The sequence below is a fragment of the Bradyrhizobium sp. 613_E4_N2_2 genome (genome assembly GCF_052075995.1).
Classification (GTDB): Bacteria; Pseudomonadota; Alphaproteobacteria; order Rhizobiales; family Xanthobacteraceae; genus Bradyrhizobium; species Bradyrhizobium barranii.
In genome coordinates this window covers 2,494,650-2,720,679 of the sequence record NZ_CP197234.1, presented here as the reverse complement: position 1 = coordinate 2,720,679, position 226,030 = coordinate 2,494,650, and the positions used below count along the sequence as shown (strand labels likewise).

Below are 226,030 nucleotides of genomic sequence, written 5' to 3'. Positions count from 1 at the left end.
CAGGCCTTCCTCGATGCGCAGGGCTTCCAATGCGGCTTCTGCACCGCCGGCATGATCCTGACCTGCGCCTCGCTGAACCAGGCGCAGCGCACTGATCTCGGATCGGCACTGAAGGGCAATATCTGCCGCTGCACCGGCTATCGCTCGATCGAGGACGCGCTGCTCTGCAAGACCAATGTCGAGGAGAGCGTCGAGCCCGGCGCCGCCTTCGGCCGCAGCCTGCCGGCGCCTGCGGGCCCCGACGTCGTGCGCGGCAAGGCGCGCTACACCTTCGACACCCAGATCGACGGCCTGCTGCACATCAAGCTGCTGCGCTCGCCGCACGCCCACGCGAAAATCGTCGCGATCGACAAGTCGGACGCGCTACGCGTGCCCGGCGTGCACGCGGTCCTGACGCATGAGGATGCACCTTCGGTCCTGATCTCGACCGCGCGGCATGAGAAGGACTGGATGGATCCGGAGGATACCCGCATCCTCGATGACGTCGTCCGCTTCATCGGCCAGAAGGTCGCCGCCGTCGTCGCCGAGAGCGAGGCCGCCGCCGAGGAGGCGTGCCGGCGGCTGAAGGTCGATTACGAAATCCTGCCTGCGCTGATCGACCCGGAGCAGGCGATGGTAACGGGTGCACCTGTCATTCATCCTGACCGCACCACCGCGAATCGTATCGCCGATCCCCAGCGTAACCTCGCGGCGGAGACCCATGGCGAATACGGCGACGCGGCGGCGGCACTCGCCACGTCTGCCGTCACCTATGAGGCGACCTTCCACAGCCACCGCGTGCAGCACGCGGCGCTGGAGACCCATGGCGGCCTCGCCTGGCTCGATGCTTCCGGCGTGCTCAATGTCCGCACCTCCACGCAGGTGCCGTTCCTGACCCGCCGCGCGCTGTCGGACATCTTTGGGCTTCCCTTGGACAAAGTCCGCGTGTTCTGCGAACGCGTCGGCGGCGGCTTTGGCGGCAAGCAGGAGATGTTCGTCGAGGACATTCTGGCGCTCGCGACGCTCAAGACCGGACGACCGGTCAAGCTGGAGCTGACCCGCGAGGAGCAGTTCATCGCGACCTCGACGCGGCATCCGATGCGGGTCCACATCAAGGCCGGCGCCGATGCCGACGGCCGGCTCACCGCGCTCCAGCTCGAGGTGCTCTCCAACACCGGCGCCTACGGCAATCATGCCGGCCCCGTGATGTTCCACTCGCTGTCCGAGTCCATCGCGGTCTACAACTGTCCGAACAAGAAGGTCGATGGCTTCGCCGTCTACACCAACACGGTGCCATCGGGCGCGTTTCGTGGCTACGGCCTGCCCCAAACGCAGATCGCGATCGAAGCCGCGATCGACGAATTGGCACGGCAGCTCGGCATCAGCCCCTACGACATGCGCCGGCGCAACGTCGTCAAACCAGGCGATCCCATGCTGTCGCCGCCGCCGTCCGAATTTCACGACGTGCTCTATGGCTCCTACGGGCTCGACCAGTGCCTCGACCTAGTCGAACGCGCCATGCAGGCCGACGGACTGCAGCCGGACCTGACGCCGGAGTGGCTGATCGGCGACGGCGTCGCGCTGACCATGATCGACACGGTGCCGCCGGCCGGCCATCTCGCTGATGCGATGATCGCGCTCAACGACGACGGCGGCTTCGACCTCACCGTCGGCACCGCCGAGTTCGGTAACGGCACCAGCACCGTGCACCGGCAGATCGCGGCGACGACGCTCGCAACCACCGTCGACCGCATCCGCCTGCGCCAGTCCGACACCGCCCATGGCGGCCACGACACCGGCGCCTATGGCAGTGCGGGCACCTTCGTTGCGGGCAAGGCAACGCATGCGGCCGCGATGCAGCTTGCGACCGAACTGATGGCAGTGGCCGCCGGAGCTTGGCTGTGCGACGCCGCGAGCTGCACGCTCGACGACGAAGCCGTCGTCAGCGGCGTCCGGCGCATGTCCTTTGCAGAACTCGCGAAGCTTGCGCGCGAACGCGGGCAGCCGTTCGCAGGCACCGGCAATTCCGAGGGGACGCCGCGCTCGGTCGGCTTCAACGTCCAGGGCTTTCGAATCGCCGTGAACAAGGGCACCGGCGAGATCAAGATTCTCAGGAGCGTGCAGGCGGCGGACGCCGGCGTCGTCGCCAATCCCATGCAGTGCCGCGGCCAGGTCGAGGGCGGCGTCGCGCAGGCGATCGGGGCGGCGCTCTACGAGGAGATGGTGATCGACGCGACCGGCCGCGTCACCAACCCGAAATTCCGCGACTACCACCTGCCCTCCTTCGCAGACGTTCCGCGCACGGAGGTCTTCTTTGCCGAGACGTCCGACACGATCGGGCCGCTGGGCGCCAAATCGATGAGCGAGAGCCCGTACAATCCGGTCACCGCCGCGCTCGGCAATGCGATCGCGGATGCCACCGGCATCCGCTTCACCGCGCCGCCGTTCAAGCCGGACCGGCTGTTTCCGGCGCTGCACGAGAAGTTTGGGAATTAACTGCCGCGATAGGTTGAGTAGCTCCACGGCGTGACCAGCAGTGGCACGTGGTAGTGGCTTTCCGGCTCGCTGATGGCAAAGCGCAGCGGGATCTCGTCGAGGAACGGCGGGTCTGACAGCGGCACGTTGCGCTCGGCGTAATATTTGGCAACGCTGAATTTGAGCTCGTAGCGGCCGATCGGCAGCGGACGGCCGCCGATCAGCGGCTGGTCGGTGCGGCCATCGGCATTGGTCACGGCGCGCGCGATGACGCGGCTCTCACCGAGGCTCGCGAGCTCGACGAGCTCCACCGGGATGCCGGCTGCAGGCTTTCCGGCGTGATTGTCCAGCACATGAGTTGAGAGCCGGCCATGCACTTTCAGCTTGTCGTCGGCGACGACGAGCTGATCGAGCCGCAGCGCGGAGATACGACCGATCTCCTCGATCGCGCGCCGCGTCTCGGTCTTGGCGATATTGCGCAACCGCGTCTCGAAGTCGCGCAGCACGGAATCCCTGGTGTGACGGCGCACGCAGACGATATAGGGGAAGCCGAACTTGTCGCGATAGGCGTTGTTGACGCGCTCGAACGCGGCGTATTCTGCATCTGAGAGACGGTCGAGGCCGGCGCTGTTCTGCTCGTCTGTCGATTCTGCAGTGAGCCCCGCTGCACGCTGGGTCTTGTTGGCGAGATCGGGATGCGCCCGGATCAGCGCGAGCTGCACGTCGGGCTCGGCGCTCTGGATCGCTGCCATCAGCGCTGAGTGCAACTGGTTGATACCGGCGAACGGCCGCTGCCCGGCAAGTTTCTCCGCAATCCAGGGCGAATATTCGACGACGTTGGCAAGGACCGCGACAAAGCCGGCCTTATCAGCAGCATTGAGATCGGCGAGCGAGATTTGCGCCATCGTCCTCACCCGATCTCGAATGCGTCGGCGGCAAGATGCGCATGCTTGTCGTGCCAGTGCTGCGCGATCTGGAGCCGCGTCGGCACCCAGACGCGATCGTGCTTGCCGATATAGTCGAGGAAGCGGATCAGTCCCGCGGCGCGGCCGGGCCGGCCGGCAAGACGGCAATGTAGCCCCACCGACATCATCTTCGGCGCGGTCTCGCCCTCGGCATAGAGCACGTCGAAGGCGTCCCTCAGATAGGTGAAGAACTGCTCGCCTTCGGCAAACCCCTGCGGGTTGATGAAGCGCATGTCGTTGGCGTCAAGCGTATAGGGAATGATGAGCTGCTTGCCGTTCGCGCCCTTGACCCAGTAGGGCAGATCGTCGGCATAGGAGTCGCAGAGATAGAGGAAGCCGCCCTCCTCCATCAGGAGGCGGTTGGTGTTGATCGAGGAGCGCCCGGTGTACCAGCCGAGCGGCCGCGAGCCCGTCGCCTCGGTGTGGACGCGAATGGACTCGGCGATCTCGGCGCGCTCCTGCGCCTCGGTCATGTCCTTGTGCTCGATCCATTTCAGGCTGTGGCTTGCGATGTCCCAGCCTGACTCCTTCATCGCCGCGACAATCTCCGGATTCCGCTTCAGCGCGGTGGCAACGCCGAACACGGTGGTCGGCCACTTCCGCTCGTTGAACATCCGCCACAGCCGCCAGAAGCCGGCGCGCGAACCATACTCGAACATCGACTCGATATTGGCGTGACGCTGGCCCGGCCAGGGCTGCGCACCGAGGACGTCGGACAGAAACGCTTCGGAGGCGCGATCGCCGTGCAAGATGTTGTTCTCGCCGCCTTCCTCGAAGTTGACGACGAACTGCACCGCGACCCGCGCGTTGTCAGGCCATTGCGGACGCGGCGGGTTGCGGCCGTAACCGTGGAGATCGCGCGGGTAGCGAGTATCCGTCACTCAGACTTCCTCGAAGCGGATCGGCAGGGCGCCCTTCCACAGCACGCTCTTGCCGAGGGTCGCGAGATTCTCCAGGCCCGAGGTCAGCGTGATGAAATGGTTGCCGGCGAGCTGGCCCATTTTGCTGGCGAAGTGCACGCCGCCATAGGCGAGCAGGATCTCGGTTTCGCTGATGCCGCCGGGATAGAGGATGATCTGACCCGGCGCGGGATAGCTGGTGTGGTTCTCGTAGCCGACGCCGAAATCGAGATCGCCGAGCGGCATCCAGACGCCCTCGCCGCTCCAGCGCACATGGATGATGTGGCTTTCGAACGGCAGCGCCTTGCGGAACGCAGCGACGGTCTTGGGCGCCAGTTGCTCCTCGAAGCGGGCATCGAAGGTGAAGTCGCCGGCGCGGATAACGAGTTTGCTCATCTCATCTCTCTGGATCGGGGGCCAAAGGCCCACGGGGAATTTTCAAGCAAAGAGCATTCCATCGGGCTTCGCGCAAGTGGCGCGGCCCGTCATCTGCGGTCGTAGGACCAGCCGAAAATACCGCTCCGACGCACCTCTGGCTCGGGCTCGGCGGCGGGCGCGGCCGAAGGGGGCGCCTCCTTCAGTTCCGCCTGTGGCGGAGGTGGAGGCGGCGCCGGCAGATTCTCGCATTTCATGGAGTAGACCAGCTTGCCGTCCGCGGTCCGCCCGATCGGGGCGCAGGGGTCTGGATGCGCTGCCGAGGTCTTTGGCGTGAGCTTAACCTGCGCGGCCGCCGGCGACGCGATCAGGAGAAGGACCAGGAGATATTTCGACATCGTTGTCGCCTGAGAACTCAATTCGCCTCATTGAACCGGATTGCCAGGGGCAAGTCCACCGGAGCTGCGGGCACGATTGCCGAATATTTAGCCGGGGCTAGAAAATTTGCTCGCCCCAACGTTGATGGCCGCGCTTCGGATCGTGAAACCGGCCCGGCTGATATCCGGCAGGACACATCGCCATGTCAGCCACGACCGCGAACACAGGCAACATTTTTCTCACAGCCTGAATCGCCGCCACCGGAGAAACAACGATGCGAAAGACCTTTGCCATTCTCGGCGTCACCCTGATCGCCGCCGCCACCATCCAGACCGCCGCCGCGAGCGACCGCCACCACAGAAGCAAGGCACACCCCGCCCCGATCACCCAGTCGGTCCGCGACTCCAACGCGTTCTGGCCGTCGCAGCCGACCACACCCGACTGGCAGCGCTACGCCAACGGCGCGCCGTCGGCACCGGCGGGGCGGTGATGCGGGCGTAGAACGCGGTTGCTGCGACGTCTCTCGTGTCCCGGACGCGCTGCAACGCGCAAGCGTTGCTGCGCAGAGCCGGGACCCAGAAAGCGACACGGTACAATGCGGAGAGTAGAACGCGGAGACATGGGCCCCGGCTCTGCAGCCGCACCGCAAGAGCGCTGCGCTCGCAATGACGGAAGTGAGGCATCGGCGTCGTCCGCCAATTGTCACTGTCATTCCCCGCGAAAGCGGGGAATCCAGTACGCCGCGGCCTCTCGGCTCAATCACAGCCGTCTCTGGAATGCTAGATCGCCCGGTCAAGCCGGGCGATGACAGCGAGTGCTGCAGACGCACCAATGGCCGACGCGCTGACAGTCGCAGAACCTTTGGCGATGGGCGGGCCGTCGCTCTCGGTCATCGTGTTCATTCCTGTTGCGTCGCGACAGGATAACTCGCTTCCGCTTTTTTGGCGGCGTAGCGAACCTTGCCCGGACTTGCCGGTAGGTCAACCGAATGACCCCAACCGGACTTTGGCTGCGGGCCTCACGCATGCGCTACGCGGTTCGGGATGAACCCTGCATGACACGCTTGACCACCATGGCCGCGATCCCCGCGAGCACGGCCTTTGCCTGCGGGGACGCAAGTATGTCGATGATCGGGTTCGACGATTGGGCTTGCTCGTGAGGCTGGGCATCGCCACTGGCGAGGATATCCCGGAGCTGACCGGGCCTCCCATGCAGATCGGTGAGCACCTCGCCCAGTTCCTTCGGTTCGGGGGCCACTTGTCCCGGTAGCGCCACGCCGCGCGCGGCGGCTCGCTCCTGCAGCATCTTCACGAACGCCGCCCGTTCTTCCGGCGAAAGCTTGCCCAACGCTTCTATCGCTGCCTGCGCGTACTGGTCAGACGGCACGGCGTGTGACACATCACCATACCGTTTGAGAACCTCTTGATCGGAATAACCCTCCGACGGATTTCCTTGTTCGTATCGATCAACGAAATCCCGATACTCTTTCTGGCGTTGCCCACCGCCCAGTAACTCGTCAAGGATACCCATGTACAGCTCCTCCTTGCGTGATTAGCTCAGGCTGCTTGCCACAGACAACCACACGTTTCCCTTGCGCGACATACGAGCGATATCGGCGTTACGCAGAAGATACAGGCGAAGAGTGCGGTCGCTCCGATAGTTGCTACTTCCAAGGTAAACCCACGTTGAGAGTATTGACCTAGGTCAAAGGGTCATGGCGGCCGTGCAAACTGAAAGTTTTGCTTGTGAGGCGTGAGTGGACATTCCACGCGCGTGTCGCAATGATCGCTATTGTCCCTGCTGAAGCTTTTGGGTCCGGCCCTGTGCGGTTTGCGCCAAAACGGGCTGCACTTACAGTCCTCGGATTACGGCATTCGCCACATCGCGCCCGCCGTTTGTCTACCGGTTCGTATTAAATAAAATCGGGAATGCGCGATGGCAAATATTCGCAAGGGTCACCGTCGCGCGGTCCCCGCCCATCCTTTTGCTCTCCACAAGACCCGGTGACCGATGCGGATGGTCGCTCTGCGACGCCCGGCAATCCAGAGGAGCAAAAGATTCGTTTTTACGCCGGAGCAGCTGCCTTCGCCTGATCCGACGCATCAGGTTGCGCGGAGGTCACGTGAACGACTGCTTCCAAGGCTGCACCGAACGACCCGCTTGCTACCAACGCGTTGGAAGCGTTTCCCACCGTTTCTGCGGCTCCCGTTCCCAGCAAAGCGAACAGGATACGGGTTGCGCCAATCCTTTTACTGAGCCCTCGAACGACGTGCTGAATCTTGGCGGTGGACGGCTGACTCAGATAGCAGACACATACAAGCGCGGTGTTGGCCAATTCGAGCGAAAGCAATTTCGACATTGAGGAAGCATCAGCCTTTTCCGCAATTGCCTGAATCCCGCGGTACCGCAGAAGCTGCGCCAGCACAAGCGCCGTCGCCTCATCGAGTCGCCCGGCACCAGGGATGCAAACGACCGAAATAGACGAGGTCGACGGCTCCGGAATCAAAGCGTGCTCGGAGCCTGCTCGCTCGAATGTAATGGCAGCTCCGGGGCTTGAGCTTAGATCCGGGGAACTGGGTCCTGTTGCTTCCACGTCATGGTGTGCCCCCAGCTCAGCGACCAATTCTTCCACCGTTGAGACTACCCGATTTAATCGGTCCTGATCGAGGTGACCCAATTGACGGTCGGCCTCCGCGAGTCTCAGGCCTTTCAAGAGGATGTCGTCATAATAATTCTCAAGCGACGAGTCATTCAGGTATTCATGTGCCTGTTCCACCGCTTCAATGGGATCTCCCGCCAGCATTCGTTGATAAGCCAGTTGCGGCGGCGTCAGCGGTGGTCGGTCGCCAAGCATAACGTCAAGAAATTTGAGGCGATCGACATGCCGCCCAAGGACGACGAGACAAATTGTTAAGGGCGTGGCCAACACCAGTCCGACCGGCCCCCAAAGCCACGTCCAGAATGACGCTGACAGGATAATTGCAATCGGGGAAAGACCCGAGCTATGCCCAAAAATCAAGGGTTCGAGGACCTGTCCTGCGAGCAACTCAAGCACGACGAACAATGCCGCCGTAAGTATCAGCATCTGCCAGCCCGTGCCCACCGCCGCCGCGAGAATGAGAGGGAATACCGCAGATATCAATGCACCGATATACGGTACAAATCGCATAATCATCGCGATCAGACCCCATAGCGGAGCCGAGGGGACACCGATGAATTCAAGACCTAAGCCTATTGCAAGACCGAACACGCCATTGAACGCGATCTGGGTCAGAAAGAGCTTGCTCAGACGCTTACCGGCGTCGTCCAGGGCCGCAGTCGTGCGTTGAATATCCGCGGATCCGGCCAGTCGGACAAGCCGATTCCTCAGATCTTCCCGTTGCAGCAGGACAAAGACAACAAAGATCACGACGATCCCTGTCGTCGTTAAAGGTGAAATCAGTGGCTGGATGATTGCGCCAAACGTCGACAGAGCACCAGGATCGGGTTGCCTTACCTCAACGGGTATGGGTATCGGCTTGTCTGAGGGCTGTCTGGTGAGTTCGCCGTCAGTAGGTCGACCGGCCCCATCTCGATTCTGCAACTCTGTCTTCAATTCTTTCAGAACTGTCGACGCCTGCTCCAATGTTCCAGAGCCGCCGCCCATTAAGCCGCGCAGGCTTTCGATCTTGTCACTCAATGTTTGTTGATAGCCTGGCAGCTTGGTGGCGAGCCGGGTCGCCTGCGAAACCATAAGGCCGCCCAGACTAAATATGATCGAGAATCCGATGAAGACGACCACCAGCACAGAAATCGTGCGCGGAATTCGCCAGGAACGTAAGCGCATCACGAAGGGCGCCATAACGAAACTCAGGAGAACTGCTAACGCGAAGGGAACAAAAATTTCACGACCGAAATAGAGCGCAGCAATTATCAACGCTGCGACGGCCATATTCGTCAGCACAGTCCCCCGCGGCTGTGCCAATCTCATTTGAGGAGATTTCTCTTCCATGGCGCGTCTTCCATGGCGCGGCTCATTCATCCCATACGTGGGTGAATTCTCCTTCGCGACACCATCCTACACCGAACTAACTTGTTCCGACAGCCCGAGCATGCCGTTCAATATCGCTAGCTCGTCTCATAGCGCGCGGGTTGACAGCCCGCCGGGTGTTTTGCCCGTCGGGCAACACAGAGACGCGTAGCCCGGACGGAGCCAACGGGTCGGCGCGAAGCCGCCGCACGATGACACGCTCCGTGCAATCCGGGCTACGGCGAGAACAGGCGCCTAATAAGGCTGATAGTAGCCACGCGGACCGTAATAGGGACCGCCGCCATAATATCCCTGACCGCCATAGTAAGGACCCGGGCCGTCATAATAGCGATTCTCGTAGTACTCTTGGCGTCGGCTCTCTGCGATCGCGCCTCCGATCAGACCTGCCGCCACGCCCATGAAGGCAAGCCCTGCCGCATTTGGACCGCGGCGATAGTAGCGGTGGCGGCGGGCGGCGCTGAAATCGGTCGCTGCTGATCTGCCCGATGTCGCAGAGTCCGCGCTGACGGACGGCGAACCGGCCGGCGCCGCAGACGAGGGCGAGACGGAAGCTGTCGCCAGAGCCAGACTCGCAAACGCAGCCAGCGCGGTGTTGCAGCCAAACCTGGAATTTACGGGCCTATCGCTCATCTCACCGTCCTTTGCTCTCGCTCAAAGTCAAAATATGAAACGATCCACAACGTGCAAACCATTGAAAAGTTTCGTGATCGCGGCAATCTGCCACGCTTCGAACGATTGTAAACCGAACGACCAGATCCAGCTTGAACCACTCAACCTGAGCGGATAATGAACAGCCGCGCCGTTTTTCGGTCGCCGTAAGCGTTTCACGTGAACCAACGCATCAACCGACGCCGTCGGGATCGATGCATTTTCGCAGGTTCAACGTGACTGACGCGTCCTTTTCCTCAAGAGAAATCAGATGATTGCGGTTCGCAAACTGCCGGCGCGCTATGCGCCGATCGTGATGCCATTTGTGCTGTCCATCCTCATGACGGCCGTGGTGTCGGTCATTTCGACGCTCCGGAGCCTCGGCGCGACGCCGGCGTTCCTCGCGACCTGGCCGGGCGCCTGGGCGCTGTCATGGCTCGTCGCCTTTCCCACGCTGCTGATGGTGCTGCCACTGGTCCGACGGATCGTGGCGTGCGTCGTCGCTTCCCCATCTCAACCAGGCCGATAGCCGGCGCGGACGGCGGCACACGAAGCACGCCGTCCCGCTTCCATGATTGCGCCTGCGGGAGTGATCCTACGACAGCGCCCCGAGCACGCCGCGCGTTGCCTTGTCGATCTCCTCGACATAGCGGCGGCGGGCAAACGTCTCGGTGAGGAAGCCGACCACCTTGCGGCTGTCGGTGGAATCGACCACCGCCAGCATCTCGGCTTCCGCCTCGTCGAACACGGCCATCGCCGACTTCACGTTCATTTCCGGGATCAGCACGATCTCGGTCAGGCGGGCGAGCTCGATCACCTGGATGTCGTCGGCGATGCTGTCGAGATCGCTGGAGAACAGGTCGGGCAGCAGGACGAGGCCGACATATTCGTCGGCATTGTTGACGATGACGATGCCGGGCCGCGAGCCCAGCGCGAATTCACCGCGCACGGCGGCGATCGTCGTGGTCGATGGCACCTTGCCGACGTCGGAGCGCATCAGCCGCTCGACCGTGAGGTTGCGCAGCCAGCCGACGTCGTTGGCGCTGCGGATGGTCTCGCCGCGCAGATGCAGGCGCCAGGTCGAGAAGGAATGGCCGAACATGAAGCGGACGCAGATCGAGGTGACGATGCAGCCGGCCAGCACCACGGCGGTGACGTCGACATTGCGAGTCATTTCCAGCACGAGGAACGACATGGTCAAGGGGCCGCCAACGATGGCGACGCCGAGCGTCGCCATACCCGTCAGCATCGCGACCAGCGGGTCGATCACGAATTCCGGGCTGATGAGCAAAAGAACCGCAGCGAAGAACTTTCCGATCAGGCTGCCGACGAACAACGAGGCAAAGAACAGACCGCCGCGGAAACCCGAGGCGAGCGAGATCAGGCAGGCCGTCACCTTCAAGGCGATGATGATCGCGATCAGGCCGATCGTCATGTCGTGAAACAGATCCAGCACCATGGCGCCGTGGCCGGCCGCGAGCACCTGCGGCGTGACGATGGCAAAGCTGCCGACGATAAGGCCGCCGATCACCGGGCGCAGCCAGACCGGCAGCCAGACAAACAGGCGCTCGAACATCGAAGACGACCGCATCACGGCGATGCCGACGCCGCTGGTAATGAGCGCAAGCCCGATCAATGCCAGATATTGCTCGACGCCGACCGCGCTGACCTTCGGTATCTCGATAGAGTACGGCGCGCCGCCGAGCCATTGCGCGGTCAGCGCGCCAGCAAGCGAGGCCGCCAGGATCGGCGCGGCGCTGCCGACCGAATAGACGCCGACGATCAGCTCGCAGGCATAGAACGCGCCGGTGATCGGCGCGCCAAACGCCGCTGCGATCGCAGCGGCGGCGCCGCAACCGACGATCAGGCGCAAATCGTTGCGGCGCAGATTGAAGAACTTGCCGAGCAGTGAAGCGATCCCCGAGCCGATCTGGGTGTAGCCGGCCTCGAGGCCGACCGAGGCGCCGCAGCCGTTCGAGATCAGCGTCTGGCTCGACACCACCATGCTGTCGCGCATCGACAGATTGCCGCCGCGCAGCGCGTTCGCCTCGATCGGGTCGACCGCGTTGGAGATCTTCAGCCGCCGCCGCCACCACTCCATGATACCGAGCGCCAGTCCGCCGAGCGCGGGCGCGATCAGGGCCGCCCAGGGGCTGACCCGGGCGTGGGCGGATAGGCGAACATCGACGGGAATGCCGTAGATCACCATATGGGCAATCTGCGCTATCTCGGCCATCAGCGTCACGATGGCACCGGTAAGCGTGCCGATCACGAGCGCCAGCGGGATCAGGTAGAACTCGTTGCTGCGCAAGAGCGCGCGCAGGCGAACCATGACGCGGTTCGATCCCTTGCGATCGGCGATGTGTCTGATCCGCGCGAACACCTTTTTGCCCGCCCTAACCTTCCGACATGCCGTAGCCGGCCATGCGCTGGCTGACACGTTCGATCTCGGCACTCGACAGCAGTGGCGGTTTTCCGATCTGGAGGCAGCCGTGATACTGCCGCGCCAGCGTCTCGACCTCGACGGCGAGCCACATCGCCTTGTCCAGCGTCTTGCCGACCGTGATCATGCCGTGATGGTCGAGCAGACAGGCGAGCCGGCTCTCCAGCGCCCGCAGCGCATGCTCGGACAGCTCCGCCGTTCCGAAGGTGGCATAGGGTGCGCAACGGATACTGTCACCGCCGGCGGCCGCGATCATGTAGTGCACGGGCGGAATCTCCATGCCCATGATCGCCAGGATGGTGCAATAGGTGGGATGAGCGTGGACGACGGCGTTGACGTCGGGCCGCGATTTCAGGATGTCGCGGTGGAAGCGCCACTCACTGGAGGGCTTCTGACCGGGGGCATGCGAACCGTCCATCGCCATGAACACGATCTGGTCGGGCGTCATGGCGTCATAGGGCACGCTGGTCGGCGTGACCAGAAGCCCGTCCACATGCCGGACGCTGATATTGCCCGAGGTGCCCTGGTTGATGCCGAGCGCGTTCATGCGGCGGCACGCGTCGATTATGGCCTGTCGCTTTGCGAGTTCGTCCGCTGTCATCGACATCCCGATTTCATCTCGACTTTTTGGCGATGGGCGTTTGTTAGACCGGGAGTACGTCAAAGCAATGTGGCAGCGCAAGAGAAAGCGGCCGGGATTGGCCGCTGCCTTGCCGGCTGTACCGTTACATCAAGAAACCAGTTGTAAAATCAGTATATTAGCAGATTGTCGCAGGTTTACGAAAAGCTCGCCCGGACGGCCGCAATTCCGTTGATCACGAACTGCACCGAATAGGCCGCGAGCAGCATGCCAAGCACGCGTGAGAGCACGGCATTTCCGGTGCGCCCGAGGGTGCGCGCGATCAGGCTCGCGGAGACGAAGCACAGCATGCAGAGCAGGCAGACGGAGACGACGACCGCGATGATGATCGCGAGCTTGGCCCCATAGCCGGCATTGCCCGTCAGCAGCAGCGTGGTCGCGATCGCGCCGGGACCGGCCATCATCGGGATGGCCAGCGGAAACACCGCGACGTCGGAGGCATGCTCCGAGGTCGCCTTGTCGGCCTCGCGCGCCTCGCGATGCGGACGGTCGCCGAAGATCATCTGGTAGGAGACACCGAACAGCAGCAGTCCGCCGGCGATCTGGAAGGCGGGGATGCCGATCCCGAGTTGGCGCAGCAGCCAGTTTCCGGCCAGCGAGATCACCACCAGGATCGAGGCCGCGATCAGCGGCGCGCGCAGCGCGATCGTGCGCTTGACCTTGTCGGGCATGCCTCCGGTCGCGGCCAGGAAGGCCGGTGCAAGGCCGACGGGATCGACCACCAGCAGCAGCGTCACGAAGGCGGACAGGGCGAAGTCGAGCATGCGGGTGGGTCTCACGCGAGGTGCAGCCGCAATCCATAACCGCTGGAGGAGGCCTTCGCGAGGAACATTTGCCCTCGCAGAGTCTTGGTCGCGCGAGGATTGAGGAGGGCATCGCCCTTCCCGTGTCGCCTCAAGAGGAGGATTTATGGCTAAACGAGCAAAGAAACGGGCGAACGCGAAAAAGACCGCGGCGCGCCGTCCGCGTCAGGCACCGAAGATGTTGAGCGACCTGTTCCTGGAGACGCTGAAGGACATCTATTTCGCCGAGAACAAGATCATCAAGACGCTACCCAAGATGGCCAAGGCGGCGCATTCCAAGGACCTTGCCGCCGCCTTCAACAAGCATCTGCGCGAGACACAGGGCCAGGTCAAACGGCTCGATCAGATCTTCAAGATGCTGGGCAAGCCGGCCCGCGGCAAGCCCTGCGAAGCGATCAATGGCATCACCGACGAGGGCGCCGAGATCATGAAGGATTTCAAGAACGCCCCTGCCCTCGACGCCGGCCTGCTCGCAGCCGCTCAGGCCGTCGAGCACTACGAGATCTCCCGCTACGGCACGCTGCGCACCTGGGCCGAGGAGCTCGGCATGCCGGACGCGGCAAGGCTGCTCCAGGAGACGCTGGACGAGGAAGAGGCGACCGATCACACGCTGACCGAGCTCGCGACCTCGGTCATCAACCTCGAAGCGGAAGAGGAGTACCGCGCCGCGGCCTGATCGGCGCGACGCGCCCAACGGTTGCCTTCGATGCCGCGGAATATCCCCGCGGCGTCGAAGCGTGCGACTGCAAGGGCCTCTTCCGGTTGGAGAGGCCAGGCATGCTCCAAACGCGCAATGCTGGAATTTTGGGGAACCGTCCCCATATGCTCGTTTTCCAACCGCAGCGCCTTCCCCGAGTTTTGCCATGCAACCCAAAAATCCCCTCGACTGGATGCTGTCCGAAGCCCTGGACTCGCTGACCCGCGCCGAACGGCTGCGGCAGCAGTTCGGCCGCCAGGAAGCCTGCTGGGAGCCGCCGATCGACGTGCTCGAAACCGAGCATGAGCTTTTGATCCTGGTCGCGCTTCCCGGCGTCAATCCCGATAATGTCGAGACGGTGATCCTCGACGGCGTGCTCGTCATCTCCGGCCAGCGCACGCTGCCGCCGGAGCTTCGCAACGCCCGCATCCACCGGCTCGAGCTGCCGCAGGGCCGCTTCGAGCGGCGCATCGCGCTTCCCGTTGGCCGCTACGCCATCAGCCGCTTCGTGATGGACGGCTGCGTCGCGCTGCGCCTCGCCAAATCCTGAGGTCGATCATGGCCACCGAACAGATGAATACCGCACAAACCAATTCCCAAAATAATCCCGACGTGAAAATCCCCGAAGACGCGCTGATCGTCATCCCGGTGCGCGAGATGGTGCTGTTTCCCGGCGCCATCGCGCCGATCGCGATCGGCCGGGCGAAGTCCATTGCCGCCGCGCAGCAGGCGCTGCGCGAGCAGCGGCCGGTCGGCATCGTCCTGCAGCGCAGCCCCGAGATCGAGGAGCCCGGGCCTGATGATCTCTACCGGGTCGCGACCATTGCCAACATCGTGCGCTACATCACCGCGCCCGACGGCACGCATCACATCGTCTGCCAGGGCGTGCAGCGCGCCCGCATCCTCGACTTCCTGCCGGGAACACCGTTCCTGGCCGCGCGTTTCCAGCAGATCCCCGAGCCGACCACGAGCTCGCCCGAGATCGAGGCGCGCGCGCTGAACCTGCAGCGCCAGGCCATCGAGGCGGTCGAGCTGCTGCCGCAGGCGCCGCCCGAGCTGGTCGCGATGTTCCAGAGCACCACCGCGCCCGGCGCGCTGGCCGATCTGGCGACCTCGTTCATGGACATCAAGCCGCAGGACAAGCAGGAGGTGCTGGAGACCATCGACCTCGCCTTGCGCGTCGAGAAGGTGTCGAAGCACCTGGCCGAGCGGCTGGAGGTGCTGCGCATCTCCAACGAGATCGGCCAGAAGACCAAGGCCTCCTTCGACGAGCGGCAGCGCGAGGCGATCCTGCGCGAGCAGATGGCGACCATCCAGCGCCAGCTCGGCGAAGGCGACGGCAAGGCGGCCGAGGTCGCCGAGCTGACGGCTGCCATCGCCAAGGCCAACATGCCGCCGGAAGCGGAAGCGCACGCCAAGAAGGAGCTGCGCCGCTACGAGCGCATGCCCGAGGCTGCCGGTGAGTCCGGCATGGTCCGCACCTATCTGGACTGGCTGATCGAGCTGCCCTGGGCGCTGCCCGCGGAGAAGCCGATCGACATCACGGAAGCGCGTCGCATCCTGGATGCCGATCATTTCGGCCTGGAGAAGATCAAGGGCCGGATCATCGAATATCTGGCGGTGCGCAAGCTCGCTCCGCATGGCAAGGCGCCGATCCTGTGCTTCGTCGGCCCGCCCGGCGTCGGCAAGACCTCGCTCGGCCAGTCCATCGCACGCGCGATGGATCGCCCGTTCGTGCGCGTCAGCCTCGGCGGCGTGCATGACGAGGCCGAGATCCGCGGCCACCGGCGCACCTATATCGGCGCGCTGCCCGGCAACATCATCCAGGGCATCAAGAAGGCTGGCACGCGGAACTGCGTCATGATGCTGGACGAGATCGACAAGATGGGCCGTGGCGTGCAGGGCGATCCCTCCGCCGCCATGCTGGAGGTGCTCGACCCCGAGCAGAACGGGACGTTCCGGGACAACTATCTGGCCGTGCCGTTCGACCTGTCGCGCGTGGTGTTCATCGCGACCGCCAACATGCTGGACCAGATTCCGGGTCCGCTGCTGGATCGTATGGAGCTGATCAGCCTCGCCGGCTACACCGAGGAGGAGAAGCTGGAGATCGCGCGCCGCTACCTGGTGCGGCGTCAGCTCGAGGCCAACGGTCTGACGGCCGAGCAGGCCGAGATCGAGCCGGAGGCGCTGAAGCTGGTCGTCAAGGGCTACACCCGCGAAGCCGGCGTGCGCAACCTCGAGCGCGAGATCGGCAAGGTGTTCCGCCATGCCGCGGTGCAAATCGCCGAGGGCACGGCTGCCAAGGTCGTGGTGAGCCCGAAGGACATCGCCACCGTGCTCGGCCAGCCGCGCTTCGAGGGCGAGATCGCGCAGCGCACCAGCATTCCGGGCGTCGCCACCGGGCTTGCCTGGACGCCGGTCGGCGGTGACATCCTGTTCATCGAGGCCTCGCGCGTGCCCGGCCGGGGCGGCATGATCCTGACCGGCCAGCTCGGCGACGTCATGCGCGAGAGCGTGCAGGCTGCGATGACGCTGGTGAAGAGCAAGGCCTCGCAGCTCGGCATCGATCCGTCGGTGTTCGAGAAGAGCGACATCCACGTTCACGTGCCGGCGGGCGCAACCCCGAAGGACGGACCGAGCGCGGGCGTTGCGATGTTTACGGCGTTGACGTCGCTGCTCACCAATCGCACGGTGCGCAGCGACACCGCGATGACCGGCGAGATCTCGCTGCGCGGTCTGGTGCTGCCGGTCGGCGGCATCAAGGAGAAGGTGGTGGCTGCGGCCGCCGCCGGATTGAAGCGGGTGATGCTGCCGGCGCGCAACAAGCGGGACTACGACGACATCCCGAAGAGCGCGCGGGACAACCTCGAATTCATCTGGCTGGAGCGCGTCGACGAGGCCATCGCCGCAGCGCTCGAGCCGGCTGATGCCAAGGTCGAAGCGGCGGAGTGAAGACGATGAAGAAACTGCTGGAAAAAGCGAGGCAATCGCGGAGGACGCAGCGGCTGCGTCAGCTGCTCGATCGTGCGATCGACCGGGTTCGCGATGCGCTGGCGGCACCCGGGCCGCGGCTTCAGCCCGTTCCGGTCCGGGTGAAGCGCCGCAAGGGTTGAGCCCTCCGTCTCAAGCCCTCGCGGCAGCCCCAAACAAAAGGCCCCCTCCTAGCCGAGGGGGCCTTTGCGTTGTTAGCCCACCGCGTCCTTGGCGGCCTTGACCGGGCGGGCGCGGACGATCTTCCGGGCCGGCTTGGCCTTGAACATCATCTCTTCACCCGTGAACGGGTTGGTACCCTTGCGCGCCTTGGTCGCGGGCTTCTTGATGACCACGAACTTGGCGAAGCCCGGCACCAGGAACAGGCCGTTCTTCTTGAGCTCCTTGTGACCGACGTCGGTCAGCGTCTCCATGACGCTCTTGACGTCGCGCTTGGAAAGCTCGGTGGCGGTCGCAATCTTTTCGATCAGCTGCGATTTGGACATTTGGGTTGGCATCGTGTCTCCTCTGATTCGTTGCCGGTTGCATATTAGACCAACCGTTGAAGGCCCAGAGCCTTCTGCACAGTTTTGTCGCGATTTTACGGGCTTTTTTGGCCCTCTGAGGCAAAAAACCCTGCTTTTCAGCGGCTTCCAGAGCGGAAGGAGCCTCCGGCAGCGGTTTTTGCCTTGTTTCAAAGGCCCGCACGCCGCCTTGCTAAAGCTGATTCGCTGCTTTCGACAAGCGACGACCGGCCTCTTTGTGAAAGGCCGGTCGCGATTCACCCTGAAAAATAAGGCTAGACGCGCTCGATGATGACCGCAGGAGCCATGCCGCCGGCGGCGCACATGGTGACGAGACCGCGCTTCAGGTCGCGCCGTTCGAGCTCGTCGAGCACGGTGCCGATCAGGATCGAGCCGGTGGCGCCGATGGGATGGCCGAGTGCGATCGAGCCGCCATTGACGTTGACCTTGGCGCGGTCGAGCTTGAGGTCACGGATGTACTTTTCCGCCACCACCGCAAAGGCCTCGTTGATCTCGAACAGGTCGATGTCGTCGATGGAGAGCCCCGCCTTCGCCAGCACCTTGCGCGTGGCCGGCACCGGCGCGTTCAGCATCAGGGTCGGCGAGTCCCCCATGTTGGCCATCGCGACGACGCGAGCGCGCGGCTTCAGGCCGTGCGCGCTGGCATAAGCGGGCGATGCGAGCAGGATCGCGGCGGCACCGTCGACGACGCCGGACGAATTGCCGGCGTGATGCATGAAGTCGATGTTCAGGTCCGGATATTTCTGCAGGATCAGGCCGCGATAGGTCGTGCCCTTGTCGTCGAGTGCATAGTCGGCGATCGCGGGGAATGCGGGCTTCAATGCGCTCAGCCCTTCCATCGTGGTCTGCGGCCGCGGATACTCTTCATGGTCGAGCGCGAGGCTGCCGTCCTCGCGATGAACGGGCACGAGGCTCTTCTTGAAGTGACCGCCGGCAATCGCCTGCGCTGCGCGCTTCTGGCTTTCGAGACCGAGCGCGTCGACGTCGCTTCGCGTGATGCCTTCCAGCGTCGCGATCGCGTCGGCGCAAACGCCCTGATGCGACTGCGGATGCCGCGCACGCAGGCGCAGATTGCCGGAGTCCATCATCATCGGACCGCCGCCGCGGCGTCCTTCCATCGACATCATCTCGCAGCCGCCGGCGATGACGAGGTCTTCGGTGCCCGACATGATCGAGGCCGCCGCCATGGCGGCGCTGGTAATGCCGCTTCCGCAGAAGCGGTCGAGCGTCACCGCGCTGGCGCGCACGTCGTAGCCGGCATCGAGCGCCGACATGCGGCCGAGGTCGCCACTCTGGGTCGCGACCTGCGCGCTACAGCCCCATACGATGTCGTCGACATCGGCGGTGTCGATGCCGGTGCGATCGGCGAGCGCGCGCAGCACGGTCGCGCCGAGTTGCTGCGGATGAATGCCCGAGAGTGCTCCCTTGCCGGCCTTGCCGACGCCCCGCGGGGTCCGGCAGGCATCGATGATCAGCGCGTCAGCCATTGGCGTTGTCCTATTGTTTATGGGTGTTGATGTCGTTTCTGAATAAGGGGAAGAGTGGAGTCAACGTGCGGTGCCGCGCGGCCTCCTTGCAAAAAAACTGAAAAACAACCCCATGCACAGTAGAAGCGCGGGTTCCGCATGGGGCGCGGTGATACCGGTGAAGCGATTGGCCTGTCAGGCTAAACGGCCGTGGCCGCGCGATCTTGCGTCACCTCGCCCCGCCTGCGGGAAGAGGTCGGATTTTACGCGCGGCGGAAAATCCGGGAGAGCGAGAGAAAGCTACGCCCCCGCCGCGTTCTTCGCGATCACGTTGCGGTAGAAGGTCGCGCTGAGCTTTGGCGTGCGCACCTGCGTGTCGAAATTGACGTGATAGAGCCCGAAACGCTTGTTGAGCCCGAACACCCATTCAAAATTGTCCAGCAGGCTCCAGAGGAAGTAGCCGCGCACCGGCACGCCCTCGGCGGTCGCGCGCTGGAGCTGGGCGAGATAGTTGCGCAGGTACATGATGCGGTCGGTGTCGTAGATCTTGCCGTCGGGCGTCACCACGTCGTCGCCGGAGGTGCCGTTCTCGCTGATGTAGATCGCATCCGTCTTCCAGATCTTTGCGGCCAGCTTCGGCACCCAGTAGATCGTCTCCGGCGCGACGCGGAGCCAGTTCGAGTTCATGTGCGGGAACGATTTCGGGATCGGCAGCGGCATGAAGCCCGCGCCCTGGTCGGAGGGCACCACGTAGTTCTGCGGCGCGTAGATGTTGAGACCGAGGAAGTCGACCGGCGAGGAGATGATCTTCAGCTCGGCGTCGGTGTATTTCGGCGCATCGGCGCCGGCGTATTTCAGGAAGGCGTCGGTATACCGGCCCGTCATGATGACGTTGAGATAGCCGGCATTCATCTCGCGTAGCGCGATCTCGGCTGCACGGACATGCTCGGGCGTATCGATTGCGGGAACGCAGACGTCGATATTCTCGGCCGGCCCGACCCTGGTTCCGCGGCGGCCGTGCGCCCGCACCGCCTGCACCGCGAGCCCATGCGCGAGCGCGCTGTTATGCCTGACCTGGTTGACCTCCGCTTGCGGCAGCGTCACGCCGGGCGCGTCGATGCCGAGGCCATAGCCAAACTGGACGAAACGTCCGCTCTCGTTCAGCGTGAACACGTTCTTGACGCGATCGGTCAGGCGCTCGGCGACATAGCCCGCATAGTCGCCAAAGATCTTGCAGGTCTCGGTCGAGCGCCAGCCGCCGAAGCGATCCTGGAGCGATTGCGGCAGGTCCCAGTGATAAAGCGTCAGCCACGGCTCGATGCCGTTCCTGAGGAGCTCGTCGACGAGACGATTGTAGAAGTCGAGCCCCTTCGGATTCGGCTTGCCGTCGCCGTCCGGAAACACCCGCGGCCATGCCACCGAGAAGCGGTAGGCCTTGCAGCCGAGCTCCTTGATGAGCGCGATGTCTTCCTTGTAGCGGCGATAATGCTCAACGGCGCGATCGCCGGTGGTGCCGTCCTCGATCTTGCCGGGGATGCGCACGAACTTGTCCCAGATCGAAGCCCCCCGCCCGTCGACGTCGACCGCCCCCTCGACCTGATAGGACGAGGTCGCCGCGCCCCAGACAAAACCCGCGGGAAAGCCGTCCACGCCCCGCGGCGCCGGTGCCGGCTTGGTCTCGGCGGCCTCCAGCGGATTTGCGATTCCGGCTGCGGACAATCCCGCCAGCTTGGTAAACTGGCGACGCGAGACCTTGTCCGACATTGATACTGCCCCTTGAGACGATTGTTGCGGCCGCACAATGGCGTGTCGGAAGCTGCTTGAGAAGCGGGAGTTCCGGGACTTGCTGATGCAAAAATGCAGAAGAACGCCCCGGATTTACCCCCTGCCCTTCTTTTTACCTTTCAGGCCCTGAGCCGCATCGAAGCACGCCAGCAGCGAATTGATCACAGCTCGCGAGCCCAGACCATCCACCACGAAGTCGCGGTCCTTGCCGTTGGGCGGTATGATCTTCAGCTTCGCGCTGCGAATGCAGGAGCGATCGTCCGAAACCATCGATAGAACGATCCGGCGCGCCACCATCGATGGCAAGGACGCATAAATCCGTTCACAAACGCGGTCCCGAGTGATTGCGAGTCCGGCTGCGGACATCCCGCCAGCCTGGCAAGCAGGCGACGCGAAGTCTTGTCCGACATGATGCTGCATTGAACCGGGCACGCCGAGCGACCCGGCTCGCTCGATCAGCGCGAGCGCTTGGGCAATTTCGGAAGCTTGTCGGGATTGAACGCGGCTACCTGCTCGGTTCGCTCACGCGCGGGCGGCTGCTGTTCCGTGAGAATGAGCGTACCCTGGAGGATCATTCCCGGCATCTGCGCTGCCTTCGCCGTGTAAGTCGCGACCTTGCCGGGGCAGTTTCCCTCGATGTCCAGCGTGAGCTCGTCGTCGATGCCGAAGACCGTTGCACGTCCGTCGGTATGACGCTTCGTCGACACGGTGGCGGTGAAGCGATCTCCATCGACCTTGCAGGAGCCGTGATAGGTCATCAGGCTGTCGCAGCCCCAGATTTGTCCGTCTGCGACATGGACGATCCCGGTACCCTGGTCGAGTGGCGTCTTGTACCACGCCGCGTAGGTGCCGTCCTTCAGCATGGGAGCAGTCTCCCTTGACATTCCCTCGCGAATAATCCGCATGATTAGCGCTAAGAAACGGTTAATCGCGCGGCCCGTGCGAATCCGGTCTGTCCCTTCGCAACTCGGCTTCCAGTTCCTCGATGATGCTGTGAAGCAGGCACGCGGCAAGCGGATCGGTGACTTCGCGCTCCAGAAGCCTGTAACGCGCGATCTGGAATTCCCGCTCTCGCAACTGGTGCTCTGTCATCGGACGGGCCCTCCATCAAACCTACCCGGAAACAGCCAAGTCGTTTCGTTACAATTTTCAGATCATTTGCTATGGTTTCTGATCGGTAAAGGAACGCGGCGCCGAGCAAGTCGCAGGGTTTGCAATGTCGATCGTTCAAAGCTATCGCGCCTTCGCCTACAATAATGCCTGGGCGAACCACCGGTTGCTCCGCGCGTGCGCCGAGCTGAGCCAAGGCGAATTTGAGGTCGAGCGGACGGGCTTCTTCCCGAGCCTACAGCGGACGTTGAACCATATTTATGTCGTTGACCTCTTTTACGTCGATGCACTCGAGGGCGGATGGCTTGGGCCGAAGGCCTGGGAGGATCCCATCCCATTTCCAGCTCTTGCAGGGCTCTCGGAAGCTCAAGCATCGATGGACCGGCGCTTCATCGGCGTCTGCGATGCCCTGACACCCGCCTCGTTGAACGAAGACGTTCGGATCAATCGAGATCCTGGTGTCCAGATAGAGCGACGCGACCGGCTGCTGATGCATCTCATTCAGCATCAAATTCACCACCGTGGGCAGGCGCATGCAATGTTGTCGGGAACGCGCATCAAGCCGCCGCAGCTCGACGAGTTCTTTTCAGCTGCCGAAGCGCCGTTGAGGGCATCCGAGTTTGCCGATCTGGGCTGGACGGAGGAAACGGTTTGGGGGCCGCCCAACTGAGCGAGCCCACGCTACCGATTGCGGTTCCGACCTGCTCCGACCGAGGCGAAGACAACTTCCATCAGCCATGCAACACCGGCGTCCTTCATCGCAGCCTTGGTCGCGATGGCGCAGATCGTATCCGGTTTACGGGCGAAAGGCAGCTCGACGAACATCAATCCGAAATGCCCGCCGTGCTGCTGCACCAGACGCCGCGGCAATGCAGCGATCAGTTCGGACCCCGCAAGCTGGACCAGCGCCATCATAAAGTTCGGGACAGTCAAGGCAATGCGGCGCTTGAGACCGCGCTTTGCCAACATCTCATCGACGAAGCCGCGCGGCTCACCGCTGAGAGACACCAGCAGATGCTGCGATTGCGAGAAAGCCGCGGGTGTCGGAGCTCTGGCGAAGGCGTGTCCCTTGCGCATGGCCAGCACGAATTCCTCGTCGTAGAGCCTGCGCGCCTCGAAACGCGGCGATACCGCCGGCAGCGGCAGCATCGCGATGTCCAGCTCTCGTCTTTCGAGCATCTCGAGGCACTCGTGCCAGGGTTCGCCGATCGCGCCGCCGCGGGGCGCGGGCATCACATGGATCAATCCGATGTCGATGTGGGGCGCCCTTCTCGCGATCGAACCGAGTAGCTGCCCCGTTGTCGAGGCGAGAACAGCATCGGGTGCGCCGATCGTAAACCGGCGATGGCTTTTTGCAGGGTCGAATGGTCTAGCAGAGCCAACCAGTTGTTCGACGCGCGCGATGATTTCGGCGATCGGGTGGTCAAGCTCCAGGGCCCGCTCCGTTGGAACGACGCCCTTCGGCGTTCGCAGGAACAGCGGGTCGTTCAAAACAAGGCGCAGCCGGCCAAGCGCGTGGCTGACAGCGGACGGCGTCAGGTTCAGTCGCGCGGCCGCGCGCGCGACATGGCGTTCTTCCAGGACCACGCGGAAGAGCACAAGGAGATTCAGTTCGACCCTGGATAGATCAATTTGGTTCAGCATGTTGCTGAAATCATATCGCTGGATTCATCGAGATCAAGGCCTCATGGAATGCGCAGATGGTGCAATCAGGAGCTTCGAAATGATCAGAAGGTCGAAAGGGGTGAGCAAGGGCCATGGCTCGCCGGACAACCGGGACTCGCCGCACAGGATGTCGAGGCGCTCGATGATGATGGCGGCGGCGGCAATTCCTGCTTCCGGTCAGCTTCCAGCCAATGCAGCCGCCGGGGACGACGCGCTAGCCGGTCTCATCAAGCTCGCCGGCGAGAAGAATGCCGCTTTCATGCGTGGCGACATGGGCCGCTGGTCGCAGCTGGTCCGGATTGCCCCGGATTTCACGCTGATGCAGCCCTTCGGTGGCCCTGCCAGCTTCGGATTCGACAGCAGCCCAAAACGGCTGGCTGACCTGGCGCAATATTTCAGGAACGGGGAAACCGGACTGGAGGTCTTGCAGACCTATGCCTCGAACGGGCTCGTTGCGCTCGTCATGATCGAACGCCAGCGCGCGGAGGTCGGCGGCCTGCATGCCCAGGACTGGTCGCTGCGCGTCACGGAGATCTATCGCAAGGACAGCACGGACTGGCAGCTGGTACACCGCCATGCAGATCCGCTGGTCCGGCGCATTTCCTTGCAGCAAGCGGCGATCCTCGCCCGAGGCTGGGCGGAGTAAAGGCGATGTCTTTCGCCCTCCAGAGGCGGCCGGGCTTGCGTGTCGAACTCAGAACGTCATCCGCATGCCCGCATAGAACGCACGGGGCCTTGCCGGGCTCAGCGATCGCGGGTCGTTAAATTCCGCACCGCCATTGGTGAAGTTGGGCAAGGCTTCCCTATCGAAGAAGGTGCCAAGGGTCGAGTAGCGGTTGTCGAAGATGTTGGCGACGCGACCGTAAATCTGCAGGTTCTTGGTGATCTGGTAAGAGGTGTGGAGATTGAACACGGCGTAGGACGGCAGCTTCGGAAACTGGTTGGACTCATCGCCGACGAAATACTGGCTCGAGACAAAGAGCGCGTCACCTCCGACCTTCCAGACATCGGTAACCGCATATTCGATGCTTGCCTTAATAAGGTGGCTAGGGAGGCGCGGAATGTGATTGCCCGGCAAGACCTGGATGTTGCCGGCGTCGGCGAACGGGCTCTCTGATCCAAGCGTCAGCGCGTCGAGGAAGCGCGCGTCCAGGAACGCATAGCTCGCCTGGAACTGAAGCACATTCGACTTCAGGCTCACCTCGGCTTCGATACCCTGCCTGCGCGTCCGGCCGACGTTCTGGAAAAAGCCGAAGCCAGTCAGGCCGGGAATTGGGGTCGCGAGGATGTCGTCGTAGTTGGTGGCACGGTAGGCACCGATTTTCCAGCCGAGCGAGCCGATGTTCAATTCCTTGGTGCCGCGGAAGCCCGCTTCGAAGGTCTTGGAGACGACTTGCTGCAGTGAGGGGTCAGCGATCAGGAACTGCCCGATGATGCATGGCCTCGCCGGATCGGCGCAGCCGAGCTCGAGTGGCGTGGGCACCCGGTTGGCTTCGGAATAGCCCGCATAGGCGGTCACTTCAGAGGTGATCTTGTAGGTGCCGCCGATGATCGGATTGAACCGATCATAGGTATGATCGCCATTGAGTGCGGTGCCGAGCTGGTCCATCAGCGTGACACGGGCCGCATTGAATCGCCCGCCTGCCGTCACCGCAAAGCGATCGTCCACGTTGAACGTGTCGAGCGCATAGAGCCCGTGATATTGGTTGACGGTACGAAGCGACACGGGGCCAACCGAAGTCGGGGCACCGGAGGGACCCAGGAATATGCCGCTGCCCGTGACGACATAGTTCGTGCCTATCGTTCCCAATTCGGCGCTACCGGTGAAGCGCGTGCTGCTGACATCATAGCTCGCGCCAACTACGAAGCGGTTCTCATGACCGAACAGCTGGTCGGTGTTGGTTGCCTGACCGGATACGCCAAATGTGGTCGATTTCGTGCTGGTGCGATCGATCTCGCTGAGGATGGCGTCTGGCGCAAAGGTATTGGCGAGCTGAACGCCATTCAGGCCAAAAGCCGGGACCGTATCATTGCCAAAGCACAGGAGCGTTGGATCGGCACATGCCTGGGCGTCGGTCGGGTTTCCGTCCACGGTGCTCTGTTTGAAGCTGCGCAGATGCGCCGTGCCCTCAAAGGTCCAGGTCGGCGTCGCCTCCACCTTGCCGGTCAGGTTGAGATAGCCGACCTTGTTGGAAATGGTTTGTGGCGTTGTATAGGTCGCGCCCCAATATTGTTGGAGCAGTTCGGCCGGAACAGTGCTGGGTCCTGCCAGGGAATTGTTGGCGACGCCGCCATTGAGGTGGAACTCGTTGCCTTCGAAGCGATACCCGACATCGCCATAGAAGCGCCGAACATCCGATTGCGAGAAATTGCGGAAACCATTGTCGTGAATGCCTTCGAGCGCTCCGTAGACTGCCCAGTTATTGTCGACCTTCTTGCCCCATTGTGCAGAGCCCTGGATGCGGCCGAATGAGCCGCCCATGATATCGATCTCGGCCCCTTGATAGTTGAAGCCGTTCTTCATCTGCAGATCGATGGCGCCGCCGAGCGCGTTAAGGCCGTATGCCGGATTGTTAGTTACGACCACTGCCGATCGGATCGCAGCCGTCGGGATCAGATCCCAATTGACAGTGTCGGAAAACGCCTCGTTGATGCGTACGCCGTTCTGGTAGACGGCGAGGCCCTGCGGCGTGCCGGCCAGAGGTGAAGCGACGAAGCCGCGAAACTGCACATCGGGCTGGAATGGATTGCCGGTCACTTCATTGATGCTGAGACCAGGCACGTACTGCTGCAGGGCAACGGCGATATCTGGCGAGGCGGTACGCCTGATCTGGCTGGCATCGACCGCATTGATCGCGGACGGCACCTTGTCGACATCGAGACCTCGGCCGGTGCCCGGTGAGGTCGGGTAGACGTAAAGGCGTGTCTTCGGAGCGGCGGACGCCGGCGCCCCTACCCGTGCGACCGGCCGCGTTGGCGCACTGCGCCTCACGGCCGACGGCGGTGGTGCGGTGATCTCGACGGCCGGCAGATTCTGGACGTTGGTTTCCTCATCCTGCGCGGCTGCGGCGGGGCCTGCAAGGACCAAGCCCGACACCAGCCCCGTCGACACCGAGGCTATCAACAAACGACGCTTGAACCAAAGAGGCTTGCCCATCCCTGCCTTCCCATCCGTGACCACCGGCTGTTTTGATTTTCGCCGTTTGGTTGAGATGAGTGTATTCGGCGGCAGTGAGTCCGCCAGCCACAAAAGGTCTGGCACTATCCGCACCCGTTTTCCCGACCAAATCGGGAATTTTTCCCGATGCAATCAGGACGCCGCCGTCGGAACCAGCGCCTCCACGGTCAAGCCGCCGTCGCCGGAGACGACGTTGAGCGTGCCGCCCAGCGCCAGAATGCGCTCGCGCATGCCGACGAGGCCGAAGCCGAGCTTCTGGCCCGGCTCCATGCCGCGGCCGTTGTCGCTGACCCGCACGCGCGCATAGCCGCGGCCGCCGGCCTGCTCGACGGGCTCGATCACGACATTGACCGACGTCGCGCCGGCGTGGCGGAACACGTTGGTGAGCGCCTCCTGCACGATGCGGTAGATGGTGAGGTCGGCCGTCTCGCCGGTGACCCCGAGCGTGGCGGAGATCACGGTTTCGATCGCGACGTCGGGATGCGACTCCCGCCACAGCCGCGAGAGCGATTCCAGCGCCTGGCGCAGGCCGAGCTCGGCAAGGCCGACGGGCCGGAGCCGCTCCAGCACCCGGCGGGTGAACTGCTGGAGCTGGTTGATCTGTTCCAGCAAGGCGCTGCCGTGCTTCCGGACCGAGTCGGCATTCGGCACGCGCCCGTCCGCGAGCTTCGCCAGCGCGCTCGCATGCGCGCGCAGCGAGAACAGATACGGCCCGAATTCGTCATGCAGCTCGCGCGCGATCTCCTTGCGCTCGACGTCCTGGAGCGACACCGCGCGCTCGGCCAAAAGCCGCTTTTCCTCCACCGCCTCGCCGAGCGCCGCCGCGAGATGATTGAGCTTGCCGCAGATCGCGGCCAGCTCGGGCGCACCGCCCGGCGTGGCGCGCGCGTCATAATGCCCGCCCTCGATCGCGGTCATCGTCTGCGCCAGCGACTGCAGCGGCGCGAGCGCGCGGCCGACCACCGTCATCATCACCAGGAACAGCGCGAGCGCGATCACCGAGCCGACCTCGAGCTGGGTCACGATGGCGTCCCAGATCTCGGCGATCTCGTCGTCGGGATGCGCGGTGATCACCAGCGAGCCCGGCTTGCCATGGACCGAGACCGGCACGCTCACCGTGGTCTGCTCGGGATGAACCAGGCTGACGAACCAGGCCGGCGGTCCGCGCGCGTCGTCGTCGGCAGGCCGGGGCGGCGTCAGCGGGTTACCGCCGGCGTCCTGAAGCGCGATGCTGACATGGCGCAGGCGGCTCAGATCGCGCGCGATCTGGTTCAGCCTGGCATCCGGATCGGGCGCCTCGTTCAGATCCGCAACGATCATTTCGATGAATTCACGCGCAAGCCGGATCACGCTCTGGTCCTCGGCCTGCACGCGCGGCCCGGCTTCCGCGACCTGGCGGCCGATATTGACGGCGAGCCCCAGCGCCAGCAGCAGCGCCAGCAGAAGGTTGATGCGCGCGCGCAACGATAGATTTTGCCACATTGGTGCTGCCCGTGCCTCGCGAAGGTTGGCCCGCGCCTGTCCGATGACGTTGACAGAGGCGAAGCGCCCGGTATCTAATCGAAAGCGTACAGCAATCCCGGCCGGGTTGCATGAGGCGACATGAGACGCGCGCAGCGTTCTTGTTCGGATCATGCGGCGGAAAAGCAGGCCGAGGCTGTCACGGGGAACGCCTATGCGCATTCTGATCGTCGACGATCATCCCATTGTCGCCTCCGGCTGCCGTGCCGTGCTGGCCGACGAGGGCGAGATCGAGATTTTGGAGGCCGCCGACGCCGAGGACGGCGAATGCGTCTTCATTGTCGAGCGCCCCGACCTGTGCATCATCGACATCAACCTGCCGACCGTCTCCGGCTTCGAGCTCGCGCGCCGCATCCTCGAACGTGCGCCCGAGGCCCGCATCATCATGTTCAGCATGAACGACGACCCTGCGTTCGCCGCGCGCGCGATCGAGTGCGGGGCCAAGGGCTACGTCTCCAAGACCGGCGACCCCGACGACCTCGTCGAGGCGATCCGCGCCGTCGGGGGCGGCGGCACCTATCTGCCGACCGCGATCGCGCGCAGCATCGCGTTTGCAGGACCGACGCTGGCGCAAAGCCCGCTGTCGAAGCTGAACGCGCGCGAGATGGAAATCCTGCGGCTCCTCAGCGCCGGAAAGAGCCTGTCCGAGATCGCCTGGCTGGTGCAGTCGTCCTACAAGACTGTCGCCAACACCTCCTCGATCATGCGACAGAAGCTCGGCGTGAAGACCTCGGTCGAGCTGGTGCGGCTGGCGATCGACAGCGGCGTCGCCTGACGCATACACCGCCACGAATTCGGTCACACAAGCGTTGCAATCTTGATGTGGTTAGATGCCACGGAGCATTACGGCATGACGATCCAGACTGTCTCGACCAACACTTCCTATGGCGGCGTGCAGCGCGTGTACCGCCATGCCAGCCAGGCGACCGGAACCGACATGGTGTTCTCGGTCTATGTTCCCCCGCATGCGGCCGGCGCAAAGCTGCCCGTGGTCTGGTATCTCTCCGGCCTCACCTGCACCCATGCCAACGTCACCGAGAAGGGTGAATTCCGCAAAGCCTGCGCCGAGCTCGGCCTGATCTTCGTCGCGCCGGACACCAGTCCGCGCGGGCCCGACGTGCCGGGCGATGCCAACAATGCCTATGATTTCGGCCTCGGCGCCGGCTTCTATGTCGACGCGACGCAACAGCCGTTTGCGCGCAACTATCGCATGTGGAGCTATGTCACCGACGAGCTGCCCAAGCTCGTGGCGGAGAATTTTCCGGTCGACGCCAAGCGGCAATCGGTGATGGGACATTCGATGGGCGGCCACGGCGCGCTGACGGTCGCGCTGCGCAATCCGCACCGCTATCGCGCCGCCAGCGCATTCGCGCCGATCGTGGCGCCTTCGCTCGTGCCCTGGGGCATCAAGGCGCTAACCGGCTATCTCGGACCGAACAAGGAGACCTGGCGCAACCACGACACCGTGGCGCTGATCGAGGACGGCGCGAAATATTCCGGCTTCCTCGTCGACGTCGGCGAGGCCGACAATTTCCTGAAAGAACAGCTCCGGCCCGAGCTGCTCGAGGCCGCCTGCACCAAGGCGGGCATCCCGCTGACGCTGCGGCGGCAGGCGGGATATGACCACAGCTATTATTTCATCTCGACCTTCATGGGCGATCATCTGCACTGGCATGCGGAAAGATTGAAGGGGTGATTTCTTCCTTCTCCCCTTGCGGGAGAAGGTGGCGCGAAGCGCCGGATGAGGGGTATCTCACCGCGCGTTCAAATAAGAGTTGGACTCGCGGAGAGATACCCCTCACCCGTCTCGCCGCTACGCGGCGAGCCACCCTCTCCCGCAAGGGGAGAGGGTGCAGCGGCGCTCGCGGAGAGAAAATCTACTCCGGTTTCCCGTAATTCGGCGCCAGCAATCGATTGCGGATCAGATAGCTCATCGTGCGCGACCACGATTCGTCCGTGTTGCCGCGCATGTCGGCGCTGGCGACGGTGATCATGTTGCCGGTCTTCACGTCGCGCAGATAGATGTTGAGATTGATGATCAGGTTCGAGACCTTCTGCACCATGCCGGTGATCTCGAGGTCGGCGCCGAGCTGCCCGGCAAGCTTGAGGTCGCAGCCGCCGCAGGCCTGCAGATTGGCGTGACGGGCGGCATCCCTGACCGGCGCGATGTCGAGCAGCTGGAACCTTCCTGACAGCGCCAGTTCCTTGCGCAGCTGCTCGCTGATGCGCTCGAGCCGCGCCGCCTCCGGCTTGGAGCCGTAGAACTCGCCGGGAAGGCTGGTGTCGATCAGCTCGAAATCGAACACCGCGAGCCTTGGCGGATCGGCCAACGCGACCGACCCCGTCAACAGCAAAGCTGCGAAACAGATCAGCGCTCGCATGATCGTGAACCCGGGCCTCGCGCGAGCGGGGACGAAATGCGGGGTTGCAAGCCGGGTCAAATCGGTCATGCTTTAGCAGAGACAATTCTCCACCGGCGGTCAAGCCAGGGAGAACATCTGGAGGAAACATGATCCGATGGTTGGTCGGCCTGATCGGCCTGGGTCTTGCCGCGACGAGCGCGCTCGCGGCCGACCCGGTGCAGATCGGCGTCGGCTATCTCGGCGTCGCCGGCACCAGATCGACGCTGTCGCTGGTCGAGCAGCCCGCGGAGAATGACGGCGTCGCCGGCGCGCGCCTCGCCATCGAGGACAACAACACCACGGGAAAATTCCTCAACCAGCGTTTCACGCTGGAGGAGCGCCGCATCAGGGAAGGCGAAGATCCGGTCCAGGCTGCGGCTGCGCTTGCCGAGAAAAACGGCTTCATCATCGCCGACCTGCCGGCCGACGCGCTGTTGAAGGTCTCGGATGCCCTGCGTGAGCGCGGCACGCTGCTGTTCAACGCCGGCGCGATCGACGAGCGCCTGCGCGAGGCCGATTGCCGCGCCAACGTCATCCACACCGCACCGACGCGCGCGATGCTGGCCGATGCGCTCGGCCAATATCTGGTGTGGAAGCAGTGGAAGCGCTGGGTGCTCGTGGTCGGCTCGCATGACGAGGACAAGCTGTTTGCAGACGCGCTCCGGCGTACCGCCACACGCTTCGGCGCCAAGATCGTGCAAGAGAAGACCTTCGAGGACAAGGGCGGCGCGCGCCGCACCGATAGCGGTGTCACGCTGATCCAGCGCCAGATGCCGGTGTTCACGCAACAGTTGCCGGCCTATGACGTGCTGGTCGCCGCCGACGAGAGCGAAGTGTTCGGCGCCTATCTGCCCTATCGCACCTGGGACCCCCGCCCCGTCGCAGGCTCGGCGGGCCTCGTGCCGCGCAGCTGGGACGCATCGCAGGACCAGTGGGGCGCGATCCAGATGCAGAACCGCTTCATCAAGCTGAACTCGCGGCGCATGACCCCGCTCGACATGCAGGCCTGGACGGCGGTACGCATGATCGGCGAGGCCACCTCGCGCACCAATTCCGGCGACGTCAAGAAAGTCACCGACTTCATCAAGGGGCCGGATTTTTCGGTCGCTGCCTTCAAGGGCACAAGACTGACCCTGCGCGACTGGAACCTGCAGCTGCGCCAGCCGATCCTGCTGGTCGACGGCCGCATGGTGGTGTCGGTGTCGCCGCAGGAGGGATTTCTGCACCAGGTCTCCGAGCTCGACACGCTCGGCTACGACCGCCCGGAGAGCAAATGCAAGCTGAAATGAGGACGCGAATGTTGCGCATGTGGCGTGTGGGGTTGCTGTCCGGACTGGCGCTTGCGGCCGCGCCCGCGCATGCGTTCATCGCCTATGTCTCGAACGAGAAGAGCAACACGGTCTCGGTGATCGACACCGACAGCTGGACCGTGACCAAGACCATCAAGGTCGGCCAGCGCCCGCGCGGCATCGATTTCACGCGCGACGGCAAGTTCGTGATGGTCGCGGTCGGCGACGACGACACCATCCAGGTGATCGATGCGAAGACGCAAGCGATCGTGGACAGCCTGCCCTCCGGGCCCGACCCGGAATTGTTCGCGCAGGATGCCGCCGGAAAAATCCTCTATGTCGCCAACGAGAACGACAACACGGTGACCGTGATCGATCTGGAGAAGCGCGCGCGGCTCGGCGACATCCAGGTCGGCGTCGAGCCCGAAGGCATGACCATCAGCCCCGATGGCAAGACACTGATCAACACGTCCGAAACGACCAACATGGCGCATTTCATCGACACCTCGTCGCGCCAGATCGTCGCCAACGTGCTGGTCGACGCGCGGCCGCGCTTTGCCGAATTCAAGCACGACGCGTCCGAAGTCTGGGTGTCCTCGGAGATCGGCGGCACGGTCTCGATCATCGATCCCAAAAAGCACGAGGTGACCGGCAAGGTCACGTTCGAGATTCCGGGATTGCGGAAAGAGGCGATCCAGCCGGTCGGCATCGGCATGACCAAAGACGACAAGACCGCCTTCGTCGCGCTCGGCCCGGCCAACCGCGTCGCCGTGGTCGACGTCGCCTCGCGCAAGGTGACGAAATACCTGCTGGTGGGACAGCGTGTCTGGCACATGGCGTTCACGCCGGACGAGAAATATCTGCTCACCACCAACGGCGTGTCGAACGACGTCTCGGTCATCGACGTCGCCGCGCAAAAGGTGATCAAGACCATTCAGGTGGGCGAACTGCCCTGGGGCATTACGATCTCGCCATGACCAGCCCTGCTCCCATCGCCGAACCGCAGGAGATGCCGAGGCTGCAAGCGGCCGCGGTGCCGGCGCTGTCGATCGACGGCGTCAGCCATTCCTACGGGCCGCGCCGGGCACTGATGGACGTGTCCTTTAATGTGCAGCCGGCGAGCTTCACTGCGCTGCTCGGGCTCAACGGCGCGGGCAAGAGCACACTGTTCTCGCTGATCACGCGCCTGTTCGGCATCCAGTCCGGGCGTGTCGGCATCTTCGGCCACGACATCAGCAAGAGCCCCGGCGAGGCGCTGCGGCTGCTCGGCGTCGTATTCCAGCCGCGCACGCTCGATCTCGACCTGTCGCTGACGCAGAACCTGCTCTATCACGCCGCACTCCACGGCATCAGCCGGCGCGAGGCCGCCGTGCGCAGCGGCGAGCTGCTCGGCCGCATCGGGCTCGAAGAGCGTGCCGGCAGCAAGGTGCGCGATCTCTCGGGCGGCCAGATGCGGCGGCTGGAGATCGCACGCGCCCTGCTGCACCGGCCGCGGCTGCTGTTGCTGGACGAGCCGACCGTCGGCCTCGATGTCAAGGCGCGCGCCGACATCATCAGCCATGTCCGCCAGCTCGTCACCGAGCAAGGCATCGGCGTGCTCTGGGCCACGCATCTGTTCGACGAGATCGTGGCCGGTGACGACCTCGTGGTGCTGCACCAGGGCAAGGTGCTGGCGCAGGGGCCGATGAGCCGCGTCATCACCGATGCCGGCGCGCAGGACGTCAACACCGCCTTCATGCGCCTGACCGGTGCGCAGACGATGCCGGGAGGCGGCGCATGAGCAGCATCACGACGCGGGATACACCGCGCGGTTTCTCGGCCGCGGAATACATGACCTGCCTCACCGGCATCGTCTGGCGCGAGGGCCTGCGCTTCCTGCATCAGCGCGAGCGCTTCGTCTCGGCGCTGGTGCGGCCGCTGGTATGGCTGTTCATCTTCGCCGCCGGCTTCCGCCAGGTGCTCGGCATCTCCATCATCCCGCCCTACGAGACCTACATCCTCTACGAGGTCTATATCGCGCCCGGGCTGATGGCGATGATCCAGCTCTTCAACGGCATGCAGTCCTCGCTCTCGATGGTCTATGACCGCGAGATGGGCAATATGCGGACGCTGCTGGTGAGCCCGCTGCCGCGCGGGTTCCTCTTGTTCTGCAAGCTGCTGGCGGGCACTGCGGTGTCGCTGCTCCAGGTCTATGCGTTCCTGCTGATCGCCTGGTTCTGGGACATCACCCCGCCGCCGTCGGGCTATCTCACCGTGCTGCCGGCGCTGATCCTGTCGGGGCTGATGCTGGGCTCGCTCGGCATGCTGATCTCCTCGGGCATCAAGCAACTCGAGAGTTTTGCCGGCGTAATGAACTTCGTGATCTTTCCGATGTTCTTCGCCTCCTCCGCGCTCTACCCGCTCTGGCGGGTGCAGGAGGGCAGCCCCTATCTCTACTATCTCTGCCAGGCCAACCCGTTCACCCATGCGGTCGAGCTGATACGTTTTGCATTCTACGGGCAAATCAACTGGATCTCGCTGGCGGTAGTGGCGGCCTGCACAATCGTCTTCATGATCGGCGCGATTCTGGCCTATGATCCCTCGCGCGGGCTGGCGCGACGGGGCCCTGCGGGAGGCGAAGGATGAAGGTTCTGGCCATGGCCGCTTTTGCGCTCGCCGTTGCGAGCACGGCTGCGTGCGCCGCCGATCCACGCTATCCCAACTGGCCTTGCACGCAGGCCAAGGTGCCGGACATCTCGCTCGCCGCCGTCTGGGCCGGTCCCGCACTCGACGACGCCGAGACCAAATGGAAGGACGACGCAAAGGTCACCGCGCTGGTCTCAAAACTGTCGGCGCGGAAGACGCCGATGGACGAGGCCGAGAAGTCGGTGAAGGAGTTTTTGGCCGGCTCCGCCGCTGACAAGACGGCGAACGCCAAGCTGTTGTTCGCCGGCTTGTTCGACACGCTCAACGCCCAGCGCTCGCAGGTCATGAACGGGCTCGAACGCGTCAGCCGCAAACAGCGCGAGGCGGCCGACAAGATCCGCGAGGAGTCGATCCAGCTCCAGGCGCTCCAGAGCGCGACACCACGCGACGACGCAAAGGTCGATGCGCTCAGCAACCAGTTGATCTGGGAAACCCGCATTTTCGAAGATCGCCATAAGGTGGTGCGGTTCGTCTGCGAGGTTCCGACCGCGATTGACCAGCGCCTGTTCGCTCTCGGACGCGTGATCCAGCAGGAAATGGAATAGCGTCAGCCTCGCTGACGACGACTTTCGGAAGGTTCCCGCGATATCAGCGCCATCGTTACCCTTTGCCGCGCTATCAGCCGGAACCAAATCGCTCTAGGATGGCTTGTCGACGTGAACTCCAAGACGTCGGGAGGCCTCGATGGGAACAACAAAATTCATCTTCGCATGCGCTGCAGCCATCAGCACGCTTGCGTCCCCCGCTTTTGCTGACGACATGACCGGGATGGTCACCAGAATCGACCGGCTCAACAGCACGATCTCGATCCAGCAGACACAGAAGGGCACGGTCGGCGGCAGCGCAGGCGGCGCCGGCACGCTTCAGGAGTACAAGGCCAAGGACGCCGCGATGCTGGATGCCGTCCATGCCGGCGACAGGGTGACGTACTCGGCGACCGACAATAACGGTACGGGCACGCTGACGAAGCTGCAGAAGCAGTAACCCTGCATCTTCACCTGTCCCCGCGCGCGGCACGGCGTCATGGCCGGGCTTGTCCCGGCGATCCACGCCCAACCACGCGGATTAAGAACGTGGATGCCCGGGACAAGCCCGGGCATGACGACCTGTACCTACTGCTCCGGCCGCGGCTGCGGCGGCGTCTCCTCGGTCGGGAGGTTTGCGCGCTCCCAGCCGTCGGTGCCGTCGGGGTACCAGGCGACGTTGGCATAACCGTAAGCCAAGGCGCGCTTGGCGGCGTTCCAGGACATCCAGCAGTCGGCCAGGCAATAGATTACCAGCAGCGCAGCCTTGTCGCCGCGCGCGGCGTGGGCGAGGCCGCGCTGGAAATAATCGTCCATGGCGGGCGGCAGCACGCCGTAGCCGGTGTCCGGCAGCCAGGTGCTGCCCGGTATGTTTTTTCGCGGCATATCGCGCCAGACGGTGCCTTCGGGAAGGTTCTTCGGCTTCGGCGCGCGCGGCAGCACGTCGATGAAGGCGCCGCTCTTCGCACGCCAGATCGCTTCGGCCTCAGCAGTCGTCAGCACGCGCGCGCCAGTGAGCGTCGCCGGCACCGGCGCGCGGTAATTGTCGGAGCGATACCCCTCGGGCTCGAACGGCTCCTGCTGCTGCGCCAACGCCGGCGCCACCAGAATGGCGGCAACCAGCGCAGCGGCAACGCGCCGCCTCACGGCGTCTTCTTGGCCGTCTCCGCGCCGAGCGGCTTGTCGCTCTCGTCGAGCAGCGGTACGCCGAAGTCGAGCAGGATCTTGTTGATCTCGCCCTGGTTCTCCTGGATCAGCTTGTTGAGCTGCCGCTTCCAGTTCTGGTCGGCGGGGCGCACGCCCATGCCGATGCGATAGATCAGCTTTGGCCCCGAGGTTTCCTTCACCAGCGACGTGACATGAAGCGAGCCGGCCTTCTTCGCATAATACCCGGCCATCGGACCCCACAGCACGCCGGCGTCGATCTTGCCGGCGACGAGGTCGTCGACCATCGCCTGCGCGGAGTTGTCGAAGCGCGTGTCGATCATCAGCGGATAGGGTTTTGCATCGCCCATCAGGCCGGCGATCGCCATGTTGGTCGCCGGCGGCGTGCCGGCGACGATGCCGACATGCTTGCCCTTCAGGCGCGCGTCTTCGAGCGTATCGACGTCCTCGAGCCCGCTGCCGGTCTTGGCGACCAGCGCATAGGTCGTGCGGTAATAGGGATTGGTGCCCTGCACGAGGTCATCGCCTTGCGGAAATCCCATGATGACGTCGCAGCGATGCGCACCCAGCGTCATGCGCACGAAGCCGGTGGCCTGCGGGAAGAAGACGTAGTCGAGCTTCTTCTGGAGCTTGTCCGCGAGCAACTCGGCGAGCTTGTTCTCGAACCCCTCGCCCTTCTCGTTCGAGAACGGCAGATTGCGCGGGTCGGCACAGACGCGCAGCACTTTTGGATCGACCAGCTCGAACGAGAGGTCGCCGGTCTCGCTGGTCTGCGCAATGGCGACGTCGCCGAATGCGCAGGATGCCACCAGGACCCACAGTGAAAACAACCAGCGACGATGTCGCCCGGCCTCCGTCATCGCGCTTCCTCCTCGGTTTGTTTGAATGCTAGCCATGCAACGCATGACGCGCCATGCTTTGCCAAACTTTGTGTTGGCTTTGGTTTGTTGCAGTGCAGTGCGGCAAGCCATCTGAACTGAGGCGGAAAAGTGTCTCGCATCGCTTCCTTGATCGCAGCCCTGTCCCTGCTGGGGACAGCAACGCTAGCACGCGCCGGGGCAGCCGAATTGCCTGTGAGCGAAGTCGCACCGGGAATCTTCGTGCACTCCGGGACCACCGCCCTCATGACCCGCGAGAACGAAGGCGACATCGCCAATGTCGGCTTTATCGTCGGCGAGGATGCGGTGGCCGTGATCGACACCGGCGGCAGCCTCCGTGAGGGCGAGGCGCTGCTGGCGGCGGTGCGGGCTCGCACATCCAAGCCGATCCGCTACGTCATCAACACCCACGGCCATCCCGACCATGTCTTCGGCAATGCGGCCTTTGCCGCAGAGGGAACCAGCTTCGTCGGCCACAGCAAGCTGCCGCAGGCGCTGGCGACGCGCGGGCCGTATTATCTCGACAATTTTAGACGCATCATGGGTAGCGAATTGATCGATCCCGTGAAGATTGTGCCGCCCACCCTGCTCGTCGTTGATACCCTGAAGCTCGATCTCGGGTCGCGCCGCCTCACCTTGCGGGCCTGGTCGGCCGGGCACAGCGACAACGATCTGACCGTGTTCGACGAGACCAGCAAGACGCTGTTCGCGGGCGATCTCGTCTTCCTCCGCCATATTCCGGTGATGGACGGCAGCATCCGCGGCTGGCTCGGCACGCTCGGGGAACTCGATAAAATTCCGGCGCAGCGCGTCGTGCCGGGTCACGGGCCCGTGAGCGACTGGCCTGCCGCGCTCGGCGACGAGCGGCGTTATCTCACGACCCTGCTGGCGGACGTCCGGGCGTCGAACAAGAAGGGCGAGCCGATCCGGACTGCCGCCGACAAGGCGGCCGCATCGGAACGGCCGCATTGGCAATTGTTCAACGACTACAATGCTCGCAACGCAACCGCAGCATTTTCGGAAATTGAATGGGAGTAGTGGACGCGCTACGCTGGACGGGGGATCGGCTGCGCCGCCCCAGAGAAAACTGCTTCGTCCGCACGGAACCACGACCATGACGGGATGCACACGCCGCCTGCCCCTGATCGCCGCATTGCTTGGCATCGCCTTCGCTGTGCCGGCGAGCGCCGAGGAGGCTTACGATCCCTGGCCGGGCCTGGTGCAGGACATCTTCAGCAACCGTCCGATCAACGACGGCAACGACGTCATCGGCATCGAGATGCCCTATCGCGCCGAGGACGCGGCGATCGTGCCGGTGACCCTGCGCAGCAAACTGTCGCCCGGGGATAGCCGCCGCATCCGTTCGATCACGCTGGTGATCGACCGCAACCCCGCGCCGATGGCAGCGAAGTTCGAGCTCGGCGCAGATGCCAACGTCACCGAGATCTCCACGCGCGTGCGCGTCAACAACTATACCGACGTCCACGCGGTTGCCGAGCTCAGCGACGGCCAGCTTTACGTCGCCAAGACCTATGTGAAGGCCTCAGGCGGCTGCTCGGCGCCGGCAGGAAAGAACATCGAGGAAGCCAGGAACCGGCTCGGCCAGATGCGCTACCGGCAATTCGCGCGCGAGGAGGCACCGGCCAGCCGCGTCCGCGAGGCGCAGATCATGATCGGCCATCCCAACAATTCCGGGCTGCAAATGGATCAGGTCACGCAGCTCTACATCCCCGCCTTCTTCGTCAACCAGCTGAAGCTGACGCAGGACGACAGCCCCGTGCTGTCGATGGAGGGCGGCATCTCGATCTCGGAAGATCCCAATCTGCGCTTCACGTATGTGTCAAATGGCGCCAAGCGATTCCGTGCGGAGGCGAAGGACACGGACGGGCACGTGTTCCGCAATGAATGGGATGTGGAGAAGCCGGGGACGTGAGGCTCTGCCTTCCCCTCTCCCCTCGTGGGAGAGGGTGGCTCGCCGCAACGCGGCGAGACGGGTGAGGGGTATGTCTCCGCGAGCGGCACTCTTAGTCGTCTGAACGTGGGGAGAGATACCCCTCATCCGGCGCTTCGCGCCACCTTCTCCCGCAAGGGGAGAAGGGATCGCACCGTCTATGCGACAGCTAGAAACACCTCACCTCGGCTTCCGCCTGCGCGCGCCTGAGATCGTTCACCGCCGAATTTGCCTGCTCGGATGTACGAAACTGGACGCCGAGATTGCCGCGCACCTGGGACATGCTCAGCGCCGTCTCGGCGGTGACGTAACGGTCATAGGACACGATCGAGGCCACCACGTCGATCGAGCAGGAGCATTGCTCGATCGACTGCCGGCTCTCGCCATTGGCCTTCATGCAGCCATAGACGTATTCGGCACGCGCCGAGGTCGGATAATCGTTGGCCTCCTCGGCACGTGCGGCGTAGACGGTCGCAGCCCACACCGCCAATGCGGCGACAATCGGTCGTAGCTGTCCCGCCAGATTCATGAGCGTCCTCCCGCTGGTTGCGACGAAAGCTATGCTATGCGTATTGTCATGAAAAGCACTCCCTTCGAGGAAACGGCTCACAAGGTGATGAGAGCACTTGGTTTGAGAGCGCCTGGACGAACATTGGCGCTCGCGATGACGCTGGCGCTGTCGCTGGCCGCACCCGGCCGCGCCGCGGATACGATCCGCCTTGCAGTGCAGAAGACGGGAACATTCTCCTGGGAGCTGGCGGCGATCCGCGCCGGCGGGCTCGACAAGGAAGCCGATCTGTCGCTCGACGTCGCCGAGCTCGCGAGCCCCGAGGCCGGCAAGATCGCGCTGCGCGCCGGGAGTGCCGACATCATCCTGTCGGACTGGCTGTGGGTGTCGCGCGAGCGCGTGCTCGGCGCCAAGCTCACCTTCTATCCCTATTCCAGCGCGCTCGGCGCGGTGATGGTGCCGGCCTCGTCGCCGCTCAAGACGCTCGCCGACCTCAAGGGCCGCAAGCTCGGCGTCGGCGGCGGCGCGATCGACAAGAGCTGGCTGCTGCTGCAGGCGCGGATGAAGCAGGACGGCATCGATCTGAAGTCCGATGCGAGCATCGTCTATGGCGCGCCGCCTTTGATCGCCGCCAAAGCGCTCGACGGCGAGATGGATGCGAGCCTCAACTTCTGGAATTTCTGTGCGCAGCTCGAGGCCAAGGGCTTTCGCCGCCTCGCCGGCATCGAGGACATTTTGCCGAAGCTGGGGGCCAAAGGCGCGGTATCCGCGGTCGGTTATGTCTTCGACGAGAGCTGGGCCGCAAGCCACCGCGATGCGGTGGCGCGTTTCATTGCGATGACCCGCAAGGCCAAGCAGCTGCTGATCACCTCGGACGCCGCCTGGGACAAGATCGCGCCGCTCACCGGCGCGAGCGATCCGGCCATCCTCAAGACCTACCGCGACCGCTATCGCGACGGCATTCCGCGCCGGAGCATCGTGGACGAGGAGGCGGATGCGCGCGTGCTCTATCGCGTGCTCGCCGAGATCGGCGGACGTGACCTGGTCGGGCCGGCGGCCGAGCTCGATCCCGGCACCTTCTATCACGCAGTCCCCGGAGACTGAGGTGCTGCGTCTTCTCTCGTTTTCCCTGTTCCTCGCGACCTGGTGGATTGCGGCGCTGTTCGTCGGCGGCGCAAAGCTGCCCTCCCCGCCGGCCGTGCTCAACGTCATCATCGCGGAAGCATCGAGCGGCGCTCTGTTCCTGCATCTCGGCGCCACGCTGGCGCGCGTCGCGCTCGCCTTCGTGCTGGCGATGTCGCTCGGCAGCGCCATCGGCTATTTGATGGGACGGGTGAAGCTCGCCGACCGGCTCGGCGATCCCTGGCTGATCCTGCTGCTGAACCTTCCGGCGCTGGTCGTGATCGTGCTCGCCTACATCTGGGCCGGCCTCACCGAAGCGGCCGCGATCGCGGCGATCGCCATCAACAAGCTGCCGACCGCCATCGTGACCTTGCGCGAGGGCACGCGCGCGCTCGACCGTTCGCTCGACGAGATGGCCACCGTGTTCGCGATGCCGCGCTGGCGCGCGTTCCGCCATGTCGTGCTGCCGCAGCTTGCGCCCTATATCGCAGCCTCGGCCCGGTCCGGATTGTCGCTGGTATGGAAGATCGTGCTGGTGGCCGAACTGCTGGGACGGCCGAACGGTGTCGGCTTCGAGATCGGCATCGCCTTCCAGCTGTTCGACACGCCGCGACTGCTGGCCTATTCGCTCACCTTCGCGGCCGTCGTGCTCGTCATCGAAACCTTGCTGGTGCAGCCGTTCGAAGCCCGCGCAACACGGTGGCGGCCCCGTGCGGCTTGAAGTCGATATCTCCGGAAAGACATTCAGGAGTGCCGCGGGCGAAACGCACGAGGTGCTGGCCCCGGTCAGCTTCGCGCTTCAATCCGGTGAGGTCGGCGTTTTGATCGGCCCATCCGGCTGCGGCAAGAGCACGATGCTGCGCATCATCCTCGGGCTCGACCGCGATTTCCACGGGACCATCGCGCGTCCACCAGAAGCGCGGATCGGGATGGTGTTCCAGGAGCCGCGGCTGTTGCCGTGGCGCTCGGTCGAGCAGAATGTGCGGCTTGCAGCTCCTGGCATCTCCGAGGCGAAGCTGTCGGAGCTGTTCAGGATCCTGGAGCTGGAGGCGCATCGCAGCCACTTTCCCGGCGAATTGTCGCTGGGTCTTGCCCGGCGCGTCGCGCTGGCCCGCGCCTTCGCGGTCGAGCCCGATCTGCTCGTGCTCGACGAGCCCCTCGCCTCGCTCGACGACGCGCTCGCCGGCCGCCTGCGCGACGAGATCGCGACGCTGGTCGCAAGCCGCCCCATGATGACCCTGCTCGTCACCCACAGCCTCGACGATGCGGTCCGCCTCGGCGACCGCTTGTTCTTCCTGTCGCCGCAGCCGGCGCGAATTCTGGCAGAAGTGCCCATCAGCATCCCGCGTGGCGCACGCGGCGACGCAGAGATCGCCGCGATCAGGGCGGACCTCGTGGCGAGAATCCAAGGCGAACATGGCGGCGAACACGCCGGGCGTGATGCCTCATAGGCAGCCACGCAAAGCGCGTGCTAAACAGGGCCCGTAGCGGAGCCCGATGATGAAGCGAATGGTCGCCCTCATGACGCTTGGCCTCGCTCTCGTCGCGACCATGGCGAGCGCGCAGGACATGATGCGTGACGTCGACCTCACGTCACCCGCGATGGTCTCCGCGGAAATGAGCCGGCAGGAGGTCGAGGCCATCCTGGCCAAAGCCAGCGCCGGGGCGCCGGCCGATTTCACCGGCAAGCGGTTGTCGGGGCTTGATCTCTCGGGTCTCGACCTTTCCACGGCGATTCTCCGTGCGGCACGACTCAACAAGACGAAACTCGCCGGTGCCCGTCTTGATCAGGCGATCCTCGATCAGGCGTGGCTGCTGGACGCTGATCTCGCGGGCGCGAGCCTGAAGGGCGCCAATCTGTTCGCCTCGCAGATGGCGCGCGCGCGTCTGGACGGCGCGGACCTGACCGGTGCTCGCATCGCGGCCGACCTCACCGGCGCAAGCCTGATCGGCGCCTCGATTGCGAACGCGCATCTTGGCGCCGATATGCGCAACCAGTCGATGGGGCTGATGCGCGCCGTGCTGCGATCCGCCAATCTGGAAGGATTGAACGCGCGCAATGCCGACCTGTCGCGCGTCGATCTCGAATTTGCCTCCCTCAAGGGAGCCGACCTGACCGGCGCATCGCTCAAAAATGCTCAGCTCGGCGGCGCCGACCTGACCGGAGCCACCGTCACTGACGCCGATTTCGAGGGCGCTGATCTTGCCTCGGCGAAGCTGATCGCGCCGATCGGCCTTGACCGCGCCAGGAATTTCGACAAGGCAAAGAACCGCGAGCGCCTGATCAGGGAATAACAGGGCGCCTTTGGGAGGATCGGCTGATGCGTTGGTTTCTGGCTTTGATCGCGTTGTTGACGTTGGCCGGCGAAGCCGCCGCCCAAAGCAAGGGCAAGGGCATCCGGCTCTGGAATTTGACGACGGAGACGATCTCCGGCCTCCAGCTCTCGCCCGCCGGCAAGACCGAGTGGGGGCCGAACCAGTGCCTGAACGACAAGGACAAGGAGGTCGACCACGACGAGCGGCTGCGCATCACCGGCGTCGAACCCGGCCGCTACGACGCCAGGGTCAGCTATCCCAATGCGCGGCAGTGCATCGTCCGCGACATCGAGATCAAGGCGGACGCGGTGTTCTCGATCGCCGACAAGGATCTGAAGGACTGCACGAAATAGCGAAGGCGGCTTACGCCTTGTCGTTCGGGTGCGGATATTCGCAGCGCCACCGCACCGCCTGCCACTTCGGATGGTCGCCGACCCATTGGGCGATATAGGGCGGCGCAGCCATCACGCATTGCCTCGGCGACCCCGCAAAGTTGAACACCAGATGCTGCTCCTCGCAGGTCGCAGGCGAGAGCACCGCACACACAGTCACCACCAGGTCAATCGGGTTCATGCCGGGATCCTGTCGCAAGGGGACAATGGAGATTAGCACGAAAGATTACGTTCCGAGGAGCAGGAAGTTTCAGACGGACGGGATGTTCCCTCTCCCCGCGCGCGGGAAGAGGCGGAACAAACACCCTAGAAGTTTACCCCGAACACCAATCGCGCCTGATGACGCTCGAAATTGACGAGGTCGAGATTGCCGCCCGATCCGGCGGGGCGGCCCCAGGCCTGCATGCTCCAGCTCAGGGTGAGCCGCGACTTCTCCGATAGCTGGAAATAGGCGGTCGGACCGACAAACAGCGCCTGCCCCGAGAACTCACCGAGGCCGATGCCCTCATACTGGCGGAAGTAGCGCATCTCCCCACCGAGCAGAAAATTGGGGCGCACGCGCACCAAGCCGCCAAACGCCGCCCCGATCGTCGAACTCTTCTCGGACAGACCTGCCACCTCGAAGCGCGCCCATTCCGGCTGATAGATCAGGTTGAGCGCGCCGATGACGAAGTTCGGGACCAGCTCGCGGTCGAAAGCGAGCGTGAATTCGGAGCCGTACATCCGTCCCTTCGCGCCGCTGGTCTCGTCGATGCGATCGCCATGGAGTTCGGCGGCGACAGTCAATCCGAATGGCGCGCGCCCGCGGTCGAGCAGGCGGTAACGCAGGTCGAGCGAGGCGCCCTGGAAATTGAACTGACGGCGGTCGTCGATGTCGGGAACGCCGGTGATGTCATGCAGCGTGGCGGTGCCGCCGACCTCGATACGGAAGTTCGGCAGCGGCACGACTTCGATCTCGACCTCCTGCTGGAGGGCGCGATAGGTGCCGCCCTTGCCGAAGCGTCCCGTGGTCTGAGTCTGGAATTCGCGCTCGCCGGGATTGCCGACATCGGTGCCGATCATGAAGCCGAAGATGTGCTCGGTATCAAAGCTCTCTTCGGCACTGACACACGCCGGTGCAAGCGCAACACCGAACGCAATTGCCGTCCAGATCGTGTGGGCTCCAATGGGCATTGCGAACACTACCACGGCTTCGACGGCGTTCGCCATCGAAGCCGCGGCAGGTCGTCAGTCTTACTTGCGCGCAGCGCAGGCGTACATGTTGATTTCCATGCCGACCGGCACTTCCACGATCTTCGGAGCTTTCCAAGCCATTCGGGTCTCCCAAGGGTATTGAGCGCGACATCGCGCGGGGCAAAACCTAGGGCTGCGTCAGGTGCAGCGCAAGCCTGGAATCGAAGCGCAAACACGGCGAACTGTCGCGTTATGCTCGCGAATTTCCCTCTCGGGCAAATCGCCTTCGCTCCCAGTCAAGCGCCGCGTCTCTCACCGCAACAAGCGCAGCAGCGCGCGGCCGGCGCGCGAGTTCAGCTCCTTCGCATCCAGCGTTCCGTCCTTGTCGGGATTCGCTGCGTTGAAGCGCTGCTCTACCACCGCGAGATATTCGTCGAGTGTGAGAGTCCCGTCGTGATCGGGATCGGCGGCGGCGAGTTCTTTCGCCGTTAACCGTCCGCGCAATTCGCGCGCGTCCAGCGTGCCGTCGTGATCGGGATCGAGCTTTGCGAACAGCGCGGCGGCCGCCTTCTTTACCTCGGCGAGATCGAGCGTGCCGTCATTGTCGGTGTCGAACATCTTTACGGCGTTGCCGGAAGCAGCCCAAGCTGGACCGGACAGCACTGCAATCGTGAGCGCAAGCGCAACTGAGCGACGTGAAATCATCAAACCCTCCTGGCCAGCCCCCCGATTCGCAGGGGATCGAAACGACATAAGGCTACAAGCGAGCCCCGGTTCAAGTCCGGAATTGCAACCTGCGCACTGCACAACTCGCGGAACCCGATGGCTCGAGCAGAGCGGCCGAAGCCGGCACCGCTTCATGCCACGGAATTTTTTCAGCGTCTGCGCACAAGTGAAAGTCGGTTGTCAGGTTTCTGTCAGGTGACCGGCATCTGGCATCCAACATATCGGCGACGCACTTACGACTTTCGTATTGACGTGTTTTGCGTTCGGGCGGAGTGTTGGTGCCGCAGCGTCAAAAGGCGCGCATATTGGGAGGAACGGATGAAACGCTTTGCGATGGCCGCGAGCCTCGTCATGCTTGCATCGACTTGTGCGAGCGCACAGACCACCGAGCAACTGGTCAAGGGCGCGACCGATACATCGAACGTTCTCAATTACGGGATGGGCTACAATCTGCAGCGCTTCTCGACGCTGAACCAGGTCAACAAGGACACCGTCAAGAATCTCGTCCCGGTCTGGAACTACAGTTTCAACGACGATCGCAGCGAGGAATCGCAGCCGCTGGTGTACCAGGGCGTGATCTACGTGACCTCGCACAACGCCACCATGGCGGTCGACGCCAAGACCGGCAAGCAGATCTGGAAATCCAAGGTCGAGTATCCCGCCGAGACGCCGCGCATCGTCTGCTGCGGCATCATCAATCGCGGCGCCGCGCTCTATGACGGCAAGGTCTTCCGCACCACGCTCGACGCCAACGTGATCGCGCTCGATGCCAAGGACGGCAAGGAGCTGTGGCGGCAGAAGGCCGCCGACATCAAGGAAGGCTATTCGATGACGGTGGCGCCGCTGGTCGCCGACGGTGTCGTCATCACCGGCATCTCCGGCGCCGAGTTCGGCACCCGCGGCTTCATCGACGGCTGGGACCCGGCGACGGGCAAGCATCTCTGGCGTACCCATTCGATCCCCTCGCCCGACGAGCCCGGTGGCGACACCTGGAAGGGCGACACCTGGAAGCTCGGCGGCGGCTCGACCTGGATCACCGGCTCCTACGATCCCGAGCTCAACACGGTCTATTGGGGCATCGGCAATCCCGGACCGTTCAACTCGGCGGTGCGTCCCGGCGACAACCTCTACACCTGCTCCGTGCTGGCGATGGATCCCAAGACCGGCAAGATCAAGTGGCACTACCAGTTCTCGCCGAACAATCCGTTCGACTATGACTCGGTGGCCGAGATGGTCCTCGCCGACATGAATATCGAGGGCAAGCCGACCAAGGTGCTGATGGACGCCAACCGCAACGGCTTCTTCTATGTGCTCGACCGCACCAACGGAAAGCTGCTCGCGGCCAATCCTTACGTGAAGGTGAACTGGGCAACCGGCATCGACATGAAGACCGGCAAGCCGATCGAGACCGACGTCTCGAAGGACGCGCGCGACGGTAAGAAGGTCACCGTCTATCCGTCGATCCTCGGCGGCAAGAACTGGGAGCCGATGTCGTTCAATCCGCAGACCGGATTGGCCTATGCCAACACGCTCGCCTTCGGCGGCAGGTACAAGACCGAGCCCGTCACCTTCAAGCAGGGCGAATGGTATCTCGGCATGGACCTCACCGACCTCTGGGAGTGGGGTGACGGCCCGCGCGGTCATCTGAAGGCGATCGATCCCATGACCGGCAAGGCCAAGTGGGAAGCGCCAAGCGACATCCCGCGCTTCTCGGGCGTGCTGTCGACCGCAGGCGGCGTCGTGTTCTCGGGCGCACTGACAGGCGAGTTCGAGGCCTTCGATGCCGACACCGGCAAGAAGCTCTGGCAGTTCCAGACCGGCTCCGGCATCGAGGGGCAACCGGTGACCTGGCAGCAGGATGGCGTGCAGTACGTTGCCGTCACCTCCGGCTATGGCGGCGTCTACTCGCTGTTCTCCGGCGACGAGCGGCTTGCCAAGGTGCCGCCCGGCGGCTCGCTGTGGGTTTTTGCGGTCAAGCAATAACCACGGCCCGATGCTGAAGGACATCTCTCACAAGACGGTGGCGACGGTCGCCACCGTCGCGGTGCTGACGGTCGCGCTTGCGGCGACCGTTCGTGCCGCGGACGATGCAACCGGCAATCCCGTGCAGGCACAGATCGACTATGGCAAGTCGACCTATACTTCGAAATGCTCGCACTGCCACGGCCCCAACATGATGAATTCCGGCACCATCACGCCGGACCTGCGCGCCTTTCCCGACGACAAGACGCGCTTCGTCACCACGGTGAAGAACGGCAAGAACAACAAGATGCCGCCCTGGGCCGACATTTTGAGCGACGACGAGATCGGCAATCTCTGGGCCTTCGTCTCGAGCAGGAGAAAGCCATGAGACCCTGGCTCGCCGCATGGAGCGTTGCCGCGATCCTCGCGGCGGCGACCACCGCCGCGCGTGCGGCCGACGAGCCGCTGAAGGTTTGCCTCGATGAGGACCGGCCTCCGCTCTCGGTGCATCACAAGGGCAAACCGGATTCAGGCTTCGACGTACTGCTGGCGCAGGCGATCGCGGACCGGATCGGCCGGCCGCTGACAATCCAGTGGTTCGAGAGCAAGCTGGACGAGGATTCGAGCCCGCAGCTCGAGGCCAACGCCTTGCTCTCCGACGGGCGCTGCTCGCTGGTCGGCGGCTATGCGCTGACGACGGATTCCCTCGTCAAGCCCGGCATGAAGACGGCACGCTTGCCGGACTTCGCCGGGGCCACGCGCGACGACCGGCGCCGCCGCGTCGCGCTCGGCGTGCTTGTGCCCAGCCAGCCTTACGTCTATTCGCCGATGACGGTGGTACTCGGGCCGAAAGCGCAGGGCCGCAAGATCGGCGACATCGGCGATCTCGGCGGCCTTCGCCTTGCGATCGAGAGCGGCTCGCTGGGCGATGCCATTCTGATGACCTTCGACAAGGGCCGCCTGATCGACAGCATCACCCATCTCGTCCCCGGCCGCGACGATCTCCTCGGCGCGCTCCAGCGCGGCGACTATGACGCGACGCTGATCGACCTCGGCCGCTTCGATGCCCACCGCGCCGCGCATCCCGACACGACGATCACCGCGTCGGGCTATTATTATCCGATCGGCGCCAATCGCGGCTATGTCGGGCTGGCCAGCGACGGCGCACTGATCGACGCGGTCAACAAGGCGCTGACCAGCCTTGCTGCCGAAGGCAAGATCGCCGAATTCGGCAAGCAGGCCGGCCTCACCTATCTGCCGCCGCGCGAGCCTGCGGTGCTCGGCGATGTCTGGGCGAAGATCATTCAAAGGTGAGGTGGCCTCACGTGCCACCACATCACCGGTGTCATGCCCCGCGACCCGGCTACGCCAAGGCTTCGCCGGGGCTGAGGTCTAGGGGCGCCGAAGCTTTAGCGTAGGCGGCAGGCGGGGCATCCAGTACGCTGCGGCCTCTCGATTCAATCGCAAGCGCCTCTGGAATACTGGATCGCCCGGTCAAGCCGGGCGATGACAGCGAGGGTGTGGCGCGACCGTCGCTCCACACGCCAAAGTGCCGACCACATTTCCGTGGTATGCATAGTGTTTCGTTCGCCCCTTTGGTGCCCCGTGAATCCCCCCACGACACCCTCCGCCACCAACCTGCGCGATCTCCTCTCCCGCGAAGTCAAGACCGGCGAGCTCCTGCGCGCGCTGATCGTCGTCGGCCCGATGGTCGCCGCCTATTTCATCTCGCGCGAGACGGCGCTGCTGAACCTGGGGCTCGTCGCGGTCTCGCTACTCATTCCGGCGCTCAGGCAGCACTTTCCGCCAAAAGTCGTCGCGTGGCACTATCTCGCCATTCTCGTCACCTTTGCCGCGCTTTTCCTTGCAGCTCCGGTCAAGCCGCTATTCGTGGTGCTGACGGCGCTCGCCGGCTTCCTTGCGGTGGCGGGGACGCGCTACGGCGAACATTTCCGTACGCTCGGCAATTGGGTGTTCATCCCCGCCGTCTATCTCGCCTGCGAGGTGCGGGAGGGCGTGAGCGCCTCGGAAGCGATACGTCATGCCGGCGTGATCATCGCCTCCTCTCCGATCGCGCTGGCGCTCGTCTGCGCTATCCAGGTTTACGACCAGCGGCAGCGTGGCAATGCCGCGACCTCGTTCGGACCGCCCGCGACCGACTGGTTTCTGCCCGCAGCGGCAACCGCCATGGCGGTCTTTGCCGCAGCCGCCCTGGTCGAGATCTTCAACCTCGCGCAGGGGCAATGGGTGATGTGGTCGGCCGCAAGCGTCGTGGTCGGCGACCTCACAGCGTCCACCGGCAAGCGGAAGCAGCGGGCGATCGGCGCCTTCGTCGGCGTGCCGCTCGGCTTTCTCCCGGGCCTTGCCCTGTCGCAAAGCCGCGTCGGCTACGCCATCGCGATTCTGGCGGCCACCCTCACCCTGATCTCGTTCTCCCGCTACGTCGTCGGCTTCGGCCTGCGCTGCTTCTTCATTGCGCTCGCCGCATCCTTTGCCGGCGGCGCCAGCGGCATCGCCGAGGAGCGCATCGTCAACGTGCTGATCGGCGGCACGTTCGGCCTGATTGCGGTGGCCCTGACCGAGATCGTCTGGCTGCGGGTGATGCGGAAGACCCGATCGCCCGGATGACGCGCAAATGGGCACCGCGCGGCCTTGTCGAATGCGCCAATCTGTCTCGCCTGCCACCCCAGCCTGATGCAGTAGGGTCGGCAAAAATCAGGAGGGAATCATGCCCGCAAAATTCGATCGCCGCCACTTCATCACCGCCGGTACCAGCGCACTCGCGATGCCCTTCATCGCGCGCGGCGCCTCGGCGCAAGGCGCATCGCAAGGCAGTTGGCCCTCGCGGCAGATCCGCATGATTTGCAGCTATCCCGCCGGCGGACAGACCGATTTGCTCGCGCGCGCCTATGGCGAATTCATCTCCAAGCAGGTCGGTAAGACCGTCGTGGTCGAGAACAAGCCCGGCGCCTCCGGCGCGATCGGCACCGCAGAGGTCGCCCGCGCCGAGCCCGACGGCCACACCATCCTGTGCTCGATCTCGACCACCTACATCATGAACCGGGTCGTGATGAAGAATCCCGGCTACGACATGGACAAGGATCTGACGCTGGTCAGCGTCATTCCGGGCGCCGGCCTGTTGCTGGTCGCAAACCCCAAGACCGGGGTCAAGACGCTGGAGGATTTCGTCGCCTTCGCGCGCAAGAGCGGCAAGGTCAACTTCGGCACCTATAGCGCGGGCTCGGCCCCGCACATGACGATCAACGAGCTCAACAAGCAGTACGGTCTTTCCATCGAGCCGGTTCACTACCGCGGCGAAGCGCCGATGTGGACGGGGATGCTGGAAGGCACGCTCGATGCCGCAATGGGCAGCTACACGGCGGCGCAGTCCGTCCTGCAAAGCGACCGTGGCACCGTGTTCGCCGTGCATTCGAAGAAGGTCGACGCGATCCCAGCCATCAAGACCCTCCCGGAGCAGGGCGCAACGTCGAAATTCTTCACCGTGAGCGGCTTCTCCGGCTGGGCCGTGCCGAAGGCGACGCCGCAGCCGGTGGTCGACCGCCTAGCGGCGCTCTGCGTCGCCGCCAACAGCGATCCGAAGGTGAAGGAGGTTCTCGCGACCTTCGTGCTCGAGCCGGCCATCGGCTTCAAGGAGACCAATGCCCTGTATCAGCACGAGTTGCCGATCTGGATCGAGAGCGCGCGGTCGCTCGGCCTCGAGCCGGCCTGAACCTTCCGCGGCGCACGGGGCTGTCCCATCGGAGCCCGGCATCCGACCAAAGCCTAGTGTCGGAAGCGCATTTTCCCGCTATGATTGTGCGCCGGTGCCGGCCCCCTCACCGGCGGACAAGAAAGGCCGATCGCATGACACCGGATGGCGTCGCCGTTGCCGTCATGATCACTCTGCTCTTTCCGATGGGCTACTTCACGCTGGCCTCGCCCGCCTTCCTGCTGGTGAAGCTCGATATCCAGCCCGTCGCCCAGCTATTGCGTGGGATGTTCAACGCCCATTTTCTGGTGATGCGCGTCGCCGGCGTGATCGGGGCGCTGGCTTTCCTGCTCGACGGTCGCCTGGTCGCCGCGATGGGCGTCGGCCTGCTCGCGGCCCTGGCGATCTGGGGACGCCGCTGGTTCATGCAACGGATCGACGACCAGCTCCGCGCGAGGGACGCAGGTGATGCTGAGGCCCCGCACCGGCTGCGCCGGCTGCATTGGAGCGGCATGCTGGGCAACGCGGTGCTGCTGGTCGCTCTCGTGACCAGCATTCCCTACGTCGCCATATCGGCCTGAGAGATATCGCCGCGCGGCCTGCGTCGGCTGCGGCGCTCGCCTAATGCTCGCCCGAGGCCGCGGCGCCCTGCTGGGCCTTGTGGATCGAGGACGGCACCACGCCAAAATATTTCCGGAACACGCGGCTGAAATGCGATGAGCTGGAGAAGCCCCAGGAGAAGGCGACATCGGTGATGGTCTTGCCGCCGTGCGCCTCGAGCTCCTGGCGACAATTCTGCAAGCGCGCCTGCCAGATGTAGTCGCTCACCGTGGTGCCGCGCTCGGAGAACAGCATGTGCAGATAGCGCTTGGAGCAGCCGAGCTCGGCGGAGATCTGGTCGATGCACAGATCCGGATCGCGCAGGTGCTCGCGGATGAAGAATTGTGCGCGCACGTACATTGCCTCGGGCCCGACGCGATCGAACATCGTGTCCGCTTCGCGCAACGGCAACAGCAAGAGGTCGATCAGCGAATCGGCGACACCGACCGCGCTGTTCGCCGACAGCTTGGCCGCCTCGTCGAAGGTGGCATGGACGAAATCATGGGCGATCCTCCCCGTCCCGGTCTTCGCCGACAATTTGCAGGCCGGCATCCGCTGCGACGGGAATCCACGGTCGCGCAGCAAGGCCTTCGGCACGATCACCACGTCGTGGCGGGTGAAGGCGGGGCTGATGATGGAATGCGGACACGAGACGTCATAGGCGATGATGTCGCCCGGGTTCAGCTCGATGTGGCGGCCTTCCTGCTCGAAATAGGACACGCCGTAGGTCTGGAAGTGGATCTTGATGTACGGGTGTTCGTTGGCCTTGGCGCGCGCCAGCGTGTGCGCGATGCGATGCTGGCTGACCTCGATCTGGCAGAGCTTCAGGCGCGAGACGCTCGTGTAGTCGATGCGGCCCTCGAGCGAGGACGCCTCGAGCGGATCGACGTCGAAATGCCCACACAGGCTTGTCAGCCCGTCGATCCAGCTCTGGATCTGCCGCTTCGGCGTCAGGCCGGTCGTCGAGAGCGTGTGAATGGTGTCGGACATCAATCCAGCCGCTGGTTTCATCTGCAGATTCGACGCGAATCGCAACCAGCGCTGCTGGAGCCCTCAGCCATGATTGCGTGACGTTTACCTCGAATTTGAGCGGTCTCTTGCAACGAGCGCGATCGTTCCATTGCCACCCTTGACGGTTAATCCTCCGCCTTAGTTGCAGCGCCGTCAAGGGGAACCTGAGCGCCGAAGGCGCCGCGAAGGCGCGCGGAAGCCGCTGAATTCGCTACTGCAAAATCAAAAACTTTGCGTCCGTGCGCTGTCAAGCAAACCGGCTTCCCTCTTGGGCAAGTTTCCCGATGACGAAGTCGTTAGGGATTGCGGCAGGAACAACAAAAACGGGCCTCTCCTGCACGTGGACCCGTAGCTCTCATCCGGAGGAGGAAACAGCACAGCATCGTTTCTGGTCCCAAACGTGACCGCCCTGCACGAGCAGACGCCGGACGAGAAGCCCGGTGATTAAGCAATGCTTCGGAAACAATAAACGAGACCAACGGAGGAATGACTATGCGCAAGGTGCTAATGGCGACCTATCTTGGCTCCGCGGCGATGCTCGCCGTCGGCAGCGCGTCAGCCAATGACGAGCTGATCAAGATGTCGCAGAATCCCAAAGACTGGGTCATGCCGGCGGGCGACTACGCCAATACCCGCTATTCCAAGCTGAACCAGATCAACGCACAAAACGTAGGCAAGCTCCAGGTCGCCTGGACCTTCTCCACCGGCGTGCTGCGCGGCCACGAAGGCGGCCCGCTGATCATCGGCAACGTGATGTACGTCCATACACCGTTCCCGAACAAGGTCTATGCTCTTGACCTTTCCAACGAGAACAAGATCATCTGGAAGTACGAGCCGAAGCAGGATCCGAACGTCATCCCGGTGATGTGCTGCGACACGGTCAACCGCGGCCTGTCTTACGGCGACGGCAAGATCATCCTGCATCAGGCTGACACCACACTGGTTGCGCTCGACGCCAAGACCGGCCAGGTCGCCTGGTCTGTGAAGAACGGCGATCCCACTAAGGGCGAGACCGGAACCTCTGCGGCGCTCGTCGTCAAGGACAAGGTCCTGGTTGGCATTTCCGGTGGCGAGTTTGGCGTCCAGGCTCACATGACGGCTTACGATCTCAAAACGGGCAAGTTGGCTTGGCGCGGTTACTCGGGAGGGCCTGATGATCAAATCCTGGTCGATGCCGAGAAGACCACCGCTCTCGGCAAGCCGGTCGGCAAGGACTCCAGCCTCAAGACCTGGCAGGGCGATCAGTGGAAGATTGGCGGCGGCGCCACCTGGGGCTGGATCTCCTTTGATCCTGAGCTGAACCTGATCTATTACGGATCAGGCAATCCCTCGACCTGGAACCCGAAGCAACGTCCAGGCGACAACAAATGGTCGATGACGATCTGGGCCCGCAATGCCGACACCGGCGTGGCCAAGTGGGTCTACCAGATGACGCCGCACGATGAGTGGGATTATGACGGCGTCAACGAAATGATCCTCTCGGATCAGTCGATCAACGGCCAACCGCGCAAGCTGCTGACCCATTTCGACCGCAACGGCCTCGCCTACACGATGGATCGTGTCACCGGCGAACTGCTGGTCGCCGAGAAATACGACCCGAAGGTGAACTGGACCTCCGGCGTCGACATGGACAAGAACTCACCGACCTATGGCCGCCCGAAGGTTCTCGACGCGGCCTCGACTGAAAAGGGCGGCGAGGATCACAACACCAAGGGCATCTGCCCGGCCGCGCTCGGTACCAAGGACGAGCAGCCGGCAGCCTACTCGCCGGACACGCAGCTGTTCTACGTTCCGACCAACCACGTCTGCATGGACTACGAGCCGTTCAAGGTGAGCTACACCGCGGGCCAGCCCTATGTGGGTGCGACGCTCTCGATGTATCCGCCGCAGGGTGAAACCCATATGGGTAATTTCATCGCCTGGGACGGCAAGACCGGCAAGATCGTCTGGTCGAACAAGGAGCAGTTCTCGGTCTGGTCGGGTGCGCTCGCAACCGCCGGCGGCGTGGTGTTCTACGGCACGCTCGAAGGCTACCTGAAGGCGGTCGACGCCAAGACCGGTAAGGAGCTCTACAAGTTCAAGACTCCCTCCGGCATCATCGGCAACGTCACCACCTATGAAAACGGCGGCAAGCAGTATGTCGCAGTGCTCTCCGGCGTGGGCGGCTGGGCCGGCATCGGTCTGGCAGCTGGTCTGACCGATCCGACCGCCGGTCTCGGCGCAGTCGGTGGCTACGCGGCTCTCAGCAACTACACGGCACTCGGCGGTACGCTGACCGTGTTCTCGCTGCCAGCGGCGAACTAGCCTCACCTTCGTGTCGCTCCGGCGCGTGGATCAACTCCACGCGCCGGCTCGTCTCCACCGAACGCCTTCGAGGATCATCTCTTGCGTAAAATCTGCTTTGTCATCGCTGCGACCATCTTCGTGACCTCGGGGGGAATTGCCGTTGCGGACGGTCCGGGCGACCCGACTGCCGTCAAGAAGGAAGACGACGGAAAGTGGCTCGATAAGGAAGGAAACCCGACCTACAAGATTTCGGCCGACGGCACCGTGGACTGGTTCACCTATTCCGGATATCGCCGCTATCACTCCGACTGCCACGTCTGCCATGGCCCCGACGGCATGGGATCCACCTACGCACCGGCGTTGAAGGATTCGGTCAAGACCATGAGCTACGGCGACTTCCTCGGCGTCGTCGCCTCCGGTCGCAAGAACATCTCGACCGCGCAGGAGAACGTCATGCCTGCCTTCGGCGACAACCCGAACGTCGCCTGCTACATGGACGATCTCTACGTCTATCTGCGCGCCCGCTCCGACGAGGCGTGGGGCCGTCAACGTCCCTCCAAGAAGGATGAGAAGAACGAGACCTACACCAAGGCGGAAGACGCCTGCATGGGCAAGAAATGAAGGTTACCAGGACCGATACCACCTCGTGGCGTCCTGCGAGAATTTGAGGAGTTTACGATGAAGACACGTGCCGCCGTTGCTTTCGAAGCCAAGAAACCACTCGAGATCGTCGAAGTCGATCTGGAAGGACCGAAGGCCGGCGAAGTCCTGGTCGAGATCAAGGCGACGGGCATCTGCCATACCGACGCCTACACGCTCGACGGCTTCGACAGCGAAGGAATCTTCCCGTCGATCCTGGGTCATGAGGGCGCCGGTATCATCCGCGAGATCGGACCGGGCGTGACCTCGGTGAAACCGGGCGACCACGTCATCCCGCTCTACACGCCGGAGTGCCGGCAGTGCAAAAGCTGCCTGAGCCAGAAGACCAATCTCTGCACCGCGATTCGCGCGACGCAGGGCAAGGGCGTGATGCCTGATGGCACCAGCCGCTTCTCCTACAAGGGCAAGCCGGTCTACCACTACATGGGCTGCTCGACCTTCTCGAACTTCACGGTGCTGCCGGAGATCGCGGTCGCGAAAATCCGCGAGGACGCGCCGTTCGACAAGAGCTGCTACATCGGCTGCGGCGTCACCACCGGCGTCGGCGCCGTCGTCAACACCGCGAAGGTCACGCCGGGCTCCAACGTGGTCGTGTTCGGCCTCGGCGGCATCGGCCTCAACGTGATCCAGGGCGCCAAGATGGCCGGCGCCGACAAGATCATCGGCGTCGACATCAACGACTCCAAGGAGGATTGGGGCCGCCGGTTCGGCATGACCGAGTTCGTCAACCCCAAGAAGATCACTGGCGACATCGTCGCGCATCTGGTCAACCTGACCGACGGTGGTGCCGACTACACCTTCGATTGCACCGGCAACACCACCGTGATGCGCCAGGCGCTGGAAGCCTGCCATCGCGGCTGGGGCACCTCGATCATCATCGGCGTTGCCGAATCCGGCAAGGAGATCGCCACCCGCCCGTTCCAGCTCGTCACCGGGCGCAACTGGCGCGGCACGGCCTTCGGCGGCGCGCGCGGCCGCACCGACGTGCCCAAGATCGTCGACTGGTACATGAACGGAAAGATCCAGATCGATCCGATGATCACCCACGTGCTCAAGCTCGAGGAGATCAACAAGGGTTTTGACCTCATGCATGAGGGCAAATCCATCCGTTCAGTCGTCGTGTTCTAGCTCGAAAGCGTCACACCCAAGGAGGATCGACCCATGACTGTTGCACTCCATCCCTCGATCGATAACGGCGTCAAACAGGGCAGCGGCAGCTTTGCCGGCGGCACACTGGTCTGCAAATGCACGGACCACCCGGTCAAGGTCGCCGTGAAGGGCGACGTCGCCCATAACCACGCCTGCGGCTGCACCAAGTGCTGGAAGCCGCAAGGCGCGAACTTCTCGGTGGTCGCCGTGGTGCCGCGCCAGAACGTCAGCGTGACCGAGAACGGCGACAAGCTCCAGATCGTCGATCCCTCGGCGGTGATCCAGCGGCACGCCTGCAAGGCTTGCGGCACGCACATGTACGGCCGCATCGAGAACAAGGGCCACCCGTTCTACGGCCTCGACTTCATCCATCCCGAGCTGTTCCAGGAGCAGGGCTCGCAGGCGCCGCAATTCGCCGCCTTCGTCTCCTCCGTGATCGAATCCGGCGTGAAGCCGGAACAGATGGCAGGCATCCGCTCGCGGCTGAAGGAAATCGGGCTCGAGCCCTATGACTGCCTGTCGCCGGCGCTGATGGACGCGATCGCGACCCACGTGGCGAAAGCCAAGGCCGCCTAAACAAGGCTGCCTGACAAGGCCGCCTGAACAAGGCCGTCAGACCTTCGCCGTGCCCGTCCGCTCGCTGGCCCAGACCATCGCCAGCGAGCCGGACGGTCCGGCCCTCGACCAAATCGCTGCGATGCCGCCGCATCGCACGAGGCAGACGCGAGCGCCATGAGCTCCTCAGATGAGCTCCTCAGTCCTGGTCTCTGAATGACTGCGCAGTGCCGCCCACTTCCCCCTCGAAGTCCGCGCCGCTGCGTTCTCCCTCCCTCGACTGAGGCATCCTGCTTCGTCCGCGCAGTCTCTGCCGGACGAAGCTTTTTTCGTCGTGCACATTTCGCAGGCGCAGGGGCGTGATGCCGCGCCCTGCTTTTGACAAACCTTCGTTGCAACTTTTCCCTTCAACAACACCCGGCTGTGAACGCCGGGCCGGCGCGGTCTCTGCTACGATCGCGTCGTCACGATGCCGCGCGAATTCAATCAATCAAGAATAAGACGGGAGGTATCGAGCACATCCGGACATCACGATTCGCATTCCTGCTTGCTGCCGGGATCTGCCCGCGCAGGAGAACAGGCCGGGATGCGACGACACGACGAAACGGGCAGTGCGCCGACCTGTGTCGGCAATGTTCAATCGACAAGCTTATGAAGAGCGAGGGACCATCATGATCAAGGTGAAGATCAACGGCCAGGAACAGAGCTGGGACGGCGACCCGGATCTCCCGCTACTCTGGTTCTTGCGTGACGAGGCCGGCCTGACCGGCACCAAGTTCGGCTGCGGCCAGGCCCTGTGCGGCGCCTGCACCGTCATCGTCGACAAGGAGGCCGTGCGTTCCTGCATCACGTCGATCAACGACGTCGCCGGGCGCGAGGTGACCACCATCGAAGGGCTGCATCCGAACGGCGACCACCCCGTCCAGAAGGCCTGGCGCCAGGTCAACGTGCCCCAATGCGGCTTCTGCCAGGCTGGCCAGATCATGCAGGCCGCCGCGCTGTTGATGGAGAATCCCAAGCCGTCACACGACCAGATCCGCGAAGCGATGGCCGGCAACATCTGCCGTTGCGGCTGCTACCAGCGCATCGAGAACGCAGTCCATCTCGCATCGACGGGAGTGTGACATGAATTTCATCGATAAACCCGGGAAGCTTCGTGGCTTCGAGAAGAACATTCGGGTCGAGAAGGTCTCGCGCCGCAGCATCCTGAAGGGGCTCGGCATCACCGGCGGCTTCGTGCTCGCCGCCCCCGTGATGTCTCGCCAGGCGTTTGCCTACGAGACCGGCGCCGGCAAGATGCCGCACGGCGTCGTGGTCGATCCCCGCGTCTTCGTCGCGGTTGCGCCCGACGGCACCGTCACCATCCTCGCCCATCGTGCCGAAATGGGCACCGGCGTGCGCACCAGCCTTCCGCTGATCGTCGCCGAGGAGATGGAGGCTGACTGGTCCAGGGTCAAAGTGCAGCAGGCCCATGGCGACGAGGTCAAGTTCGGCAACCAGGACACCGATGGCTCCCGCAGCACGCGGCATTATCTGATCCCGATGCGCCAGATCGGTGCCTCCGCCCGCACCATGCTGGAGCAGGCCGCGGCCAAGCGCTGGGGCGTGCCGGCGACCGAGGTCAAGGCCGTCAACCACGAGGTCGTCCACAGCGCCAGCGGCCGCAAGCTCGGCTTCGGCGAACTCGCCGCGGACGCAGCCAAAGAATCGGTGCCGAGCATCGAAGGCCTCAAGCTGAAGGACCCCAAGGACTTCCGTTATCTCGGCAAGGGCCAGATCAGCATCGTCGATCTCCACGACATCACCACCGGCAAGGCGCGCTACGGCGCCGACGTACGCCTGCCAGGCATGAAATATGCGGTCATCGCACGCCCGCCGGTGACCGGCGGCAAGCTGGTCTCGTTCGATCCGGACGCGGCGCTGAAGGTCCCCGGCGTCGAGAAGGTGATGCAGGTGCGCGGCTGGCCGTGGCCGTCGAAATTCCAGCCGCTCGGCGGCGTCGCGGTGATCGCGCGCAACACCGGCGCGGCGATCAAGGGCCGTGACGCGCTGAAGCTGACCTGGGACGACGGCGCCAACGGCAAATACGACTCGGTCGCCTATCGCAAGGAGCTCGAGGAAGCCTCGCGCAAACCGGGCCTCGTCGTACGCCAGGAGGGTGACGCAGACGCTGCGCTGAAGAGCGCCGACAAGGTCGTCGTCGGCGAATACTATCTGCCGCACCTCGCCCATGTCAGCATGGAGCCGCCGGTGGCGGTCGCCGACGTCAAGGGTGACAAAGCGGAGATCTGGGCGCCGGTGCAGAGTCCCGGCGGCACCCGCGAGGACGTCGCCAAGACGCTCGGCATTCCCGAGGACAACGTCACGGTGAATGTCACGCTGCTCGGCGGCGGTTTCGGCCGCAAGTCGAAATGCGACTTCGCGCTCGAGGCCGCGCTGCTGTCGAAGGAGCTCGGCGCGCCGGTGAAGGTGCAATGGACGCGCGAGGACGACGTCCGTCACGACTTCCTGCACACCGTCTCGGTCGAGCGGATCGAGGCAGGGCTCGACAAGAACGGCAAGGTGATCGCCTGGCGCCACCGCAGCGTGGCCCCGAGCATCGCCTCGACCTTCGCCGCGGGTGCAAACCACCAGGCACCCTTCGAGCTCGGCATGGGCCTCGTCGACATGCCGTTCGAGATCGCCAACATCTCCTGCGAGAACCCGGAAGCCGCGGCGTTCACCCGCATCGGCTGGTTCCGTTCGGTCTCGAACATCCCGCGGGCCTTTGCGGTGCAGTCGATGGTCGGCGAGATCGCGCAGGCGACCGGGCGCGACCAGAAGGAGACGTTGCTCGCGCTGATCGGCAGTCCCCGCATCGTCAAGCCGGCGGTGAAGGACATGTGGAACTACGGCGAGCCCTATGACAGCTACCCGATCGACACCGCGCGTCTCCGCAAGGTGGTCGAGCTGGTCGCCGAGAAGGGCGAATGGGGCCGTCAGGTACCGAAAGGCCATGGCCTCGGCATTGCCGTGCACCGCAGCTTCGTCAGCTACATCGCGACCATCGTCGAGGTGGCCGTCGACGAGAAGGGCAAGCTGACGGTGCCGCGGGTCGACACCGCGATCGACTGCGGCACTTATGTCAATCCCGAGCGCATCGCCTCGCAGATGGAGGGCGCGGCGATCATGGGGCTGAGCGTCGCCAAATACGGCGCGATCACCTTCAAGGACGGCAAGGTGGAGCAGAAGAACTTCGACGACTTCCAGGTCCTCAGGATGGATGAATCTCCTCTTGTAACCAACGTCTACATCGTCCCGCCCGGACCCGACACGCCGCCGAGCGGCGTCGGCGAGCCCGGTGTTCCGCCGTTCGCACCCGCGCTGACGAACGCGATCTTCGCCGCGACCGGAAAGCGTATCCGCAGCCTTCCGCTCGGTAAGCAATTGGAGGCTTAAGGCGGAACATTGAGCGGCCTCGCGCCGTTTCCATCGATCTGACAGGAGCAGATCGATGACCAACATCTCAAAGGCGCTCGCAGTCTCGTTGCTGTCGGGCGCCTTTTTCATGACGACCACGGCTGCGTTCGCTCAAAGCAACACCACCCCGCCGACCACCGCCACGCGCCCCACCGCGCCGGAGCAGAACTCGCTTCCCAACGCCGGAGCCCCGCCGCCTTCGACCACACAGACCACCGGGCAGACCAGCTCCGATCCGAAGGTTCAGGAGATGAACCAGAAGGAAAAGGACAAGGTTGATCGGCAGGGGAAGTAGCGGTCCAGCGCCTGCGCCCACAAACCGCCGCTCGCCGTCATGGCCGGGCTTGTCCCGGCCATCCACGACCTCTGCCGCGGCACGAAGAACGTGGATGCCCGGGACAAGCCCGGGCATGACGGGTTCGTGGCGCGAGCACCGCACACGCAAAATGCGGCGGACGTTGCCGTCCGCCGCATTTGCCCCCTGACGCTCCGCTTCCTTCGATTCGCCCGCGGAGCTTATTTCTTCAGCGCGAACACCCAGATCACGCCGCCCTGCGGCACATTGGATTCGATGCCGATATTGTTGGTCGCGAGCGCATCCTGGATGCGTTGCGCGTCCACGCCCCACCCCGACTGGATCGAGATGTATTGCGTGCCGTCGATCTCATAGGACACCGGCATGCCCATGATGCCGGAGTTGGTCTTCTGCTCCCACAAGAGTTCGCCGGTCTTGGCGTGGAAGGCGCGGAAGTTGCGGTCGTTGGTGCCGCCGACGAAGACGAGATCGCCTGCCGTCGCCGTTACCGAACCGAACAACTGCGATTTCGGGAAATTGTGCTGCCACACCTTCTTGCCGGTGGCGGGATCCCAAGCCTGGAGTTCGCCGAAATGATCGGCGCCGGGCTTCGTCGTTAGGCCGATGTCCTCCGGCTTGGTGCCGAGCCAGAGTTCGCCCGCCTTGAGCGGAACCTTCTCTCCGGTGAAGCCGCCGCAGAAATTCTCGTTGGCGGGCACGTAGACGAGGCCGGTCCTCTGGCTGTAGGCCGCCGACGGCCAGTCCTTGCCACCCCACAGCGACGGACAGAACTCGACCCGCTTGCCGATGACCGGCTTGTGCGCAGGATCGACGATCGGCTTGCCGCTCTCGGCGTCGATGCCCTTCCAGACATCGGTCGCGACGAAGGGCCAGCCTGCGACGTGGTTGATCTTGGTCGGGGTGCGCTCGAGCACCCAGAAGATCGCGTCGCGGCCCGGATGGATCAGGCTCTTGATGGTGCGACCGTCGCGTTGCAGGTCGACCAGGATCGGTGCTTCGACCTCGTCCCAGTCCCAGGAATCGTTCTGGTGGTACTGGTGGTAGGTCTTGATCTTCCCATTGCTGGGATCGAGCGCGAGCACCGAGGAGGTGTAGAGATTGTCGCCGGGATGCGTCTCGCCAGGCCATGGCGCGGCGTTACCGACGCCCCAATAGATCGTCTTGGTGTCCTTGTCGTAATTGCCGGTCATCCAGGCGGAGCCACCGCCGGTCTTCCAGTCGTCGCCCTGCCAGGTATCGTGACCGGGCTCGCCCTCGCCGGGGATGGTGAAGGTGCGCCACAACTCCTTGCCGTCCTTGGCATCGTATGCGGCGACGTAACCGCGCACGCCGAGTTCACCGCCGGAGCCTCCGACGATGACCTTGCCCTCGACGACAAGCGGCATCAGGGTCATGTACTGGCCCTTCTTGTAGTCCTGCACCTTGGTGTCCCACACCACCTTGCCGGTCTTGGCGTCGAGCGCGACGACATGGTCGTCGGTGGTGGCGAGATAAAGCTTGTCCTCCCAGAGACCGACGCCGCGGTTGGTCGGATGCAGCTGAAAGAGGTCGTCGGGAAGCTGCCGCTTGTAGCGCCAATATTCGTCGCCGGTCTTCGCGTTCAGCGCGATCACCTGCCCCATCGGGGTCGTTACGAACATCACGCCATTGTTGACGATCGGCGGCGCCTCGTGGCCTTCGACCACGCCGGTGGCAAAGGTCCAGACCGGTGTGAGATTCTTGACGTTCGAGGTGTTGATCTGGTCGAGCGGGCTGTAGCCCTGTCCGTCATAGGTGCGCCGATAGAGCATCCAGTTGCCGGGTTCCGGATTTTCCAGCCGCTGCTGGGTGACCGGCGCGTAGTTCTCGATCGGGCCGGCGACGGCGACGGTCGAGACAAGGCACGTGAAGGCGACGAAGCCGGACAGTAACCATTGCTTCCTGGTCATGAACGTTCCCCTTTTTCATCCGTTTGAATTCTTGTTTTGAATTCTTGTCGTTCGTCCCGTCGTCCGCCCATCGGCGGATGCGGCCTCTCGTGACGCGGGCACAACCCGCACCGTCCGTCATCCTGGCTGCACGCCACCTACCTTTCCGATGAAGTTGCCGGCGACGCTGAGCGAACCGTCAGCGAGCGCGAGCGGCAGCGCGGCAAGCCGCCGCGGCGCCGGTCCGAACACGACCTGCGCGCCCTCGCGGGGATCGTATTCGGAGTTGTGACACATGCACTTGAACACGTCCTTGTCGCCGACATCGCTCTTGACCCAGGCAGTGACGGGACAGCCTGCATGCGAGCAGATCGCCGAATAGGCCAGGATGCCATCGACGGCCCGCGCGCGGGTCTTCTCGTCGAGCTCGGCGGGATCGAGCCGGATGATCAGGATTTCGTTGAGGCGCGATGCGCTGCGCACCACCGATGTGTTGGGATCCTTCGGCCACGCATGGACCGGCGGTCCACCGGCCGGGAGATCGGCCGCAGTGATGAGCTTTCCCTCCTGGTCGCCTTCGGAGAAGACGAGCAGATCACCCTTCTGCGGACGTTCATCGGAGCCTGGCGGATCCTCGCCCGCGCGCGTCTGCGTGGAACAACCAAGGCAGGCGGTCGTGGCGAGCGCGCCAAGCAGCAGCGTTCGCCGCGTCTGTTCTGTACCCGCGTCGACTTCAGACTCCGCGGTGCTCTCGGACGATGAGGGAGTGGTGTTGAATGATGCGCGCGACATGCACGTTAGCAGGCGCTGGAACTCTGCCGAAAAAAAGGCGGAGAGTTGGCGCCGCAGCGCATCAATATGTCTTTGCTCGCTTTGGTTGAACGCAAATGAATGCGTTCCAGCGCATATTTGCAATTGCAACGTCGCGTCGCGCGATCGGCATGATGATTTTGCAGATCAGACCGATGATGCGGGAATTGGTGCAACGCGTTATTAGCCGCGCAGCGCAACCTCAGAGCGACACAACTGCACGTTTTACAGGCAGATTTGCTGTCGTCAGGACCGGAGCACGTGACGCGGCGCAGCGATACGGCCGGCGATGGTCGCCGACGCCATCTCAAAACTGTCGGCGATGCGTCGCGCCTTGTCGATGAAGAGCGCGGCCGCCGGCGGCGGACAGACCTCGCGCGCGGTCTGCTCGAACAGATCGAGCCAGCGGTCGAAATGATCGCCGACCAGGCTGAGCGGCACATGCGCCCGCATCGGCGAACCATGGTAGCGGCCGCTCATCAGCACGACCGACGACCAGAAATCCTTGAGTTTGGCGAGATGCTCGTCCCAATTCTGCACGATCGCAAAGACCGGCCCCAGCAGCGCATCCTCGCGCACGCGTCCGTAGAAGCGGGTGACGAGCTCCCCGATCATCTCCTCGGTGATCCCGGTGCGCTCGATCGCATCCTGGGTCAGCAGGTTCCGCCGCGCGGCCGCCGCCTCGCGCTCGGCCTTCAGTCGATCCGACATGTCCTTCGTTATCCGTTCATTTGTTCCCGCGGGCCGCCCGTTCGACATTGTCGGGCCAATTGCGCGCGGCGTCTTTGTCGCAGCGCAAATTGCGGGGATCGGGCGGCGGATGCTGGGCACCCGCCGCCGGCGCCATCAGGCACCGTAAGTGTAGAAGCCCTGGCCGGTCTTGCGGCCGAGATGGCCGGCATCGACCATTTCCTTGAGCAAGGGGGCCGGACGATATTTGGGGTCATTGAAGCCCTTATAGAAGACCTCCATCACCGAGAGCATGGTGTCGAGCCCGACGAGATCGGCGAGCGCCAGCGGCCCGATCGGATGGTTGCAGCCGAGCTTCATGCCGGCATCGATCTCCTCGGCGGTCGCGATCCCTTCCTGGAGCGCAAAGATCGCCTCGTTGATCATCGGGCACAGGATGCGATTGACGGCGAAGCCGGGGCTGTTCTTGGCCGTGATCGCCACCTTGCCGACCCGCTTGGCGAAATCCAGCGCCTTGGCGTGGGTGTCGTCGGAGGTCTGCAGGCCGCGGATGAGTTCCAGCAGCGCCATCACCGGCACCGGGTTGAAGAAGTGCATGCCGATGAAGCGATCGGGACGATCGGTTGCGGCGGCAAGCTTCGTGATCGAGATCGAGGAGGTGTTGGTCGCGAGCAGCGTGCGCGGCGACAGCGTGGCGCAGAGGTCCTTCAGGATCTTGACCTTGAGCTCCTCGTTCTCGGTCGCGGCCTCGATAACGAGGTCGCAATCGGCGAGCTTCGCGCGATCGGTGGTGCCGGTGATGCGCTTGAGAGCCGCCTCGCGATCGGCAGCCGACATCTTCTCCTTCTTGACCAGGCGCTCGAGGCTACCGCCGACGGTCGACAGCCCGCGGTTCACCGCCGCATCGGAGATGTCGACCATCACGACCGAGAGCCCGGCCGCGGCACAAATCTGCGCGATGCCGTTCCCCATGGTCCCTGCCCCGATGATGCCAACCGTGTTGATCATTGCCTCGTATCCTTCATCCTTGCGGGCGTGCCAGACGGCCCGGCCCCATTGTTCCTGCATCAGGGTCTAGCACCGCCACCGGGCGGGTGCGACCTGATCCTGCCTCTCCTTAAAGCATCCCGGGCGGGAATAAAGCCGCTCTTCCGCCGCGGAGAGGTGCGATTTGATGCCCCGGCGAGCTGATTTGTTCGCATTTTGCCCGGCCGCTGCAGGGGGCGAGGGGCGCGCCAGCGAGCAGCTGGCCAAGACGTCTTTGTGACACAGGCCACATCTGCCTCGCGCCCGGCCTGCTAGGCTCGGCCCTATGATGAAGCACCTAACTCTCCCCGTACTCTTCACCGCTCTGCTCGTCGCCACGCAAAGCCTGGCGGCCGAGACCAAGGGAGCCGGCTCAACCTTCGTTTCGCCCGTGATGGCGAAATGGATCGACGCATACAAGACGAAGACCGGCAACACCGTCAGCTATCAGGCGGTCGGCTCGAGCATCGGCGTCGGCCTGATCAAGAAAGAGGCCGTCGACTTCGGCGCAAGCGACATGCCGTTTGATCCCAAGGAACTGGAGAGGCTCGGCATGATGCAATTCCCGATCGTGATCGGGGGCGTCGTACCGGTCGTCAATATCGATGGAGTCAAACCCGGCCAGATCCGCTTCACCGGCCAGATGCTCGCCGACATCTATCTCGGCAAGCTGAAATCATGGAACGATCCGGCCATTCGCGCGATCAACCCCGACATCAGGCTGCCGAACACTGCGATCACGGTGGTTCATCGCATCGACGGATCCGGCACGACGTTCAACTGGTCGAACTACCTCTCGAAGGTCAGCACGCAGTGGAAGACGAGCGTGGGCGAAGGCACCTCGGTCGAGTGGCCACTTGGTCTCGGCGGCAAGGGCAATGACGGCGTCGCCTCGCTCGTCAGCCTCGTGCCCGGTTCGATCGGCTATCTCGAATACACTTACGCGCTGCAACGGCTAGATAGAATCTCATTTGGCGTCGTGCAGAACAGCGCCGGAAATTTCGTCGTCCCCGACGCCGCATCGTTCCAGGCAGCGGCCTCGAGTGCGGACTGGAAGGCGGAGAAGGATTTCCACCTCGTGCTCACCAACGCGCCCGGCGAAGACGCCTACCCGATCACGGCCACGACGTTCGTACTGATGCCGAAGGCGCCGAAATCCGAGGAACGATCGGCAGCGGCCATCGACTTCATCCGCTGGTCGTTGGAGAACGGAAAGGCCCAGGCCGAGACGCTCAATTACGTGCCGCTTCCGCCTGCCCTGGTCAACCAGATCGAACGCTATTGGCAGCAGAGCATCGAGACAAACCCCACGGTCTCGGCCTCGGCTAACGTCAAGCGCTGAAGCTTGGAAACGAGCGGCCGTCATGCCCGGGCCTGTCCCGGGCATCCACGTTCCCAGTGCCAGCCACGCGACCGCGATCCTTCTGGAAATCTCGCCGTGAATCGTGATTTAGTCCCGCGGAAGGCCTGTTGCCGGCTCGCAGCGGCGAGAACGCGCGAAGGTCCAGGCCCGGGGGCTTTCGAATGGACGTGATCATCTACCACAATCCCGATTGCGGCACGTCGCGCAGCGCGCTTGCCACAATCAGGAGTGCCGGCATCGAGCCGCACGCGGTCGAATATTTGAAGACGCCACCTTCGCGTACCTTGTTGCAGCAGCTCGCGCGCATGGGGATTTCGGTGCGCGAGGCGGTCCGCGAAAAGGCGGCGCCCGATACGGAGCTCGGGCTCGACAACCCGGCACTGGCGGATGACCAGCGGCTCGAAGCGATGATGGTACATCCGATCCTGATCAACAGGCCGATCGTGGTGACCCCGAACGGCGTCAGGCTTTGCCGCCCTTCGGATCTGGTGCTTGATCTCCTGCCGGCGCAACAGCGTCCGGCCGGATGAACGATTTCGCGCGATCCATCGGCGCCGCGCTCACGCTGATCGGCGAGGCCGACGCCGAGCTGCTCGGCATCGTCGCGCTGTCGGTTCGTGTCAGCCTCACCGCCGGCATCGTCGCGCTGCTGATCGGCGCGCCCTTCGGGGCCCTGCTCGCGATCACCCGATTCCGCGGGCGACAGGTCGTCATCGTATTGACCAATGCGTTGCTCGGCCTTCCGCCGGTCGTGGTCGGGCTTGCGCTCTATCTTCTGCTGTCGCGGTCCGGCCCGCTCGGAGCAGCCGGACTGTTGTTCACGCCGACCGCCATGGTGATCGCGCAGACCCTGCTCGCGACCCCGATCGTGGTCGCGCTGGTGCACCGGCCGGCAAGCCTGCTCTGGGCCGAGTATGGCGACCTCGCGCGGATCGACGGACTATCGATACTGCGCAGCATCGGCTTGCTGTTCGCGCTCGGCCGAACGTCGCTGCTGACGGCCTTTCTCGCGGCTTTCGGACGCGCGATCGCCGAGGTCGGCGCCATCATCATCGTCGGTGGCAACATCCGCGGCTTCACGCGCACGATGACGACGGCGATCGCACTGGAGACCAGCAAGGGCGACCTGCCGCTGGCACTCGGGCTCGGGCTGATCCTGCTCGCGCTCAGCGTGGCGGTGTCGACCGTCGCCTTCCTGCTAGTGGGACGCGTTGGGGAAAAATAGCTGCTCGCCGCCGACCTTGTAGCCGGCGATCGCATCCTGCCCCTTCGGCGAGACCAGCCAGTCGATGAAGGCCTGTCCGTCCTTCGCCTTCACGTTCGCATGCGTCGCCGGATTCACCAGCATGACGCCATACTGGTTGAACAGCCGCTTGTCGCCCTCGGTCAGGACGGCAAGCTCGCCCCGGTTCTTGAACGACAGCCAGGTGCCACGGTCCGACAGGAGATAGGCGTTCGACGACGAGGCCATGTTCAGCGCCGGACCCATGCCCTGGCCGATCTCGCGATACCAGCTGTCCTTGCCGCCGCCGATATCGACGCCCGCCTCCTTCCACAATCTCAGCTCGGCCGCATGCGTGCCGGACTTGTCGCCGCGCGAAATGAAGGTTGCCTTTGCCGCCGCGATCTTGCGCAGCGCATCCGTGACGTCCTTGCCGCCGGCGATCTTTGCGGGATCGCTCTTCGGACCAACGATGATGAAGTCATTGTACATGACATCGAAGCGCTTCACGCCCTGCCCCTCGGACATGAACTTGTCCTCGGCCGGCCTGTCATGCACGAACACCACGTCGGCGTCGCCGCGCCGCCCGATATCGAGCGCCTGGCCGGTGCCGACGGCAACGACCTTCACCTCGATGCCCTCCGCCTTCGAGAACAACGGCAGCAGGTAACCAAACAGGCCCGACTGTTCCGTCGACGTCGTCGAGGCCACGGTGATGGTGCGATCCTGCGCGAATGCGCATGTCGACCAGAACAGAACCGCTGCGATGGCGGCAAGCTTTCTCATTGCGTTGTCCTCACTCCCCAGACGTTTGAACTTAGGCGGGAAGGATGACGCAGGGAAGTCCGACGTTCGGTGCAGGATCAGCGGCCGGGTATGTCTTGCGGATCACGCCTTTTCTCCTTCGCTGCCGAAGGAAGCGTTTCGGGGATCGGCGCGGCAACTCTGTGGGCGCGGTCACATTGGCCGCCTGCCGCGCCCGAGCTTCAGGACGGCCGCAGCTTTTCGATGATGGCCGTCACCTCGTTCAGCTGGGCCTTGGCCGTGGCCAGCAGATCGAGCAGATCGCGCGCCGACTGGGCTGATCCGCCAGCGGCGGCCTGATCGATCACGCTCAAGCCGTCGGTGAGACGCGAGATGATTTGCACGAGTTCATCGCGGCGCGCCTCGAGGTCCGCAAGCGTTGCGTCAAAGCGCTCGTCGAGCCGGGCGCCTTGCAACGAGCGGATCGGAACGATCCTGTCGTCGGGAGGATCGGACATGCGCGTGCTTTGCGTTGCTGTCCCGCCCATCCTAGGCGCGACCGCCCGCAACCCGGCGGTGGTGCATTGTCGCATCCGACACGGCAGTCGCGTTGCCCTTTCCCGCGCGTTGGACGCACGGATGTTCTGCAATTGGTCCCACCTACATTGACATCGATGTGACGGCCGGGGCACTTTTTTGCATTGCTGGCGAATCAGCGATTGCTTCACGCCGAGTACCTCTTGGACAACTCCCTGTGCTTTCGAGACTGATATCGTTGCTGCGCCGCATTCCCGCGGTGAAATGGGCGTTCACCCGGCTTAGGCCCTTGCCTCACGGCGGCAGCGTCGATGTCGCGCCGATCGCGGCAAGCGATTCGCCCGCAACCGTTGCCGACATCGCAGAAGCTGTTGCGGCTCCCGACAGCATCAGCACCAACCCGCTGCCCAGTGACACCGAGATCGCCGTTGCGGCTCCGGTCGCCGAAGATGGCGCCGCTATCTCTGTCATCCCGGAGAGCTCGTCCGCGGCGCCAACTGATGTCAGCGTCGCCGATGATTCATCCTTGGAAGCGCCGACAGAGGTCGAGGCGGTCGTCGTCGAAGAGGTTTCGGTCTCATCAGTCGAGGTGGAGAGCGAGGCCGTTGAGCTCGTCAGCAGCGATCCACCCGCGGAGCTTGAGACCAGCGTCGCACCCGTTGTCGTAGAAGAGACACCGGTCCCGGTTGTCGAGATCGAGAGTGAGCCGGTCGGTGCACCCGAGCTCGTCATCAGCGACCCACCTGTGGAACTTCCGGAGATCGTTGAACCCGTCATCGTTGAAGAGGCGCGGCTGTCGCCTGTCGAGGCCGAGAACCAGCAAGCCAACGTTTCCGAGCCCGTCATCGGCAGCGATCCATCTCCCGACCTCTCGGCCGAGGTGGAGCTCGTCGTCGCAGAGGAGGCGCTGGTCTCGTCTATCGACATCGAGATCGCTCCGGTTGATGCCCCCGTTCTCGCCGTCAACGACGATACCTCCTCTGACGTCGCTGATGTGGAGCCGACTGTCGTAGAGGACACGTGCGTCGCGCTTGCGGACAGCGACGTCTCGGCGGGAGAGGTCTCCGGGAACAGCATCGACAGCGTTGCCATCTCTGTCGTCGCAATGGAGATCGAGCCGGTCCCGGCCAACGATCCCGCCCCGATCGCAACGGAGGGTCCCTCCGCCGACACAGCGAGCGCCGTCACGCATGTCGCGCCGGAGCCGGTCCTCGAGTCTCCCGCTCCGGTGATCCCCAGCGCTCCGAAGACGCGCGCAAAGGTCGTGGAACCCGTCGACCGCGCCACGTTGATCCGGCAGCGCTGGACGGAGACCGGGATCAGGATGTGGAATCCGCGGCTTCACGGCGCCGGCGACGCCACGCTGAACATCCAGGGCCGCGTCGAGCTGCTGCCGCCCGCGCCCGGCGAGACCATGCCACGCTACGACAAGCTCGAATTCAGGATGCTGGACGGGCAGATCGTCTGCGAGGGCGTCGTCGTCGAGGCGCCCGCGTCGGCGGGTCAGCGCAGCTTTACCCGGCTCGCCGAGCCGCGTAACCCCGACCGGCCCCGCGAACCGGTACGGGAGCGCCGGGCCGCTCTCGCCTGACCCTTGTCCTCTGCGACCATGCCCGCCATATGCTAGGCTGACGGCTTGGACATGGGAGGCCGCATGCCCGCAAGATCATTGCGCCTGGTCGTAATCGCCGCCCTCTGCATCTCGCAAGGGGCCTTTGCGGCGTCCGGCAAACGCCCGCACCATGCGCCCGCCACCGATCGGGCCGCGCCCTACAAGGCCGACCGGCTCTCGACCTCGCGCGGCGATACGATCCTCAACACGCCCGGCCAGACCACCGTGCTGACACGTCAGATCCTTGACGACATGAACGCGACGACCCTCCGGGACGCCATGCGCTCGACCGCCGGCGTGACGATAGGGATTGGCCGCTAGATTTCGCGCGACTTCGCGTTCAGGGGATCGGATAGCCCTTCCAGACCCACTCCAGCGCCGACGGCAGCGTTTGCGCAATCGTCGGCCGGTCGACGTGCTTGGCGTTGCGCACGAACAGGAACTGGTAGTGGTAGCCCTTCTCCGCCAGCACCTTCGCCATCAGCGCGTTCGACAGGGTCCAGTCGTGCATACCATCGGGAATGGTGGGGTTCGGATAGAACAGGTCCTGGTCGCCGCCGAAGAACCAGAAGCGGATCGGCTTCGCCGGCGCGGCGACGATCAGCGGCACGCCGGGCGGCTCGGCCGGCGTGAGCACGCCGGCCTTCGATATGAGGTTGGGACCGGCCGGCCCCGTCCATACGCTGTGATATTCCCAGGCGCCGCCACGCAGCGACGGATCGTGAGGCCATTGCTGGTTGACCATCGTCGGCGAGAAGGCCAGCACGCGGTGATAGAGATCGGGATAGAACCACGCCATGGTGAAGGCCGCCACACCGCTCGAGCTCAGGCCCATGGTCGCGCGCCCGTCGGGGTTTTTGGTCAACTTGACGTCGGCGTTCTTCTCGACCAGCGGCAGCACCTCGCGCTCGACGAACTGCGCATAGTCGCCTGACACCGCATCGTATTCGCGGCCGCGCTGGCTGCCCTGCGCGTCCTGCCCGCCATTGCCGATCTGGATCGCGATCATCGGTGGCACGCGGCGCTGCGCGATCAGATTATCGAGCGTCGTGGCGAGGTCCTTGTAGGCGTTGGAGCCGCCGTCGCCGACCACGATGAACGGCGCCTCGGTGCCGCGTACATATTGCGCCGGCACGTAGACGTCGATCGTGCGCGACCAGATTCCAGGATGGCTGGTGGTGACGATCATGTGCGACTTGTCATCCGGCGCAGTGACGGTCGTCATGATCGACGAATTGGTGCAGCCGGCGACGTCGTCGCGGATCAGGCCGGGATTATAGATCGTGCTCTCTTTCGACGTCAGCGTGAAGGATTTTGTCGTGCCGCGTGGTACGCCTTCCTTCGCAATCGTCTCCGGCGCTGGATTGTGGGTGGGCCCGATGATGAAATTGCCCTCGGCGCCGGGCGGCGGCAGCGTTCCGTCGGGCAGCTCGGTCGCGCGCGGATAGTTGGGGTTCGAGGGATCGCGCGTCGGCGGCGCCGTCTTGAAATCCAGGCCCGCCGTGTCAATGAAGAACGGTGCCGCCTTGTCGGTGGTGTTGGCCCCGGGCGGCACAGCCATGTTCTGGATGACGCAGGCCGGCTGCGACAATGCAATTGAAGTGAAGGAGACGAGGGAAATCAACGTCCCCGCAAGGACGGACAAAGAATTGGTCATTTCAGCTCCCGGTGCCGACAAGTCTTTCTGGCTCGCCTTGACGCAAAGTATGGCGGGCCGCCTGCGCGCGGTCAAACAGCAAGCGGCCGCATTCCAGCGATAGCCGCCATGCTCAAACCGAACGGCGACCGCTATTCCGCGCATGCCCATGAATATTTCCGGATACGAGGCCGTTGCTGCCGCAGCTCGCGCGACGTAGCTTGGGCACCGCGCCGTGCCAAGCAAAAGGCGCGCACGGTCAAAATGAACAAGAACACTTCGGGAGGCAACCTATGAAGAAGCTCGCGGCCACGCTATGTGCGCTGGCGTTCCTCGCAACCGGCGCACAGGCGCAGACCATCAAGGATTTCCTGACAGCGGTCATGCAGAAATGGACGGCGCCATTCGATCCGTTCCAGCTGATCGGCAACATCTATTATGTCGGAACCGACGGCATTGCCGTTTATGTCATCAAGACATCGCAGGGCCTGATCCTGATGGACACGGCGATGCCCCAGTCGACCGGCATGATCGAGGAGCACATCGCGAAGCTCGGCCTCAAGGTCGCGGACATCAAGATCATCCTCAACACGCATGCGCATCTCGACCACACCGGCGGCTTCGCCGAGATCAAGAAGGAGACCGGCGCGCAGCTCGTTGCCGGTGAGCGCGACAAACCGCTGCTCGAAGGCGGCTACTATCCAGGCGACGAGAAGAACCAGGACCTCGCCTTTCCGGCGGTGAAGGTCGACCGCGCGGTGAAGGAAGGCGACAAGGTCACGCTCGGCGACACCACGCTGACGGCGCATGCAACGCCCGGCCACTCGCCGGGCTGTACGAGCTGGGAGATGACCGTCAAGGACGGTGGCCAGGACCGCGAGGTGCTGTTCTTCTGCAGCGGCACGGTGGCGCTGAACCGGCTGGTCGGCCAGCCGACCTATGCCGGCATCGTTGATGATTACCGCGCGACCTTCGCCAAGGCCAAGGCGATGAAGATCGACGTGCTGCTCGGACCGCATCCGGAAGTCTATGGCATGCAGGCCAAGCGTGCGGAGATGAAGGACGGCGCACCGAACCCGTTCGTCAAGCCAGACGAGCTCGCAACCTACGCAACCAGCCTGTCGGAGGATTTCGACAAGCAACTCGCCAAGCAGACGGCGGCGTTGGAGAAGAAATAACGGCCATTTGTCCTCTCTTCACCTCTCCTTCCGCGGGGAGAGGTGAAGCGCGCGCGTCGGCTGACCGCGCGGCCATGCGCCGTCGCCGACGTGAAAAGCCAAGACTCGCAATGGTTAGCGGATCGTAGCTGCGGGTGGCTGCGGGCAAGGTGTGCCTGAGACACGCGCCTCGGCCGCCGGATATCCTTAACACGGTCTCACCAATACACGCGGCTGGAAAATCCCGTGGCCGCGCGCAACCTGCGCTGGCTTTTCGTGCAGCCCCACCTAACGCGACCTTTACCCCCGTCGTGCAAGATCGCCGCCGTTTTGAAGGGATCCGGGGCGCGTATTGCAATGCCTGTCGCCAATTTGAAGTCTCAGCTCGCCGCCGCGATGCGGCTGTTTCGCGTGCCGGCCGATAACCCGGACCTGACGCGCGCGCAGTTCGATGCCTTCTCCAAGCAGATCCCGCTGCTCTATTTCATCCTGATGAGCAACACGATCGCGGTCGCCTACACCTATGTCAATGTGGCGCCGGACTGGCTGACGTTGATCGTGCCAAGCGTGCTCACCGTGCTCGCCGCGCTTCGCACCTTCTGGTGGCTGCGCCAGCGGCACCTCGTGCGGAGCGATGCCGATATCCTGCGCAATCTGCGCGCCACCAACTGGATGACATTGCCGATCGGCGCCGGCTTCACCGCATGGTCCTTCGCGCTGTACCCTTACGGCGATGCCTTCGCCAAGAGCCAGGTCGCCTTCTACATGGCGGTGACCGTGATCGGCTGCATTTTTTCGCTGATGCATCTGCGTTCCGCAGCGTTGATCGTGACGCTCGTCGTCGACGTGCCCTATGTGCTGTTCTTCTGGGCCACCGGCGAACCGACGCTGAAGGCGATCGCGGTCAACAACCTTCTCGTCTCGGGCGCGATGGTGACGGTGCTGTTCATCTACTACCGCGACTTCGCCGATCTCGTCTCGAGCCGCAAATCGCTGCTGGCGCAGCAGGCGGCGACGCAAGCGCTCTCGGACGAGAATTTCCGCCTCGCCAATCTCGATTCCCTCACCGAGCTGCCGAACCGCCGCCGCTTCTTCGCCGAGCTGTCGAGCGCCTTCAGCGACGCCGAGCGCAGGCGCGTTCGCGTCGCGGTCGGGATCATCGACCTCGACGGCTTCAAGCCGATCAACGACAATTACGGCCACTCGGTCGGCGATCGCGTCCTGATCGAAGCCGGGCGCCGCATCCGCGAAGTTTGCGAGGGCTTCGGCCCGCAGCGGGTGGAATTTGCCCGGCTCGGCGGCGACGAGTTCGGCCTCGTAGTGTGCGGCGATCCCGAAGATGACGATTTGATGCGGCTCGGCCAGCGCATCGGCGAACAGGTCAAGTTGCCCTACCAGCTCGACACCGCCCATACCGGGCTGTCCTGCTCGATCGGCTTCGCGCTGTTCCCAAGCTCGGCGACCAGCGCCGAGGCGCTCTATGAATGCGCCGACTACTCGCTCTATCACGCCAAGCGCCATCTGCGCGGCCGCACCGTGATCTTCTCGAGCGAGCTCGAGGCCGAGATCCGCAGCCGCGGCGTCATCGAGAACTTGCTTCGCACCGCCGATTTCAGCACCGAGATGGACCTGGTGTTCCAGCCGATCGTGGACGCCATGAGCGAGCACACCGCCGGCTTCGAAGTCCTGGCGCGCTGGCACAGCTCCCGCCTCGGCCTGGTCTCACCGGCCGACTTCATTCCGGCCGCAGAGCGCATCGGCCTGATCCGGCCGCTGACGCAGGCGCTGCTGGTCCGCGCGCTTGCGACGGCAAGGACCTGGCCCGACCACATCCGTCTGTCGTTCAACCTGTCCGCTCACGATGTCTGCGCAGCCGAGGGCATTTTGCCGCTGATCTCGATCATCGAGAAGAGCGGGTTGCCGCCGAACCGGATCGACTTCGAGATCACCGAGACCGCCGTCACCTTCGACTTCGTGCGCGCGCAGCAATCGATCGCGACGCTGAAGGCCATGGGCTGCGGCATTTCACTGGACGATTTCGGCACCGGCTATTCCTCGCTGAGCCACGTGCATCGGCTGCCGCTCGACAAGATCAAGATCGACCGCAGCTTCGTCGCCGACATCAACGAAAATCCGGTAAGTCACAAGATCATCAAGTCTCTCGCCGGCCTGTGCGACGACATGGAGATCGCTTGCGTCGCCGAGGGCGTCGAAACCCGCGCCCAGCTCGACAGTCTGCGCCGCCTGGGATGCGACTTCATCCAGGGCTACTACTTCGCAAAGCCGATGTCGGGCGATGCGATCGGCGACTATCTCGCAAAGGAACGCCAGCGTCTCGGCGCCGGCGCCAAGGTCGTGGCCTGAGAGGCCAGATCTCAATCCGCACGCGCAGCGCTGATAAATTAAATTGCTGCCTGTCAATCGTCCGCTTCACATGCGTCGAAACGCCCCCGACATGCCGGGATGCTGTGTCGGTGCTTGTCAGCGACGTCAAAACGCGCGATACTCAATTTCAAGGGGAAAGATATTAAATATACAACTTTTTGATCTTGGTGGCCTTCAACTGGGCGCGGCGGCAAACACGGTTGTGAGTTGGCAATCGGGAGGCAGGCATGTCGTCCAATGCGTCATTTTCGGCAGGGCGCCACGCCCCGCCGCATTCCCACCTCACCGCTTCGCATGCATCACCGCCGCCCGCCGAGCTGGACGCCGGCAGCCTCATACCCATCAGCCTCTTCATCCTCAGCGACGTGCGCCTGCTCTGCGAAGGCCTCAGTTCCTGCCTGGCCCGGCAGGAATGCTTACGCATCGCCGGACACGGTGATCTTGCGACCCCGCCTGAGCAAGTCGTCGACAGCGGCGCGCAGGTGCTGCTGGTCGACATAGCGACGCCGCAAGGCTTGCAGCAATCGGCAGCCTGCCGCGCCCTGGCGCCGGCGTTGAAGGTCGTCGCCATCGCGGTCGCCGAGGCCGAGCAGGATATCCTGGCTTGCGCGGAGGCCGGTGTGTCCGGCTTCGTGCTGCGCGAGGGTTCGATCAGCGACGTCGTCGCCGCCGTCCATAACGCGATGCGCGACGAGCTCGTGTGCTCGCCCAAGGTCGCCGCCGCCCTGTTCGGCCGCCTCGCGCTACTCTCTGCGCGGACCGTCACGCGAGAGGCGGCCGCCGGCGTCGACACGCTGACACCTCGCGAGCACGAGATCATTCGCTTCGTCGGCGAAGGGCTGTCAAACAAAGAGATCGCACGAGCCTTGCGGATCCGCAATTCGACCGTGAAGAACCACATGCATAACGTGCTCAGCAAATTGCAGATTCGCCGGCGCGGCGAGATCAGCAAGCATCTGCACGCGAACGGCGCGCTCGCGTCTGCATCGTCGCGGATCCAGACCCGCTAGACCTTTCGGACTAGATCCTCCGAGCCGTTACGGGCCGGCATCGCGCGCGAAGCCGCCATGTCGCGGTGCATCGCGCGCCCGTTTCCGTCATCGGGGTCTCACCGCCGCGGGCATGGTCCGGACCATCAACTCCATCCTCGCTAGACCTTTTGGCTCAGTCGCGCCGTCGCGCCTTGTGCAAGGCTCACCGCAAAGGTGGCCATTGCGACAGAGACGCATCCTCATTGCGGGATTTCCGAGGCTGATGACCGATCTTCTCGAGCATGTCGTCGCGAAAGATCCGGCGTTGTCCGTAGTCGGGACGAGTGACGACGCCAATCTGGCAACGGAAGCACGCCGCACCCGGGCCGACGTTCTCGTGGTGGCACAGAAGGCACCGGACGAGCGCGACAGCCTCGCAAGCCTTCTGCACAGTCGGCCGCGGATGAAGGTCGTCACCATCGTCGCAAGCGGCGAAAGCGGCGCGCTCTACGAGCTGCGGCCGCACCGCACGGCCATCACCGAGATCACGACGCAATCCCTGTCGGAAGCCATTCGGGATCCGCCCGGCCCGAGGCGCAGGCCGCGCCAGCGGCGCGCGCGCCGGCTGGGCAAGACCATCGCCGCGGTCTGACCAAGGAAGACGGACCGCCAAATCACAGGAGCCGACATGCCCTCAGCCCTTCTGCAACCCGGCGTCTATATCGAGGAAATCTCCAGCGGCGTGCGCTCGATCTCGGGCGTGGCGACGTCGATCGCGCTGTTCATCGGCTGGGCGCCGCGCGGCCCCGTTGACCGTGCCGTGCGCATCTCGAGCTTTGCCGACTATGAGCGCGCCTATGGCGGGCTCGACCGCCGCGCCAATCTCGGCTACGCCGTGCGCCAATTCTTCGACAACGGCGGCAGCGACGCCTACGTCGTGCGGATCGCGCTGTTCAATTCGGGAACGCCCGCCAACGACGCGAAGACCGCGACCTGCGCGATCAACGATCTCGGTATCGAGGCGAGTTCGCCGGGTCTGTGGGCCAACTCCTACAGCGTCCGACTGACGCTACGCGCGGACGACAGCACCCGCTTCCGGCTCGACGTCATCGGCCCGTCGCCGAGCACTGACATCGTGGAGACGTTCCAGGACCTGTCGATGAACAAGGCGGATCCGCGCTACGCGCCGAGCGTCGTCAACGGCCGCTCCGCCTTCATGGACAAGCTGACCACGGCGTCAACGACGGTCCCGACCCCGGCCACGAAACCACTTGCGGGCGGAGCCGATGGCACGGTCCTCTCCGCCAATGACGGTCCGTTCGTCAGCGCGATCGATCCGCTGTTCGCGACCGGCGGGATCGTCGATCGTATCGACATCTTCAACCTGGTCTGCGTGCCCGGCCTCACCAACGTCAATTCAACAACCCAGGGCGCACTCGCCAAGCTACAGCAACGCTGCCACGTCCGCCGTGCGTTCCTGATCATCGACAGCCTCCAGAACGAGACCGTCGCCAACATGAGCGGCGCCAACGGCGAGGCCGGCCTGACCGGCTCGGACGGCAATTTCTCCGCGCTGTACTACCCGTGGGTGATGCAGGCCGATCCACTGCAATCCGGCGTCGTGCGCGACTTTCCACCTTGCGGCTTCGTCGCCGGCGTCTACGCCCGGACAGACGCCACGCGCGGGGTCTGGAAGGCGCCGGCCGGCACCGATGCCAGCGTCAACGGCGGCGTCGGCTTCGCGTTGAGCTTGAGCGACGCCGAGAACGGCCAGCTCAATCCGATCGGCGTCAATTGCCTGCGCACACTGCCGGTCTACGGCAACGTGGTCTGGGGCGCGCGCACGCTGCACGGCCAGAACGACCGCGGCTCGGAATGGAAATACGTTCCGGTACGGCGCATGGCGCTGTTCCTGGAGGAGAGCCTCTACCGCGGCACGCAATGGGTGGTGTTCGAGCCCAATGACGAACCGCTCTGGGCACAGATCAGGCTCAACATCGGCGCCTTCCTGCAGGGCCTGTTCCGGCAGGGCGCGTTCCAGGGCCGTTCGCCGCGCGAGGCCTATTTCGTCAAATGCGACCGCGAGAGCACGACGCAGGCCGACATCAATCTCGGCATCGTCAACATCATCGTCGGCTTCGCGCCGCTGAAGCCCGCCGAGTTCGTCGTCATCAAGATCCAGCAGATCGCCGGCGACATTCCAACCTGAGGCAAAGACACCTGAGGCAAGCAAATGGCACAGTTCTCGGTCAATCCGCAGCGCTTCGATCCCTACAAGAACTTCAAGTTCCGCGTGAAATGGGACGGCCGCTACGTCGCCGGCATCAACAAGGTGTCGGCGCTGAAACGCACCACCGAGGTGGTCGAGCACCGCGAGGGCGGCGATCCCTCGACGGGACGCAAGTCGCCCGGCCGCAGCAAGTTCGAGGCGATCACGCTCGATCGCGGTGTCACCCACGACACCGAGTTCGAGAAATGGGCCAACAAGGTCTGGCATTTCGGCGCAGGACTTGGCGCCGAGGTCTCGCTGAAGGATTTCCGCAAGGACATCATCCTCGAGGTCTATAACGAAGCCGGGCAGCTCGCGCTCGCCTACAAGATCTACCGCTGCTGGGTCTCCGAATACCAGTCGCTACCCGATCTCGACGCCAACGCCAATGCGGTGGCGATCCAGCACATCAAGCTGGAGAACGAGGGATGGGAGCGCGATCAAGCCGTCGCCGAGCCGTCCGAGCCCACTTTCACCGATCCAGCCTGAGACCGCTCATGCTCTCCGCCACCGCTCAACGCGAGCAGGACATCCTGGCGCTGTGGGACCGGGCCGCCGGCCGCGCGCAGCGCCAGCGCGACGATGCCCTGTTCGCGGCGGCCGGCGCAGCGCCGACGGACTCGATCGGCACAGGCAATGCCGCGCTGCTGGCCTTGCGCACGCGATTGTTCGGCGCGCCGTGGCGGCTGCGCGCCGCCTGCCCCATTTGCCGCACCGACTGCGAGTTCACGGCGGACAGCGCAGTGCTCGCGGACGGACTTGCACCACCGGCTGACGCCGTGCCGCCGCGTATCACGAACGGGGGCAGCGAGCTGGCGCTGCGGCTGCCGACGCTGTCCGATCTTGCAAGCCTCGCCGCGACCTGCGATTCCGCCGCCGCGGCAAACCTGTTGCTCGCACGCTGCCTCGGTGAGGCGCCGCCGGCTGCGAAGGACATCCTGCACAGGGTCGAGGCCGAGCTCGAACGTTGCGATCCCGGCGCGGTGCTCAGTTTCGCGCTCGACTGCCCCGATTGCGGCCACGCCTGGCAGGCCGTGATCGACATCGCGCCGGCGCTCTGGACCGAGGTGCAGGCAGCGGCCGAGCGTACCCTGCTCGAAGTCGACGCGCTCGCGCGCGAATATGGCTGGAGCGAAGCCGAGGTGCTGGCATTGCCGCACACCCGCCGCGCCGCCTACCTGCAACTTGCGGGCGCGTCATGACGGGCCTCCTGCAAAATCTCGCGCGCATCGGCCGCGGCGAACCGATTCCCGGCGCAGCACGCGTTGCCCTGCCGCCGCGTTTTGCCGCCCCGCCCCGGAACGACGATGCTCCGGTGCACGAGACGACACAGGATGAAAGGCAGACACCGGCATCCTCGCCGGCGGCATTGCCGAACATGACCGGCGCAGACGATCCTGCCACTGGCGTGCAGGCGCCGCAGCGCAGACAAAGGGAGCCGGACAACGAAGGCGCACCGTTGCGTCTCGAGGCCAAGGTCGCTGCTGCCGCACAGCCGCTTCAATCGACCGACGCGCTGTTAAGATCGCCTGTCGATGCCCCTCTGCCTGCCGCCCCGCGCGATCCGCTACGCGGCAGACAGCCGCGTGACACGGTTTTGCGCGAAACGCCCCGCCCCCGAAACGAGGCTGTAACACCGCCGGCGCTTCCGCTCGGCCAGACCGTGCTCGCCGGCCAGGCGCAGCGCCGACGCGAGACACCGCCGGTGATCAAGGTGACGATCGACCGCATCGACATCCGCTCGCCGGAGCCCCCACGCGCGGCACGCGCCGTCAAGCCCGCACCAAAGCCGTCGGTGTCGCTGTCCGACTATCTGCGCCGCCCTGGACCTGGAGGCCGCGCATGAGCTCGCCGCTCGCAATCGGCGCGGTCAGCGCAGTCCTGCGCAACCTGCTCGACAACGGGCTGATCGAGGCCGGGCCCGCGGTCGGTGGGACGGTGAACGTCAGTGCTGTTGCGCCCGACACGATCGACCTCAGCAGCGCAGAAGAGCAGCCGCGGCTCAATCTGTTCCTGCATCAGGTGACGCCGAACCCGGGCTGGCGCAACCATTCCCTGCCGTCGCGGTCCTCGACCAGCGGCGAGCGACTGACCAACGCGCCGCTCGCGCTCGACCTGCACTATCTGCTGACGGCCTACGCGCGGGTCGACTGCCAGGCCGAGATCCTGCTCGGCTATGGCATGCATCTGTTGCACGAGCGCCCGGTGCTTGATCGCGCCGCCGTGCAGCGCGCGCTCAATCCCAATCCGCTCGACGTCGCGATGCTGCCGCCGGCGTTCCAGGCGCTCGCTGCCGCCGACCTCGCCGATCAGGCCGAGTTGATCAAGATCACGCCGGCTGTGATGGGGCCGGAGGAGATGTCACGACTATGGGCGGCCATCCAGTCGCATTACCGGCCGACGGCCGCCTATGTGGTGTCGGTGGTGCTGATCGAAGCCACGAAGCCCGCAGTCTCGCCGCTGCCGGTGCTGTCGCGCGGGATCATCGATCCCGCCACCAAGCGCGACCGCGGCGTCGTCGTCAATCCCGACACATTGCCTCCGTTGCCGACGCTGTTTGCGGCGACGCCGCAGAAGAAGCAGGCCGGCGCGCGGCTCGGCGAGCCCGTGGCGCTCTCCGGCATTCGCCTCAGCGGCAGCAATTTTCATGTGCGGCTGGCGCACCCGCTATTTCCAGCTCCTTTTGAACTGGTGCCGGGCGCCCCCAACGACGACGGCACCGAGCTCACCGTGATGCTGCCGAACGATGCCGCCGCGCAGGCAGCGCTCGCGCCGGGGCAATGGAGCCTCACGCTGCGCCTGCTGCCGGCCGGCGAAGCCAATGAGCGCGAGACCAACGCGGTGGCCCTGGTCATCGCCCCAGCACTGGTCATTGCAGCCGATGCCGGACTTTCGCTGCCTGCGGCGACCGTGCTGCGCAAGACTGCGCCGCTGCGCGTCACGGCCACCCTGTTCTCGCGGCCGCAGGTGCAGCCGCGGCAGCGCGCGAGCCTCGTCCTCGGCACGGCGGAAGCCACCGCCAAGCCGCGCAGCGCGGCCACCGATCCGCTGGTGTTCGACTTCCCCGCGACGCTTGCCGCTGGGGCCTATCCGGCGCGGTTGCGCATCGACGGCGTCGACAGTCTCCTGCTCGATCTCAGCGGCGATGCGCCCGCTTTCGATGCCTCGCAAACCCTGAGCGTGCCGCCATGAACATGCACGACAGACCGCAAGCGCAGCCGGGGCTCGATTGGGCCAGCCGCAACCAGCAATGGCTGGCGGCGCAGTTCGCTGCGCTGCGCCTGCGCCTCGCACGGCAGTTGCGCGATACATCGGCCAACGCCGAGCCGCCTCCGCCGGAATGCGGCGATGATTTCGAGCCCGCGCTCGACGCGCTGACAAAGCTGTTCGGCCTGTCGGCGTTCGAGCGCGACGTCGTGCTGCTCGCGGCCGGCGTCGAGCTCGACAGCGCACTGCGTCGCCTCGTCGGCGTGGCGATGGCGCAAGCGCCCGAAGCCATCGCGAGCACGCAGCCGACGTTCAATTTCGCCATGCAGATGCTGACTGAGCCACATTGGGATGCGCTCTCGCCGCTCCGGCCGTTGCGGCGCTGGCACCTGATCGCATGCGAGGGCCGCGAGGCGCCGCCGCGCCGTCCGATCCAGATCGACGAGCGCGTGCTGCACTACCTGACCGGCGTCGCCGCGATGGATGCCCGCCTGATCGGGCTCGTTCGCTGCGAGCCGGTCGGATCCATCGAGCCCGATGCACCACAGGCGAACACGATCGCGCACGCGCTCGGCACGGGCGCGGCCGCCCTGGCCACCCTGGGTCACGCTCGCGGCGAGATCGAGCCGCAGCGCGACCTCGCGCGCGCCGCGCTCGCCTGCCTCGGTGCGAACGGCCTGTGGTTGCACGCCCGCGACCTGCCGCACGATCCGCGCGAGCTCGCCGAGATCGCCCGTCTGCTCGACCGCGAGGCCGCCCTCTCGGATGCCATCATCGCGCTCGAGCTCGACCGTCCGATCGAGGCGGCGGATGGCGAGGCGCATGCGATGACGCTGATCGCCCATCTGATGGGACCCGCGATCGTGCTCAACGCGCCGGAACCGGCCCGCTTGTCGCGATTGCGGCAGCGCCGCATGCTGCGGCTCCAGGTCGCCGATGCCCCGGCCGCCGCGCGGCAGGTCGCGGCCTTGCGCGGGCTTACGCGCGAGCAGGCAGCCGCGCTGCGCCCGGCGCTGCGGCAGTTCGACGTCCCCGCCGCCGACCTGCGCCTCGTGGTCACCGAAGCCCTCGCCGAGACACAGGGCGATCCCGCTCGGCTCGGGCCGGCGGTATGGCGGCTCTGCCGCGCCGCGGTGCACGGCGGGCTTGACGCGTTGGCGCAGCGGATCGACAGCCGCGTTGGCTTCGACGACCTGGTCGCGCCACCGGTGGTGACCGCGCAGCTCCGCGTCATCGCGAATGAATTGCAGCACCGGCCGCGCGTCCATGGCGACTGGGGCTTTGCCGCGCATAACGGCCGCGGGCTCGGAACCGCCGCGCTGTTCGCCGGCGAATCCGGCACCGGCAAGACCTACGCGGCCGAAGCGATCGCAAGCGCGGCCGGGCTTGATCTCTACCGCATCGATCTTGCCAGCGTGGTCAGCAAATATATCGGCGAGACCGAGAAGAATCTGAGCCGGCTGTTCGAGGCCGCGGAGACCAGTGGCGCCATCCTGCTGTTCGACGAGGCCGATGCGCTGTTCGGCAAGCGCAGCGAGGTGCGCGACAGCCATGACCGCTTCGCTAATATCGAGATCGCCTACCTCTTGCAGCGGATCGAGACCTATCGCGGGCTCGTGATCCTCACCACCAACATGAAGAGCGCGCTCGACCGCGCCTTCCTGCGCCGCATCCGCTACGTGGTCCAGTTCCCCTACCCTGACGCCGCCGCGCGCGAAACACTGTGGCGCATGCAGTTCCCCGCCGATGCACCGCTCGGCGAGGTGGATTTCGCAGGCCTCGCCAGACTGCAACTGACCGGCGGCAACATCCGCGCCATCGCGCTCAACGCCGCCTTCCTGGCCGCCGCCGGCGGCGGCGAACGGATCGAGCAGGACGCGATCAACGCCGCGGTGCGTGCGGAGTTCGCCAAGCTCGAGCGGCCTTGGCCGGGAGTCGGGCCATGAAACATGCCGGCATCGATATCCGGATTGGACGTCTCGTCGTCGATGCGTCGCGACATTCCGAAGCTGCGGGACTTGCCGACGCAATCGGACAGGCCTTGCAACAGCGGCTCACGGGGTCCGCCAACGAGGCGAGCGCCGCCCATGCCGAGGCGCCGCGCGCGGTCGCCGATCGGATCGCGGCACGATTGACCACGACATCCGGCGCCGACGCTCCGCGAGGCAAGCCATGACCGTGCATGCCGCACCAAAGGCAGTGCCGAAGCAATCCTCGCCTGCCCATGCGCCTTCGCTCGAGCTTCGTCCGGCCCGCGACCGTTTCGAAAGCGAAGCCGAGCACGCGGCCGAGAACGCCCTGCGGCCATCGCAGCCGGCTGGTCCGGCCCCGGTGCTGTCGCCGCTTCCACGCTCTGCTGGCACGACGGGACAGGCCGCGCCGGCCGCGGTATCCGAGGTGGTCGGATCGGCCGGCTCGCCACTCGGCGCTCCGACGCGCGAGACGATGGAACGTCAATTCCGCTCCGACTTCAGCCATGTGCGGATCCACACCGACCCGCAGGCCGCAGCCTCAGCCCGTGCGATCCGCGCAACCGCCTATACCGCGGGCGCCCACATCGTGTTCGATGACGGCGCATACAATCCGCAAAGCCCACATGGCCGGCACATTCTGGCGCACGAGCTCGCCCATGTCGTGCAGCAGCGCGGCGCGACCGTGCCGCCGGCGGCGGTGCAGCGGCTCGCCTGGTACGAATCGATCGCCGTGTTTTTCGGCGCCGAGGGCAATTTCGGCGACAAGGAGCTGCTCGCCTATCTCGACAAGATCACCAAGTCCGCAGCGATCGAAGGCAGCTTCGACAGCGACAACAAGGCGCGGGCGATCGTCCGTCGGTGGAAGGCAAGCCAGGCCGAGTTCAAGCTCGATCCACTGCAAAAGGCGCTGTTGATCCTGGAGATGCAGGACGGCCCCACACTCGATGACGACGAGAACGCCATCCTCGACCTGCTCGAGCTGAGCGATATCGCCGCACTGAGGATCATGTTCGGTTCAGGCAAACTCAGCGTCACCGAGCTCGAATCCGACATCGACGGCGCCGAGTACAAGAGGTTGAAGCGCTTCTTCGCAGCCCGCTTTCGCGGCGGCCGCGACGCGCTCGCCAAGGGCGACGTCGAACCGCAGGGCGAACCGGGCAAGGGCGCGCCGACCTTCGCCTACGATACCATGGCCATCAAGATCCGGATTGCGACGGCGACAAATGACGAGGAGATCGCCGCCGTCGCGGCCGAGGTGTTCGCTCTCGATCCGCCCGTGCGAGAGAAGGCGGCACAGGAGCTCGGCCGGGAGCGCAGCGATCTGGCCCGTCGGCTCGACGACATCGGCGAGCAGGCCGAAGCCGAAAGCGACCCGGCGAAGAAGGACGCACTGAAGAAGAAGGCCGGAGCCACGAAGAGGATCCTCAAGAATTACGACGTCTTCCTTCAACGTGTTTTCCGCGACGTGACGCTCATCACCGGCGCCGGCGACTTGTCAAAGACGGCCGCTCCGGGTGCCGCGCAGAAAGCCGATATTCCAAAGGCGTTGAAGCCCGACGTCAAGGTGGACTCCGGCGGCGTCGCGCTGCCGTTCGACAACTCCCCCGCAGGAAAGACGGCATATGACAACGCCATCCGCGCCATGATGCCAGATCTGATCCAGCGCTATTGGGACGAGATGGTCAAGGACAAGGGTACCACCGAGCACGGCGACCCGACGAAGGTGCATGCGCTCGCTGAATTCGAACGGATCGGCAAGGCGAGCAAGGACGAAACCGACAAGGTCTTCGGCGCCTACTACGATAAATCGAAACATCCGGAACTGAAGGCCGATACAGCCTTCACACGCGGCAGCATCCATGATCTGTTCGCCGACACCGAAGCTGATCTCGCTGGCATGGACAGCATCGAAAAGAGGAAGATGGCGAAGGCCCTCGTACTCTACTTCTTCCAGTCGGACCGCGACATACGTGCGGCCAACCGGAAATTGAACGCTTCGCCGCAGTTCGATTCCAGCAATAATCCGGTAGGCGATGAGGCGATTATCCTCGACAAGATTGCTGACGACTTCACGAGCACCGACGCGCAGGTCGACAAGCTGAACGAGATAGACCGTGGCTGGGACGCGTCCGCCAGCTTCGGCAACATCAACATCCAGATCTTCAAGAAGGATGATCTTGTCGATGACCGGGACTTCCTGTGGGACATGTTCCAGACATTGATCCACGAATACATTCACACGCTGCGGACCACGGAATACGACACGTTCGCCAGCACTTTCGGGGATGGTTCCAACGAGAACAACACGCTGATCGAAGGCGTCGATTCGCTGTTCGACGAGATCGTCTGGGAAAATGTCGCGCCGAGGGTCAACGACTCCAGGCTGCGCGAGGCGGTCGAGGGCCCCGCCTATGCAAAGCTGAAGCCAATTACGGTGAAACCAGCCTCGCGCCGACGCTACGCCTCGTATGCCGAGGCCGTGAAGCTCGTCAACATCGTCGGTATCCGCAATCTTTACGCCGCCTATTTCCAGGGCGACGTCGCGAAGATCGGAGCTTGAGCCATGCAGGCCACCCCCACCACGGTACCCGCCCTGTCAGCGCTACAGTCCTTCGCCCGCCGTGATCTGCGCGCTTTCGCAGGCCTCGTCGAGCAGACCTCCCTCAACGACGTCGCCGCCGTGTTCGATGTCGATCGATCCTCGCACGGCCAAGGTCTTCTTGGCAGCGCCAGGCACCAGACCAATTGGTTCAGTGCCGCGGCCGGAGGCTTTGCACGCGGCATGCGGGTATGGGCGGAAGGCGACGTCGTCATCTTGATCGACGCGACCAATGTCGATCTCCTCGAGCCGCTGTCATCGCTGCTTGGCTGGCTCGGCGAGCCGGAGACGAAGCTTAACTCGTTCCAGGGAACGTTCGAAGTCGAGAGCAACGAGTATGTCTATGTAAAGCGGGGTCTTACGCTCTACGTCGACCGCGCCATCGAAACGCCGCTTCGGATCGCGGCATTCACGCCATGTGGCCTGGAGCGCTATCAGCGCGACCTTCGGCTCGATCTTCGACAGAAGCGGCTGCCGCCATCGCGTGGTCCGTCGCAGGACGATTCGCCATGACCGGCCTCACCTCGTCCCCAAAACTGATCAAGGGCGGCCTCGTGGTGCTGGCGCCGGGCGGCGGCACGGTGCGACGGCAGATCGCGCTCCAGTACAATCCGGACACGCTGAGCCGCAGCTACCAGGTGCAGGGCACCGGCGGCGACGGTTCGGCCGGCGGGCGGGCGCAACCGTTCCGGCTGAAAGGGCCCGCAATCGAGACCATCAAGCTCGACGCCGAGATCGACGCCACCGACCAGCTCGCCGATCCTGACGCGCATGCCAACGCTGTCGCCTTCGGCATCGCGCCGCAGCTCGCGGTGCTCGAGGCTCTGGTCAACCCGAGCGTCGAGGATCTGCTCGGCATCGCAAGCCAGGCCGATGGCGGCACGCTCGAGATCCTGCCGCCGGAGGCGCCGCTCACCTTGTTCGTCTGGAGCAAGAACCGGGTCGCGCCGGTGCGCGTCGCCGAGTTCTCCATCGTCGAGGAAGCGTTCGATCCTGCACTCAACCCGATCCGCGCAAAAGTCTCGCTCGGCCTGCATGTGATGAGCACGGACGATCTCGGCTTCTCGCACCGCGGCGGCACCATCTTCCTCAATTACCTGCGCAACCGCGAGACGCTTGCCAGCCTGACCGGCGGCGCCTCGCTGGCCTCGCTTGGTCTTTCCAGTCTGCCCTGACGGAGCACATGATGTCCTCGGATCCCGTCCAGATGCTGATCGATGCCGGTGCGTTTCCGGACAACAGTTTTCCGCCGAACAGCCGCTATCATGGCACCGCGATCGGGCGGCTCAAGCGCAGCGCCGACGATCCCGGTGTCGCCTATGTGCTGCGCCGCTTCATCCCCCAGGCGCGCGATATCGGCATCGCCGGCGAACACATCGTCAATGCCGGCGAACGGCCCGACACGCTCGCCTCCGCAACGCTTGGCGACCCCGAACTGTATTGGCGGATCGCCGACGCCAATGTCGTGACCGATCCGCTCGAACTCACCGACACGCCCGGTGAGCGCGTGCAGATCCCGCGCCCGAACGGGCTTTAGGGAGACGATTTCCGATGATGCAAGGCGGCGTCCAGCTATCTCTCCAGATCGGTCCGGCGCCGGTGCCGGCGCCGCGCGAGGTGCTGGAGACGCTGACCCATGCCAAGATCGAGATCGGATCGGGCGATGCACAGAGCGGATTCGAGCTCACTTTCGACCTGCCGGTCCGCTCGCCGCTGCGCACTATCTTTCTGCTTGCCGGCGGCGGCGCGCTGCCGCCGTTGCTGCGCGTGGTGCTGATCGTCACCATCAACGGCACGGCCGAATCCATCATCGACGGCATGGTCACCAATGTCGAGACCCAGCCGGGCAGCGGCGGTGTCGGCAAGCTGGTGATCAAGGGCAAGGACATGTCGGCGCTGATGGACATCATCGAGCTGCCCGGCCTGCCCTTCCCGGCGATGCCGCCGTCGGTGCGGGTGCTCGCGATCCTCGCCAAATACGCAGCCCTCGGCGTGATCCCGATGGTGATCCCGAGCGTGCTCGACATCCCGCCGATCCCGGTTCAGCAAATCCCGCAACAGAAGGGCAGCGACTACGCCTACGTTAAGAAGCTCGCGGGCGAAGCCGGCTACGTCTTCTATCTGGAGGCCGGTCCCGCGCCCGGCGCCTCGAAGGCCTATTGGGGACCGGAAATCCGCTTCGGCGCGCCGCAGCCGGCACTCACCACCAACATGGATGCGCTCACCAATGTCGAGGAGATCTCGTTCAACTTCGACAAGGAACGCAAGGTGATGCCGATCGTGTTCTTCCAGGAGGCCAACAGCAAGGCACCGATCCCGGTGCCGATCCCTGACATCACCCCGATGAGCCCGCCGCTCGGCGCGGTGCCGCCGCTGCCGCCGAAGATCGAGAAGCTGAGCAATACCGCGCACCTGTCCGCGCCGCAGGCGCTGATGGCGGGGCTCGCCTATGCCAGCCAGCACAGCGACAGCGTGTTCGGCAGCGGCAAGCTCGACGTCGCCAGATATGGCCGCGTTCTGAAGTCGCGGCAACTGGTTGGCGTGCGCGGCGCAGGCCTCCCGTTCGACGGGCTCTATTACGTCAAGAACGTCACCCACGAGATCGAGCGCGGCTCCTACAAGCAATCGTTCTCGCTCGCACGCAACGCGCTGATCTCGACCGTCCCGCAGGTGCCGACATGAGCGATGCGCCACTTTTCGGAAAGTATCGCGCGGTGGTGATCAACAATATCGATCCGCTGCAGATCGGCCGGATCCAGGTGATGGTGCCCGACGTCGGCGCCGTGATACCGACGAGCTGGGCGATGCCTTGCCTGCCGACCGCAGGCATCAATGCCGGCTTCTTCACGGTGCCGATCATCGGCGCCGGGGTCTGGGTCGAGTTCGAGCGCGGCGACCCCGACTATCCGATCTGGGTCGGCTGCTACTGGGGCAGTGCCGCGGAGGTGCCGGTACTGGCGCACGCAGTGCCACCCGGCGTCCCCGGCATCACCCTGCAAACCCCCTTGAAGAACGGTCTCACCATCAGCGACGTGCCGGGCCCGACCGGCGGCATCCTGATGCAGACCACGACGGGCGCGATGATCTCGGTCAGCGACGTCGGTATCACCATTTCCAACGGCAAAGGCGCGGTCATCACCATGACCGGACCGACCGTCGATGTGAATCTCGGCGCGCTCACCGTGATCTAGGAGACGCACATGCCCGCTCCCGTCTTGCATCTCGGCGCCACCGTGTTGTGCAGCCACGCGGGACAGGCGACGCCGGTCGCGCCGTTCCCGCGTGTAATGCTGTCGGGCCAGCCCGCGGTCAATCTCACCAGCCCCTACGCGATCGCGGCCTGCTCGCTCACCGGCTCGGCGCCGCCTTGCGTCACGGCGCAGATGGTGGTGGGCGCGGCGCGGGTGATGATCGGCGGCGCACCAGCCGCGACCATGATGGGGCAATCCGTCTGCACGCCGACGGGCACGCCGATGCTGCCCGTCGTGGCGCAGACGCGCGTGCTGGCAACCTGAGGGGGAACGGCGTGAGCGAATTCGACTTCCCCTATCATTTCGACGACCAGGGCCGCACGGCGACGACCGGGCGCCCCGATCACATCCGCGACCTGATCGAGCAGGTGCTGTTCACGATGCAGGGCGAGCGGGTGATGCGGCCGGATTTCGGCGCGGGGCTGCTGGCGCTGGTGTTCGAGCCCAACTCGGTGACGCTCGCCGCGACCACGCAGATGCTGGCCCAGGCCGCGCTGCATCAACACCTCGCACACCTGATCGCCGTGACCTCGGTCGAGGTGATCAACGACGATGCGGTGCTGCGGGTCGAGATCCGCTACGTGGTGCTGGCCGACCGCACCAGCCACGTCGCGAGCTTTGCGGTTCCGGGAGGCGCGGCATGAAGCAACATTGCTGCGATCCGCGCCGGCTCGAGGTGCTCGAGGCCAAGGGCAGCGCCAACGCCATCGCATTCATCGAGGTGCTCGACCTCGCTTCTCCGCCTGGCGCGCCGCGGCAACAGACCCTGCTGGTGCGGCTGCTGCATTCCGGCTTCACGCTCTCGCCGGACAATCTGCGCATCACCGGCGGCGAGCGGATCGCGACCGTTGGCGTGGTCTGGTGTGCGCCGGCCGACGCGCTGCCGGCCGAGGCCGAGCCGGGCCTGGTCGACACCGTCGACGATCTCGCCCGCACGCTGGTCGTCCGGACCGACAGCAGCGGAGATTATTCGATCTACAATTTCGGCATCTTCGCCAATTCCGGCTCGGCCCTGCCGCCGGCCGGGTTCGATCCGAAGCTGTCGGCGATCGACTTCACCTTCAAGGTCGAATGCCCCTCGGACTATGACTGCGCGGACACCGCGCCGTGCCCGCCCGCGCCGCGCTTGAGGCCGGAGATCGACTATCTCGCGCGCGACTATCAGGGTTTTCGCCGGCTGATGCTAGACAGGCTGAGCCTGCTGGTGCCCGGCTGGCAGGAGCGTTCGGCGGCGGATCTCGGCGTGACCCTGGTCGAGCTGCTCGCTTATGCCGCCGACAACCTCGCCTATCGCCAGGATGCGGTCGCCAACGAAGCCTATCTCGCCACCGCGCGGCAGCGCATCTCGGTGCGGCGCCATGCGAGGCTGGTCGACTATCATTTGCACGAGGGCTGCAACGCCCGCGCCTTCGTGCATTTCGACGTGAATGGGCAGAAAATCGCGCTGCCGAAGGGCATGCAGCTGCTAACCCGTGTGCCGGGCCTCGGCGCGGCGCTGACGCCGGGCTCGCGCGAATTGAACGACGCGATCGACGGTGGCGCCGAGGTGTTCGAAACGGTCGCGCCAGCCGAGTTGGACCAGCAACAGAACAGTCTCACGTTCTATGCCTGGGGCAACAACGGATGCTGCCTGCCCCGCGGCACCACGCGTGCGACGTTGCGCGGCCACATTGATACGCTCGCTATCGGCGATATCCTGATCTTCGAGGAGGTGATCAGCCCAACGACGTTGTCTGCCGCCGATGCCGATCCCGGCCATCGCTGGGCGGTGCGGCTGACCGAGAGGACCCTTAGGAGCGATCCGTCGGGCGGGCTGTTCGACGAGCCTCCGGTCGACGGCCCGGTCGACGTCACCGAGATCGCCTGGAGCGAGGCCGACGCGCTGCCCTTCCCGCTTTGCCTGACGGTGGAGAGCCGCCCCGAGCTCGCGATCAGTGTTGCGCGCGGCAATATCGTGCTCGTCGATCACGGCCGCTCGCTGCCGCCCGAACAGCTCGGCGTGATGCCGCGCGCTAGCCTGAAGCAGGCATCGCGCGCGCCGGGCAATTGCTGCACCTCGTCCCCGGACGTCATGCTGCCGCCGCGCTTCCGCCCGGTGCTGGCAAACAGCCCGTTGACGCAATCCTTCGATCTCGGCGCGCTGCTCGCCGTTCCCGTCAGCAACGACAAGCCGTGGTGGGCGGCCAGCACATTTTCGCTCTTGTCGCCGCGCGACGCCACGCCTGCCATCGTCGATCTCACGGGACAAGTCGCCGGCATCACCGAGCACTGGCTGCCGCGACGCGACCTCATCGACAGCGCCGGCAACGCGCCGCATGTCGTGGTCGAGATCGACAACCACGGCGAGGCCTTGCTGCGGTTCGGTGACGGCCTGCTCGGCAAGCGCCCGGCCGAAGACACCGCATTCACGGCGACCTACCGGATCGGCAACGGCACATCCGGAAATGTCGGCGCCGAAGCCATCGCCCACATCGTCAGCACCACGGACGGCGTGTTCGCGACCGTACGCAATCCGCTTCCCGCATCCGGCGGCGTCGAGCCCGAGGACATCGAAGCCGCGCGCCGCGATGCCCCACAGGCGTTCCGTACCCAGGAGCGCGCGGTGACGGCGGCCGACTACGCCGCCGCCAGTGAGCGACGCGCCGACGTGCAGCGCGCGGCCGCAACGTTCCGCTGGACCGGAAGCTGGCACACCGTGTTCGTGACGCCCGACCGCTTCGGCGGCGGCGTAGTCGACGCGCCCTTCGCTACGCAACTGCGCAACCATCTCGAGCGGTTCAGGATGGCCGGCTACGACCTCGACGTACGGCCGCCACGCTATGTCCCGCTCGATGTCACACTGCATGTCTGCGTCAAGCCAGACTATTTCCGCGCCGATGTCGCGCAGGCCGTGCGGACGGTGCTGTCGAGCGCGGTGCTGCCCGATGGCACGCTCGGCCTGTTCCATCCCGACAATTTCACCTTCGGCGATCCCGTCTATCTCAGCCGCATCATCGCGGCCGCACAAGCGGTCGAGGGTGTCGAGGCGGTGCAGGCGGAAAAATTCCAGCGGCTGATCTCGCCGCTCGCGACCTCGCTGGATGACGAGGTGATCCCGATCGGAAGCCTCGAGATCGCGCAGCTCGCCAATAATCCGAGTTTCCGCGAGCGCGGCCGGCTCATCATCGAGGCGGGAGGCGGCAAATGACGCTACCGGTCCCAACCATCAAGCCTCATGCCCTGCCTGCCGGCAGCGAGAGCTGCGGCTGCTGCGCCGGTGTCGAAGCAGAGACGCCGCAAGGCATCTCGAACCGCTACGGCCTCTCCGCCATCGCCTACCGCGTCGGCGACTACGCCCAGTTCCGCGACAGCTTGCACGCCGCGCTGTCCTCGGCGGCGTTCGCACCGCTCGGCAAGCTGCAAAGCCGCGCCGATGACGATTTCACCATCGGCCTGATCGATGCGTTCGCCTGCGCTGCCGACGTGCTCACCTTCTACCAGGAGCGCATCGCCAACGAATCCTATCTCCGCACTGCGCTGGAGCGCGTCTCGCTCCAGGAGATGGGCCGGCTGATCGGCTACCGCCTGCGGCCCGGCGTCGCCGCCGAGACATGGCTCGCCTTCACGCTGGAAACGCCGCCCGCGCCGCCACCAAAACTGTCGCCCGAGCCGGGCAGCTTCGTCACCGGCGTGCCCGCGCAAGTGTCGATCGAGATCGGCACGAAGGTGCAGAGCGTGCCGGGACCGGACGAGAAGCCGCAGACCTTCGAAACGGTCGAGCGACTGGACGCCGCACGGCCGGCCTGGAATGCGATCCGGCCGTGGCTGGCGGAGACACGCCGGCCGGACAAAGGCGACACGGTCATGTACCTTGCCGGCCAGCGCAACAATCTGAAGCCGGGTGATGCGTTGTTGATCGTCGGTGACGCCTTCAATCCCGGTACGGATGACAGCAACTGCGATTTCCGCTTCATCGACAGTGTCGAGCTGCAATCGGATTTCGATCGTACCAAGATCACCTGGCAAGCCGGTCTTTCCGGGGTCACGGCCGCCCAGAACTCGAAGGTCTATGCGCTGCGCAAGCGGGCAGCACCCTTCGGCCACAACGCGCCGATGTGGAAGTCGATGTCGACGGACTTTCGCAACAACTATCCGAGCGGGAGTGACGCGCCGGAGTGGCCCGACTACACGATCTCGCCGATGGGCTCGGCCCAGGGCGGCGGTTTCATTGATCTCGATACGGTCTATTCCGAGGTCCGCGCCGGCGGTTACGTCGTGCTTTCGATGGCAGCCAGGGGCTCCATCCAGGTCATCATCAAGGCCTTCGGCAAGTCGGATGTCATCCTCGATCTCGGCCCGCATCTCGACGTCTACCAGATAGCCGATGCGGACGAGACGTCGCGCGCGGAGTTCGCGCTGGCCGGCAAGGTCACCCGGCTGCAATTGCGCGGCTCCCATTACGACCGCTATCAGGACCAAGTTCGTCGCATCACAGCCTTCGTGCAGTCCGAGCAGCTCGCCCTCGCGCCCTACGCCGTCGATGATGCCGCGACCGGCAACAGCATCCCGGCGGCCGTCAGTGCCGATGGCCTCATTGCAGGGCGACGGCTGATCGTGCGAGGCAATCGCGTCTCCGACGGCCAGGCCGTTGTCGTGCAGGCCAACCTCGTATCCGCCCAGGCTGTCGATGCCGGCCGCTGCATGCTTCAGATCGACCCGCCGCTCGCCGGCAGCCTCGACCGCGGCAGCATCGTGGTTCATGGCAATGTAGTGCCGGCTTCGCATGGCGAGACGGTGACCCAGATCCTCGGCTCGGGCGATGCGGCCCAGCCGTTCCAGCAATTCGAGCTGAAGCAGGTTCCGCTGACCTATCGCGCCGCCGCCAATGAGAGTGGTGCCGCGAGCGAATTGACGCTGCGGGTCGGCGAGATCGCATGGCACGAGCGCGCGACGCTGTTCGGCACAGCCGCGACCGATCGCGTCTTTGCGCTCGATATTGACGAGCAAGGGCGCAATCTCGTGAAATTCGGCGACGGCGCCAGCGGTGCGCGGCTGCCGAGCGGGCTCAACAACGTCCGCGCCACCTACCGCAAGGGCATCGGGGTCGCCGGCAATGTCCGCGCCGAGACGCTGAGCCAACTGCTGTCGCGCCCGCTCGGCCTCAAGGGCGTGAGCAACCCGTTCGCGGCCGAAGGCGGCAACGATCCGGAGCCGGCGGATGCGGCGCGACGCAGCATGCCGCTCGGCGCACGCACGCTCGGCCGCGTCGTGTCCGTCCTTGACTATGAGGATTTTGCCCGCGCCTTCACCGGCATTGCCAAGGCGCAGGCGCAGGTGTTGCAACTGCCGCGCGGAAAGACCATCGCCATCACGATCGCGGGGCCGCTCGGCGCTCCCGTCAATTCGACAAGCCCGGTGTGGACCAATTTGCTCGCTGCGCTGAAGGCCGGCGGCGATCCGCATGTCGCCGTCGTGCTGCTGCCCTACCAGCCCAGTACCTTCCGGATCGGATTGAAGGTCAAGCGCGATCCCGATTTCGACGCCAAGGCCGTGCTCACCGCGGTCGAGGCGGCGCTGCGTGCGCACTTCGCCTTCGACGCGCGTGAGCTCGGCCAGCCAGTGCAGCAATCCGACGTGATCGCGGCGGCACAGTCGGTGCCCGGCGTCGTCGCTGTCGACCTCGTCCAGCTCTATGGCGGCACGGCGCCCTTCGCGCAGACCATTCCCTCGCGCCAGGTCCGGCTGCTCGCCTCGCGGATGCATGTCGACCAGGGCGCGGCGAAGCCGAGCGAGCTGCTGACGCTGAACCCGGCGCCGTTCGACCTCCTGGAGAAGATGGCATGAACAGCCTCACCCCCGAACGGCTCTACAGCCTGCTGCCGACGCTGCACCGGTTGCGCGACGCCGCGCTTGCGGGCGATCCGGCAAAGGCCGGTCCGCTCCAGGCTCTGTTGGCGGCAATTGCGCGCGAGTTCGCCACGCTGGAAGAGTCAATCGACCAGCTCTACGACGACCAGTTCATCGAAACCTGCGCCGAGTGGGTGACGCCTTATATCGGCGATCTCATCGGCTACCGGCCGCTGCGCGGGCTCGGCACCGAGCTGACCTCGCCGCGTGCCGAAGTCGCCGACACCATCGCCTTCCGCCGCCGCAAGGGCACCGCGCTGATGCTGGAAGAGCTCGCGCAGGACGTCACCGGCTGGCCGGCACATGCGGTCGAATTTTTCGAACAGCTCGCCACCACGCAATACATGAAGCACATCCGCCTGCATCCGCCCGCGACCTGCAATCTGCGCGACACTGCGGCGCTGTTCCGGCGCGACGGCGCCTTCAACAGCATCGCGCACACCGCCGAGATGCGGCGGCCGGAAACGGGCGCCGGCCGCTACAACATTCCCAACATCGGCATCTTCCTGTGGCGGCTGTTGTCGCTGTCGCTCACGGCGGTGCCGCTGACGCCTGACGCCAGCGACGCGACCGGCCGGAAATTCCGTCTCAACCCGCTCGGCGCGGACATGCGGCTGTTTCGATTCGCGCAGGCCGAGTCCGACATCTCCCATCTCGCCGAGCCGATCAATGCGCCGGAGCCGCTGTCGGTGCGGCTGATGGCAATGGCGGTGCGCGCCGCACAGGCAACCGCACAGCCGGACGCACAGCGCGAGGACGATTATGGCGACGGCGAGAGCATGGTGTTCTTCACGCCGGGCACTCCGCCCATCCCTGTGCCGACGGCCAAGGTGCGGGTCTGCGATCTCCGCGACATTCTCGATGGCGGCGGCAATGTCATCGGCTGGGCCCATGAGGCGCAGGTGACGGCGGGCACGATCGGCTTCGATCCCGAACGCGGTCGCGTGCTGCTCGGCGATCCCGCCGACGGACCGCTGCTTGCGACATTCCACTACGGCGCTGCGCGGCAGATCGGCGGCGGCGAATATCCGCGCGTGCCCGCCGCGGGCGATATCGGCAACGAGCAGGCAGTCGATGCCGGAGGCGCGTGGCAGGCCAAGCTCAATCTGATCAGGACCGGTGGCCGCCTCATCATCGGCGACAGCCTGACCTACAGGGAGACGCCGACCTTTGTCGTCGACGATGTGACCGGAGATGCCACGCCGCACCATGTCGTGGTCGCCGCGCATGACCAGACCCGCCCCCTGCTGGCGGCGGGCGGCGAGATCACGCTCGACATCGGCGCGCGCGGTCGCCTCACGCTCGACGGGCTCGTGATATCGGGCGGCGCGTTGCGGCTGGCGGCCTTTGCCGATGTCGAGCCGCGGGAGCTGCTGCTGCGCGATTGCACGCTGGTGCCTGGGCTTACCCTGAATGGGGACGGCCGTCCGACCTCGCCGGGCGAGCCGAGCCTGATCATCGAGCATCCCTTCGCCAAAGTGACATTGGAGCGCTGCATCGTCGGCCCGATCCGCGCCGTCACTGATGCCGAGGTAACGCTGACCGACTGCATCATCGATGCCGGCGCGCCGGCGAACGTCGCCTTTGCCGCCGATGCCGCGGGCAGCCCCGGCGCCGAATTGACCGTCGCCCAATGCACCGTCATCGGCAAGGTTCACACGAAACTGTTGAAACTCGCCTCCAACACCATCTTCTTCGCAGAGCTTGGTCCAAAGCCCGCGGAAAAGTGGATCGCGCCGCTCTTGGTCCAGCGTCGCCAGGAAGGTTGCGTCCGCTTCTGCTACGTGCCCGCGGGTTCGATCACGCCGCGGCGCTTCCATTGCGTGCCGAATGACACGGCGCCCACGGCGCTGCCGCTGTTCACCTCGCTGCGCTATGGCGATCCCGGTTACGGGCAGCTGCGCCGCGCCACCAGTCCTGCGATCCGCGCCGGCGGCGACAATGACAGCGAGATCGGCGTTCTCAACGCATTATTCCAGCCGCAGCGCGAGGCCAATCTCAGGCTGCGGCTCGATGAATATCTACGGTTCGGGCTGCACGCGGGCCTGTTCTTCGCGAGTTGACCGAGTGCATCGGAGGCTATCATGGGTGCCGACTTCTCACGCGTTCGTCTCGACCCGCTGCTCGACTTCGCCGGCGTGGAGCTGAAACAGGGCGCGGTGCTGCTGGACGGCGACGCCAACGAGCTGATGGCGATCCTCGATCGCAGGCTGCGTGCACTCGCCAGCGACATTCTCGACCACGATACGGTGTCCTCGACGACCCCGGATGCATTCAAGCTCGGCGTTGCCGGCAATACGCTCGAGATTGGCAAGGGGCGGCTCTATGTCGACGGTCTGCTCGCGGAGAACCACGGCCTTGCCGATCCCGGCAAGCGCCTGTTCGACGATCTCATGGCCGAGACAGTCTTCACCGACAAGTTGACCTATGAGACCCAGCCCTATCTGCCGGCCAAGGTGCGGCCGCCACTGCCGACCGCCGGCCGTCATCTCGTCTATCTCGACGTCTGGAATCGCGAGCTGACCTGGCTCGAGCGGCCGGAACTGGTCGAGATCGCCGTCGGCGTCGAGACCAGCTCGCGGCTCCAGACGGTGTGGCAGGTGCGCGTGCTCGACACTGATGCCGGCGCCAACACCAGCTGCGCGACACCCGACGAGGACATGCCGGGTTGGACCACAGTGATCGCGCCATCGACCGGCGTGCTCACGACAGGCACGTTCGACGCAGCTCCGGTGACCGACCCCTGCGAGCTGCCGCCGACCGGCGGCTTCCGCGGCCTCGAGAACCAGCTCTACCGGATCGAGATCCACGACCCCGGCCAGCCCGGCGGCACTGCGACCTTCAAATGGTCGCGCGAAAATGCCAGCGTCGGCTCGCGCGTCGCCAGCATGATCTCGGCCACCGAACTCGAGCTCGACAGTCTCGGGCGCGACGACGTGCTGCGTTTCAACACCGGCGACTGGGTCGAGATCATCGACGACCCCAGAGAGTTCTCGCAGAAGGCCGGCGAGATGCGCCGCATCACCGTCACCGAAGCGACCCGCCGCATCAGCTTCACACCGGCACTGCCGGGCCTGATGCTGCCGTCGGGATTCCCCAACAGCGATTGGCCGAAGCAGACCAATTTGCGGGTGCGCCGCTGGGATCAGAAAGGGAAGGTGTTCCGGACCGACGCCAGCGGCACGCCGGTGCAGATCGGCGACCTCGATGCCGCCGGATCGACCGGCGTGATCAAGGTGCCGGCCGCGGGCACGACCGTCCTGCTCGAGGACGGCGTCACCGTGAGCTTCGATTCGAGCGGGGCTGCGGGCTGTCGTGCCGGCGACTGGTGGGCCTTCGCCGCGCGCACAGCGGATGCCAGCGTCGAGTTGCTCGACCGCGCTCCGCCGCGCGGCATCCATCACCATTATGCACGGCTCGGCATCTGGGATGTCGGCGCCAAGAGTGTCACCGACTGCCGCCACCCGTGGCCGCCGAAAGGCGAAGGCCACGACTGTGCCTGCACGGCCTGTGTCACGGTCGAGCAGCACGAGAGCGGCAGCTTCACCATCCAGGACGCCGTCAACAAGGTGCGCGAGACCGGCGGCACCATCTGCCTCGGCCCAGGCCGCTACGTGCTCAAAGAGGCCGTGGCGATCAACCAGGCGAAATCGGTCCGCATCGCCGGCAAGGGCCCGGCGACCTTGCTGGTGGCGCCGACCGGCGCCTTCGCCATCCAGGACTCTTTTGCGATCGCAATCGAGGACCTCGCGATCCTTTCGCTCGCGCGCGATCCCACCATCGACGTCTCGACCTGCATCGGCCTCGGCCTGACCCGTCTCGCCATCGCGGCACTCGGCACCGAGAATGCACAGCTCCCGGCGGTGGTGCTGCGCGGTGTGGTTGGTGGTGCGAAGCTCGCCGAGAACGCGATCTTCGCGCCGGTTGCGATTGCGGGCGGCGCGCTCAAGGGCGTGGAGAACGGTGCCGGCTTCCTGCTGACGGCCGCGGTGACGATCGAGGAGAACGTCCTGCTGTGCCAGCGCGGCGCGATCGCCTTCGCCGACGAGGTGCTGCATCTGCTCGCCACGCGGATCGCGCACAACGAGATCATCGGCTGCACCGACACCGCCATCGCCGCGCAGGGCCTTGCGCTTCCCGGCGCCTCGCTGGCGATCGACGGCAACAGTTGCAACCTCACGGCCAACGGCATCGCCTGCGCCGCTGCGGGGCTGTGGATCGAGCGCAACCAGCTGCGCAACTGGTCGCCCGGCGACCACGTCGGCATCGGGCTGATCCCCGGCCTCGACCGCCGCAGCACCGCCACCGCGCATATCCTCGCCAACCAGATCCACGGCTTCGGCACGGCCGGAATCAAGGTGATTGCCGGGGCACAGGACCTGATCATCAAGCTCAACGCGATCGACGCCTGCGGTGCCGGGATCATGCTCGGCGGCGCGACCGACGCCGCAGCCGTCTCGATCGAGAACAACCATATCCACACCATCGAACCGGTCACCGAGAGCGAGAACGGCACCGTGGTCGGCATCGAGGTGATTCGTGCCGACAGCGCGACGATTGCGGGCAATCTGGTTCGCGCGATCGGCCTGACGGCGGTCAAGTCCGCACTGCGCGCCGGCGTCGTCACCTTCGGCGTCAACCGGCCGCGCGTGAGCGGCAACGAGATCGTCGAGGTCGCGCCCGCCAAGGGGTTTGTCGGTACCAGCGCCGGCATCATGCTGCGCGCGCCGCAGACCCAGATCGAGGTCAATCACAACAGCGTGCAGCGCGACCTCACGCCGGGCGTGGACAATTCGGACGGCAACTGGTTTGCGCTCACCACGGCGGAGGTCAATCCGAAACTGCCGTTCGGACAGGCCGGCGACAAGGTCGCGATCCGGCTCGGCGACGGGCGGATCCTCGCGCTTGGCGCCGACTATGCGTTCGTCAGGGCAAGCCTTGCCGCCAACGACACCGAGGGCGCGCGCGCCGGCATCATCGGCAACATGCTGTCCGCGCGCGGGCCCGCCCCCGCCGTTCTGGTCGTGGCCGGCCAGGAATGCCTGTTCAACGACAACCGGGTGGAATCCGGCAGCAAAAGCGTCGCCGTTTCGCTGGAGAGCGCGGTCGCTATCATCAGCACGAACCGCGTGCGTGGCGGCGAAAGCTCGATCCGCCTCACCGGCGCGCGGGCAGTGACCGTGATCGGCAACATCACCACCAGCAACATCATCATCCCCGGCGGCATTGCCAACACGCCGTGGGCGCCACTCAACGTGATCGGCTAATCCACGGAGATTTCGATGCGCACCTTCATCGTTGGAGACGAGACGAAACTCAAGGCTGTCAGCGAGAAGCTGCTGCACGCCAATCTGAGCCAGGTTCGCAGCGAGGCTGCGCTGAAAGCCTTGCAGGAGGCCAATCCGCATGCCGATCTGAACAGGCTCGCGCGCGGCACCGTGCTGTTCGTGCCGGATACGCCGGGCTTCAAGGTCAGCACCACAAGCTCCGCCACCGAGGGTCCGCTCGCAGCCTTGCACGAACTCCTGGGTGAGGCGCTCGGCCTCGCGCTCGAGGAGACAGCAGCCGGCAGCAACGCGCGGCTCGCCGATCAGGAGCAGACCGTCAAGGCCTTCGACGACGGTGCGGTGAAGAAAGCGATCGGCGACCCCAATGTGGGCGGCCAGATCCGCGAAAGCGTCAATGCCGTCAGGAAAGGCTTCGAGGCCGATCGCGAGCTTGCCGCGCGCGCGGAAAAGAACCTCACCGAGGTCGGCAAGGCCGCGATCGCAAAGCTCAACGAGCTCGGCAAGCTGCTTGGATGACCTGCTCGCGTGCGGCTCTCGGAGCCGTCACACCGCGCAATAGCGCTCCTGGATGTCCTTGTCCGCCAGCAGTGCCGCGGCGCTGCTTTGATGCACGACCTCGCCCTGGTCAATGATCACCGCCCGGTCGGCCAGCCGCAGGGCCCATTCGACATTCTGCTCGACCAGCAGCAGTGTCTTGCCCTCGTCGCGCAAGCGGCGGAACAGCACGCCCATCTCCTCGACCAGGACGGGCATGATGCCTTCCGAGGGCTCGTCGAGCAGGATCATCTTGGGTTTTGCGATGAGCGCGCGGGCGATCGCGAGCATTTGTTGCTCGCCGCCCGACAGCGTGACGCCCTCCTGATCGAGGCGTTCCTTCAGGCGCGGAAAGGTTTCGGCGATCTCGTCGATCGCGGCGCGCTCCTCGATCTCGCTTCCGGCCGCGACCAGGCCGAGCCGCAAGTTCTCGCGCACAGAGAGCCCGGGAACGATGCGGCGCTCCTCCGGCACATAGGCCAAACCGAGATGGAAGCGCTGATGAGCGCGGAGCGGCAGCAGCTCTCTGCCCGCAAAGCGCACGCGGCCGGTCGCCTTCGGCATCAGACCCATCATCGCCCGCAGCGTCGTGGTCTTGCCGGCGCCGTTGCGGCCGACGAGAGCAACCACCTCGCCCTCCTTCACGTGCAGGGAAATGCCGTGCAGGATATGGCTTGCGCCATACCAGGCGTGGAGATCATCGATTTCGAGCAGCGCGGTCTCAGCCATAGCCTTCACTCTGTCCGAGGTAAACCCGCCGGACTTCCGGGTTGCTCCTGATCTCGTCGGGCGCGCCGTCCGCCAGCAGACGGCCGTGATGCAGCACCACGACACGCTTGGACAGGCCGAGCACCATCTTCATCTTGTGCTCGACCAGCAGCACCGTGCGCTTCTCCGCGAGCCGTTCGAGCAGCGCGACCATGTCCTTGGTCTCTTCCGGCCCCATGCCGGCGGTGGGCTCGTCGAGCAGGAGCAGCTCGGGCTCGGAGACCAGCGCGATCGCGATCTCCAGCGCGCGCTGCTGGCCGTGCGAGAGGAATTTTGCTAAGTCGGCGCGCTTGCCGAGCAGTCCGACCGCCTCAAGCGCCGCATCGGCGCGCGCGTTCAGCTCCGTCAGCCGGGCGCGGTTGCGCCAGATGTCGTAGCTCACGGTCAGCGCCTGGGCTGCCACGCGCACATTCTCGTGCACGGACAAGTCCGGAAAGATGTTCGTGATCTGGTAGGAGCGCGAGATGCCCTGATGCACGAAGCGGTGCTGCGGCAGGCCGTTCAGTTCGCGTCCCCTGAAGTGCAGCGTGCCCGACGTCGGGGCCAGCGCGCCGGAGAGGATGTTGAAGAAGGTGCTCTTGCCAGCGCCGTTCGGCCCGATGATCGAGGTGAGCTGTCCCGCCGCAAAGGACACGGTAATGTCTTCGAGCGCGACGAAGCCGCCAAAACGCTTGCCGACCCCCTCGACGCGAAGCAGTTCGCCGCTCATGGCCGCGCCTTTCCGATGCCGAGCGTGTCGAGCAGCGTTCCCCAGATCCCCTTGGGCAGGAACAGCACGAACAGCGCGAAGATCGCGCCGACAAAAATCTGCCAATGCGGCGTCCAAAGCGAGATGACATCCTCCAGGATCAGGAAGCTCGCAGCCCCGACGAAGGGCCCGAAGAAGCTGCGCGCGCCGCCGAGCAGCACCATCATCACGATCATGCCCGATGTCTGGTAGTGCAAAAGGTCGAGCGGTACGATCGACAGGTGCAGCGCCAGCATGCAGCCGCCAAGCGAGGAGATCGCACCCGACAGCATGAACACGATCAGCTTGCTCCGCTCGACGTCATAGCCGCACGCCCGCGCCCGCTGCTCGTTTTCGCGGATGGCCTCGATGACGGCGCCGAACGGTGAGTTCAGGATCCGCGACTGGAACCACATCGCGAGCGCCGCGAAGGCCATCAGCACGTAATATTTGTTGACGGGGTCGAGGAAATTGACGGGGAAGCCGAACAGGCTGATGCGGTCGACGGTGAAGCCGCGCAGGCCGTTCTCGCCGCCCGTGAAGGACGAGGCCTGCAGCGCGACGTAGTAGACGAGCTGGGCCAGCGCCAGCGTCACCATGGAAAAATAGATGCCGCGGGTGCGCGTCGAGACGATGCCGATTGCGGCGGCAAGGCCGGTGCTCAGGAGGACGGCGATCGGCACCGCGGCGAACCAGGGCACGCCGTAGCGGCCGATCGCAATACCGGTGAAGTAGGCGCCCGCGCCGAAGAACGCCGCCTGCCCGAACGACAGCAGCCCGGTGTAGCCGAACAGCAGATTGTAGCCCATCACCACGACTCCGTAGATCAGGACGTTGACGGCCAGCGCCTGGGACGGCAGCAGCCATGGCAGCACGGCCAGCACCGCGATGGAGAGCAGCACGCGCTGCTCGAGAAGCCAACTAAGCCCGCTGGACGAGGGCTTGGCGACCGCTTCGCCGTTCGATGGTGACGTCACGCGGTCCTCCCTCTCACGCCGAACAGGCCTTGCGGGCGGATCAGCAGCACAATCGCCATCAGCGCGAACATGACGATGGTCGCCATTTCAGGCGCGAACAGCGCCACCAGGCTGATGGAGATGCCAACCATGAGGCCGGCGACGACCGCGCCGACGATCGAGCCGAGCCCGCCGATCACGGTCACGACGAAGGCCTCCGCCAGTACCAGCGAGCCCATCTCCGGATTGACGCTGCGCATGGGACCCGCGAGCACACCACCGAGCGCGGCAAGTCCGACGCCAAGGCCAAAAATCGCGAGCCAGACCCGGCCGATATCGACGCCGAGCACCTGCATGATGGTGGGATCGCGGGCGCCCGCGCGCACAATGAGGCCGATGCGGGTCTTCTCCAGCGTCAGCCAGAGCACCAGCAGCACCACCGCCACCAGCGCGATGACGAACAGGCGATAGCGCGGGAAGAAGCCGATGCCGAGATCGAGCACGCCGACGAGCTGCGGCGGGGTCGGAAACGGAATGCCGTCGCTGCCGAACACGATCCGCACGCCCTCGACCAGGATGTAGCTGAGGCCGAAAGTGAGCAGCAGTGGATCGTCGATCGAGCGTCCATAAAGTCTTCGGATCAGGACGAACTCGATCAGCATGCCGAACGCGCCGATCAGGATGGGAGCGAGCAGCAATCCCCACCAGAAACTGCCGGTGAGCGACGCCAGATACAGCCCCGCATAGGCTCCGATCATAAACAGCGCGCCATGGGCGAAATTGACCACCCCGAGCATGCCGAACACGATGGTCAGTCCAAGCGCAGTGATCACCAGGACCGCCCCAAGGGCGATCCCGGAAAGAAGCTGCATGATGATCAGCGACAGGTCCATCGGTTGAGGCTTCAGGTCGCGTGGCCGAGCTCGCTGCAGCTGCGCAGCATATCATCGGAGCCGGTGTCGTTGGCGAGAATCGCAAACAGGTCGTTGTCGTTCGCCATCGCGGACTTCTTCTTGGACTCCAGCACCAGCACCGACTGCACCGACTGGTGGTCGCATTTGCGGTAATGCTGCGGGCCCTTGGTCAAGTCATATTGCAGCTTCTCGAGGGCATCGACGACCTTGTCGGTGTCGGTGCCGCCGGCGGCCTGCATGGCTGCCAGCAGCGATCCGACGCCGGAATAGCCGTAGGCGCCGTAATCGGTCGGGATCGCACCGCCATTGGCGGCCTTGAACGCCGCGTTGAAAGCGGCCGCCGATTTGCTCTGCGGCTCCAGGCCCCAATAGTAATTGGCACCGCCGACCACGCCCTCGAACACGTCAGGGCCGACCGCGAGCCGCTGGTTGTGCAGGATGACGGGCACGACGATCTTCATCTGCTGCTTGACGCCGAAATCCACCGCCTGCTTGATCGCGTTAGCCTGGTCGCGGCCGAAATTGGAAATGCAGAGCACGTCCGGCCGCATCGACATCAGGCGCGGCATGAAGGTGGAATAGTCGGCCGCGCCGAACGGATGAAGAATTTCGCCGACGGTATCGGCGCCGATCGCCGTCTGCGCGCGCTTGAAGCCACGCAGCATCTCGTGACCATAGGCGTAGTCCGCAACGAGATGGGCGACCTTCATGCCCTTCTTCAGCGTCTGCCGCGCCACCGCAGCGGTCGTCATGTGCGGGTTCAGCGCCTCGTGGAACGTATACTTACTGAAATCCTTGGCCTCGTTGATGGTGTCGGACTGGCTGATCGACACGTAGATCACGCCGCGGGCACGGGTGACTTCATTGACGGCGAGCTGCACCGCGCTGGAAAGCGCGCCCACCACGGCGTGGACCTTGTCCTTCTCGATCAGCTCCAGCGTCCGGGTCGCGGCCTCGCCGGCATTGAGCTTGTCGTCACGCACCAAGAGCTCGACCTTGCGGCCGCCGATGCCGCCCTTGTCGTTGACGAGCTTGACGGCGAGCTCGGCGCATTTGACCTGATCGCGCGCCTCAGCGGCGAACGGTCCGGTCAGCGGCGTCGGGAAGCCAATGCGAATCGTCTCGTCCGCGGCGCGGCCGAGCCGCGGCATGGCGAGCAGGGCGGCGCCGGCGGAGAGGCCGGCGAGCGCAGTGCGGCGGGATATTGTCGAGGTCGAACCGGATTTGGGCATGATTTCCTCCAACTGACTTTTTTTAGAAGCGTTTCAGGGCTTTCAGGACTTTTATGGGCGTGATCGGGATCGAATTGATCGTCGCGCCGAACGGCGTGAGCGCGTCGTTGACGGCGTTGAGAACGCAGGCGGATGCCGCCGCCGTGCCGGCCTCGCCAACCCCCTTGGCGCCGAGTTCGGTGTCGGCGGTCGGCGTCTCGACATGGCCGATGACGATGTCGGGCATTTCCATCGGCATCGGAACGAGGTAGTCGGCGAGCGAGCCGTTCATGAGCTGACCTGTCTCGCTGTAGCGGCATTCCTCAAACAGCGCCGCGCCGAGCCCCTGCACGATGCCGCCGCGAAGCTGCTCGTCCACCAGCATCGGATTGATGACGCGGCCGCAATCCTCGACGATGAAGTGCTTCAGCACCTTGATGAAGCCGGTCTCGACATCGACCTCCAGCGAACAGCCCTGGATGCCGTTGGTGAAGGCGAAGGGATAGCCCTGCGGAGCGAAATGATGACTGACGGTGAGCTGCGCCTGTGTGCCGGGCGGCAAGGTGTCGGAGCGGAAATAGGCGATCCGCGCGATCTCGGAGATCGGCAACCGCTGGTTCCGGGTCACGGCGTCGACGACCTCGCCATCGATGATGTCGAGTGCCGACGGCTGCTCCTGAAGAATGAGCGCGGCAATCTCCAGAATATTGCGCTTGAGCACGCGCGTGGCCTGCAGCGCGGTCTCACCGCCGATGCCGGCGCCACGGCAGGCCCAGGTCGCGCCGCCATGCGGCGTCACCTCGGTATCTCCCGTGATGACCTTGACGTGTTCCTGCGCAAGGCCGAGCTGATCGGCCACGATCTGGCTGATGATCGCCTCGGTACCCTGCCCCTGCTCGGTGACCGAGATCAGGCAGCGGACCTCGCCCGACGGCGTCAGGCTGAGGATCGCGCCGTCCTGCGACGAGATGCGCGCGCCGCCGACGCCGTAGAAGGCCGGGCTGGGATTGGTGATCTCGACGAAGGCCGCAATGCCGATGCCGCGATAGATGCCGCGCTTGCGCAAATCGGCCTGCTCGGCGCGCAACGCCTCATAACCCATCATCTCGTGCAGGCGCTTCAGGCAGGCCTGATGCGACAGCGCCTCGAAGCGATAGCCGGTCGGCGAGGTCTGCGGATAGGCATCGTCAGCGATAACGTTCTGCGCGCGGATGACGAAGGGATCGAGGCCGACCTTGGCCGCCGCCATGTCCACCAGCCGCTCGGTGACGGCGCAGGCGATGGGATGGCCGACGGCGCGGTACTGGCTGGTCTGCACCTTGTTCTGGAAGATCACCTCCAGTGTGGCGCGATAGTTCTTGAAACGATAGGGCGCGCCGATCAGGCGGATCACCTGGTTGCCCTCGACCACGCTGGTGCGCGGATAGGTCGAGAACGCCCCGATCGCGGTCAGGTCCAGCACGTCCATCGCCAGAATCTCGCCCTTGGCATCGAGCGCCATGCGGGCGCGGACGCGATGGTCGCGGGCGTGGATGTCGGAGACGAAGGACTCGATGCGGTCGGCGACGTATTTGACGGGACGGCCGAGCAGGATCGACAGGCCGACCACCGCCATGTCCTCGTGATAGACATGCAGCTTCATCCCGAAGGAGCCGCCGATGTCGGTCGCGATCACGCGAACGCGGGCCTCGGGGATACCGTAGTGGCGCGAATAGAGATCCTGGAACTGGTAGGGCGTTTGCGTCGCGTGATGCACGGTCAGCGCACCGGCGGCGGGATCGTAGTCGGCGACGATGGCGCGAGGCTCCAGCGTCACCGCAGTGTGGCGGCCGAAGGAGAACTCCTCTTCCACCACATGCGCGGCCTGCGCAAACGCGTCGTCAACGGCGCCATTGTCGAGCTGGGCCCGGAAACAGGTGTTATTGACACTGCCCGGATTGATCAGCGGGCCACCAACCTCTCGTGCACTGTCGATATCGACCACGACAGGGAGGTCCTCATAGTCGATCTCGATCAGCTCCAGCGCATCTTCCGCAAGCGCCCGGCTCTCGGCCACGACGGCCACCACAGCCTGCCCGGCCCAGACCACGCGGTCGAGCGGCAATGGCAATTGCGGAGCCGACGTCATGCCCTTGAAGTGGTCGAGCGTGCCGGTCCAGGGCGTGCAGATCTTTGCGAGGTCCTCGCCGGTGGCAATGAGATGCACGCCTTCGAGTGCGCGCGCTTGCTCGGTATTGATGGCGACGATCTTCGCGTGCGCATGCGGACTGCGCAGGAAGGCGGCATGGAGCATACGCGGCAAGCGAAGGTCGCTGACATAGCGTCCGCGGCCGGCGAGCAGCCGCTTGGCGTTCGGGCGCGGCACGGAACGGCCGATATAGGAATTAGGGCGGTCGAGCGAGGTCAGTGGCGCGCTCATGTCGCGCCTCCATTTTCATTGCGCGCTTTGGCCACCGCGTCGATGGCGTCGACGATCGCCTCATAGCCGGTGCAGCGGCAATAATTGCCCGACAGCGCGTCGCGGATCTCGTCGCGGCTGGGCAGAGCGATCTGCGAGAGCAACTCGTGCGCATTGACCAGCATGCCCGGCGTGCAGAAGCCACATTGCAGCGCGTTGCGGCGATGGAATTCGGCCTGGAGATCGGCGATCACGCCGCTCTCGGTAAGACCTTCGATGGTATTGATCTTGGCGCCATCGGCCTGCACTGCAAAGATCAGGCAGGAGTGCACAGCGCGGCCGTCGAGCTGCACCAGGCAGGCGCCGCAGGCCCCCATCTCGCAGCCCGCATGCGTGCCGGTCAGTTCGAGCGCGTTGCGCAGGCAATCGACCAGCGTCTCGCGCGGCGCCACCTCGCAGGCGACCTTGCGGCCATTGACGACGAAGCGGACCCGCACGGTCTCGTCGGGGTCGTCCAAAAGGGTTTCGTCAAAACCGCTCATGCGCCCTCACCCAGACGTCCGAGCAGGCGGCCGAGCAGCACGCGGGCAAGATGCAGCCGCATCGCCGGCGGCACCTCGTCGCTGTCCGGCGGGGCGAGATCGCCTTCGAGCGCAGCTTGTGCGGCGGCGATACGCTCAGGATCCAGGTTCGAGCCGATCAGGGTTGCCTCAGCGCCCTTCACCCGCGTCGGTGTATTGCCGACCGAGAAGAAGGAAATGCGGATGTCGTCGATGCGTTCGGCTGTGAAAGTCGCAAGCATGCCGCACCCGACCAGAGCATAGTCCCCGCGCCGGCGCGCCAGCTCGTCGAACGCAAAACGCTGATCGGCTTTGAACAGCGGAACATAGATCGCGGTGATCAGCTCACCGGGCTGCAATGCGGTCTCGAACAGCTCGACGAAGAAGTCGTCGGCTTTCACACGCCGGCTGCCGGAAGGGCCGGCGATTTCGATCTCGGCATCGAGCGCCAGGGTCATCGCCGGGAATTCGGAGGCAGGATCGGCGAGCGCGACGCTGCCGCCAATGGTGCCGCGGTTGCGGATCGCGGGATGGGCTACAAAAGGCGCAGCAGCATGCAGCAGCGGCGCGAATTCGGCGATTAGCGGCTCGCTCAGCATCTCGCAGTGCCGCGTCAGCGCGCCGATACGCAAGTAACCGCCTTCACGCCCGACGCCGCGCAGCTCGTCAATATGGGTGATGTCGATCAGCAAGCGCGGTGCTTGCAGCCGCAGCGACAGTGCCGGTACGAGGCTCTGCCCCCCGGCGATGAAGCGCGCGTCATCGCCAGCGCGGGCATGAGCATCCAGCGCCTGGTCGATCGTCGCAGCACGAAAATAGCTGAAAGCCCTCGCCTTCACCGCCGTTTCCTCAGAGATCCGTCGGCTCATCAGCCGGGATGCCAGATTTGTAACCATCTGGTCTCAAAATCCTGACACGCCGCCGGGAGGCGGTCAACAGGAAATGACCATTTGGTCACAAATGCACCTTTAGGCTAAGAAGGCAGCCGGAGATTGCTAAACAGCGTCGAAATGGCCCGAAAAGCGCAGAAACTAGCGAAGCGACCGGTCCGGAAGCGGACGGACACAGGCAGCAAGTCCGCGCCAAAGCGCCGCAACATGCGCGCGGCCGACCGCGAGCGCGCGATCGTGGACGAGGCGATCCGCTTCTTCGCCGAGCATGGCTTCGAGGGCCAGACCCGCGAACTGGCAAAACGCATGGGCATCACGCATTCGGCGATCTATCGCCACTTCCCGAGCAAGGAGGCGCTGATCGAGCGGGTCTACCAGGAGGTCTATCTCAGCCGCTGGTCGCCCGACTGGGGGCCGATGATCCGCGACCGAACCTTACCGCTCGAGGCGCGGCTGACGCGCTTCTATCTCGACTATGTCGAACGCGTGTTCGAGTACAATTGGGTGCGGATCTTCGTCTTCTCCGGCATGAAGTCGTTCGGTATCACCGGCCGTTATCTCGACATTGTCCGCCGCGAGATCATCGAGCCCGCGGCGGCCGAGCTGCGCCACGATCTGAAGCTGCCCGACGCGAAATCCCATCCGCTTAGCGAACGCGAGACCGAGCTGTTCTGGGGCCTACACGGCCGCATCTTCTATCTCGCCATCCGCAAGTTCATCTACGAGACGCCGATCCCGCCCGATCTCGACGCGATCGTCCGCGACGCCGTCCAGACCTTCATGGACGGCGCGAAGATGACGATGCCGAAGCTTTTGGCGCGCGACTGAAGCGTAGCTACTTCGCCAGGCTCGGTAGATCGAGCCCCTTGCCGCGGGCGCAATCAATCGCGGTCTCATAGCCCGCGTCTGCGTGGCGCATGACGCCGCTGGCGGGATCATTCCACAGCACGCGCTCAATGCGCTTCGCGGCTTCCGGCGTGCCGTCGGCGACGATCACCATGCCGGCATGCTGCGAGTAGCCGATGCCGACGCCGCCGCCATGGTGCAGCGAAACCCAGGTCGCGCCGCTGGCGCAATTGAGCAGTGCGTTGAGCAGCGGCCAGTCGGACACAGCGTCCGACCCGTCCTTCATCGCCTCGGTCTCGCGGTTGGGACTCGCCACCGAGCCGCTGTCGAGATGATCGCGGCCGATCACGATCGGCGCCTTCAGTTCGCCACGTGCCACCATCTCGTTGAAGGCAAGGCCCAGGCGATCTCGGTCGCCGAGGCCGACCCAGCAGATCCGCGCCGGCAGGCCCTGGAACTTGATCCGCTCCCTGGCCATATCGAGCCAGTTGTGCAGATGCTTGTCGTCAGGCATCAGCTCCTTGACCTTGGCGTCGGTCTTGAAGATGTCCTCGGGATCGCCCGACAGCGCAGCCCAGCGGAACGGCCCGACGCCTCGGCAGAACAAGGGACGGATATAGGCGGGAACGAAGCCCGGAAAATCGAAGGCGTTCTTCAGGCCCATGTCCTGCGCCATCTGGCGGATGTTGTTGCCGTAGTCGAGCGTCGGAATGCCCTGCGCATGGAAATCCAGCATGGCCTGGACGTGCTCGACCATCGACGTCTTCGACGCACGCTCCACCGCCTTCGGATCGGCGGCGCGCTTGGTTTCCCAATCGGCGAGCGTCCAGCCCTTCGGCAAGTAGCCGTTGATCGGATCATGCGCGCTGGTCTGGTCGGTGACGATGTCGGGTTTGACGCCGCGGCGCACCAGCTCAGGGAAAATCTCCGCGGCATTGCCGAGCAAACCGACCGATATTGCCTTCTTGGTCCTCGCCGCCTCTTCCATGATCGCCAGCGCCTCGTCGAGCGTCGCGGCCTGCCGATCGAGATAGCCGGTGCGCAATCGCATCTCGATGCGGCTCGGCTGGCATTCGACCGCGAGCATCGAGGCGCCCGCCATGGTCGCGGCCAGCGGCTGCGCGCCGCCCATTCCGCCGAGACCGGCGGTGAGAATCCATCTTCCCGCGAGGCTGCCGCTATAGTGGCGCCGGCCGACCTCGACGAAGGTCTCGTAGGTACCCTGCACGATGCCCTGGCTGCCGATATAGATCCAGGAGCCCGCCGTCATCTGGCCGTACATCATCAGGCCCTTGCGATCGAGCTCGTTGAAATGGTCGAGCGTCGCCCAATGCGGCACAATGTTGGAGTTCGCGATCAGGACGCGCGGGGCATCGGCATGGGTGCGGAAGACACCGACCGGCTTGCCGGACTGAACCAGCAGCGTCTCGTCATTCTCGAGCTTGCGCAAGGCCGCCGTGATGCGGTCAAAGCTCTCCCAGTCGCGCGCGGCGCGGCCAATGCCGCCATAGACGACGAGCTCGCTCGGACGCTCCGCGACATCAGGATCGAGATTGTTCATCAGCATGCGCAGGGGCGCTTCCGTCAGCCAGCTCTTGGCGCTGATGTCGCTGCCGCGGGGGGCGCGGATGGTGCGGTCATTGTCCAGTCGGCGGTTCATGCGGAGCACCTCTTTGGTCAAGTCTCGGGAACGGATCGGTTGGAAGCGCCGCGATCGCCACGGCCGGTAGCGCATCGGCTTCGATCAACGCAGCCGCCCTGGCGAGATCGCCGGCCATGTATCGGTCGGCGGCGAGTGCGGGCACATGCTCGCGAAGCGCAGCGATGACGGCTGCGAGTGGAGCACTGGTCGCATGCGGCGCGCGCAGCGTGATGCCTTGTGCGGCGACCAGCAGCTCGATGCCGAGGATGGCGGCGAGATTATCGGCCATATCCGAGAGGCGACGCGCGGCGTGCGCGGCCATCGAGACATGGTCTTCCTGGTTGGCGCTGGTCGGTGTCGAGTCGATCGAGCAGGCAGCCGCACGCTGCTTGTTCTCGGCGTACAGTGCGGCAGCCGTGACCTCGGCGATCATGAAGCCGGAATTGATGCCGGGGTCGGGCGTCAGAAACGGCGGCAGACCGAAATTGAGCGCGGGATCGACCAGCGTCGCGATCCGCCGCTCGCTGATCGCACCGATTTCCGACAGCGCCAGCGCGATCGTATCGGCGGCAAAGGCGACCGGCTCGGCGTGGAAATTGCCGCCGGAGACGATCTCGCCGGTCTCGACCAGGACGAGCGGATTGTCGGTGACGGCGTTTGCTTCGACGATCAGCGTGCGCGCGGCCTGCGTGATCAGGTCGAGCGCAGCGCCCGCGACCTGCGGCTGGCACCGCAGGCAATAGGGATCCTGCACGCGCTCGTCACCTTCGAGATGCGACAACCTGATATCGCTGCCGTCGAGCAACGCTGTCAACGTCGCGGCGGCAGCGACCTGTCCTGCGTGACCGCGCAACGCCTGAATTTCCGGGCGGAACGGCGCCGTCGAGGCCATTGCCGCATCGACCGACAGCGCGCCGGTGACGAGCGCGGCGCGAGCCAGGCGAAACGCGCGCAGGACGCCGGAGATAGCGTAGGCGGTCGAGAACTGCGTGCCGTTGATCAGGGCGAGCCCCTCCTTGGGGCCCAGCGTCAGCGGCGCAAGTCCGGCGACGGCGAGTGCCTCACGGCCGGAGACAGTCTTGCCATCGACAATCGCCTGCCCCTCGCCGATCATCACCGCCGTCATATGCGCGAGCGGCGCAAGATCGCCGGAGGCGCCGACCGAGCCTTGCTGCGGCACCAGCGGATAGACGTCCTGCGCCAGCATGGCCCGCAACTGCTCGATCACCTCGCGACGCACGCCGGAGGCGCCGCGGCCGAGCGAGACGATCTTCAGCGCCATCATCAACCGGACGATCGGCTCCGGCGTGGCCGGGCCGACGCCGCAGCAATGCGAGACGATGAGATTGCGCTGGAGCATCGCGGTCTGGTCGGGCGGAATGCGCTTCGAGGCCAGTTTTCCAAAACCGGTATTGATGCCGTAGACCGGCGCGGCGCCATGTGCTGCCTTTGCGACGATCTCCGCCGCCGCTTCGACGCGCGGCCAGAATGACGGATCGAGTACAACAGGAGCGCCAGCGAGCACGCGCGCGAGATCGTCGAGGCTGACCGTTCCTGGATTGACGACGATCGCCGCGCCCTGTTCCGTCACTGTCCCCTCCACACCCGGCGATGCAGCGGATTGAAGCCGATGCGGTAGACGAGCTCGGCGGGCCGCTCGATGTCCCAGATCGCGAGATCGCACCACTTCCCTGCTTCCAGCGTGCCGGTCTCATTGAGCACGCCGAGCGCACGCGCGCCTTCACGGGTGACACCAGCGAGGCATTCGGCCACCGTCATCCGGAACAGCGTCGCGCCCATGTTCATCGTGAGCAGCAGCGATGTCAGCGGCGAGCTGCCGGGATTGCAGTCGGTCGCGAGCGCCATGTGGACGCCGTGCCTGCGGAACGCTTCGATCGGCGGTTTCTGCGTCTCGCGGATGAAATAGAAGGCGCCGGGCAGCAGCACGGCGACAGTTCCGGCCTTCGCCATTGCGGCGGCGCCGGCCTCGTCGGTGTGCTCGAGATGATCGACGGAGAGCGCCGAGAATTCTGCGGCCAGCGCAGCGCCGCCGAGGTTCGACAGCTGGTCGGCATGGAGCTTGACCGGCAGCCCAAGCCCCCTCGCCGTCTCGAACACCCGCGCGGTCTGCTCGGCCGAGAACGCGATACCTTCCATGAAGGCATCGACGGCATCGGCAAGACCGGCCTTTGCGACGGCCGGCAGCATCTCATGACACACGAGATCGATGTAGCGATCCTTGTCACCGCCGGCCTCCACAGGCAGCGCATGCGCCCCGAGAAAGGAGGTGCGGATCGCAACCGGCCGCTGACGGCCGAGGATGCGCGCCGCTGAGAGCTGCCGCATCTCGGTCTCGGTATCGAGGCCGTAACCGGACTTGATCTCGATGGTGGTGACGCCCTCGCCGATCAGCGCATCGAGCCGCGGCAGCGCGCTTGCAACGAGCTCGGCCTCGCTCGCCTTGCGCGTCGCGGCGACTGTCGAGACAATGCCGCCGCCGGCGCGCGCGATTTCCTCGTAGCTTGCGCCCTTCAGGCGCAGCTCGAATTCGTGCGCGCGATTGCCGCCATAGACGAGATGGGTATGGCAATCGACGAGGCCGGGCGTGATCCAACGCCCCTCGCAATCGATCCGCTTGATCGCGTCCGCATCACCAGGAAAATCCGCCGCCGCGCCCGCATAGACGATATGGCCGCCGCGCGTGGCGATCACGCCATGCTCGATCTCGCCGAGATCGGAACGGTCGGCCCGCATCGTGGCGAGCCGGGCGTTGTGCCAGATCCGGTCGAAGCGCTCTGCCATGCAATGGTCCCTTCGTGGGATGCTTGACTTATATGTCTAGACATATAATCGTGGGGCGGTTCTGTCCAGCCGGCGTGTAATCATGACCCGACTGCATTTCGCCTCCGCGCTCCTGCCTTCGGGCTGGGCCAATGACGTGCAGATGGTGATCACCGCCGGCGCGATCGCCGAGGTGACGCCGGGCGTGGCGCCGGCCGCCGGCGACGAGCGTCATGGAATTGCGCTTCCGGGGTTGGCGAGCCTGCACAGCCACGCATTCCAGCGCGGCATGGCGGGGCTGGCCGAACTGCGCGGCGATAGCACCGATACGTTCTGGACCTGGCGCGACACGATGTATCGCTTCGCGCTGACGATGACGCCGGACGATGTCGCCGCCGTTGCGACGCTGTTGTATGTCGAGATGCTCGAACAGGGCTTTACCCGCGTCGGCGAATTCCACTACCTCCACCACGATCGCGACGGCTCCCCTTATGCCGACCTCGCGGAAATGGCTGCGCGCATTGCACAGGCTGCCGAAGCTTCCGGCATTGCCCTGACGCTGCTGCCGAGTTTTTATGCGCATGGCTCCTTTGGCGGCGCAGCACCGCATGCCGGACAACGCCGCTTCATCTGCTCGGTCGATCAGTTCGCCGCGCTGATGGCTGCGTCGCGCAAGTCGATCAGCAGATTGCCGGGCGCCAATATCGGCATCGCGCCGCACAGCCTGCGAGCGGTGACGCCGGATGAGCTCGCGGCGATCATTCCGCTCGCGGATGGCGGGCCGGTGCACATCCATGCCGCCGAGCAGGTGAAGGAAGTCGAGGATTGCCTGGCCTGGTCGGGACGACGGCCGGTGCAATGGCTGCTGGAGCACGCGCCGCTCGATCAACGCTGGTGCCTCATCCACGCGACCCATACGACTGATGCGGAAGTCACCGCGTTCGCGAAGACCGGTGCTGTGGCGGGTCTCTGCCCCATCACCGAGGCCAGTCTCGGCGACGGCATCTTTCCGGCGCGCGAATTCGTCGACGCTGGGGGCGCGTTCGGTGTGGGCACCGACTCCAACGTGCTGGTCGGCGCCGCCGACGAGCTGCGTCAGCTCGAATATGGCCAGCGTCTCAAGCATCGTGAGCGCAACGTGCTCTCCGGCGGCGCAGGTCGCTCGACGGGACGTACGCTGTTCGATCACACGCTCGCCGGCGGTGCGCGCGCGCTGGCACAGGCGACGGTTGGCCTCGGGCCCGGCGCACGCGCCGACATCGTCACGCTCGACACCGCGCATCCGTCGCTCGCGGGACGTTTGCGCGACGCCGCCATCGACGGTTGGATTTTTGCCGGAGGGACCGGCGCGATCGATTGCGTCTGGGCCGGCGGCCACAAGGTCGTCGAAGGCGGACGACACAGACTGCGACAGACCGCGCGCGAGCGCTTCAACGCAGCGGTGCGGAGGCTCGTCGCATGAGCCTGGCCACCGATGCCGCCGACCAGCCGACGCTCTACAAGCGCATCCGCGCCGACATCGAGAGGCGCATCCTGACCGGCGAATGGCCGCCCGGGCATCGCATCCCGTTCGAGCACGAACTGGTCGCACGTTACGGCTGCTCGCGCATGACGGTGAACAAGGCGCTGTCGGAGCTCGCGCAGGCAGACCTGATCGAACGGCGGCGGCGCGCCGGCTCCTTCGTACGCCGGCCGCAGCATCTGTCCGCGGTGCTGAAGATCGCAGACATTCGCGCCGAGATCACCGCGCTTGGCCGCGGGTACGGCTACGAGCTGATCGGGCGCAAGCTGCGCGCGGCGACCGCCGCCGACCGCGAGCGTCTTGGCGTCAAGAAGGCCGGAAAGGTGGTTGCGATCACCTGCCGGCACAGCGCCGACAAGGTGCCGTTTGCCGTCGAGGACCGACTGATCGATCTGTCGTCCGTGCCGGATGCAGCGACGGCGGATTTCTCGCGCGAACCGCCCGGCTCGTGGCTGCTTCATCATGTCCCATGGACGGAAGCCGAGCATACGATCAGCGCCATCGTTGCGGACGATCGCACGGCGGAGGCGCTCGACATCGCCGTCGGCGCGCCTTGCCTCGTGATCGACCGCTATACTTGGCGCAGCGCGCGCACCATCACCGCGGTGCGCCTGCTCTATCCCGGTGACTCTCACCGCCTTGTCGCCCGATTCAAGGGAGGCTGAGAGAACGATGTCGGCACAAATCGTGCAACGCTTCGGGCAACGGTCTATCAGGACCGAATGATCAACAGGGACGTCAATCCATCGATCGGCAAGAGGACGACAATCATGCGTAGTTCGACAATTTTTGCGACAATCATTGCCCTCGCGGCCTCCACTCCCGTGCTCGCCGACGACGTCAAGGTCGGCGTGGGCATCTCCGGATGGACCGGCTTCGCGCCGCTCACGCTGGCGAAGGAGGCCGGCATCTTCAAGAAGAACGGTCTTGACGTGACGATCAAGAAGATCCCGCAGAAGGACCGCCACCTCGCGATCGCCTCCGGCGACGTCCAGTGCGCGGCCACGACCGTCGAGACCTGGATCTCGTGGAACGCCAATGGCGTTGCGACCAAGCAGATCTTCCAGCTCGACAAGAGCTACGGCGCCGACGGCATGGCCGTGCGCAACGATCTCGCATCGATCAAGGACCTCAAGGGCAAGACCGTCGCGGCTTCCGCGCCCGGCACCTCGCCCTATTTCGCGCTGGCCTGGATGCTCAAGAAGAACGGGCTCTCGGTGAAGGACGTCACCGTCGTGAACCTCGAGCCCGCGGCGGCCGCGCAGGCCTTCGTCTCCGGCCAGAACGATGCCGCGATGACCTACGAGCCGTATCTGTCGACGGTTCGCGCCGCGCCCGACAAGGGCAAGATCATCGCGACCACGCTCGACTATCCGATGGTCATGGACACCTTTGGCTGCACGCCGAAGTTCCTCACCGAGAACCCGAAGGCCGCCAAGGCGCTCGCCGACAGCTATTTCGAGGCGCTCGACATGATCGCCAAGGATCAGGCCAAGGCCTATGAGATCATGGGTGCCGATGTGAAGCAGACCGGCGACGCGTTCGGCAACTCGGCAAAATATCTGCGCTGGCAGGACAAGGCCGCGAACCAGAAGTTCTTTGCCGGCGATTTCCTGACCTTCAACAAGGAGGCCGCCGACCTCCTGCTCGAGATCGGCATCATCAAGGCCGCGCCGAAGGTCGAGGACCTCTTCGACGCGAGCTACATCAAGTAAACCGTTCAGGAGCTGCCGGCCCCGTCTCGCGGCGGGGCCGGAAAACTCGTTCACCGCCCGGATAGATCGTTGATGCGTCCCCTGGATCCCGTGACATCGAAGCAGCGCGTGGCTTACGGCCTCGCGTTCTTCGTGCTGTTCGTTGCCCTCTGGTCGTGGGCGACGCTCGGCGGCCATGTGTCGAAGACCTTTCTCGCCAACCCGCTGACCATGATGCAGGAAGGCTATGACCTGCTCGCCAAGCAGGGCTTCCTGTTCGACATCGGCATGACGATCTGGCGCGTCGTCGGCGGCTTCGCGCTCGCGGCGATCATCGCGGTTCCGCTCGGCGTGCTGATGGGCGCCTACAAGCCGGTTGAAGCGTTCCTCGAACCGTTCGTCTCCTTTGCTCGCTATTTGCCTGCCTCGGCCTTTATCCCGCTGCTGATCCTGTGGGCCGGCATCGGCGAATTGCAGAAGCTGCTCGTCATCTTCATCGGCGCGGTGTTCCAGATCATCCTGATGATCGCCGTAACCGTGGGCACCACGCGGCGCGATCTGGTCGAGGCGGCCTATACGCTCGGGGCCAGCGACCGCGGCATCATCCGCCGGGTGCTGCTGCCCTCCTCCGCACCCGAGATCGCGGAGATTCTGCGGCTGGTGCTGGGCTGGGCCTGGACCTATGTCATCGTCGCCGAGCTGATTGGCTCGTCATCGGGCATCGGCCACATGATCACCGACAGCCAGGCGCTGCTCAACACCGGCCAGATCATCTTCGGCATCATCGTGATCGGACTGATCGGTCTCCTCTCGGACTTCATGTTCAAGGCGTTCAACGCCTGGCTGTTTCCGTGGAGGCTCGCATGACCACGCTGAAGATCGAACAGGTCTCGCGAACCTTCCCCGCGCGCCACGGCAACGCACCGACCAGGGCGCTGGAGCCGACCGACCTCACCATCGGCAACAACGATTTCGTCACCATCCTCGGCCCCTCCGGCTGCGGCAAGTCCACGCTGCTTCGCATCGTCGCCGGTCTCGACCGGCCGACCAGCGGGCGCGTCACGCTCGACGGGCGCGAGGTGACCGGCCCGGGCGCCGATCGCGGCATGGTGTTCCAGTCCTACACGCTGTTTCCCTGGCTGAGCGTGCGCGAGAACATCGCCTTCGGCCTGCGCGAGCGCGGCGTGCCCGAGGCGGAGCGCAACAAGATCGCCGATGCCTTTATCCGCCAGGTCGGGCTGTCCGGCTTCGAGAACCACTGGCCGAAGCAGCTCTCCGGCGGCATGCAGCAGCGCACCGCGATCGCCCGCGCGCTCGCCAACGATCCAAAGATCCTGCTGCTCGACGAGCCCTTCGGCGCGCTCGACAACCAGACCCGCGCCCTGATGCAGGAGATGCTGCTGGGCATCTGGGAGCGCGACCAGAAGACCGTGCTGTTCGTCACCCACGACATCGAGGAAGCCATCTTCCTCGGCAGCCGCGTCATCGTGATGAGCGCGCGCCCCGGCCGTATCAAGGCAGAGATCAATGTGGACCTGCCGCATCCGCGCTCCTACAAGATCAAGACCACGCCCGAATTCGTCCAGTTGAAGGAACGGCTTGTCGAGGAGATCCGCACCGAGGCGCTGAAGGTTGCCGAACATGCCTGACACCAAGCCGCGTGCCGATGGGCAACGCGTTCTCGCCGATCTCAATGCGCTCCGTGCCATCGGCGCCTACAAGACCGGCGTGCACAAGCCGACCTTCTCCGAGCCGCACAAACTGTCGCTCGACTGGCTGGTGCAGAAGCTGCCCGACGCCGGCCTCACCGCCGCGATCGACGGCATCGGCAATGTGTTCGGCAGCAGCGCGAAGCCGGGGCCGAAGCTGCTGGCGGGCTCGCACCTGGAGAGCCAGAACTACGCCGGTTGGCTCGATGGCCCGCTCGGCGTCGTCTATGCGCTCGAAGCGGCCCGCGTGCTCAATGCCGATCCGTCCGTGAGGGGCGCGGTCGAAATCGCCGCCTGGTGCGACGAGGAAGGACATTTTGGGCACTTCCTCGGCTCGCGCTCCTATGTCGGACAGGTGACCGAGGCCGACATCGATGCCGCCCGCGACCGCACCAGCGGCCGCACCATGCGCGGCGCGCTCGCCGACATGGGGCTCTCGGGCCGCGCGCGCGTCGCGGCCGAGCCGGGACGGCACGTCGGATATCTGGAGGCGCATATCGAGCAGGGCGACACGCTCGAAAGCGGCAAGCTGGCGATCGGCGTGGTGACCTCCATCGTCGGCATCTGGCAATACCAGATCAATTTCGTCGGCGAGCAGAACCATGCCGGCACCACCCGCATGGCGGCGCGAAAAGATGCCGGCCTCGCGCTGGCCAAGTTCTGCGTCGCGATCGACGAGCGGTTCCCAGGCGCCTGTGGCCCGCGCACGGTCTGGACCACCGGCCGCATCACGCTCGATCCCGGCGCGCCGAGCATCATTCCGGGCAAGGCCGAATTGCTGTTCCAGATCCGCGACGACGATCCGGCTGTGATCTCGCGGCTGGAGCAATTGCTGCGGACCATGTCGGAAGAGGCCAACGCGAAGGGCCCTTGCACCGTCACCGTGGAGAAGATTCGCACCGGCGCGCCCGCGATGATGAACGCCGGCTTCCAGGACGCCATCGAAGCCGCGAGCAAGGCCCTTGCCAGCGGACGATCCATTCGCATGCCCAGCGGCGCCGGCCACGACGCGCAGCTGCTCGCGACCGTCATGCCCGCGGGCATGCTGTTCGTGCCGTCGATCGGCGGCATCAGCCACCACTGGACCGAGAACACCGCCGACGCCGACATCGTCACGGGCGCGCAGGTCTTCGTCGACGCCTGCCGGCGGCTCCTCGGTGGTTAGAACGACGTGCCGCCGCATCTGAACTCCTGGACGATGTCGTACTTGCCCTTCGTGATCGGCACGGCATAGCCGAAGCGCAGCGTTCAACCACACCCGCCTCTGGAATGCTGGGTCGCCCGCCTTCGCGGGCGATGACAGCGCGTGTTGCAGACACACCATCGCATTCTCGCGGCTCATTTCGCCCGAGCTTTGCTTCGTCGTTCCACCCTCGAAGCCAAGAGGGCGCAGGGAAGGCCGGGTGCTGACCTCGCACCCGCGGTCCGCTGCGCGAAAGGTAGCGCAAGGAAACCGCACAGCAGCATACAGGTGGTGCCAATCACTCGGCCTTCCCTGCGCAGGGAAGAATTAATGAGCAAAAAATGTAGCTAAATCAATTCCATGTGGTTGTTGTGTTTACATTTGTGTCGCGATCCGGTGACGGTTCGGCCGCGAAAATATATATGAATGCCTATGAACCCCTGTGGATGGCGGTGAAGGCTGGCGGCGGTCGCTCCCACCAGTGCACTGAGTGATTTTGCGCGTCTCGGGCAATCAGGGTTATGCACGCCAGAGGGCTTTTGGTTCCGCTAAGTCATTAATGGATATAAACAATTTGAAGATGTGATCCGAAGCGAGTGTTGCAGCTCGGCTACAGCAACCACGGGGCGAACGAACTACTGTTGATTCGTCGGGCGGGGCTTATCGCCCTATCGAACTGCTTTCTGAGGAGATTACTTGTATGAAAAAATTTCTGGTTGCTGCGGTCGGGATGATGGCCGTTGGATTGTCCGCTCCGGCGTCGGCGGCTGACTTGGCGGCGCGTCCGTACACCAAGGCACCGCCTCCGATCGTGGCACCGATCTACGACTGGACCGGCTTCTACATCGGCGGCAATGGTGGCTGGGCGCAGAACCACAACTGCGTGGATTTCCTTGACGCGGCCGGCGTAGCCGTAGCTTCCGGCTGCCGCGATCGGTCCGGTGGCGTCATCGGCGGCCAGCTCGGTTATCGCTGGCAGGCCAGCCAGTGGGTGTTTGGCCTGGAAGCCCAGGGCGATTGGGCGGATCTCAGCAACCAGCGCGTCAGCCTGATCGATGCTTCGCTCTCCACTCGCACCAAAACCAGTGCCATCGGCCTCTTCACCGGCCAGATCGGCTACGCCTGGAATGCGTCACTGTTCTACGTGAAGGGCGGCGCGGCGGTGACAGACAACCGCTTAAGCGTCATCGATAATGCCTTCGGCACCGAGCTCGCCGCGCAAAGCGCTACCCGCTGGGGTGGTGTCATTGGTGTTGGATACGAGTATGGCTTCACCCCGAATTGGTCGGTGGGCGTCGAATACGACCATTTGTTCATGGGGCACCGGAATAATTCGTTCACGGTCGCTGATCCGCGACTTGCCGCCTTTGTGAACGACCGGATCACGCAGGACGTGGACATGATCACGCTGCGCTTCAATTACCGCTTCGGCGGTTATGGCGCCCCGATCGCAGCGCGTTACTGATTTCCTCCAGCGAACTTAAGCCCCGGCGTCGTCCGGGGCTTTTCTTTATCTCTCGACAACGCGGCGGTCCCGCTTAGGAAAAAGCCGGTAGGACCACTCAGGCGGTGCAGACGCCGATAACGCCGAGCATCTGCCTCATTGAGGATCAAGATCGCGATTTGCATGGCGCGGGAAAGCCTGTCCATAAGGGCAATTGAAAGGCGCCGCAAGGTCATCGATGGTCGATGCGCGTTCGAGCCTCAGCCCGAGGCCTGGCCTTAACAACCTCCAAGCCCCGGCCTGCCCCAAACCCAAGGCCGGGGTTTTTTCTCGGCTGCGCGAGGCCCTCGCCAGTGCCCTCTGAGCCAGGCGATCGCCTCATCGAGGCTGTCGGCGCACAGCGCCGGGCCAGGCGCGCCGGCATCACCGGCGGCTCACACCAGGCCGACGCCGAGGACCGGCGGGTGCTCGACAGATTGTTGGCGGACGCCCTCACTGCGGAGCGAAATACCCTCAACGAAGGGACCAATGTCAGCTACAAAGAGAAGGAAAACCGAGGCAAGTCCTCTGCGGAAAATCTAAGAATGGCTAGCAATCAGGCCCCGCTTTTACTTTACCCCGCCGAGTTTCGGTCGCTCCGTTCATAAAGAAGATGGCGCTAGACACGACCGATGCACACGCTACGTTAGTCCGATAGTTTGGTAGTCGCGTACTGGTGGCGGACGTGAGCTTTCAGATGTCGATACTCAAAATCCTCGCCGGCCAGCCCGATGGCCGGGCCAGTCTTGACGTCGTCAAGCAACACCTGGCTCTTTTCTACACCAGCGGACCCGAGTGGACCGGTCGCATGAAGCTTCTGGCTGCGCGGGCACCAGACCTCGATATCTTCGGCCAAAAGCTGATCGCGCGCGAGCCAGGCGAGTGGCGTATCACGGACGCGGGCCGGGACTTGCTCTCGGCGGTTGAGCAGCCACCTACGACCGTATCTAAAGATCTTACGCTCGGCGAGCTGATCGAGAATCTGCCGGCCAGCGAGTTTGCCTCGCCGCCCCCGCCCCCGCAACGTCGTCTAGAAGAGCACAAGCGTCGCCGCGGCATCCAACGCCGGGTCGCACGAACGCGCAGATCGGCATAAGAGCTCCCGACTACCTTATCGCTCCTCGACCAATGGCGCTCATGACGTCGAAGAAAAGCGCGAGCGGGAACCGTGACGAACCTGCCTTCAAAAGATCACCTTCGGTGAGATGCGCGCCTCCGGCGCCCGCGACGTCCTGAACTACACCGCGACTATGGCTGCTGCCAGCATGTCGACGCCAGCGCTGACGGCTGGGTCCTCCAGTTCAACGCCGCCGACTATCTTGGCGCTGCATTGACCGGCGATGGACGTGACATCGAGGCCTGGCAACCCGCAAAGTTACCGTTCTGAAGGACAAAGATTGCCCTCTGCGAGGCCGGCCTCTGGGACGCCGTTACAGACCCAGCACCAGCGTATACGCGAAAGATGCTGAAAGAACGCTCAGCCCAATAATGGCGACTTTGAAAACGAGGTCTGGCGCTGCCACGATGCCCTCCACGAGTTCGCAAATCACTTGAATCTTACGCTTTATTCCGGAGGTTGCAATTCGGCTTCACAACGTCAACGATGCGATCAACGCGAGACCAAACGCGGCTGATGCCCAGACCAGTGATTGGTAAATCCAGTACCGACGGCGATTTCATGACGCGCCTTCCTCGCATGAGGAGGCCGCTCGATAGGCAGCTGCGCCATTGAGCCAGATCAATGAACGTCGTTAATCACATTCTAAAAAGCGCGAAAGAGAGCAGCGCCACCGGCAGCATGCCGACAGCAATGACTGCGATCCGAAGGAGCACTTCCCGCCACATGGGTAATCGTAACGGGCCGCGCCCCAAGGGGGCTGCAGTTCGTGCCAGCTTGACCGAAACAGTAAGAGGAATTCGGCAAAAAGCTGCGCGACTAGAAGGGTCTACGCCCTCGGGAGACCAATGACCGCAGAACGGTCAACAAATATAAGCTCGCGATCACGCCAGCGTCCGACCAAACGCCAGCTGGCATTAATCGCATGGACGGTGGCCCACCCGGCTCGGGACGCAAGCTTCAGCGAGAGGGCCATGATCGCCGACAAGCTGACCCGGTGGCTGACCCAGGCTGAGCAGCATCAGGTCTCGAAATTCATCGCGGACGAAACGGCGATGCGCAAAGCACTCAACAAGCGGGTCACGAAGCGATAGCCGCCAAGTGCGGATGAGGACGCACGGGCCAGCCCACTTTGACGGGAGGCGATCTCACTTGCCTTCCGACTTCGCGATCTCTGCAAGGTTCTCAAGCTGGCTCCCAAGCGCTGCCCAGCTCCGTGAGATGTTCGTCAGCACGGTCGCTCGGCGGGGTGAATTCCTCGGATCAGCGGCACGTAGTTTGTACTCGGCGGCATAAGCGCGGCATTGTTCAGCTGTAGGCACGTTGTCCCCTTGTGCGCATCAGTGTCACTGTCGTGTGACCGATGGCGATGAGACGATCATCACCATTGCAAGGAAGCCGACACAATCAGGAGAAGCCGCGATGCAGCTATGGGGCTTTGCCGTGCCCCACGATGCGGCGGCCCGTCACCAGACCGATACACGACGCCAGCGAGCACAACCGCGCTGACGGCAACAGTGACAATGCTCCACTGTCCCTTGGTACAGTACCATCGCGTCAGTCGCCAAATACTATGCTTCACTCCACCTTGGGGTGGAGCTTATCGTTCCGCGCACCGAGACGTATTCGATTGGCTAAAAATCAATAAAAGAGTAGCCCGCATGTTTGTGCGTAATACTACGGGGCGGTCCCTCTGCCCTAATTCGCTCACTGACCTTGGCATCACGAGCGAATCAAATCCGGGCGTCAGTTCGAGTGTATTGATCTACAAAAAGGGGAAAGCAATTTTCAGTGAGAAGGAATCTGCCGAATACGTCTATCAAGTAATCAGGGGAGCGGCGCGCAGTTACAAACTGCTCTCTGACGGTCGACGCCAGATTGGCGCATTCCATTTGGCCGGAGATATTTTCGGGCTGGAGAACAGTGGGACGCATCGATTTACGACCCAGGCGGTGGTCGAGACGACGCTTCGCCTGATCAGACGGCAAACTCTAGAAATGGTCGCCGAAACCGATCCAGCTGTCTCGCGCAACCTACTCCGTATGACTACCAGCAACCTCGAGCACGCGGAAAATCATATGCTGCTGCTTGGCCGTAAATCGTCATCGGAGAGAGTTGCCGCGTTCTTGCTGGAGATGGACAAGCGCCTGACCGCCACTAACTCAATGGCACTCCCCATGTACCGTCGCGATATAGCTGACTACCTCGGCTTAGCACTCGAAACGGTGTGTCGTGTTCTATCCAGGCTGCATGGAGCGGGCGTACTTGATTTCACCGCTGGTAGTCACCGGGAAATCGTACTTCTCGACCGAGAGCGGCTGGCAAACCTCGATCCACCAGATTAGGTCCAGTTCAGGACGAAGCTGAGTGCCCTCGAAGCAGGCTAAGTGCGGCCGGCCGTAGCGGAGTTGACGGGTGTTCGAGATGACGAACCTAAAATCCAGAGCCGTTTATTTGGTTCTTCTCGTGGTTCAACTGACAGGAGCACTCTTCATAATCTTGGACGGCCTGCCCGAATTTAGGCACTTGATAATCCATCCCGGTGAGCAGTTGCCGTTCGAACGGTCCGATAACCTTGCTAGGCCCGTCATTATCATTGCGATGCAGGTCGCCTATTGGTATCGCCTGCGACGCGTTCCGCTCCCACCTCCGCGCTCGAATCCGATCCTGAGTCACCTGTTTCTGTTTCTGGGGCGTCTCGCCTTTATTTTCGGCGGCTCGCTATTCGGTGTCGTGTTCTTCAGACATTTGCCGGAGATCAATCAGGGCGCCGATCTTTGGCTCATGTTCCGCCGGGGACTGCAACTCGTCGTATCGTTGTTCACGCTATTCTGCGTCACGCTTGAACTGGAACGACTGGGGCGTGCGCTTGGAGGCAGCCAATAGAACTGACGGATGCCGGCCCTCCGCATCGTGACTGACATTTTTCCATTTAGCTTCTTGCCCCCAACTACCTCAATACCTGCGGTCGCATTGGCACAAAGGGCACTAGCCAAACACCCAGGTTCTGCTTGTCTGGGGCACGCCTTGCCCATCTTTCCAGCCCCCAAGCTTTCTTAGATTGGCGAGAACGTAGAAGGCCCCGGCGCGGTCAGCAACTTCGCCGGGGCCGGTTAACACGTGGGGTAGCTAAGACGATGGACGCAGAGGCTGAGCGGCAACGCGGATTGGAATTGGGACGCCGCTGGGCGGAGCATGCTTCGGCGCATGAGCTTACGACTATGGTGAGCGGCTCGTTCGATGATCTCAGCCAAATTCTGCCAGCGGATACGTCTGATCATTTCGTCGGCGGCTTTCGCGAGGGCGTGTTGCGCGTCTGGCGCGGGGCTTAGGCCTCAGCACAAGGGCGCCCGGATGGGGGACCAAGCACCCTTGCACCCCCATCGTTGGCCGATCCAGGTGTGAGTTCTAAGGGACTGCTGGACAAGCCGACGAACGCTGGATTACCGAGCGAATCAATAGCTGAGTCCCTTGCCGCAATTGAGGCGGTTGCATTTTTCGACAATGCGGCACTGACCAACAGTGCCTTACCGCCGCACTCCCACGCGATTGACGCCGCCATTTGCGTTGCCGCCGACGTTATGACGGACCGCAGCGCGCGCCACGGGACGAGGCCTGAGCACGACGCCAGCCCTCGCAACGCACCCGACCGGATATTCAACGTACTGGCAATACACGACCGCCTTGGCTGGCGTTGGATTGAGCGTGAGACCCGCCAACCCCAACAGGAAGCTGGCGGCAATCCCGGCAACTGTCGCCGACTTGATCGAGAGACTCTTTGTCCGATGCATGGTGATCCTCCCTTTCGCCGCGAACCGATGGAGATGCACCGGGCGGCCAAGCGTTTGTGAGCGGTAAGGAGACTAGGTGATGTTGACGTAGGTCAACGCTGGAGGCGACGTCGCTCTCAATAGCACGGGGGGTATGGATAGTAACCGCATTGCCGGCGGTGATAGTACGCTCCCGTGGCCGCTGCTCCGACGGCAGCCGCACCTACAGCAGCTCCATAGTACCCGCGCCGATACGCGCGTCTATGCACTCGCCTATTAACCCCCGCAACGCTGCCAGGTGTGAGCGGACGACCGACACGAGCGTCAGCTTTCTCGACGGAGATAACGACAGTCCCTTCTGGTGACCAGTGAAACGACACGGGCGCCAAGCACAACATCGCTGCACCGAGGGCCGCGCCGAGCACCGTTGAATTTTTCATGTTCTTGCTCCTAATTGGTTTCTTGGGACGTGCTGGTGGACGCGCGGCTACTTTTTCTCTTCGGCAGCACCGTCATGCCGCTCTTCGCGCCGCTCCGTGCGCCCCGTCCGTCGCGCCTGACGCCGTTCTGTTCGCCCTGTCCGTCGATCCTGACGCCGTTCGGTGCGCCCCGTGCGTCGTTCCTGACGCCGCTCCGTACCCGACTGCGGTGTCTCAGTGGAAGGCGCTGCGGGCGTGGTCGGTGCGGTTGAGGTCTGAGCGCCAGCATCTGACACCACCAGAATTGCAGGCGAGGCCACGAGCCCGAACACGGCTGCGTATCCACAAAGAGCAAGAGCGCCTCGACGGCTGACCATCGATTCCGAACGTTCACCCATATCTCAAACTCCCGGTCTCCCGCCCTTTTGCAACTGGTCCATATTCCGGAGTGTGATTATTGATCTAAATCAACCTTGAGGCATGCGCTCGCCGACGATGGACGCTGGCAACGGCACGAGCCTTTACCCACGCCAGCGCGAGGGGGCGTCTCCGAAACAGACCCGCGCTGTGCGCAAATCCAAGACGGAACCCCGCAGCCGGCTCGTTCGGGTGAAACGTGGATGGAGCGAAAAGAATGAAGAAGATCTTGTTGAGTGGTGTGGGCTTGCTGGCAGTGAGCATGGCGGCACCCGCGTCAGCGGCTGATCTGGCTGCTAAACCTTACGTCAAGGCCCCGCCCCCGGTGGTCGCGCCGATCTATGATTGGACCGGTTTCTACATCGGTGCTAACGGCGGTTGGGGGCAAAGCCACGGTTGTGTGGATTTCGTGACGCCCGCAGGAACAGTCGCAGGTGGTTGCGCCGATCGCTCCGGGGGCCTCGCGGGCGGACAGATCGGGTACCGCTGGCAAACCAACCAGTTTGTGCTCGGCCTCGAAGCGCAGGGAGATTGGGCCAACATCAAGAACACGCGCGTCAGTCTAATCGATCCATTGATCTCGACCACAGGCAAGATCGACGGCATCGGGTTGTTGACGGCGCAACTCGGTTGGGCGTGGAACGCCTCCCTATTCTACGTGAAGGGCGGCGCCGCCGTGACGCGCAATCGCTTCGATATCTTCAACAACATCACCGGTGTCGGCTTGGCCTCGGCAGGCCACACGCGCTGGGGCGGCGCCCTGGGCGTCGGCTGGGAATACGGCTTCACGCCCAACTGGTCGCTCGGTATCGAATACGACCACCTCTGGATGGGGCGTGATAATTCCGGCTTCGCAGGCGTGGTTACTCCCGGAGGGTTCACCCTGACCGGGAGCGGCGTCAGCCAAGATGTGGATATGGTCACGCTTCGGCTGAACTATCGCTTCGGTGGATACGGTGCCCCGATCGCGGCGAGATACTGATCACACCAGTCGCGCAGGCCAAAGCCCCGGTTCGCCGGGGCTTTTTTGCGGGTTAACCATCCCAAGCGCTTGCTGCATCTTAAAATATCTAGGGTCAGAAGCAGCGGTCAAGACAAGTGCGGCTCGACACCGGTTGACCGACGACAGCCGACATTGAACCGGCACCAGATGCGATTGTGAAATGGTTCACAGATCGCAAAAAAGTTCGGGGAACGTTCCTTCGAACGTTTCTTGTTTCTGTCATCTAAGTGCGCAAGAATTGGAGGGCCAGGATTTAAAGCCCCGGCCAAGGGGAATTTCGGCGTTGGGAGGAAAAATATTCTGCTCCAGCGACGACTAGGAATGTTGCCTCGGGGCACCTCACCCATGAAGCAAAAAGGAAATGAGACAGTAGCGTCAAGGAAGGCGATGATGATTGACGACCAGTTGGCGCGTGCACACCGCAACAATATTCAACGCTATCGCCACTTATTGCAGACTAGCGTGACAGAGGTCGAGCGCCAGTTTGTCGAAAGGCGCTTGAGTGAAGAGCAATCGAAGCTCGAACTATTGATCGTCTCGTTCTCAAATGAAGTGCACCACGATCCTTTCAGAGGACCGGACAGCCGCTTGACTTAAGTCGTTCAAGCGGTGGTGGACCGGCGGTCGCTGCCCGTCGGCAAACTTCTCCGCATCGGACCGGCAACCCGCGCGAAGATGAGCTCGCTTAGTGTCTACACTGGCCCGACATGCGAACTCAGACGTTGGAGTTCATGCAAGCCAACTTTGGCAAAGAGGCGCGCGCTTTCCGCCATCGGACGTATCCGATCATTTCGTTGGCGGCTTTCGCGAAGGCGAGCTGCGCGTCTGTCACGAGCCTAGGCTCAGCACGTACGCTCGATGCGGAACCGAGCGCCTTGTACCCCCATCGTTGGCGGTCACGAGGTTACTCTCTAGATCGTGGCACAAGTCTAGCTGCACTCGTTTCCAAATTCGCCCATCGAAAGCAGCGTTCTAAAACATAGCGCATTCGAGAATTTTTCCTCTCCCTTCATGCGGGCAAAGCGTGCCTTCATGCGCCGCCCGACATGACCCGTACAATCACGGTGCTAGAATCGCAGCTCTCCTGTTAGAAACCGTCAGACCTACCTCCCCATGTAGTGGGATATCCTGCTCGGAATGAGATCGGTCGCTGGTTCATCGCGGCGGAGCTTGGGCGAGAGCTGCTGCTCGTCACTGCGCTCTTCTAGGTCACGGCTGACGTAAGTCTTGGGGAGTCACGTGTTGGGGTTTGTGCATGTTGTGGATGACGACAGTGCCTTCCGAATAGCAGTCGAACGTCGCCTCAAACTCGCCGGGTACGAAGTGGCGACCTATGCGTCGGCTGAGCAGTCGTTGGATCGACTACCGGACGACTGTAGACCCGGCTGCATTCTCCTCGATGTGCGACTACCGGGAGTGAGCGGTCCTGAGCTCCAGGCGCAATTATACGAACTCGGTTCGACGTTGCCGATTATATTCTTTACGGGCTTTCCCGACATCCAGACCACCGTACAGGCCATCAAGGCGGGCGCAGAAGATTTTCTGATCAAGCCCGCATCTTCCGACGACCTACTTCGCGCAATTGAGTGCGCGTTCGCTCGTTACGAAGTCACGCGCGCCAAAAAGGAGGAGCTGGATGCGGCTCGCGCTCGTGTCACGGCACTAACGCCGCGTGAGCGGCAAGTGTTCGAGCTTGTGGTTCAGGGCAAGATCAACAAGCAAATCGCGTACGCTATAGGCTGTACCGAGCGTACGATTAAGGCACATCGCCATCAGGTGATGGAAAAAATGCAGGTCCAGTCATTGGCGGAACTTGTCGCCATTGCCGAGCGTATGGGCTATCGCCCGAACGGGCCGTCTCCTCACCTGCCTTAGACGAACCATAAGCGGTTCCAGCGGTTTGACAGGAGTAACGCGCTCATTGGACCCAGCAAAACTCGGCTGCGTCTTCGTCCGTGAAATCAGGCATTAACTCTTCCTATTGACACAAAGTGCAATAGCCAAACACTCCGCCTGTGATTGTCTAACAACGCGCTTTTTAGATCTCTCACAGAGCCCTAGGCCCCCAAGATCGGCGGCAGCGCGCTCGGCCCCGGGGCGGGCGCAAGTCCTCGCCGGGGCCGCTTAAACGTTGGATGATCGAGGACGGGGACGCGGAGCAGGAGCGACAACGTGGTTTGCAACTAGGCCGCCGATGGGCGGCGAATGGTCCGGCGCATGTGCGTGCGACAAGGCTCGAAGCTTGAACTCGGGATCTAGCCGGGGGTAAAATGACGCCGACTTGGTACGTTACCTTTGAAGCTCAGAAGCGTGGCATCCTGCCAAAAAGCCGCAGCCCTCGCGGGACAAAGACGTTTGCAACAGAACATGAAGCAAAGGCGTTCGCTATAACGAGGCTAGGTGGTTTGGCGCTATTTGCCGGCACGATCAATCCGCATTCTCCCAAACAACTTATTCCATCGTCGCGCGTCCATACTTGGCTCTATGGGGAACAGGTGGAAGGCGGCGGGTCGTAGAAATTACGGTGTCGGAGTCGAATGGGTGCCGGCTTGACGTGCATCCAGACAAGCCTTAATTGGCGGCGACGGCGGCAGGCGGACTAGACCCCAGCGTCTCAGTAAACGGCCCGATAACCGCAAATCTCCATCATCGGCCCGACTAGCGCATAATCATCATCACGAACTCACACAGAGCCGTCGCTGACCTCAACCCGGCGACGGCCGTTTTGTTGGTTGCACTGATGGACTATCGAGCTTTCACGAACGACAGTCTCACGATGATGTACGAGAGCATTCGGGGGGCTCTCGCGTCGGACGACGCTCAGAAGGCTGCCGGTGAACAGCCTCGCTTCAAGGTTCGTGAAACATCAGATTGGAAGGCGCACGCGGCAAATCTAGAAACCGAAATGCTGCGACGAGGCATGTTCTTCGAGATCATCGATTGGTCCGAAGATCAGGCACAACTGCCCCTCTAAAGGCGCGTCCTGGATTTTTGCAGTGCATCCTGTTCGATAGCGCCCCAAGTACCAATAGCCTTCTCACGAAATTGGCTACAATGTTCCTCGCGCCACTGCAACTGGTAGGCCGGCTATTCGAGGACCGGTCCATGAAGGACATGACAACGCAATTAGAGAAGCTGCGAGTGGATGCGGCGGAATGCGCTTTGATCCGGGACCTTGCTACGGACCCCAAGAAGCGCGAGCTTTTCGCTCGCTTGGCTGACCATCTTCAAGTGCTCGCGGCCGAAGTGGAGAGCGCCGTTGGCGCAGGTCGAAACCCGAACGCACCCGACGGCGCGAAATAGATCCCATTAGCATCATCTCACCCCAGCCTTATCAGAGCGAGGACGGCGCAAGCGAGCCTGCACCAGCGTGTTACTTAGGAGCATTCTTCGTAGGGGCTTTGGCGAAAACAAGCATGCTTTCCGGCATATTTCCTCCCCTTTGGGTTGCCCGCTCCCTTGGCCGGATCATTTAGACGAAGCAGCTTCGATCATTTCTCGAACGCCCGCGATTTCGCACCGGGCAAGCCTCGGATCTGTGCGGCGTTCGGGATGCCGACTGCCGACGCGTTGCGGGTCGGATACATCAACAAAGTTCTTCCGCCCATCCCCGCTAACAGCAGACATCCTCAGAAGCAGTCGGCAGGTCTGAAAAGGAGCCACAAGCAGACATCGGCACCGGATCGATCACCTCGTTCGCGCTCAGTAGGAACGATCCGAGCGTCGTTGACGACGTAAAGTGCGTCAGCGCGACCATTGAGCGATGAGCGGCACCACATGCCGCCGCGGCGGTGAGGCCCCGCTCGGCCCGCGGGTGCGGCAACTCCTGCCAACCACTCAACGGAAATTTACTGGTGCGCTCGTTCGGCGGCGGCGGTCGCGGTGCCCATGTATTTCGATTGGAAATGAGCAACCCGCTCGCGCCACATTCCGACGAACGCCTCCGACGTCAGCTTCTCTACCGATTTCCACGCCTCTTTGACGGCTGGAAGCGTATTGCCCCAGATCGCGCGCCTGCACCATTTTTCGCCCTTCTCCCTACCTTCGCTGGTGGCGCACATCGATTTCCAGGCGATGCGATTGGGTTGACTGAGGTGCTCCGCGGCGCCTTCCCAGCCCTGCTGATGGATCAAGTAAAGATCGTTCAAGTCCGACTTCCTGTGCGTCACCCACTCGAACAGAATGCCTTCGGTGATGACCTTGTAGGCTGCCGCAACGGCATTATCGCGGGGATTAAGAATGTCTCCGGAGCCGAACTTTCTGAACTCGTATTTGCTCAGCTGGAACAGCCCGATATACGACCCGGTGCGTTGCTTGGGGTCGAAACCGGACTCGACCTTGGCCACCGCCTTCATGAAAGTGAAATCCAGACCGAAAGCGTCGGACGCGCGCTTGATCTCTTCCACCGGCGTTCCGACCGGGATGTCCTTGAACGAACGCAAGACGATCGCCGCCGGCTTCTCGGCAGGCGGCAGTTCGGACCAGACATAACAAATGAGATACCGGAAATCCTGCGGCCCCTTGCTGGAGGCACCGCCGGGTGCATCGCACATTGTCGGCGCCGGTTGGGCGACATAACGGTGACCCAAGTCCACCGATTCCTGCACAGGCGGTAAATCGGCCGACGGCATCTGCGACGGATCGGGCAACGCGGCCACGACGATCGAGTCCGGCTTATCTGATGCCGCCGTCGTGTCGGTGGTCATCCCTGCCGCGGATTCATCGGCCGTCGCCACTTCGGCGTTCGCGACAACGGTGTTAGCGACAACGGTGTTAGCGACAACGGTGTTAGCGACAACGGCGTTGTCCATTGCGATTGCCTGCGGTTCATCCGCGAGCCTGGCGTTGGCGGCGAAAGATGCTGCGCGGTCCTCGATTGGCACTGCGCGGGTGTTCTCGGTGCCGGCCGAACCGAAGCCAGCCAACCAGCCAGTGATCCACCCCGCGAGAACGACCGTTCCGCAAAAGGTCGGCGCCACTATCGTAAATCGCCGCGGGTTCATGATGCTGTCGCCTCCATAGGCTCCGCCGGAGCCGTGTAGAAAAGCCAAGCATGCGAAGAGCCTCATTCTTGGGATCAATGTGCGTTGCGCAATGGCGGAAACGGCCGCTCGTCGATATTTCCAAAGCATGTTGCCCGATTGCAACGCGTCGACCGCAAGCCATTGTGCCCGCCTCAACGGCAACTCGCACTGTAATCGTGAGTACGGTCCCATTTTCGACCCACTGCGACCAGATTTGGAGGAGAGGCTTGATGCGCTGTCAGGATGACGCATCAGGCGTCGGCTTCGCGCATCGTCTCGAAAAGAGGAATTGCGCCTATTGGGACCGGGCGATGCTCGTTAAGAAATTACCAGCAATGCGGCGCACGATAGCAACTGCTGTATTCGCCATTTCCATGCTCCCTCCGGGGATCGCACACGCTCAATTTCTGTTTGGACCCCAACACACGTTCTGGCGAAGCCAATACGCTCCGTACAAGCACAAGCACCACCACCGGCAGAGAAACTCTGAAACGCCAAAGAGCGCTCGGCCGGAGCCCCTTCCGAAGGGCCCGCTCCAGATCATCATCTCGATAGCAGACCAACGGGTCTCGCTTTTTGACAACGGGGTGCTGATTGCACGCTCTTCGGTGTCCACGGGAATGGAGGGGCATCCGACGCCCCTCGGTGTGTTCAGCGTCATCAGCAAACAACGATGGCACCGTTCAAATATTTATAGCGCCGCCCCCATGCCCTACATGCAACGCATCACCTGGTCAGGGATAGCGTTGCACGCCGGTGTCGTGCCTGGGCATCCAGCGTCACACGGCTGCATCCGTTTGAACAACGATTTCGCCGTTCGACTCTGGCACCTCACGAAGCGCGGCACGCGCGTGATCATTGCGCATGGTGATGTCCAGCCGGTCGAGATAACCAATCCGCATCTATTTCAACCGAAAGCCGCGTCCGGTTCGTCCGAACTCCAGAGTGCCACCGTCGCAACCAAGAGCATCGGTGCAGCCGCGGCAACGCAGGGAACACTGGTGTCAAACGCCGAGACTCCAGAAGCCGCCAATCTCCAGGTGCCGGGCTCGGCTCCCGCCGCAAGCGCGCCTAAAAAGATTGTCCCGATCTCCATCTTCGTCAGTCGTAAGTTGAGCAAGCTGTTCGTGCGTCAGGGCTTCACGCCCTTGTTTGATGTCCCGGTCAAGATCGAAAATCCGGAGGAGCCGCTGGGAACGCACGTGTTTACCGCAATGGAATTCCAGAAGGAGGGAACGGCTATGCGCTGGAGCGTCGTGTCGATTCCAGAGGAATTGCCCCGTAGATCCGAGGCTGCCACAAAAGGGCGAGAAGCGCCCGCGAAGCAACCCGTGTCGGGACCGTTACCCGACAAAGCCAACGCTGCGCTCAACCGCATCGAAATGCCACAGGATACGGTTGAGAAGATCTCTGAACTCCTGACGCCGGCCTCTTCGTTGATTGTTTCCGACTACGGAATTAGCCACGAGACGGGAAAAGATACGGATTTTATCGTGGTAACGCATTGATGCAGCGACGCGACCCGCCAACAAGGCGACGCTGCTGCGCAACCGCTGAATTGTTCGACCGCAATTCTGCTGCAACTTGATGTCCGCACCTAAGCCAAAGGGGCGCGAGGTGCGTTCTGAGTCACGCGATTTCCGCAAATGGGCCGGCAACCAGCTTGGCGGATAGCCTCAAACACTGATCTGGCTGCCGATACGCGTGTCGTTTGGTGCAGAGTCGGGACTATGGGAACAAGAGCGCCGGCCTGGGTGACCAAGCGTCCACAGGCAAGACCTTTACCGCCTCGCCCCCACGCGATTGACTCCACCATTCATATTGCCACCAGCGTTGTGACGGACCGCAGCGCGCGCCACCGGGCGAGGCCTGAGTACGACGCCCGCCCGGGCAACACAACCAGCTGGGTACTCAGTGTATTGACAGTAGACCACTGCACTGGCGGGCGCTGGATTGAGCGTGAGACCGGCAAGGCCCAGGAGGGCGCTAGCAGCAATCCCGCTAACAGTCGCTGACTTGATCGAAAGACGCTTCTTGGAATGCATGGTGCGGGTCTTCCTTTTTCGTGCCTGCGCAACAGATGCACGGACGCCATCTCCGGTGCGGCTGCACGCAGCGTGTCCGCCAAAGGAGCGCCGGCGTTGACATAGATCAACCGAGTGTTTGCCTAGCGACGCGGGGAACCTCACAGGACGCGAGTGCAGCGCACACGTGTCGGTGCAGCTCCTGCGGCTCAGGCGGTAGGGGTGGGCTTACGCGCCGAGCCGGTGCTGCTGAGCTCGAGGGTAACGAGCCTCGCCAGAAGGGTCGCCGGATAAAGCTGACCGATCACGCTCTCGATGTTGCAGAGACTTCGTGCCAAGGGATGTACCGGAACGATGTCTCCATACCCGGTTGATGTAAGTGTGACAAAGCTCATGTAAAAAAGCGATGCGGCGACCGAATGATCGTCCTCGAAAGCTATTCCCTTGATTGCGTCGGGAGCCGCCAGCCCTACAAACAGGAACAGCGTTGCAAAGGCCACCGCAATTAAAAGGTACAGAAGGATCGCTCCGATAATTCGGTGATATGTAACGAGACCTCGCCTGAATACGGCCTGAAGCACGACAACACCTAACGTGCAGGCGATGACCAGCCATGCGCCGGCCAAAATGTGAAGGTGGTACGGTACTGGGTAGTAAATGCGCAGGAAGAATACGGCGACGTTGAAAACGAGCGCGAGCGACATCAGAACGAGAGCAGTCGGATTGTTGGAGATGATCACCATGCTGACGATGATCGCTAGCAACAGGCCATCCGCAAACAGGTGAAAGGCGGTAATGCCCATTGCTTGTAGCGGGGCGAAGACAAAAATCAGTAATGCCAGCACTCCCGTGAGCACCGAGAGCAGCCAGTCAATGCGTTCTCCGCGCAAACGGCGCAGCTCGCTTACGGGCGTCTTCATCGATGTTCCTAAGGCCTGGCGCTGACCGCAGCGCTGCACCTTTGTACAATTCAGGACGAAAGTTCAGTCTCGTTGACCTAGATCAAGGGAACGGGAGCAAGCCCAGGCGCGCTCAGTGAATGGGTTAGTGGCCTGCCGCAGCCTGTTTGAGCGGCTCGATCAGCTCGTGCGCTGAGAACGGCTTAGTTAGAAATGCGACGCATCCGGACCGCAGTGCGGCCTCGCGAACGGAAGGAATCTCATTGCCGGTGATGAAAATGACGGGGACCGCAACGCCGTTGGCTTTGAGTTGATGCCGGAGGTCGATCCCCGACCCCCCGTTGAGGTTGATGTCCAAGATGATGCAGAGTGCGTTGGCGATGTCGGCGTGCTGCTCCAGCTCTTCGGCAGACGAGAAGAGGATTGGTTTGAAGCCATGCTGGCATAGCAGCCGATTGAGGGCTCGCAGCATTCCGGGATCGTCATCGACCACCAAAACAGGGTCGCTTCTACCCATTGGATTGCGCTCCGATGACAAGCGGGAGCGCACCGGCTCTCTCAGTCACCGATGGTAGCCGCTGGCGACCCAGTGATGACGAGAACCAATAGGCATTCGGGAGTCTGACACAAGTGTCCCATAGGCCAATAACTTGAAAAATGGTTGAGAATTGGCCTAGGCCATAGGTCCGCTATTAGGCTTATCGCCAATGACACCGACTCGTTCAGCAACCGCCACAAGTTCAGCCAAGGTCCGAACCTGCATTTTCTCCATGACCTGCTGGCGGTGGGCCTTGATGGTGCGTTCGGTCGTACCCAAGATGCTGCCGATCTGCTTATTGGTCTTACCGGCAACGATGAGTTCAAATACTTGCCGCTCCCTCGGCGTTAGTTTGGCGATGAGGGCGCGAACAACATCCAGCCTGGACTGTTGCTCGCGGAAGCCTCGGTGGCGTGCGAACGCCCGTTCAATTGCAGTAAGAAGGCCGTCGGACGTTACCGGCTTTGTCAGGAAATCCTCCGCGCCCTCCTTTAGGGCGCGCACCGTGAGCGGAATATCGACATGACCGCTGACGAATATGATCGGCAGCGTCGAACCGAGTTCGTTTAATCGCTTTTGCAGTGCTGGACCGTCGATGCCAGGTATCCGTACGTCGAGGAGGATGCAGCTCGGAACACTGTCGCTCGGCAGTCGGTCCAGCAACGCCTGTGCTGACGCATAGACCGCGACCTCATAACCGGCGTGCTTCAAATGACGCTCCATCGCCGTCAGAAAGGACGGATCGTCGTCAACAATATGCACAAGCCCCTGCACCGGTCCCCTTTCGTTGCAAAGAGGGTACCGGGCAATTCAAAGTGTGTAAGTATCGTTTAACGCTCATTTGGGGCATGGCTGATCTGTCAGTCCGAACGCGACTATGCAGTTTGTGCCAACCCGATGCCTCGCTGACTGCCGTCCCGTCGCCTGACGTGATGACAATGACCCGGCGATGCTGCCGGCAACCTTGCCCAGACCGGAGTTACAGGCTGTGTACCCCAGCGGCTGGCCTCCGTTGCGTTTGGGTCCCGCATTCGCGCAATTCAGCACTGGGGTCCTCTGAGGGGCGTGTGTATGTGGGGGGACCGCGCGACGGCAGCATTTGAAGACATTAGCATTTTTGGTTTTCCGAGTTGCGTTTCGGAGACGATTTGCCCGGTGTTTCGCGCGCTGACCTCATGAGAACCGCAATGTCGTACTTCGAAATTGCGAAGCTGTTCGGATCGACCGGCGCGGCGAGCGGGGCTCGATGAGCCGCCGCATGAGCCATTTCGCGGAATTGCTGCCGCTCAAGGCGCAGCGCCGCCCGCAAGCCCGCTTGGAAAAACCGTTCGCGCTGGGATGGGTTGAGCCGCGCCCAGCCCCGCATCGTTGCCTCGAACAGATCACGCGGCATCTCGCGGCCTTTCAAAAACGAGAATTCAGCAAATGAAACTCAAAAATCGAGAATTGCAAAGATGCTGATCGTTGACGACCGGCGGCACTGGTGGAGGAAATCCGGCCGGGGGCGCGACAGTCCGCGCCAGCGTGTCATCACCTAGACAGTCATGCCATTACGTCGCTCACCGGGGCAAAGCAGACATCCGCCGCAAGGCCGGGTCGTCCGATCTTGACCCCAAGCGGTCGTTTGATTTGAATCAACACAAACTAACTGGCATCTCCTTTCTTGCTTGCCTGATGGGGCAGTCAGAGCACAAGAGATTCAAGCTCACGCCTGCGGTTCGTCGCGCGATGATCGCGACCAATGACCAGAAAGTGTTCGCACTTATGGGCCGAACGGCAGCGCTTGGAAGAGCGAGCGCAATGGCGTCTCGCCGCGCGTGCTCTGGAAACTCCTCGCGAACGAACTGATCGAGGACGAGCCACAGACGGCCGTCACGACGGCTGCATCCACAACCATCCGCACGCGCCTGAGTAAGGTTGGGCTGATCATTTTGAAAGCGAGCTTAGACGGGAAAGCATGAGGCGGCCAAAGATCATAGGCCAACGTCCTCAATCTAGTAAGTAACGCACGGAGGGACCCCCCGGACGATCAACGGCCATCCGGCGTATGTTGGCACTCACCATCGCACCGGCCACGGCTCACGCGATCATGTGTCCTCTGCCGGACGCTGGCGAACGCGCTGTAGGTACTGCGCCAGTGCCGTAGCGGAGAATGGCTTGGTGAGAAACGCGAGGCAGCCGGATCGATGCGCTGCCTCGCGAAGGACGGGTTGGTCGTTTCCCGTCATGAAGATGATAGGCACCGAGACGTTTGCCGCCTTGAGACGGTGAGCGACCTCGATGCCGGAAACCTCGCCGATATTGATGTCCAGCAGGATGCAGGCGGCTTTGTCAAAATCGTCGTGCTTGGTGAAAGTTTCCGCCGAGGGAAACAATAAACTGGTATAGCCGAGGGACCGCAGCAGTCGCCCCAAGCTTTGCAATAGCGTGACGTCGTCATCAACGACGTAAACACAGTTTCCCTGCGACATGCGTTTGCTCCATTTTCATGGTTCCCGCCACAGACGTACTTTTTCCTCGGTGTGCCAACGTCCAAATGGACCATCAGTTTCGATTCCGACGGCTTGGAACTCTTTGCACGCCGCGCGGTCGCTTTTGGCCATTACGCTGTGCCTGACAGCCGCCTCAGTTGGCGGCCTCTTTCATGTTCGGGGGTAAAACTGGGATGTCGCTCATTTGCCCAAGGGGGACCTGCTGAAGGCCAGCCCGAATGTCCGCTTCTTGCCGTGAGACCTTGGCCGCGTCGCCGCCTCCGTTGTGCCCGTCTCGTCATCCACGCAATCTGTAGCGGCTTGCCTGGCCCGCGCGGCCCGCACGCGGTCCAAAGGACAGGAGCCTTGTGATCCCTAGCAGCCGCAGCACGGCTCACAGCGCCGGTTTTGCCTATTAATCGTTTGGTCGAGCCGCTACGGTATTCGGACTGCGGACTTCGGAGTAGGACGGGAATGCTTTTCTGGACTGCTGCTCTATCTTGGCGATCTTTTTGCGCGCGGACCCTCATCGCTGTGCTGGCCGTCGCATTATTGCTGGCGATGCAGGGCCAAAGTCAGGCGGCTGATCCAGAACCCAAGCGGGTAATGATGCTGCATTCATTCGGTCTTCGCTTTAGGCCGTGGACTGATTATTCCGAAGCCCTTCGCGCCGAGTTAAGCCGACGGGCATCCATTGAGTTTCAAGATCACTCGCTATTGAATGCCCGGCGAAGCAGCGACAAATCAGACGCTCCATTCGTCGAGTATCTTCGCACTCTTAATATTGACCAGTCGCCCGATCTGATCATCGCCATCGGCGCGCCTGCGGCCAATTTCGTGCAGGCCCACCGCAAAGACCTCTTTCCAACGACGCCCATGCTGTACACTCTGGTAGAGCGACGCCGCGTGGACTTCGATAAATTGACCAAGTACGATACTGTCGTGGCGATCACGAACGACGATCCTGTTTTCTTTGAAAATATCCTGCACGTCCTGCCTCAAACAACGACCATCGCCATCGTTGTCGGTGCTTCGCCGAGCGAAACCTGGTGGCGCAACGAGGTCGCCAAGTCCACTGCGCGGTTCGCGGATCGTGTGCGATTTCGATGGTACAATGAACTTTCCTTTGAAGAGATGCTCAAGGATGCGGCCAACCTTCCGCCACACAGTGCGATTTTCTGGATTGGGTTGAATGTCGATGCGGCGGGAGTGGCGCATGAGGGTAACAGTGCGTTCGCCCGGTTTTACCGGACAGCCAACGCACCCATCTTTTTTCACGACGAAGCCTTTTTTGGAGAGGGCATCGTTGGTGGGCCAATGCAGATCGTCGCCAGACAAAGCAAGCAGGCGGCGGAAGTCGCGCTCCGCATCCTTGACGGCGAAAATGTTGCCGACATCAAGCCGACGTTTGTTCAACTGGCCGCGCCTATGTTCGACTGGCGGCAAATGCAGCGGTGGGGAATTGCCGAGAGCAATCTGCCGCCCGGCAGCACCGTCTATTTCCGAGAACCAACCGTCTGGGAACGGTATTGGTGGCAAGTCGCACTCACAGCCACGATTATTCTATCGCAAACCGCGCTGATCGCCGGTCTGCTGCGCGAACATCGTCGGCGTCAACTTGCCGAAGTGCAGTCGCGGCAGCGCATGACGGAACTGGCGCATGTCAACCGCTTCTCAACGGCTGGCGAATTGACCGCGTCAATTGCCCACGAAATCAACCAGCCGCTCGGCTCTATTCTCACCAATACCGAGACGGCGCAGGCGATCTTGAAGTCTCCAAATCCGGACATCGACGAAGTAAACGAAATCCTTGATGACATTCTAAGGGACGACAACCGCGCCACCGAAGTCATCCGGAGAATGCGCAGCATTCTGAAAAAGGCACCGTTTGAGCAGAAGCAATTTGACCTCAACGAAGTCGTGCGTGAGACGATCAGTTTTTTTTCAGCGCTGGCGGTTGGCCGGAAATTCCAATTAGTCAGCGCGATCACGCCGGATGCGCTTCCGGTTCTCGGCGACCGCATTCAAATTCAACAGGTGATCTTGAACCTTGTCGTGAACGGGATCGACGCGATGAAGGATACGCCAATCGAAGACCGCATCATCAACATCCGGACTTCGCGCGTCGAAAAGTTTGCCGATCTATCCGTGTCTGATCGCGGCCATGGCATTCCCGAAGACAAACTGAAAGAGATCTTCGAGCCGTTCTACACCAGCAAGGCGGAAGGCATGGGTATGGGGTTGTCCATCGCGCGCACCATCGTGGAAGCGCACAATGGCCAGTTATCGGCGAAAAATCGGGATCACGGCGGCGCGTCGTTTAGGATCAGGCTTCCTCTTGTCTGATGCTCACCAAAGGGTGAATAGGACCACGACCACCACAGCCACGCTGAGAACGATGGTGGCGTATCCGATATAGCATGCTTGCGCCGCTAGTTTGTCAAAAAGCACTACGGCCCCAGTCGGAGGAGAATGACTGGGGCCGTCGGGGCTAGAGTTTAGTACCGCGCTGGTACCTCCGATCATGGCTCAATGACCGAGCCACGACAATTGTCTCGGGGGACATTGTCCTGAGGTACAAGCGACATCGAGACCGTGGTCATCATCGCCATAATGCGGCAAGCGCGGCGCCGGAAGTCAGGCCGAAGTTGCATGGGAACCGGACTATCCGCGCCTGTGGCCGGTGACCCATGGTCGAGCCTGACCACACTGCGAGGCTGGGATAGACGGACGCCAGCACATGACGGCTCGCGTGATGAAGATCAGCAAACGTCGTGAGTATCGCCGCAAGGTGTAGGCCAAGGCCATCGCGATGAAGGGTGGCCGGTGCGAGCAGTGCGGCTTCGAAGATGAACGGGCATTGTGCTTCCGTCACATCAGACCTGTGCGACGTGGCCGCAACGGACTGCGCAAGCAGGCTCAGTCATCGACCAAGTCGCATCTCGCTGTTGTTCGCGGTGAGGGCAAGGGCGTTCTCCTGCTGTGCGCGAACTGCTCCTGCATCGACACGGCGCGAGACTGGACGTTGAGCGTCAACATCAAGCGGACCGCGAAGCGCGCGTGACAGTCGGTGCGAGTGGATGGGTGCGCGCTCAAGTCCAAATTTGGACCGGTTCGCCGTTGGGGTCCTCTGAGGCGGGTGAGTTTGTGGGGGGACCGCAGAACCCCACGTCTCGATCGTATCTAACCCGGGTGTTATCCAGATTGCGTTGCGGAAGGGTTTTTTGGGGCGCGCCGACTTCATGAGCAGCGCAATGTCGGTCTTCGAAATTGCGAAGCTGGCCGGATCGACCGGCGCGGCGAGCGGGGGTTCGATCAGCCGCCGCATGAGCCAAGCGCGGAATTCCTGCCGCTCAAGCCGCAGCGCCGCCTTCAGGCCCGCTTGGAAAAACCGCTCGCGCTGCTGCGGGTTGAGGCGCGCCCATCCCTGCATCGTGGCTTCGAACAGATCAGTGCGCCGCATCTCGCGAGCCTTTGAAAAGCAGATGCGGCAAACAAACATCGAAAAACGAAAAACGCAAATATGCTGAAGGGGCGCGGTCACGCGGTCCCGGCACCAATACCCCTTATCGGAAGGACCCTAACGACCTGGGGAGGGTCCGCCTTCTCTCGATGCTCCCCGCCAACGTCATCTCGACGCGGCGGCGCATGGGTGCCGAGAACACGGCGTTGGCGCGCGCGTCACGTCGCGTGGGCCACGCCACAATCAGCCCAAGCGTTGATCTAACGCAAGCACCTCCAAACTGGGTTCCGATCCCATGGATCCTATCTGCTCGCCTACATCGAGAGGAGAACGCAAATGAAGTGGATCATCCTGTTGTGGACGTCCTTCGTTTCTGTCTTGATCGCGATTTATGCCTATGCCTGGCGCGACATGCTCAAGACCAAGCGGGTTGTGCGACCGTACATCGACGACATTCCGTTTCGGCCTAATCGCTATCGTCAGAGCGACTGACTTAAAGCGAACCAACCGGGCGCGGACAGGCGATCGATCGCGGAGGGCAACCAACGGAGCATGGCTGATGATGGATAAAATCCAACGCGCCATTCTAGAAAATCAAGTCATCCTTGCCGAAGCGCTGTGGATGCTCCTGCATTCGCAAGGTATCAGTTCGGACGCAACGCTTCAGAACGTCTCCGCCCGCATCAAGGCTACGCGGAAGCTGCTCGAAGAACACAGCGAGGAGAACCCTTAGCGCGGCGTCGCCTCATCACCCGTCGAGCGCGGCAGCACGTCACCGCAACGGCGACAGGCGGCCCACGGCACCGCCAAGGCCCGGCAGAAGGCCGTACAGTGCGCCGCCAGCGCCGGGCCATAGGACGGACACCGGGAGGGGCAACAGTGCACAGACCCCTCGTTGATCTACGTCAACGTTAGCGATCCTTTAGCGCTCACGCTATGTTCAGCCGCACCTGAGGCGGCTCCCGTCACCTTTCAGTGACGCAAGCGCGAAGAGGAGGTCCAACATGCATCCGGAGAAGCGTCTTTCGATCAAGTCAGCGACTGTTGCCGGGATTGCTGCTAGCGCCCTGTTGGGGCTTGCAGGTGTCACTCTCAATCCAGCGCCAGCCCAGGCGGTCGTGTACTGCCAGTACGTTGAATATCCGGTGGGTTGCGTTGCCCGGGCAGGCGTCGTGCTGAGGCCTCGTCCGGTGGCGCGCGCTGCGGTCCGTCATAACGCCGGTGGCAATGCAAATGGCGGCGTCAATCGCGTTGGGGCGGGGCGGTAAAGGCTTGTTCGCGGTCACGAGCGAGAAAGAAGCCGTCACCGCTTCGTCCCGGTGGCGGCTTTTTTATCGTCCCGACGCGGACAGGCGACCGAATAGCGAACGGGCGGGACATCACAGCCACGTGGCGGCGACTTTTTGGAACCAAGTCAATACATGCGCAGGAGCTGCGGCGCACGTGCGCCGCAAGGGCTATGCCGATGGCCGCAGGCAACAGATCCAATGTCCGGCGCGGGCAGCATTTCAGGATGAGATCACGAGGTTGACCGCCTTGGGGCCTTTGCCCTTCTTGTCCGGTTCGACCTCGAATGTAATGCGCTGTCCTTCAGTCAAGTCCTTCAGTCCGGCCCGCTCGACTGCGGTGATATGAACGAACACATCACGGCCGCCGTCATCGGGATTGATGAAGCCATAGCCACGCTCTCCATCGAAGAACTTGACCGTACCAACCATGGACATCGCGAAACCCCTCCCCCCGTGTAAGCGCTGTTTCGGTCCCACCTTCCATTGAAGGCGTCGAGCGAGGAATGATCGATCTCTGATTGGAGATCGGCTTGTGTCTAAGCTTGAACATATGCTTGAGCCCAGGACCTCGGTTCGTCTGGTCGAGGTCATCACGGAGAGCGGCCGACGCCGGCAGTTCTCGGCCGACGACAAGGCGCGGTTCGTCGAGGAGACGCTGGCCCCGGGAGCCGTGGTATCGGAGGTCGCGCGGCGGCACGGATTGTCGCCGCAACAGCTGTTTACGTGGCGCCGGCAAATGCGACAGCCGGTTGCGATCCCTGTGGCTCCCGAGCCGCAGACGTTCGTGCCCGCTGTCGTTACCCCATCGTCCACGCCGCCGGAGCGCTCACCGCGGCAGCGCCGACGCCTCCGGAAGGCGCTCGAGGGCGCCGAGAACAGCAGCATCATCGAGCTCGAGATCAACGGCGTCGCGGTCCGGGTCGGCCGCGGCGCGGATGCCGCGACGATTGCGGCCGTGATCCATGCGCTGAAGACCTGCACGTGATCGGTCCGACGGGCGCGGTGCGGGTGATGGTGGCGACCAGGCCGGTCGACTTCCGCAAGGGTGCCGAAGGGCTCGCGGCCCTGGTGCGTGAGAGCATCCAGGCCGATCCGTTCTCCGGCGCCGTGTATGTGTTCCGCGCCAAGCGCGCCGACCGGGTAAAGCTGATCTATTGGGACGGCACGGGTGTGTGCCTGTTCGCCAAGCGGCTTGAGACCGGTTCGTTCTGCTGGCCCAACGTGCAGGACGGCGTCATTCGCCTGACCGCGGCGCAGCTGTCAGCCTTGCTCGAAGGACTAGACTGGAAGCGCGTCCACGCCGCGCGCGAGACACCGTCGCCGATCCAAGCGAGTTGAACTGCGGCACAGTGAATCAGTATGCATGTCGCGCTCGCGGGATGCCGCGACGCATGGTGTAATCGCATCATGGCGACGACGGCCGACACGCTTCCGGACGATCCCGGCACGCTCAAGGCGATGCTGCTGGCCGAACGGGCGCGCGCCGCGCGGCTCGAGCAGATCATCAAGGAGTTGCAGCGTCATCGCTTCGGCCGCCGGGCCGAGACGCTGCCGGAGGACCAGTTGCTGCTCGGCCTGGAGGAGGTCGAGCAGGTCGAGGCGAGCAGTGATGCGGCGACCGATGCAGCCAATGCTGCCGAGCGATCGAGCCGAGCCGCACGGCGCCGCAGGAACAGAGGAGCGTTGCCGGCGCATCTGCCGCGGGTCGAGATGCTGGTCGACCTCGACGATCACGCCTGCCCGTGCTGTCAGCAGGCGCTGCACCGGATCGGCGAGGATGTGAGCGAACGACTGGATATCGTCCCGGCCCAGTTCCGGGTCCTAGTCGTAAGGCGGCCGAAGTATGCCTGCCGGGCCTGCGAGACCATGGTACAGGCACCGGCGCCAGCGCGGCTGATCGAGGGCGGGCTACCGACCGAAGCCACCGTGGCGCAGGTACTCGTCGCCAAATATGCCGACCATCTGCCGCTGTATCGGCAGGCTCAAATTTACGCCCGCCAGGGCCTCGAGCTGGATCGCTCGACCCTGGCCGATTGGGTCGGGCGGGCAGCCTTCCTGTTGCGGCCGGTGCATGAGCGACTGCTCGCGAGGCTGAAGCAGTCGCCAAAACTGTTTGCCGACGAGACCACCGCCCCGGTGCTCGATCCCGGACGCGGCCGCACCAAGACCGGCCAGCTCTGGGCCTATGCCCGCGACGACCGGCCCTGGGGCGGCACGGACCCGCCCGCCGTCGCCTATGTCTACGCTCCCGATCGCAAGGCCGAACGGCCGATCGTCCACCTCGCGGGTTTTGCCGGCATCCTCCAGGTCGACGGCTATGCCGGCTATCGGGTCATGGCCGAGCGCGGTGACGTAGAACTGGCGTTCTGCTGGTCCCATGTGCGCCGGCGCTTCTACGAACTCGCCGCGGCCGGTCCCGCACCGATCGCCAGCGAGGCACTCGAACGTATCGCCGGGCTCTACGTCATCGAAGCCGAGATCCGCGGCCGCACCGCCGACGAGCGTCGCGCCGTCCGCCAAGAGAAGAGCCGGCCGATCGCCGACGAGTTCGAACCCTGGATGCGCGCCAAGCTTGGTCTGATTAGCCAGAAGACCAAACTCGCGGAGGCCGTCCGATATGCGCTGTCGCGTTGGGACGGGCTGACGCGCTTCATTGCCGACGGCCGCGTCGAGATCGATTCCAACGTCGTCGAGCGCGCTATCCGCCCAATCGCGCTCAACCGCAAGAACGCCCTGTTCGCTGGCTCGGACGGCGGCGGCGAACACTGGGCCGTCATCGCCTCACTGATCGAAACCTGCAAGCTCATCGGCGTCGAACCCCACGCCTATCTCGCCGACGTCATCACCCGCATCGTCAACGACCACCCGAACAGCCAGATCGACGAACTGCTACCCTGGGCCTATCTCGCTACCCAAGAACGCTGGCGCGTGGCCTGAGAACATCGCTTACCCCCCCGTATTGTAGGCTCGCCATGAAAGCGGACGACCTATTCTTCGCCGAGCCAAACCGAAACGCTTTCTAGGACAGCGCGCCTGACCGGCAAATTGCCCTTAGGGACAATTGCAAGCTTCGGTTCGGTCGCCTTTTATGGGCGCGCGAATGGCGTCGCGCAGGGACAGGGAGGCGCTCATGGGGTCGATGGAAGAGTTCATCCACTATGCGAATTTGATCATCGCCAAGCGGCAGCTTGCCAATCCGAGCATCACGGACAAACACCGGCGGATGCTCGCAAGGCTGGTCGCGCAGGAGGAAGCGAAACGCTTTCACGAAGAGGACGGCGGTCACGCTGAATGCTAGTCCGTTGCCTTTCCCAAATTTGCTGGCTATCGCGTCAATTTTCGCTCATCAGGAGTTTTAGCATCGCATCGCAGGCAGCTTCGGCCTCGTCGAAAGTTTTAAAGGGCGAGCCGGTGATCCTGATCGCGCTGCGGCCTTCATAAACAGGACGCCACGACGCCAGATAACCGGCGCGTCCGTGAAAGCCGGGACGGCAGGGCTTTCATAGCTGATCACGAAAGAATAGCCGTCGCTGTTCGCGCTCCATATTTCCATCTTCTCGACGGCACGCTCGAACTGCAGGGGCATGGCTGTTCACGAGTATTCAAGCAATTCCCGAAGGATCCAAGTCTTTAAAAATTCCCTCCCGGCGTGGTCTGAAGAAGTCGTGCCGCACCGATGGCAATTCAGCTTGCCTATTCACTACAGGGCTTGATCTGGATCAAGCTGCGAGCACCTGCAGACGCTCGTGCCTGTTGGGCCGTCACGCTATCCACCGCAATCTGTGGCGGCTTGCCTGCCCATCGTGTCCGGGCGGAGTTGCTTGCTATCTCTGCGCCCCGCGATATTCTCGATGTGTATCTGAACACTAAGCGTGATCTGTTGGTTGTGCGCAATGGTCTGCCAATTCCTGACGCGTCAGGTAGATGGCGTAAGAAGAAAAAAGTAGCGAGCGTTAGCGAGGACATTAAGCTCGCCGTTGAGAGGCAGGGCTACTACATGCGGAAGCTAACGGACTTCAACAAGTGTTAGCCCGCAAAGCGCATGTGCAACCTCTTGTCTGATTGCGGTTGCTGGCACAAGGGTTCAGCTCGTTACCGACAGCCTGCGAGGCTCGCTCTTGTCTACGAGGTCGACGTTCATAGCCGCCTCACGATGGTAGTCCGAAGATCGGGAGCTGCTATCTATTAGGCGCGTGCTGCAGGCCCAGAGGTTGCAGCGCAGTCACCCCGACCTCGTCCTCGCAGGACGTCGTCCCGCCTTTTCGGCGGATCCGCTGAATTGCTAATTGATCATGCGGTCGCCTCCTCGCGGGTCCATCGGAACTCGCTTCCATCTGCCCAGATCCGATGCATCACGATCGCTAATTTTCGTGCGACTGCTACGACCGCTCGGCGAAGGCCGCGTCGCTTGGCCACCCTTACACCCCAAGCTTTCAATGCGGACCAACGCTTGGTGCGGGTTAGAAGTGCAAGCGCTGCCTGATAAAGTATGGTGCTGAGCATCACATCGCCACACCTCGAAATAGCGCCATTCCGATCGGTTTCCCCAGATGCGTATTTGCGTGGCGTAAGGCCAAGATGCGCGCCAACATCGCGGGAGCGTTGAAAGCGATCCGGGTCATCAATGGTTGTTAGAAACGTGATTGCCGTCAGTGCACCTACGCCCGGTATCGTCATGAGCCGCTGACATGTCGGTTCGCGGCGTACTATTTCAAGTACCATCTTGTGCAGGACGCCGTACTGTTCACGCAGCGCGGCTCGAGCCACAAGCATTGGGCGCAGCATCGCCGCGAGTCGTGGATGGCCATCTGTGAGTTCATTAGTCTGCTGCTCAAACGTCGCTTGAGGTATACGACCAGATAGCTTTAAGCCGAAGACGCGTAAGACGCCGCGAATTTCGTTCTCGATATCGATCTGCTTGATCAAAAGCGTCTTGCGATTGTTGAGAAGCATTCGTAGCTCCTGGCTCACGTCACCCTTGATATGAACAACGGTGTACCAGCCGACCCGCATTACCTGTGCAATGGCGCGAGCGTCGTTTCGATCGGTCTTAATCGGCATCGTCTTAGTCACGCCACGCAGTCTTCGGGGATCGATGCAGACTGCGTGTAAGCCGGCAGCACGCAGTTCGCTGTACAGCCAACGAGCGAGACCACCAATCTCAATCCCGATCTTGACAATGGGCAATCCGCTTTCGTTGAGCCAGGCACCAATAGCCTCCGGTTCCGAAAGTGCCTTGCCCTCGCGAATGACGACGCCATTCTCGTCCACAACACAGATAGCCGTCTCCTTTAGCGAAACATCCAGACCGACATAGTGCTTCATGTTCCCGCTCCTGCTGCCACCGGCTCGCCGGCTTCCCTTCCAGGCTGAGCCTTTCGAGCAGCAACCGCAATCACCCCATCTACAGCATCACCACAAACCAAGCCGCGATCATCGCCCTATTCCGCGTCGTCAACCGCTATGTCGGCAACCTCGCGCCGATGCCGGTCGTGTTTCCGGATCACCCGGTGGTGCGCAACACCGACACGGGCCGCGAGCTGGCCATGATGCGCTGGGGCATGCCGCCGCCACCAAAGTTCGGCGGGCCACCGGTCACCAACATCCGCAATGCCGTCACCGCACTGGCGAGCCTGGCTGAAGCCGGAGAACCGCGGCCTTGTCCCGGCTAACAGCTTCTCCGAGCAACGTCCGCTGCCGGGTGATGCGCTGAGGATCGTGGCGCGTGGCGCCGAAGGAGGACTAAGGCCGTCAAATGAAAGTCGCCGTCGATCGACCTTACCGATCCCCAAAAATCTGCCCGCAAGAGTCTTGAGATCGCTATGCAGTCTAGCTCGGCAAGCGCGCGGCATCGCCGATTAATTTCTTGAAGCCGAGCATTTCAGGCGCTCTAGGTACCGTTTTCTGTCCGCGGCACCCGCCAGGAGATGTTCGGCAATTTCAAGTGCCGAAGGCGACTTCCGCTGATGGAAACGGACGTCAAGCAGCACCTCGTCCAACGCGCGGCGCAATGTGGCTATCGTGGATGGATCGTAGCTCATGTCGGTCGTGTAGCCCGCGCTGACAACAGTGAGATGGCTGCCAAAGGACGCCAGGTCCGTTTGGCCTCTTTACGGCCGCGGTCACACTGAAGATCAAGAATTGTCCGGATTTTATACCCGTTCAGTCGTTTGGTTGTCGCAGATCGATGCACCTACAGCGCCGAAGGCCTCCAGCCGGCGGATTTTGGCTTCGGCGCCAGCGTATGCGGCTCGTGCGAGATCGGATCGAGGGGCGGGCCTCTCCGGGGGCGTCGGCCGCCTCAACCCGAGTCGTCGCGCCCCTGTCCGATCTAGTAGGCGCGACGAGGCCGTCGATAGGCTGGTTCCCGTGGCACTTGTGCGTTCGCAAAATATGGATTGGTAACGCACATGGCGGAGAGGCCCGATGCATTGGCGTGGCACTGCGCCATCGAGCTATAGCCGCAGTAGAAAGTTTCGCCTCCGCCCCAGTACCAACGTTGTAGGCAGATCGGTGCATTCCCGCCATATGTTTGGGCCTGAGTTGGTGCGGCGGTCAAAACCGCGATCGTTGCCCAGATCGCCAAAGCTGGAATGCGCATCAGAATTTCCTTACGGATCGACGCCATCGCATCAGCACCTCGAACCAGACAAAGCCTATTGCTTCAGATCAATTCACATTCGCGCCGACAACATTGCTGGGCCGGAGAAACTCGCAATGCAGGATGATGCTTACTGTCAGTCAATCGGTGCTGCCAAAGGCACCCCACAATATACGAATTGTCGACTGACGGTAACTCAGCAGCGCGAAGACAAACATAATACAGCGTGGGCAGCAGCAATCATATCGGAAGGGAACAATTCCGACGGGAAGCATGCTTTTTGTTGGGGGCGGGTGTCAAACCATGCCGCGATTTACGTGCCAACCGGTCTTGTCGTGATGGCGCTGCGAAATGCGAGAGGCGAATTAACGGTGGAAATGGTTTGCGTACCCTCGCCGACGCCCTGAATGGTGAGGTCGCCATAGTTCAAAAGGCGGCCAAGAACGCTTTGATTGACATCGACGCTCTCAACTTTGTCGAGGCTCATCTCAAAGGTCCGCCTCTTGATGAAACCGGTCTTGTGGACGACCCGCATGTTGGTAACGTCGGTCTCGGTGGTCCAGCGGTGGAACCAAGCCGTCGCCGTCCAGTACAATGCCGCAAGCCCAGCGACCGCCGCCAATACCAACCAAACCAACATCAGCGCGTCGGCGGCGGCCAGGCGCCACAGCACCAGAAATGCGACCGCCGCGATCCACGCCCCGATTGCAGGCAGAAAGTACACCCAGTGTTCGTTGGTCGAATACAGCACCCTTTCGCCAGGCTGTAGGATTTCGTCAATATAGCGCCCCATACGCCTACCCTGAGTTTACCTATCACCGCAGTAATATGCGCCATTTTAAACCGAGACAGACCTTGATCTATCTCAAGCCTTCCAACGGCCAGCGCCGGAAACTCGCGTTGCTTTCACACGAGAGCCGGACCCATCTCCTGCCGTGAGAAGTCGGGAGGTTAGGGACGGTTAAGGGAGGTGCAGAATGATTAGGTTGATTGCTATTGCTGGCTTCGCCTTATCGGTCGCAGTATCGGCGCAAGCCATGACACCTGCGCCGATTACTCCTCCGCGCAACGGCATGATCACGGAAGTCGCTGCTGCCTGCGGCGCGGGTAGGACACGAGTTAACGGTGTGTGCGTCGCAAGAACGACCGTCCGCCATACCCGTCGAGCCGTCCGTAGATGTGCGACCGGAATGACTTGCTAGCGCGCTGATGGCTTAAGCGGTGCAACCATGAGGGCTGAGACGACCCGAAACTGTCCCTAGCGGCATTCTGCGCTCAATGTTGCCCGAAGCCGCTGAAGGAGCGGCTGCTGGGTGTGATGGTCGCCGCACATGATCCAGATTAACGCTGTCGCTCGACTGCCACCAAAAATGGCGCATGGCATTTAACCCAAGACGGGTATTCACCGTCGAAGCGGCGGGGATCGCCACCCTCGTTCCCAGCGTGGCTGCGCTCTCCGTCGTCCTGTTTTGGTAGGTTCAGCCAAGAGGAAGTCTGATCCGGAACATCGCGCCGCCGTGATCCCGTTTTTCTGCTCATACTGCCCGCTGTGCGCTTCAAAACAATAGTGCGCGGCGATCGACAACCCCATGCCCATGCCCTCCGTCTTGCTGATGAAAAACGGCTCAAACACCGCTTTCATTTGTCTTGGGAATGCCCGAGCTGCGATCCGAGACAGATAGCTCGGCAATGTTATCGACGGCGCGAAGTCCGGATGCTGATGATGTGGTTTTCGGTAGGCGTCCTTCATCGCGTCCATCCCGTTCACAACAAGGTTCAGAATGACTTGTTGAAGTTGAATATGGTCGCCAAGGATCGGAAGCGCATCCCGCGTGATCATGTTCGCCATTTTGAAGTTCCGGCTAACAGCCAACGCGGAAAAAAATCTGATCGTCTCTTCCACAACTAAAAGCATTCCCGTCCCGCCCCAAGGGTCCCGAGTCCCGAGTACCGTAGCGGCTCGACCAAACGATGAACAGGCAAAAACGGGTTGTTATCAGCCCGTGCTGCGGCTGCTAACGAGCAGGAGGCTTGTGGACGGCGTGCGCTCGGACGGGACTGGCCGCGCGGAACAGGCAAGCCGCTACAGATTGCGGTGGATGACGTGCCCGCCTACGCCATGGGCAGCGCGAGATGTTCCAAAACGAACGATTGCCGCCTAGTTGACGTGGATCAAAGCCATCGTTTTCCGACTGTTGCTAACGATGGCGTATCGCATTTGACCCGCGAAGGGATTTCTCATAGATGGCCTGCATGCCAGAGCGGGGTCTTGTTCTTGTCGTCGATGACGACGCCGGAATGCTGCGGAGTGTAACGCGACTGCTGCGGCAGTCTGGCTACGAAACCTTGCTATTTCCTTCGGCGGAAGCCTTCTCAAATCACAACGATTTCGACGGGGTGACCTGTGTCATTCTCGACATCGACGTGGGCGGCGTTTCGGGTATCGAAGTGAGGCACCGTCTCAAAGCAGCGAACATTTCTGTGCCAGTCATCTACATCACCGGGAACGACAGCCCAGCCGTTCGCGCGGCTGCGTATCAATCCGGGTGCCTCGCCTATCTGACAAAGCCATTCTCGGCGAATTCGTTGATGGAGCCGCTGCATAGGGCGGCGACGGGGTTGGCGTAGCGCGCCCACTATCCGACGGCTGGCACGGTTCGATGAAAGCCGGGAGGACGCCGCCGCGCGGCGAGACCATGATGGCTGTTTGGGCGGGGCTCAACCACTACTCCTCGTCGTCTGGCCACACCAGCACGACCTTGCGACCGAAGTGATCCGCCAGCGCGTGAGCAAGATCGTCTATCCTGTCAGCTTCGTCCCGCTGATCGGCTGACACTTCTGCTTCTGATTTCGGCACTTCCACGATCCCCCTACTGCGTCCCCGGAACCGAAAATCGTAGGTCTCCGGGATCGCTCTAATTATGACGGTCGAGGGAACAACCGCGCATTTCCAGCCGGTGTGACAAATCTGCACGGTCGCCGGGGCCTCCAGACCTTCCAATGGAGCGGCGCGCCGCTCCGCTGCCGGTCAACGATTGGGCCAGCAAGCATCACCGCGACCGCGACCACAACGGCGATCACGACGATGAAGATCAGTGGCTCGGTTGCGCAGCCTGATCGCCTGCCACCGGATTTGCAGCACCGCCGGTCGTCAACGCCACGTCAGCATCACCGCGCCCGCGATGGTGATCATCACCGCCAGCAGCATCAGCACCTCAAGGTTGGACATGGTCCCCATCGGGATCACTCAAGGTTTAGAAGCGACTTCTAAACTCGTCAGCCCTGCTCATCCATGCTTTTTGGGTGTCCCTTAGGGCACAGGACCCTTCCGCCGGGGTGCGCGAACCGCGCCCCTTCAGCCTTTGCAATTTTCGATTTTTGAGTTTCACTCGCCGAATTCTCGTTATTAAAAGGTCGCGAGATGGCGCGTGATCTGTTCGAGGCCACGATGCAGAGATGGGCGCGGCTCAACCCAGCGCAGCGCGAGCGGTTCTTCCAGGCGGGCCTGAAGGCGGCGCTGCGCCTTGAGCGCCAGGAATTCCGCGAATGGCTAATGCGGCGGCTGATCGAGCCCCCGCTCGCAGCGCCGGTCGATCCGGCCCGCTTCGCCATCTCGAAGGCCGACATTGCGCTGCTCATGAAGTCGGCGGGCGAAGCACCGCTCGAATAAGCGTCCGCTATCAGACAGTTTCGCGGCGTGCCGTCTCCGCAACGCAATCTGGATTTCGTCCGGGTTGAATACGATCGTAGGGCTCCGTTCTGCGGTTCCCCCACGAATTCACGCCTTGAGAGGACCCCAGCCCCGATGGCGTCCCGCAAGAGGGTCCCTCACCGTCACCGCATCGACTGTCACGCGCGCTTCGTGCTTCGCTTGATGCTGACGCTCAACGACCAGTCCCGTGCCGTGTCGATGCAGGAGCAGTTCGCGCACAGCAGGCGGGCGTCCTTGCCCACACCGCGAACATCAGCGAGATGCGACTTGGTCGATGACTGAGCCTGCCTGCGCAACCCGTTGCGACCACGCCGCACAGGTCTGGTGTGGTGGAAGCGCAGCGCCTGTTCGTCGGCAAAGCCGCATTGCTCGCACCGGCCACCCTTCAGCGCGATGGCTCTGGCCTTCACGTTGCGGCGGTACTCTCGGTGCTTGCTCTGCTTCATCACGCGGGCCGTCATGGTTGCTGGCGGCATTCTATCCGATCCTCACCACGTTGATCAGGTAGTAACACCACCTCTAGCCCTCGCGACGAGAGGAAGTGGCATCGCGCCCGTCGTTAACGCTCCCTTCACCATGTCCGAGCATCATCGGTCCCGTCCTTTCTGGGACACGGTGTTGCGTGCGTGAGCGAGAAGGAGCCGTCACCGGGGCATCGGTGACGGTCTTTCGTCGTCTAATGCCCGAAACCTAGACCCATTCGTCCGGGGAGAACTCGATCTGTGCCGGGGCTCATCCATCTCGTTGACGACGACCAGTCATTCCGGACGGCGATAGAGCGTCGCTTGAAGCAGGTCGGGTACAGCGTGGCGACCTACGCTTCCGCCCAGCAGTTGCTCGACCGGCTACCGAGCGATAACGAGCCAGGCTGCATCATTCTCGACGTGCAGATGTCCGGCTTGGACGGTCCGGCTCTGCAAAAGCGGCTGAGCGAACTCGGGTCATCGCTGCCGATCATTTTTCTCACCGGCTATGCTGACACCCCGACCATCGTACGGACGCTGAAGGCGGGTGCGCACGACTTCCTCACCAAGCCGGTAGTCGTCCGTGAAGAATGCGGATTGATCTGAGAAATAAGCAGAATTTGTCTTGATGTAGTATTCGATTTTGCAGGAAAGCGGGGTGTTGGACCTCGCTTTCTTGCGTTTTAGGATTTTGCTTTTGGGCGATTCGTGATTCCCTGACGGCGTCGTCGACATTGGGGAATGCGATGAGCAAGCCGAGGGATGATCGCCAGAAAGACCTGTTGCTTCCGGCGCTTGATCAGATCATCGACATGGGTCATCCGCTGGTGCGGTTGGCAGCGCTGATCGACTGGAACATCCTGAATGAGCGCTTCAGTTCAGTGTGCCAAGCAGGGTCGGGCCAGCCGGGCTTGCCGACGCGGCTAGTCGCCGGCCTGTTCATTTTGAAGCACATGCACAACCTGTCAGATGAGGTGCTGTGCGCTCGCTGGATCGAGAACCCCTATTACCAATACTTCTGCGGCGAATTGAGCTTCTGCCACCGTCTGCCGTTCGATCGATCGTCGATGACACGCTGGCGGCAGCGGCTCGGCGAGGAACAGCTCGTCGCCCTGATCCAGGAAAGTCTTTCAGTGGCGCACAAGACCGGCGCCATCGGTCCCAAGGACCTGGAACGGGTGGTCGTCGATACCACAGTGCAGCCCAAGGCGGTTGCACATCCGACCGACGCGCGGCTGCTGCATCGAGCAATCACCAAGCTGGTAGGGCTCGCCAAGCGCAACCGTGTGCCGCTACGCCAGAGCTATCTGCGCCTGGCCAAGCGCGCCGCCATCATGACCGGCCGCTATACCCACGCCCACCAGTTCAAACGCGCCCGGCGGCAGCTCAAGTTCCTGCGGACACGGCTTGGCCGGATCATCCGCGACATCCGCCGCAAGATTGATGGCGATACGGTGCTGGAAGCTCGCTTCGGCCCGTTGCTCGGTTTAGCGCAGCAGGTGCGCAGCCAGGATCAGCATCAGCGCGGTCCGAAGGTCTATGCGTTACATGCTCCGGAGGTTGAGTGCATCGGCAAAGGTAAGGCCCGCGCGCCCTACGAGTTCGGCTGCAAGGTCAGCATCGCCACCCCTGTGACGTCTCCGAAGGGCGGCCAGTTCGTGCTCCATGCCAAGGCCCTGCATGGCAATCCCTTCGATGGGCACACGCTCGGTCCCGTAATCGCCGACATGGAGAAGCTCACCGGGGTGGAGACTCGCCGTATCCACGTCGACAAAGGATATCGCGGTCACAACCACCCGCATCGGTTCAGGGTCTGGATCTCGGGTCAGGTCCGCCGCGTCACAGCTTCCATCCGTCGCGAGATGAAGCGTCGCGCGGCTGTCGAGCCTGTCATCGGCCACGTCAAGGCCGAGCACCGCATGGACAGAAATTATCTCAAGGGACGCCTCGGCGACCGCATCAACGCTGTTCTCGCCGCCGCCGGCTATAACTTCGGTCTGCTGCTGCGATGGCTCGCAGAGCTCTTGCGTGTCATCATCCGAGCCTTCTTCGAGACCGTCCCGGCTCGAAACACCGCTTGAGCCGGGCGCCGCCGCCAGTTCTTCACGAACGACCCGGTACAAGGCGATGAACTGCTTCGCGCCATTGAGAAGGCGCTCGCACATCAGCAAACATGGCGCGATCAGCAGAGCGCCTTGGACAGCATTCGCGCTCGCCTCGCGACGCTGACGCCGCGCGAGCGGCAGGTTTTCGAACTGGTCATTCGCGGCAAACTCAACAAGCAGATCGGCCACACGCTGGGAGCGACCGAGCGCACCATCAAGGCCCATCGCCACATGGTGATGGAGAAGATGCAGGCTCAAAGCTTGCCCGAGTTGGTTTCGATGGCCGAGCGGATCGGCATTTTGAACGACCACAACCGAGACCGACCAGCGAGCTAATTGGTCAAGATCGCGCGCCCAGCGTCATCGCCAGATCAGAGATACGATTGACGCCACACCAAGAGCGGCGATTGCCCAGATCAAAGCATTGATCCGCAAGAACTGACCGCGTGTCATGATGCACCTCATGGAGGCCTAATGGCGAAGCAGTTCAGCCGAAGAGCGGCAAGGCGACGATAACGGGCGTCCCGCCACCCACCATGGGACCACGGGAGGTTCGCGCCGTCGTCATCACTGTCTCAATCTTCCTTTGGCTGCACGTCGTCGGGGTACACGTCTGGCGGTTGGACGGTCACTGGCGGGGATAGCTCGCCAGCTTCGTCTTTAAGTTTGGAGGCGGCTTCAATAAGCCCGACAGCAACAGCCGGATCGGAGGTGGCCTTTGCCATTTTGAGCAGCGCCGCTGCCGCTTCGCGCGCGTGGTAGTGGTTCTTGGACAAGGTACGCCAGCCCCAAAGTTTGGCGCACTAACGCTGCAGCCTGAGTTTCCGTTCCGCAGCGAAAGTATAAAAGTGAACCGAAGAAAGCGGATTCGTCAGACACCAAGGTCACAGGACGGCCCGAACAACCCCGCCAGCGCCCAAGAGGGCAATCCGGTCGATCGCATGCGCGGACTCGCAGGGGACGCCCTGGTGGGCGTCTGTCCCGTCGCACATGTGAAGACGCGCACGGCCCGCAGACGTACCAGAGCGCGTCCCAAACGCGTTAGATCGCGTCCCTGAGAGGGATCAGTGCCTGAAGATCGGGAGGTTGCAACCACAGCCAGAAGCCCTGCGATCTTTCCTGTGTAAAGCCCGTGCGCGCTGTTTGTCTGGAACGTATATCGCTGGCGGCCTCGCCGTCGAGAAACGTCGCTTGAGAAATACGATAACCAATTGAAACAACACGGTCTTTCTGATTGATCCGAATTATCGATCGACATTGTTGCAAAAGTCGAAAATCGAACAACCGTAAAAATCGCGAAAGCTAATCTCAAGGCCTCTCCGCTGCTGCAGCGGTTGTCAGTGCCATTATGGAGATCGGGGATCGATTTTGGATCAGTTGATATGGTCCCTCACGTCGGCGCCCGCAAAACGAATTAGTGGTTCTAAGAATTTTTGTTCGACGCACCAAAAAGAGTTTTGCAACAATATCCTCCGGAAGCGGACTCCAATCTGCGCATTGAGTACATGCCCTGCCTACTTGACCCATCCCGGTCGGGGGTCTTCGGCTTCAGGCTTTGCTTCACCGGTTGTTCACTGGCACCTTTGCTACCCGTCGCGAATGTTACAGTGTCTTCGTCGCAACAACTCTTTTGTTTCATTCGGAGGAGCATACTTTGGACTCGCGCTCCGATTTGCTCGGTGCAAGCTTTGCGATGGACCGGGCGGGCCGATTGAGCAAGCAATCAATACTGAGGAGCCCGGCAATCCCGCAGGGCGCGAATGCTCTGCGGGAATTCCGGTAGTCGGAGAGGCAAACAATGACGTTCAGGTCGTTGCTCATTCTCGTCGCCATCTGCTTTTCGACAACAGCGCTCGCTCAGAGCGCGTCCCCAAAGGTAGGCAACAGGCCGGCGGTTCAGGCAAAGCCGAAAGAGCAGACCGGCTGCAAACTCGTTGGAACGGTCCGAGGCACAAAGCTATGGGCCGGTGATTGTGTAGGAGTTGAGCTGCTCAAGGGCACGACGGAAACGACCCCGCCCGATCAGAAGGAATGAAAGCGGCCCCGGCGGGGGCTGGCTTCGCGCGGGGCCGCTCACTCCCCTGCACGCAAATCTATCGTAACTGTAAAAGTTCGCACCAGGCACGCCATCCTGGCATGGGCGCAAGTGCATGAAATTATGGAAGCAGCGCTAACGCGATGAAGACAACGATGCTTTCACGAACGGCCCTCTTGCGCGAAGTCCGCTTTTCCAGCGTGCAGCTCGTTACTTTAAGTTTCCGGCAGTCGATACCAGCGCGTGTCACGAAACGGTCGCATGGAACTCTTAAGCGAAATTAAGACTTTGCCCGAGTTTTGGTTAGCGAGTGTGGTTTCCACGCTACGGCCGCTCCGCCTTGTCTCATCTACCAATACAGTTGGAGTCGCAGGCATTCCTGCCTAGCCCCTTCGGGGACAACGGAAGCGGATTTGAGGAAAGCAATGAAGAAGATTTTGGTAAGGGCTATTGGCGCAATGGCGCTGGCGGCTAGAAAAACCCTGGCATGCCGCCGACAAAGAACACTTTCTCGAATTTGACGTTGATGTCGAACGCCGCGCCGCCACCATCTGCGTAGATGCGGCACTATACGGACCGCCGTTGTACACCACGTTCTCAACGCGCTTATCGCCTCAATATCTAGCCGCCTTACCGGAGCGAGCCAAGGCAGTCGGCGATTACTGACCCGGCCGGAGCTACAGGCGGTTGGCGGGAGAGACCTTTGTCGGGGTTCGTGCGATTGTTGACGACGACGCGCGTCGGCCGCAAGCCACCACGCCCAACCGTTGATGTCCAGTTGTGCAATCGTCGATTTACGGAACTTCGCGGCGCGAGATGCGCATTTCCAAATTGGCGCGCGGGATCATCTGATCTGCAATCGTGAGGGCCGGACCATGCGCAGCAAGAGTTTCAAAGGTCTCGGGCTGATATTGACGACCAGCCGCGTCAGTTATGTACACGTCCCAACCCGCGTCGTGAAGCGCGAGCGCGCGCTCGACTGCTGAACGAGAATTAATTCTCAACGTCTGTTGGACGTTTCCGTCTTTTGACGAGTGGATCGTGAAGGTCAAGGCTACCTCCTCGCTTCCCTGCGGATGGAGCCCAACACATCGAGCAAACGACAACAAGAAAATTGCATCTCGCAACGCGGCAGCTGACTGAGCAAGCGCAAAGCACACTATTCTTGCTCGGCATACAGTCGTTCGGATGAAGAGCGATCCGCCGGGCGCTCCGTAAGTCTCCAGCGCTGTCTCGAGCGCGGGACCTTCCACGCCCACCCTCGCCGCCCGTGCACTTAGCAACCCAGCGCGGTAATAGCGTATCTTACGTCGGGCGGGCGCTTTTTGTGCTAGGGTATGCGCGTGACGCGCAGCGCCGGACGCCGCCAACAGGAGGGGGAGGTTCACCCCGCACACCATTGCCGCGAAAGAAAATCCCAACTGATCTGCGGTCGCTCGCACGGGGCCACACCGCGCTATGTGTCAAGGTGTTGGCTGGGATCGTCAGCCAAGAGACCGTGCCACCGGCGGCGCGCGTGGCGGCGGCAGGCATCCTGCTGGATCGCGGCTGGGGTCGACCGATCCAGCCGCACACTGACGAGGATGGCGGGCCGATCCGGGTCATCATCCGCCAGATCATCGATTCCGGCAGCGAAGCCGAGCCGCTGCTGATCGAACATGAAGCTCTGAAAAAATAGGCCCTTCGATCAGCCTGCACCTTGTTGCAATCGAGGTGATTAGCACAGGGCATTCCGCCCTGAGCACGGGCGGAATAGTCGGCTTGTGCTACCCCTGACCATTGGACATCGTTTGCTCCGTTGCTTCCAGAAGGCTATTTGGCGACCACTCATGCGTTATTTCAGCAGGCCAGTGGGTAGCCCCTAACCACGCTGCCCCTCTGTGAATCTCCGGCCGCCCATGGCGCGGCAGGTGCGCCTCCTCGTGTGTCGGCTATTTGCAAAACACCAATACGTTCGATATGGTGTTTTGCAAATGCAGGCAGGACATGGTCAGACACGACGGCAAGTATGTCAGTTACCTCAGAGTTTCGACCGGTAAGCAGGCTCGATCTGGCCTAGGCCTCGAAGCGCAGCGCACGGCGGTCACCACATGGCTCAACGGCGGCCGCTGGAAGCTGGTCGATGAAGTCGTCGAGATCGAATCCGGCAAGAGCGACAAGAACCGGCCGGCATTGCAGCGGGCACTGGATGCTTGCCGTCGCTACAAGGCTAAACTGATCATTTCGCGGCTTGATCGTCTGTCGCGTGATCCGGTGTTCCTGCTGAGCCTACGCGATGCCGGGATCGATTTCGTCGCGCTCGACATGCCGGAAGCCAACCGCATGATGGTCGGTATCATGGCAATGGTCGCCGAACAGGAGCGCGAGGCCCTCAGCCAACGCACAAAAGACGCGCTGGCCGCCAAGAAGGCGCAAGGCGTCAAACTCGGCAATCCGCGCCCGGAAACGCTGACCTTCAACGATCCCGCCGCCGCCGCCGCCGCCGCCGCCAAGTCCGGTGCTGCGGTCCGTGAACAAGCGGACCAGTTCGCCAAACTGATTCGTCCGATGTTGCAAGGCGAACTCGCCGGGCTAAGCGCCAACGCCAGCGCACATGAACTTAATCGTCGCGGCGTTCGCACCGCTCGTGGCGGCAAGTGGACGGCGCGCGCGGTCATCAACGTGCGCAGTCGCCTCGCAGATTGAGGCCCACCTCCCGTGAACGGATCGGAATCGTTCAGCGGGGGGTGGGGAGATACCGGGGTATAGGTCCGGATTTGATCAGGCTGGGACTCCGGTACCGGTCATTGAAGCTTGTTTTCGCCCACAGTTGATTGCCCGACGGTGGCCGCCGGTCGGTAGGAAATGAATGCGAAAATCGATGCTCCGCTCGGGTTGTTACCGGGGGGCAATATGCCCCCCGATCAATGAACCAAAGGTTCAGAACGGCGGATCGTCCTCAAACTCCATCTGACGCTCGAGGCCGCGCTTCGCGAGGCAGATGCCACGCTGAACAATATCGAACGGGACATCCCCAAACTGCGATTCAACGATGTCGGAGATGACATTGTCCAGCGTCGCCCCCGTTCGAGCGCGCTCTTTCAGCAGTGCATCACGGATGTCCCGTGCCGTCATTGGCCGACGCGATCGGGCCAGTTGGTCATGTTCCAATTGCAAATCGGTCGCCGCGCTGCACAGGCGCCGGATAGTCAGCACCAACACCGCTTCGCATTGCGAGGGCTCCATGTGATGCTCAAGCTTGAACTTCAACCAATCATCCGCCGCAAACCAAGGGGGGCTCGCGGTGACGCACATGTTATACAGTCGCCGAGCGAGATCGGTAGTGTCCATGGTTTTGTCTCCTAGGTGTTGCCCGGCAGCCGGCCGGGTGCGGTTTCAATCCCGATCGCGCCGTCGCATCAGCGCCGACCGGGTGTGATCGAGCGGAGGCAGGCGCTCCCAGCCATCCGCCTCAAACCTCGCAACGTCGGCATGCCGGACGTAGCGGCACACTGCGGAGGAACCCGGTCGAGCGGCTGTCACGCTAGATGTCACGCGAAGCCTGTTGCGATGGGCGCGCTGCCTACACCTCTCGGAACAGAACCGCGAACTGGATCGCTGTGGCTCGTAAGCATTCCGGCAGTGTTCACACAGCCGGAATCGTAATTCCGGCGTTGACCCCTTCGGGTGAAAGATCGGTCCCCCGGCATGATCGACTGAGAATCGATACCAAGCGCAATTCTCCTTGCCGGTGTGCTTGGAGCCCTCAATCCATTTGACCCGGCCGATTGCCACTATGTCCGTGGCATAGGGCAAAAAGGGTGCTGCCTGTTTGGTGTGCGCCCAATCCGCATCCAGAAGCAGCCAAGTCGGCCGGATGCTCTGGAAGTGCGCGATCAGCCTGTGCATCAGGTTGCGAGACCAAGGCGGGTTCGTGATGATCACGTCGGCTGCGCCGTAATGGTCGAGCGCAAGCGCATCCTGACCGCTGCGGATGTCGCCGCTGTAGACGCAAGCCAGCCCGAAAGATTCCAGATGCCGGACAAGGTCGCCATTGCCCGCACAGGGCTCGGCAAAGCTCTTGACGCTACTAAGGTACGGGATCAGCGGCACCACCGCATCGAGTGGCGTCGGGTAGAAATCAGCCTCGCGGCGCTCGAAGTTGGATCGCTTGCCCATTAGCCAGCCCCTAGGGTCAGCGATAAGGCGGCGGCTACCGTCGCCTTCCGATCCGCATGCCATGCTGCCCAGCAGCGCGAATGCAGCCAGGCGTGACCGGTCGGTTCGGTGCCATACGGCAGCAGCTCGTCGTAGGTGTCCTCGCTGGCACCGCATTCGAGACAGCGGCCACGCGGAGAGCAGACCGGATGGCGGTTCAGCCATTCGACAACGCAGCATTCAAAGGCGCGAGCCTCGGCGGGCGCCCGCGGCAGTCCGCCATCGAACTCGGCAATGCCCGCCCGTTCATTAAAGTAAACTTGCCAGTCCTCAGCCGACCATCCGTCACCGGGCCGGAGCAGTGCCACGACCTCGGCCTTATGCCGGGAAAGTGCATCGAGAACGGCGGTCGGCGGTGCCGAGGTTCCCCTCAACGCGAGATCGTCGCCATCGAGTGCGAGTTCTATACCGGCGGCCCGGGCCGCCTTGAGAGCCTCGACCGCGCTCATAGCCGCGTACTCCACCCCGCGACAGTTTCTTCAGCCGATGGAGCGGAAGGCGGAAAAGGCGGTAAAGGCGGTGATCTAGCGGGCACCACACGCCAGGCGGCGCGCCCGTCCGCTTCGGTCCGTTGAAACTTAAATCCCCCAACGATCCGGTCGGCATTCTTCTTCAACAGCCAGCCCAGCTTCGAACGGTTGATCTCGCCGCGCTCCTCCACCGGGAATTCGCGCATTGCATCGAGCAGATTGGGGTAACTCTTCGCCGCCTCAACCGCCTTGCGCACGGTCGTGGCACTTTCACCGAATACGGCATGCCATTCTTGCATCAGGCCGCTGAGGGCATCACCATCCGGATCGTGACGGATCTGTTCGAATAGCGCCGTCGCCGGATCGGGGTATCCGAGCCACATCAACGGATACCTACAATAGTCCGACCACGCGCCGCTGTAAGTGACAATGCTATCAGCCGGAGCACGAGGCGAACCCGCCCTGCGCCACGCCTGAATGATCGTCAGCACGGCGGCTACGTAAGCGCCGCGCCGCTGGCGCACCTTATCGACTGGAGCGCCTTTGTAGGTCATCGTCGCTGGTGTCGGGCAGCGAGGGTCGAGATGGATCGTCAGTACGCGTCGCAGCAGATCGCGGACCGGACGACGTTATTTCCGGATCCGAGAAACAGGGCGCGCGTGCTGACCGTCGCCGTCTTGCTCACCCCGAGGATTCGATCCGTAATCGTCTCCGCCGTGAGCATCCTCTTGATGATGCCGTGCGGAATCCAGTCGGTGTCCATGTCGTCGAACTCGACGCAGGCCGGGCTCGTTAACAACAAGGACAGAATGACCTTGGTCGCTTCCTCCGAGGTCTTGGGATAGCTCACCTTGGCGTTGCCGCCCGGCCCGGAGAAGGCACCGATCAGTTCGCAAAGGTAGGTCTTACCGCTTCCAAATATCGGCGCTCGGACGTGAAATGCAGGCGCATGTGGCAACGTCGGGCGCACCACGGCGGTGAAGATGGCTGCCAGAGCAGCAGCCTTATCGTGGGCGGCCAGGAAGTGGAATTCGGTGAGCAACTCTTCCAGCAGGGTCAGTGCCGCGCGAGCCGCATCAGGTGTCGCGTCAGGGATTACGAAATGCCGCGCATCGAACACGCCGAACCGCTGTGCGGTTTTGTCATAACCAGGCTGCTTGACGAGTTCGCCGTCCGATTCACGGAAATACGGTTGCCGCGCCACGCCCGCCAGGGGCGGCAAGTAGCGATAGTTCTGTGCATCGAACAGGATGCCCATGTGTCGTGCCGGCGGATCGCAGCGCACCCAGTCCTTCGCTCTGCCGTCATATTTCTCCCATGTCGCCGCGACTGACAACTCGCGCGTCAGCGCCGGTGCGCTGGTCGGCACAATCGACGGATCACCGCTGGTAGGATTAGTCGCGACCGAGACAATCAAGCTTCCTGCCTGGTAGTGCCGCTCGCGGTTCGCCAGTTCCTGTTCGGCGGCGTCCACGACGCGGTGCAGGTCACCGGCCACGACACGAATGACCGGCTTATGCCGGGCTTCGGCGACGGGCACACCGATGAAGTCGAGCAGCGCCAGAATATGGAAATTGTCACGGTGCGAATGCTGGCAGCAAAAACCGCCAATGGGAAAGGACTCGTCTGGCTCAAAATAGCCCGCCGCCGTGTCCAATTCATCGGTGTGCTCATGGACCCACGGACACGTCATGTCGTGCTTGCCGGACCCCAAGGGGGTCTTGTAAAGCCCCCGCGCCTTGAGCGCCGTAATGACCGGGTTCTCCTCCGCCTTCGGAGTCAAGACGTCGTCCGCGTCGTGGCCAGAGCGGAGCGGAACCCTGGTGAATGGCGCAGAAGCCTTTGCAGGCTTCTTCTTCGGCCGTCCGGTGGGGACGAGTTCCAATTCTAGCCGATCCACAATCTCCTGTGGCGAGTAGCGCTTGCCAGGCCGCCATTCGATCAGGCGGCACCGGAACGGAACGCCGGCCTCGTCCGCGTATTTCGGTTTGCCGTTGATGGCCACCGGCAACCGTGCCCAGCGGCTCAACGGCCCCCTAGCCCCTGCGTCGCACAGACCCGCGTCGATCACCGAATTGAGCAAACGCACGGCAACCGCGCCATCGGTGATCGCGGAGTTGAGGATAATACCGCCCTGATAATTTTCAGGGCTGGTCTCGATCAGCCAGGACAATTCAAAATCACCCAGCCGATCCAGCGGCACCTTGGTGCCCAGGTCATCGAGCAGCAGGAAATGGCAGGCGGCAAACTGCGCTTTGCGGGCCTTGAACGACCCGTCTTCACCAGCATAGAAACTTGAGCAGCCGAGGTAGTTGTTGTGCTCTGGCACAACGATCGAGGGCACCCCATCGACCCTGCGCGCCACCCATCCGCCCAGATTCGGGTTGCCAGGCTTCGAGCATACGGCTGCAAAGGCACCGTGGGGTAGTTCCGCGATAACCGCCGCAATGAACTCAGCGTTGGTAATCCGAAAAGCACCGCCTTCGCCGCCTTTACCGGCTTCCCCTTGCCCGAAAGGCAAAACTGTCGGCGCGTTCTTCGCAGCAGTGATAGTCTCGGTTGCCCTCTTCCCCAATCCTTCCGATGCGTCACGCGCCTTCTCCGCCGCAACATTCGCATTGGAGGCCTTGAGCTCGGCGACACCGATCGATTCGTCGTTGGCTGTATTCACTTGGATGACGAGCTGCGAAGGAACGCCCGGGGCGAGAGGATCGTTTCCATTGCAGCGTCGGCAGGCCGAATGCGGAAGCCCGTGCAGGCACTCGTCCACGGTTACCGCCATGGCAGGTCACCCTGCGTGGCACTTTCGCGCTCACGACGCCATTCGGCCGCGGATTCCAGCGTGATCAGCGTGCGCGCGCCGACTTTCATCTCGCGCGGGCCTTCACCCTTCTTTTTCAGCTTGTAGAAGAATCCCGCACTGATGCCGTGGGCGGCGCAAAACTCGGCGATGCTGAGCGCCAAGCGCGGCATTGGAGGTCGCGGCCGGTCGGCAGCGAACTGGGTGCGGGATTTCGGCATGCTCAGCACCTCGATTAGGGCTGGCACCGCTTGGCGAATGCGAAGATCGGAACTATAGTAGGGCTCTCGATGCCCCTATTCATGTGTTCCCGGCCGGCGCCTCGCCAAAGGTGCCGGCCTCTCTATTTTGCGGAAGACTTATCGGACAGCGCCGCGCGGCGCTTAACCCAAGCATGCACGCGGGTTTTCAGGAACGGCGCTTGGCGTTCCCCGGTTTTGATCGGCCACGGAAAACCGTACCGCAGTTGCTTGCGGCGCAAATCCGATCGATCACGAACGATGCCGCGCGCTTCCAGATCAGCGTAGCTGTAGAGCCCGGCCGCGATCTCCTCGTCGGTCGGCGCATCGTCTTTCACTTCGTTTTGGGGCTTAGTCAGGAACATCGCGTCACCTCAGGCAATTTGGTGACCCAGAAACCTAAACAGAAAATCTCGCCTGTAAATACCAGAAAACTGCGAAAATAGGGCCTCGGCGAAGCTAAGTGGCTCATTTGCATCGCCGGGTCTAGCTCAGCTCCGAGCTCGGCTTGGACCGATATAGCCCTCGTTTGCCGCGCCCCTGCAAATCCGCTTGTCGGCGGACTTCAAGGACCCGTGGCATTGGTTACGAACGTTTCGAAGTTTATGTCGACCTCAACTCCGAGTGCATCATGCAACCATGTTGTCAGCGGCTGGCGCAGGTTCCGACAACAACCCGACGCGCGCGATGTCGTCGATGGAATGCTCGGTGATGTACCTCGAGTAATGCTTTTCGATCATCGCTACGCTGGTGTTGTGCAGCGACGCCACCAGCCTGATCGGCACATTTCGCAGCAGCATGCGGACGATGCTCGAGTGGCGCAGGCAGTACATCGTCACCTCGGCGGGATCGAGCCCAATGGCGGTAACGGCCTTGTCCACTTGGCGATGATAGTTCTCGCGCGGATTGTTGTTCCAGGGACTGCCGTTGCTTTGCAACAGCAGCTGAGCATCGGCTGCACGACCTCTAGCCGCCAGCTTGAGCCGTACAGCCAACTGGACCGTAATCGGCACGCTGTAGCGCTCGGCCTTTTTCGCACTGCGATTTCTGCCGCCGCCCTTGGCAGACTTCGGCATCATCAATTTCGGCCGCACCGGATGATCCTGCAGATCCTCGACGCGAAGCCGGACCGCCTGACTGGGGCGCGCGCCAGTGTTCGCCAGTGTGTCGGTCAGCAGTCCGAATTGATGATCGAGTCCGTAAGCGGCGGCGACGAATTCGTGCACCTTGTTGTCCGGCAGGATCACGTTTCTCGCCTCCTGCGCGTTAGGCAGATTGGCAAGACCAATTTCCCATGCCTCACGGTTCTTGACGCGCTGGTCATGCTGCGCCGCCAGTTCCAGCGCAGCGCAAACGCAGCGGCAGAGCCGATTGATCGTGGCCGGCGCCATCGTGCCAAGCAGGCCGTCGCGCCACTTCTTCAGTTCGATCGCCGCGAGCAGCGCCACCGGCTTCGACAACAGCGCCGGCGTGAGATGCAGGCGCGGATGCTCTGCGTTGTAAGGATTGGCTGCGCGGGCCTCAAGATCGCGCTTGTAGTCCTTGAGCGCACCGTCAACAGTGATCGGTGCGTTGCTGGCGCTACCGTCATCGCTGCGCGCCAGCTTCTTCGCCGCATCCTGCGCCTCGTGGAACGTCAACACGTTCCTGGCGTCGGCATCCTCGAAATCGTCGGCCAACGCAAAGCTCTTGGTCCAGTAAGCGCCATGGCCGTCGCTGACCTTAAGCACCCATGTGCCGTTGGTCTTGTTGCGCCTGTACATCAGCGCGATTCCGCGCGCGAGCGACGGGCCACTGTAAGGCCTGCGGCGAATCTTTAATCGCAGCCGCGCGCTGCGGCTTTCCAGCGCACTGAAGCTGACTTTGCGTGCCATGTAATTCGTGTCCCCGTTCTCGCGAAGTGTCGCGATCGTGTCTGTAGAGGCCCATGAAGGCGTATGACACGTTATGGGGATATTGCGCGCGGGATCAATGGGATGCGAACTGCACGTCGCTCTACAGAACTCCATGCGCCTATTTATTTTCCCTGCGCAGTGGTTGGACGGCTTATGCCGTGCTCTCCCGGGAGCCGAGTTCCTTCTGGCCTCCCTCACGCTTGCAAAAGTCACCAGCACCGCACCGGTTGACGCGACTGCCGCATTCGCAAAGCACTTGACCGTAGCAACGACGGCCAGGACCACACGGTTTTGCCGTACGCACGGCCCGCCATGTCGCCGCAGTTTTTCCAGCCCTGTCGACGGAGCCGGAAACTTACAGACGAGACGAACCTGACAGCGCCGCTCATCCAGCACGAAGTTTTGGGCTCACGGAGAGCAATCCGCCCCGCCCTTAACCTCTCGCGCCCGACGCTGTCGCGTCCACCGCAAGCCCGGCTCGCGACAGTGACGACACAAGATCGCCCCTCTTGGTGAGCCGGGATGGACGACACATACGCCATTTCCGAATTTCGGTAAAGTGGAATATTCTTGCAAGCGCGGCTTGACACCGGCGCAGCTCGGAATGACCCGGTGTTTTGCCCTACGGCCGCGGCCGGCGGCGTGATTACGAATATCGTCCCGAACGCAACACGCTTCGGAACCCAGGTTGACGTCGCGCCGTTCTTGAGCACTATCTGCGACAATTCGAGCACGCCTCGGACATAAAGGCGCGGCAATCTCAGGGCTTGTCGATCCGCCCCGCCCTGCTTCCCCGGAGTTCCCATGCATTCTGCCGACCGGCCGGCAACGCGCCTCGCGACGCGGCTCGCCTTTCTCGTCGCGGGCTTCGGCATCGCGTGCTGGGCGCCGCTGGTGCCGTTCGCAAAGACGCGGCTCGGCGTCGATGACGGCGTTCTTGGATTGCTCCTGCTCAGCCTCGGCATCGGCTCGGTCGTCGCGATGCTTCTGACCGGAGTCATGAGCGCGCGCTACGGCAGCAAGCCGATCATCATTGCGGGCGGGCTCGGTCTGGCGCTGGTGCTGCCCCTGCTGGCGATCGCAAGCTCGCCGGCAACGCTGGCGCTGGCCCTGTTCGCCTTCGGCGCCGCGCTCGGCTCCATCGACGTCGCCATGAACATTCATGCGGTCGAGGTGGAGCGCGACGCGGGCCGCCCGCTGATGTCCGGCTTCCACGCGCTGTTCAGCATCGGCGGCTTCGCGGGATCCGCCTTGATGACTGCGCTGCTCTCGTTGCAACTCGGCGCGCTCGCCTGCACGCTGATCTGCTCCGTGCTGATGCTGGTCGCGATGCTGGCGGCCTGGCCGCGCCTGCTTCGTTCGGTGCAGGTGCAGGACGGACCGCTCTTCGTGCTGCCGCATGGCTCCGTGCTCCTGCTGGCGCTGCTCGCCGCCATCACTTTCCTCGTCGAGGGCGCGATGCTCGATTGGGGCGCGCTGCTCGTCATCGGCGCCGGCCTCGTCTCGGAGACGCAAGGCGGGATCGGCTACATCGTGTTCTCGATCGCGATGACCGCGGGGCGGCTCGGCGGCGACGCCGTCGTCGCACGCATCGGGGATCGCGCGACATTGTTCTGGGGCAGCATCATTTCGATCGCGGGCTTCGTAGTCCTGCTCAGGGCGCCCGTAGCGGCGGTCGCCATCGGCGGCTTCCTGCTGATCGGCCTCGGTGCATCGAACCTCGTGCCGGTGCTGTTCCGCCGGGCGGCCAGGCAGACCGTGATGCCCACGGGGCTCGCCGTCGCCGCCATCACGACCGCAGGCTACGCGGGCATCCTCATCGGTCCCGCCGGTGTCGGCTTCGTCGCACGGCTTGGCGGATTGCCGACAGCGTTCTGGCTGCTGGCCGCGCTGATGTGTCTCGTCGCGCTGTCGGCGCGCATGGTCACGGCGGAGGGCCGGCAGACGTCGCGCGTGGAGGCCTGAGCGGCCTCACAAATTGCTCAGCCCGATCGACTTGATCACGGGCGCCAGGCTTGCCGTTGTCACGTCGATGATGCGCTGGAATTTGTCGGGACTCGAATCGATGTCGGGCTCGATGCCCTGGGCACGGTAGTTTGCCTGCATCGCCGGATCGGCCATCGCGACCAGCGTCGCCTGTGCGATCCGGTCGATGATCGCATCGTCGGTGTGCCTGGGTGCGAAGATGCCGAACCAGCCCTCATAGCGGAGATCCGGCATGCCGGATTCGACCGCGGTCGGAATCTCCGGCGCGCCGCTCAACCGCTTTTCGCTGCTGACCGCCAGCAGCCTGACCTTCCCGGCCTCGCCCAGTTGCTTCAACTGGTCGGACATGACGCCGATGACGAGCGATATCTGGCCACCGGCGAGGTCGTTGGTCGCCTGCGAAATGCCCCGATACGGCACGTGGACGATGTCCAGCGCGCCGGCCTGCTGCTTGAAGGATTCGCCGACCAGATGGTTGCCAGTGCCGATGCCTGGTGTCCCGTAGGACAGTTTTCCCGGATTATCCCTAGCGTAGGCAATCAGCTCACGCAGATCCGCGGCAGGCACCGACGGATGGACCGCGAAAACCAGCGCGGTGCTGATCAAGCGATAGATGGCGCGAAAATCGTCGACCGAATAGCCGGGATTTTTCGAGGTCAGGGGAATGATGACCTGCGTGCTGCCATTGCCGAGCAGCAGCGAATAGCCGTCGGGCTCCTCGCGCGCGACCGTCGCAGCCCCGATCGCGCCGCCCGCACCGCCGATATATTCCACGAAGGTCGGCCCAAGCAGCGATGACATCTTGTCCACCCAGGGACGCCCGATCTGGTCCCCCGCTCCGCCGGCTCCATACGGAAGCACGAGGCGAATGGGACGAGACGGATAATCAGCGGTTTGTCCGCTGCGCGGGATCGCCGCCAGCGCCGCTGCGCCCGATAGCGCATGGACGAATCGTCGCCGCGAGAAGGAAGCCATGTTCGAATTCCGGAAGTCGGTGGTCACTGTCGAGGCGGGACCGGCTCCCGAACCATCCAGTCTCAGCAATCTGCTACCGCCGTCAATTCGCCATCCGGGTGAGAGCACCGGTGTCATCGCCCTGTCATGTCACCATAACCCTTTACTTCTTAAGGGTTATTTCGGCGGACCGACCGATCGAAGCCATGCGCGCAGGGCTACCAGCTCTGCCCACTGCTTTCGGCCAGTTTACTGTACGCCTCGTTCTGATAGACCAAAAAGTAATACATTTTGACTCCCGTTGCGGGGGCAATGGCGCGTGCCAGATCGTACCGAAGACTCGGCCATTTCTTTTGGGCCATTTCGACTATTTCCGAAGTCGCGGCTCTTGGAGAAGGAGGGCTCGCCGCTTCACGTCGGCGGCCGCGCGCTCGATATTCTGATCTTCCTCGCCGAGCGCCCCGGCGAAGTCATCGACAAGAGAGAGCTGGTCAAGCGCATCTGGGCCGACGTCAATGTCGACGAGGGCAGCCTGCGCTTCCACGTCGCGGCACTGCGCAAGGCGCTGGGCGATACCGGCAAGTCGGCCCGTTATGTCGTCAATGTGCCCGGCCGCGGCTACTGCTTTGTCGCCTCGCTCGCTCACGCGGCCCCGCCGGCCGCTCAGCCCGCCGTGAATATCGCACCTCCCCGTTCCCTTCCCTCGCCGCTCTCGAAAATGGTCGGACGGGAGGAGATCGTCGAGAAGATATCGAACGGGCTTTCGTTGCATCGCTTCATGACGGTGGTCGGCCCCGGCGGCATCGGCAAGACCGCCGTCGCCGTCACCGTCGGGCATCGCAGATCGGCGGATTTCGGCGGGCGCGTATTCTTCGTCGACTTCGGTCCACTGAGGGATGCCAGCCACATCGCGACCACCATCGCCTCCGCACTGGGACTGACCATCAGCGCGGAGGATCCGACGCCGGCCCTGCTGACATTCCTGAAGACCGGCCCAGCCCTGCTGATCTTCGACAGCTGCGAGCATGTGCTGGATGCGTTGGCGCCGCTCGTCGAGCGCATCGTTCGCGACGCACCGCAGCTTCGCGTTCTCGCAACCAGCCGCGAGTCGTTCCGGAGCGACGGCGAAAGGATTTTCCGCCTGTTCCCGCTGGATTGCCCGCCGGAGCGCGAGGACCTGGGTGTCGCCGAGGTCCTCGCTTACCCCGCGGCCCAGCTCTTCGTCGAGCGCATTGCGCAGAGCTCGGGTCCGTTCCAGCTCAGTGCGGAAGAAGCGCCGCTCGTCGCGAGCATTTGCCGGCGCCTCGATGGCATTGCGCTCGCAATCGAGCTCGCGGCCGGCCGTGTCAATGCGTACGGCATTGCCGGCACGGCGTCGCTGCTCGACAGCCGCTTCTCGTTGCAGTGGCGGGGTCGGCGCACCGCCGTGCCACGACACCAGACGCTCGCCGCGGCGCTCGACTGGAGCTACGATCTGCTACCTCCCGCCGAGAGTGCCACGCTGCGACGCCTGTCGGTCTTTGCCGGGGCCTTCGCGCCGGAGGCGGCTGCCGCTGTGGCCGCCGGCGACGGCCTCGGCGCGTCCGAAACGCTGGAGGCGATCGACAGCCTCGTCACCAAATCGCTGATCTCGCCATCCGGCTCGCGAACGCTGCGCTATCGCCTGCTCGACACCACACGCACCTATGCGCATGGAAAGCTGAACGAGCTCGGCGAGACCAGTCAGTTCGCGCGCCGTCATGGAGAGCATTTTCGCGACTTCTTCGAGCGCGCGGAGGCCGATACATCGACGCCGCTGCCGGAATGGCTGAGCATCTATGGCGCGGAGCTGGACAATGTGCGCGCCGCATTGAACTGGGCCTTCGGGCCCGACGGCGACGCCGCACTCGGGATCGCGCTGACGGCGGCTGCCGTCACGCTGTGGGTCCGCCTGTCCCTGTTCGCCGAATGCCGCGAGCGCGCCAAGACGGCGCTCACCGCGCTCGGCGACAGCGGCGGCGATGATCGCATTCGCATGCAACTCCTGTCGGCGCTCGGCTGGTCGCTGATGTATGGCGAGGGCCGCGCCCGCGAGGCGCGTCCGATCCTCGAGACGACCCTGGAGCTGGCTGACAGGCTCGACGACAAAGACTTCCGGCTGCGCGCGCTCTGGGGCTTGTGCATCGACCAGTTCAACAACGGACAGTTCGGCAAGGCCCGTGCGCTCGCCGACCGGTTTGCGAATGCAGCGGCGAACTCGTCGGACAGGACCGATCTCATGCTGGGCGACCGGCTAATGGCGGTGGCGCTGCACTATCTCGGCGATCAGAACGACGCACGGCTCCGCATCGAGCGCGTGAACGCGTCGCTGCACGTGCTGGCGGAGAAGCCGAAGATCTTCCCGCTCGACCTCAGGATATCGACGCAATATTTCCGGGCCCGCATCCTGTGGCTTCAGGGCCTCGCCGATCAGGCCCAGGCGCTCGCCGCCCGAAACATCGAGGAAGGTCGCGCCAACGGCCACGCGCTGACTTTCTGCAGCGTGCTGGGGCAAGCCGCCTGCCCGATCGCCTTCTGGTCCGGCGATTTCGAGGCCGCGGAGCGCCACGGCGCCGAGCTGCTCGAACACACCGAGCGCCACGCCATCCGGCTGTGGGGCCTGTGGGCACGGGCCTTCAACGCGGCGGTCGTCGTAAGGCGTGGCGACGTCGCGACCGGCCTGCCGCTGCTGCGCGAAGAGCTCAATCGCGCCGGCGATGCGCGTTTCCTGCCGCGCTTTCTTCCGCTGCTCGGCGAACTCGCCGCATGTTCCGGCGAGGCCCACCAGGTCGACCGTGGCCTCGACGTGATCGAGGACGTCCTGACCCGCTGCAACGACCGGCAGGAGCTGTGGTATCTGCCGGAACTGATCCGCATCAAGGGCGAGTTGTTGCTCAAGAGCCCGCGGCATGCGGGGGACGCCGAGGCGCGCTTTCGCGAGGCCATGGACATTGCCAACCAGCAGGGCGCGCGATTCTGGGAGCTGCGCGGCGCGATCAGCCTTGCGCGGTTCATGATCGGAGCCGGCCAGAGTGCAGAGGCCCTGGCAATTCTCGAACGTGCATGCGGGGCGTTCAGCGAGGGCGCCGGCATCGCCGATATCCGCAGCGCACGCGATTTGATCGCGCAACTCCGGATTTGACGAGGCCGGCCGAAGGCCTTCGGTCTTCGTACCACACCGCTCGCTTCATCCTGCCCGCGGAATGAATCCGGGCACGCCGGTCTCGACCACTGTGTTGAAGCGGACATTCGTCGTGATGTGGTCCCGCATCTCCCGCATGGCGTCTTCAGGCAGCGTCGAAATATCGAAGTTTTCCTCGATCCGCCGAGGATTGGTTGAGGTCATCAGGAAAGCCGTGCCGCGCTGGACGGCCCAGGCCAGGGCGACTTGAGCCGGCGTCTTGTGCAGGCGCTCCGCGATGGCGGTGATCACGGGGTCAGCGAGGAGGTTCGGCTTCATGGCGTGTCCCAGCGCGGCAAACGCCTGCAGCACAATTCCATGCTCCCGACAGAAGTCGAGCAGGTCCCATTCGGGCAGGTACGGATGCGATTCGACCTGCACCATGGCAGGCCTGATCCGCGCGACCTCGACGATCTCGCGCAGCTTCTCCAAGGTGATGTCCGACAGCCCGATCGACTTGCAGTGCCCCTCGTCGACGAGGCGCTCTAGCGCCCCCCATGTCTCCGCCAACGTCACGCCTGAATCATAGATCACATGGCCACTCGCGTCCCTCGGGTCCTGCTCGTCACCGGGTTGAAAGGCGAAGGGGGTATGGATGATGTAGCAATCGATCTCGTCGAGTTGCAGCCGCCGGCGACTGGCGTCGAAGGCGGGCCTGACCCGCTCCGGCCGATGATTGGTGTTCCACAGCTTCGTCGTAACGAACAGGTCCTGGCGCTGAAGCGCGCCCGCCCTGAACGCATCCTGTAGCGCATCGCCGACGGCCGCTTCGTTGCGATAGCGCTCGGCACAATCGAGATGTCGAAATCCGGCCTCCAATGCAGCCCTGGTGGCCTGCCTCGTCACGAGCGGATCCGGAATGAGCGTGCCAAATCCGACTGCGGGAATCGTCACGGCCTCATGCGTGGGAATTCTCGTGTAACGAAGTGAATCCGAGGTCGTCATGGTGATACTCCTTGTTGACTGCTGGCCGCGCGATGCGGAGGAAGCGATCGAGATTGCCGACACATTTCACGACTCTCCGGCGTTAGCCGGCGGGACGCGGCTTACGAAGAAAGAACACCAGCGGGATCACGACGAGCATGGCGAACATCAGGATCTCAAACTGATCGATGACCGCAACCGTGGCCGCCTGGCGCGTGACCATGCCGTTGAGGGCGGCGAGACCTGACTTCCCGATCGGGCCCGTGACATTCGCCGCGACACGATAAGGCATGAGATGCTTGGCGAGCGCGATATGCACGGCCTGGGTGTTGGCATAGAAGAAGAGCTGGACCACCGCGATGCCGATGGTGCTGCCATAAAGGCGCGACAGGTTGATCAGCGCACTGCCTTCAGGGCGAAGCTTCGGATCGAGCGTTCCGAAAGCGGCCCTCACCAGCGCCGGCAACAACATGCCGAGACCTGCGCCCTGGAGGAAACCTGCTTCGACGACCGGCCGCCAATCCATCGCCGGCGAATAGCCGAGCATCAGCCAGTTGGCATAGACCACCAGCGCCATGCCCCCCATGAGGAACGGCCGGTAGTCGACCTGTCCCGGAACCAGGCTCGTCAGCACCAGCGCTCCCACCAGCGCCACGCCGCGTGGAATGCTCATGTAGCCGGTGGTGTCGACAGGGTAGTTGAGCAACTCCTCCAGCATCGGGGACGTCAACGCCAATGTCGGCAGCAGGACGAAGCCGAGCGCAAAGGAGATCACCGTCGAGAGGACGAGATTGCGATCCCTGAACAGCGCCGTGCGGAGAAAATGTTCCTTCTTCGTCAGAACGTGCACGATGAAGAGATAGAACCCCAGGACCGAGGCGATCGCTTCGACCCAGATCTCCGTCGAGGCGAACCATTCGAGGCGCTCGCCGCGATCCAGCAGCATCTGCAGCCCGATCATGCCGGCGGAGAAGGTCGTCAGGCCGAAGACGTCGAAGGGCTGGCTCCGCTCTGCCCGCTTCTCGCCCAGGAACAGGGCCATCGTCAGGGCGATGAAGGCCGTCATGGGCAGGCTGACATAGAAGATCGACGGCCAGCCGTAATATTCGCTGAGCCAGCCACCAAGAGCGGGACCGGTGCTGATGCCGAGCAGCGAGCAGACCGTCAATGCCAGGCCCATGCGCGCTTGCCGCGCCGCCGGCGTCGCCTCGAGCAGAATCGCCAATGAGAGCGGCGCAAGTGGTCCGCTCGCCGCGCCCTGGAGAATCCGCGCCAGCACGAACTGGATCGACGTCGTCGCCAGCGTGTCGAGGACAAGACCAAGCGTGAAGACGGCAAGGGCTGCCTGATAGACCGCCTTGCGGCCGTAGCGTCCCGCGAGCCATTGCGCGATCGACATGGTCACGGCGCTTGCAGCGATATACGAGGAGAACACCCAGCCGACCTCGTCATTGGCCATCGAGAGCGTGGCCTGGATGTGCGGCAGCGCGGCGTTCGGTATTGAAATGTTGACGGCCTGCATATAGGTCGCCATCAGGGCGGCCGCCGAGATTGCATGATGACCGCCGGTCGCGGTCGATGGGAGGGGCGTACTCATTTGACCTCCGTCGCAAGCGCAGGCTGGAGCAGATGCAACCAGTTGCGACGATGGCCGGTGTCGACCCGCGCCGTCACGCTGATGCCGGAGAACAGTGGCCGGGTCGGATCGGGATCGTCGAGCTCGAGGCGCACCGGCAGCCGCTGCACGACCTTGACCCAGTTCCCGGTCGCATTCTCCGGTGGCAGGATCGAGAAGTCCGACCCGGTTCCGGGGCTCATGCTGACGATACGCGCCTTGAATTTTCGATCCGGATAGGCGTCGACGTCGATCGTCGCCTCCTGGCCCGGCCGCATGTGGGTCAGGCCCGTCTCACGAAAATTCGCCTCGATCCAGACGTCCCGGCTCGACATCAGTGAGAACGTGGGCGCGCCTGCGTTGACGAAACCGCCGATTTGCAGATCGTCGACCTTGGTCACGATACCGTCGTCGGGCGCCTTCACCGTGGCGTAGGAGAGATCGAGCCGCGCGCGATCGAGCTGCGCCCTGGCCGCGCGGACTGTCGGATGGCGGTCGACATCGATGTCGGGGTCACCGTTGAGCGCGACGACCGTATTGGCGATCTGCTGTTCGATCGATGCCATCCGATGGCGCGCGACCTTGAGATCGGTCTCGGCCCGCTCGTAGACCGCACGCGGCGTGAAGTCGGAGGCGACCAGCATCCTTTTGCGGTCGAACTCGCGCTCGTCGAAAGAGGCCGAGTCCTTCGCCGATTGCAGCTCCGCCTGCTGCTGGCGGTAGGTCGCCTTGAGGGAGTCGATCTGGAGCCGCGCGCTGCCGAGCCGGGCCTCGGCCTGATCGACGGCGATCTGGTAGGGCTCCGGGTCAATTCGAAACAGGACCTGGCCCTGCCGGACACGCTCATTGTCGCGCACGGCGATCTCGACCGCCTGGCCCGGCACCCGCGCGTTGATGGTGACTTTCGCGGCGCGCACGAACGCATCGTCGGTCGAGACATATTGTTCCTGCGCCAGATACATGAAGGCGCCGAACACGGCAGCCGCGGCGGGCACCACGAGCATCAGGGGCCGGCGCAGCCGCCTGGCAAGATCCGCTCCGAACAACGGCGCCGCCGCCTCGCTCCCGCGGAAGCTGCGATCGCCCAGCCAGCCGGCGATTGGCGCAAAGTTCAAACCCATCGTCCTCGTCCTTATCTCATTTACTAACGTTCGTTACAAATATTGTACCCCGATGCGGCGATCAAGCCGCGCGGCCATTGATTTTTATAACGATCCATACAAATATACGTGTGGAGCATGGCAACCAGGTTCGGACGACATGGCACGGAAAAAGAGCGAGACGGGACCGGCGCGCCGGGGACGGCCACCCGCCTACGACACTGAGACGGCCCTCAAGCGGGCAACGGAAACGTTCTGGAGGACGGGCTATTCCGGCACGTCCCTGGACAAGGTCGCGGCCGCGACCGGCATGAGTCCACCGAGCCTCTACGCGGTGTTCGGCAACAAGCACGCGCTCTATCTCGAGGCGTTGGCGCGCTATTGGGAGATCAGCCTCGCGGCAACGCGCGAGGCTCTCGCAGGGGACCATCCCTTGGACGAAGCGCTGATGCTGGCCTATGACGCGGCGCTGTCGATCTACTTTTCCGGCAAGGGATCAGCGCGTGGCTGCTTCGTGGTCGGTACCGCGGTGACCGAAGTCGCCGAGGATGCGGCGATCCGGAGCAGCGTTGCGACGGGACTGCGGGCGATCGATGCCGATTTCGAGGCCCGCTTCCGCCTGGCGCAGGACAAGGGCGAGCTGGATCGCGAGGCCGATCCGGCTGCACTCGCGATCCTTGCCGCCGCCACGATGCAGACCATCGCCATCCGCGCCCGCGCCGGCGCACGCCGCGCCGATCTGAGGGAGATTGCCCGCAAGGCGGTGGCTGTGATCTGCCGACGCCGACCGGAGACGCGTTGAGCCGCGAGGCATTCTCGTGATCGTACGATGAGGGGAGTTCGCACATTTGCACTCCTCGTCAAAAGGCCCTCGGCGGCCGTGCGCGACAATCCGGCTAGCCTCCCACGGCGGCCGCGCGCCTTGGCAGCTTCCAGTCGGGCCGGATGAAGTGGCAGGTGTAGCCATCGGGATAGCGCTCGAGATAATCCTGATGCTCGGGCTCGGCTTCCCAGAACTCCGCTGCGGGCGCAACCTCGGTCACCACCTTGCCGGGCCAAAGACCTGACGCCTCGACATCGGCGATGGTGTCTTCCGCGACTCTCTTCTGCTCGTCACTCGTATAGAAGATTGCCGAGCGGTAGCTCGTGCCCAGATCATTGCCCTGGCGGTTGAGCGTGGTGGGATCGTGGATCTGGAAGAAGAACTCCAGCATGGTCCGGAAGCTCGTCTTGGCGGGATTGAAGATGATCTCGATCGCCTCGGCGTGGCCCTCGTGATTGCGGTAGGTGGCGTTCTTCACATGCCCGCCAGTGTAACCAACACGGGTGGAGATCACCCCCGGTTGCCTGCGGACCAGATCCTGCATGCCCCAGAAACAGCCTCCGGCCAAAACTGCGCGCTCTGTCGTCATCTGATGCTCCATTGATTTCGTCGAGATAGTCAGCGCTTGTCCGCTGCCGGATGCAAGCGCGGGTCATCGTGGTCATCGTGATATTCGAGGCCCAGCGGCCCGATGGCGGAGACCTGTGTGACGTATTCGCCGGACTTCGCCCAGTGAAAATGCCAGGTCTCGCCGGGCAGCACGATGACGCTGCCCGGCGGATAGGCTTTCACCTGGTTGCCATCAAAACGTTCGCCGAGGCCGATGTAGAACACACCCGACATGACCGTGTAGATGCGATCTTCCGGATGCTTGTGCGGCATCAGTTTCGTGCCCCCGGGCACCTTCACCCGGACCACGTAAGGTCCGGGTTCATTGGGATGGCCGACCATCACCGCCAGCCGCGCGCCCGGCGGGAACGCAGGGAACGGTTGCCAAGCGATGTCCTCGGGCAAGATCGCCCGGAACCTGTCTTCATCCGGCTGATGCTGGCGAGGCAGATCTTGACGAGGCATGGCACCGCTCCCTGTGTTGGATCAGGTCAATTTGGCGTCGAGCGTGATCGCGGCGTTGAGCACCTTCGACACCGGACAGTTTTTCTCGGCCTCGCCGGCGATCTTGGCGAAACCTGCGTCGTCAAGGTTCGGCACCTTGGCGCGGAGGGTCAGTGCCGACTTGCTGATCTTGAAGCCTTTGCCTTCCGGCTCGAGCGTGATGGCGGCTTCCGTCGACAGCTCGTCCGGCGTGAAGCCGGCGAGTTGAAGGCCGAAGGCCAGTGCCATGGTAAAGCAACCGGCATGGGCTGCGGCGATCAACTCCTCGGGATTGGTGCCCTTCTCGTTCTCGAAGCGGGTCTTGAACGAATAGGGTGTGCCGGCGAGCACGCCGGATTCGCTCGAGAGATTGCCGGTGCCGTCGCGACCGGTGCCCTTCCAGACTGCTGTTGCCTTGCGGATCATCTCAATTCTCCTTGCTGGTTTTTAGGTTGGTTTTAGCACCGGCGCTCGGTAGCGGAGGAAAGCGACATTGGCACGACCGCCTGTCACCCCTCCAACCGGCCGAACGCCACAGCGGTTCCGTTAGCCGCTGATTTGACCCACATGGAAGCCCAGCCGGTTCTCGACGTCGCCGGTGCGGTGGAAACCGCGCGCCATCAGCGCCTTGATGCGGGTCTGGCTGGCGGGACGGCCGAGCGCGGCCAGGAACGCGTCCCACTCCGGCTTGATCTCGTCATCCGGCGGCAGGCTCGCAACATCGACGAGACGCTTGGTCTCTGCGATCGCCTCCTTGTCGAACGACGCAATGCGCATGGCGAGCGCCTCGACGAAGCCGTCGAGCTCGGCATCCGGCAGCGAACGGTTCACGTAGCCGTAACGCTCGGCGAGATCGCCGTGGATGTCATCGGCGCCGAGCAACACTTCGAGCGCACGGCCTCGGCCCATCAGCCGCGGCAACCGGGCCATCGGCCCGCCGCCGGGCACGAGTCCCGCGCCGACCTCCCATTGCGACAGGATCGCCTTCTCGCGGCTGGCAAAGCGCATGTCGCTCGCCAGCGCGAGCTCGCTGCCGACCCCGGTCGCACGGCCCCGGATCGAGGCAATGGAGACGACCGGCGCGCGGCTGAGGCGCACCAGCATGTCGGGCAGCGCCTGCAGGCCGGTCGGACCCGGAGGAACACCGAGAGAGTCCTCCAGCGGCGCCAGGAAGTCGTAATGCGTGATGAAGAAGCGTTCGACGGCGCTGTCGAATACGACGACCTTCACGTCCGGATCGGTCTCAATCGCGGTGATGATGTCGTTGAGCAGCGGAAGGTGCTTTGGGCCGAAGATGTTCACCGGCGGCATGTCGAAGGTGACGCGCCAGTATGTCGGCAGGCGGCGCTCCAGGCGAATGTCTTCGGTGGTGAAGATCTGTACGGGGCGGTTCATTGTTGGCACTCCTGATATGTGTGTTCGGAAAAGGGACGCACGGCAGCGCGCGTCCGCTGCTCGGTTCAGATCGACTGGCGCAGCGGACGGAAGGCGGTGCGCATTTCCGCAGAGAACAGCGCGGGCTGCTCCCAGGCTGCGAAGTGGCCGCCCTTGTCGAGGCGGTTGTAGTGCATCAGCTTCGGATAGGCCTTATCGGCCCAGCTGCGCGGCGCGGCATAGATCTCGTCAGGGAACACGCTGACGGCGACCGGGATCTTGATGTGCTTGGGCGCGAAGAACACCAGCTTGTTCTCCCAGTAGAGCCGCGCCGACGAGACCGCGGTGTTGGTGAGCCAGTAGAGCGTGATGTTGTCGATCACGTCGTCCCGCGACAGGCCTTCGGTCTTGCCGTCGAACACCCGCGCGATCATCGCAGCACTGCGTCCGTCGTGATCGAGCATCCAGGATGCAAGACCGGCCGGCGAGTCGACGAGGCCATAGAGCGTCTGCGGCCGGTTCGACATCTCGATGGCGTAGCCGAGGCCATGCTTGTAGAAATCATCGAGCTGGTCGTAGGCAATGCGCTCGTCGGCCGAGAGGTTCGGTGGCCGCGTCCCGCCGGGCTGAAGCGCCTTGGCGATGTCGTCGGGAACGGTGGCGGGCATGTTGGTGTGAATGCCGAGCAGCTCCGGCGGCGCGATCACCGCCATCTGCTCCGTGACGGCATTGCCCCAATCGCCGCCCTGCGCCACGTAGCGGTTGTAGCCGAGGCGCTTCATCAGCACGATCCAGGCGCGCGCGATGCGCTGGGGATCCCAGCCGAGCTCCGTCGGCTTGCCGGAGAAACCGTGGCCCGGAAGCGAGGGGATCACCAGGTCGAATGCATCCGCGGCCTTCGCGCCATGCGCGGTGGGGTCGGTGAGCGGGCCGACGATCTTCATCTGCTCGATGATCGAGCCCGGCCAGCCATGCGTGACGACCATCGGCAGCGCGTTCTCGTGGCGGGAGCGGATGTGAATGAAGTGGATGTCGACGCCGTCGATCTCGGTGACGAATTGCGGCAAGGCGTTCAGCCGCGCTTCCATCTTCCGCCAGTCGTAGTCGTTCTGCCAGTACCGCACGAGCTGCTGAAGCGTCGTGAGCTGCACGCCCTGCGATTGGTCGGCGACGATCTCGCGATCGGGCCAGCGTGTCGCTGCGAGGCGGCGGCGGAGGTCAAGCAGATCTTCCTCGGGCACGCTGACGCGGAACGGGCGGATCGCGCCGCTTGCAGCGGCCTTTGCCGGATGCAGCGGCAGCAGGCTCGCCACGCTGGCGGCGACCGCGGTCATTGCGGCCTGGCTCAGCAACTGACGACGGTCGGGATTGAGAATGTCGGCTCGTGCTTGCGTTGTCATGGCAGATCTCCCTTGCTTTGGTCGGTGACGCCAACCGAATTTCGAAATCGACGCGTCGGTTCGTCCTGAAGAGAGATTGGCGCAGGTCCTGGCAATTAGCTCGTTATCGGTTGTTAGGCCGCGTTAGCCGTTGCGAGTCCGCGGGATGCAGGAGAGCGAGCGACGATGACGATGCGCGCGATGCAGAAGCGGCACGGCGCGCGACGAGTTCAATCGGCGCGCGCCCTGTCTGTGAATTCAGGCGATATGTTCATTACAACTCAGGAGGGCAGCGGTTGACCGGCCTGCTCGCGGACGATGTAGTCGGCGTACCAATCCGCCCAGTTCTCGTCGTGTCCGCCGATGCGCTTCTCGTGCTCACCATGCGCGACAGCGGCACGTCGCAGGGTTGCGGCCAGATCGGCCGTTGAGGCAAATGTCGTGCCGTCACCCGCGATGCGTCCAGGCAGTCGCGTCGTGACCTCCTGGAACAGCCAGCCATTACCGTCGGGATCGCTGAACGAGGCAAACGAGCTGTAGCTGCCGCGCTTCGGGTCAGCACCGCTGACCCGGACGCTGCCGAACAGATACGGCTCGTCCGGACCGGCGTGAACGTCGCCCGCACCATGGAATGGTGCGCTCACCGCGATGCCACGGTCGAGCAGATCCTGTCGCGCCGCCGCCAGATCGGAGACGATCAGGTACAGCCCGCGCGCCGAACCGGGCGCTGCCGGTGTGACGTTCTTGCCGAAGATCACCGAACAGGCCGAACCCGGCGGCGTGAACTGGATCACGCGCCATTCGTCACCTGAGGCAAAATCGGCGTCCAATCGCCAGCCGAGGCGCGTGTAGAACGCCTTGGCGCGGTCGACATCCGACACGGGAATGACGACGATCTCGAGCTTCAGATCAACGCCACGCGGTGTCGAAGATGTGTTCGGAGACCCGGCCGCGGCGTCGCGGTCGATTTCGGTGCCGGCCATGTCGAACTCCCTGAGTTGAAATTGAAGCGAGCTTCAAGCGGCAGTGGGCATCACGATCGTCACGCGTGTGCCGCCCTGGCTCGCCTCGCCCTGCAACCGCGCGTCGATACTGCGTGCGAGCCCTTCAAGGATGCGGCTGCCGGTGCCCTGAAGCGGACCGGTCGCGCCGATGCCGTTGTCAGCCACCGTGCAGAGCCAGGCGCCGTCGCGGTTGGCCATTTCGATCCGGATCAGCGCATCGTTCCTGTTCGGGAAGGCATGTTTGGCGGCATTCGTGACCAGCTCCGTCAGCATCAACGCCAGCCGATGACACTGCGATGCCGGCAGCGCCCCGCTCTCGATCGCGGCCTCGCAGCGGATGCTGGCCGGTTCCAGCACTGCCTCGGAGAGCGCCTCGCACAGGTTTTCGAAGAAGGTCTCGACGGAGACGGCGGACAGACTGTCGATGTCGGACAAGAGCTGATAGAGCCTGCCGAACGCGACGATGCGCTGCTCGAACCGGTCCACCGCGCCCGACATGTCCCTGGTGCCCGGCCGCGAGAAGTCGCGGCGGACTGACGCACCCAGCAGCGTCAGCGTGTTCTTCATCCGATGGTGGGATTCCCGCAGCACGAGTTCCCAATCACGCGACTGATCATCAAGGCTGGCAATGTGCTGAGATCGAGCGAAATGGTCGCTCGTCTCCAAGCCGATAGCGGACATGATAGCCTCCCCATTGGACCTAGGACCTAACTCGAAGCCTATACTGGATGCACCGCGCGCGTTTTGCTCGTTAGACGTTGCAAGATTTTGTTATGATCGGCGGCACAAGTTGGCGGCCAGACCGTCCTCTCGACGGTCAAGCACGCTGACGGGTCGTCCCGATCGCTTCCCAAGCCGCTCGCGTTTAAGCGAAATTTGTCACGCATCATCCCGGTGCGGCCGAATGACTTGCCGCGCGATTTCGCCACTTTCGACCAGTTTACTCATAACCTCGTTCTGCTAGATCAGGATGCGGACAACAGCCCCTTCACTGGATTCATTGGCGCGTGGTGGACACTAACGACCAGGATGCGGCGATTTCCTTCGGGCCATTCCGGCTGTACGCAAGGTCGCGCCTGCTCGAGAAGGACGGCGCTCCGCTTCACCTCGGCGGCCGCGCACTCGACATCCTCATTTTTCTCGTCGAGCGCGCCGGCGAGGTCATCGACAAGCGTGAGTTGATCAAGCGCGTCTGGGCCGACGTGACGGTCGATGAAGGCAGCCTGCGCTTCCACATCACGACGCTACGCAAGGCCTTGGGGGATGCCGGCGAAGGCTCCCGCTATGTCGTCAACGTGCCCGGCCGTGGCTATTGCTTCGCGAGCCCGCTGGTCCGGTCCGAATCGTCGGAGACGCGGACAGGCCCGGCCGTCCCGTCGCCTCACATACTCCCGCCGCCGCTTGCCAGGATGATCGGACGAGACGACGCGGTCGAGCGGATTTCCACCGAGCTTGCGCAGCATCGCTTCGTGACAATTGTCGGCCCCGGCGGGATTGGCAAGACTTCCGTCGCGCTCGCCGTCGCGCATCGCGAGCTCGAGGCCTTCGACGGTCAGGTCAACTTCGTTGATTTCGGCGCGCTGACGGATGCCAGGCTCGTTCCAAGCACCATCGCCGCCACGCTCGGCCTGACCGTCAATTCCGAGGACCCGATGCCGGGCCTGCTGACGGTGCTGCGCAACCGTCGGATGCTGCTGATCTTCGACAGCTGTGAGCACATCATCGACGAACTCGCGCCCCTGGCCGAGCACATCGTCCAGGAAGCGCCCGAGCTGCATATTCTCGCCACCAGCCGCGAATCCTTTCGTACCGAAGGCGAACGCGTCCACCGGTTGTTTCCGCTGGACTGCCCGCCCCAGCGCGACGGGCTCGGCATCTCCGACATCCTTGCCTATCCCGCAAGCCAGCTCTTCGTGGAACGCATTGCCGAGAGCCTGGGCGAATTCGAACTGAGCGAGGAGGATGCACCGCTTGTCGCCGAGATCTGCCGGCGACTGGACGGCATCGCGCTCGCGATCGAGCTCGCCGCCGGACGCGTGAACGCCTATGGCATTGCCGGAACCGCCTCGCTGCTCGACAGCCGCTTCGCGCTGCTGTGGCGGGGACGCCGTACCGCGATCCCGCGGCACCAGACCCTGAGCGCGGCGCTCGCCTGGAGCTATGATCTGTTGCCGGCAGCCGAAAGCGCGACGCTGCGCGGTTTGTCGGTGTTCGTCGGGCCATTCACGATGGAGGCCGCGCTCGCCGTTGCCTTCAGCCAAGGCATCAGCGAGCCCGAGGCGGTCGAGGCGATCTCGAACCTGCTCTCCAAATCGCTGATCGCAACCTCACCCGCGGAGCGGCGGCTGCGCTATCGTCTGCTCGACACCACCCGCGCCTTCGTCGGCGCGAAGCTCGTCGAGAACGGCGAAGCGCCCCGTGTCGCGCGCGCTCACGCCGAATATTTCCGCGACTTCCTGCGCGACATCGCGCTCAAATCCACGGGCATGCAGACCGCGGGCGGCTTCCTTCCCTATGCCGACCATTTGCCCAATGTCAGGGCCGCGCTGACCTGGAGCTTTTCGGATAGCGCCAACCGAACGATCGGCGTGGATCTGGCGGCTTCGGCGGCCCAGTTTTTCCTCGAACTGACATTGCTGACAGAGTGCTATCGCTGGACGAAGCAGGCGCTGGTCTCTCTCGATACGAATTCGGTCGACCACCGCCAGGAGATGACGTTGCAGGCCGCGCTCGGCGTCTCCGTGATGTTCACGCAGGGCAATACCGAAGCGGTCCGGTCGGCGTTCACGCGCAGTCTTCAGCTTGCGCGGGATCTCGAGGATCTGCACTGGCAGCTCTGGCTGCTGCGCGGATTGCACATCTACCTGACCAGGGTCGGGGATTTTCACGGCGCGCTCGGCACCGGCGAGCAGGGCGAGAGCGTTGCGCGCAAGCTGAATGATCCTGCCGCCGCGCTGAATGTGGAATGGATGCTGGGCGTCGCGCACCATCTGATCGGCAATCAGGACAAGGCCGTGCAGTTCTGCGAGAGCGCGATGGTGCACAATCCCGGCTCGCAGCGGCTGAACATCGGGCATCTCGGTTATGATGACCGCATCGTCGCGCTGGTCGCGCTGGCGCGCGGGCTCTGGCTCACCGGCCGGCCCGATCGCGCGATCGAGGCGGCGAGATACACCGTTCGCGAGGCCGAACTGCTCGAACAACCCCTCACCCTCGGCATCTCCCTGATCTGGACGATCTACGTGTTCCTCTGGGTCGGCGACTGGGCCAATGCCGAAATCCTGATCGAGCGGCTGATCGACCATTCGGCGCGGCACTTCCTCGGTCCCTATCACGCCGTCGGCATCGGCCAGAAGGGCGAGCTCATGCTTCGCCGCGGCGACACCGCCGGCGGGATCGAGCATCTTCGCCGCAGCCAGGCCACGCTGTACGCGACGCGGCACCGGATCATGACGACGGTGTTTGCGACGGCGCTGGCGGAGGGCCTCGTGGCGGAGAACCAGCCGGACGAGGCCCTGCGCACGATCAATGAGGCCATTGCGCAGATTCCAGATCATGGCGAATCCTTCGACATGCCGGAGATGCTCCGGGTCAAGGGCGACATCCTTGTCCGGTCGGGAAACACCGCGGAGGCCGAGCGCTGCTTCCGAAAATCGCTCGATCTGTCGCGCCGGCAGTGCGCGCTCGGCTGGGAGCTGCGGGGGGCGATCAGCCTCGGCCGGGTCTGGCGCCAGACCGGACAAGCGGGCGAAGCACGCGCTCTGCTCGCCCCGCTCGTCGCGCGATACCAAGAAGGCCTCCAGACCCGCGATCTCGTGGCCGCCAGGGAGCTCCTGAGCGCGCTGAATTGACAGTATCTTCAACGGGATACCGTCCAAGCACCTGCTCGCAAGTCCTAACAAGTTCTAACACGCCAAGCCGCATCCGCCCCGCCATGGTGGTGGCACTTCACGGTGGATATGGCGGGATATGGCGCTTCTTGACGATGTAATTGATGCCAGCGGCGGTATGGCCCGCTGGAATAGCTTGACCCGATTCACGCTCCACCTTTCCGTCGGCGGCTCGTTGTTCTCCAGCGCCGGACATGCCAGCGAATTCAAGGACGTGACGGCGGAGGGCTCGACCCGCGCCCAGTCGGTCCGCTTCACCGGCATCACCGGGGGTGAACACTCCGGCTGCTTTCAACCCGACGCGATCACGATCGAGAGCCTCGAGGGTGAGGTCCTGCGCACCTGGGATAACCCGAGCCCTACATTTCCCGAGACCGGCTCTCCTGCGCTCGCGGACGAATTGCACCTCGTCTTCTTCTGCGGCGTTGCGATCTGGAATTATCTGACCACCCCATTTCTGCTCGCCCATCCCGACGTCGTCACGGAGGAGCTTCCGCCGTGGCGCGAAAACGCTGACACGTGGCGTCGGCTGCGCGCGCAGTTCCCGCCGAACCTGATCACGCTCGCGCCCGAGCAGATCTTCTACTTCGACGAGAACGCGCTGCAACGGCGGACGGATCACGATCTGTTCGGAAACAAGGTCGCACATTATTCCTGGGCCCATGACAGCTTCGGCGGCATCGTCGTGCCGACATTGCGGCGTGTGCAGACGCTGCGGCCTGATGGAAGCGTGGTCGCCAAGCCCGTGCTGATGGACGTCGAGATCTTCGACGCCGTGTTCGAGTAGCGGTGGCGACGCGCGAGAGCTGGAACCGTTCACTGCTCTCAACGCCTAACAATACATAACGAGCTAACACGCGGCCTTGGGTGCAACATTGGGCTCACGAGCAACGAACAAGTGTCGTGCTCGACGAGACCGAGGCCGGCGCACCTCCACCACGAGGGAATGCGTCATTGCAGCGAACGCATTCAAGGAGATCGTCATGAAGATTCTTATGGTTATCACCTCCCACGACCAGCTCGGCAACACCGGACGCAAGACCGGGTTCTGGCTCGAGGAGCTCGCCGCCCCCTACTACGTGTTCAAGGATTCCGGCGCGGAGATCACGCTGGCTTCGCCCAAGGGCGGCCGGCCGCCACTCGATCCCAAGAGCAACGAGCCCGAGTTCCGCACCGACCTGACGCTGCGCTTCGAGGCGGACGCCGCCGCTGAAGCCCAGCTCGACAAGACCGTGCGCCTCGACAGCGTCAAGCAAGAAGACTTCGACACGCTGTTCTATCCCGGCGGTCACGGCCCGATGTGGGACCTCGCCGAAGACAAGGACTCGGTCAAGCTGATCGAATCGTTCCTCGCCGCAGGCAAGACCATCGCGGTGGTGTGTCACTCGACCGGTGCGCTGCGCCACGTCAAGACGCCCGATGGCAAGCCTTTGGTCGAGGGCAAGGAAGTGACCGGCTTCACCAACGGCGAGGAAGAGGACGTGGGCCTGACCCATGTCGTTCCGTTCCTCGTCGAGGACGAGATGTTGAAGCTCGGCGCGGTCTTCTCGAAAACGGCGAACTGGGGCGTACACGTCGTCAGCGCGGGCCAGCTCATCACGGGACAGAATCCGCACTCCTCCGGCCCGGCCGCGCAGACGCTGCTCGCCGCCCTGGCCAAGAAGGCGAAGTCGGCCGCGTAAGTCAGGCTCGCATCGGAGCGGTGCTCATCAATGAGCACCGCCCTGGCACTGACCGGACACATCGAGGACGATGACGAAAGCTTTACGCCGGAGCTTACGAATGTGATCCGGCGAGCGGAAGCTGCTGCGCACAACAGCGATCACGGTGGCAGCGTGCCGGTCAATCCCGTCAGAGCGGTTGCCGGCGCATGACGCGCCGGCACCTCTCGACGCGACACGCCCACATCGGAGCGATGACATGAACATTCCAGCCACCCTCGCCCTCTCGGCCGCCCTCGCCTGCACCACCGTGCAGGCCTCGGCACAGGATCTGCGGTCGAGCCGACGCTCGATCAGCTATCACACCATCGATATCGGGGGTCTCAATATCTTCTACCGCGAGGCCGGGCCCGCCGACGCGCCGACCGTGCTGCTGCTGCACGGCTTTCCCTCCTCGTCGCGGATGTGGGAACCCCTGCTGCCGCTGCTCGCCGACAAATATCACCTGATCGCGCCTGATTATCCCGGCTTCGGCAACAGCAGCGCGCCGTCGCCGTCCGACTTCACCTACACTTTTGACAACATCGCCGGCGTGATGGGCGAGCTGACGAACAAGCTCGGCCTGACCAACTACGTGCTGTTCATGCAGGACTATGGCGGTCCGGTCGGTTTCCGCATGGCGCTGGCGCATCCCGAGCGCGTCCGCGCCATCATGATCCAGAATGCCGTTTCGCATGAGCAAGGCTTGAGCCCGCTCTGGGAAGCTCGTCGCAGATATTGGGCCGATCCGGCGCATGAGCTCGAGGCGCTCAAGGCCAACTTCACATCCTTGGCCGCGACGCGCCAGCGGCACCTCGGCTCCAGCCCGCACCCCGAGCGTTACGACCCCGATAGCTGGACCGACGAATACGCGTTCCTGACGCGTCCCGGCGAGGCCGAGATCCAGACCACGCTGTTCCTGGATTACCGGACCAACGTCGCCTCCTATCCGAAGTGGCAGGCGTGGCTGCGCAAGACGCGGCCGCCGACGCTGGTGGTCTGGGGCAAGTACGATCCGTCCTTCGCCGTCGCCGGCGCTTCGGCCTATCGCGACGATGTGCCGGATGCGGAGGTCCACATCCTCGAAGCCGGCCATTTCGCGCTCGACGAGGCGACCGACGAGATCGCCACGCTGGTCCGCGACTTCCTTGCGCGTCTGGACGGGCACAAGGGCTGACGGCGACTTGCACAATGCACTGACCACAGGAGGCACGCATGACCGACAACATCAGCCACGAACGACGTCGTTTCGTCGGCAGGGCTGCCATGGCGCTCGCCGCGACCCAGCTTGCGCTGAGCACGACGGCTACGGCGAAGCCGGCGAAGTCCGCCACCGTCGTCAAGCCCGGCGCCAACACCGCGTTCGCGTCCCTGAAACAGATCGACGCCGGCCTCCTCAATGTCGGCTATGCCGAGGCGGGTCCCGCGGATGGCCCGCCCGTGATCCTGCTGCATGGCTGGCCCTATGACATCTACGCCTTCGTCGACGTCGCACCGCTGCTCGCTGCAGCCGGGCGTCGCGTGATCGTGCCTTACCTGCGCGGCTACGGCAGCACGCGCTTCCTCTCCGACGCGACGATGCGGAACGGGCAGCCGGCGGCGATCGCGGCCGACATCGTCGCCCTGATGGACGCGCTCGGAATCGACAAGGCGACGATTGCTGGCTTCGACTGGGGTGCGCGCACCGCCAACATCATCGCTGCGCTCTGGCCGGAGCGGGTCAAGGCGATGGCCTCGGTGAGCGGTTACCTGATCGGCAGCCAGCAGGCCGGCAAGATGCCGCTGCCGCCGAAGGCCGAGCTGCAATGGTGGTACCAGTTCTATTTCGCCACCGAGCGCGGCCGCGAGGGCTACGACAAGTACCGCCACGATTTCTCGAAACTGATCTGGCAGCTCGCTTCGCCCCAATGGCATTTCGACGATTCCACCTTCGATCGCAGCGCGAAGGCGTTCGACAATCCGGACCATGTGGCGATCGTGATCCACAATTATCGCTGGCGGCTGGGCCTCGCCGAAGGCGAAGCGAAATACGCCGACGACGAGGCGAAATTGGCGCAGGCGCCCGTGATCGCAGTGCCTACGATCACCATGGAGGGTGACGCCAACGGGGCACCGCATCCGGAACCGTCCGCTTACGCGAAGAAATTCTCCGGGCGCTATTCGCACCGGACCATCAAGGGCGGTATCGGCCACAATCTGCCGCAAGAAGCGCCGAAGGCCTTTGCTGACGCGGTGCTGGGCGTCATGGCCGAAGCCTAGGCGCCGGACCTGCCAACGGCACTTAACAACGCTTAACGGGCGATCGTCTACGCACGGGGGTATCTCTATTGGGGCGACACCACCGATGCGAGAGGAAACGGCCGGATGATTCCGCTGCTGGCGAATGCGATCGAGGCCCATGGCGGGCTCGATCGATGGAATGCCCACGAGCGACTCACCGCCACGATCGTGACGGGCGGCGACCTCTGGATATTGAAGGGCGTCGATCAGGACCAGGCGCCGCGCACGATGCGGATCGAGCTGCATCGTGAGCGGGCTTCCGTGGAGCCGTTCGGCAAGCCCGGCCAGCGCACCGACTTCAGCCCGGAGCGGATTGCCATCGTGGCCGCGGACGGCCGCATCGTCGCGGAGCGCAACAATCCGCGCGGCTCGTTCGCGCGGCACGATATGCGCACGCATTGGGATCCGCTGCATCGCGCCTATTTCAACGGCTATGCGCTCTGGACCTACATGACTGCGCCGTTCCTGCTGGCGGCGGACGGGTTCGACGTCCGGGAGATCGCACCCTGGCGCGAGGGCGCAGAGGTCTGGCGCGGATTGCGGGCGACGTTCCCAACCGTGATCGCAAGCCACAGCGCCGAGCAGGATTTCTATTTTGGCCCCGACATGCTGATCCGCCGGCATGATTACCGGGTCGAGATCGCCGGCAACTTTCCGGCAGCTCAGTACGTATCCGATCCCGTCACCGTTGACGGCTTCAAGCTCCCGACCCGCCGGCGCATCTATCTGCGCGGCGACGATCTGATGCCGCTGCGTGAGGAGCTGATGGTGTCGATCGATCTCGCGGATTTCCGGTTCGACTGAGCCTTGTCAGGCTGATGCCTCGTCCAGCACGAGCCGTGCGGCCTTCAAATCGGCCGTCTCGAATCCTTCCGAGAACCGGGCATAGGTCGCGGCGAGATCGTCGAGCGGATTCTTGATGCCCTGCCGAAGCCGAAGCGCCGCAAGCGACATCTCCGTCCGCAATAGCCAGGACAGCGCGCCCTGCTGCTCGGCCAGCGCGAGCGATGCGGCGAAGCTCGCTTCGGCGGCACCGAGATCACCGGTGCGCGCCTCGAGGTCGCCACGCCGGCGCAGGAGCTCGGGCATGTCGAAACCTCCGCCGCCCAGCTCGACGCGAGCGATCGTCTCATGCAGGACTTGCAGCCCTTCCGTCAACCGTCCCAGCGCAGCCAGTCCTTGCGACAGATCCGCGGCGAACGCGGATGCGTAGAGCTCGTAGCGATCCGCATGCAGGCGCGGCAGCGCGCTCCGCAGCAGATCGACACCGCCGGCCAGCTCGCCGCGGGCGATCATGGTCTGCGCGCGAAAGCCGGTCGCGACGGCTTCGTACGGCGCGAGTCCGTGCAAATTCGCATGGGTCGCGAGGCGCCCCGTCATCGTCTCGACGGCGGCCCAGTCGCCGACCCAGCCGAACACCGAGGATGACCAGCACAGCGCAATGCAATGCATCACCACGTCGCGCGGCGCGGCGGCGCCGACGAGCGGGCGGACGCAATCGAGTGCGCGGTCGGGGAAGCCGCGCAACCACAGCACCCGCGCGAGCGGAATCTGCGGCGTGCGCGAATAGGCGAAATGCCCGGGCTCCGTCCCGCGCAGCGCGGCGTCGTCGCGCACGCCTTCGTCGAGATGGGCCAGCGCCTCAGCCTGGTCGCCGGCGAGATGATAGGACACGCCGAGAAGCGCCTTGCTGCCTGCGATCCCCGCGGTATCGCCGATCTGGCGGGCGATGCGCTCGGCCTGGCGTGCGGTCGGCACGAGGTGCCTGTAGTCGCCGGTGCGGCGATAGAACATGTTCAACCGCGACAGCAGCCTGAACGCATTGGCGTGATCGTCGAGCGCTTCGGCGATCTCCAGCCCGCGCCGGAGTGCGGCCTCGGCCTGCTCGCTGTTGCGCTCCGTGAACATGAAGGCGTGGCCAAGCGTCGACTGCAGCTCGAGCTCCCATTTGCCGCCCTGGTTGGCATCGTCGAGCATCGCGAGCGCGCGGCCCGACCAGATGCGCGCCTCGTTCAGCAGGTTGAGCTCGACGAACAGCCTTGCGGCGCTGCCGGCGAGCGGCACGCGCAGGGCGGCACCGTCGTGGTTGGCAAAACTCCATTCCAACGCCGCACGGGCATCTGCGAGCAGGCTCGCGCGCGCCTGCAGGCGCGAAGCCGGGTCGTCGCCGCCCTGCTCCGCCATGCCGGCTTCGAGCGTGCGCTGAACATAGGCCGTGTGACGGCGCGCGATCGCTGCCGCTTCGCCTGCGTCGACCAGCTTCTGCATGGCATAGGCGCGCGTGGCATCCAGCAGGCGATAGCGTCGCGATGCACCATCGGGCTGCGCCGACACCAGCGACTTGGCCACGAGCTGCTCCAGCGCATCGACGACACGATCACCCGGCGTTCCCTCCTCCGCGGCGACTGCGATCGCCCCCTTGAGCGTGAAGGGGCCTGCGAAGATGGCGAGCCGCTGAAGCACGGTCCGCTCGCTCTCGCCGATCAGGCCAAAACTCCAGTCGAGCGTCGCGCCGAGCGTCTGCTGCCGTGGCGGCGCCGTTCGCCGTCCGCGCCATTCGAGCTTGAGCCTGGAGTCGAGCAGCGCGGCCATCTCCAGCAATCCGTAGACGCCGACGCGCACGGCGGCGAGCTCGATCGCGAGCGCGATGCCGTCGAGCTTGCCGCAGATCTCGGCCAGGACGTCGGCATCCTCGTCCGTGATATCGCCGCGATGGCCTGCGGCCGCGGCACGATCGATGAACAGCTGCGCGGCCGGATAATCCAGCACTTCGCCGGCGCTGAGGCGCGCCCCTTGCGGCGGGCCGGCCAGCGGAACGAGCTCGAAGATCTGCTCGCCTTCCACCAGCAGCGACTCGCGGCTGGTGGCGAGAATCGCGATGTCCGGCGCCTCGCGATAGATGTTTTCGGCCAAACGAGCGACCTCGTCGATGACGTGCTCGCAGCTGTCGAGGATGAGAAGCAGCCGCCGTCCGCGCAGAAAATTGACGATGCTGCCTGAGGGATCATCGTGATGCACGACGAGGCCCAGAGCGGCGGCTACCGTGCTCGCGACCAGCGTGGCGTCCTTCAGTGGGCCGAATTCGAGGAAATGAACGTGGCCCTCGAATGCCTGCCACATGTCATGCGCGAGCGCGGTCGCAACCGTGGTCTTGCCGATGCCGCCCGGTCCTCGCAGCGTGACGAAGCGGTCGCTCAGCAGACGCGCCGACAACTCGGGCAGCACGTCGTCCCGACCGATCATCCGGTCCAGCCGGTGTGGCAAGGCCGCCGGCGCCGCCGTTCTTTCAGGTGCACGCGGCGCGAGTGCCGGAGCGGCGTTGCGCTCGCCACGTTGCACAGGCGCGACGAAGCAATAGCCGCGGCTCGGGACGTTGGTGATGTAGCGGGCCCCGTCCTTGCCGTCGCCAAGCACCTTGCGCAGCTCCGCGACATGGACGCGCAGGCTGATCTCCTCGACCGCGAGGCCGGACCACGCGTAGCTCAGAATCTCGTTCTTCGGCACCACTTCGCCGGCACGGCTGAGGAGCAGGCGCAGAATGTCCATCGCGCGGCTGCCGAGCTTGACCGGCGCTCCGTCCCTCTCGAGCAACCGCGACCGCAGCGAAAACGGTCCGAACGAGACTGCGTCGAAATCAAGGCTCGCCCCGGCGCCATTGCCGGGCGAGCCATGTCCTACCGGGGGTTCGGTCACTTCTGACTCATCTTGACGGCCATTTCATTCAAATGCGCGGCGACTATACTCGCCGTCGATGCGCGGTCCAGCAAGGCACCGTGCCGGCCTCATACCGGCACATCGATCGCCACGCGATGTTCTGCAATGTCCTCACACCGCACCGATCTGCGCAAATAATTGAAATGCTGGACAAAATCAAACGTCCTGCGGCGGGCTGTCACACTTCATGCGCTCGCACAAAATCTAACACCTCCTAATCATCACTAACGGGCTTCTTGCCTGGCTCACGCCTATCCTCTGATCGTGGAAAGCACTGAGAGTTGGCCGATCGCTGCAAGCGGCGACGAGGCCAGGAGAGGACGAGCGATGTTCAATGACTTGCAAGCAGCGCATGCCTGGATCGAATTTCCCGCCAGCCGGTGTGATCGCGAGGCTTCGCACGGGATGCGAGCAATCGCGCAGGAAAACGGATGGCGCAACATCGACCGCGGCCTGAACGCGGATATCACGATTTCGCGATGGGAGGATTCTCGGGCCATCTCGTCGCACGAAGCGACGACGCCGGCGGACCGCTATTTCGTCGCCATCGCGCTGAAGACCGCTCGGGTAAAGCTGACGCGGGACCGTCAGATCATCTTCGACGGCACCATGCCCGCGGGCACGCTGTACGTCAGTGCGCCATCGAAGCTTCTCGGCGTGCAATTCCAGTCGCCCTGCGCTTTCCTGCACTTCCACATCTCCACCGATCATTTTTCGGCGGCGCGGCCGGCGACCGAGGGCCTCAACGACCTCGTCCTGCTGCGCGACCCGCTCGCAGCCGAGCTCGCCAAGGCACTGACCGAGCATGGCGATACCGCGGACCAGCAGTTCGCGCGCTGCATCGGCGAGACCCTTGCGATGCATCTGACCCGGCTCGAGCTGCCACGCTCAAAAGTCAATGCCTTGCCGAAATGGCGGCTACGCCGCGTCGAGCAATATATCGCCGATCACTTTGATCGCTGCATCAGCCTGTCAGAGCTCGCCAATGTCGCAGGCCTCTCGAGGATGCATTTCGCGGCACAGTTCCGCGCCGCGACCGGCTACCGTCCGCGCGAATATCTGCTCAATCATCGCGTCGAGCATGCGAAGACCTTGCTCACGACGACCGAGCGGCCGCTGGCGGAGATCGCGCTTGCCGTCGGCTTCAGCACCCAGGCGCATTTTTCGACCGTGTTCAAGCGCATCAGCGGCGAGTCACCGGCACGCTGGCGTCTGGCCAGCAGGGCCGTGCTGCCTGCTACGGAGGCGCTTTCGCGGCGGCGCCCTGCCGCGGACATGGACGGGATGGTCGGCGCAGCCGCGTAGTTCGTGCGGCGGCAGGCGAATTGGGATCGAGGGAACTGGAATCGAGGGACTTGGAATCAAGCGACTTGAGATCAAGGCACTTGGCATCACGCCATCTGCACTTCGACCGGTTTGCGATTTCTTTGGCGTGAGTGCCCTGCCACTCGCGCCGGCTCGAGCCCTTTTCCTCCCGGGTCTGCGAGCCACTCGGGGCCGTCCCTGCGCCCACACAGGGCGGCCCCCTTTCTTTTGTGTCTCTCGTGTCCTGGACGCGCTACGGCACGGGCACGAGAGCGCAGTATGACTCACACTCCCTCCACGTCGTCGTTGCGAGTGCATTTCGCGTAGACCGGATGGAGCGCAGCGTAATCCGGCGCCTTCGCACTACGGCGCAGCAGTCCCGGCGACGCGCCTACACCGGATCGAACGCGCGGATCGGCGGCAGATTGCCGGTGAACTTCTCCACCTCGACCGTCGTGAGCTGGCCGGTGCAGCCCTGCGCGAAGGACGAGGTGCCGATGTCGCGGGTGAGCACGTTGGGATTGCCGTGAACGCAGAGCGGCGCTTCGTCCTCGGGGTCCATCGGGTCGTACCACGCGCCGGTCGGCAATTGCACCACGCCGGCTGCGATGCCGTCGGTGACATGGACGGCGGCAAGACACGCGCCGCGCTCGTTGAACAGGCGGATGATGTCGCCGTCCTTGATTCCGCGTGCATCGGCATCGCGTGGATTCATGCGCGCGACCTCGCGGCCGCGATGCTTCGCGCCCAGCGAATGGCCGCCGAAGTCGAGCTGGCTGTGCAGGCGCGTCACCGGCTGGTTGGCGACGAGGAAGCACGGCGCGCCGGGTTTCGGCATGTCGGTCTTGTCGAGCCAGACCGGATGGCCGGGGCAATCGGCATCGCCGTGCGCAGCGATCTTGGCTGAATAGATCTCGATGCGCCCGCTCGGCGTCGGCAGCGGATGATTGGCCGGATCCTCGCGAAAGCTGCGCAGCCGGCCGCCGTCGTCGGGCTGTTGCGGCACGACCAGGCTGCCGCGCCGCCAGAATTCGTCGAAATCAGGCGCCTCGAGGCCACGCGCTTGAAGCGAGGCGCGAGTCGGCTCGTACAGATGTTCGAGCCACTGCCGCGACGTGCGCCCTTCGGTGAAAGGTTCGCGCGCACCCAGGCGCTCGGCGAGATCGGCAAAGATGTCGTAATCGTCACGCGCAAGGCCGAAGGGCTCGGCGATCTGGTGCATCGCGACCATCAGGGGATCGTTGGTCGAATAGCCGATGTCCTCGCGCTCCAGCGTCATGGTCGAGGGCAGCACGATGTCCGCGTGCCGCGCCGTCGCGGTCCAGGCGAGCTCGTGCACGACGAACGTATCGAGCTGCGCAAAAGCCTTGCGCAAGCGGTTGATGTCCTGATGGTGATGGAAGGGATTGCCGCCGGCCCAGTAGACGAGGCGGATGTCCGGATAGGTACGCGTCTCGCCATTGTAGCGATAGGTCGTGCCGGGATTGAGCAACATGTCGGCGATGCGCGCGACCGGAATGAAATCGCGCACGCCGTTGCGGCCCTGCCCCAGCGTCGGTCCCGGCACGTCGTTGACGCGGCGGCCGTAATAGCCGATCGCGCCGAGCGAATAAGCATAGCCGCCACCAGGCAGGCCGATCTGGCCGAGTGCTGCTGCGAGCACCATGCCCATCCATACCGGCTGCTCGCCATGCTCGGCGCGCTGGAGCGAATGCGAAACGGTGATCAGCGCACGCTTTCCGGCGGCGCGGCGCGCGAGCTCTCGGATCGCGTCCGCATCGACGCCGCAAATTGCGGCGGCCCATTCGGCATGCTTGGCCTGCCCGTCGCTCTCGCCATTGAGATAGCGCAGGAACACGGGCCAGCCTTCGGTGTAGCGATCGAGGAAGGCCTGGTCGTGCAGGCCTTCGCTCACAAGTGTGTGGACGATGCCGAGCATCAGGGCGGTGTCGGTGCCGGGCAGGCACGTCATCCATTCGGCGCCGGCCTCGACGGGAAGATCGTCGCGCAGCGGGCTGACTAGGATGAACGCGCAGCCGCGCCGGCGCGCGGCTTCCATGGCGCCGCGCTCGACATGCTTGCTGATCGAGCCGCCGGCCACCATGGAGTTCTTCAGCGCCATGCCGCCGAACGCCAGCACGATGTCGGTGTTCTCAGCAATCTGCTCCCAGGTGACGTTGCGCTTGGTGATGTCCTCGTAGCCCGCAAGGATCTGCGGCAGCAGCACCGACGACGCGCCCGAGGAATAGGTATTCACCGAGCGCACATAGCCGCCCATCGCGATGTTGAGGAAGCGATGCACCTGGCTCTGGGCATGATGGAAGCGGCCCGCGCTCGACCAGCCGTAGGAGCCGCCGAACACAGCGCCCGGCCCGCGCGTGTCGCGGATGCGGCCGAGCTCGTCGCCGAGCAGATCGAGCGCCATCTCCCAGCTGACGGAGACGAACTCATCGCGGCCGCGGCGATCGTCCGGGCCGGGTCCGCGCTCGAGCCAGCCGCGGCGGATCGCCGGCTGGGCGATGCGCGCCTGATGACGCAGCGCACCGGGAAAATTGCCGATGATGCCGTTCGGATCGGGGTCGCCCGCATAGGCCCTGACCTCGAGTCCGGCTTCGCTTTGACGCGCGGAAAACACGCCCCAATGCGAGGTGTGGGGCTTGAAGCCGTCAGACAGGTCGAGGCCAGGGTCGGGAAAGCCAATCGTATCGTCCATCGTCTGATCCTTGTTCCGCGCGGCACGGGCCCAGCCGCTGCCGCGTCGATTCCGGTGGCAGTATACCGATCCGCATCCCGATGTCGTCGGGATCAGGGCCGTCGGAAACGCCGGGCTCCCGCGCGCAAGTACAGCTTGATGACCGTCCGACCGCGCGGCCAGCGGCGATTCTTCAGACAATTTATTCTTTATTTTCAATATCTTGTTGGATGACCTTCGGGACACCCCGGTCGCGAAATCTCTTCAAACGACATCGACATGGAAATGTGCGATATGCCGCCCATCCCCACAGCAGCATCGGTCTCATCATGATCCAGCGCGTCTTGCCCTACGAAGGACTCCTCCACGAGGTGGTCGAGCATAATGGCGTGCTCTACATCGGCGGGATCGTCCCCGAGGACACCAGCCTCGATATGTCGGGCCAGGCCAACGACGTCCTCGGGCAACTGGCGCGCCTGTTGAAGACGCTCGGCTCCGATCTCGCCAACGTCTTGCAGGTGACCATCTTCATGACCAACCTGAAGGAGAAGGCGGAGTTCAATGCGGCCTGGAAGGCGCACTTTGCGGAAGCTCACCTGCCGGCGCGCGCTGCGATCGGCGTGGCCGATCTCGGTCCAGGCGTCAAACTCGAGATGACGGCCATCGCGGCCCGGTAACCCCAGGCTCGAGGCGCTCACTTCCAGGCGATCGTGATCGCGCTGATGTTGGAGGCGAGCTCAAGTCCGGCCTTCGGGCCTTGCAATACGATCGTCACGCCCTTTTCGTTGCGCAGATGGGCGCCGTTGACGCCGCCGACGAGTGCGAAGCCGCCGCCGACGGAGCTATAGGTGCCGACGAAGTCGCCGACATCGCGGATGCCTGATGCCCGGCCATCAAATCTGCCGACGGTCGCACCGGCCGTGATGCCGACGCTCAAGCCGGAGACCTTGAAGGGATAGTTCCGACCGCGGTAGTTCAGCACGCCACTGCCGGTGCCGCCTCCGACCAGCAGGCCAGCCTTGACGAACCTCACCTGGACATGGCCGCTCGCTTGCGCGAACGACGGCGTGGCCGGCATCGCGAGCAGGAGGAGCGCGAGCGCGGCAAGGCCGATTGCGGTCGCGCGCCGCATGCGTTCCGGTTTATGGCTTCGCGGCATCGACCTTCTTCCAGGTCTGGTCGGGATCGAACAGCGTGGTGCGCTCGGCGATGACCGCCGTGCGGTTGCCGAGATCCTTCTGGTAGACGGTGCCGGCATGATTGACGAGAAACGTCATCACGCCGGAATTGCCGTATTCGGCGGGCCAAGCGATCAGTCCGAAGCCCCCGATCATCTTGCCCTTGACGACGTAGTTGAGCGCGCCACCGGCCGCGTCGGAACCCTGGCCTTTCAGTATTCGGAAGTAGTAGCCGTGATAAGGCGCCGGTCCCTCGCCTGTGCCTTGCTTGTAGCCTTCGGCCGAGGCCTCCGCGACCAGCGCGCCGAGCGGGCTCGGATCACTGTCGTCACGCCAGAACAGGCCGTCCTTCTTGCCGGGCGTGGAAAGGAAGCGTTGCGCGTAGACACCCGCGCCCTCGCCGCGATCCTTGTCGGCATATTCATTCTGGGCATCGACATAGGCGAGCGCGGTCTGGATCGCGTCGAGCTCGTTGCGGCCGATGCGGCGACGAAGCACCTCGATCCGCCCCTCGTCGGTGTCGAACGCCCAGCCTGTCTTGGTGTTGACCAGCGGAATCGGGAACGGGAAATCGTCCGGCCCCAGTATCAAGGTCGCGGTCTTGTTGCCCTCCGCCTTGATGCCGTGCTTGGCGTCGTACATCGACGTGAAGCGTTGACGGATGTCGTTGTCGGCGACCTCGTCACCGGACGAGACGATATCCTCGGCGGCCCTGCCGAGCACCTTCAGAATGTCGCCCGGCGCGCTTTTGACTGCGGCCGCGAGTGCGGCGGCCGCATCCTCCGGTGTCTTGTAGGATTGCTGTGCCTGTGCCGCCGAGCCAAGCATGGCGAGCGCCACCACGCCCGCCAGGATCGCCCGATGGAGCGATTTCAGGCCGATCATGGCGTCACCTCCGCAGGGATCTTCGCGCCGTCGGCTAGCCAATCGCGGTAGGTGCGGAATGTCAGGCCAAGCTTGTCATAATAGACGCGCAGATAACCATCGCTGCCGCGCGTCACGGCGTCAGGCATCACCTGCTCCACCTCCTGCGCCATCACGCCGACATAGGCCTTGTCGCTGCCGATGTAGCTGAAGCGATAATAGCCGAGGCCGTTAGAGAGATGGCCGAGCAGCGTGATGTCGTGCTTCAGCGCGATGTCGGAGCGCCGGCCACCGCCGCCACCGCCGCGGCCTCCTCCTCCGCCTCCACCACGGAAGCCGCCACCACCACCACCATGCATGGCCATTCCGCCACCGCCGCCGCGCCCGGCATAGCCCCCGCCGCCACCACCGCGCGGCATGCTCGCCATGCTGGAGCGTCCGCGCGCCGATGCTGCGGCCGCCGCCCGACCGGAGGAGACGTTCATCGCGCCGCCGCGATTGCCGTCACCGCCACGATTGGCGGCAGCGCCGCCGCCGGCACGGTTGGCAGCCTTTGCACGATCGCCGCCGCCCTTACCCGCATTCTTGCCTGCATTCTTGGCGCGATCTCCACCACCCTTGGCACGATCTCCCGCGCCAGCGCGATCGCCGCCGCCGGGCCGGTCGCCGCGATTGCCGGCACGATCGCCGCGATCACCGGCACGATCTCCTGCACGGTCACCCGGACCGCCACGATCACCGGCACGGTCGCCGGCGCGATCTCCCGCTCGATCTCCCGCACCCTGGCTCGGACGCAGCACCTGGTTGCCGTCACGGCCGCGGAAATCCATCCGATCCGACGCGCCCGCCCTCACATTGTTGTTGCCGAAGCGTTGCTGGGCGTTGGTGTTGTTGTAGCGCACGCCGCCGCGATGCGCCGGATTGTGCTGCCAGCCGTTGGCGATGTTGGTGGTGCGATGATTGACGTAGACGTTGCGGTTGCCCCAGTTGCAGCCGCCGCCCCAGTAATTGCCCCAGCGCCCGATCGCCCAGGCCGTGCCGAAGGCGATACCGGCTGCGACCACGCCGGCGCCGATATAGGACGGATAGCCCCAATAATAGGGCGGATACTCCGCGTAGGGCCAGGCGCCGTAGACCGTCGCCGGATCGTAATAGGGTACGTACATCTCGGCGGGATCGGCCTGCTGGATGACGACCACCTGCTTGCCTTCCTGGCTCTGAACGCTGACCTTCTGCTGTTTGGTCGTGACCAGCTTCTTGTTGTCATAGGCCTTGTTGCGCAGGCGCTGGATCGCATCCATCACATCGGGCTGCTGGGCGAGAAAAGCGTCGCCCAGCTTCTGGGTCCATTCGAGCTTGTCGCTCATCATCGACAACACATCGGCGGTGCTCGCCAGCGCCTTGACGCTGTCGTCCCAGGCCTGCTTGTCGACCTCGGCCTTCAGCGCATCGCCCTTCAGCGTCTTGCGCTCCTTCAGCCAGCGATCGGCTTGCACGACTTCCAGCGGATAGGTCGATGCCGCCAGCACATTGGCCAGCAGCTCGTCGGGATAGAGCGCGATTGGCGCCACCAGCGCCTCGAGCTGCTCGGGTTTCAGGAGTTCGGCGCTCGGCGGAGGCGGACTTGCGGGCTGTGCCTGCGTGCTTGGCGCCGCCGGCTTGTCAGCTGTCTGCGCGGTTGCGGTGATCGGCATCGTCAGCATCAACGCAAGCGCCATCAGAATCTTGCCGCAACGAAACATACCTTCCTCCATCGAACTTTCCGGCCATCAAGATCGGGCCGCGGCATGGGCGTTTATTGATCAAGATCAACGAAGGGCTGCTTCGCCGCCGTGTTGCGGCGCGAGAGCAATGCCGCGCTGCCCGAGCACAAAACGTCTGCGCTAGTGGATGATCGGGAGCCTGATCGTGAACAGCGCGCCGCCCGACGGCTGGTTCTCGGCGGCTATGGTGCCGTGATGGGCCTCGACGATGGTCTTGACGATTGCAAGCCCCATACCCATGCCCTGAGGCTTCGTCGTGAAGAATGGAGTGAAGATGTTCGCGAGGTCGCCGACCGCAATGCCCGAACCGGTATCGGCGATCCGGATCTCGGCGTAGCTTCCGGCGCGCCCGGTCGATACGCTGACCTCGCGCTTCTTCATGTCCGCCTCGGAGACCGCATCCAACGCATTGATGATCAGGTTGAGAACGACCTGCTGCAGCTGTACGGGATCGCCCTTGACGTGCAGCTCCGCGGCGGCTGGCGCGTAAGCCAGCGTGATCCGGCGCCCGTCGGCGAGCGCCGTCACCAGGCCAATTGCTTCCCGTACCGTGTCGTTCAGTTCGGTGTCCTTGATTTCAAACGGCCGCTTCTTCAGGACGCTGCGAAGCCTGCGGATGACCTCGGACGCCCGCTGATCGTCGCGCCTGATGTCAGCTAGAATCTGGCGGATCTCGTTGATGTCGGGTGAAGTGGCTTTGAGCATGAGCTCCGCCGTCTCGGCATTGGTCAGAATGGAGCCGAGCGGCTGGTTCAGCTCGTGGGCAATCGACGTCGTCAACTCGCCGACGGCCGAGTACCGGTTGGCGTGGGCGAGTTCGGCCAGGCGCTGTCGCGACTCGATCTCGGCCAATTGACGGCGATGGCGCTCGTTCAGAAGCCCGCCGATGAAGCCGGCCTGTATCAAAATCACGGCCGTGATCAGCAGCATCTGCCAGCGATAGCGATCCCAGACGGTCGACTCACGAAACAGGATTTCGCTCCCCGGCGGCAGACTGGTCTCGCTGATCCCCCAGCGCTGCAACTCCCGCCAATCATATTTCGGCGGCCCGAATCCGATCGGCTCGTATTTGATGCGGGTCGGCTTCTCGCCACCGAGGACGAGGATCGCGGCACTGACGGTCTTCGAACTGGTTTCGGCGACGGAGTGCATGGGACCGCCGACGCTGGCGTCGCCGAAGAAAGGCTCCTGATACGAGAAGATCGGCGCGTTCGCGACAGCATGCAGCCTGTGCAGGGCGATATCACCCTCGTGGACATTGCCGGCGGCATCGACCAACATCAGCCCCCAGAACAGCGCGGAATGAGGCGGAAGCGCCGATGCGCGCTTCAGGATCTCCTCAAACGGCAGGTCGGAGTACCAGACGAGGTCGAGCCGGCCTTCCAGCGGTTTCAACTCCCGCTTCACCTCGTCCATCCAGAATTTCTCGAGGGGCGAGGCACCGACCACAATGGCAACCGTTTTGGTATCGGGCAAGAGCTTGAGAATGTTCTCGAAGGCCGCCACGAAATCATTGCGGACGGACACGACCACGTCATTCTCGGTGAGATCCGGGCGGTTCACCAGCCGTTGTTCGACCACGGTCAGCACCGTCGGCGCTTCCGGAAAGAGCTTCGCACGGTATCTCTGCACGAACCGCGCCGCGGGTGCGCCGATGCTCAGCACGATGTCGGGCGGCTTGCCCTGGTAGAGCGAACTGAGATATTCGACGAAGGGCGCTTCCGGGCCCGGATTGTTGAAGCGCGCGCTGAGCAGCGTGTGCTCCTGGACGTCGAGCGGCCAGGGCGATTGCCGCCCGAGTTCGGCCTTGATGCTCCGCGCATATTCACTCCAGGGGCGAAACTCGCGCCCGAAGGAATGCAGGATCAGCACGCGCTTTGGCTCGCTGCGCGCAGCCGAGCCGGGCTCAGCGGCTCGCGCGGGCCCAGACAGCATGCACGCGGCGAGCAACAGGCCGAGACCCAACAGCGTGGTCGCAACCAGCCACTGCTTGACCGACGCCCTGGTCATGCGCCCGCTCCCCTCCGCCTCGGCCGCGCTCCGGCGCCTCCGGACCACAATTCTAGCGAGAACTGGGCCGCTTCGACAGTGCCGAGGACGCGGTCAAGCTGCACGCAGGACGGTCCGTTCGCGAAACAATTCGACCTGGGACCTCAGTGCCCGCTCAGCACCAGCGTCTTGATCGGCAGCAGCAGCGCCTGGATGCGCAGCAGCATCGCATGCACCAGCCCGACGCCGTCGACGACATGCAAGGCAATGGCGCGGCCGGTGCTGGTCTCCTTCGCCGAGATCTCCTCGTGATTGCTGGTATAGGCGTTGACGATGCAGCTGCTGCCCGGCGTCACGCCTTCAAGTCCACCTTTATAGAGTGGCTCCATGAAAGCCAGGATCGTGCCAGGTTGCGCGACATTCTGCGCCTCGATGAGCAGCTCTCCGCTTCGGAACTGTCCGGCCGCGATGTAGTCCTGCACACTGGTGATAACCATCGGAATGATGACCCACGGCTTCGATATGCAGGTCGCTTCCGCCACCATGCCGACTTGCAAAACCTGAGCCTCGATCTGACCAAAGCCCGCCTGTAGACCCCGCCGGCCGGCGCCCTCCGGCACGAGCACGCCCGCCGGTCGCATCAACTGATTGACCACGTCGCCGACGCGGACCAGGAATTGCTCCACGCGACCGTCAACACCGGCTCGGACAAAAGTCTTGTCCAGATCCACCTGCGCCTCGGCTAGCGCCGCTTCGGCACTGGCCTTCTCGGCCGGCAGGAGCGTCGACACGCGCAAGGCCGCCGACTGCCTGGAAGCCGTGGCCGCGTCGACCCCCGCCTGCCGCTGATTGACGAGCACCTGCAGCTTTTCGATGTCGCGCTGCGGCACGATGCCGGGATTGCGACGCTGCAACTCGGACTTGACGTCGAGTTCATCCTTGGCCTGCTGAAGGTTGGCCTTGGCTTCCTCGATCTGCGCGTCGGCCTTGACCACGTCGGATTCCGCGGTCGTCAGGGACGCATCAACCTCGGCGACCTTCCGCCTGGCGGTTTCCAGAGCCGCGCGTTGCTTCAAGCCGTCCAGCCTGAACAGCACGTCGCCCTTCTTCACCGCCTCGCTGTAGCCGATATTGACTTCCGCGACCCGGCCAGAGCCCTCGGGCAGGATCGGCACGGTACGGTAATAGAGCGTCGCCGAGGTCGTTGACGGGTGAAAGTAGAAGATCATGGTGATGAGCGACACCGTGAGCATCAGGCAGCCGGTGATGCCCCATCGCAGCTCGTACCAGATGGAAAAGAACGTGATCTCCTTGCCGAAGCGCTTGCCCTGCGCATAGCGGCGGTAGAGATAGTCGGGCAGGATGGTCAGAAGGGAGCAGAACATGAGCTCAAACATGGCTGCGCTCCTTCTCCTTGGGGACTGACTTCTCTGCCGGTGGGGGGCTCGGTTGCTCGGGTTCGCGCCCGTCGCCCGGAGCGGCGTCAGCGATCCTCTCGACGGAGCCGGCAATGCTGCGCAGCGGCGTGCCGAAATCGGGCAGGTCGATCATCGCGAGCAGCAGGCCTGCCACCCAGAAAATGTGCAAGTGCGTAAAGAGCGAGATGATGCCCAGCACCGCCACGATCTCGAATTGCAGCTTCTGCGACTTGTGCGCCATGCGCTCGGGCAGGCTGTGCAGCTTCCAATAGAGCGTGCCCACCCAGAGCACGGTGCCGATCAGGAAGATCCCCATCACCACCATCAGCGGGTCCACCCCGCTTCCCGGCGCGAGATAGAACGGCAGATGATGCGGGGCCATCGGATGAAGTTGCTCGCTCAACGTTCTCTCCTCGACAGGCGCGTTTCCACTTGAATGCGTCGAATGCAGTGTCGGTATCGGGTGGCGCAATTGCTTGATTTGGATCAACGGGCCTGGAACGGCCCCACCTAGCCTCGCCTGAAAGTTGACGTGCAACAACAGGAGCCGCCTGCCATGCCCGGCATCGATGATCTCATCCCCAGCGCCACGCAGATCCGCAAGGAAGCAGCCCTCAAGGAGGCAGCGAAGGCCGACGAATATGCGCGCCTTGCCGCCGCCGCCGAAGCCGAGAAACACGCCCTCATTGAACGCCTCAGCAAGCCTTCTGGCAAGACCGAGGACGAGAAGATCAAGCTCGCCTCGACGATCATCCAGCGTGCGGTGCGGAACGGCTTGACCGAGGTTCAGGTCTATCGCTTCCCCAACACGCTGTGCACCGACAAGGGCCGCGCTATCAATCAGATGGAAGCGGGCTGGGAGAACACCCTGACCGGAATTCCGAAGGAAATCTTCCAGCTCTGGAGCGATTACCTGAAACCGCGCGGCTATCGCATCGCGTATCAGATCATCGATTTTCCAGGCGGTGTTCCCGGCGACATCGGCGTGACCATTTCCTGGGGTGATTGAGCATGGCCAAGGACGCGCCCGTGGAGCGGATGAAGCGGAAGGACTATGAGAAGGAGCTCGAAAAACTCCAGGTCGAGTTGTGTCACCTTCAGGAATGGGTCAGAGCCCAGAAACTGAAGGTGATCATCATCTTCGAGGGGCGCGACGCGGCCGGCAAGGGCGGGACCATCAAGGCGCTGACCGAAAAGGTGAGTCCGCGCGTGTTCCGTGTCTGCGCCCTGCCCGCGCCCTCCGACCGGCAGAAATCCCAGCTGTTCCTGCAGCGCTATATCGAGCAATTCCCGGCCGGCGGTGAGATCGTGATTTTCGACCGCAGCTGGTACAACCGCGCCGGCGTTGAATACGTCATGGGCTTCTGCTCGCCGACCGAACACAAGCGCTTCCTGGAATTGTGTCCGCTGGTCGAGAAATTCGCCGTGGACGCCGGCATCGTCCTGATCAAGCTCTGGCTCGAGGTCGGGATGGAGGAGCAGGAGCTCCGCTTCAAGGCGCGTATCGAGGATCCGCTGCGGCAGTGGAAGCTGAGCCCGATGGACACCGAGTCGTTCGGGCGCTGGTACGATTACTCGCGCGCGCGTGACATGATGTTCGAGGCGACCGACACGAAGCATGCACCGTGGCGACTGATCCGCTCCGACGACAAGCGGCGAGCGCGGCTCAACGTTATCTCGCACATCCTGAGAACTATCCCTTACAAGGAAGTCAAGCGGGAGAAGGTCAAGCTTCCGCCACGGTCCCACAAGGGACGTTACAACGACCAGGCAAGCCTGCGCGGCCTGAAGTTCGTCGAGGAACGCTACTGAAACGCGAAACGGGCTGCGATGACGCAGCCCGTTTAGCTTGAGCGCCCTCCCGGGCCTATTTCAGCCGGATCGTGACGCCGCCAACCGCAGCCGATACTTCCGCGCCGACCTTCGGCCCGCTGAGCTGGAGGATGACGCCATTGCCGTTCTGCAACTGAACGGCTCCGGCGCCCGCGGCAACCGCGCCGCCCGCGCCGCCCGCCGCGTAGGAGCCTTCGATCGACTCCGGCCCCCTCAGATTGAGTGCGCGCCCGACGAGCTTGGTGGTCGAGGCGCCGATCGTGAAGCCGACGCTCATGCCTGAGACGGTGAAGGGATATTTCTTGCCCCGGTACAGCAGAACGCCCTCGCCGCCACCGACGCCGACGATGAACCCGCCCTTGGTGAAGACCACGGCAACCTGGCCGGTGTCGGCACGCGATGACGTACTGAAACCGGCGACGCCCGCGAGCGAGACGGCCAAGGCGGCATAGATGGCGACTTTTCTCATGTCTCACGTTCTCCTCTTGTTATGACGTCGAGCTATTAGGCCAGGATCATCGCAAAGTAACCGAACACGGTGAGCAGGATGCCCGACACCGCGTAGCCGACCGGAAATCCGATCCAGGGCACGGAGCTCTGGATCTCCACCGCGGCCTCGCGGCACGGGCCGGAGTGCGACCGCGCACCGGCAACGCCGCCCATCAGCACGGCCGGGTTGATCTTGAAGACGTGATAGCCGATCGCCCAGACGATGAACGGCGGGATCGTGCAGGCGATGAAGCCGGCGACGAAGATCTTCAAGGCAACGGCACCGGTAAGCTGCGCCAGCAATCCGGCACCGGCATTGACACCGACGATGGCGACGAAGACCACGAGACCGAGGTCCTCCAGCACGTTGCGCGCCGCGTTCGGCGTATTGCCGAAGAAGCGCAGCCGCGAGACCAGCGACGACACGATCACGCCCGACAGCAACAGACCGCCGGCATTGCCGAGACCGATCTTGGCACCGAAGGCCGGAAATTCGATCATGCCAATCAAGAAACCGAGGATCATGCCCGCGGCCAGCGTCAGCAGGTCGGTCGACGTATTGGTCCGCGCGATGCGTCCCCACATCTCGCCGAGTTCGTTGACGGCCGACTTGAGGCCGACTACCGAGACGATGTCCATCCGCTGCAGCTCGGTCTTGAGACCGGCGGCAAGTGGTACACCACCACGCTCGACCTTGGTGACCTGCAACTGGCCGGCGATCGCCGTGTCGCGGAAGGATTCAAAGGTGCGTCCGACCATCTCCTTGTTGGTGACGAGGATGTCGGCCTGATCCATGGGAATGCCCAGCGCCGTGGTGTCGGCAACCTCGGGGCCGATCAGGCCCATCTTGTCGGTGAGATGCTCCGTCGAGCCGCCGAGCGCGACGACGTCGCCCTTCTGCAGCACGAACGCAGGATCGGCTCCCTGCGGCTCGCCGCCGCGCGCCACGTTGACGATCCGGTACTCCGGATGGATCGAGCGGAATTTGGCGATGCTCATGCCGACCTGCGTCGGATTTTCCAGCCGATAGGCACGCAGACCGAACTGCCGATAACCGGTCAGGCCGCCGCCCTCGAGATCCTTGACGCCAAACTCCTTCTCGTACTGCCTGGCCGCCGCCTTGGCATCGACGCCCCACCACCGCGGCAGGTACTTGCAGATCAGGATGATGCCGACGGTACCCCAGATGTAGGTGATGCCGTAGGACAGCGCGATCATGCCCGACGCATCCTCGGGCTTCATGCCTTCAGGAAGCTTGACGACGCCCGAGGTGATCGCCTGCTCGGCCGAGCCGATTGCGGCCGACATGGTCTGCGACCCCGCCAGCATGCCGCCAGCCGCGCCGATCGGAAGCGCGAAGAGTCTTGAACAGATGACGACGAGCGCCAGACCAAGGACGCTGGACACCAGCGCCAAGATGCAGAACTTGAGGCCATCGCCCTTCAGGCTGTTGATGAAGGACGGCCCCACGCGCAGGCCGACGCCGTACATGAAGAGGTAATAGAACAAGCTCTTTGCAAAGTTGTTGAGCTCGAGCTTCACGCCGTAGGTCGAGGCCCACACCGCCAGCCCGGCGCCGACCACGATGGCGCCGGCGACCATGCCGAGGCCGTAGCCCTTGATGCTGGCCCGGCCGATCCAGACGGCAAGGCCAACGACGAAGAACAGCAGCAGAAACGGGTTCTGCTGCAAGAACGTGAAAAAGCCTTGCATGACCGTCCCCTGTTATGATGCGGCCTTCAGCTTCGGCGTGGCGCCCGGCTTGGGCCGGCCGATCTTCGCCAAGGCTTCGGTGCGTACGAGCTTCAAGCCTTCCTTGGCGTCGTAGCCGTGGATTTCCTTCACATCGAGCTTGCGCATGAAGTCGATGGTTTCCTGGGTGATGACCTGGCCCGGCACCATGATCGGGAAGCCCGGCGGATACGGGATCACGAAACTGGCCGAGACGAGATCGGGGCCGGCCTTCAGGCGGCGGTCGATCTCGGGATCGCCGAGCCGGATATATTCGCATCCGGCTGCGTCATAGGCCGAGTAGAAGCCGCTGCGGATATCGCCCTCGTTGGTCTTGGTGCCGGCATCGCCGCGGAAACTATCGTGGAAATGCGAGAAGTTCGGCAGGTCGGGCACGTCGGTCATCAGGCTCTTGACCCGCGCCTCGAATGTCTTCTTCGCATTGGCGCCACCCTGGACAAGTCCGCGGTCGACCTCGCCCGCGATCTCGGCCAGCACCCTCACCAGATGCGCGACGTCGCTGCGGGTGTTGTTGATGTTGGACTGGAACAACACCGAGTTGCGCGAGGTCTTGTTGATCTGGATGTTGTACTCGTTCGCCAGGATGCCCTTGAACTGCGTGCCGTCGTAACCGGCGGTGCCGCACACCAGCGTCATCCGGGTCGGATCGAGGCAGAACTCGTCGTCGTCCAGACTCTTCAGGATGTTCGCCCAGTTCGTGCCGGCCGCGAGATAGTCGGTGAAGCCGCTCTGGCGGTATTGCGCGGGTACCATCGCGTCCGCACCAAGGATGCGGAAATATTTCGAGATCAGGGGATTGTTGTTGACCGCATTACGGATAGCGAACGCGATCTCCATCGCATTGGCCACGAGACCATAGCCCTCGAGCTCCATCTGGCGCCGCGACACGTCGAGGCTCGCGATGAGCTGCTGGTTCGGGCTGGTCGATGCGTGCGTGAACACCGCCTCCTTGAACTGCTGCTCGACCGTATGGAATTCGACGTCCTTGACCGACAGCATCGAGCCCTGCCGGATCGCCGACATCGACTTGTGGGTCGAGTTGGTCTGGTAGACGCGCAGGCGGATCTGACGCGGATCGGGAATCAGCCGGGTCTTGAGCAGCACCTCGTTCGACGGGTTCTTGCCGAGCTCGGCCTGCTGCTTCTCGTAGGCCGTGACCGATTTCGGGTCGTGCATCCAGGCCTCGATCTCATTGGCGGCACCCATCGCGGTCCGCCGCCGCAGGTATGGCGAGAAGCGTGCAAAGCCGAACCAGGCTTCATCCCAGAGGAAGATCAGGTCGGGCTTGATCGCGAGGCATTCCTCCATCACCCGGCGGGTGTTGTAGATGTGACCGTCGAAAGTGCAGTTGGTCAGGTCGAGCATCTTGACGCGGTCGAGCCGGCCATCCGCCTTCGCATTCAGCAGGGCCTGCTTGACCGTCTTCAGCGGCACCGCGCCATACATCGAATATGCCGTCATCGGGAACGCTTCGACATAGATCGGCTGGGCGCCGGCCAGCACCATGCCGTAATGGTGCGACTTGTGGCAGTTGCGATCGACGATCGCGATGTCGCCGGGCGCGAGCAGCGCCTGCACCGCCATCTTGTTCGAGGTCGAGGTACCGTTGGTGACGAAGAACACGCGATCCGCGCCGAGCGCACGCGCCGCCTTGTCCTGCGCCTTCTTGATGTTGCCGGTCGGCTCCAGCAGGCTGTCGAGGCCGCCGGTGGTCGCGCTGCTCTCGGCCAGGAACAGGTTCAAGCCGTAGAACTCGCCCATATCGCGGATCCAGTCCGACTTGAAAACCGATTTGCCGCGCGCGATCGGCAGCGCATGGAACGTCCCGATCGGACGCTGCGCATACTTCTTGAGATTGTCGAAGAACGGTGTGTCGAAGCGGTCCTGGATGCCTTCGAGGATAGACAGATGGAGCTCCAGGAGTTCCTCGATCGAATAGAATATCCGCCGGACCACACTGGCTTCGGGGTCCCCCGCCATCGCCTCGACGTCGCGATTGGACATCAGATAGAGGTCAAGCTCGGGACGCACCCGCTTGATGATATGCGCGAGCCGCAGTGCGGACGCATCCGATTCGTCATTAAGGCCCGCGGTGGCGGTCATGGTGCGCAAGATCGGCGCGTCGTGTCGCGATCGCAGAGTGAAGCCTTCGTTGATGACGACGGCTGCGATGTTGGGGTTGAGCATCGTGGCGCAGAATGCGTCTTCGAGGCTGCCGACGATGACCGGCTCATAGACGAAGGAATCGACCGGACGCCGCAGCTTGCGCCATTCATTGACGAGCGCGGGCCATTTGCCGGACGAGAGGCCGGTGACAATCAGGGTTTCGAAGTAGGGGCGATGTGCGGTGTGCTGCCCGAACACCTGCGGCACCAGATCGGAGGCGTCACCATTATCCTCGTCATTCACATTCCAGTCGCCGGCATGCTGGCGGAAGGACCTCGTCGTCAGGGCCTGCGTCAGCCGTGTCGCAAGGGCGAGCGACGTTGCCGCATCGCCAGTGGCGGCCGCTTCCCGCAGAGCCCCCATCAGTTGCAGCCCGGGATAGCCGTGAAACTCTTCCGTCACGGAGAGATCGGCCAGCGCGGCATCGTATTTCGCACGATCGCCGCCGCGCGCCCAAACCTTTGCGGCTTCCACGAGATCGCGCCAGTCGTCCGCCCGTCCACCGGGGCCAGACAGGAACTGATCGATGCGCTTCTGCGCGGGCTTGGCGTCTTTGGACATGTTTCACTCCCGATCCATATCAAGCCGTAGGGCATGAGTGATGCCGGATCGTGAGTGCAGCGCCGCTTGCTCCATTGATCCAAGTCAACGGTCGCGCGATATGCCGGGGCCGGGAGCATGGCCGGCGACGCCTCTTTGCAACGCAATAGGCCATCGCTGACCGATTGGAGGGCAGCTGAGAGATCAGACCGTTCCTCGGGCATCGTTGGGCTGAGCATCGCCAAGAACGCTGTCCAGCGACCGCAGCCAGTCGCCGCTGTCGGTCTTCTCCGCCAGCCCCTCCGCCCGCAACAGATCGCGCAGCTGCGCATGCGCACCGACGATGCAGAAGGCGATATGCCGGGAGGCGAGCTCGTCGTAAAGGTCGCGTAACATGCCCGCGCCGGCCAGATCGATGTAGGGCGATGCGGAGAGGTCGCAGATTACCAGCTTGATATCGACCGATCTGAGCAAGGCGTCCAAAACTGCCTCCCTGATCGTTTCGGCATTGATGTAGAGCAGCGAGGCTTCGGGCCGGAACGCGATGACGCCGACGAGCGGCTCGACACCCTCATGCCGCGCATTGTCGGAATAGCGGCCGCTACCCGGGAGCCGGCCGAGGAACGCCACATTCGGACGTGAGGCGCGCGCCAGCAGCAGCACGATCGACGCGATGGCCGCCAGCAGGACGCCTTGCAGGATTCCCAGGAGCAGGACGGACACCAGGGCAATCGCCGCAGCATAGAAATCGATCCGGCTGACATGCCACATCCGCAGCAGCGCACGGACGTCGACCAGCCTGTAGACCGCGGCAAAGACGATGGCCGCCAGCACCGCCTTGGGCAGATTCGTCAGCAGCCCCGTGAAGAACAGCAGGCACAGTGCGAGCGTCGCCGAGCAGATCACCAGCGCCAACGGCGTGCGCGCGCCCGCATTGTCGTTGACGGCGGATTGCGACAGGCCGCCGGCGACGGGATAGCCGTGGCCGAAGGCGGCGACCAGGTTCGCCGCCCCCAGCCCCAAAAACTCCTGCCGGACATCCAGAGCATAGCCGTGCTTGGCGGCAAAGCTGCGAGCCGCAGAGACACCCTCTATATAGGCCAGCAGAACGCATCCCGCGGCCAACGGGAAAAGTTCGTCGGGCTCGAGCAGACCAAACCTGGGTATTCCAATCGCCGGCAACCCTTCGGGGATCGTCCCGGTGACCGGCACCCCGAGGGACGCAAGGCCAAGCAGCGTCGCAAACACGATCGACAGCGCCATGATCGTGAGTCCGACCGGCTTTCCCGGCAGACGCCGTTCTCCGAGCAGCAGGAGCAGCAGCGCGATCGCCCCGATCGCCAGAACGAGCGGCTTCGTGTCGCCGAGCTGACCACTGAGCTTGATGGCGCGATCGAAGAAATTGTGACCGCCTCCGGCGACGCCGAACAAGCTCGGCAACTGGCTCATGATGATGGTGAGCCCGGCGCCGGCCTTGAAACCGACCAATATGCTGTCGCTGACCAGGCGAACGAGAACGCTGAGCTTGAACAGCCAGGAGATCAGGCACAACAGCGCCACCGCGCAGGCGGCAAGGCTCGCGATCTCGCCATATTTCGCCGCGTCTCCGCCGGCCAGCGCCCCGACCGTGGCCGCAATCATCAGCGAGATCGCAGAGGTCGGACCGACCGCAAGCTGGCGCGACGACCCGAGCAGCGCGTAGCCGATCCCGCCAAGCATATAGCCATAGATGCCGATCTGCGGCGGCAATCCGGCCAGCGTCGCGTAGGCGAGCGACACCGGAATGGCGTAGGCCGCGAGCGTGATGCCGGCGATGGCATCCGGACGCAGCCAGGCGCTGCGATAGTCCGCGAGCCAGGTCGCCGGCGGAAAGAACCGCGATATCCGCCCGAACGCGTTCATATGCGGGCCTCGGCGCGGCGGGCTTCACAGCCCAGGAGCACGGTCAGGAGAGCGATCACGGGGACACCAAGCGCCAGATTTGGAATCTGCTTGGTCGCGAAGGCACCGACGGCGGCCCCGAGGCCGAAAGTGCCGCATAGTGCGGCAAAAATACCAGAGCGCCGAAACGAACCGCCTCCGGATACCGCGGCGAATACGCCTTCAATTGCCTGCCGCATGTTTCCGGTGATCATCACCGAGCTGTAGGCCACACCTTCGACCCTGGTGAAGACCGCGGTCTGCATGGCGGCGACGAACGAGATGCCCAGCGTGCCGGCGAGGTCCGGCAGGCGATTGTGCAAGATGCCGATGGCAATCAGCAGCAGGATTTCGATCAACGTGCTGATGGGGCTGGCACGGTCTCCGGTCGCGCGGCGAAGCCACGCTGCGACCACGATACCGACCGCAAAAGCGAGGATCGGTGGGACAAAATGCAGCGCTTCCGGCCAGATGCCGATCGAACCATAGACCCAAAGCAGAACCAGATTGGCCGTCTGCGCGTTGGCCATCACGCCGTGGATGATCCAGGTGTAGGCATCGAGATAGCCGCCGGCGAAGGCGAGCAACAACGCAATTTGCACCGTCTCGTCGCGGCGTATCGACGAAGCAGCGGCGATATCCATCGTGCTCATGTCCGAAACATCGGCTCTCCCAACTCCTGCATGGGTCCATAGGCGACAGCTTGCCTTGGGGGAGGATTGATCTGGATCAAGCGTCGCCTGGTTCCATGAACCAGATTCGGCGGAAATTGCTGGAGGGCATGCGCCATGGGCACCGTTAGGTGGATCATCTCCACGGCTCCGGAGATCTTCCTGTTGCTCGCCATTGCGATTGGTACGGTGCTTGGTCGCGTCAAGGTTCGCGGCTTCTCGATCGGAACGACGGCCTGCATCCTGGTCGTCGCCGTGCTCATCGGCCAGCTCGGGACCTTTACGTTCCCCTCGCTGCTGCGCGTGATTCTGTTCAGTCTGTTCGTGTTCACGATCGGCTACCGGTCCGGCCCAGAGTTCTTCGCGTCCCTCAGCATCCGCACTCTGGCGCAGGTCGTCATGGCGCTCGTGCTCGGCGGCACGGGTCTGATCCTCGTCCTGATATTCGCCTTCACGTTCAAGCTCGATCCGGGCACGGCCTCGGGACTTGCCGCCGGTGGGCTGACACAATCCTCCATCATCGGCACCGCCTCTGGCGCGCTGGCGCAACTCGGCCTGCCCAACGACGCCTTTAAGCAGCAGGAGGCGAACATCGCCGCCGGCTACGCCGTCACTTACGTCCTCGGCTACATCCTCACACTCCTGTACGTGCCGTTTGTCGCGCCGAAGCTGATGGGGGTCGATTTGAAGGAGGAGGCGGCGAAGCTGGAGGCGGAGCTTTCCGGCGGCAATCCGCCACAGAACGAAAATCTCCATTATCGGAAGTTCCAAGCGCGCGCCTATCGGGTCTCGACCGCCGCGGGACGCACGGTCAAGGATATCGAAGAGGAAATCGGCAGCCGCACTGTCGTCGAGCGAATCGTGCGGGATGGAGCCGACGTTGAGCCGCGCCTCGACACCATTCTCGAATCGGGCGACGACATCGTCATTGCCGGGCGAACGGCGTCCCTCGTCGCTGCAAAGCCGGTCATCGGCAAGGAGATCGATGCCGACGAGATTCTGAAGGCTATTCCGGGCAACGTGATCAACGTCCTCGTCGACAGCCGCGATCTCCATGGCCGGTCGATCAAGGAGATCGCCGAACGCGTCGGCAACGACGCACGCGGCGTCTATCTCCGCACGCTGACCCGGATGAGCCGCGAGGTCCCCCTGGGCCCGGATACCCGCGTCTATGTGGGCGACGTCATGACGCTCGTCGGCAGCACCCGCAACATCGAGCGCGCCGCCACGAAAGTCGGACAGATCTTGCGCTCCGGCGACCGCGCCGACATCGCTTTTCTCGCAACCGGTATCGCGGCGGGCCTGCTCGCAGGCCTCATCAGCTTCAAGGTCGGCGGTATTCCGCTGACCCTGGGCGGCGGCGGCGGCGCGCTGATCGCGGGCCTCGTCTGCGGCTGGCTGCGGTCGCGCCGGCCGACTATCGGCGCTTTGCCGCCCGCCGCGCAGCAGACGCTGAGCGATCTCGGGCTCGGCGGCTTCATCGCCGCCATCGGTCTCGGCAACGGAGCCGCGGCCTGGACTGCGATCCAGGCCCACGGGGTGTTGCTGGTCGGAATGGGCCTGGTCGTCACGCTGGTGCCGCTAATCGTCGCGACGCTGTTTGCGCGCTATGTGGTGCACATGAATCCGGTCATCACCTGCGGTGCGCTGGCGGGCGCCATGACCGTCGATGCTGCGGTGACCGGAGCCTGCGACGTCGCCGAGAGCCAGACGCCGGTGCTCGGCGTCGCTGTGCCCTACGCCGTCGGCAATGTCGTCCTGACCGTACTCGGCCCGATTATCGTGGCCCTCACCTACACCGGCTGACGGAGGCGACGATGCGCAGGCAATTGGCCGCAATCATCCGACCGTTCGTGATGGCTCTACTTACCCTCGCCGCCTTCGTCCTGCCGGTGCGCGCCGAGGACAATGTCCGCATCCAGGAGGAGATCTGGGCGCTGCCGCTGCCGCTTCCGATGTTCGCCTATGTGGTGCGGCCCGTCGGCGACGGCCCCTTCCCGCTCGCGATCATGAACCACGGCGTGTCGCTCAAGCCGGTCGATCGCGGCTTCTTTCCGCTGGTGGAATTCCGCGATGCAGCGAAGTGGTTCGCCAAACGCGGCTATTTCGTCGTGGCGCCGGTCGGCACCGGATATGGCGCAGCCGCCATCGACATTCCCGAGCACGGTCTCTACGGGCCGTTCTTCGCCAAGGTCGGCAAATGCACCAACCCGAACTTCCGTGACGCCGGACGTGCGTTGGCGCTGGCCGATCTCTGGATCATCGACTACATGATCGCCGAGAAACGCGTTCTGCCAGAGGACGTCGTCGTCATCGGACAGTCCGCCGGCGGCTGGGCTTCCATTGCGCTCTCGAGCGTGAACCCGCCGCAGGTCAAGGCGATCATCACCTTTGCGGCAGGTCGCGGCGGACGCGTCGACGGCAAGCCCAACAACAACTGCGCGCCGGACAGACTGGTCGAAGCGACCGCGGATTTTGGCCGGACCTCGCGGGTGCCGATGCTGTGGTTCTATATCGAAAACGATACGTTCTTCGGCCCGGCCCTGTCGAAGCGCATGCATGCAGCATTCACGGCGGCTGGCGGCCGCGCCGAATATCATCTGATGCCGCCCTTCGGCAACGAGGGCCATTTCTTCATCGGCTCTCCGGACGCGATCCCGCTGTGGTCGCCGCTGGTGGCGAAGTTCCTCGACGCGCAGAAATAGAGTTCAGGTTCGGAGGCACATCATGCCGAGTCCCCGCAATTGTCTCTCTGGCCTGCTGGTCGTCGCGGTCGCCGGAAGCGCGACATGTGCCGGCATCGCCGCGCCGAAATCCGCGCAGGCCGATAAACCCGCCGAGGTCGCGACGCGCGGCCAGCGCGAGGCAAAGGACATCGTCTACGGAGACTGGCAGAAGCTCTGCTTCAAGGCAGGCGGTGCGCCGACGCTGTGCCGGACGTCAATCACCGGCAAGTTTCCAACCGGCCAGACGGCCGTGCGCGTGGACCTCATCGAGCGCGAGGGCACTCCTTCGGCAAGGCTGCAGCTCTTCGTGCCCGTCGGCATGTACCTGCAACAGCCGGCGAAGCTGACCGTCGACCAGGGCAGCCCCCTCCGCATCCCCTACAGCTGGTGCCTGACCAACGCCTGCATTGCGGCCGACGTCGCGCCTCCCGCGATCATCAAGGAGATGATGTCAGGGAAGACACTTGTCCTCGAGGTCGTCGATTCAAACCTGCTGGCATTGACGACCTCGGTGCCGCTGGCGCAGTTCGCGTCCGTCCACAAGGGCGCACCGGCCAGGACGTTGGAGCAATATGTCGACGAATGAGCGGCCGTGCTGCGTTACGCAGCCGACGCACGCGCCACCGACTCGATCAGGGACTCCGCCGTGAACGGCTTGACCAGATAGGCAATGCATCCGGACGCGACCGCGGCGGCGCGGTTCGCCGAGCTGTCATTTCCGGTGATGTAGATCACCGGTGCTGTGACACCCTCCTCGGCCAGTTGCCGGCGCAGGTCGATGCCGGACCTTCCGTTCAGGTCGATATCGAGAACGATGCAAATCGCCTTGTCGAAGCTGCCGTGATGGAGCAAGGCTCCAGCAGAGTCGAAGAGCGTCGCGGCAAAGCCATGCTCGCGGAGCAGCCTGTTCACGCTGGTCCGGATGGAGGGATCGTCATCGACGACAAAAACAGAGTCACGCTCTGGCAAGGAAGTGCCCCTTCGAGACGAATGACTGATCACGGCGGCGCCGGCGCCATATTCGCCTGGTCTAATTGCGTGTCGGGCAAACCGCCGCATTCGCCGCCCTACATGGCAGCACCACACCAACGAATTTCATATTGTCTCTTGGGGAAGTCACACCGCGGGAACTGTGCCGTGACGACAAATCAGCTAATCGTCGCTCGTATCGAGCATTCCAAGCCGCTCCGCGATCGAAACGAGCTCCGCCAGCGAACGAACCTGCATCTTCTCCATCACCTGGTGACGGTGCGCCTTCACGGTGCGCTCGGTGGTTCCAAGCTCATGCGCGATCTGCTTGTTGATCCTGCCGCGGACGATGAGATCGAACACCTGACGCTCGCGATGCGTCAATGCGGCGAGGTGAATGCGGAAGGTCTCGAGCCTTCCGCGATGCGCCTGCGCGGTGTGCTGGCGCACCAGCGCGCGCTCAATCGCAGCGATCAACTGCTCGGAGGATACCGGCTTGGTCAGGAAATCCTCCGCGCCGGCCTTGATGGCCTGCACCGTGGTTGGCGTGTCGGCGTGTCCGGTCAGGAATATGATTGGCAGCGTCGAGCCCGACGCGACCAAGCGGGTCTGCAAGTCGGGGCCGCTCAGCCCCGGTATCCACACGTCGAGCAGGATGCATCCCGGCTGCGCGTCATCAGGCGCCGCATCCAGTAAATCCTGCGCCGATGCGTAGGTCGCAACGTCGTAGCCAGCGAGCTTCAACCGGCGCGCGATCGCCGTCCGGAAGGAATCGTCGTCGTCCACCACGTGAACAAGGCCGGGCACGCATCACCTCTTGCTGAATTCCGACAGCTTCTCAATCCGCGCAACAACCTCCCAACAGGCGTCCACGCTGTCCCTTGGTACAATGAACCTTGGGACAATGGATGAGAATGCCGCCTTAGTCGTAAATCAACTTCGACGGGAGTGGGACGGCGCGGCGCATTCCCAGCGGCGAGACTTTTCGTCTGACAGACCAATTCGGCGATGAGCTGAGGAGTTGGCCTATGTTCGTTCGCATTACAGCGGATTCGACGCCGCGTCCCAACTCCCTTCGTGACCTCGGCATGACCAGCGATTCAAATGCGCTCGTCAGTTTAAGCCAATTTACCTATAAAAAAGGCAGCGAAATCTACGGGGAGAGAGAGCCCGCCGAATATGTCTATCAGGTGACGTCCGGTGCGGTGCGAAGCTACAAGCTGCTGTCGGACGGCCGCAGGCAGATTGGCGCCTTTCACCTCGCCGGCGACATTTTTGGCCTGGAGAACGGCAACGAGCACCGCTTCACCACGGAAGCGATCGTCGACACAACGGTGCGCCTGGTCAGACGGCAAAGCCTCGAAATGGTGGCCGAAAGCGATGCGATGGTCGCCAGAAACCTCCTCAGCATGACCACGAACAACCTCCAGCATGCGGAGGACCACATGCTGCTGCTGGGACGCAAGACCTCGCTGGAGCGGGTCGCGGCGTTCCTGCTCGAGATGGACGGGCGGTTGACGGCGTCCGGCGTCATGGCGCTGCCGATGTCGCGGCGCGATATCGCCGATTACCTCGGCCTGACGCTGGAGACGGTATCCCGCGCGCTGTCACGGCTCCATGAGCTCGGCGCCCTCGGCTTCGTCGGCAACACCCAGCGTCAGATCGTGCTGCTGGATCGGCACCAGCTTGCAAGCCTCGACCTGCAGCCTTGAGCGGGCCGACACCGGCGAATGGCACAAACTGCACATCACACCGGTACCGTCCGATGCTAGCCTCTTCCGATGTGGAACGAGACCGCATTTCGGATCGTAGTCGTTTTGTTCGGGACGCTGCCGGTGGCGTTCACGGCCATGATCCTTTTCCTGGGGTGAGCCCGGCTCTGACCGAAGCCGCCATCGGTATCAGGATCATTTAAGGCCAGGCGCCTGGGTTACGCCGAGGTGCTCGAGAGTCTTGCGCAAGACCTCGAACAGGATGGCGGCCGACCAGCCGAACAGCAGGACACCGTTCATAGCCGTCAACGGGCCGATGAGGCGCCATTCGCGCACCGGCGTGATATCGCCGTAGCCGAGCGTGGTATAGTTGACGAAGGCGAAATAGAGCACATCACTGCCCGGTGCTGCGGCCTGAACGACTTCATACATCAGAGCCCACACCAGCACCTCCAGCGTATGTGCGACCTGCAACACCACGGCTGTCGCGACCATGACACCCATCAGGTGCACTCTTGGTCTCCTGGTTTGCCGCAAGCCCGCGCCGCGGGCGATCCCGACGGCGACGATGGTCACCAGCGCATGGATTCCGATATTGATCACGCTGACCAGCGTACCGACGAGGAATTGAAGAAGCATCGCGCGCCGCCAATCCTTTTCAGCTTTCCGGGAAGCTGCCTCAACGTGGCGACGGCCCGTTCAACAAGAGCGCCAACGTGTGCCGCGCGATGGTCAATTCATCGTCGGACGGGAGCACATAGAGAGGGATACGACTATCGCGGCGCGAGATCAGCCGTGCGTTATGGGCGTTGGCCTTCGCACCCAGTATAGCACCGAGCCAGCTCAACCTTTCGGCGATGCGCGCGCGGATCGCGGTCGAGCCTTGGCCGATCGCGCCGGTGAAAACAAAGGCGTCAAGCCCCTCCAGCGCGGCCGCGAGCAGGCCGGCGTTGAGGCCGGCGCAGTAGGCGAGGTGCTCGACGGCCTGTTCTGCTCGCAGAAAACGAGCCGCCGCACCGTCGTCACCCGGATTGGTGAACAGAAATGCGTCGCCGGGATCGATTTCACCTGCGGAATGGTCCGACGGCGATGCGCCAAAGGCATAGAATCCATTCGTGCTTTCGACGCTGCGGCCTTCCTTCAGCGCGCACATCGAGCTGGTGTCATCGAGGCACGCAACGATCACGCGGCGCGCGGCAATCTCGGGGGCCTCAAGCGTCAGAGCTCGTGCGATCGACTCGTAGCAAAGACCGTGAGCCCCGTAACGCCTTACGTCACCTGCGCAGAGTTGATGCGCAATAGGATAGCTGCCGTTCTCCACGACCTTGCCAAGATGGAATGCAGTATCGAAGCAGGCGACTTGCGGTAGCGCCGGATGATTGGCCTGCATGATACGGATTGGCGCAAGATTATACGGTTGAAGCAGCGGCGCGAGTGCAATCAGCCGCTCCAGACGCGCCATCACGACATCATCGATCAGGGCCGGTCGGGCGTCATCCGGTCCTCCCTGAGCGACGCGATGTCCCACGGCCAGCGGCTGGATTCCCAATTCGTCCCGCAGCCAGCTATCGACAACCGCGCATGCCGCCGGGATGTCATCGACGTCGTCGTTCTGATAGGTGCGGTGCGCCAACGGATCGCCGTTCGCTCTGCTCGCCCTGAGGCGCGGATGGCGGCCGAGCCCGTCAAGCCGTCCCTTGATTTGCCGTTCCAGCCTCCCCTCGCCTCGTACGGAGAAGAGCTGGAAGTTCACGCTTCCTGCATTCGCATCGATGGCAAGGATCGCATCCATGGCGGTCAGTCGACAGCCGTCATCGCCGGGGACGTTTGCCCGAATGCGCAATCCCGCTGCGACGTTTGATGGGCCATCGACATGCCTGAGGTCAGATCTGCCTACGCCCAATCAGGGCGCATCGGGAGTCGAGAGGATTGACTTAGGTCAAAGGTGATGCGTGCGGAGATTCAGGTCTCTTCCGGCCTTTTCGGCGCAGCGGCGCGGTCGTTCCGGATCCAGGCCGCCGCGAGTTCCCAGGCGACCGACAGGATGATCGGCCCGATGAAGAGGCCGATGATTCCGTGCGCGAGCGTTCCGCCGATCACCCCGATCAGGATCACGATCGTCGGCGTGGTCAGGCCGCGCCCCATGACGATGGGTTTCAGGATGTTGTCGAGGATGCCGACGGCGCCGAGGAAGACGGTCAGGAGCACCGCGGTGGTCACGTCCTTGTCCATCCAGATCCAGACGACCACGGGGAAGAGAACGAGGAAGGGGCCGATCTGCACGATCGACAGCAACA

217 protein-coding genes and 2 pseudogenes (2 of these 219 only partly in view) are annotated in these 226,030 nt (G+C 63.6%); 118 read left to right on the top strand and 101 right to left on the bottom strand.

Annotated elements, in window-relative coordinates:
- Positions 1-2,475: the 3' portion of a molybdopterin-dependent oxidoreductase gene (locus AB7290_RS12840; RefSeq protein WP_441253460.1), read on the top strand. 252 nt of this gene lie to the left of the window's left edge; only the last 2,475 of its 2,727 coding nucleotides appear in the window; its start codon lies off the left edge, out of view; its stop codon occupies positions 2,473-2,475.
- Here AB7290_RS12840 and uraD read toward each other — a convergent pair.
- The 5 genes from uraD to AB7290_RS12815 form a co-directional block, all read right to left on the bottom strand.
- Entirely contained in the window at positions 2,472-3,359 is an 888-nt protein-coding gene (uraD, locus tag AB7290_RS12835; protein WP_441253459.1) for a 2-oxo-4-hydroxy-4-carboxy-5-ureidoimidazoline decarboxylase, read from the bottom strand. The genes AB7290_RS12840 and uraD overlap by 4 nt on opposite strands.
- A 5-nt stretch (positions 3,360-3,364) precedes the next feature.
- Positions 3,365-4,300, bottom strand: a complete 936-nt coding sequence (puuE, locus tag AB7290_RS12830; protein ID WP_441253458.1) for an allantoinase PuuE — start codon at positions 4,298-4,300, stop codon at positions 3,365-3,367.
- Positions 4,301-4,714 carry a DUF3830 family protein gene (locus AB7290_RS12825; RefSeq protein WP_014493672.1) on the bottom strand — a complete coding sequence of 138 codons (414 nt, stop codon included), beginning with the start codon at positions 4,712-4,714 and terminating at the stop codon, positions 4,301-4,303.
- Positions 4,715-4,803: 89 nt separating this feature from the next.
- Positions 4,804-5,091, bottom strand: a complete 288-nt coding sequence (locus AB7290_RS12820; RefSeq protein ID WP_038934641.1) for a hypothetical protein — start codon at positions 5,089-5,091, stop codon at positions 4,804-4,806.
- A gap of 97 nt (positions 5,092-5,188) precedes the next feature.
- On the bottom strand, positions 5,189-5,365 hold the full coding sequence (locus tag AB7290_RS12815) for a hypothetical protein (RefSeq protein ID WP_441253457.1): 177 nt from the start codon (positions 5,363-5,365) through the stop codon (positions 5,189-5,191).
- Between AB7290_RS12815 and AB7290_RS12810 the strand changes: the two genes are divergently transcribed.
- The gene (locus AB7290_RS12810) at positions 5,346-5,561 is read left to right on the top strand and encodes a hypothetical protein (protein WP_441253456.1); all 216 of its coding nucleotides are present in this window, start codon (positions 5,346-5,348) and stop codon (positions 5,559-5,561) included. The two genes, AB7290_RS12815 and AB7290_RS12810, sit on opposite strands and share 20 nt — an antisense overlap.
- A gap of 539 nt (positions 5,562-6,100) precedes the next feature.
- Here AB7290_RS12810 and AB7290_RS12805 read toward each other — a convergent pair.
- The 3 genes from AB7290_RS12805 to AB7290_RS12795 all read right to left on the bottom strand — a co-directional run bounded on the left by AB7290_RS12805 (position 6,101) and on the right by AB7290_RS12795 (position 9,731).
- Positions 6,101-6,601 carry a hypothetical protein gene (locus AB7290_RS12805; RefSeq protein WP_441253455.1) on the bottom strand — a complete coding sequence of 167 codons (501 nt, stop codon included), beginning with the start codon at positions 6,599-6,601 and terminating at the stop codon, positions 6,101-6,103.
- Positions 6,602-7,136: 535 nt separating this feature from the next.
- The gene (locus AB7290_RS12800; protein ID WP_441253454.1) at positions 7,137-9,062 is read right to left on the bottom strand and encodes an AI-2E family transporter; all 1,926 of its coding nucleotides are present in this window, start codon (positions 9,060-9,062) and stop codon (positions 7,137-7,139) included.
- Positions 9,063-9,335: 273 nt separating this feature from the next.
- Positions 9,336-9,731: a hypothetical protein gene (locus tag AB7290_RS12795; RefSeq protein WP_441253453.1), complete on the bottom strand. Its 396-nt coding sequence runs from the start codon at positions 9,729-9,731 to the stop codon at positions 9,336-9,338.
- Positions 9,732-10,020: 289 nt separating this feature from the next.
- Between AB7290_RS12795 and AB7290_RS12790 the strand changes: the two genes are divergently transcribed.
- The gene (locus AB7290_RS12790) at positions 10,021-10,278 is read left to right on the top strand and encodes a DUF2798 domain-containing protein (RefSeq protein ID WP_014493668.1); all 258 of its coding nucleotides are present in this window, start codon (positions 10,021-10,023) and stop codon (positions 10,276-10,278) included.
- A 66-nt stretch (positions 10,279-10,344) separates the two neighbouring features.
- Here AB7290_RS12790 and AB7290_RS12785 read toward each other — a convergent pair whose 3' ends face one another.
- The 3 genes from AB7290_RS12785 to AB7290_RS12775 all read right to left on the bottom strand — a co-directional run bounded on the left by AB7290_RS12785 (position 10,345) and on the right by AB7290_RS12775 (position 13,596).
- The gene (locus AB7290_RS12785) at positions 10,345-12,132 is read right to left on the bottom strand and encodes a chloride channel protein (RefSeq protein WP_135215162.1); all 1,788 of its coding nucleotides are present in this window, start codon (positions 12,130-12,132) and stop codon (positions 10,345-10,347) included.
- A gap of 13 nt (positions 12,133-12,145) precedes the next feature.
- Positions 12,146-12,799: an L-fuculose-phosphate aldolase gene (locus AB7290_RS12780; protein ID WP_439037009.1), complete on the bottom strand. Its 654-nt coding sequence runs from the start codon at positions 12,797-12,799 to the stop codon at positions 12,146-12,148.
- A 170-nt stretch (positions 12,800-12,969) separates the two neighbouring features.
- On the bottom strand, positions 12,970-13,596 hold the full coding sequence (locus AB7290_RS12775) for a MarC family protein (RefSeq protein WP_071911716.1): 627 nt from the start codon (positions 13,594-13,596) through the stop codon (positions 12,970-12,972).
- A gap of 145 nt (positions 13,597-13,741) precedes the next feature.
- Here AB7290_RS12775 and AB7290_RS12770 point away from each other — a divergent pair, with 145 nt between their 5' ends.
- The 4 genes from AB7290_RS12770 (at position 13,742) to AB7290_RS12755 (ending at position 17,445) form a co-directional block, all read left to right on the top strand.
- A complete protein-coding gene (locus AB7290_RS12770; protein WP_014493662.1) occupies positions 13,742-14,311 on the top strand; it encodes a YciE/YciF ferroxidase family protein in 570 nt (189 codons plus the stop codon).
- Positions 14,312-14,498: 187 nt separating this feature from the next.
- On the top strand, positions 14,499-14,882 hold the full coding sequence (locus tag AB7290_RS12765) for an Hsp20/alpha crystallin family protein (RefSeq protein ID WP_014493661.1): 384 nt from the start codon (positions 14,499-14,501) through the stop codon (positions 14,880-14,882).
- An 8-nt stretch (positions 14,883-14,890) separates the two neighbouring features.
- Positions 14,891-17,284 carry an endopeptidase La gene (gene lon, locus AB7290_RS12760; protein WP_439037010.1) on the top strand — a complete coding sequence of 798 codons (2,394 nt, stop codon included), beginning with the start codon at positions 14,891-14,893 and terminating at the stop codon, positions 17,282-17,284.
- A gap of 5 nt (positions 17,285-17,289) precedes the next feature.
- Positions 17,290-17,445, top strand: a complete 156-nt coding sequence (locus tag AB7290_RS12755; protein ID WP_166343169.1) for a hypothetical protein — start codon at positions 17,290-17,292, stop codon at positions 17,443-17,445.
- A gap of 72 nt (positions 17,446-17,517) precedes the next feature.
- Here the strand turns inward: AB7290_RS12755 and AB7290_RS12750 are convergent, their stop codons facing one another.
- From AB7290_RS12750 to AB7290_RS12725, 6 genes are all read right to left on the bottom strand, one after another.
- Entirely contained in the window at positions 17,518-17,820 is a 303-nt protein-coding gene (locus AB7290_RS12750) for an HU family DNA-binding protein (protein WP_014493658.1), read from the bottom strand.
- A gap of 281 nt (positions 17,821-18,101) precedes the next feature.
- A complete protein-coding gene (locus AB7290_RS12745; RefSeq protein WP_439037011.1) occupies positions 18,102-19,334 on the bottom strand; it encodes an acetyl-CoA C-acetyltransferase in 1,233 nt (410 codons plus the stop codon).
- A gap of 279 nt (positions 19,335-19,613) precedes the next feature.
- The gene (locus AB7290_RS12740; RefSeq protein WP_441253452.1) at positions 19,614-21,077 is read right to left on the bottom strand and encodes a GH1 family beta-glucosidase; all 1,464 of its coding nucleotides are present in this window, start codon (positions 21,075-21,077) and stop codon (positions 19,614-19,616) included.
- A 114-nt stretch (positions 21,078-21,191) separates the two neighbouring features.
- Positions 21,192-21,464 carry a hypothetical protein gene (locus tag AB7290_RS12735; protein WP_439037013.1) on the bottom strand — a complete coding sequence of 91 codons (273 nt, stop codon included), beginning with the start codon at positions 21,462-21,464 and terminating at the stop codon, positions 21,192-21,194.
- Between the two features lie 89 nt (positions 21,465-21,553).
- Positions 21,554-21,961: a hypothetical protein gene (locus AB7290_RS12730; RefSeq protein WP_085405692.1), complete on the bottom strand. Its 408-nt coding sequence runs from the start codon at positions 21,959-21,961 to the stop codon at positions 21,554-21,556.
- A 61-nt stretch (positions 21,962-22,022) separates the two neighbouring features.
- Positions 22,023-22,190 (bottom strand): hypothetical protein, encoded by a 168-nt coding sequence (locus AB7290_RS12725; RefSeq protein WP_166343176.1) that lies wholly within the window; start codon positions 22,188-22,190, stop codon positions 22,023-22,025.
- Positions 22,191-22,314: 124 nt separating this feature from the next.
- Between AB7290_RS12725 and AB7290_RS12720 the strand changes: the two genes are divergently transcribed.
- Positions 22,315-22,878, top strand: a complete 564-nt coding sequence (locus tag AB7290_RS12720) for a DinB family protein (protein ID WP_439037014.1) — start codon at positions 22,315-22,317, stop codon at positions 22,876-22,878.
- Positions 22,879-22,889: 11 nt separating this feature from the next.
- Here AB7290_RS12720 and AB7290_RS12715 read toward each other — a convergent pair whose 3' ends face one another.
- On the bottom strand, positions 22,890-23,852 hold the full coding sequence (locus AB7290_RS12715) for a LysR family transcriptional regulator (protein WP_439037015.1): 963 nt from the start codon (positions 23,850-23,852) through the stop codon (positions 22,890-22,892).
- Between the two features lie 79 nt (positions 23,853-23,931).
- On the opposite strand from AB7290_RS12715, the gene AB7290_RS12710 reads away from it, so the two are divergent.
- Positions 23,932-24,519, top strand: a complete 588-nt coding sequence (locus tag AB7290_RS12710) for a DUF4440 domain-containing protein (RefSeq protein ID WP_439037016.1) — start codon at positions 23,932-23,934, stop codon at positions 24,517-24,519.
- Between the two features lie 48 nt (positions 24,520-24,567).
- Here the strand turns inward: AB7290_RS12710 and AB7290_RS12705 are convergent, their stop codons facing one another.
- Positions 24,568-27,030 carry a TonB-dependent receptor domain-containing protein gene (locus AB7290_RS12705; RefSeq protein WP_439037364.1) on the bottom strand — a complete coding sequence of 821 codons (2,463 nt, stop codon included), beginning with the start codon at positions 27,028-27,030 and terminating at the stop codon, positions 24,568-24,570.
- A 153-nt stretch (positions 27,031-27,183) separates the two neighbouring features.
- On the bottom strand, positions 27,184-28,533 hold the full coding sequence (locus AB7290_RS12700; protein WP_439037017.1) for a histidine kinase: 1,350 nt from the start codon (positions 28,531-28,533) through the stop codon (positions 27,184-27,186).
- Positions 28,534-28,726: 193 nt separating this feature from the next.
- On the opposite strand from AB7290_RS12700, the gene AB7290_RS12695 reads away from it, so the two are divergent.
- On the top strand, positions 28,727-29,347 hold the full coding sequence (locus tag AB7290_RS12695) for a response regulator (protein ID WP_014493646.1): 621 nt from the start codon (positions 28,727-28,729) through the stop codon (positions 29,345-29,347).
- Positions 29,348-29,422: 75 nt separating this feature from the next.
- Positions 29,423-30,268 carry an S-formylglutathione hydrolase gene (gene fghA / locus AB7290_RS12690; RefSeq protein ID WP_439037018.1) on the top strand — a complete coding sequence of 282 codons (846 nt, stop codon included), beginning with the start codon at positions 29,423-29,425 and terminating at the stop codon, positions 30,266-30,268.
- Between the two features lie 181 nt (positions 30,269-30,449).
- Here fghA and AB7290_RS12685 read toward each other — a convergent pair whose 3' ends face one another.
- On the bottom strand, positions 30,450-31,022 hold the full coding sequence (locus AB7290_RS12685) for a DUF3280 domain-containing protein (RefSeq protein ID WP_439037019.1): 573 nt from the start codon (positions 31,020-31,022) through the stop codon (positions 30,450-30,452).
- A gap of 59 nt (positions 31,023-31,081) precedes the next feature.
- On the opposite strand from AB7290_RS12685, the gene AB7290_RS12680 reads away from it, so the two are divergent.
- The 6 genes from AB7290_RS12680 to AB7290_RS12655 all read left to right on the top strand — a co-directional run bounded on the left by AB7290_RS12680 (position 31,082) and on the right by AB7290_RS12655 (position 35,932).
- The gene (locus tag AB7290_RS12680; protein ID WP_441253451.1) at positions 31,082-32,263 is read left to right on the top strand and encodes an ABC transporter substrate-binding protein; all 1,182 of its coding nucleotides are present in this window, start codon (positions 31,082-31,084) and stop codon (positions 32,261-32,263) included.
- Positions 32,264-32,271: 8 nt separating this feature from the next.
- Positions 32,272-33,240 carry a YVTN family beta-propeller repeat protein gene (locus AB7290_RS12675; protein ID WP_441253450.1) on the top strand — a complete coding sequence of 323 codons (969 nt, stop codon included), beginning with the start codon at positions 32,272-32,274 and terminating at the stop codon, positions 33,238-33,240.
- Positions 33,237-34,043, top strand: coding sequence for an ABC transporter ATP-binding protein (locus AB7290_RS12670; RefSeq protein WP_441253449.1), 807 nt, complete (start codon positions 33,237-33,239; stop codon positions 34,041-34,043). Before AB7290_RS12675 ends, AB7290_RS12670 begins: the two co-directional genes overlap by 4 nt.
- Complete coding sequence (locus AB7290_RS12665) at positions 34,040-34,888, top strand: ABC transporter permease (RefSeq protein ID WP_354249103.1); 849 nt, start codon at positions 34,040-34,042, stop codon at positions 34,886-34,888. Before AB7290_RS12670 ends, AB7290_RS12665 begins: the two co-directional genes overlap by 4 nt.
- Complete coding sequence (locus AB7290_RS12660) at positions 34,885-35,493, top strand: hypothetical protein (RefSeq protein ID WP_063981996.1); 609 nt, start codon at positions 34,885-34,887, stop codon at positions 35,491-35,493. The genes AB7290_RS12665 and AB7290_RS12660 overlap by 4 nt, the downstream gene beginning before the upstream one ends.
- Before the next feature lie 139 nt (positions 35,494-35,632).
- Positions 35,633-35,932: a copper-binding protein gene (locus AB7290_RS12655; protein ID WP_063981995.1), complete on the top strand. Its 300-nt coding sequence runs from the start codon at positions 35,633-35,635 to the stop codon at positions 35,930-35,932.
- 128 nt (positions 35,933-36,060) lie between these two features.
- Here the strand turns inward: AB7290_RS12655 and AB7290_RS12650 are convergent, their stop codons facing one another.
- Both AB7290_RS12650 and AB7290_RS12645 read right to left on the bottom strand, forming a co-directional pair.
- Positions 36,061-36,618, bottom strand: a complete 558-nt coding sequence (locus AB7290_RS12650; protein WP_439037021.1) for a PQQ-dependent catabolism-associated CXXCW motif protein — start codon at positions 36,616-36,618, stop codon at positions 36,061-36,063.
- Positions 36,615-37,496, bottom strand: coding sequence for a substrate-binding domain-containing protein (locus AB7290_RS12645; RefSeq protein ID WP_439037022.1), 882 nt, complete (start codon positions 37,494-37,496; stop codon positions 36,615-36,617). Before AB7290_RS12645 ends, AB7290_RS12650 begins: the two co-directional genes overlap by 4 nt.
- A gap of 129 nt (positions 37,497-37,625) precedes the next feature.
- Here AB7290_RS12645 and AB7290_RS12640 point away from each other — a divergent pair, with 129 nt between their 5' ends.
- Positions 37,626-38,552 carry a quinoprotein relay system zinc metallohydrolase 2 gene (locus AB7290_RS12640; RefSeq protein WP_441253448.1) on the top strand — a complete coding sequence of 309 codons (927 nt, stop codon included), beginning with the start codon at positions 37,626-37,628 and terminating at the stop codon, positions 38,550-38,552.
- A 76-nt stretch (positions 38,553-38,628) separates the two neighbouring features.
- Positions 38,629-39,447 carry a quinoprotein dehydrogenase-associated SoxYZ-like carrier gene (locus tag AB7290_RS12635; RefSeq protein ID WP_354134637.1) on the top strand — a complete coding sequence of 273 codons (819 nt, stop codon included), beginning with the start codon at positions 38,629-38,631 and terminating at the stop codon, positions 39,445-39,447.
- Between the two features lie 187 nt (positions 39,448-39,634).
- Here AB7290_RS12635 and AB7290_RS12630 read toward each other — a convergent pair whose 3' ends face one another.
- Positions 39,635-39,994 (bottom strand): hypothetical protein, encoded by a 360-nt coding sequence (locus AB7290_RS12630; RefSeq protein ID WP_014493633.1) that lies wholly within the window; start codon positions 39,992-39,994, stop codon positions 39,635-39,637.
- 135 nt (positions 39,995-40,129) lie between these two features.
- Between AB7290_RS12630 and AB7290_RS12625 the strand changes: the two genes are divergently transcribed.
- The 5 genes from AB7290_RS12625 to AB7290_RS12605 are packed head-to-tail and all read left to right on the top strand — an operon-like array spanning position 40,130 to position 43,764.
- Positions 40,130-41,077 (top strand): ABC transporter substrate-binding protein, encoded by a 948-nt coding sequence (locus AB7290_RS12625; RefSeq protein WP_354077031.1) that lies wholly within the window; start codon positions 40,130-40,132, stop codon positions 41,075-41,077.
- 1 nt (position 41,078) lies between these two features.
- Entirely contained in the window at positions 41,079-41,816 is a 738-nt protein-coding gene (locus tag AB7290_RS12620) for an ABC transporter permease (RefSeq protein ID WP_208087926.1), read from the top strand.
- Complete coding sequence (locus tag AB7290_RS12615; protein WP_439037023.1) at positions 41,806-42,546, top strand: ABC transporter ATP-binding protein; 741 nt, start codon at positions 41,806-41,808, stop codon at positions 42,544-42,546. The genes AB7290_RS12620 and AB7290_RS12615 overlap by 11 nt, the downstream gene beginning before the upstream one ends.
- A gap of 46 nt (positions 42,547-42,592) precedes the next feature.
- Entirely contained in the window at positions 42,593-43,390 is a 798-nt protein-coding gene (locus AB7290_RS12610; protein ID WP_208087927.1) for a pentapeptide repeat-containing protein, read from the top strand.
- A 26-nt stretch (positions 43,391-43,416) separates the two neighbouring features.
- Positions 43,417-43,764 carry a hypothetical protein gene (locus tag AB7290_RS12605; protein WP_441253447.1) on the top strand — a complete coding sequence of 116 codons (348 nt, stop codon included), beginning with the start codon at positions 43,417-43,419 and terminating at the stop codon, positions 43,762-43,764.
- Positions 43,765-43,774: 10 nt separating this feature from the next.
- Here the strand turns inward: AB7290_RS12605 and AB7290_RS12600 are convergent, their stop codons facing one another.
- The 4 genes from AB7290_RS12600 to AB7290_RS12585 all read right to left on the bottom strand — a co-directional run bounded on the left by AB7290_RS12600 (position 43,775) and on the right by AB7290_RS12585 (position 45,681).
- A complete protein-coding gene (locus AB7290_RS12600; protein ID WP_014493627.1) occupies positions 43,775-43,984 on the bottom strand; it encodes a hypothetical protein in 210 nt (69 codons plus the stop codon).
- Between the two features lie 125 nt (positions 43,985-44,109).
- Positions 44,110-45,012 (bottom strand): hypothetical protein, encoded by a 903-nt coding sequence (locus AB7290_RS12595; protein ID WP_354114031.1) that lies wholly within the window; start codon positions 45,010-45,012, stop codon positions 44,110-44,112.
- A gap of 24 nt (positions 45,013-45,036) precedes the next feature.
- Positions 45,037-45,117 (bottom strand): pyrroloquinoline quinone precursor peptide PqqA, encoded by an 81-nt coding sequence (gene pqqA, locus AB7290_RS12590; RefSeq protein ID WP_012029362.1) that lies wholly within the window; start codon positions 45,115-45,117, stop codon positions 45,037-45,039.
- A gap of 171 nt (positions 45,118-45,288) precedes the next feature.
- Entirely contained in the window at positions 45,289-45,681 is a 393-nt protein-coding gene (locus AB7290_RS12585; RefSeq protein ID WP_071911675.1) for an EF-hand domain-containing protein, read from the bottom strand.
- 339 nt (positions 45,682-46,020) lie between these two features.
- On the opposite strand from AB7290_RS12585, the gene AB7290_RS12580 reads away from it, so the two are divergent.
- From AB7290_RS12580 to AB7290_RS12555, 6 genes are all read left to right on the top strand, one after another.
- Complete coding sequence (locus AB7290_RS12580; RefSeq protein WP_071911673.1) at positions 46,021-47,685, top strand: methanol/ethanol family PQQ-dependent dehydrogenase; 1,665 nt, start codon at positions 46,021-46,023, stop codon at positions 47,683-47,685.
- Positions 47,686-47,695: 10 nt separating this feature from the next.
- Positions 47,696-48,052: a c-type cytochrome gene (locus AB7290_RS12575; protein ID WP_085405669.1), complete on the top strand. Its 357-nt coding sequence runs from the start codon at positions 47,696-47,698 to the stop codon at positions 48,050-48,052.
- Positions 48,049-48,978, top strand: a complete 930-nt coding sequence (locus AB7290_RS12570; RefSeq protein ID WP_085405667.1) for a substrate-binding periplasmic protein — start codon at positions 48,049-48,051, stop codon at positions 48,976-48,978. Before AB7290_RS12575 ends, AB7290_RS12570 begins: the two co-directional genes overlap by 4 nt.
- Positions 48,979-49,269: 291 nt before the next feature.
- Positions 49,270-50,292, top strand: a complete 1,023-nt coding sequence (locus AB7290_RS12565) for an FUSC family protein (protein ID WP_441253446.1) — start codon at positions 49,270-49,272, stop codon at positions 50,290-50,292.
- A gap of 100 nt (positions 50,293-50,392) precedes the next feature.
- The gene (locus tag AB7290_RS12560) at positions 50,393-51,394 is read left to right on the top strand and encodes a Bug family tripartite tricarboxylate transporter substrate binding protein (RefSeq protein ID WP_085405664.1); all 1,002 of its coding nucleotides are present in this window, start codon (positions 50,393-50,395) and stop codon (positions 51,392-51,394) included.
- A gap of 134 nt (positions 51,395-51,528) precedes the next feature.
- The gene (locus AB7290_RS12555; protein ID WP_063981979.1) at positions 51,529-51,954 is read left to right on the top strand and encodes a hypothetical protein; all 426 of its coding nucleotides are present in this window, start codon (positions 51,529-51,531) and stop codon (positions 51,952-51,954) included.
- 40 nt (positions 51,955-51,994) lie between these two features.
- Here the strand turns inward: AB7290_RS12555 and AB7290_RS12550 are convergent, their stop codons facing one another.
- Positions 51,995-52,963 (bottom strand): helix-turn-helix domain-containing protein, encoded by a 969-nt coding sequence (locus AB7290_RS12550; protein WP_014493617.1) that lies wholly within the window; start codon positions 52,961-52,963, stop codon positions 51,995-51,997.
- 513 nt (positions 52,964-53,476) lie between these two features.
- On the opposite strand from AB7290_RS12550, the gene xoxF5 reads away from it, so the two are divergent.
- From xoxF5 to AB7290_RS12515, 7 genes are all read left to right on the top strand, one after another.
- Positions 53,477-55,288, top strand: a complete 1,812-nt coding sequence (gene xoxF5 / locus AB7290_RS12545; protein WP_063981978.1) for a lanthanide-dependent methanol dehydrogenase XoxF5 — start codon at positions 53,477-53,479, stop codon at positions 55,286-55,288.
- An 81-nt stretch (positions 55,289-55,369) separates the two neighbouring features.
- Positions 55,370-55,891: a c-type cytochrome, methanol metabolism-related gene (locus tag AB7290_RS12540; RefSeq protein ID WP_207794581.1), complete on the top strand. Its 522-nt coding sequence runs from the start codon at positions 55,370-55,372 to the stop codon at positions 55,889-55,891.
- A 57-nt stretch (positions 55,892-55,948) separates the two neighbouring features.
- Positions 55,949-57,058 carry an S-(hydroxymethyl)glutathione dehydrogenase/class III alcohol dehydrogenase gene (locus AB7290_RS12535; RefSeq protein ID WP_014493614.1) on the top strand — a complete coding sequence of 370 codons (1,110 nt, stop codon included), beginning with the start codon at positions 55,949-55,951 and terminating at the stop codon, positions 57,056-57,058.
- A 33-nt stretch (positions 57,059-57,091) separates the two neighbouring features.
- A complete protein-coding gene (gene gfa / locus AB7290_RS12530) occupies positions 57,092-57,655 on the top strand; it encodes an S-(hydroxymethyl)glutathione synthase (RefSeq protein ID WP_063981977.1) in 564 nt (187 codons plus the stop codon).
- A 650-nt stretch (positions 57,656-58,305) separates the two neighbouring features.
- Positions 58,306-58,758 carry a (2Fe-2S)-binding protein gene (locus tag AB7290_RS12525; RefSeq protein ID WP_014493612.1) on the top strand — a complete coding sequence of 151 codons (453 nt, stop codon included), beginning with the start codon at positions 58,306-58,308 and terminating at the stop codon, positions 58,756-58,758.
- A 1-nt stretch (position 58,759) separates the two neighbouring features.
- Positions 58,760-61,072, top strand: a complete 2,313-nt coding sequence (locus AB7290_RS12520; protein ID WP_063981976.1) for a xanthine dehydrogenase family protein molybdopterin-binding subunit — start codon at positions 58,760-58,762, stop codon at positions 61,070-61,072.
- A gap of 55 nt (positions 61,073-61,127) precedes the next feature.
- Positions 61,128-61,388: a hypothetical protein gene (locus AB7290_RS12515; protein ID WP_028151274.1), complete on the top strand. Its 261-nt coding sequence runs from the start codon at positions 61,128-61,130 to the stop codon at positions 61,386-61,388.
- A 221-nt stretch (positions 61,389-61,609) separates the two neighbouring features.
- Here AB7290_RS12515 and AB7290_RS12510 read toward each other — a convergent pair whose 3' ends face one another.
- From AB7290_RS12510 to AB7290_RS12495, 4 genes are all read right to left on the bottom strand, one after another.
- Positions 61,610-63,337 (bottom strand): methanol/ethanol family PQQ-dependent dehydrogenase, encoded by a 1,728-nt coding sequence (locus tag AB7290_RS12510; RefSeq protein WP_283017230.1) that lies wholly within the window; start codon positions 63,335-63,337, stop codon positions 61,610-61,612.
- Between the two features lie 117 nt (positions 63,338-63,454).
- The gene (locus tag AB7290_RS12505) at positions 63,455-64,108 is read right to left on the bottom strand and encodes a ubiquinol-cytochrome c reductase iron-sulfur subunit (RefSeq protein WP_063981974.1); all 654 of its coding nucleotides are present in this window, start codon (positions 64,106-64,108) and stop codon (positions 63,455-63,457) included.
- A 264-nt stretch (positions 64,109-64,372) separates the two neighbouring features.
- Positions 64,373-64,837, bottom strand: coding sequence for a group III truncated hemoglobin (locus AB7290_RS12500; protein WP_063981973.1), 465 nt, complete (start codon positions 64,835-64,837; stop codon positions 64,373-64,375).
- A 135-nt stretch (positions 64,838-64,972) separates the two neighbouring features.
- Positions 64,973-65,884, bottom strand: coding sequence for a 3-hydroxybutyryl-CoA dehydrogenase (locus AB7290_RS12495; RefSeq protein ID WP_155257984.1), 912 nt, complete (start codon positions 65,882-65,884; stop codon positions 64,973-64,975).
- Positions 65,885-66,128: 244 nt separating this feature from the next.
- Here AB7290_RS12495 and pstS point away from each other — a divergent pair, with 244 nt between their 5' ends.
- The 3 genes from pstS (at position 66,129) to AB7290_RS12480 (ending at position 68,430) form a co-directional block, all read left to right on the top strand.
- Complete coding sequence (gene pstS, locus AB7290_RS12490) at positions 66,129-67,184, top strand: phosphate ABC transporter substrate-binding protein PstS (RefSeq protein ID WP_187387986.1); 1,056 nt, start codon at positions 66,129-66,131, stop codon at positions 67,182-67,184.
- Positions 67,185-67,366: 182 nt separating this feature from the next.
- On the top strand, positions 67,367-67,735 hold the full coding sequence (arsC, locus tag AB7290_RS12485; protein ID WP_063981972.1) for an arsenate reductase (glutaredoxin): 369 nt from the start codon (positions 67,367-67,369) through the stop codon (positions 67,733-67,735).
- A complete protein-coding gene (locus AB7290_RS12480; RefSeq protein WP_063981971.1) occupies positions 67,732-68,430 on the top strand; it encodes an ABC transporter permease in 699 nt (232 codons plus the stop codon). The genes arsC and AB7290_RS12480 overlap by 4 nt, the downstream gene beginning before the upstream one ends.
- Here AB7290_RS12480 and AB7290_RS12475 read toward each other — a convergent pair.
- Together AB7290_RS12475 and AB7290_RS12470 are read right to left on the bottom strand one after the other, a co-directional pair.
- Positions 68,404-69,213, bottom strand: a complete 810-nt coding sequence (locus AB7290_RS12475; protein ID WP_063981970.1) for an extracellular solute-binding protein — start codon at positions 69,211-69,213, stop codon at positions 68,404-68,406. The genes AB7290_RS12480 and AB7290_RS12475 overlap by 27 nt on opposite strands.
- A gap of 200 nt (positions 69,214-69,413) precedes the next feature.
- A complete protein-coding gene (locus tag AB7290_RS12470) occupies positions 69,414-69,821 on the bottom strand; it encodes a hypothetical protein (RefSeq protein WP_283017231.1) in 408 nt (135 codons plus the stop codon).
- 125 nt (positions 69,822-69,946) lie between these two features.
- Here AB7290_RS12470 and AB7290_RS12465 point away from each other — a divergent pair, with 125 nt between their 5' ends.
- Positions 69,947-71,299 carry a hypothetical protein gene (locus AB7290_RS12465; RefSeq protein ID WP_354096572.1) on the top strand — a complete coding sequence of 451 codons (1,353 nt, stop codon included), beginning with the start codon at positions 69,947-69,949 and terminating at the stop codon, positions 71,297-71,299.
- A 63-nt stretch (positions 71,300-71,362) separates the two neighbouring features.
- Positions 71,363-71,641: a Plug domain-containing protein gene (locus AB7290_RS12460; protein WP_201266280.1), complete on the top strand. Its 279-nt coding sequence runs from the start codon at positions 71,363-71,365 to the stop codon at positions 71,639-71,641.
- Between the two features lie 19 nt (positions 71,642-71,660).
- Here the strand turns inward: AB7290_RS12460 and AB7290_RS12455 are convergent, their stop codons facing one another.
- Positions 71,661-72,977 (bottom strand): alpha/beta hydrolase, encoded by a 1,317-nt coding sequence (locus AB7290_RS12455; RefSeq protein ID WP_283017232.1) that lies wholly within the window; start codon positions 72,975-72,977, stop codon positions 71,661-71,663.
- Between AB7290_RS12455 and AB7290_RS12450 the strand changes: the two genes are divergently transcribed.
- From AB7290_RS12450 to AB7290_RS12330, 25 genes are all read left to right on the top strand, one after another.
- Positions 72,880-73,080, top strand: coding sequence for a hypothetical protein (locus AB7290_RS12450; RefSeq protein ID WP_441254573.1), 201 nt, complete (start codon positions 72,880-72,882; stop codon positions 73,078-73,080). The genes AB7290_RS12455 and AB7290_RS12450 overlap by 98 nt on opposite strands.
- Before the next feature lie 169 nt (positions 73,081-73,249).
- Complete coding sequence (gene blaBJP / locus AB7290_RS12445) at positions 73,250-74,134, top strand: BJP family subclass B3 metallo-beta-lactamase (RefSeq protein ID WP_283017233.1); 885 nt, start codon at positions 73,250-73,252, stop codon at positions 74,132-74,134.
- Positions 74,135-74,470: 336 nt separating this feature from the next.
- Positions 74,471-76,477, top strand: coding sequence for a putative bifunctional diguanylate cyclase/phosphodiesterase (locus AB7290_RS12440; RefSeq protein WP_441253445.1), 2,007 nt, complete (start codon positions 74,471-74,473; stop codon positions 76,475-76,477).
- A 248-nt stretch (positions 76,478-76,725) separates the two neighbouring features.
- A complete protein-coding gene (locus tag AB7290_RS12435; protein WP_283017234.1) occupies positions 76,726-77,508 on the top strand; it encodes a LuxR C-terminal-related transcriptional regulator in 783 nt (260 codons plus the stop codon).
- Positions 77,509-77,752: 244 nt separating this feature from the next.
- Entirely contained in the window at positions 77,753-78,121 is a 369-nt protein-coding gene (locus AB7290_RS12430; RefSeq protein WP_283017235.1) for a hypothetical protein, read from the top strand.
- A gap of 36 nt (positions 78,122-78,157) precedes the next feature.
- Positions 78,158-79,678: a phage tail sheath family protein gene (locus AB7290_RS12425; RefSeq protein WP_063981961.1), complete on the top strand. Its 1,521-nt coding sequence runs from the start codon at positions 78,158-78,160 to the stop codon at positions 79,676-79,678.
- A gap of 24 nt (positions 79,679-79,702) precedes the next feature.
- Complete coding sequence (locus AB7290_RS12420) at positions 79,703-80,227, top strand: phage tail protein (RefSeq protein ID WP_283017236.1); 525 nt, start codon at positions 79,703-79,705, stop codon at positions 80,225-80,227.
- Between the two features lie 8 nt (positions 80,228-80,235).
- Entirely contained in the window at positions 80,236-80,940 is a 705-nt protein-coding gene (locus AB7290_RS12415; RefSeq protein WP_441253444.1) for a hypothetical protein, read from the top strand.
- Positions 80,937-81,584 carry a hypothetical protein gene (locus AB7290_RS12410; RefSeq protein WP_283017238.1) on the top strand — a complete coding sequence of 216 codons (648 nt, stop codon included), beginning with the start codon at positions 80,937-80,939 and terminating at the stop codon, positions 81,582-81,584. The genes AB7290_RS12415 and AB7290_RS12410 overlap by 4 nt, the downstream gene beginning before the upstream one ends.
- Entirely contained in the window at positions 81,581-82,930 is a 1,350-nt protein-coding gene (locus AB7290_RS12405; RefSeq protein WP_441253443.1) for a DUF4255 domain-containing protein, read from the top strand. Before AB7290_RS12410 ends, AB7290_RS12405 begins: the two co-directional genes overlap by 4 nt.
- Positions 82,927-84,891, top strand: coding sequence for an ATP-binding protein (locus tag AB7290_RS12400; RefSeq protein ID WP_441253442.1), 1,965 nt, complete (start codon positions 82,927-82,929; stop codon positions 84,889-84,891). Before AB7290_RS12405 ends, AB7290_RS12400 begins: the two co-directional genes overlap by 4 nt.
- Positions 84,888-85,121, top strand: coding sequence for a hypothetical protein (locus tag AB7290_RS12395; protein ID WP_354114048.1), 234 nt, complete (start codon positions 84,888-84,890; stop codon positions 85,119-85,121). Before AB7290_RS12400 ends, AB7290_RS12395 begins: the two co-directional genes overlap by 4 nt.
- On the top strand, positions 85,118-87,478 hold the full coding sequence (locus AB7290_RS12390; RefSeq protein ID WP_441253441.1) for an eCIS core domain-containing protein: 2,361 nt from the start codon (positions 85,118-85,120) through the stop codon (positions 87,476-87,478). Before AB7290_RS12395 ends, AB7290_RS12390 begins: the two co-directional genes overlap by 4 nt.
- A 3-nt stretch (positions 87,479-87,481) precedes the next feature.
- The gene (locus tag AB7290_RS12385; protein WP_441253440.1) at positions 87,482-88,030 is read left to right on the top strand and encodes a hypothetical protein; all 549 of its coding nucleotides are present in this window, start codon (positions 87,482-87,484) and stop codon (positions 88,028-88,030) included.
- Positions 88,027-88,692: a hypothetical protein gene (locus AB7290_RS12380; protein ID WP_441253439.1), complete on the top strand. Its 666-nt coding sequence runs from the start codon at positions 88,027-88,029 to the stop codon at positions 88,690-88,692. The genes AB7290_RS12385 and AB7290_RS12380 overlap by 4 nt, the downstream gene beginning before the upstream one ends.
- Before the next feature lie 11 nt (positions 88,693-88,703).
- A complete protein-coding gene (locus tag AB7290_RS12375; protein WP_441253438.1) occupies positions 88,704-89,054 on the top strand; it encodes a Base plate wedge protein 53 in 351 nt (116 codons plus the stop codon).
- A gap of 14 nt (positions 89,055-89,068) precedes the next feature.
- Positions 89,069-90,199: a hypothetical protein gene (locus AB7290_RS12370; protein ID WP_441253437.1), complete on the top strand. Its 1,131-nt coding sequence runs from the start codon at positions 89,069-89,071 to the stop codon at positions 90,197-90,199.
- Complete coding sequence (locus AB7290_RS12365) at positions 90,196-90,708, top strand: phage baseplate assembly protein V (protein WP_441253436.1); 513 nt, start codon at positions 90,196-90,198, stop codon at positions 90,706-90,708. The genes AB7290_RS12370 and AB7290_RS12365 overlap by 4 nt, the downstream gene beginning before the upstream one ends.
- 9 nt (positions 90,709-90,717) lie before the next feature.
- Positions 90,718-91,032, top strand: coding sequence for a hypothetical protein (locus AB7290_RS12360; RefSeq protein ID WP_247303523.1), 315 nt, complete (start codon positions 90,718-90,720; stop codon positions 91,030-91,032).
- Positions 91,033-91,043: 11 nt separating this feature from the next.
- Complete coding sequence (locus tag AB7290_RS12355; RefSeq protein WP_441253435.1) at positions 91,044-91,412, top strand: GPW/gp25 family protein; 369 nt, start codon at positions 91,044-91,046, stop codon at positions 91,410-91,412.
- On the top strand, positions 91,409-93,955 hold the full coding sequence (locus tag AB7290_RS12350) for a putative baseplate assembly protein (protein WP_441253434.1): 2,547 nt from the start codon (positions 91,409-91,411) through the stop codon (positions 93,953-93,955). Before AB7290_RS12355 ends, AB7290_RS12350 begins: the two co-directional genes overlap by 4 nt.
- A complete protein-coding gene (locus AB7290_RS12345; RefSeq protein WP_441253433.1) occupies positions 93,952-96,591 on the top strand; it encodes a putative baseplate assembly protein in 2,640 nt (879 codons plus the stop codon). Before AB7290_RS12350 ends, AB7290_RS12345 begins: the two co-directional genes overlap by 4 nt.
- Positions 96,588-98,717, top strand: coding sequence for a hypothetical protein (locus AB7290_RS12340; protein ID WP_441253432.1), 2,130 nt, complete (start codon positions 96,588-96,590; stop codon positions 98,715-98,717). Before AB7290_RS12345 ends, AB7290_RS12340 begins: the two co-directional genes overlap by 4 nt.
- 21 nt (positions 98,718-98,738) lie before the next feature.
- Entirely contained in the window at positions 98,739-101,921 is a 3,183-nt protein-coding gene (locus tag AB7290_RS12335; RefSeq protein ID WP_441253431.1) for a DUF6519 domain-containing protein, read from the top strand.
- A gap of 15 nt (positions 101,922-101,936) precedes the next feature.
- On the top strand, positions 101,937-102,458 hold the full coding sequence (locus AB7290_RS12330) for a hypothetical protein (protein ID WP_441253430.1): 522 nt from the start codon (positions 101,937-101,939) through the stop codon (positions 102,456-102,458).
- A gap of 27 nt (positions 102,459-102,485) precedes the next feature.
- Here the strand turns inward: AB7290_RS12330 and AB7290_RS12325 are convergent, their stop codons facing one another.
- From AB7290_RS12325 to AB7290_RS12290, 8 genes are read right to left on the bottom strand one after another with little or no spacing between them, the layout of a single operon-like run.
- Positions 102,486-103,205 carry an ABC transporter ATP-binding protein gene (locus AB7290_RS12325; protein ID WP_283017245.1) on the bottom strand — a complete coding sequence of 240 codons (720 nt, stop codon included), beginning with the start codon at positions 103,203-103,205 and terminating at the stop codon, positions 102,486-102,488.
- Positions 103,198-103,953 (bottom strand): ABC transporter ATP-binding protein, encoded by a 756-nt coding sequence (locus AB7290_RS12320; protein WP_283017246.1) that lies wholly within the window; start codon positions 103,951-103,953, stop codon positions 103,198-103,200. The genes AB7290_RS12325 and AB7290_RS12320 overlap by 8 nt, the downstream gene beginning before the upstream one ends.
- Positions 103,950-104,948, bottom strand: a complete 999-nt coding sequence (locus AB7290_RS12315) for a branched-chain amino acid ABC transporter permease (RefSeq protein ID WP_441253429.1) — start codon at positions 104,946-104,948, stop codon at positions 103,950-103,952. The genes AB7290_RS12320 and AB7290_RS12315 overlap by 4 nt, the downstream gene beginning before the upstream one ends.
- Positions 104,945-105,820, bottom strand: coding sequence for a branched-chain amino acid ABC transporter permease (locus tag AB7290_RS12310; protein ID WP_071911591.1), 876 nt, complete (start codon positions 105,818-105,820; stop codon positions 104,945-104,947). Before AB7290_RS12310 ends, AB7290_RS12315 begins: the two co-directional genes overlap by 4 nt.
- 11 nt (positions 105,821-105,831) lie before the next feature.
- Entirely contained in the window at positions 105,832-107,073 is a 1,242-nt protein-coding gene (locus AB7290_RS12305; protein WP_283017248.1) for an ABC transporter substrate-binding protein, read from the bottom strand.
- A gap of 22 nt (positions 107,074-107,095) precedes the next feature.
- A complete protein-coding gene (locus AB7290_RS12300) occupies positions 107,096-109,471 on the bottom strand; it encodes a xanthine dehydrogenase family protein molybdopterin-binding subunit (RefSeq protein WP_283017249.1) in 2,376 nt (791 codons plus the stop codon).
- Positions 109,468-109,992 (bottom strand): (2Fe-2S)-binding protein, encoded by a 525-nt coding sequence (locus AB7290_RS12295; RefSeq protein ID WP_283017250.1) that lies wholly within the window; start codon positions 109,990-109,992, stop codon positions 109,468-109,470. Before AB7290_RS12295 ends, AB7290_RS12300 begins: the two co-directional genes overlap by 4 nt.
- On the bottom strand, positions 109,989-110,849 hold the full coding sequence (locus tag AB7290_RS12290) for an FAD binding domain-containing protein (RefSeq protein WP_283017251.1): 861 nt from the start codon (positions 110,847-110,849) through the stop codon (positions 109,989-109,991). Before AB7290_RS12290 ends, AB7290_RS12295 begins: the two co-directional genes overlap by 4 nt.
- Before the next feature lie 258 nt (positions 110,850-111,107).
- On the opposite strand from AB7290_RS12290, the gene AB7290_RS12285 reads away from it, so the two are divergent.
- Positions 111,108-111,728, top strand: a complete 621-nt coding sequence (locus AB7290_RS12285) for a TetR/AcrR family transcriptional regulator (RefSeq protein WP_283017252.1) — start codon at positions 111,108-111,110, stop codon at positions 111,726-111,728.
- A 7-nt stretch (positions 111,729-111,735) separates the two neighbouring features.
- On the opposite strand, the gene hutU is transcribed toward AB7290_RS12285, so the two are convergent.
- The 3 genes from hutU to hutI are packed head-to-tail and all read right to left on the bottom strand — an operon-like array spanning position 111,736 to position 116,190.
- Positions 111,736-113,406, bottom strand: coding sequence for a urocanate hydratase (hutU, locus tag AB7290_RS12280; protein WP_354130734.1), 1,671 nt, complete (start codon positions 113,404-113,406; stop codon positions 111,736-111,738).
- Positions 113,384-114,979: a histidine ammonia-lyase gene (gene hutH, locus AB7290_RS12275; RefSeq protein ID WP_283017254.1), complete on the bottom strand. Its 1,596-nt coding sequence runs from the start codon at positions 114,977-114,979 to the stop codon at positions 113,384-113,386. Before hutH ends, hutU begins: the two co-directional genes overlap by 23 nt.
- Positions 114,976-116,190 carry an imidazolonepropionase gene (gene hutI / locus AB7290_RS12270; RefSeq protein WP_283017255.1) on the bottom strand — a complete coding sequence of 405 codons (1,215 nt, stop codon included), beginning with the start codon at positions 116,188-116,190 and terminating at the stop codon, positions 114,976-114,978. Before hutI ends, hutH begins: the two co-directional genes overlap by 4 nt.
- An 82-nt stretch (positions 116,191-116,272) precedes the next feature.
- On the opposite strand from hutI, the gene AB7290_RS12265 reads away from it, so the two are divergent.
- From AB7290_RS12265 to AB7290_RS12220, 10 genes are all read left to right on the top strand, one after another.
- A complete protein-coding gene (locus AB7290_RS12265) occupies positions 116,273-117,631 on the top strand; it encodes a formimidoylglutamate deiminase (RefSeq protein WP_283017256.1) in 1,359 nt (452 codons plus the stop codon).
- A complete protein-coding gene (hutC, locus tag AB7290_RS12260) occupies positions 117,628-118,356 on the top strand; it encodes a histidine utilization repressor (RefSeq protein WP_354096566.1) in 729 nt (242 codons plus the stop codon). The genes AB7290_RS12265 and hutC overlap by 4 nt, the downstream gene beginning before the upstream one ends.
- A gap of 105 nt (positions 118,357-118,461) precedes the next feature.
- Positions 118,462-119,406 carry an ABC transporter substrate-binding protein gene (locus tag AB7290_RS12255; protein WP_283017258.1) on the top strand — a complete coding sequence of 315 codons (945 nt, stop codon included), beginning with the start codon at positions 118,462-118,464 and terminating at the stop codon, positions 119,404-119,406.
- A gap of 72 nt (positions 119,407-119,478) precedes the next feature.
- The gene (locus tag AB7290_RS12250; RefSeq protein WP_071911576.1) at positions 119,479-120,252 is read left to right on the top strand and encodes an ABC transporter permease; all 774 of its coding nucleotides are present in this window, start codon (positions 119,479-119,481) and stop codon (positions 120,250-120,252) included.
- The gene (locus tag AB7290_RS12245) at positions 120,249-121,034 is read left to right on the top strand and encodes an ABC transporter ATP-binding protein (protein ID WP_063981932.1); all 786 of its coding nucleotides are present in this window, start codon (positions 120,249-120,251) and stop codon (positions 121,032-121,034) included. Before AB7290_RS12250 ends, AB7290_RS12245 begins: the two co-directional genes overlap by 4 nt.
- The gene (locus AB7290_RS12240) at positions 121,027-122,259 is read left to right on the top strand and encodes a Zn-dependent hydrolase (RefSeq protein ID WP_354096565.1); all 1,233 of its coding nucleotides are present in this window, start codon (positions 121,027-121,029) and stop codon (positions 122,257-122,259) included. Before AB7290_RS12245 ends, AB7290_RS12240 begins: the two co-directional genes overlap by 8 nt.
- Before the next feature lie 718 nt (positions 122,260-122,977).
- Positions 122,978-123,742: an outer membrane protein gene (locus AB7290_RS12235; RefSeq protein ID WP_063981930.1), complete on the top strand. Its 765-nt coding sequence runs from the start codon at positions 122,978-122,980 to the stop codon at positions 123,740-123,742.
- Positions 123,743-124,457: 715 nt separating this feature from the next.
- Positions 124,458-124,856 carry a hypothetical protein gene (locus tag AB7290_RS12230; RefSeq protein ID WP_244623476.1) on the top strand — a complete coding sequence of 133 codons (399 nt, stop codon included), beginning with the start codon at positions 124,458-124,460 and terminating at the stop codon, positions 124,854-124,856.
- 1,682 nt (positions 124,857-126,538) lie between these two features.
- Positions 126,539-127,222, top strand: coding sequence for a helix-turn-helix domain-containing protein (locus AB7290_RS12225; protein WP_441253428.1), 684 nt, complete (start codon positions 126,539-126,541; stop codon positions 127,220-127,222).
- Positions 127,223-127,301: 79 nt separating this feature from the next.
- Positions 127,302-127,763 carry a hypothetical protein gene (locus AB7290_RS12220; protein WP_283018915.1) on the top strand — a complete coding sequence of 154 codons (462 nt, stop codon included), beginning with the start codon at positions 127,302-127,304 and terminating at the stop codon, positions 127,761-127,763.
- Positions 127,764-128,404: 641 nt separating this feature from the next.
- Here the strand turns inward: AB7290_RS12220 and AB7290_RS12215 are convergent.
- Positions 128,405-128,668 carry a hypothetical protein gene (locus AB7290_RS12215; protein WP_084795037.1) on the bottom strand — a complete coding sequence of 88 codons (264 nt, stop codon included), beginning with the start codon at positions 128,666-128,668 and terminating at the stop codon, positions 128,405-128,407.
- Between the two features lie 1,032 nt (positions 128,669-129,700).
- On the opposite strand from AB7290_RS12215, the gene AB7290_RS12210 reads away from it, so the two are divergent.
- The 5 genes from AB7290_RS12210 (at position 129,701) to AB7290_RS12190 (ending at position 133,789) form a co-directional block, all read left to right on the top strand.
- Complete coding sequence (locus AB7290_RS12210) at positions 129,701-130,465, top strand: outer membrane protein (RefSeq protein ID WP_063981924.1); 765 nt, start codon at positions 129,701-129,703, stop codon at positions 130,463-130,465.
- A gap of 411 nt (positions 130,466-130,876) precedes the next feature.
- Positions 130,877-131,083 (top strand): hypothetical protein, encoded by a 207-nt coding sequence (locus tag AB7290_RS12205; protein ID WP_167768322.1) that lies wholly within the window; start codon positions 130,877-130,879, stop codon positions 131,081-131,083.
- 642 nt (positions 131,084-131,725) lie between these two features.
- Positions 131,726-132,361, top strand: coding sequence for a response regulator transcription factor (locus AB7290_RS12200; RefSeq protein ID WP_063981922.1), 636 nt, complete (start codon positions 131,726-131,728; stop codon positions 132,359-132,361).
- An 865-nt stretch (positions 132,362-133,226) separates the two neighbouring features.
- Positions 133,227-133,460, top strand: coding sequence for a hypothetical protein (locus AB7290_RS12195; protein ID WP_063981921.1), 234 nt, complete (start codon positions 133,227-133,229; stop codon positions 133,458-133,460).
- A gap of 131 nt (positions 133,461-133,591) precedes the next feature.
- Positions 133,592-133,789, top strand: coding sequence for a hypothetical protein (locus AB7290_RS12190; protein WP_063986200.1), 198 nt, complete (start codon positions 133,592-133,594; stop codon positions 133,787-133,789).
- A 545-nt stretch (positions 133,790-134,334) separates the two neighbouring features.
- Here the strand turns inward: AB7290_RS12190 and AB7290_RS12185 are convergent.
- Positions 134,335-135,489 (bottom strand): transglycosylase, encoded by a 1,155-nt coding sequence (locus AB7290_RS12185; RefSeq protein WP_441253427.1) that lies wholly within the window; start codon positions 135,487-135,489, stop codon positions 134,335-134,337.
- Between the two features lie 251 nt (positions 135,490-135,740).
- Here AB7290_RS12185 and AB7290_RS12180 point away from each other — a divergent pair, with 251 nt between their 5' ends.
- Positions 135,741-137,018 carry a L,D-transpeptidase gene (locus AB7290_RS12180; RefSeq protein ID WP_244623479.1) on the top strand — a complete coding sequence of 426 codons (1,278 nt, stop codon included), beginning with the start codon at positions 135,741-135,743 and terminating at the stop codon, positions 137,016-137,018.
- Positions 137,019-137,291: 273 nt separating this feature from the next.
- Here the strand turns inward: AB7290_RS12180 and AB7290_RS12175 are convergent, their stop codons facing one another.
- The 6 genes from AB7290_RS12175 to AB7290_RS12150 form a co-directional block, all read right to left on the bottom strand.
- Positions 137,292-137,555, bottom strand: coding sequence for a hypothetical protein (locus AB7290_RS12175; RefSeq protein WP_084795033.1), 264 nt, complete (start codon positions 137,553-137,555; stop codon positions 137,292-137,294).
- A 188-nt stretch (positions 137,556-137,743) separates the two neighbouring features.
- Positions 137,744-138,454, bottom strand: a complete 711-nt coding sequence (locus tag AB7290_RS12170; RefSeq protein WP_135217039.1) for a potassium channel family protein — start codon at positions 138,452-138,454, stop codon at positions 137,744-137,746.
- A gap of 124 nt (positions 138,455-138,578) precedes the next feature.
- Entirely contained in the window at positions 138,579-138,950 is a 372-nt protein-coding gene (locus tag AB7290_RS12165; protein WP_354096561.1) for a response regulator transcription factor, read from the bottom strand.
- Positions 138,951-139,106: 156 nt separating this feature from the next.
- Positions 139,107-139,745: a response regulator transcription factor gene (locus AB7290_RS12160; protein ID WP_063981920.1), complete on the bottom strand. Its 639-nt coding sequence runs from the start codon at positions 139,743-139,745 to the stop codon at positions 139,107-139,109.
- A gap of 334 nt (positions 139,746-140,079) precedes the next feature.
- Positions 140,080-140,364, bottom strand: coding sequence for a hypothetical protein (locus tag AB7290_RS12155; protein ID WP_441253426.1), 285 nt, complete (start codon positions 140,362-140,364; stop codon positions 140,080-140,082).
- Between the two features lie 694 nt (positions 140,365-141,058).
- Positions 141,059-141,442, bottom strand: coding sequence for a response regulator transcription factor (locus AB7290_RS12150; RefSeq protein WP_063981918.1), 384 nt, complete (start codon positions 141,440-141,442; stop codon positions 141,059-141,061).
- Between the two features lie 474 nt (positions 141,443-141,916).
- On the opposite strand from AB7290_RS12150, the gene AB7290_RS12145 reads away from it, so the two are divergent.
- Positions 141,917-143,788: a sensor histidine kinase gene (locus AB7290_RS12145; RefSeq protein ID WP_135217043.1), complete on the top strand. Its 1,872-nt coding sequence runs from the start codon at positions 141,917-141,919 to the stop codon at positions 143,786-143,788.
- Positions 143,789-144,365: 577 nt separating this feature from the next.
- On the opposite strand, the gene AB7290_RS12140 is transcribed toward AB7290_RS12145, so the two are convergent.
- Entirely contained in the window at positions 144,366-144,986 is a 621-nt protein-coding gene (locus AB7290_RS12140) for a hypothetical protein (protein WP_441253425.1), read from the bottom strand.
- A gap of 255 nt (positions 144,987-145,241) precedes the next feature.
- Between AB7290_RS12140 and AB7290_RS12135 the strand changes: the two genes are divergently transcribed.
- From AB7290_RS12135 to AB7290_RS12125, 3 genes are all read left to right on the top strand, one after another.
- Positions 145,242-145,397, top strand: a complete 156-nt coding sequence (locus tag AB7290_RS12135; protein WP_167768323.1) for a hypothetical protein — start codon at positions 145,242-145,244, stop codon at positions 145,395-145,397.
- 67 nt (positions 145,398-145,464) lie between these two features.
- Positions 145,465-145,638 carry a hypothetical protein gene (locus tag AB7290_RS12130; protein ID WP_167768324.1) on the top strand — a complete coding sequence of 58 codons (174 nt, stop codon included), beginning with the start codon at positions 145,465-145,467 and terminating at the stop codon, positions 145,636-145,638.
- A 271-nt stretch (positions 145,639-145,909) separates the two neighbouring features.
- Positions 145,910-146,173: a hypothetical protein gene (locus AB7290_RS12125; RefSeq protein WP_080586857.1), complete on the top strand. Its 264-nt coding sequence runs from the start codon at positions 145,910-145,912 to the stop codon at positions 146,171-146,173.
- A 240-nt stretch (positions 146,174-146,413) separates the two neighbouring features.
- Here AB7290_RS12125 and AB7290_RS12120 read toward each other — a convergent pair whose 3' ends face one another.
- Positions 146,414-146,629, bottom strand: a complete 216-nt coding sequence (locus AB7290_RS12120; protein ID WP_063981915.1) for a cold-shock protein — start codon at positions 146,627-146,629, stop codon at positions 146,414-146,416.
- A gap of 97 nt (positions 146,630-146,726) precedes the next feature.
- Here AB7290_RS12120 and tnpA point away from each other — a divergent pair, with 97 nt between their 5' ends.
- The 4 genes from tnpA to AB7290_RS12100 all read left to right on the top strand — a co-directional run bounded on the left by tnpA (position 146,727) and on the right by AB7290_RS12100 (position 149,492).
- Complete coding sequence (tnpA, locus tag AB7290_RS12115; protein WP_144030647.1) at positions 146,727-147,179, top strand: IS66-like element accessory protein TnpA; 453 nt, start codon at positions 146,727-146,729, stop codon at positions 147,177-147,179.
- On the top strand, positions 147,176-147,532 hold the full coding sequence (gene tnpB, locus AB7290_RS12110) for an IS66 family insertion sequence element accessory protein TnpB (RefSeq protein WP_007606730.1): 357 nt from the start codon (positions 147,176-147,178) through the stop codon (positions 147,530-147,532). The genes tnpA and tnpB overlap by 4 nt, the downstream gene beginning before the upstream one ends.
- Positions 147,533-147,601: 69 nt before the next feature.
- Positions 147,602-149,131 (top strand): IS66 family transposase, encoded by a 1,530-nt coding sequence (gene tnpC / locus AB7290_RS12105; protein WP_354132706.1) that lies wholly within the window; start codon positions 147,602-147,604, stop codon positions 149,129-149,131.
- 193 nt (positions 149,132-149,324) lie between these two features.
- Complete coding sequence (locus tag AB7290_RS12100) at positions 149,325-149,492, top strand: hypothetical protein (RefSeq protein WP_167768364.1); 168 nt, start codon at positions 149,325-149,327, stop codon at positions 149,490-149,492.
- A 992-nt stretch (positions 149,493-150,484) separates the two neighbouring features.
- Here AB7290_RS12100 and AB7290_RS12095 read toward each other — a convergent pair.
- Positions 150,485-151,519 (bottom strand): IS110 family transposase, encoded by a 1,035-nt coding sequence (locus tag AB7290_RS12095; protein ID WP_063981913.1) that lies wholly within the window; start codon positions 151,517-151,519, stop codon positions 150,485-150,487.
- 77 nt (positions 151,520-151,596) lie between these two features.
- On the opposite strand from AB7290_RS12095, the pseudogene AB7290_RS12090 reads away from it, so the two are divergent.
- Positions 151,597-151,894, top strand: a pseudogene (locus AB7290_RS12090) (SOS response-associated peptidase); the annotation flags it as partial.
- Between the two features lie 631 nt (positions 151,895-152,525).
- Here AB7290_RS12090 and AB7290_RS12085 read toward each other — a convergent pair.
- The 3 genes from AB7290_RS12085 to AB7290_RS12075 form a co-directional block, all read right to left on the bottom strand.
- On the bottom strand, positions 152,526-152,795 hold the full coding sequence (locus AB7290_RS12085) for a DUF3551 domain-containing protein (RefSeq protein ID WP_283018916.1): 270 nt from the start codon (positions 152,793-152,795) through the stop codon (positions 152,526-152,528).
- Between the two features lie 313 nt (positions 152,796-153,108).
- Complete coding sequence (locus AB7290_RS12080) at positions 153,109-153,588, bottom strand: PH domain-containing protein (RefSeq protein ID WP_283017263.1); 480 nt, start codon at positions 153,586-153,588, stop codon at positions 153,109-153,111.
- A gap of 609 nt (positions 153,589-154,197) precedes the next feature.
- Entirely contained in the window at positions 154,198-154,644 is a 447-nt protein-coding gene (locus AB7290_RS12075) for a hypothetical protein (protein WP_187387982.1), read from the bottom strand.
- 395 nt (positions 154,645-155,039) lie between these two features.
- On the opposite strand from AB7290_RS12075, the gene AB7290_RS12070 reads away from it, so the two are divergent.
- Positions 155,040-155,423 (top strand): response regulator transcription factor, encoded by a 384-nt coding sequence (locus AB7290_RS12070; protein ID WP_346283375.1) that lies wholly within the window; start codon positions 155,040-155,042, stop codon positions 155,421-155,423.
- Positions 155,424-156,216: 793 nt separating this feature from the next.
- The gene (locus AB7290_RS12065; RefSeq protein ID WP_063981910.1) at positions 156,217-156,465 is read left to right on the top strand and encodes a hypothetical protein; all 249 of its coding nucleotides are present in this window, start codon (positions 156,217-156,219) and stop codon (positions 156,463-156,465) included.
- A 179-nt stretch (positions 156,466-156,644) separates the two neighbouring features.
- Here the strand turns inward: AB7290_RS12065 and AB7290_RS12060 are convergent, their stop codons facing one another.
- Complete coding sequence (locus tag AB7290_RS12060) at positions 156,645-156,983, bottom strand: hypothetical protein (RefSeq protein ID WP_135217019.1); 339 nt, start codon at positions 156,981-156,983, stop codon at positions 156,645-156,647.
- Between the two features lie 246 nt (positions 156,984-157,229).
- Between AB7290_RS12060 and AB7290_RS12055 the strand changes: the two are divergent.
- The 3 genes and pseudogenes from AB7290_RS12055 to AB7290_RS12045 form a co-directional block, all read left to right on the top strand.
- Positions 157,230-157,547: pseudogene (locus tag AB7290_RS12055) on the top strand (response regulator transcription factor); the annotation flags it as partial.
- 170 nt (positions 157,548-157,717) lie between these two features.
- Positions 157,718-159,052, top strand: a complete 1,335-nt coding sequence (locus AB7290_RS12050; protein ID WP_063981290.1) for an IS5 family transposase — start codon at positions 157,718-157,720, stop codon at positions 159,050-159,052.
- 114 nt (positions 159,053-159,166) lie between these two features.
- Entirely contained in the window at positions 159,167-159,412 is a 246-nt protein-coding gene (locus tag AB7290_RS12045) for a response regulator transcription factor (RefSeq protein ID WP_346283376.1), read from the top strand.
- 239 nt (positions 159,413-159,651) lie between these two features.
- Here the strand turns inward: AB7290_RS12045 and AB7290_RS12040 are convergent, their stop codons facing one another.
- Positions 159,652-159,852 carry a hypothetical protein gene (locus tag AB7290_RS12040; RefSeq protein WP_283017265.1) on the bottom strand — a complete coding sequence of 67 codons (201 nt, stop codon included), beginning with the start codon at positions 159,850-159,852 and terminating at the stop codon, positions 159,652-159,654.
- Positions 159,853-161,905: 2,053 nt separating this feature from the next.
- Positions 161,906-162,163 (bottom strand): hypothetical protein, encoded by a 258-nt coding sequence (locus tag AB7290_RS12035; protein WP_135217021.1) that lies wholly within the window; start codon positions 162,161-162,163, stop codon positions 161,906-161,908.
- A 419-nt stretch (positions 162,164-162,582) separates the two neighbouring features.
- On the opposite strand from AB7290_RS12035, the gene AB7290_RS12030 reads away from it, so the two are divergent.
- Positions 162,583-162,789, top strand: coding sequence for a hypothetical protein (locus AB7290_RS12030; protein ID WP_187387981.1), 207 nt, complete (start codon positions 162,583-162,585; stop codon positions 162,787-162,789).
- 257 nt (positions 162,790-163,046) lie between these two features.
- Positions 163,047-163,796: a recombinase family protein gene (locus AB7290_RS12025; RefSeq protein ID WP_245328587.1), complete on the top strand. Its 750-nt coding sequence runs from the start codon at positions 163,047-163,049 to the stop codon at positions 163,794-163,796.
- A gap of 234 nt (positions 163,797-164,030) precedes the next feature.
- Here the strand turns inward: AB7290_RS12025 and AB7290_RS12020 are convergent, their stop codons facing one another.
- From AB7290_RS12020 to AB7290_RS11985, 8 genes are all read right to left on the bottom strand, one after another.
- Positions 164,031-164,441: a hypothetical protein gene (locus tag AB7290_RS12020; protein WP_187387980.1), complete on the bottom strand. Its 411-nt coding sequence runs from the start codon at positions 164,439-164,441 to the stop codon at positions 164,031-164,033.
- 45 nt (positions 164,442-164,486) lie between these two features.
- Positions 164,487-165,269 (bottom strand): hypothetical protein, encoded by a 783-nt coding sequence (locus AB7290_RS12015; protein WP_245328585.1) that lies wholly within the window; start codon positions 165,267-165,269, stop codon positions 164,487-164,489.
- Positions 165,269-165,757 (bottom strand): hypothetical protein, encoded by a 489-nt coding sequence (locus AB7290_RS12010; protein WP_063981902.1) that lies wholly within the window; start codon positions 165,755-165,757, stop codon positions 165,269-165,271. Before AB7290_RS12010 ends, AB7290_RS12015 begins: the two co-directional genes overlap by 1 nt.
- Positions 165,754-166,332, bottom strand: coding sequence for a hypothetical protein (locus tag AB7290_RS12005; RefSeq protein ID WP_441253424.1), 579 nt, complete (start codon positions 166,330-166,332; stop codon positions 165,754-165,756). Before AB7290_RS12005 ends, AB7290_RS12010 begins: the two co-directional genes overlap by 4 nt.
- A 38-nt stretch (positions 166,333-166,370) precedes the next feature.
- Positions 166,371-168,560 (bottom strand): DNA-primase RepB domain-containing protein, encoded by a 2,190-nt coding sequence (locus AB7290_RS12000; protein ID WP_441253423.1) that lies wholly within the window; start codon positions 168,558-168,560, stop codon positions 166,371-166,373.
- Complete coding sequence (locus AB7290_RS11995; RefSeq protein WP_245328584.1) at positions 168,551-168,799, bottom strand: hypothetical protein; 249 nt, start codon at positions 168,797-168,799, stop codon at positions 168,551-168,553. Before AB7290_RS11995 ends, AB7290_RS12000 begins: the two co-directional genes overlap by 10 nt.
- 122 nt (positions 168,800-168,921) lie before the next feature.
- The gene (locus tag AB7290_RS11990; RefSeq protein WP_063981899.1) at positions 168,922-169,182 is read right to left on the bottom strand and encodes a hypothetical protein; all 261 of its coding nucleotides are present in this window, start codon (positions 169,180-169,182) and stop codon (positions 168,922-168,924) included.
- A gap of 264 nt (positions 169,183-169,446) precedes the next feature.
- A complete protein-coding gene (locus AB7290_RS11985) occupies positions 169,447-170,496 on the bottom strand; it encodes a site-specific integrase (protein WP_245328583.1) in 1,050 nt (349 codons plus the stop codon).
- 1,020 nt (positions 170,497-171,516) lie between these two features.
- Between AB7290_RS11985 and AB7290_RS11980 the strand changes: the two genes are divergently transcribed.
- A complete protein-coding gene (locus AB7290_RS11980) occupies positions 171,517-172,677 on the top strand; it encodes an MFS transporter (RefSeq protein ID WP_283017267.1) in 1,161 nt (386 codons plus the stop codon).
- 6 nt (positions 172,678-172,683) lie between these two features.
- On the opposite strand, the gene AB7290_RS11975 is transcribed toward AB7290_RS11980, so the two are convergent.
- Positions 172,684-173,673 carry a Bug family tripartite tricarboxylate transporter substrate binding protein gene (locus AB7290_RS11975; RefSeq protein WP_283017268.1) on the bottom strand — a complete coding sequence of 330 codons (990 nt, stop codon included), beginning with the start codon at positions 173,671-173,673 and terminating at the stop codon, positions 172,684-172,686.
- Positions 173,674-173,971: 298 nt separating this feature from the next.
- On the opposite strand from AB7290_RS11975, the gene AB7290_RS11970 reads away from it, so the two are divergent.
- Entirely contained in the window at positions 173,972-176,812 is a 2,841-nt protein-coding gene (locus AB7290_RS11970; protein WP_283017269.1) for an ATP-binding protein, read from the top strand.
- A 45-nt stretch (positions 176,813-176,857) separates the two neighbouring features.
- On the opposite strand, the gene AB7290_RS11965 is transcribed toward AB7290_RS11970, so the two are convergent.
- The 3 genes from AB7290_RS11965 to AB7290_RS11955 form a co-directional block, all read right to left on the bottom strand.
- Positions 176,858-177,796, bottom strand: a complete 939-nt coding sequence (locus AB7290_RS11965; RefSeq protein WP_283017270.1) for an aldo/keto reductase — start codon at positions 177,794-177,796, stop codon at positions 176,858-176,860.
- Between the two features lie 82 nt (positions 177,797-177,878).
- Positions 177,879-179,372 (bottom strand): MDR family MFS transporter, encoded by a 1,494-nt coding sequence (locus tag AB7290_RS11960; RefSeq protein ID WP_283017271.1) that lies wholly within the window; start codon positions 179,370-179,372, stop codon positions 177,879-177,881.
- Positions 179,369-180,511, bottom strand: coding sequence for an HlyD family secretion protein (locus AB7290_RS11955; protein ID WP_283017272.1), 1,143 nt, complete (start codon positions 180,509-180,511; stop codon positions 179,369-179,371). The genes AB7290_RS11960 and AB7290_RS11955 overlap by 4 nt, the downstream gene beginning before the upstream one ends.
- Positions 180,512-180,650: 139 nt before the next feature.
- On the opposite strand from AB7290_RS11955, the gene AB7290_RS11950 reads away from it, so the two are divergent.
- Positions 180,651-181,292, top strand: a complete 642-nt coding sequence (locus AB7290_RS11950) for a TetR/AcrR family transcriptional regulator (protein WP_283017273.1) — start codon at positions 180,651-180,653, stop codon at positions 181,290-181,292.
- 94 nt (positions 181,293-181,386) lie between these two features.
- On the opposite strand, the gene msrA is transcribed toward AB7290_RS11950, so the two are convergent.
- The 7 genes from msrA to AB7290_RS11915 all read right to left on the bottom strand — a co-directional run bounded on the left by msrA (position 181,387) and on the right by AB7290_RS11915 (position 186,843).
- Positions 181,387-181,902, bottom strand: a complete 516-nt coding sequence (msrA, locus tag AB7290_RS11945; protein ID WP_283017274.1) for a peptide-methionine (S)-S-oxide reductase MsrA — start codon at positions 181,900-181,902, stop codon at positions 181,387-181,389.
- 29 nt (positions 181,903-181,931) lie between these two features.
- Positions 181,932-182,327, bottom strand: a complete 396-nt coding sequence (locus AB7290_RS11940) for a cupin domain-containing protein (RefSeq protein WP_283017275.1) — start codon at positions 182,325-182,327, stop codon at positions 181,932-181,934.
- A gap of 81 nt (positions 182,328-182,408) precedes the next feature.
- On the bottom strand, positions 182,409-182,831 hold the full coding sequence (locus AB7290_RS11935) for an OsmC family protein (protein WP_166343305.1): 423 nt from the start codon (positions 182,829-182,831) through the stop codon (positions 182,409-182,411).
- 120 nt (positions 182,832-182,951) lie between these two features.
- Positions 182,952-183,800, bottom strand: coding sequence for an enoyl-CoA hydratase/isomerase family protein (locus AB7290_RS11930; protein WP_283017276.1), 849 nt, complete (start codon positions 183,798-183,800; stop codon positions 182,952-182,954).
- Positions 183,801-183,865: 65 nt separating this feature from the next.
- Complete coding sequence (locus tag AB7290_RS11925) at positions 183,866-185,179, bottom strand: epoxide hydrolase family protein (protein ID WP_283017277.1); 1,314 nt, start codon at positions 185,177-185,179, stop codon at positions 183,866-183,868.
- Positions 185,180-185,439: 260 nt separating this feature from the next.
- A complete protein-coding gene (locus AB7290_RS11920) occupies positions 185,440-186,141 on the bottom strand; it encodes a VOC family protein (RefSeq protein WP_283017278.1) in 702 nt (233 codons plus the stop codon).
- Between the two features lie 33 nt (positions 186,142-186,174).
- Positions 186,175-186,843 (bottom strand): sensor histidine kinase, encoded by a 669-nt coding sequence (locus AB7290_RS11915; protein WP_283017279.1) that lies wholly within the window; start codon positions 186,841-186,843, stop codon positions 186,175-186,177.
- A 326-nt stretch (positions 186,844-187,169) separates the two neighbouring features.
- Here AB7290_RS11915 and AB7290_RS11910 point away from each other — a divergent pair, with 326 nt between their 5' ends.
- The 7 genes from AB7290_RS11910 (at position 187,170) to AB7290_RS11880 (ending at position 194,836) form a co-directional block, all read left to right on the top strand.
- On the top strand, positions 187,170-190,013 hold the full coding sequence (locus tag AB7290_RS11910; RefSeq protein WP_283017280.1) for an ATP-binding protein: 2,844 nt from the start codon (positions 187,170-187,172) through the stop codon (positions 190,011-190,013).
- Positions 190,014-190,131: 118 nt separating this feature from the next.
- A complete protein-coding gene (locus AB7290_RS11905; protein ID WP_283017281.1) occupies positions 190,132-190,839 on the top strand; it encodes a hypothetical protein in 708 nt (235 codons plus the stop codon).
- Between the two features lie 196 nt (positions 190,840-191,035).
- Entirely contained in the window at positions 191,036-191,734 is a 699-nt protein-coding gene (locus AB7290_RS11900) for a type 1 glutamine amidotransferase domain-containing protein (RefSeq protein WP_283017282.1), read from the top strand.
- Between the two features lie 30 nt (positions 191,735-191,764).
- Positions 191,765-191,926 (top strand): hypothetical protein, encoded by a 162-nt coding sequence (locus AB7290_RS11895; RefSeq protein ID WP_283017283.1) that lies wholly within the window; start codon positions 191,765-191,767, stop codon positions 191,924-191,926.
- 46 nt (positions 191,927-191,972) lie between these two features.
- Complete coding sequence (locus tag AB7290_RS11890; protein ID WP_283017284.1) at positions 191,973-192,929, top strand: alpha/beta fold hydrolase; 957 nt, start codon at positions 191,973-191,975, stop codon at positions 192,927-192,929.
- 38 nt (positions 192,930-192,967) lie between these two features.
- The gene (locus AB7290_RS11885) at positions 192,968-194,011 is read left to right on the top strand and encodes an alpha/beta fold hydrolase (RefSeq protein ID WP_283017285.1); all 1,044 of its coding nucleotides are present in this window, start codon (positions 192,968-192,970) and stop codon (positions 194,009-194,011) included.
- Positions 194,012-194,116: 105 nt separating this feature from the next.
- Complete coding sequence (locus AB7290_RS11880; RefSeq protein WP_283017286.1) at positions 194,117-194,836, top strand: hypothetical protein; 720 nt, start codon at positions 194,117-194,119, stop codon at positions 194,834-194,836.
- A gap of 6 nt (positions 194,837-194,842) precedes the next feature.
- Here AB7290_RS11880 and AB7290_RS11875 read toward each other — a convergent pair whose 3' ends face one another.
- Positions 194,843-197,725 carry an ATP-binding protein gene (locus AB7290_RS11875; protein WP_441253422.1) on the bottom strand — a complete coding sequence of 961 codons (2,883 nt, stop codon included), beginning with the start codon at positions 197,723-197,725 and terminating at the stop codon, positions 194,843-194,845.
- A gap of 348 nt (positions 197,726-198,073) precedes the next feature.
- Here AB7290_RS11875 and AB7290_RS11870 point away from each other — a divergent pair, with 348 nt between their 5' ends.
- Positions 198,074-199,051, top strand: coding sequence for a helix-turn-helix domain-containing protein (locus AB7290_RS11870; protein WP_441253421.1), 978 nt, complete (start codon positions 198,074-198,076; stop codon positions 199,049-199,051).
- A 391-nt stretch (positions 199,052-199,442) separates the two neighbouring features.
- On the opposite strand, the gene AB7290_RS11865 is transcribed toward AB7290_RS11870, so the two are convergent.
- Positions 199,443-201,764: a molybdopterin guanine dinucleotide-containing S/N-oxide reductase gene (locus AB7290_RS11865; protein WP_354096541.1), complete on the bottom strand. Its 2,322-nt coding sequence runs from the start codon at positions 201,762-201,764 to the stop codon at positions 199,443-199,445.
- 308 nt (positions 201,765-202,072) lie between these two features.
- Between AB7290_RS11865 and AB7290_RS11860 the strand changes: the two genes are divergently transcribed.
- A complete protein-coding gene (locus AB7290_RS11860) occupies positions 202,073-202,420 on the top strand; it encodes a RidA family protein (RefSeq protein WP_039157651.1) in 348 nt (115 codons plus the stop codon).
- A 17-nt stretch (positions 202,421-202,437) separates the two neighbouring features.
- Here the strand turns inward: AB7290_RS11860 and AB7290_RS11855 are convergent, their stop codons facing one another.
- The 6 genes from AB7290_RS11855 to AB7290_RS11830 form a co-directional block, all read right to left on the bottom strand.
- Positions 202,438-202,902, bottom strand: coding sequence for a hypothetical protein (locus AB7290_RS11855; protein WP_063981868.1), 465 nt, complete (start codon positions 202,900-202,902; stop codon positions 202,438-202,440).
- Entirely contained in the window at positions 202,886-203,806 is a 921-nt protein-coding gene (locus AB7290_RS11850) for a DUF2950 domain-containing protein (protein WP_283017290.1), read from the bottom strand. The genes AB7290_RS11855 and AB7290_RS11850 overlap by 17 nt, the downstream gene beginning before the upstream one ends.
- A complete protein-coding gene (locus AB7290_RS11845; protein WP_283018917.1) occupies positions 203,803-205,527 on the bottom strand; it encodes a DUF3300 domain-containing protein in 1,725 nt (574 codons plus the stop codon). Before AB7290_RS11845 ends, AB7290_RS11850 begins: the two co-directional genes overlap by 4 nt.
- 141 nt (positions 205,528-205,668) lie before the next feature.
- Positions 205,669-207,558: a sensor histidine kinase gene (locus AB7290_RS11840; RefSeq protein ID WP_283017291.1), complete on the bottom strand. Its 1,890-nt coding sequence runs from the start codon at positions 207,556-207,558 to the stop codon at positions 205,669-205,671.
- Positions 207,559-207,701: 143 nt separating this feature from the next.
- On the bottom strand, positions 207,702-208,934 hold the full coding sequence (locus AB7290_RS11835) for an HlyD family secretion protein (protein ID WP_283017292.1): 1,233 nt from the start codon (positions 208,932-208,934) through the stop codon (positions 207,702-207,704).
- Entirely contained in the window at positions 208,927-209,337 is a 411-nt protein-coding gene (locus AB7290_RS11830) for a hypothetical protein (RefSeq protein WP_063981864.1), read from the bottom strand. Before AB7290_RS11830 ends, AB7290_RS11835 begins: the two co-directional genes overlap by 8 nt.
- A gap of 174 nt (positions 209,338-209,511) precedes the next feature.
- Here AB7290_RS11830 and AB7290_RS11825 point away from each other — a divergent pair, with 174 nt between their 5' ends.
- Both AB7290_RS11825 and ppk2 read left to right on the top strand, forming a co-directional pair.
- Positions 209,512-209,964 carry a hypothetical protein gene (locus AB7290_RS11825; RefSeq protein ID WP_028149181.1) on the top strand — a complete coding sequence of 151 codons (453 nt, stop codon included), beginning with the start codon at positions 209,512-209,514 and terminating at the stop codon, positions 209,962-209,964.
- 2 nt (positions 209,965-209,966) lie between these two features.
- Positions 209,967-210,767: a polyphosphate kinase 2 gene (gene ppk2 / locus AB7290_RS11820; protein WP_231142794.1), complete on the top strand. Its 801-nt coding sequence runs from the start codon at positions 209,967-209,969 to the stop codon at positions 210,765-210,767.
- Between the two features lie 55 nt (positions 210,768-210,822).
- On the opposite strand, the gene AB7290_RS11815 is transcribed toward ppk2, so the two are convergent.
- The 5 genes from AB7290_RS11815 to AB7290_RS11795 all read right to left on the bottom strand — a co-directional run bounded on the left by AB7290_RS11815 (position 210,823) and on the right by AB7290_RS11795 (position 218,308).
- Positions 210,823-211,257 carry a hypothetical protein gene (locus tag AB7290_RS11815; protein WP_063981862.1) on the bottom strand — a complete coding sequence of 145 codons (435 nt, stop codon included), beginning with the start codon at positions 211,255-211,257 and terminating at the stop codon, positions 210,823-210,825.
- Positions 211,258-211,292: 35 nt separating this feature from the next.
- Positions 211,293-212,990 (bottom strand): aspartate:alanine exchanger family transporter, encoded by a 1,698-nt coding sequence (locus AB7290_RS11810; RefSeq protein WP_063981861.1) that lies wholly within the window; start codon positions 212,988-212,990, stop codon positions 211,293-211,295.
- 12 nt (positions 212,991-213,002) lie between these two features.
- Positions 213,003-215,756 carry a decarboxylase gene (locus AB7290_RS11805; protein ID WP_283017293.1) on the bottom strand — a complete coding sequence of 918 codons (2,754 nt, stop codon included), beginning with the start codon at positions 215,754-215,756 and terminating at the stop codon, positions 213,003-213,005.
- A gap of 183 nt (positions 215,757-215,939) precedes the next feature.
- Positions 215,940-217,637: a SulP family inorganic anion transporter gene (locus tag AB7290_RS11800; protein ID WP_231142797.1), complete on the bottom strand. Its 1,698-nt coding sequence runs from the start codon at positions 217,635-217,637 to the stop codon at positions 215,940-215,942.
- Positions 217,634-218,308: a YoaK family protein gene (locus AB7290_RS11795; RefSeq protein ID WP_231142798.1), complete on the bottom strand. Its 675-nt coding sequence runs from the start codon at positions 218,306-218,308 to the stop codon at positions 217,634-217,636. Before AB7290_RS11795 ends, AB7290_RS11800 begins: the two co-directional genes overlap by 4 nt.
- A gap of 135 nt (positions 218,309-218,443) precedes the next feature.
- Here AB7290_RS11795 and AB7290_RS11790 point away from each other — a divergent pair, with 135 nt between their 5' ends.
- Genes AB7290_RS11790 through AB7290_RS11780 form a run of 3 tightly spaced genes read left to right on the top strand, consistent with a single transcriptional unit; the run spans position 218,444 to position 221,638 of the window.
- Entirely contained in the window at positions 218,444-220,132 is a 1,689-nt protein-coding gene (locus tag AB7290_RS11790) for an aspartate:alanine exchanger family transporter (RefSeq protein ID WP_231142799.1), read from the top strand.
- Between the two features lie 11 nt (positions 220,133-220,143).
- Positions 220,144-221,031, top strand: coding sequence for an alpha/beta hydrolase family protein (locus AB7290_RS11785; RefSeq protein WP_428841237.1), 888 nt, complete (start codon positions 220,144-220,146; stop codon positions 221,029-221,031).
- A 22-nt stretch (positions 221,032-221,053) separates the two neighbouring features.
- Positions 221,054-221,638: an invasion associated locus B family protein gene (locus AB7290_RS11780; protein ID WP_231142801.1), complete on the top strand. Its 585-nt coding sequence runs from the start codon at positions 221,054-221,056 to the stop codon at positions 221,636-221,638.
- Positions 221,639-221,652: 14 nt separating this feature from the next.
- Here AB7290_RS11780 and AB7290_RS11775 read toward each other — a convergent pair whose 3' ends face one another.
- Complete coding sequence (locus AB7290_RS11775; RefSeq protein ID WP_441253420.1) at positions 221,653-222,111, bottom strand: response regulator transcription factor; 459 nt, start codon at positions 222,109-222,111, stop codon at positions 221,653-221,655.
- A 93-nt stretch (positions 222,112-222,204) separates the two neighbouring features.
- Positions 222,205-222,828: a response regulator transcription factor gene (locus AB7290_RS11770; protein WP_135216474.1), complete on the bottom strand. Its 624-nt coding sequence runs from the start codon at positions 222,826-222,828 to the stop codon at positions 222,205-222,207.
- Positions 222,829-223,049: 221 nt separating this feature from the next.
- Between AB7290_RS11770 and AB7290_RS11765 the strand changes: the two genes are divergently transcribed.
- On the top strand, positions 223,050-223,733 hold the full coding sequence (locus AB7290_RS11765) for a helix-turn-helix domain-containing protein (protein ID WP_166100662.1): 684 nt from the start codon (positions 223,050-223,052) through the stop codon (positions 223,731-223,733).
- A 195-nt stretch (positions 223,734-223,928) separates the two neighbouring features.
- On the opposite strand, the gene AB7290_RS11760 is transcribed toward AB7290_RS11765, so the two are convergent.
- From AB7290_RS11760 to AB7290_RS11750, 3 genes are all read right to left on the bottom strand, one after another.
- Complete coding sequence (locus AB7290_RS11760; RefSeq protein WP_038935413.1) at positions 223,929-224,372, bottom strand: potassium channel family protein; 444 nt, start codon at positions 224,370-224,372, stop codon at positions 223,929-223,931.
- Positions 224,373-224,412: 40 nt separating this feature from the next.
- The gene (locus AB7290_RS11755; protein ID WP_166100665.1) at positions 224,413-225,525 is read right to left on the bottom strand and encodes an acetate kinase; all 1,113 of its coding nucleotides are present in this window, start codon (positions 225,523-225,525) and stop codon (positions 224,413-224,415) included.
- A gap of 170 nt (positions 225,526-225,695) precedes the next feature.
- Positions 225,696-226,030: the 3' portion of an AI-2E family transporter gene (locus AB7290_RS11750; protein ID WP_063981849.1), read on the bottom strand. The gene runs 754 nt beyond the window's last position; only the last 335 of its 1,089 coding nucleotides appear in the window; its start codon lies off the right edge, out of view; it ends in the stop codon at positions 225,696-225,698.

What these genes read in the sequence shown, in the direction of transcription:
- uraD (WP_441253459.1), bottom strand. Translation starts at nt 3,359, where the DNA reads ATGGCGCAAATCTCGCTCGCCGATCTCAATGCTGCTGATAAGGCCGGC.
- AB7290_RS12825 (WP_014493672.1), bottom strand. Translation starts at nt 4,714, where the DNA reads ATGAGCAAACTCGTTATCCGCGCCGGCGACTTCACCTTCGATGCCCGC.
- AB7290_RS12820 (WP_038934641.1), bottom strand. Translation starts at nt 5,091, where the DNA reads ATGTCGAAATATCTCCTGGTCCTTCTCCTGATCGCGTCGCCGGCGGCC.
- AB7290_RS12810 (WP_441253456.1), top strand. Translation starts at nt 5,346, where the DNA reads ATGCGAAAGACCTTTGCCATTCTCGGCGTCACCCTGATCGCCGCCGCC.
- AB7290_RS12815 (WP_441253457.1), bottom strand. Translation starts at nt 5,365, where the DNA reads ATGGCAAAGGTCTTTCGCATCGTTGTTTCTCCGGTGGCGGCGATTCAG.
- AB7290_RS12805 (WP_441253455.1), bottom strand. Translation starts at nt 6,601, where the DNA reads ATGGGTATCCTTGACGAGTTACTGGGCGGTGGGCAACGCCAGAAAGAG.
- AB7290_RS12800 (WP_441253454.1), bottom strand. Translation starts at nt 9,062, where the DNA reads ATGGAAGAGAAATCTCCTCAAATGAGATTGGCACAGCCGCGGGGGACT.
- AB7290_RS12795 (WP_441253453.1), bottom strand. Translation starts at nt 9,731, where the DNA reads ATGAGCGATAGGCCCGTAAATTCCAGGTTTGGCTGCAACACCGCGCTG.
- AB7290_RS12790 (WP_014493668.1), top strand. Translation starts at nt 10,021, where the DNA reads ATGATTGCGGTTCGCAAACTGCCGGCGCGCTATGCGCCGATCGTGATG.
- AB7290_RS12780 (WP_439037009.1), bottom strand. Translation starts at nt 12,799, where the DNA reads ATGTCGATGACAGCGGACGAACTCGCAAAGCGACAGGCCATAATCGAC.
- AB7290_RS12775 (WP_071911716.1), bottom strand. Translation starts at nt 13,596, where the DNA reads ATGCTCGACTTCGCCCTGTCCGCCTTCGTGACGCTGCTGCTGGTGGTC.
- AB7290_RS12770 (WP_014493662.1), top strand. Translation starts at nt 13,742, where the DNA reads ATGGCTAAACGAGCAAAGAAACGGGCGAACGCGAAAAAGACCGCGGCG.
- AB7290_RS12765 (WP_014493661.1), top strand. Translation starts at nt 14,499, where the DNA reads ATGCAACCCAAAAATCCCCTCGACTGGATGCTGTCCGAAGCCCTGGAC.
- lon (WP_439037010.1), top strand. Translation starts at nt 14,891, where the DNA reads ATGGCCACCGAACAGATGAATACCGCACAAACCAATTCCCAAAATAAT.
- AB7290_RS12755 (WP_166343169.1), top strand. Translation starts at nt 17,290, where the DNA reads ATGAAGAAACTGCTGGAAAAAGCGAGGCAATCGCGGAGGACGCAGCGG.
- AB7290_RS12750 (WP_014493658.1), bottom strand. Translation starts at nt 17,820, where the DNA reads ATGCCAACCCAAATGTCCAAATCGCAGCTGATCGAAAAGATTGCGACC.
- AB7290_RS12745 (WP_439037011.1), bottom strand. Translation starts at nt 19,334, where the DNA reads ATGGCTGACGCGCTGATCATCGATGCCTGCCGGACCCCGCGGGGCGTC.
- AB7290_RS12740 (WP_441253452.1), bottom strand. Translation starts at nt 21,077, where the DNA reads ATGTCGGACAAGGTCTCGCGTCGCCAGTTTACCAAGCTGGCGGGATTG.
- AB7290_RS12735 (WP_439037013.1), bottom strand. Translation starts at nt 21,464, where the DNA reads ATGTCCGCAGCCGGACTCGCAATCACTCGGGACCGCGTTTGTGAACGG.
- AB7290_RS12730 (WP_085405692.1), bottom strand. Translation starts at nt 21,961, where the DNA reads ATGCTGAAGGACGGCACCTACGCGGCGTGGTACAAGACGCCACTCGAC.
- AB7290_RS12725 (WP_166343176.1), bottom strand. Translation starts at nt 22,190, where the DNA reads ATGACAGAGCACCAGTTGCGAGAGCGGGAATTCCAGATCGCGCGTTAC.
- AB7290_RS12720 (WP_439037014.1), top strand. Translation starts at nt 22,315, where the DNA reads ATGTCGATCGTTCAAAGCTATCGCGCCTTCGCCTACAATAATGCCTGG.
- AB7290_RS12715 (WP_439037015.1), bottom strand. Translation starts at nt 23,852, where the DNA reads ATGCTGAACCAAATTGATCTATCCAGGGTCGAACTGAATCTCCTTGTG.
- AB7290_RS12710 (WP_439037016.1), top strand. Translation starts at nt 23,932, where the DNA reads ATGATCAGAAGGTCGAAAGGGGTGAGCAAGGGCCATGGCTCGCCGGAC.
- AB7290_RS12705 (WP_439037364.1), bottom strand. Translation starts at nt 27,030, where the DNA reads ATGGGCAAGCCTCTTTGGTTCAAGCGTCGTTTGTTGATAGCCTCGGTG.
- AB7290_RS12700 (WP_439037017.1), bottom strand. Translation starts at nt 28,533, where the DNA reads ATGTGGCAAAATCTATCGTTGCGCGCGCGCATCAACCTTCTGCTGGCG.
- AB7290_RS12695 (WP_014493646.1), top strand. Translation starts at nt 28,727, where the DNA reads ATGCGCATTCTGATCGTCGACGATCATCCCATTGTCGCCTCCGGCTGC.
- fghA (WP_439037018.1), top strand. Translation starts at nt 29,423, where the DNA reads ATGACGATCCAGACTGTCTCGACCAACACTTCCTATGGCGGCGTGCAG.
- AB7290_RS12685 (WP_439037019.1), bottom strand. Translation starts at nt 31,022, where the DNA reads ATGACCGATTTGACCCGGCTTGCAACCCCGCATTTCGTCCCCGCTCGC.
- AB7290_RS12680 (WP_441253451.1), top strand. Translation starts at nt 31,082, where the DNA reads ATGATCCGATGGTTGGTCGGCCTGATCGGCCTGGGTCTTGCCGCGACG.
- AB7290_RS12675 (WP_441253450.1), top strand. Translation starts at nt 32,272, where the DNA reads ATGTTGCGCATGTGGCGTGTGGGGTTGCTGTCCGGACTGGCGCTTGCG.
- AB7290_RS12670 (WP_441253449.1), top strand. Translation starts at nt 33,237, where the DNA reads ATGACCAGCCCTGCTCCCATCGCCGAACCGCAGGAGATGCCGAGGCTG.
- AB7290_RS12665 (WP_354249103.1), top strand. Translation starts at nt 34,040, where the DNA reads ATGAGCAGCATCACGACGCGGGATACACCGCGCGGTTTCTCGGCCGCG.
- AB7290_RS12660 (WP_063981996.1), top strand. Translation starts at nt 34,885, where the DNA reads ATGAAGGTTCTGGCCATGGCCGCTTTTGCGCTCGCCGTTGCGAGCACG.
- AB7290_RS12655 (WP_063981995.1), top strand. Translation starts at nt 35,633, where the DNA reads ATGGGAACAACAAAATTCATCTTCGCATGCGCTGCAGCCATCAGCACG.
- AB7290_RS12645 (WP_439037022.1), bottom strand. Translation starts at nt 37,496, where the DNA reads ATGACGGAGGCCGGGCGACATCGTCGCTGGTTGTTTTCACTGTGGGTC.
- AB7290_RS12635 (WP_354134637.1), top strand. Translation starts at nt 38,629, where the DNA reads ATGACGGGATGCACACGCCGCCTGCCCCTGATCGCCGCATTGCTTGGC.
- AB7290_RS12630 (WP_014493633.1), bottom strand. Translation starts at nt 39,994, where the DNA reads ATGAATCTGGCGGGACAGCTACGACCGATTGTCGCCGCATTGGCGGTG.
- AB7290_RS12625 (WP_354077031.1), top strand. Translation starts at nt 40,130, where the DNA reads ATGACGCTGGCGCTGTCGCTGGCCGCACCCGGCCGCGCCGCGGATACG.
- AB7290_RS12610 (WP_208087927.1), top strand. Translation starts at nt 42,593, where the DNA reads ATGATGAAGCGAATGGTCGCCCTCATGACGCTTGGCCTCGCTCTCGTC.
- AB7290_RS12605 (WP_441253447.1), top strand. Translation starts at nt 43,417, where the DNA reads ATGCGTTGGTTTCTGGCTTTGATCGCGTTGTTGACGTTGGCCGGCGAA.
- AB7290_RS12600 (WP_014493627.1), bottom strand. Translation starts at nt 43,984, where the DNA reads ATGAACCCGATTGACCTGGTGGTGACTGTGTGTGCGGTGCTCTCGCCT.
- AB7290_RS12595 (WP_354114031.1), bottom strand. Translation starts at nt 45,012, where the DNA reads ATGGCGAACGCCGTCGAAGCCGTGGTAGTGTTCGCAATGCCCATTGGA.
- pqqA (WP_012029362.1), bottom strand. Translation starts at nt 45,117, where the DNA reads ATGGCTTGGAAAGCTCCGAAGATCGTGGAAGTGCCGGTCGGCATGGAA.
- AB7290_RS12585 (WP_071911675.1), bottom strand. Translation starts at nt 45,681, where the DNA reads ATGATTTCACGTCGCTCAGTTGCGCTTGCGCTCACGATTGCAGTGCTG.
- AB7290_RS12580 (WP_071911673.1), top strand. Translation starts at nt 46,021, where the DNA reads ATGAAACGCTTTGCGATGGCCGCGAGCCTCGTCATGCTTGCATCGACT.
- AB7290_RS12575 (WP_085405669.1), top strand. Translation starts at nt 47,696, where the DNA reads ATGCTGAAGGACATCTCTCACAAGACGGTGGCGACGGTCGCCACCGTC.
- AB7290_RS12570 (WP_085405667.1), top strand. Translation starts at nt 48,049, where the DNA reads ATGAGACCCTGGCTCGCCGCATGGAGCGTTGCCGCGATCCTCGCGGCG.
- AB7290_RS12560 (WP_085405664.1), top strand. Translation starts at nt 50,393, where the DNA reads ATGCCCGCAAAATTCGATCGCCGCCACTTCATCACCGCCGGTACCAGC.
- AB7290_RS12555 (WP_063981979.1), top strand. Translation starts at nt 51,529, where the DNA reads ATGACACCGGATGGCGTCGCCGTTGCCGTCATGATCACTCTGCTCTTT.
- AB7290_RS12550 (WP_014493617.1), bottom strand. Translation starts at nt 52,963, where the DNA reads ATGTCCGACACCATTCACACGCTCTCGACGACCGGCCTGACGCCGAAG.
- xoxF5 (WP_063981978.1), top strand. Translation starts at nt 53,477, where the DNA reads ATGCGCAAGGTGCTAATGGCGACCTATCTTGGCTCCGCGGCGATGCTC.
- AB7290_RS12535 (WP_014493614.1), top strand. Translation starts at nt 55,949, where the DNA reads ATGAAGACACGTGCCGCCGTTGCTTTCGAAGCCAAGAAACCACTCGAG.
- gfa (WP_063981977.1), top strand. Translation starts at nt 57,092, where the DNA reads ATGACTGTTGCACTCCATCCCTCGATCGATAACGGCGTCAAACAGGGC.
- AB7290_RS12525 (WP_014493612.1), top strand. Translation starts at nt 58,306, where the DNA reads ATGATCAAGGTGAAGATCAACGGCCAGGAACAGAGCTGGGACGGCGAC.
- AB7290_RS12520 (WP_063981976.1), top strand. Translation starts at nt 58,760, where the DNA reads ATGAATTTCATCGATAAACCCGGGAAGCTTCGTGGCTTCGAGAAGAAC.
- AB7290_RS12515 (WP_028151274.1), top strand. Translation starts at nt 61,128, where the DNA reads ATGACCAACATCTCAAAGGCGCTCGCAGTCTCGTTGCTGTCGGGCGCC.
- AB7290_RS12510 (WP_283017230.1), bottom strand. Translation starts at nt 63,337, where the DNA reads ATGACCAGGAAGCAATGGTTACTGTCCGGCTTCGTCGCCTTCACGTGC.
- AB7290_RS12505 (WP_063981974.1), bottom strand. Translation starts at nt 64,108, where the DNA reads ATGTCGCGCGCATCATTCAACACCACTCCCTCATCGTCCGAGAGCACC.
- AB7290_RS12500 (WP_063981973.1), bottom strand. Translation starts at nt 64,837, where the DNA reads ATGTCGGATCGACTGAAGGCCGAGCGCGAGGCGGCGGCCGCGCGGCGG.
- AB7290_RS12495 (WP_155257984.1), bottom strand. Translation starts at nt 65,884, where the DNA reads ATGCAGGAACAATGGGGCCGGGCCGTCTGGCACGCCCGCAAGGATGAA.
- pstS (WP_187387986.1), top strand. Translation starts at nt 66,129, where the DNA reads ATGATGAAGCACCTAACTCTCCCCGTACTCTTCACCGCTCTGCTCGTC.
- arsC (WP_063981972.1), top strand. Translation starts at nt 67,367, where the DNA reads ATGGACGTGATCATCTACCACAATCCCGATTGCGGCACGTCGCGCAGC.
- AB7290_RS12480 (WP_063981971.1), top strand. Translation starts at nt 67,732, where the DNA reads ATGAACGATTTCGCGCGATCCATCGGCGCCGCGCTCACGCTGATCGGC.
- AB7290_RS12475 (WP_063981970.1), bottom strand. Translation starts at nt 69,213, where the DNA reads ATGAGAAAGCTTGCCGCCATCGCAGCGGTTCTGTTCTGGTCGACATGC.
- AB7290_RS12460 (WP_201266280.1), top strand. Translation starts at nt 71,363, where the DNA reads ATGCCCGCAAGATCATTGCGCCTGGTCGTAATCGCCGCCCTCTGCATC.
- AB7290_RS12450 (WP_441254573.1), top strand. Translation starts at nt 72,880, where the DNA reads ATGTTCTGGATGACGCAGGCCGGCTGCGACAATGCAATTGAAGTGAAG.
- AB7290_RS12455 (WP_283017232.1), bottom strand. Translation starts at nt 72,977, where the DNA reads ATGACCAATTCTTTGTCCGTCCTTGCGGGGACGTTGATTTCCCTCGTC.
- blaBJP (WP_283017233.1), top strand. Translation starts at nt 73,250, where the DNA reads ATGAAGAAGCTCGCGGCCACGCTATGTGCGCTGGCGTTCCTCGCAACC.
- AB7290_RS12440 (WP_441253445.1), top strand. Translation starts at nt 74,471, where the DNA reads ATGCCTGTCGCCAATTTGAAGTCTCAGCTCGCCGCCGCGATGCGGCTG.
- AB7290_RS12435 (WP_283017234.1), top strand. Translation starts at nt 76,726, where the DNA reads ATGTCGTCCAATGCGTCATTTTCGGCAGGGCGCCACGCCCCGCCGCAT.
- AB7290_RS12430 (WP_283017235.1), top strand. Translation starts at nt 77,753, where the DNA reads ATGACCGATCTTCTCGAGCATGTCGTCGCGAAAGATCCGGCGTTGTCC.
- AB7290_RS12425 (WP_063981961.1), top strand. Translation starts at nt 78,158, where the DNA reads ATGCCCTCAGCCCTTCTGCAACCCGGCGTCTATATCGAGGAAATCTCC.
- AB7290_RS12420 (WP_283017236.1), top strand. Translation starts at nt 79,703, where the DNA reads ATGGCACAGTTCTCGGTCAATCCGCAGCGCTTCGATCCCTACAAGAAC.
- AB7290_RS12415 (WP_441253444.1), top strand. Translation starts at nt 80,236, where the DNA reads ATGCTCTCCGCCACCGCTCAACGCGAGCAGGACATCCTGGCGCTGTGG.
- AB7290_RS12410 (WP_283017238.1), top strand. Translation starts at nt 80,937, where the DNA reads ATGACGGGCCTCCTGCAAAATCTCGCGCGCATCGGCCGCGGCGAACCG.
- AB7290_RS12405 (WP_441253443.1), top strand. Translation starts at nt 81,581, where the DNA reads ATGAGCTCGCCGCTCGCAATCGGCGCGGTCAGCGCAGTCCTGCGCAAC.
- AB7290_RS12400 (WP_441253442.1), top strand. Translation starts at nt 82,927, where the DNA reads ATGAACATGCACGACAGACCGCAAGCGCAGCCGGGGCTCGATTGGGCC.
- AB7290_RS12395 (WP_354114048.1), top strand. Translation starts at nt 84,888, where the DNA reads ATGAAACATGCCGGCATCGATATCCGGATTGGACGTCTCGTCGTCGAT.
- AB7290_RS12390 (WP_441253441.1), top strand. Translation starts at nt 85,118, where the DNA reads ATGACCGTGCATGCCGCACCAAAGGCAGTGCCGAAGCAATCCTCGCCT.
- AB7290_RS12385 (WP_441253440.1), top strand. Translation starts at nt 87,482, where the DNA reads ATGCAGGCCACCCCCACCACGGTACCCGCCCTGTCAGCGCTACAGTCC.
- AB7290_RS12380 (WP_441253439.1), top strand. Translation starts at nt 88,027, where the DNA reads ATGACCGGCCTCACCTCGTCCCCAAAACTGATCAAGGGCGGCCTCGTG.
- AB7290_RS12375 (WP_441253438.1), top strand. Translation starts at nt 88,704, where the DNA reads ATGTCCTCGGATCCCGTCCAGATGCTGATCGATGCCGGTGCGTTTCCG.
- AB7290_RS12370 (WP_441253437.1), top strand. Translation starts at nt 89,069, where the DNA reads ATGATGCAAGGCGGCGTCCAGCTATCTCTCCAGATCGGTCCGGCGCCG.
- AB7290_RS12365 (WP_441253436.1), top strand. Translation starts at nt 90,196, where the DNA reads ATGAGCGATGCGCCACTTTTCGGAAAGTATCGCGCGGTGGTGATCAAC.
- AB7290_RS12360 (WP_247303523.1), top strand. Translation starts at nt 90,718, where the DNA reads ATGCCCGCTCCCGTCTTGCATCTCGGCGCCACCGTGTTGTGCAGCCAC.
- AB7290_RS12350 (WP_441253434.1), top strand. Translation starts at nt 91,409, where the DNA reads ATGAAGCAACATTGCTGCGATCCGCGCCGGCTCGAGGTGCTCGAGGCC.
- AB7290_RS12345 (WP_441253433.1), top strand. Translation starts at nt 93,952, where the DNA reads ATGACGCTACCGGTCCCAACCATCAAGCCTCATGCCCTGCCTGCCGGC.
- AB7290_RS12340 (WP_441253432.1), top strand. Translation starts at nt 96,588, where the DNA reads ATGAACAGCCTCACCCCCGAACGGCTCTACAGCCTGCTGCCGACGCTG.
- AB7290_RS12335 (WP_441253431.1), top strand. Translation starts at nt 98,739, where the DNA reads ATGGGTGCCGACTTCTCACGCGTTCGTCTCGACCCGCTGCTCGACTTC.
- AB7290_RS12330 (WP_441253430.1), top strand. Translation starts at nt 101,937, where the DNA reads ATGCGCACCTTCATCGTTGGAGACGAGACGAAACTCAAGGCTGTCAGC.
- AB7290_RS12325 (WP_283017245.1), bottom strand. Translation starts at nt 103,205, where the DNA reads ATGGCTGAGACCGCGCTGCTCGAAATCGATGATCTCCACGCCTGGTAT.
- AB7290_RS12320 (WP_283017246.1), bottom strand. Translation starts at nt 103,953, where the DNA reads ATGAGCGGCGAACTGCTTCGCGTCGAGGGGGTCGGCAAGCGTTTTGGC.
- AB7290_RS12310 (WP_071911591.1), bottom strand. Translation starts at nt 105,820, where the DNA reads ATGGACCTGTCGCTGATCATCATGCAGCTTCTTTCCGGGATCGCCCTT.
- AB7290_RS12305 (WP_283017248.1), bottom strand. Translation starts at nt 107,073, where the DNA reads ATGCCCAAATCCGGTTCGACCTCGACAATATCCCGCCGCACTGCGCTC.
- AB7290_RS12300 (WP_283017249.1), bottom strand. Translation starts at nt 109,471, where the DNA reads ATGAGCGCGCCACTGACCTCGCTCGACCGCCCTAATTCCTATATCGGC.
- AB7290_RS12295 (WP_283017250.1), bottom strand. Translation starts at nt 109,992, where the DNA reads ATGAGCGGTTTTGACGAAACCCTTTTGGACGACCCCGACGAGACCGTG.
- AB7290_RS12285 (WP_283017252.1), top strand. Translation starts at nt 111,108, where the DNA reads ATGCGCGCGGCCGACCGCGAGCGCGCGATCGTGGACGAGGCGATCCGC.
- hutU (WP_354130734.1), bottom strand. Translation starts at nt 113,406, where the DNA reads ATGAACCGCCGACTGGACAATGACCGCACCATCCGCGCCCCCCGCGGC.
- hutI (WP_283017255.1), bottom strand. Translation starts at nt 116,190, where the DNA reads ATGGCAGAGCGCTTCGACCGGATCTGGCACAACGCCCGGCTCGCCACG.
- AB7290_RS12265 (WP_283017256.1), top strand. Translation starts at nt 116,273, where the DNA reads ATGACCCGACTGCATTTCGCCTCCGCGCTCCTGCCTTCGGGCTGGGCC.
- hutC (WP_354096566.1), top strand. Translation starts at nt 117,628, where the DNA reads ATGAGCCTGGCCACCGATGCCGCCGACCAGCCGACGCTCTACAAGCGC.
- AB7290_RS12255 (WP_283017258.1), top strand. Translation starts at nt 118,462, where the DNA reads ATGCGTAGTTCGACAATTTTTGCGACAATCATTGCCCTCGCGGCCTCC.
- AB7290_RS12250 (WP_071911576.1), top strand. Translation starts at nt 119,479, where the DNA reads ATGCGTCCCCTGGATCCCGTGACATCGAAGCAGCGCGTGGCTTACGGC.
- AB7290_RS12245 (WP_063981932.1), top strand. Translation starts at nt 120,249, where the DNA reads ATGACCACGCTGAAGATCGAACAGGTCTCGCGAACCTTCCCCGCGCGC.
- AB7290_RS12240 (WP_354096565.1), top strand. Translation starts at nt 121,027, where the DNA reads ATGCCTGACACCAAGCCGCGTGCCGATGGGCAACGCGTTCTCGCCGAT.
- AB7290_RS12235 (WP_063981930.1), top strand. Translation starts at nt 122,978, where the DNA reads ATGAAAAAATTTCTGGTTGCTGCGGTCGGGATGATGGCCGTTGGATTG.
- AB7290_RS12230 (WP_244623476.1), top strand. Translation starts at nt 124,458, where the DNA reads ATGTCGATACTCAAAATCCTCGCCGGCCAGCCCGATGGCCGGGCCAGT.
- AB7290_RS12225 (WP_441253428.1), top strand. Translation starts at nt 126,539, where the DNA reads ATGTTTGTGCGTAATACTACGGGGCGGTCCCTCTGCCCTAATTCGCTC.
- AB7290_RS12220 (WP_283018915.1), top strand. Translation starts at nt 127,302, where the DNA reads ATGACGAACCTAAAATCCAGAGCCGTTTATTTGGTTCTTCTCGTGGTT.
- AB7290_RS12215 (WP_084795037.1), bottom strand. Translation starts at nt 128,668, where the DNA reads ATGCATCGGACAAAGAGTCTCTCGATCAAGTCGGCGACAGTTGCCGGG.
- AB7290_RS12210 (WP_063981924.1), top strand. Translation starts at nt 129,701, where the DNA reads ATGAAGAAGATCTTGTTGAGTGGTGTGGGCTTGCTGGCAGTGAGCATG.
- AB7290_RS12205 (WP_167768322.1), top strand. Translation starts at nt 130,877, where the DNA reads ATGATTGACGACCAGTTGGCGCGTGCACACCGCAACAATATTCAACGC.
- AB7290_RS12195 (WP_063981921.1), top strand. Translation starts at nt 133,227, where the DNA reads ATGGACTATCGAGCTTTCACGAACGACAGTCTCACGATGATGTACGAG.
- AB7290_RS12190 (WP_063986200.1), top strand. Translation starts at nt 133,592, where the DNA reads ATGAAGGACATGACAACGCAATTAGAGAAGCTGCGAGTGGATGCGGCG.
- AB7290_RS12185 (WP_441253427.1), bottom strand. Translation starts at nt 135,489, where the DNA reads ATGAACCCGCGGCGATTTACGATAGTGGCGCCGACCTTTTGCGGAACG.
- AB7290_RS12180 (WP_244623479.1), top strand. Translation starts at nt 135,741, where the DNA reads ATGCGCTGTCAGGATGACGCATCAGGCGTCGGCTTCGCGCATCGTCTC.
- AB7290_RS12175 (WP_084795033.1), bottom strand. Translation starts at nt 137,555, where the DNA reads ATGCATTCCAAGAAGCGTCTTTCGATCAAGTCAGCGACTGTTAGCGGG.
- AB7290_RS12170 (WP_135217039.1), bottom strand. Translation starts at nt 138,454, where the DNA reads ATGAAGACGCCCGTAAGCGAGCTGCGCCGTTTGCGCGGAGAACGCATT.
- AB7290_RS12165 (WP_354096561.1), bottom strand. Translation starts at nt 138,950, where the DNA reads ATGGGTAGAAGCGACCCTGTTTTGGTGGTCGATGACGATCCCGGAATG.
- AB7290_RS12155 (WP_441253426.1), bottom strand. Translation starts at nt 140,364, where the DNA reads ATGCCGCGTGATCTGTTCGAGGCAACGATGCGGGGCTGGGCGCGGCTC.
- AB7290_RS12150 (WP_063981918.1), bottom strand. Translation starts at nt 141,442, where the DNA reads ATGTCGCAGGGAAACTGTGTTTACGTCGTTGATGACGACGTCACGCTA.
- AB7290_RS12145 (WP_135217043.1), top strand. Translation starts at nt 141,917, where the DNA reads ATGCTTTTCTGGACTGCTGCTCTATCTTGGCGATCTTTTTGCGCGCGG.
- AB7290_RS12135 (WP_167768323.1), top strand. Translation starts at nt 145,242, where the DNA reads ATGAAGTGGATCATCCTGTTGTGGACGTCCTTCGTTTCTGTCTTGATC.
- AB7290_RS12130 (WP_167768324.1), top strand. Translation starts at nt 145,465, where the DNA reads ATGATGGATAAAATCCAACGCGCCATTCTAGAAAATCAAGTCATCCTT.
- AB7290_RS12125 (WP_080586857.1), top strand. Translation starts at nt 145,910, where the DNA reads ATGCATCCGGAGAAGCGTCTTTCGATCAAGTCAGCGACTGTTGCCGGG.
- AB7290_RS12120 (WP_063981915.1), bottom strand. Translation starts at nt 146,629, where the DNA reads ATGTCCATGGTTGGTACGGTCAAGTTCTTCGATGGAGAGCGTGGCTAT.
- tnpC (WP_354132706.1), top strand. Translation starts at nt 147,602, where the DNA reads ATGGCGACGACGGCCGACACGCTTCCGGACGATCCCGGCACGCTCAAG.
- AB7290_RS12100 (WP_167768364.1), top strand. Translation starts at nt 149,325, where the DNA reads ATGGGGTCGATGGAAGAGTTCATCCACTATGCGAATTTGATCATCGCC.
- AB7290_RS12095 (WP_063981913.1), bottom strand. Translation starts at nt 151,519, where the DNA reads ATGAAGCACTATGTCGGTCTGGATGTTTCGCTAAAGGAGACGGCTATC.
- AB7290_RS12085 (WP_283018916.1), bottom strand. Translation starts at nt 152,795, where the DNA reads ATGCGCATTCCAGCTTTGGCGATCTGGGCAACGATCGCGGTTTTGACC.
- AB7290_RS12080 (WP_283017263.1), bottom strand. Translation starts at nt 153,588, where the DNA reads ATGGGGCGCTATATTGACGAAATCCTACAGCCTGGCGAAAGGGTGCTG.
- AB7290_RS12075 (WP_187387982.1), bottom strand. Translation starts at nt 154,644, where the DNA reads ATGGCGAACATGATCACGCGGGATGCGCTTCCGATCCTTGGCGACCAT.
- AB7290_RS12070 (WP_346283375.1), top strand. Translation starts at nt 155,040, where the DNA reads ATGGCCTGCATGCCAGAGCGGGGTCTTGTTCTTGTCGTCGATGACGAC.
- AB7290_RS12065 (WP_063981910.1), top strand. Translation starts at nt 156,217, where the DNA reads ATGGCGCGTGATCTGTTCGAGGCCACGATGCAGAGATGGGCGCGGCTC.
- AB7290_RS12060 (WP_135217019.1), bottom strand. Translation starts at nt 156,983, where the DNA reads ATGCCGCCAGCAACCATGACGGCCCGCGTGATGAAGCAGAGCAAGCAC.
- AB7290_RS12050 (WP_063981290.1), top strand. Translation starts at nt 157,718, where the DNA reads ATGAGCAAGCCGAGGGATGATCGCCAGAAAGACCTGTTGCTTCCGGCG.
- AB7290_RS12020 (WP_187387980.1), bottom strand. Translation starts at nt 164,441, where the DNA reads ATGGACACTACCGATCTCGCTCGGCGACTGTATAACATGTGCGTCACC.
- AB7290_RS12015 (WP_245328585.1), bottom strand. Translation starts at nt 165,269, where the DNA reads ATGGGCAAGCGATCCAACTTCGAGCGCCGCGAGGCTGATTTCTACCCG.
- AB7290_RS12010 (WP_063981902.1), bottom strand. Translation starts at nt 165,757, where the DNA reads ATGAGCGCGGTCGAGGCTCTCAAGGCGGCCCGGGCCGCCGGTATAGAA.
- AB7290_RS12005 (WP_441253424.1), bottom strand. Translation starts at nt 166,332, where the DNA reads ATGACCTACAAAGGCGCTCCAGTCGATAAGGTGCGCCAGCGGCGCGGC.
- AB7290_RS12000 (WP_441253423.1), bottom strand. Translation starts at nt 168,560, where the DNA reads ATGGCGGTAACCGTGGACGAGTGCCTGCACGGGCTTCCGCATTCGGCC.
- AB7290_RS11995 (WP_245328584.1), bottom strand. Translation starts at nt 168,799, where the DNA reads ATGCCGAAATCCCGCACCCAGTTCGCTGCCGACCGGCCGCGACCTCCA.
- AB7290_RS11990 (WP_063981899.1), bottom strand. Translation starts at nt 169,182, where the DNA reads ATGTTCCTGACTAAGCCCCAAAACGAAGTGAAAGACGATGCGCCGACC.
- AB7290_RS11980 (WP_283017267.1), top strand. Translation starts at nt 171,517, where the DNA reads ATGCATTCTGCCGACCGGCCGGCAACGCGCCTCGCGACGCGGCTCGCC.
- AB7290_RS11975 (WP_283017268.1), bottom strand. Translation starts at nt 173,673, where the DNA reads ATGGCTTCCTTCTCGCGGCGACGATTCGTCCATGCGCTATCGGGCGCA.
- AB7290_RS11965 (WP_283017270.1), bottom strand. Translation starts at nt 177,796, where the DNA reads ATGACGACCTCGGATTCACTTCGTTACACGAGAATTCCCACGCATGAG.
- AB7290_RS11960 (WP_283017271.1), bottom strand. Translation starts at nt 179,372, where the DNA reads ATGAGTACGCCCCTCCCATCGACCGCGACCGGCGGTCATCATGCAATC.
- AB7290_RS11955 (WP_283017272.1), bottom strand. Translation starts at nt 180,511, where the DNA reads ATGGGTTTGAACTTTGCGCCAATCGCCGGCTGGCTGGGCGATCGCAGC.
- AB7290_RS11950 (WP_283017273.1), top strand. Translation starts at nt 180,651, where the DNA reads ATGGCACGGAAAAAGAGCGAGACGGGACCGGCGCGCCGGGGACGGCCA.
- msrA (WP_283017274.1), bottom strand. Translation starts at nt 181,902, where the DNA reads ATGACGACAGAGCGCGCAGTTTTGGCCGGAGGCTGTTTCTGGGGCATG.
- AB7290_RS11935 (WP_166343305.1), bottom strand. Translation starts at nt 182,831, where the DNA reads ATGATCCGCAAGGCAACAGCAGTCTGGAAGGGCACCGGTCGCGACGGC.
- AB7290_RS11930 (WP_283017276.1), bottom strand. Translation starts at nt 183,800, where the DNA reads ATGAACCGCCCCGTACAGATCTTCACCACCGAAGACATTCGCCTGGAG.
- AB7290_RS11925 (WP_283017277.1), bottom strand. Translation starts at nt 185,179, where the DNA reads ATGACAACGCAAGCACGAGCCGACATTCTCAATCCCGACCGTCGTCAG.
- AB7290_RS11920 (WP_283017278.1), bottom strand. Translation starts at nt 186,141, where the DNA reads ATGGCCGGCACCGAAATCGACCGCGACGCCGCGGCCGGGTCTCCGAAC.
- AB7290_RS11915 (WP_283017279.1), bottom strand. Translation starts at nt 186,843, where the DNA reads ATGTCCGCTATCGGCTTGGAGACGAGCGACCATTTCGCTCGATCTCAG.
- AB7290_RS11905 (WP_283017281.1), top strand. Translation starts at nt 190,132, where the DNA reads ATGGCGCTTCTTGACGATGTAATTGATGCCAGCGGCGGTATGGCCCGC.
- AB7290_RS11900 (WP_283017282.1), top strand. Translation starts at nt 191,036, where the DNA reads ATGAAGATTCTTATGGTTATCACCTCCCACGACCAGCTCGGCAACACC.
- AB7290_RS11895 (WP_283017283.1), top strand. Translation starts at nt 191,765, where the DNA reads ATGAGCACCGCCCTGGCACTGACCGGACACATCGAGGACGATGACGAA.
- AB7290_RS11890 (WP_283017284.1), top strand. Translation starts at nt 191,973, where the DNA reads ATGAACATTCCAGCCACCCTCGCCCTCTCGGCCGCCCTCGCCTGCACC.
- AB7290_RS11885 (WP_283017285.1), top strand. Translation starts at nt 192,968, where the DNA reads ATGACCGACAACATCAGCCACGAACGACGTCGTTTCGTCGGCAGGGCT.
- AB7290_RS11880 (WP_283017286.1), top strand. Translation starts at nt 194,117, where the DNA reads ATGATTCCGCTGCTGGCGAATGCGATCGAGGCCCATGGCGGGCTCGAT.
- AB7290_RS11870 (WP_441253421.1), top strand. Translation starts at nt 198,074, where the DNA reads ATGTTCAATGACTTGCAAGCAGCGCATGCCTGGATCGAATTTCCCGCC.
- AB7290_RS11865 (WP_354096541.1), bottom strand. Translation starts at nt 201,764, where the DNA reads ATGGACGATACGATTGGCTTTCCCGACCCTGGCCTCGACCTGTCTGAC.
- AB7290_RS11860 (WP_039157651.1), top strand. Translation starts at nt 202,073, where the DNA reads ATGATCCAGCGCGTCTTGCCCTACGAAGGACTCCTCCACGAGGTGGTC.
- AB7290_RS11855 (WP_063981868.1), bottom strand. Translation starts at nt 202,902, where the DNA reads ATGCCGCGAAGCCATAAACCGGAACGCATGCGGCGCGCGACCGCAATC.
- AB7290_RS11850 (WP_283017290.1), bottom strand. Translation starts at nt 203,806, where the DNA reads ATGATCGGCCTGAAATCGCTCCATCGGGCGATCCTGGCGGGCGTGGTG.
- AB7290_RS11845 (WP_283018917.1), bottom strand. Translation starts at nt 205,527, where the DNA reads ATGTTTCGTTGCGGCAAGATTCTGATGGCGCTTGCGTTGATGCTGACG.
- AB7290_RS11840 (WP_283017291.1), bottom strand. Translation starts at nt 207,558, where the DNA reads ATGACCAGGGCGTCGGTCAAGCAGTGGCTGGTTGCGACCACGCTGTTG.
- AB7290_RS11835 (WP_283017292.1), bottom strand. Translation starts at nt 208,934, where the DNA reads ATGTTTGAGCTCATGTTCTGCTCCCTTCTGACCATCCTGCCCGACTAT.
- AB7290_RS11830 (WP_063981864.1), bottom strand. Translation starts at nt 209,337, where the DNA reads ATGGCCCCGCATCATCTGCCGTTCTATCTCGCGCCGGGAAGCGGGGTG.
- AB7290_RS11825 (WP_028149181.1), top strand. Translation starts at nt 209,512, where the DNA reads ATGCCCGGCATCGATGATCTCATCCCCAGCGCCACGCAGATCCGCAAG.
- ppk2 (WP_231142794.1), top strand. Translation starts at nt 209,967, where the DNA reads ATGGCCAAGGACGCGCCCGTGGAGCGGATGAAGCGGAAGGACTATGAG.
- AB7290_RS11815 (WP_063981862.1), bottom strand. Translation starts at nt 211,257, where the DNA reads ATGAGAAAAGTCGCCATCTATGCCGCCTTGGCCGTCTCGCTCGCGGGC.
- AB7290_RS11810 (WP_063981861.1), bottom strand. Translation starts at nt 212,990, where the DNA reads ATGCAAGGCTTTTTCACGTTCTTGCAGCAGAACCCGTTTCTGCTGCTG.
- AB7290_RS11805 (WP_283017293.1), bottom strand. Translation starts at nt 215,756, where the DNA reads ATGTCCAAAGACGCCAAGCCCGCGCAGAAGCGCATCGATCAGTTCCTG.
- AB7290_RS11800 (WP_231142797.1), bottom strand. Translation starts at nt 217,637, where the DNA reads ATGAACGCGTTCGGGCGGATATCGCGGTTCTTTCCGCCGGCGACCTGG.
- AB7290_RS11795 (WP_231142798.1), bottom strand. Translation starts at nt 218,308, where the DNA reads ATGAGCACGATGGATATCGCCGCTGCTTCGTCGATACGCCGCGACGAG.
- AB7290_RS11790 (WP_231142799.1), top strand. Translation starts at nt 218,444, where the DNA reads ATGGGCACCGTTAGGTGGATCATCTCCACGGCTCCGGAGATCTTCCTG.
- AB7290_RS11785 (WP_428841237.1), top strand. Translation starts at nt 220,144, where the DNA reads ATGCGCAGGCAATTGGCCGCAATCATCCGACCGTTCGTGATGGCTCTA.
- AB7290_RS11780 (WP_231142801.1), top strand. Translation starts at nt 221,054, where the DNA reads ATGCCGAGTCCCCGCAATTGTCTCTCTGGCCTGCTGGTCGTCGCGGTC.
- AB7290_RS11775 (WP_441253420.1), bottom strand. Translation starts at nt 222,111, where the DNA reads ATGCGGCGGTTTGCCCGACACGCAATTAGACCAGGCGAATATGGCGCC.
- AB7290_RS11765 (WP_166100662.1), top strand. Translation starts at nt 223,050, where the DNA reads ATGTTCGTTCGCATTACAGCGGATTCGACGCCGCGTCCCAACTCCCTT.
- AB7290_RS11760 (WP_038935413.1), bottom strand. Translation starts at nt 224,372, where the DNA reads ATGCTTCTTCAATTCCTCGTCGGTACGCTGGTCAGCGTGATCAATATC.
- AB7290_RS11755 (WP_166100665.1), bottom strand. Translation starts at nt 225,525, where the DNA reads ATGGATGCGATCCTTGCCATCGATGCGAATGCAGGAAGCGTGAACTTC.